Annotated in this window: 218 protein-coding genes and 3 tRNA genes (2 of these 221 only partly in view); 104 read left to right on the top strand and 117 right to left on the bottom strand. The window is 64.3% G+C overall.

Annotation, left to right across the window (positions count from 1 at the left end; translation table 11 throughout):
• The 4 genes from D618_RS0101165 to D618_RS0101150 all read right to left on the bottom strand — a co-directional run.
• A protein-coding gene (locus tag D618_RS0101165; protein WP_017669650.1) for a S9 family peptidase crosses the window boundary here: on the bottom strand, positions 1-1,119 show its 5' portion. It extends 954 nt beyond the left edge of the window; only the first 1,119 of its 2,073 coding nucleotides appear in the window; the start codon lies at positions 1,117-1,119; its stop codon lies beyond the left edge, outside the window.
• A 55-nt stretch (positions 1,120-1,174) separates the two neighbouring features.
• Complete coding sequence (locus tag D618_RS0101160; protein ID WP_017669649.1) at positions 1,175-1,612, bottom strand: DUF2497 domain-containing protein; 438 nt, start codon at positions 1,610-1,612, stop codon at positions 1,175-1,177.
• A 39-nt stretch (positions 1,613-1,651) separates the two neighbouring features.
• Positions 1,652-3,088: a TolC family outer membrane protein gene (locus D618_RS0101155; protein ID WP_017669648.1), complete on the bottom strand. Its 1,437-nt coding sequence runs from the start codon at positions 3,086-3,088 to the stop codon at positions 1,652-1,654.
• A gap of 82 nt (positions 3,089-3,170) precedes the next feature.
• Entirely contained in the window at positions 3,171-3,842 is a 672-nt protein-coding gene (locus tag D618_RS0101150; protein WP_026091145.1) for a protein-L-isoaspartate O-methyltransferase, read from the bottom strand.
• 252 nt (positions 3,843-4,094) lie between these two features.
• Between D618_RS0101150 and D618_RS0101145 the strand changes: the two genes are divergently transcribed.
• Positions 4,095-4,168 (top strand) — tRNA-Cys (locus tag D618_RS0101145).
• 89 nt (positions 4,169-4,257) lie between these two features.
• Positions 4,258-4,707, top strand: coding sequence for a YaiI/YqxD family protein (locus D618_RS0101140; RefSeq protein WP_026091144.1), 450 nt, complete (start codon positions 4,258-4,260; stop codon positions 4,705-4,707).
• Positions 4,708-4,729: 22 nt separating this feature from the next.
• On the opposite strand, the gene D618_RS0101135 is transcribed toward D618_RS0101140, so the two are convergent.
• The 6 genes from D618_RS0101135 to D618_RS17330 all read right to left on the bottom strand — a co-directional run bounded on the left by D618_RS0101135 (position 4,730) and on the right by D618_RS17330 (position 12,796).
• Positions 4,730-7,183 carry a zinc-dependent metalloprotease gene (locus tag D618_RS0101135; RefSeq protein ID WP_017669646.1) on the bottom strand — a complete coding sequence of 818 codons (2,454 nt, stop codon included), beginning with the start codon at positions 7,181-7,183 and terminating at the stop codon, positions 4,730-4,732.
• Positions 7,184-7,314: 131 nt separating this feature from the next.
• Positions 7,315-8,016: a hypothetical protein gene (locus D618_RS17340; RefSeq protein WP_017669645.1), complete on the bottom strand. Its 702-nt coding sequence runs from the start codon at positions 8,014-8,016 to the stop codon at positions 7,315-7,317.
• Between the two features lie 138 nt (positions 8,017-8,154).
• The gene (locus D618_RS17335) at positions 8,155-9,702 is read right to left on the bottom strand and encodes a PepSY domain-containing protein (protein WP_081590373.1); all 1,548 of its coding nucleotides are present in this window, start codon (positions 9,700-9,702) and stop codon (positions 8,155-8,157) included.
• A 26-nt stretch (positions 9,703-9,728) separates the two neighbouring features.
• On the bottom strand, positions 9,729-11,864 hold the full coding sequence (locus D618_RS0101120; RefSeq protein WP_017669643.1) for a TonB-dependent receptor: 2,136 nt from the start codon (positions 11,862-11,864) through the stop codon (positions 9,729-9,731).
• Positions 11,865-11,967: 103 nt separating this feature from the next.
• Positions 11,968-12,375 (bottom strand): hypothetical protein, encoded by a 408-nt coding sequence (locus D618_RS0101115; protein WP_152414463.1) that lies wholly within the window; start codon positions 12,373-12,375, stop codon positions 11,968-11,970.
• Between the two features lie 85 nt (positions 12,376-12,460).
• Entirely contained in the window at positions 12,461-12,796 is a 336-nt protein-coding gene (locus D618_RS17330) for a hypothetical protein (protein ID WP_017669641.1), read from the bottom strand.
• A gap of 189 nt (positions 12,797-12,985) precedes the next feature.
• Here D618_RS17330 and D618_RS0101105 point away from each other — a divergent pair, with 189 nt between their 5' ends.
• Positions 12,986-13,486, top strand: coding sequence for a DNA starvation/stationary phase protection protein (locus tag D618_RS0101105; RefSeq protein WP_026091143.1), 501 nt, complete (start codon positions 12,986-12,988; stop codon positions 13,484-13,486).
• 144 nt (positions 13,487-13,630) lie between these two features.
• Here D618_RS0101105 and D618_RS19785 read toward each other — a convergent pair whose 3' ends face one another.
• Both D618_RS19785 and D618_RS0101095 read right to left on the bottom strand, forming a co-directional pair.
• Complete coding sequence (locus D618_RS19785; protein ID WP_202949928.1) at positions 13,631-13,792, bottom strand: NepR family anti-sigma factor; 162 nt, start codon at positions 13,790-13,792, stop codon at positions 13,631-13,633.
• 177 nt (positions 13,793-13,969) lie between these two features.
• A complete protein-coding gene (locus D618_RS0101095) occupies positions 13,970-14,632 on the bottom strand; it encodes a sigma-70 family RNA polymerase sigma factor (RefSeq protein WP_017669638.1) in 663 nt (220 codons plus the stop codon).
• A gap of 229 nt (positions 14,633-14,861) precedes the next feature.
• On the opposite strand from D618_RS0101095, the gene D618_RS0101090 reads away from it, so the two are divergent.
• Positions 14,862-14,999 carry an entericidin A/B family lipoprotein gene (locus D618_RS0101090; RefSeq protein ID WP_017669637.1) on the top strand — a complete coding sequence of 46 codons (138 nt, stop codon included), beginning with the start codon at positions 14,862-14,864 and terminating at the stop codon, positions 14,997-14,999.
• Between the two features lie 89 nt (positions 15,000-15,088).
• Here D618_RS0101090 and D618_RS19205 read toward each other — a convergent pair whose 3' ends face one another.
• From D618_RS19205 to D618_RS0101050, 8 genes are all read right to left on the bottom strand, one after another.
• Positions 15,089-15,256 carry a DUF1328 domain-containing protein gene (locus D618_RS19205; protein WP_017669636.1) on the bottom strand — a complete coding sequence of 56 codons (168 nt, stop codon included), beginning with the start codon at positions 15,254-15,256 and terminating at the stop codon, positions 15,089-15,091.
• Positions 15,257-15,333: 77 nt separating this feature from the next.
• Positions 15,334-16,161 (bottom strand): NUDIX domain-containing protein, encoded by an 828-nt coding sequence (locus tag D618_RS0101080; RefSeq protein WP_017669635.1) that lies wholly within the window; start codon positions 16,159-16,161, stop codon positions 15,334-15,336.
• 77 nt (positions 16,162-16,238) lie between these two features.
• Complete coding sequence (locus D618_RS0101075; protein WP_017669634.1) at positions 16,239-16,484, bottom strand: hypothetical protein; 246 nt, start codon at positions 16,482-16,484, stop codon at positions 16,239-16,241.
• 264 nt (positions 16,485-16,748) lie between these two features.
• Positions 16,749-17,558 carry a helix-turn-helix transcriptional regulator gene (locus tag D618_RS0101070; RefSeq protein WP_017669633.1) on the bottom strand — a complete coding sequence of 270 codons (810 nt, stop codon included), beginning with the start codon at positions 17,556-17,558 and terminating at the stop codon, positions 16,749-16,751.
• 56 nt (positions 17,559-17,614) lie between these two features.
• Complete coding sequence (gene ubiA, locus D618_RS0101065) at positions 17,615-18,523, bottom strand: 4-hydroxybenzoate octaprenyltransferase (protein WP_017669632.1); 909 nt, start codon at positions 18,521-18,523, stop codon at positions 17,615-17,617.
• A 10-nt stretch (positions 18,524-18,533) separates the two neighbouring features.
• A complete protein-coding gene (locus tag D618_RS0101060; protein ID WP_026091141.1) occupies positions 18,534-19,346 on the bottom strand; it encodes a tryptophan 2,3-dioxygenase in 813 nt (270 codons plus the stop codon).
• A 68-nt stretch (positions 19,347-19,414) separates the two neighbouring features.
• Positions 19,415-19,549 carry a hypothetical protein gene (locus D618_RS20100; protein ID WP_255342543.1) on the bottom strand — a complete coding sequence of 45 codons (135 nt, stop codon included), beginning with the start codon at positions 19,547-19,549 and terminating at the stop codon, positions 19,415-19,417.
• A gap of 104 nt (positions 19,550-19,653) precedes the next feature.
• Positions 19,654-19,974 carry a hypothetical protein gene (locus D618_RS0101050; RefSeq protein ID WP_017669629.1) on the bottom strand — a complete coding sequence of 107 codons (321 nt, stop codon included), beginning with the start codon at positions 19,972-19,974 and terminating at the stop codon, positions 19,654-19,656.
• Positions 19,975-20,235: 261 nt separating this feature from the next.
• Between D618_RS0101050 and D618_RS0101045 the strand changes: the two genes are divergently transcribed.
• The 6 genes from D618_RS0101045 to D618_RS0101020 all read left to right on the top strand — a co-directional run bounded on the left by D618_RS0101045 (position 20,236) and on the right by D618_RS0101020 (position 28,373).
• Complete coding sequence (locus tag D618_RS0101045) at positions 20,236-21,243, top strand: metalloregulator ArsR/SmtB family transcription factor (protein WP_017669628.1); 1,008 nt, start codon at positions 20,236-20,238, stop codon at positions 21,241-21,243.
• Entirely contained in the window at positions 21,240-22,214 is a 975-nt protein-coding gene (metF, locus tag D618_RS0101040; protein ID WP_017669627.1) for a methylenetetrahydrofolate reductase, read from the top strand. The genes D618_RS0101045 and metF overlap by 4 nt, the downstream gene beginning before the upstream one ends.
• The gene (locus tag D618_RS0101035; protein WP_026091140.1) at positions 22,211-23,257 is read left to right on the top strand and encodes a homocysteine S-methyltransferase family protein; all 1,047 of its coding nucleotides are present in this window, start codon (positions 22,211-22,213) and stop codon (positions 23,255-23,257) included. The genes metF and D618_RS0101035 overlap by 4 nt, the downstream gene beginning before the upstream one ends.
• Before the next feature lie 144 nt (positions 23,258-23,401).
• On the top strand, positions 23,402-26,011 hold the full coding sequence (gene metH, locus D618_RS0101030) for a methionine synthase (RefSeq protein WP_017669625.1): 2,610 nt from the start codon (positions 23,402-23,404) through the stop codon (positions 26,009-26,011).
• An 80-nt stretch (positions 26,012-26,091) separates the two neighbouring features.
• Positions 26,092-27,363, top strand: a complete 1,272-nt coding sequence (locus D618_RS0101025) for a cation:proton antiporter (protein ID WP_017669624.1) — start codon at positions 26,092-26,094, stop codon at positions 27,361-27,363.
• 68 nt (positions 27,364-27,431) lie between these two features.
• Entirely contained in the window at positions 27,432-28,373 is a 942-nt protein-coding gene (locus D618_RS0101020) for a right-handed parallel beta-helix repeat-containing protein (protein ID WP_017669623.1), read from the top strand.
• A gap of 4 nt (positions 28,374-28,377) precedes the next feature.
• Here D618_RS0101020 and D618_RS17320 read toward each other — a convergent pair whose 3' ends face one another.
• Entirely contained in the window at positions 28,378-29,439 is a 1,062-nt protein-coding gene (locus tag D618_RS17320) for a CNNM domain-containing protein (protein WP_017669622.1), read from the bottom strand.
• Positions 29,440-29,586: 147 nt separating this feature from the next.
• Here D618_RS17320 and D618_RS0101010 point away from each other — a divergent pair, with 147 nt between their 5' ends.
• On the top strand, positions 29,587-31,668 hold the full coding sequence (locus D618_RS0101010) for a protein-disulfide reductase DsbD domain-containing protein (protein ID WP_026091139.1): 2,082 nt from the start codon (positions 29,587-29,589) through the stop codon (positions 31,666-31,668).
• 6 nt (positions 31,669-31,674) lie between these two features.
• Here the strand turns inward: D618_RS0101010 and D618_RS0101005 are convergent, their stop codons facing one another.
• The 4 genes from D618_RS0101005 to uvrB form a co-directional block, all read right to left on the bottom strand.
• Positions 31,675-32,079, bottom strand: a complete 405-nt coding sequence (locus D618_RS0101005) for a hypothetical protein (RefSeq protein WP_152414462.1) — start codon at positions 32,077-32,079, stop codon at positions 31,675-31,677.
• Positions 32,080-32,178: 99 nt separating this feature from the next.
• Complete coding sequence (locus tag D618_RS0101000; RefSeq protein ID WP_040369983.1) at positions 32,179-32,502, bottom strand: HigA family addiction module antitoxin; 324 nt, start codon at positions 32,500-32,502, stop codon at positions 32,179-32,181.
• Positions 32,468-32,755 carry a type II toxin-antitoxin system RelE/ParE family toxin gene (locus D618_RS0100995; RefSeq protein WP_017669618.1) on the bottom strand — a complete coding sequence of 96 codons (288 nt, stop codon included), beginning with the start codon at positions 32,753-32,755 and terminating at the stop codon, positions 32,468-32,470. The genes D618_RS0101000 and D618_RS0100995 overlap by 35 nt, the downstream gene beginning before the upstream one ends.
• 190 nt (positions 32,756-32,945) lie before the next feature.
• Positions 32,946-35,126, bottom strand: coding sequence for an excinuclease ABC subunit UvrB (uvrB, locus tag D618_RS0100990; protein ID WP_017669617.1), 2,181 nt, complete (start codon positions 35,124-35,126; stop codon positions 32,946-32,948).
• A 134-nt stretch (positions 35,127-35,260) separates the two neighbouring features.
• On the opposite strand from uvrB, the gene D618_RS0100985 reads away from it, so the two are divergent.
• From D618_RS0100985 to D618_RS0100960, 6 genes are all read left to right on the top strand, one after another.
• A complete protein-coding gene (locus D618_RS0100985) occupies positions 35,261-35,824 on the top strand; it encodes a DUF3617 domain-containing protein (protein ID WP_017669616.1) in 564 nt (187 codons plus the stop codon).
• A 151-nt stretch (positions 35,825-35,975) separates the two neighbouring features.
• Positions 35,976-37,058: a serine hydrolase domain-containing protein gene (locus tag D618_RS17315; protein WP_193746657.1), complete on the top strand. Its 1,083-nt coding sequence runs from the start codon at positions 35,976-35,978 to the stop codon at positions 37,056-37,058.
• Positions 37,059-37,110: 52 nt separating this feature from the next.
• Positions 37,111-37,506, top strand: a complete 396-nt coding sequence (locus tag D618_RS0100975; RefSeq protein ID WP_017669614.1) for a VOC family protein — start codon at positions 37,111-37,113, stop codon at positions 37,504-37,506.
• Positions 37,507-37,537: 31 nt separating this feature from the next.
• On the top strand, positions 37,538-38,905 hold the full coding sequence (locus D618_RS0100970; RefSeq protein WP_040369982.1) for an amidohydrolase: 1,368 nt from the start codon (positions 37,538-37,540) through the stop codon (positions 38,903-38,905).
• Between the two features lie 10 nt (positions 38,906-38,915).
• Complete coding sequence (locus D618_RS17310) at positions 38,916-39,239, top strand: HNH endonuclease (RefSeq protein WP_017669612.1); 324 nt, start codon at positions 38,916-38,918, stop codon at positions 39,237-39,239.
• A gap of 28 nt (positions 39,240-39,267) precedes the next feature.
• Positions 39,268-39,888 carry a LysE family translocator gene (locus D618_RS0100960; protein ID WP_017669611.1) on the top strand — a complete coding sequence of 207 codons (621 nt, stop codon included), beginning with the start codon at positions 39,268-39,270 and terminating at the stop codon, positions 39,886-39,888.
• A 166-nt stretch (positions 39,889-40,054) separates the two neighbouring features.
• Here D618_RS0100960 and D618_RS0100950 read toward each other — a convergent pair whose 3' ends face one another.
• The 16 genes from D618_RS0100950 to creD all read right to left on the bottom strand — a co-directional run bounded on the left by D618_RS0100950 (position 40,055) and on the right by creD (position 57,514).
• Positions 40,055-40,783, bottom strand: a complete 729-nt coding sequence (locus D618_RS0100950; protein WP_017669609.1) for a hypothetical protein — start codon at positions 40,781-40,783, stop codon at positions 40,055-40,057.
• A gap of 188 nt (positions 40,784-40,971) precedes the next feature.
• A complete protein-coding gene (gene pufC / locus D618_RS0100945; protein WP_017669608.1) occupies positions 40,972-42,084 on the bottom strand; it encodes a photosynthetic reaction center cytochrome PufC in 1,113 nt (370 codons plus the stop codon).
• A 5-nt stretch (positions 42,085-42,089) separates the two neighbouring features.
• A complete protein-coding gene (gene pufM, locus D618_RS0100940) occupies positions 42,090-43,142 on the bottom strand; it encodes a photosynthetic reaction center subunit M (RefSeq protein ID WP_017669607.1) in 1,053 nt (350 codons plus the stop codon).
• 15 nt (positions 43,143-43,157) lie between these two features.
• Positions 43,158-43,982, bottom strand: a complete 825-nt coding sequence (pufL, locus tag D618_RS0100935; protein ID WP_026091138.1) for a photosynthetic reaction center subunit L — start codon at positions 43,980-43,982, stop codon at positions 43,158-43,160.
• 177 nt (positions 43,983-44,159) lie between these two features.
• A complete protein-coding gene (gene pufA / locus D618_RS0100930; RefSeq protein ID WP_017669605.1) occupies positions 44,160-44,336 on the bottom strand; it encodes a light-harvesting antenna LH1, alpha subunit in 177 nt (58 codons plus the stop codon).
• A 23-nt stretch (positions 44,337-44,359) separates the two neighbouring features.
• Positions 44,360-44,572 carry a light-harvesting antenna LH1, beta subunit gene (gene pufB / locus D618_RS0100925; RefSeq protein WP_017669604.1) on the bottom strand — a complete coding sequence of 71 codons (213 nt, stop codon included), beginning with the start codon at positions 44,570-44,572 and terminating at the stop codon, positions 44,360-44,362.
• A 129-nt stretch (positions 44,573-44,701) separates the two neighbouring features.
• Complete coding sequence (bchZ, locus tag D618_RS0100920) at positions 44,702-46,156, bottom strand: chlorophyllide a reductase subunit Z (protein WP_017669603.1); 1,455 nt, start codon at positions 46,154-46,156, stop codon at positions 44,702-44,704.
• Positions 46,153-47,685, bottom strand: a complete 1,533-nt coding sequence (gene bchY, locus D618_RS0100915) for a chlorophyllide a reductase subunit Y (RefSeq protein WP_017669602.1) — start codon at positions 47,683-47,685, stop codon at positions 46,153-46,155. Before bchY ends, bchZ begins: the two co-directional genes overlap by 4 nt.
• Positions 47,682-48,674 carry a chlorophyllide a reductase iron protein subunit X gene (locus D618_RS0100910; RefSeq protein ID WP_152414488.1) on the bottom strand — a complete coding sequence of 331 codons (993 nt, stop codon included), beginning with the start codon at positions 48,672-48,674 and terminating at the stop codon, positions 47,682-47,684. The genes bchY and D618_RS0100910 overlap by 4 nt, the downstream gene beginning before the upstream one ends.
• A gap of 2 nt (positions 48,675-48,676) precedes the next feature.
• Positions 48,677-49,612, bottom strand: coding sequence for a chlorophyll synthesis pathway protein BchC (gene bchC, locus D618_RS0100905; RefSeq protein ID WP_026091135.1), 936 nt, complete (start codon positions 49,610-49,612; stop codon positions 48,677-48,679).
• Positions 49,613-49,778: 166 nt separating this feature from the next.
• On the bottom strand, positions 49,779-50,765 hold the full coding sequence (locus D618_RS0100900; protein ID WP_017669599.1) for a methyltransferase: 987 nt from the start codon (positions 50,763-50,765) through the stop codon (positions 49,779-49,781).
• 128 nt (positions 50,766-50,893) lie between these two features.
• Positions 50,894-51,793 carry an alpha/beta fold hydrolase BchO gene (gene bchO, locus D618_RS0100895; protein WP_017669598.1) on the bottom strand — a complete coding sequence of 300 codons (900 nt, stop codon included), beginning with the start codon at positions 51,791-51,793 and terminating at the stop codon, positions 50,894-50,896.
• A complete protein-coding gene (locus D618_RS0100890) occupies positions 51,790-53,574 on the bottom strand; it encodes a magnesium chelatase subunit D (protein WP_017669597.1) in 1,785 nt (594 codons plus the stop codon). The genes bchO and D618_RS0100890 overlap by 4 nt, the downstream gene beginning before the upstream one ends.
• Positions 53,571-54,578, bottom strand: a complete 1,008-nt coding sequence (gene bchI, locus D618_RS0100885) for a magnesium chelatase ATPase subunit I (protein WP_017669596.1) — start codon at positions 54,576-54,578, stop codon at positions 53,571-53,573. The genes D618_RS0100890 and bchI overlap by 4 nt, the downstream gene beginning before the upstream one ends.
• 238 nt (positions 54,579-54,816) lie before the next feature.
• Entirely contained in the window at positions 54,817-56,103 is a 1,287-nt protein-coding gene (locus D618_RS0100880; RefSeq protein WP_017669595.1) for an acyl-CoA dehydrogenase family protein, read from the bottom strand.
• A 61-nt stretch (positions 56,104-56,164) separates the two neighbouring features.
• Entirely contained in the window at positions 56,165-57,514 is a 1,350-nt protein-coding gene (gene creD / locus D618_RS0100875) for a cell envelope integrity protein CreD (protein ID WP_017669594.1), read from the bottom strand.
• 747 nt (positions 57,515-58,261) lie between these two features.
• Between creD and D618_RS19570 the strand changes: the two genes are divergently transcribed.
• Positions 58,262-58,612: a hypothetical protein gene (locus tag D618_RS19570; RefSeq protein WP_152414461.1), complete on the top strand. Its 351-nt coding sequence runs from the start codon at positions 58,262-58,264 to the stop codon at positions 58,610-58,612.
• 51 nt (positions 58,613-58,663) lie between these two features.
• Here the strand turns inward: D618_RS19570 and D618_RS0100870 are convergent, their stop codons facing one another.
• Both D618_RS0100870 and D618_RS0100865 read right to left on the bottom strand, forming a co-directional pair.
• Positions 58,664-59,977: a M20/M25/M40 family metallo-hydrolase gene (locus tag D618_RS0100870; protein ID WP_040369980.1), complete on the bottom strand. Its 1,314-nt coding sequence runs from the start codon at positions 59,975-59,977 to the stop codon at positions 58,664-58,666.
• Positions 59,978-59,989: 12 nt separating this feature from the next.
• Positions 59,990-60,565: a PH domain-containing protein gene (locus tag D618_RS0100865; RefSeq protein WP_017669592.1), complete on the bottom strand. Its 576-nt coding sequence runs from the start codon at positions 60,563-60,565 to the stop codon at positions 59,990-59,992.
• 267 nt (positions 60,566-60,832) lie between these two features.
• Between D618_RS0100865 and D618_RS0100860 the strand changes: the two genes are divergently transcribed.
• Both D618_RS0100860 and D618_RS0100855 read left to right on the top strand, forming a co-directional pair.
• On the top strand, positions 60,833-62,854 hold the full coding sequence (locus D618_RS0100860; protein ID WP_152414459.1) for a TonB-dependent receptor: 2,022 nt from the start codon (positions 60,833-60,835) through the stop codon (positions 62,852-62,854).
• 125 nt (positions 62,855-62,979) lie between these two features.
• Positions 62,980-63,759, top strand: coding sequence for an outer membrane protein assembly factor BamD (locus tag D618_RS0100855; RefSeq protein ID WP_017669590.1), 780 nt, complete (start codon positions 62,980-62,982; stop codon positions 63,757-63,759).
• 77 nt (positions 63,760-63,836) lie between these two features.
• On the opposite strand, the gene argF is transcribed toward D618_RS0100855, so the two are convergent.
• Positions 63,837-64,763, bottom strand: coding sequence for an ornithine carbamoyltransferase (gene argF, locus D618_RS0100850; protein WP_017669589.1), 927 nt, complete (start codon positions 64,761-64,763; stop codon positions 63,837-63,839).
• A gap of 159 nt (positions 64,764-64,922) precedes the next feature.
• Complete coding sequence (locus D618_RS0100845) at positions 64,923-66,122, bottom strand: aspartate aminotransferase family protein (RefSeq protein WP_017669588.1); 1,200 nt, start codon at positions 66,120-66,122, stop codon at positions 64,923-64,925.
• Between the two features lie 244 nt (positions 66,123-66,366).
• Here D618_RS0100845 and D618_RS0100840 point away from each other — a divergent pair.
• Positions 66,367-66,443 (top strand) — tRNA-Arg (locus D618_RS0100840).
• Positions 66,444-66,480: 37 nt separating this feature from the next.
• Here D618_RS0100840 and D618_RS0100835 read toward each other — a convergent pair.
• Together D618_RS0100835 and D618_RS0100830 are read right to left on the bottom strand one after the other, a co-directional pair.
• Positions 66,481-66,675 (bottom strand): hypothetical protein, encoded by a 195-nt coding sequence (locus tag D618_RS0100835; RefSeq protein ID WP_017669587.1) that lies wholly within the window; start codon positions 66,673-66,675, stop codon positions 66,481-66,483.
• A gap of 27 nt (positions 66,676-66,702) precedes the next feature.
• Positions 66,703-68,025 carry an MFS transporter gene (locus D618_RS0100830; protein WP_017669586.1) on the bottom strand — a complete coding sequence of 441 codons (1,323 nt, stop codon included), beginning with the start codon at positions 68,023-68,025 and terminating at the stop codon, positions 66,703-66,705.
• A gap of 127 nt (positions 68,026-68,152) precedes the next feature.
• On the opposite strand from D618_RS0100830, the gene cyoA reads away from it, so the two are divergent.
• The 7 genes from cyoA to D618_RS0100795 are packed head-to-tail and all read left to right on the top strand — an operon-like array spanning position 68,153 to position 74,928.
• Positions 68,153-69,358, top strand: a complete 1,206-nt coding sequence (gene cyoA / locus D618_RS17305; protein WP_017669585.1) for a ubiquinol oxidase subunit II — start codon at positions 68,153-68,155, stop codon at positions 69,356-69,358.
• A complete protein-coding gene (gene cyoB, locus D618_RS0100820) occupies positions 69,355-71,376 on the top strand; it encodes a cytochrome o ubiquinol oxidase subunit I (RefSeq protein WP_017669584.1) in 2,022 nt (673 codons plus the stop codon). The genes cyoA and cyoB overlap by 4 nt, the downstream gene beginning before the upstream one ends.
• Before the next feature lie 4 nt (positions 71,377-71,380).
• Positions 71,381-72,013: a cytochrome o ubiquinol oxidase subunit III gene (cyoC, locus tag D618_RS0100815; protein WP_017669583.1), complete on the top strand. Its 633-nt coding sequence runs from the start codon at positions 71,381-71,383 to the stop codon at positions 72,011-72,013.
• Positions 72,013-72,396: a cytochrome o ubiquinol oxidase subunit IV gene (gene cyoD, locus D618_RS0100810; RefSeq protein ID WP_017669582.1), complete on the top strand. Its 384-nt coding sequence runs from the start codon at positions 72,013-72,015 to the stop codon at positions 72,394-72,396. Before cyoC ends, cyoD begins: the two co-directional genes overlap by 1 nt.
• 26 nt (positions 72,397-72,422) lie before the next feature.
• The gene (locus D618_RS0100805) at positions 72,423-73,100 is read left to right on the top strand and encodes an SURF1 family protein (protein ID WP_026091132.1); all 678 of its coding nucleotides are present in this window, start codon (positions 72,423-72,425) and stop codon (positions 73,098-73,100) included.
• A complete protein-coding gene (locus D618_RS0100800; protein WP_238550556.1) occupies positions 73,097-74,392 on the top strand; it encodes an ATP-binding protein in 1,296 nt (431 codons plus the stop codon). The genes D618_RS0100805 and D618_RS0100800 overlap by 4 nt, the downstream gene beginning before the upstream one ends.
• Positions 74,389-74,928, top strand: a complete 540-nt coding sequence (locus tag D618_RS0100795) for a response regulator transcription factor (protein WP_017669579.1) — start codon at positions 74,389-74,391, stop codon at positions 74,926-74,928. The genes D618_RS0100800 and D618_RS0100795 overlap by 4 nt, the downstream gene beginning before the upstream one ends.
• Before the next feature lie 220 nt (positions 74,929-75,148).
• Here the strand turns inward: D618_RS0100795 and mtgA are convergent, their stop codons facing one another.
• From mtgA to D618_RS0100780, 3 genes are read right to left on the bottom strand one after another with little or no spacing between them, the layout of a single operon-like run.
• A complete protein-coding gene (mtgA, locus tag D618_RS0100790) occupies positions 75,149-75,817 on the bottom strand; it encodes a monofunctional biosynthetic peptidoglycan transglycosylase (protein WP_152414485.1) in 669 nt (222 codons plus the stop codon).
• Positions 75,818-75,827: 10 nt separating this feature from the next.
• On the bottom strand, positions 75,828-76,331 hold the full coding sequence (locus D618_RS17300) for a DUF192 domain-containing protein (RefSeq protein WP_238550555.1): 504 nt from the start codon (positions 76,329-76,331) through the stop codon (positions 75,828-75,830).
• 11 nt (positions 76,332-76,342) lie between these two features.
• Positions 76,343-76,897 carry a RecX family transcriptional regulator gene (locus D618_RS0100780; protein ID WP_017669576.1) on the bottom strand — a complete coding sequence of 185 codons (555 nt, stop codon included), beginning with the start codon at positions 76,895-76,897 and terminating at the stop codon, positions 76,343-76,345.
• A gap of 207 nt (positions 76,898-77,104) precedes the next feature.
• On the opposite strand from D618_RS0100780, the gene D618_RS0100775 reads away from it, so the two are divergent.
• The 5 genes from D618_RS0100775 (at position 77,105) to D618_RS0100755 (ending at position 83,885) form a co-directional block, all read left to right on the top strand.
• Positions 77,105-78,832 carry a fatty acyl-AMP ligase gene (locus tag D618_RS0100775; protein ID WP_026091131.1) on the top strand — a complete coding sequence of 576 codons (1,728 nt, stop codon included), beginning with the start codon at positions 77,105-77,107 and terminating at the stop codon, positions 78,830-78,832.
• Positions 78,833-79,005: 173 nt separating this feature from the next.
• Complete coding sequence (locus tag D618_RS0100770; protein ID WP_017669574.1) at positions 79,006-81,180, top strand: ATP-binding protein; 2,175 nt, start codon at positions 79,006-79,008, stop codon at positions 81,178-81,180.
• A 134-nt stretch (positions 81,181-81,314) separates the two neighbouring features.
• Positions 81,315-82,526: a toxic anion resistance protein gene (locus D618_RS0100765; RefSeq protein ID WP_017669573.1), complete on the top strand. Its 1,212-nt coding sequence runs from the start codon at positions 81,315-81,317 to the stop codon at positions 82,524-82,526.
• A gap of 13 nt (positions 82,527-82,539) precedes the next feature.
• Positions 82,540-83,262 carry a hypothetical protein gene (locus D618_RS0100760; RefSeq protein ID WP_017669572.1) on the top strand — a complete coding sequence of 241 codons (723 nt, stop codon included), beginning with the start codon at positions 82,540-82,542 and terminating at the stop codon, positions 83,260-83,262.
• 14 nt (positions 83,263-83,276) lie between these two features.
• Positions 83,277-83,885 (top strand): OB-fold-containig protein, encoded by a 609-nt coding sequence (locus tag D618_RS0100755; protein ID WP_017669571.1) that lies wholly within the window; start codon positions 83,277-83,279, stop codon positions 83,883-83,885.
• Between the two features lie 30 nt (positions 83,886-83,915).
• On the opposite strand, the gene D618_RS0100750 is transcribed toward D618_RS0100755, so the two are convergent.
• Positions 83,916-84,758: a hypothetical protein gene (locus D618_RS0100750; protein WP_152414458.1), complete on the bottom strand. Its 843-nt coding sequence runs from the start codon at positions 84,756-84,758 to the stop codon at positions 83,916-83,918.
• Positions 84,759-84,984: 226 nt separating this feature from the next.
• Between D618_RS0100750 and D618_RS0100745 the strand changes: the two genes are divergently transcribed.
• Positions 84,985-86,634, top strand: coding sequence for a flotillin domain-containing protein (locus D618_RS0100745; protein WP_051041205.1), 1,650 nt, complete (start codon positions 84,985-84,987; stop codon positions 86,632-86,634).
• Here the strand turns inward: D618_RS0100745 and D618_RS0100740 are convergent.
• Positions 86,631-87,032 (bottom strand): gamma-glutamylcyclotransferase family protein, encoded by a 402-nt coding sequence (locus D618_RS0100740; protein WP_017669568.1) that lies wholly within the window; start codon positions 87,030-87,032, stop codon positions 86,631-86,633. The two genes, D618_RS0100745 and D618_RS0100740, sit on opposite strands and share 4 nt — an antisense overlap.
• A 35-nt stretch (positions 87,033-87,067) precedes the next feature.
• Between D618_RS0100740 and D618_RS0100735 the strand changes: the two genes are divergently transcribed.
• Complete coding sequence (locus D618_RS0100735; protein ID WP_040370013.1) at positions 87,068-87,394, top strand: DUF962 domain-containing protein; 327 nt, start codon at positions 87,068-87,070, stop codon at positions 87,392-87,394.
• Positions 87,395-87,500: 106 nt separating this feature from the next.
• Positions 87,501-87,737 (top strand): hypothetical protein, encoded by a 237-nt coding sequence (locus tag D618_RS0100730; protein WP_017669566.1) that lies wholly within the window; start codon positions 87,501-87,503, stop codon positions 87,735-87,737.
• 16 nt (positions 87,738-87,753) lie between these two features.
• On the opposite strand, the gene D618_RS0100725 is transcribed toward D618_RS0100730, so the two are convergent.
• The 6 genes from D618_RS0100725 to D618_RS0100695 all read right to left on the bottom strand — a co-directional run bounded on the left by D618_RS0100725 (position 87,754) and on the right by D618_RS0100695 (position 94,380).
• A complete protein-coding gene (locus D618_RS0100725) occupies positions 87,754-88,989 on the bottom strand; it encodes a NupC/NupG family nucleoside CNT transporter (protein WP_017669565.1) in 1,236 nt (411 codons plus the stop codon).
• Positions 88,990-89,099: 110 nt separating this feature from the next.
• Positions 89,100-90,032: a DMT family transporter gene (locus D618_RS0100720; protein ID WP_017669564.1), complete on the bottom strand. Its 933-nt coding sequence runs from the start codon at positions 90,030-90,032 to the stop codon at positions 89,100-89,102.
• A gap of 73 nt (positions 90,033-90,105) precedes the next feature.
• The gene (locus D618_RS0100715; RefSeq protein ID WP_152414457.1) at positions 90,106-91,029 is read right to left on the bottom strand and encodes a hypothetical protein; all 924 of its coding nucleotides are present in this window, start codon (positions 91,027-91,029) and stop codon (positions 90,106-90,108) included.
• A gap of 55 nt (positions 91,030-91,084) precedes the next feature.
• Positions 91,085-91,717: a glutathione S-transferase gene (locus D618_RS0100710; RefSeq protein ID WP_026091128.1), complete on the bottom strand. Its 633-nt coding sequence runs from the start codon at positions 91,715-91,717 to the stop codon at positions 91,085-91,087.
• 8 nt (positions 91,718-91,725) lie between these two features.
• The gene (locus D618_RS17295) at positions 91,726-92,562 is read right to left on the bottom strand and encodes an ATP-binding protein (protein ID WP_017669561.1); all 837 of its coding nucleotides are present in this window, start codon (positions 92,560-92,562) and stop codon (positions 91,726-91,728) included.
• A gap of 81 nt (positions 92,563-92,643) precedes the next feature.
• Positions 92,644-94,380: an acyl-CoA dehydrogenase gene (locus D618_RS0100695; RefSeq protein WP_017669560.1), complete on the bottom strand. Its 1,737-nt coding sequence runs from the start codon at positions 94,378-94,380 to the stop codon at positions 92,644-92,646.
• A gap of 48 nt (positions 94,381-94,428) precedes the next feature.
• Here D618_RS0100695 and D618_RS0100690 point away from each other — a divergent pair, with 48 nt between their 5' ends.
• Positions 94,429-95,394: an L-threonylcarbamoyladenylate synthase gene (locus D618_RS0100690; protein WP_017669559.1), complete on the top strand. Its 966-nt coding sequence runs from the start codon at positions 94,429-94,431 to the stop codon at positions 95,392-95,394.
• A 173-nt stretch (positions 95,395-95,567) separates the two neighbouring features.
• Here the strand turns inward: D618_RS0100690 and D618_RS0100685 are convergent, their stop codons facing one another.
• Together D618_RS0100685 and lgt are read right to left on the bottom strand one after the other, a co-directional pair.
• Positions 95,568-96,638 carry an SAM-dependent methyltransferase gene (locus D618_RS0100685; protein WP_026091126.1) on the bottom strand — a complete coding sequence of 357 codons (1,071 nt, stop codon included), beginning with the start codon at positions 96,636-96,638 and terminating at the stop codon, positions 95,568-95,570.
• Positions 96,639-96,657: 19 nt separating this feature from the next.
• Positions 96,658-97,536: a prolipoprotein diacylglyceryl transferase gene (gene lgt / locus D618_RS0100680; RefSeq protein WP_017669557.1), complete on the bottom strand. Its 879-nt coding sequence runs from the start codon at positions 97,534-97,536 to the stop codon at positions 96,658-96,660.
• Positions 97,537-97,603: 67 nt separating this feature from the next.
• On the opposite strand from lgt, the gene D618_RS0100675 reads away from it, so the two are divergent.
• Both D618_RS0100675 and D618_RS0100670 read left to right on the top strand, forming a co-directional pair.
• Positions 97,604-99,322, top strand: a complete 1,719-nt coding sequence (locus D618_RS0100675) for a class I adenylate-forming enzyme family protein (RefSeq protein WP_017669556.1) — start codon at positions 97,604-97,606, stop codon at positions 99,320-99,322.
• A gap of 25 nt (positions 99,323-99,347) precedes the next feature.
• On the top strand, positions 99,348-102,095 hold the full coding sequence (locus D618_RS0100670) for a [protein-PII] uridylyltransferase (protein ID WP_026091124.1): 2,748 nt from the start codon (positions 99,348-99,350) through the stop codon (positions 102,093-102,095).
• A gap of 11 nt (positions 102,096-102,106) precedes the next feature.
• Here the strand turns inward: D618_RS0100670 and D618_RS0100665 are convergent, their stop codons facing one another.
• Together D618_RS0100665 and D618_RS18855 are read right to left on the bottom strand one after the other, a co-directional pair.
• Positions 102,107-102,376: a hypothetical protein gene (locus D618_RS0100665; RefSeq protein ID WP_017669554.1), complete on the bottom strand. Its 270-nt coding sequence runs from the start codon at positions 102,374-102,376 to the stop codon at positions 102,107-102,109.
• A gap of 84 nt (positions 102,377-102,460) precedes the next feature.
• Complete coding sequence (locus tag D618_RS18855) at positions 102,461-103,765, bottom strand: adenylate/guanylate cyclase domain-containing protein (protein ID WP_017669553.1); 1,305 nt, start codon at positions 103,763-103,765, stop codon at positions 102,461-102,463.
• Positions 103,766-103,887: 122 nt separating this feature from the next.
• On the opposite strand from D618_RS18855, the gene D618_RS0100655 reads away from it, so the two are divergent.
• The 6 genes from D618_RS0100655 (at position 103,888) to D618_RS0100630 (ending at position 108,843) form a co-directional block, all read left to right on the top strand.
• Positions 103,888-105,066, top strand: coding sequence for an acyl-CoA dehydrogenase family protein (locus tag D618_RS0100655; RefSeq protein WP_017669552.1), 1,179 nt, complete (start codon positions 103,888-103,890; stop codon positions 105,064-105,066).
• 109 nt (positions 105,067-105,175) lie between these two features.
• Entirely contained in the window at positions 105,176-106,213 is a 1,038-nt protein-coding gene (locus D618_RS0100650) for a hypothetical protein (RefSeq protein ID WP_017669551.1), read from the top strand.
• Positions 106,183-106,371 carry a hypothetical protein gene (locus tag D618_RS0100645; RefSeq protein WP_017669550.1) on the top strand — a complete coding sequence of 63 codons (189 nt, stop codon included), beginning with the start codon at positions 106,183-106,185 and terminating at the stop codon, positions 106,369-106,371. Before D618_RS0100650 ends, D618_RS0100645 begins: the two co-directional genes overlap by 31 nt.
• 94 nt (positions 106,372-106,465) lie before the next feature.
• The gene (locus D618_RS0100640; protein WP_152414455.1) at positions 106,466-107,716 is read left to right on the top strand and encodes a hypothetical protein; all 1,251 of its coding nucleotides are present in this window, start codon (positions 106,466-106,468) and stop codon (positions 107,714-107,716) included.
• Positions 107,717-107,785: 69 nt separating this feature from the next.
• Positions 107,786-108,427, top strand: coding sequence for a glutathione S-transferase family protein (locus tag D618_RS0100635; protein WP_017669548.1), 642 nt, complete (start codon positions 107,786-107,788; stop codon positions 108,425-108,427).
• A complete protein-coding gene (locus D618_RS0100630) occupies positions 108,424-108,843 on the top strand; it encodes a GFA family protein (protein WP_017669547.1) in 420 nt (139 codons plus the stop codon). The genes D618_RS0100635 and D618_RS0100630 overlap by 4 nt, the downstream gene beginning before the upstream one ends.
• Positions 108,844-108,890: 47 nt before the next feature.
• Here the strand turns inward: D618_RS0100630 and D618_RS17285 are convergent, their stop codons facing one another.
• Positions 108,891-109,532, bottom strand: coding sequence for an ankyrin repeat domain-containing protein (locus D618_RS17285; RefSeq protein ID WP_017669546.1), 642 nt, complete (start codon positions 109,530-109,532; stop codon positions 108,891-108,893).
• Between the two features lie 99 nt (positions 109,533-109,631).
• Between D618_RS17285 and D618_RS0100620 the strand changes: the two genes are divergently transcribed.
• The 3 genes from D618_RS0100620 to D618_RS17280 are packed head-to-tail and all read left to right on the top strand — an operon-like array spanning position 109,632 to position 111,426.
• The gene (locus D618_RS0100620) at positions 109,632-110,231 is read left to right on the top strand and encodes an SCO family protein (RefSeq protein ID WP_017669545.1); all 600 of its coding nucleotides are present in this window, start codon (positions 109,632-109,634) and stop codon (positions 110,229-110,231) included.
• Positions 110,219-110,656, top strand: coding sequence for a YcgN family cysteine cluster protein (locus D618_RS0100615; RefSeq protein WP_017669544.1), 438 nt, complete (start codon positions 110,219-110,221; stop codon positions 110,654-110,656). Before D618_RS0100620 ends, D618_RS0100615 begins: the two co-directional genes overlap by 13 nt.
• Positions 110,656-111,426 (top strand): SprT family zinc-dependent metalloprotease, encoded by a 771-nt coding sequence (locus D618_RS17280; RefSeq protein ID WP_017669543.1) that lies wholly within the window; start codon positions 110,656-110,658, stop codon positions 111,424-111,426. The genes D618_RS0100615 and D618_RS17280 overlap by 1 nt, the downstream gene beginning before the upstream one ends.
• A gap of 63 nt (positions 111,427-111,489) precedes the next feature.
• Here D618_RS17280 and D618_RS0100605 read toward each other — a convergent pair whose 3' ends face one another.
• From D618_RS0100605 to D618_RS0100585, 5 genes are all read right to left on the bottom strand, one after another.
• Entirely contained in the window at positions 111,490-115,179 is a 3,690-nt protein-coding gene (locus tag D618_RS0100605) for an SDR family oxidoreductase (protein WP_017669542.1), read from the bottom strand.
• Positions 115,180-115,221: 42 nt separating this feature from the next.
• A complete protein-coding gene (locus D618_RS0100600; RefSeq protein ID WP_017669541.1) occupies positions 115,222-120,714 on the bottom strand; it encodes an AMP-binding protein in 5,493 nt (1,830 codons plus the stop codon).
• Between the two features lie 201 nt (positions 120,715-120,915).
• Positions 120,916-121,998: a class A beta-lactamase gene (locus D618_RS0100595; RefSeq protein WP_017669540.1), complete on the bottom strand. Its 1,083-nt coding sequence runs from the start codon at positions 121,996-121,998 to the stop codon at positions 120,916-120,918.
• Positions 121,999-122,176: 178 nt separating this feature from the next.
• Positions 122,177-123,781: an L-aspartate oxidase gene (nadB, locus tag D618_RS0100590; RefSeq protein ID WP_017669539.1), complete on the bottom strand. Its 1,605-nt coding sequence runs from the start codon at positions 123,779-123,781 to the stop codon at positions 122,177-122,179.
• A gap of 3 nt (positions 123,782-123,784) precedes the next feature.
• Positions 123,785-124,720, bottom strand: a complete 936-nt coding sequence (locus tag D618_RS0100585) for an ABC transporter ATP-binding protein (protein ID WP_017669538.1) — start codon at positions 124,718-124,720, stop codon at positions 123,785-123,787.
• 300 nt (positions 124,721-125,020) lie between these two features.
• Between D618_RS0100585 and D618_RS0100580 the strand changes: the two genes are divergently transcribed.
• The 4 genes from D618_RS0100580 (at position 125,021) to msrB (ending at position 128,893) form a co-directional block, all read left to right on the top strand.
• Positions 125,021-125,359 carry a P-II family nitrogen regulator gene (locus tag D618_RS0100580; RefSeq protein WP_017669537.1) on the top strand — a complete coding sequence of 113 codons (339 nt, stop codon included), beginning with the start codon at positions 125,021-125,023 and terminating at the stop codon, positions 125,357-125,359.
• 12 nt (positions 125,360-125,371) lie between these two features.
• Positions 125,372-126,769, top strand: a complete 1,398-nt coding sequence (locus tag D618_RS0100575) for an ammonium transporter (protein ID WP_026091123.1) — start codon at positions 125,372-125,374, stop codon at positions 126,767-126,769.
• Positions 126,770-127,067: 298 nt separating this feature from the next.
• Complete coding sequence (locus D618_RS0100570; protein WP_017669535.1) at positions 127,068-128,312, top strand: cytochrome P450; 1,245 nt, start codon at positions 127,068-127,070, stop codon at positions 128,310-128,312.
• Between the two features lie 77 nt (positions 128,313-128,389).
• Positions 128,390-128,893, top strand: a complete 504-nt coding sequence (gene msrB, locus D618_RS0100565; protein WP_152414483.1) for a peptide-methionine (R)-S-oxide reductase MsrB — start codon at positions 128,390-128,392, stop codon at positions 128,891-128,893.
• A gap of 37 nt (positions 128,894-128,930) precedes the next feature.
• Here the strand turns inward: msrB and D618_RS0100560 are convergent, their stop codons facing one another.
• The 4 genes from D618_RS0100560 to D618_RS0100545 form a co-directional block, all read right to left on the bottom strand.
• Complete coding sequence (locus D618_RS0100560) at positions 128,931-130,346, bottom strand: DEAD/DEAH box helicase (protein ID WP_017669533.1); 1,416 nt, start codon at positions 130,344-130,346, stop codon at positions 128,931-128,933.
• A gap of 333 nt (positions 130,347-130,679) precedes the next feature.
• Entirely contained in the window at positions 130,680-130,880 is a 201-nt protein-coding gene (locus D618_RS0100555) for a zinc-finger domain-containing protein (protein ID WP_017669532.1), read from the bottom strand.
• A gap of 58 nt (positions 130,881-130,938) precedes the next feature.
• Entirely contained in the window at positions 130,939-131,148 is a 210-nt protein-coding gene (locus D618_RS17275) for a DUF2007 domain-containing protein (RefSeq protein ID WP_017669531.1), read from the bottom strand.
• Positions 131,149-131,154: 6 nt separating this feature from the next.
• Positions 131,155-131,718 carry a pyridoxamine 5'-phosphate oxidase family protein gene (locus tag D618_RS0100545; protein ID WP_017669530.1) on the bottom strand — a complete coding sequence of 188 codons (564 nt, stop codon included), beginning with the start codon at positions 131,716-131,718 and terminating at the stop codon, positions 131,155-131,157.
• Between the two features lie 83 nt (positions 131,719-131,801).
• On the opposite strand from D618_RS0100545, the gene D618_RS0100540 reads away from it, so the two are divergent.
• The 7 genes from D618_RS0100540 to D618_RS17265 all read left to right on the top strand — a co-directional run bounded on the left by D618_RS0100540 (position 131,802) and on the right by D618_RS17265 (position 137,338).
• On the top strand, positions 131,802-132,446 hold the full coding sequence (locus D618_RS0100540) for a queuosine precursor transporter (protein ID WP_017669529.1): 645 nt from the start codon (positions 131,802-131,804) through the stop codon (positions 132,444-132,446).
• Positions 132,443-133,339, top strand: coding sequence for an acetylglutamate kinase (gene argB / locus D618_RS0100535; RefSeq protein ID WP_017669528.1), 897 nt, complete (start codon positions 132,443-132,445; stop codon positions 133,337-133,339). Before D618_RS0100540 ends, argB begins: the two co-directional genes overlap by 4 nt.
• A gap of 89 nt (positions 133,340-133,428) precedes the next feature.
• On the top strand, positions 133,429-133,719 hold the full coding sequence (locus D618_RS0100530; protein WP_017669527.1) for a YggT family protein: 291 nt from the start codon (positions 133,429-133,431) through the stop codon (positions 133,717-133,719).
• A 60-nt stretch (positions 133,720-133,779) separates the two neighbouring features.
• Positions 133,780-134,670, top strand: coding sequence for a bifunctional methylenetetrahydrofolate dehydrogenase/methenyltetrahydrofolate cyclohydrolase FolD (gene folD, locus D618_RS0100525; protein ID WP_017669526.1), 891 nt, complete (start codon positions 133,780-133,782; stop codon positions 134,668-134,670).
• On the top strand, positions 134,670-135,413 hold the full coding sequence (locus tag D618_RS17270) for a hypothetical protein (RefSeq protein ID WP_017669525.1): 744 nt from the start codon (positions 134,670-134,672) through the stop codon (positions 135,411-135,413). Before folD ends, D618_RS17270 begins: the two co-directional genes overlap by 1 nt.
• Positions 135,410-136,030: a MarC family protein gene (locus D618_RS0100515; protein ID WP_017669524.1), complete on the top strand. Its 621-nt coding sequence runs from the start codon at positions 135,410-135,412 to the stop codon at positions 136,028-136,030. Before D618_RS17270 ends, D618_RS0100515 begins: the two co-directional genes overlap by 4 nt.
• A gap of 345 nt (positions 136,031-136,375) precedes the next feature.
• Positions 136,376-137,338, top strand: a complete 963-nt coding sequence (locus tag D618_RS17265) for a glycerophosphodiester phosphodiesterase family protein (RefSeq protein ID WP_017669523.1) — start codon at positions 136,376-136,378, stop codon at positions 137,336-137,338.
• A gap of 248 nt (positions 137,339-137,586) precedes the next feature.
• Here the strand turns inward: D618_RS17265 and D618_RS17260 are convergent, their stop codons facing one another.
• The 4 genes from D618_RS17260 to D618_RS17255 all read right to left on the bottom strand — a co-directional run bounded on the left by D618_RS17260 (position 137,587) and on the right by D618_RS17255 (position 142,828).
• Complete coding sequence (locus D618_RS17260) at positions 137,587-141,111, bottom strand: autotransporter domain-containing protein (protein WP_193746656.1); 3,525 nt, start codon at positions 141,109-141,111, stop codon at positions 137,587-137,589.
• Between the two features lie 220 nt (positions 141,112-141,331).
• The gene (locus D618_RS0100500; protein ID WP_017669521.1) at positions 141,332-141,799 is read right to left on the bottom strand and encodes a DNA starvation/stationary phase protection protein; all 468 of its coding nucleotides are present in this window, start codon (positions 141,797-141,799) and stop codon (positions 141,332-141,334) included.
• Between the two features lie 102 nt (positions 141,800-141,901).
• Positions 141,902-142,465, bottom strand: coding sequence for a TMEM165/GDT1 family protein (locus D618_RS0100495; protein ID WP_017669520.1), 564 nt, complete (start codon positions 142,463-142,465; stop codon positions 141,902-141,904).
• 21 nt (positions 142,466-142,486) lie between these two features.
• The gene (locus D618_RS17255) at positions 142,487-142,828 is read right to left on the bottom strand and encodes a hypothetical protein (protein ID WP_152414454.1); all 342 of its coding nucleotides are present in this window, start codon (positions 142,826-142,828) and stop codon (positions 142,487-142,489) included.
• A gap of 263 nt (positions 142,829-143,091) precedes the next feature.
• On the opposite strand from D618_RS17255, the gene rpmG reads away from it, so the two are divergent.
• The 5 genes from rpmG to D618_RS0100465 all read left to right on the top strand — a co-directional run bounded on the left by rpmG (position 143,092) and on the right by D618_RS0100465 (position 146,722).
• Positions 143,092-143,259 carry a 50S ribosomal protein L33 gene (rpmG, locus tag D618_RS0100485; RefSeq protein WP_017669518.1) on the top strand — a complete coding sequence of 56 codons (168 nt, stop codon included), beginning with the start codon at positions 143,092-143,094 and terminating at the stop codon, positions 143,257-143,259.
• Positions 143,260-143,373: 114 nt separating this feature from the next.
• On the top strand, positions 143,374-144,027 hold the full coding sequence (locus D618_RS0100480; RefSeq protein WP_017669517.1) for an outer membrane lipoprotein carrier protein LolA: 654 nt from the start codon (positions 143,374-143,376) through the stop codon (positions 144,025-144,027).
• Between the two features lie 286 nt (positions 144,028-144,313).
• Complete coding sequence (locus D618_RS0100475; protein ID WP_017669516.1) at positions 144,314-145,120, top strand: exodeoxyribonuclease III; 807 nt, start codon at positions 144,314-144,316, stop codon at positions 145,118-145,120.
• A 16-nt stretch (positions 145,121-145,136) separates the two neighbouring features.
• Positions 145,137-146,186 carry a GTP cyclohydrolase II gene (gene ribA / locus D618_RS0100470; protein WP_017669515.1) on the top strand — a complete coding sequence of 350 codons (1,050 nt, stop codon included), beginning with the start codon at positions 145,137-145,139 and terminating at the stop codon, positions 146,184-146,186.
• Between the two features lie 8 nt (positions 146,187-146,194).
• Positions 146,195-146,722, top strand: coding sequence for a L,D-transpeptidase family protein (locus D618_RS0100465; RefSeq protein WP_193746655.1), 528 nt, complete (start codon positions 146,195-146,197; stop codon positions 146,720-146,722).
• Between the two features lie 5 nt (positions 146,723-146,727).
• Here D618_RS0100465 and D618_RS0100460 read toward each other — a convergent pair whose 3' ends face one another.
• The 7 genes from D618_RS0100460 to D618_RS17245 all read right to left on the bottom strand — a co-directional run bounded on the left by D618_RS0100460 (position 146,728) and on the right by D618_RS17245 (position 155,784).
• Positions 146,728-147,528: a TIGR03084 family metal-binding protein gene (locus D618_RS0100460; protein WP_017669513.1), complete on the bottom strand. Its 801-nt coding sequence runs from the start codon at positions 147,526-147,528 to the stop codon at positions 146,728-146,730.
• Entirely contained in the window at positions 147,528-148,397 is an 870-nt protein-coding gene (locus tag D618_RS0100455; RefSeq protein WP_017669512.1) for an alpha/beta hydrolase, read from the bottom strand. Before D618_RS0100455 ends, D618_RS0100460 begins: the two co-directional genes overlap by 1 nt.
• A gap of 186 nt (positions 148,398-148,583) precedes the next feature.
• Positions 148,584-148,859, bottom strand: a complete 276-nt coding sequence (locus D618_RS0100450) for a hypothetical protein (protein ID WP_017669511.1) — start codon at positions 148,857-148,859, stop codon at positions 148,584-148,586.
• 355 nt (positions 148,860-149,214) lie between these two features.
• A complete protein-coding gene (locus D618_RS0100445) occupies positions 149,215-150,213 on the bottom strand; it encodes an NADP-dependent oxidoreductase (protein WP_017669510.1) in 999 nt (332 codons plus the stop codon).
• Positions 150,214-150,360: 147 nt separating this feature from the next.
• Positions 150,361-151,920: a long-chain-fatty-acid--CoA ligase gene (locus D618_RS0100440; RefSeq protein ID WP_017669509.1), complete on the bottom strand. Its 1,560-nt coding sequence runs from the start codon at positions 151,918-151,920 to the stop codon at positions 150,361-150,363.
• 6 nt (positions 151,921-151,926) lie between these two features.
• Positions 151,927-153,387, bottom strand: a complete 1,461-nt coding sequence (locus tag D618_RS17250; protein ID WP_017669508.1) for a carotenoid oxygenase family protein — start codon at positions 153,385-153,387, stop codon at positions 151,927-151,929.
• 84 nt (positions 153,388-153,471) lie between these two features.
• Positions 153,472-155,784: a TonB-dependent receptor gene (locus D618_RS17245; protein ID WP_017669507.1), complete on the bottom strand. Its 2,313-nt coding sequence runs from the start codon at positions 155,782-155,784 to the stop codon at positions 153,472-153,474.
• Between the two features lie 216 nt (positions 155,785-156,000).
• Between D618_RS17245 and D618_RS0100425 the strand changes: the two genes are divergently transcribed.
• The 6 genes from D618_RS0100425 (at position 156,001) to D618_RS0100400 (ending at position 161,976) form a co-directional block, all read left to right on the top strand.
• Positions 156,001-158,121: a molybdopterin-dependent oxidoreductase gene (locus D618_RS0100425; RefSeq protein ID WP_017669506.1), complete on the top strand. Its 2,121-nt coding sequence runs from the start codon at positions 156,001-156,003 to the stop codon at positions 158,119-158,121.
• Positions 158,122-158,191: 70 nt separating this feature from the next.
• On the top strand, positions 158,192-158,503 hold the full coding sequence (locus D618_RS0100420; RefSeq protein ID WP_026091120.1) for a Rieske (2Fe-2S) protein: 312 nt from the start codon (positions 158,192-158,194) through the stop codon (positions 158,501-158,503).
• A complete protein-coding gene (locus tag D618_RS0100415) occupies positions 158,500-159,264 on the top strand; it encodes an SDR family oxidoreductase (protein WP_017669504.1) in 765 nt (254 codons plus the stop codon). Before D618_RS0100420 ends, D618_RS0100415 begins: the two co-directional genes overlap by 4 nt.
• A gap of 112 nt (positions 159,265-159,376) precedes the next feature.
• A complete protein-coding gene (locus tag D618_RS0100410; protein ID WP_017669503.1) occupies positions 159,377-160,129 on the top strand; it encodes an SDR family oxidoreductase in 753 nt (250 codons plus the stop codon).
• Positions 160,130-160,160: 31 nt separating this feature from the next.
• Positions 160,161-161,174: an NADP-dependent oxidoreductase gene (locus D618_RS0100405; RefSeq protein WP_017669502.1), complete on the top strand. Its 1,014-nt coding sequence runs from the start codon at positions 160,161-160,163 to the stop codon at positions 161,172-161,174.
• Between the two features lie 79 nt (positions 161,175-161,253).
• On the top strand, positions 161,254-161,976 hold the full coding sequence (locus D618_RS0100400) for an SDR family NAD(P)-dependent oxidoreductase (RefSeq protein ID WP_017669501.1): 723 nt from the start codon (positions 161,254-161,256) through the stop codon (positions 161,974-161,976).
• A gap of 8 nt (positions 161,977-161,984) precedes the next feature.
• Here the strand turns inward: D618_RS0100400 and D618_RS0100395 are convergent, their stop codons facing one another.
• Together D618_RS0100395 and D618_RS0100390 are read right to left on the bottom strand one after the other, a co-directional pair.
• Positions 161,985-162,290, bottom strand: coding sequence for a type II toxin-antitoxin system RelE/ParE family toxin (locus tag D618_RS0100395; RefSeq protein ID WP_017669500.1), 306 nt, complete (start codon positions 162,288-162,290; stop codon positions 161,985-161,987).
• Complete coding sequence (locus D618_RS0100390) at positions 162,291-162,536, bottom strand: type II toxin-antitoxin system ParD family antitoxin (RefSeq protein ID WP_017669499.1); 246 nt, start codon at positions 162,534-162,536, stop codon at positions 162,291-162,293.
• Between the two features lie 169 nt (positions 162,537-162,705).
• On the opposite strand from D618_RS0100390, the gene D618_RS0100385 reads away from it, so the two are divergent.
• The 9 genes from D618_RS0100385 (at position 162,706) to D618_RS0100345 (ending at position 171,425) form a co-directional block, all read left to right on the top strand.
• Positions 162,706-163,944 carry a cytochrome P450 gene (locus D618_RS0100385; protein WP_017669498.1) on the top strand — a complete coding sequence of 413 codons (1,239 nt, stop codon included), beginning with the start codon at positions 162,706-162,708 and terminating at the stop codon, positions 163,942-163,944.
• Positions 163,941-165,032 carry an acyl-CoA dehydrogenase family protein gene (locus tag D618_RS0100380; RefSeq protein WP_017669497.1) on the top strand — a complete coding sequence of 364 codons (1,092 nt, stop codon included), beginning with the start codon at positions 163,941-163,943 and terminating at the stop codon, positions 165,030-165,032. Before D618_RS0100385 ends, D618_RS0100380 begins: the two co-directional genes overlap by 4 nt.
• Positions 165,029-165,424 (top strand): OB-fold domain-containing protein, encoded by a 396-nt coding sequence (locus tag D618_RS0100375; protein ID WP_017669496.1) that lies wholly within the window; start codon positions 165,029-165,031, stop codon positions 165,422-165,424. Before D618_RS0100380 ends, D618_RS0100375 begins: the two co-directional genes overlap by 4 nt.
• Before the next feature lie 124 nt (positions 165,425-165,548).
• On the top strand, positions 165,549-166,694 hold the full coding sequence (locus D618_RS0100370) for a thiolase family protein (RefSeq protein ID WP_017669495.1): 1,146 nt from the start codon (positions 165,549-165,551) through the stop codon (positions 166,692-166,694).
• A gap of 3 nt (positions 166,695-166,697) precedes the next feature.
• A complete protein-coding gene (locus D618_RS0100365; RefSeq protein WP_017669494.1) occupies positions 166,698-167,468 on the top strand; it encodes an SDR family oxidoreductase in 771 nt (256 codons plus the stop codon).
• A gap of 15 nt (positions 167,469-167,483) precedes the next feature.
• Positions 167,484-168,233, top strand: coding sequence for a ThuA domain-containing protein (locus tag D618_RS0100360; protein WP_017669493.1), 750 nt, complete (start codon positions 167,484-167,486; stop codon positions 168,231-168,233).
• Positions 168,234-168,236: 3 nt separating this feature from the next.
• Entirely contained in the window at positions 168,237-169,445 is a 1,209-nt protein-coding gene (locus tag D618_RS0100355; RefSeq protein WP_017669492.1) for an acyl-CoA dehydrogenase family protein, read from the top strand.
• Positions 169,446-169,601: 156 nt separating this feature from the next.
• The gene (locus D618_RS0100350) at positions 169,602-170,513 is read left to right on the top strand and encodes an SDR family oxidoreductase (RefSeq protein WP_017669491.1); all 912 of its coding nucleotides are present in this window, start codon (positions 169,602-169,604) and stop codon (positions 170,511-170,513) included.
• A 96-nt stretch (positions 170,514-170,609) separates the two neighbouring features.
• Complete coding sequence (locus D618_RS0100345; RefSeq protein ID WP_017669490.1) at positions 170,610-171,425, top strand: LuxR C-terminal-related transcriptional regulator; 816 nt, start codon at positions 170,610-170,612, stop codon at positions 171,423-171,425.
• 168 nt (positions 171,426-171,593) lie between these two features.
• On the opposite strand, the gene D618_RS0100340 is transcribed toward D618_RS0100345, so the two are convergent.
• Positions 171,594-172,145 (bottom strand): VOC family protein, encoded by a 552-nt coding sequence (locus D618_RS0100340; RefSeq protein WP_017669489.1) that lies wholly within the window; start codon positions 172,143-172,145, stop codon positions 171,594-171,596.
• Between the two features lie 100 nt (positions 172,146-172,245).
• Here D618_RS0100340 and D618_RS0100335 point away from each other — a divergent pair, with 100 nt between their 5' ends.
• The 6 genes from D618_RS0100335 (at position 172,246) to D618_RS0100310 (ending at position 178,299) form a co-directional block, all read left to right on the top strand.
• Complete coding sequence (locus D618_RS0100335; protein ID WP_017669488.1) at positions 172,246-173,463, top strand: SRPBCC family protein; 1,218 nt, start codon at positions 172,246-172,248, stop codon at positions 173,461-173,463.
• 126 nt (positions 173,464-173,589) lie between these two features.
• Positions 173,590-174,975: an aromatic ring-hydroxylating dioxygenase subunit alpha gene (locus D618_RS0100330; RefSeq protein WP_017669487.1), complete on the top strand. Its 1,386-nt coding sequence runs from the start codon at positions 173,590-173,592 to the stop codon at positions 174,973-174,975.
• A gap of 170 nt (positions 174,976-175,145) precedes the next feature.
• Positions 175,146-175,556: a nuclear transport factor 2 family protein gene (locus D618_RS0100325; RefSeq protein WP_017669486.1), complete on the top strand. Its 411-nt coding sequence runs from the start codon at positions 175,146-175,148 to the stop codon at positions 175,554-175,556.
• Positions 175,553-175,906 (top strand): putative quinol monooxygenase, encoded by a 354-nt coding sequence (locus D618_RS18850; protein ID WP_017669485.1) that lies wholly within the window; start codon positions 175,553-175,555, stop codon positions 175,904-175,906. Before D618_RS0100325 ends, D618_RS18850 begins: the two co-directional genes overlap by 4 nt.
• Entirely contained in the window at positions 175,903-176,700 is a 798-nt protein-coding gene (locus D618_RS0100315; protein WP_017669484.1) for an SDR family oxidoreductase, read from the top strand. The genes D618_RS18850 and D618_RS0100315 overlap by 4 nt, the downstream gene beginning before the upstream one ends.
• Positions 176,701-176,820: 120 nt before the next feature.
• Positions 176,821-178,299, top strand: a complete 1,479-nt coding sequence (locus D618_RS0100310; RefSeq protein WP_017669483.1) for a phytoene desaturase — start codon at positions 176,821-176,823, stop codon at positions 178,297-178,299.
• Between the two features lie 59 nt (positions 178,300-178,358).
• Here D618_RS0100310 and D618_RS0100305 read toward each other — a convergent pair whose 3' ends face one another.
• The 5 genes from D618_RS0100305 to D618_RS0100285 form a co-directional block, all read right to left on the bottom strand.
• Entirely contained in the window at positions 178,359-179,120 is a 762-nt protein-coding gene (locus D618_RS0100305) for a LytTR family DNA-binding domain-containing protein (protein WP_040369969.1), read from the bottom strand.
• Positions 179,110-180,216, bottom strand: coding sequence for a histidine kinase (locus D618_RS0100300; protein ID WP_026091119.1), 1,107 nt, complete (start codon positions 180,214-180,216; stop codon positions 179,110-179,112). The genes D618_RS0100305 and D618_RS0100300 overlap by 11 nt, the downstream gene beginning before the upstream one ends.
• 112 nt (positions 180,217-180,328) lie before the next feature.
• Positions 180,329-182,053, bottom strand: coding sequence for a gamma-glutamyltransferase (gene ggt / locus D618_RS0100295; protein WP_017669480.1), 1,725 nt, complete (start codon positions 182,051-182,053; stop codon positions 180,329-180,331).
• A gap of 42 nt (positions 182,054-182,095) precedes the next feature.
• A complete protein-coding gene (locus D618_RS0100290) occupies positions 182,096-182,302 on the bottom strand; it encodes a DUF2061 domain-containing protein (RefSeq protein WP_017669479.1) in 207 nt (68 codons plus the stop codon).
• Between the two features lie 292 nt (positions 182,303-182,594).
• Positions 182,595-183,626, bottom strand: a complete 1,032-nt coding sequence (locus D618_RS0100285) for a quinone-dependent dihydroorotate dehydrogenase (RefSeq protein ID WP_017669478.1) — start codon at positions 183,624-183,626, stop codon at positions 182,595-182,597.
• Between the two features lie 119 nt (positions 183,627-183,745).
• Here D618_RS0100285 and D618_RS0100280 point away from each other — a divergent pair, with 119 nt between their 5' ends.
• Together D618_RS0100280 and D618_RS0100275 are read left to right on the top strand one after the other, a co-directional pair.
• Entirely contained in the window at positions 183,746-185,563 is a 1,818-nt protein-coding gene (locus tag D618_RS0100280; protein WP_017669477.1) for a DUF885 domain-containing protein, read from the top strand.
• 299 nt (positions 185,564-185,862) lie between these two features.
• Positions 185,863-186,702 (top strand): helix-turn-helix domain-containing protein, encoded by an 840-nt coding sequence (locus tag D618_RS0100275; protein ID WP_017669476.1) that lies wholly within the window; start codon positions 185,863-185,865, stop codon positions 186,700-186,702.
• Between the two features lie 16 nt (positions 186,703-186,718).
• On the opposite strand, the gene D618_RS17235 is transcribed toward D618_RS0100275, so the two are convergent.
• Entirely contained in the window at positions 186,719-187,135 is a 417-nt protein-coding gene (locus D618_RS17235) for an ATP-binding protein (RefSeq protein ID WP_017669475.1), read from the bottom strand.
• Between the two features lie 83 nt (positions 187,136-187,218).
• On the opposite strand from D618_RS17235, the gene D618_RS0100265 reads away from it, so the two are divergent.
• From D618_RS0100265 to D618_RS0100255, 3 genes are all read left to right on the top strand, one after another.
• A complete protein-coding gene (locus D618_RS0100265; RefSeq protein ID WP_017669474.1) occupies positions 187,219-187,614 on the top strand; it encodes a FecR family protein in 396 nt (131 codons plus the stop codon).
• On the top strand, positions 187,611-188,213 hold the full coding sequence (locus tag D618_RS18845) for an OmpA family protein (RefSeq protein ID WP_017669473.1): 603 nt from the start codon (positions 187,611-187,613) through the stop codon (positions 188,211-188,213). Before D618_RS0100265 ends, D618_RS18845 begins: the two co-directional genes overlap by 4 nt.
• A gap of 69 nt (positions 188,214-188,282) precedes the next feature.
• On the top strand, positions 188,283-189,953 hold the full coding sequence (locus tag D618_RS0100255) for a formate--tetrahydrofolate ligase (RefSeq protein WP_017669472.1): 1,671 nt from the start codon (positions 188,283-188,285) through the stop codon (positions 189,951-189,953).
• Positions 189,954-189,993: 40 nt separating this feature from the next.
• Here the strand turns inward: D618_RS0100255 and D618_RS0100250 are convergent, their stop codons facing one another.
• Positions 189,994-190,674 (bottom strand): OmpA family protein, encoded by a 681-nt coding sequence (locus D618_RS0100250; RefSeq protein WP_017669471.1) that lies wholly within the window; start codon positions 190,672-190,674, stop codon positions 189,994-189,996.
• A 220-nt stretch (positions 190,675-190,894) separates the two neighbouring features.
• On the opposite strand from D618_RS0100250, the gene D618_RS0100245 reads away from it, so the two are divergent.
• Positions 190,895-192,211 (top strand): hemolysin family protein, encoded by a 1,317-nt coding sequence (locus tag D618_RS0100245; RefSeq protein WP_017669470.1) that lies wholly within the window; start codon positions 190,895-190,897, stop codon positions 192,209-192,211.
• Between the two features lie 24 nt (positions 192,212-192,235).
• On the opposite strand, the gene bamE is transcribed toward D618_RS0100245, so the two are convergent.
• Positions 192,236-192,733, bottom strand: a complete 498-nt coding sequence (bamE, locus tag D618_RS0100240) for an outer membrane protein assembly factor BamE (RefSeq protein ID WP_040369994.1) — start codon at positions 192,731-192,733, stop codon at positions 192,236-192,238.
• A 177-nt stretch (positions 192,734-192,910) separates the two neighbouring features.
• On the opposite strand from bamE, the gene D618_RS0100235 reads away from it, so the two are divergent.
• Together D618_RS0100235 and D618_RS0100230 are read left to right on the top strand one after the other, a co-directional pair.
• Complete coding sequence (locus D618_RS0100235; RefSeq protein WP_017669468.1) at positions 192,911-193,438, top strand: ubiquinol-cytochrome C chaperone family protein; 528 nt, start codon at positions 192,911-192,913, stop codon at positions 193,436-193,438.
• Entirely contained in the window at positions 193,438-193,971 is a 534-nt protein-coding gene (locus tag D618_RS0100230) for a DUF177 domain-containing protein (RefSeq protein WP_017669467.1), read from the top strand. Before D618_RS0100235 ends, D618_RS0100230 begins: the two co-directional genes overlap by 1 nt.
• Here D618_RS0100230 and D618_RS0100225 read toward each other — a convergent pair.
• From D618_RS0100225 to D618_RS0100210, 4 genes are all read right to left on the bottom strand, one after another.
• Positions 193,968-195,305: a hypothetical protein gene (locus D618_RS0100225; protein WP_152414453.1), complete on the bottom strand. Its 1,338-nt coding sequence runs from the start codon at positions 195,303-195,305 to the stop codon at positions 193,968-193,970. The genes D618_RS0100230 and D618_RS0100225 overlap by 4 nt on opposite strands.
• A gap of 98 nt (positions 195,306-195,403) precedes the next feature.
• Complete coding sequence (rplT, locus tag D618_RS0100220) at positions 195,404-195,766, bottom strand: 50S ribosomal protein L20 (RefSeq protein ID WP_017669465.1); 363 nt, start codon at positions 195,764-195,766, stop codon at positions 195,404-195,406.
• Positions 195,767-195,810: 44 nt separating this feature from the next.
• Entirely contained in the window at positions 195,811-196,014 is a 204-nt protein-coding gene (rpmI, locus tag D618_RS0100215; RefSeq protein WP_017669464.1) for a 50S ribosomal protein L35, read from the bottom strand.
• A 156-nt stretch (positions 196,015-196,170) separates the two neighbouring features.
• Positions 196,171-196,548, bottom strand: coding sequence for a VOC family protein (locus D618_RS0100210; protein ID WP_026091115.1), 378 nt, complete (start codon positions 196,546-196,548; stop codon positions 196,171-196,173).
• Between the two features lie 144 nt (positions 196,549-196,692).
• Here D618_RS0100210 and D618_RS0100205 point away from each other — a divergent pair, with 144 nt between their 5' ends.
• Positions 196,693-198,840, top strand: a complete 2,148-nt coding sequence (locus D618_RS0100205; protein ID WP_026091114.1) for a PQQ-dependent dehydrogenase, methanol/ethanol family — start codon at positions 196,693-196,695, stop codon at positions 198,838-198,840.
• Between the two features lie 48 nt (positions 198,841-198,888).
• Here the strand turns inward: D618_RS0100205 and D618_RS0100200 are convergent.
• The 4 genes from D618_RS0100200 to D618_RS0100185 form a co-directional block, all read right to left on the bottom strand.
• Positions 198,889-198,964, bottom strand: a tRNA-Ala gene (locus D618_RS0100200).
• A 171-nt stretch (positions 198,965-199,135) separates the two neighbouring features.
• On the bottom strand, positions 199,136-200,281 hold the full coding sequence (locus tag D618_RS18840; protein ID WP_017669461.1) for a hypothetical protein: 1,146 nt from the start codon (positions 200,279-200,281) through the stop codon (positions 199,136-199,138).
• A gap of 185 nt (positions 200,282-200,466) precedes the next feature.
• Complete coding sequence (locus tag D618_RS17220; protein ID WP_152414452.1) at positions 200,467-201,264, bottom strand: hypothetical protein; 798 nt, start codon at positions 201,262-201,264, stop codon at positions 200,467-200,469.
• Positions 201,265-201,519: 255 nt separating this feature from the next.
• Positions 201,520-202,266 carry a Bax inhibitor-1/YccA family protein gene (locus D618_RS0100185; protein WP_017669459.1) on the bottom strand — a complete coding sequence of 249 codons (747 nt, stop codon included), beginning with the start codon at positions 202,264-202,266 and terminating at the stop codon, positions 201,520-201,522.
• 120 nt (positions 202,267-202,386) lie between these two features.
• On the opposite strand from D618_RS0100185, the gene thpR reads away from it, so the two are divergent.
• A complete protein-coding gene (thpR, locus tag D618_RS0100180; RefSeq protein ID WP_040369963.1) occupies positions 202,387-202,932 on the top strand; it encodes an RNA 2',3'-cyclic phosphodiesterase in 546 nt (181 codons plus the stop codon).
• A 9-nt stretch (positions 202,933-202,941) separates the two neighbouring features.
• Here the strand turns inward: thpR and D618_RS0100175 are convergent, their stop codons facing one another.
• From D618_RS0100175 to D618_RS0100165, 3 genes are all read right to left on the bottom strand, one after another.
• The gene (locus D618_RS0100175) at positions 202,942-203,334 is read right to left on the bottom strand and encodes an acyl-CoA thioesterase (RefSeq protein WP_017669457.1); all 393 of its coding nucleotides are present in this window, start codon (positions 203,332-203,334) and stop codon (positions 202,942-202,944) included.
• 170 nt (positions 203,335-203,504) lie between these two features.
• Entirely contained in the window at positions 203,505-205,847 is a 2,343-nt protein-coding gene (gene clpA, locus D618_RS0100170) for an ATP-dependent Clp protease ATP-binding subunit ClpA (protein WP_017669456.1), read from the bottom strand.
• Positions 205,848-206,095: 248 nt separating this feature from the next.
• Positions 206,096-206,296, bottom strand: coding sequence for a DUF1192 domain-containing protein (locus D618_RS0100165; RefSeq protein WP_017669455.1), 201 nt, complete (start codon positions 206,294-206,296; stop codon positions 206,096-206,098).
• Positions 206,297-206,402: 106 nt separating this feature from the next.
• Here D618_RS0100165 and D618_RS0100160 point away from each other — a divergent pair, with 106 nt between their 5' ends.
• The 8 genes from D618_RS0100160 (at position 206,403) to D618_RS0100125 (ending at position 214,305) form a co-directional block, all read left to right on the top strand.
• Complete coding sequence (locus D618_RS0100160; RefSeq protein ID WP_026091112.1) at positions 206,403-207,407, top strand: NAD(P)H-quinone oxidoreductase; 1,005 nt, start codon at positions 206,403-206,405, stop codon at positions 207,405-207,407.
• Between the two features lie 124 nt (positions 207,408-207,531).
• Positions 207,532-208,461 (top strand): UDP-2,3-diacylglucosamine diphosphatase, encoded by a 930-nt coding sequence (locus D618_RS0100155; protein ID WP_017669453.1) that lies wholly within the window; start codon positions 207,532-207,534, stop codon positions 208,459-208,461.
• Between the two features lie 43 nt (positions 208,462-208,504).
• Positions 208,505-209,530 (top strand): glycosyltransferase family 1 protein, encoded by a 1,026-nt coding sequence (locus D618_RS0100150; RefSeq protein ID WP_017669452.1) that lies wholly within the window; start codon positions 208,505-208,507, stop codon positions 209,528-209,530.
• Between the two features lie 150 nt (positions 209,531-209,680).
• On the top strand, positions 209,681-210,286 hold the full coding sequence (locus D618_RS0100145) for a hypothetical protein (RefSeq protein ID WP_193746653.1): 606 nt from the start codon (positions 209,681-209,683) through the stop codon (positions 210,284-210,286).
• A 5-nt stretch (positions 210,287-210,291) separates the two neighbouring features.
• Positions 210,292-211,002, top strand: coding sequence for a DUF4331 family protein (locus D618_RS0100140; RefSeq protein ID WP_152414451.1), 711 nt, complete (start codon positions 210,292-210,294; stop codon positions 211,000-211,002).
• Positions 211,003-211,018: 16 nt separating this feature from the next.
• A complete protein-coding gene (locus D618_RS0100135) occupies positions 211,019-212,341 on the top strand; it encodes a tetratricopeptide repeat protein (RefSeq protein WP_152414450.1) in 1,323 nt (440 codons plus the stop codon).
• Positions 212,342-212,464: 123 nt separating this feature from the next.
• On the top strand, positions 212,465-213,172 hold the full coding sequence (locus tag D618_RS0100130; protein ID WP_017669448.1) for a DUF1013 domain-containing protein: 708 nt from the start codon (positions 212,465-212,467) through the stop codon (positions 213,170-213,172).
• A complete protein-coding gene (locus D618_RS0100125) occupies positions 213,172-214,305 on the top strand; it encodes an MBL fold metallo-hydrolase (protein ID WP_017669447.1) in 1,134 nt (377 codons plus the stop codon). The genes D618_RS0100130 and D618_RS0100125 overlap by 1 nt, the downstream gene beginning before the upstream one ends.
• Here the strand turns inward: D618_RS0100125 and D618_RS0100120 are convergent.
• The 3 genes from D618_RS0100120 to D618_RS0100110 are packed head-to-tail and all read right to left on the bottom strand — an operon-like array spanning position 214,297 to position 217,191.
• Entirely contained in the window at positions 214,297-215,526 is a 1,230-nt protein-coding gene (locus D618_RS0100120; RefSeq protein ID WP_017669446.1) for a class I SAM-dependent methyltransferase, read from the bottom strand. The two genes, D618_RS0100125 and D618_RS0100120, sit on opposite strands and share 9 nt — an antisense overlap.
• Before the next feature lie 28 nt (positions 215,527-215,554).
• The gene (locus tag D618_RS0100115) at positions 215,555-216,331 is read right to left on the bottom strand and encodes a molybdopterin-dependent oxidoreductase (RefSeq protein WP_017669445.1); all 777 of its coding nucleotides are present in this window, start codon (positions 216,329-216,331) and stop codon (positions 215,555-215,557) included.
• Positions 216,328-217,191 carry a cytochrome b/b6 domain-containing protein gene (locus D618_RS0100110; RefSeq protein ID WP_017669444.1) on the bottom strand — a complete coding sequence of 288 codons (864 nt, stop codon included), beginning with the start codon at positions 217,189-217,191 and terminating at the stop codon, positions 216,328-216,330. Before D618_RS0100110 ends, D618_RS0100115 begins: the two co-directional genes overlap by 4 nt.
• 80 nt (positions 217,192-217,271) lie before the next feature.
• On the opposite strand from D618_RS0100110, the gene D618_RS0100105 reads away from it, so the two are divergent.
• A complete protein-coding gene (locus tag D618_RS0100105) occupies positions 217,272-217,670 on the top strand; it encodes a RidA family protein (RefSeq protein ID WP_017669443.1) in 399 nt (132 codons plus the stop codon).
• A 19-nt stretch (positions 217,671-217,689) separates the two neighbouring features.
• Here D618_RS0100105 and D618_RS0100100 read toward each other — a convergent pair whose 3' ends face one another.
• The 9 genes from D618_RS0100100 to D618_RS0100060 all read right to left on the bottom strand — a co-directional run.
• Positions 217,690-218,769, bottom strand: a complete 1,080-nt coding sequence (locus D618_RS0100100; protein WP_193746652.1) for a LuxR C-terminal-related transcriptional regulator — start codon at positions 218,767-218,769, stop codon at positions 217,690-217,692.
• A 7-nt stretch (positions 218,770-218,776) separates the two neighbouring features.
• Positions 218,777-219,184: a hypothetical protein gene (locus tag D618_RS0100095; protein WP_017669441.1), complete on the bottom strand. Its 408-nt coding sequence runs from the start codon at positions 219,182-219,184 to the stop codon at positions 218,777-218,779.
• Positions 219,165-219,914 carry a hypothetical protein gene (locus D618_RS0100090; RefSeq protein WP_152414449.1) on the bottom strand — a complete coding sequence of 250 codons (750 nt, stop codon included), beginning with the start codon at positions 219,912-219,914 and terminating at the stop codon, positions 219,165-219,167. The genes D618_RS0100095 and D618_RS0100090 overlap by 20 nt, the downstream gene beginning before the upstream one ends.
• A gap of 31 nt (positions 219,915-219,945) precedes the next feature.
• Positions 219,946-220,632, bottom strand: a complete 687-nt coding sequence (locus tag D618_RS18835) for a hypothetical protein (RefSeq protein WP_152414448.1) — start codon at positions 220,630-220,632, stop codon at positions 219,946-219,948.
• A gap of 103 nt (positions 220,633-220,735) precedes the next feature.
• The gene (locus tag D618_RS0100080; protein ID WP_017669438.1) at positions 220,736-222,409 is read right to left on the bottom strand and encodes a hypothetical protein; all 1,674 of its coding nucleotides are present in this window, start codon (positions 222,407-222,409) and stop codon (positions 220,736-220,738) included.
• A 68-nt stretch (positions 222,410-222,477) separates the two neighbouring features.
• Complete coding sequence (locus tag D618_RS0100075) at positions 222,478-223,794, bottom strand: hypothetical protein (RefSeq protein ID WP_017669437.1); 1,317 nt, start codon at positions 223,792-223,794, stop codon at positions 222,478-222,480.
• 122 nt (positions 223,795-223,916) lie between these two features.
• Positions 223,917-225,548 (bottom strand): hypothetical protein, encoded by a 1,632-nt coding sequence (locus D618_RS0100070; protein WP_017669436.1) that lies wholly within the window; start codon positions 225,546-225,548, stop codon positions 223,917-223,919.
• Positions 225,549-225,837: 289 nt separating this feature from the next.
• Positions 225,838-226,788 carry a CsgG/HfaB family protein gene (locus tag D618_RS0100065; protein WP_017669435.1) on the bottom strand — a complete coding sequence of 317 codons (951 nt, stop codon included), beginning with the start codon at positions 226,786-226,788 and terminating at the stop codon, positions 225,838-225,840.
• Between the two features lie 41 nt (positions 226,789-226,829).
• Positions 226,830-227,052: the end of a curli assembly protein CsgF gene (locus D618_RS0100060; RefSeq protein ID WP_238550554.1), read on the bottom strand. The gene runs 227 nt beyond the window's last position; 223 of the gene's 450 nt are visible here — the last part of the coding sequence; its start codon lies beyond the right edge, outside the window; it ends in the stop codon at positions 226,830-226,832.

Below are 227,052 nucleotides of genomic sequence, written 5' to 3'. Positions count from 1 at the left end.
GCGCTCGGTCAGCCGGGTGACCTTGCCGCTGGGCACATCGATGCGGAACACCGGATGCTCGAGCGTGTCCTGCGCGGTGACCAGCAGGCTCGTCGAATCCGCAGCCCAGGCAATCGATCCTGCCGAGCGATCCCACCCCTCGGTGAGCTTGGTGACCTTGCCGGTTGTCATGTCGCGCAGATGCACGACCATGCGGTCGGCCTCGTATCCGGGCCGCGCCATCGCCGCCCAGGCGAGCCATTTGCCATCGGGCGAGGCGGCAGGCAACGAGTCGGTCGCCTCGTTGTCCTGCGTGAGGTTCACCGCTGCCGCGCCTTCGGCGAGCGGCTGCCAGACGATATCGAGATTGGTCGAGCGCGGCTCGTCGCCATCGGACTTGCGGATGGCAAAGGCGATGGCGCTGCTGTCTGCTGCCCAGGCGATCTCCTCACCGCCGCCGAACGGCTTGCTGGGCGCATCGCCCTCGATCGAGCCGCTGATGCTGCGCGCAGGGCCAGCCACTTTGCCGTCGGTGCCCAAAGCATAGGCATAGATGTGCGAATAGGTGCCCGGCTCGCGCCAGCTGTCCCAGTGCCGCACGAACAGCCGGTCATATTCGCGGCCGGTGCCCTGCGGCTTCGCCTTGGCATCGCATGCATCGACCGAGCATCCCTCGGTGACATCGGCCCAGACTGCGATGCTGTTGCCATCGGGAGACAGGCTGAACCCGCTGATGTCAGTTGCCGCCTGCGTCACCTGCACCGGCTCGCCGCTGGGCAGCGCAACGCGCCACACCTGCGTCGTGCCCGAGCGGTTGGAGAGGTAGAACAGGTGCTTGCCGTCGCGGGCGAAGACCGGCGCGCTTTCGTTATGACCCGGCGAATCGGCGATGCTCACGGGCTGCGCATCCTTGCGCGCGATATCGAGCAGGAACAGGCCGGTGCTGCGCTTGTTCGCCGCCAGATCGGTGCTGGTCAGCTGATAGGCCACCCATTTGCCATCGGGCGAGGCGGCGGGTGCGCCGAGCCGGTTGAAGGTCGCCAAATCGCTCTCGGTCATCGGCCGGGCGGCGGCGGGTGCGGTGAAGGCAAGGGACGAGAGCGCGCTGGCCAGCAGCGCGGCAATGAGAGGCTGTTTCATGGTTGCGTTCGTTACCAGCTCGCGCCGCGTGGCGCAAAGCCCTAGAACGCCGGGATCAGCCGTTGCGGCCGGTGATACGCCCAATTTCCTTGGCGACCAGCGCCTCGACCATGTCGGGCAGGTTCTTGTCGAGCCAGTCGGCGAGCATCGGCCGCAGCATTTCGCGCACCATGCCCTCGAGCGAGGTTTCACCCGACCGCACGATCTGCGGGCTGACGCCCGGTTCGGTCAGCGTCGCCAGCATGGCCAGCGATTCGCGCATCGACTGTTCGCCCGCCCGGCTGATCAACGGCGGTTGCTCCACCTCGGGCGCAGGCCCGGGCTCGAAGCTGTCGGTGAGTTCGAGGATGTCCTCAGCGGGCTTTTCCTGCCGGATCGGTGCGGAAGACCGTGCAGGCGGCGCACGGCGCGGCTTGCGGCCATCCTCGGCGATCACTTTCTTGATCGACGCCAGGATTTCCTCAAGACTGGGCTCGCCAATGTCGCGTGTCATTCCCGTTTGCCCCTGATCCGATTCGAGCCCCTGCCCAATCTATCGGTTGGGCGGTCCGACCACTGCGGCATTTTGCGCCGGGCTGTCAACGGTGCGCGTCGATTGCGCCACCGGATCCCTGTCCGAATTCCAGTCGTTGATCTTGCCGCGGACCCGCTCGTAGTTGAGTTCGGGATCGTAGAGCAGGCCACCATCCAGCCCCAGATCGCGCGCTTCGGCCCGGCCCATCGCGGCCAGCAGCGTGAAGCCGGCGACATAGGCATTGCGCCGCGCGGTCACCAGCTGCACCTGTGCGTTCAGCAGTTCGCGCTCGGCATCCAGAATGTCGAGAATGGTGCGGTTGCCCACGCTGTTTTCGGCGCGCACGCCTTCCAGCGCCAGCGTGTTCGATTCGACTGCCTTTTGCGATGATTCGATCACCTGCATCGACGCATTGAAGCTGGCATAGGCAGCCCGCACCTGCGCGATGATGCTGCGTTCGACCGCGATTTCCTGCTCCATCGCCTGGCCTGAAATGGCCTGGGCGCGGCGGATCTGCGCGCCGGGGCGGCCGCCCTGATAGACGGGCACCGTCAACTGCACGCCGGCCGCTGCACTCGACTGCTGCTGCACGAAATTGCCCTGGATCAGCGTACTGCCCAGCGTGCCCAGAAAATTCTGGTAGTTGCCCTGGGTGAACAGGCTGACCTGCGGCATCCGCGTACCGCGCGCCGACTTCACATCGAAATTGGCCGCTTCGACCCGCTCGCGGGCGGCTTCCAGGTCGGGATTGTTGTCGAGCGCAGTGAACACTGCAGCGTCCGGCGCTTCGGGCAGGTTGGGCAGCGGCGGCGGCGGCTCCAGCGTGCCCGGGGCGGTCCCGACGAGCTGAATATACGTTTCCTTGCTGCGAATCAGATTGGCCTCGGCCGTCTGCAGATCGGTGCGCGCAATCGCCAGCCGCGCCTCGGACTGCGCGACATCGGTGCGGGTGAGGTCTCCGATCTCGAACCGGTCGGATGATGCCTGCAGGTTGACGTCGAGCACTTCGACATTCTGCCGTTGCAGCCCGACGATCGCTTCGTCGCGGATCACATCCATATAAGCGGCGACGACATTGCTGAACACGCTGGCCTCGGTTCCGCGCAGATCGGCCTGCCCTGCCCCCACCCGCACCTTGGCGGCGTTGATGGCATTGCGCGCGCTGCCGCCTGAATAGATCGGCACGTTCAGGGAGATGGTGCCGTTGACCGAACGTTCAGGCGCGGTGAAGGCGTTGGCCGGATTGAGGAAGTTCTCCGAATATTGCGCCTGGACCTGCGAATTGGGCCGGCCATCGGCCAGCGCGATCGGAACGCCTTCGTCGGTCGCGCGCTGCTGGGCGCGTGCGGCGTTGAGCGTGGGGTTGGTCTGATACGCGGCGATCAGCGCGTCCCGCAGCGTTTCCGCATGCAGGGGCGCGCTGCCCAGAACCAGAGCCGCACCACAACCGGCCATCCAAAGCGAAGTCTTCATCAATCCGGTTCTCATACTGTCCAGCGCCCCTGCCCGCATCCTTGCCGACAGAGGCGAGGGTGCGTCAGAAGCTGTAGCTCTTGGGCCGGGCAAAGGCTGCGAGCGGTGCGATGTCGGTATCGGCAAAGGGAACCACGGCAAAGGCCTGACCCTGCCGTCGCCCCGCCGCCAGCCGCGACACCCCGGCATCGTTCAGACCGGTAAGCAGACGTCCGCCGTCTGCCAACTGGGCTACGATCTCGTCAGGCACCTGGTCCACGGCCCCATCGATGATGATGAGGTCATAAGGTGCGCCTGCAGCATGCCCCTGTACCAGCGCCGATTCGACGATCGTCACATTGGCGAGGCCTGCCAGATTGGCTTGCGCCTGTTCGACCAAGGCACGATCATCTTCGACGGCGACCACATGCGCGACGATTCCGGCCAGCAAGGCAGCCGCATAGCCGGTGCCTGCTCCGATCAGCAGCACCTTGTCGCCGCTCGACAGTTCGGCACGCGTCAGCATCAGCCCCGTCGACAGCGCGGGGTTCAGCACCCGCCCGTTGGCGAACGGCACCGATCGGTCGATATAGGCGATCGCGCGCTGGCTGGCGGGCACGAAATTCTCGCGCGGCGTCACGGCCATCGCCGCGATCACGACAGGATCGCTTACGTCGGTGGGGCGCAGCTGGCTTTCGATCATGTGCCTGCGGGCTGCGGCGAAATCTGGCGGAGCAAGAGTGTGTGTGTCGGTCATGGTCAAGCGCCCTAGAATATGCAGGCAGCGATGCAAGCCCAAACGAAGCTTGAAGCCCCGACTTGATAGCCATCCGGTTGCAAAATGCAATGGATATCACTGCCAGTTTTGTTATGGCACGGCTGTATTATCATGGCAATACAGCATTTTCGGCAAAAATCGCAGCGCCAGCATCTGATCCTGACCCGCCCCGCCGCTTGAGACTTGACTTTCCTCCCGAAGCCGCACAATGCCGCCTCCTTCCACACCAGCGGCCCGATGGCGGAGTGGTTACGCAGAGGACTGCAAATCCTTGCACGCCGGTTCGATTCCGGCTCGGGCCTCCAGGTTTTTCCATCGTTTTGGCGTCCCCGCGCCTCCGGTGTCGCGCACCGACCTCGGCGGGGCGAGACCGAACCATCTTGATTATGCTGCCATGATGATCCTGGTCGATGCTGATGCCTGCCCGGTGAAGGACGAAGTCTACCGCGTCGCATTGCGCCATCAGGTGGCGGTGACGATTGTCAGCAACAGCCCCATCCGGGTACCCGACCATCCGCTGATCGCCCGAACTGTGGTGAGCGATGGCTTCGATGCAGCCGACGACTGGATCGCCGAGCGCGCGACCCCGCAGTCGGTGGTGATTACCGCCGACATCCTGCTCGCCGACCGGTGCATCAAACAGGGATCCGTGGTGATTGCACCCACCGGCAAGCCGTTTACCGCCAACTCGATCGGCGGCGCGATCGCGACGCGCGCGATCATGGCGGACCTGCGCGCAGGCGGCGACATCATCGGCGGGCCTGCTCCCTTCAGCAAGGCCGATCGGTCACGCTTCCTCCAGGCGCTTGACGAAGCGCTGGTCCGGCTGAAAAGGACACTCTGACCGACCCGGTCCGCTGCCGCGCCTATTCGCCACCATCACCGATCGGCATGCCCGGCGGTATCGGAACCTGCCCCTGCTCACCTGCCAGCGCCGCGCTCATCGCCTCGCGATCCTGGATCAGTCGCGCGGTCGACAGCGCCCACGCCCGGTCGGCAGGGTCGGCAAAGCGGCGCGCGCCTTGCGCATCCGCCCAGTCGTGCAGTGCCTGATCGATCCGGGCTGCGGCCTCGATGCCACTGCCCGAATCGCGCGCGGCTTTTGCCAGCGACAGCACGATGCGCGTCCCCAGAACGCGGCGCACCGCGCCCAGCCGCGCATCACCCGTTGGCGCATCGGCCAGCGCCAGCAGCCGTTGCGCGATGATATGCGGCCCCGGGCTGGCCGGATCGGCACGGTGCTGCTGCGTCATGCGCGCCAGCCGATCGGGGGCGAGCAGCGCATTCAGCGTCACCTGTGCCGTCACCTGCGTGGCAGCCAGCGGATCGAACGCCGCCGCGCCTGCCATCGGCATGATCTCGATCTCGGTCTGACGGTCGCCATCCCCCGAATATCCCGCAGACAATTGCGGCACCAGCCGCGCGGGCACGTCAATGACGCTGGGTTGCAGCGTCGCCAGCAGCGAATCGAGCGCACGCAGCTGATCGGAGGGCGCCACCGGAGCTGCCATGCCATCGCCCTGCCCTGCGACCGCGTATTCGGAGTACAGGCCCCCCAGCAGCTTGGCCGCCGCCTCGACCTGATAGCGGTGCACCAGCCACACGGGCACGAACTTGCGGCGCAGATCGGCGACCGGTTCGCCGGGAGCCAGCGCCGCCGGACCAAAGCGCGCCACGGCAGCCGCGCGGACCTGCATCATCCGGTCGAGCTCTGCCACCGGATCGACGCCATCATCCCACAGACTGCCCCAGGGCTGGCTTGAAGAGACGCTGCGGGCATTCTCGTCCGACACGAAGCGCATGCCGGCGAGCGCTGCGGCATCCGCCTTGGCACGGGCCGCAGCATCGGGGTTGCCGCTGACTGGATCGCCATACAACCAGTCGATCGTGTGCATGTCCCAGCGCCCCAGTCCGACGCCATAGGCATCCGACAGGTCGGGCGCGCCATCCTTCAAGCCGATGCGCGGCGCGGGGTAGTCCATCACCGAGGCGCGGTCCTGCGTGCTGCCGGCAAAATTGTGCATCAGCCCCAATGCATGGCCGATCTCGTGCGCGGACAGCTGGCGGATACGCGCCAGCGCCACCTGTGCAGGATCGTTCGGCCCGCCGGTGCCGGTCTTGTCTGCGCCGACCAGCCCTTCATAAATCAGCATGTCCTGCCGCACGCGCAGCGACCCCAGCAGCACCGATCCTTTCAGGATCTCGCCGGTGCGCGGGTCCGTCACCGCATAGCCATAGGACCAGCCGCGCGTCGCCCGGTTGACCCAGTTGACGACATTGTAGCGCATGTCGAGCGGGTCGGCACCTTCGGGCAGGATCTCGGCGCGATAGGCATCGATATAGCCCGCAGCCTCGAAAGCCTGCTTCCACCACTGGGCGCCTTCGAGCAGCGCGGTGCGGATCGGCTCGGGCGCGGCGTTATCGATGTAGAAGACGATCGGCTTGCGCACCCGCGAGCGCGGCGCATTGGGGTCGATCCGCTCCAGCCGGAAGCGGTTGGCGAGGTTCTGCACGATCTGGCCGCCCAGGGGCGCGGAAAAATCGAGGATCTGCGTTGCAAAACCGCCGCCGCGCGGATCGAAGGCACGCGGCACATAGCCTGCCTCGGGCAGCGCGATGAAGCTGTGCCGCACGACGAGCGTCACCTGCCGGGAATCAGGCGCGATATTGCGCACCTCGGGCCCCGGCGTGTCGCTGGCATAGGTCTGCCGCGCCTCGAACTCGAGGTTCATCGGGAAGGCGCGGGTGGCGGCGGGATCGGCAGCGCTCAAGCCATCGACCAGCTTCCACCCCTTCTCGCCGCTGGAGTTGAGCTGAGCGGCGACGTTGCGGGTATCGCGCGCGAGGAACGGGGCGATATCGACCAGCAGCCGGCCATCGGGCGCGTCGAGCGCGTCGCCCAGCCACAACACCGATGTCGCAAAGGCATTGGCAGCAGCGGCCTGTTCGGCAGGCGTCCCGGCGCTGGCGCGGAAGCGGGGGTTTTCGAGTTCGAACGAGACCTTCTTGCCCAGGCGGCGGATCAGCAGGATCTGCGCGGGGCCAGGTTGTGCGCGGTCGAGCCCGATGGGGGCGGAACCCAGGCCGGTGCGCAGAGCGGTGGTATAGAGCATGCGCGCCACCACGCCGTCCGCGCCCGCTGCCGGCAGCGACAGCAGGATACGCCCGGCCCTGGCATCGACATGCACAGGGTAGAGCCCGTCGCGCCTTTCCGTGCCCGCATAGGGACTGGATGCCGCAGCGGCAGGCGGCGCGGCAAAAGCCTGCGGCGTGGAAAGAACAGCCGCAAGGCCCAGCGCGAGTGCAAGTGAACGGTTCATCGGACCCCCAGTCGTTTGTACAAGACTAGGGGCCAATGCGGCTGGCGAGCAAGCGGCTTTTGCCGCCGATCGCCTGCGGCTGCGGTGAAGCGTCAGGACGCTGACCGCCCTGACGCTTGATGACCGCCAACTTACGGCGTGACGGGCTGAGCCGCGACAGGCTGCACGACGGCGGGCGCATCAGTCACAGGCTCGTCAGAAGCGGGCTGGACTGTGGCAGGCTGAACTGTAGCAGGAGCTTCGGCAGTCGCTGCCACGGCGGCGGTTTGCGCGCCAACGACCATGGGCGTCGGTTCTGCGGTCTTTGCAAAGGACAGCGGCACATCCTCCTGCACGAACCCGGTGATCGAACTGCCTGCCGGGATGACAGCGCTGGTGCCGGTCAGGAAGAAACCGGCAACCGGCAAGAGCACCACGGCCCCGACAACACCAGCCGTACCGGTGACACCCTTGTCGTCAGTTGCGCCGGACAACCTGATCTGGCGACCATTGACCGTAGTATACAACATGCGCACCTCGATCGCGCCGGACTTGCCCCACATGCCCTTGTTCCGCACGCTGGTGATCTCGCCCGTTGCCGGGCTGCCCACCGGGATAACCGTCACGCCATCGACCATGACAGGCTCTGACACTTCCAGATTGAAGCGGTCGCCCACGCGCAACTTCTTGCCCTTGGTCGTCAACTCGGTCAGCGTCTTGAGCGGCACGGATGTGCCGGCACGCAGCGTCGGGCGCTGTTCGGCTCCGATCGTCAGCGCCTCCTGGGCGATCGATGGCGCCGAAACCGTACCGGCAAGCAGCGCTAATGTCAGAGCATATGCTATATTTTTCACTAATTTTCCCCTGAGTTTTCAATTCGCTAGGCCCCGATGACGACGCCATCCAAGCGTGTCAAACGGGTTCTGAACCAAATTGGGGAGAGTCTGATTATGGGGCTGTTGTGCACGCATTTTGCCCAGCGCGAAGCGTGCCTACCTGGCCCGCCCCCGCCCGCGCCTGCGCCGCCGGTCGAGCACCAGCCCGATTCCGGCCATGAAGCCCAGCAGCAGGACGATGAATGCGCCGACCACGACGTTCAGCCCAACCCGGCCGATCGGGAACAGGAAGTTCCATTTGTGGATGAAGCTGAAGATGTACCGTTCGGGCTTCTGCCAGTTCTCCGTGCGGTCGGCGAGCACGCCGGTGCTGGTGTCGACGAACAGTGTCGCGTTGACCGGCGCGCCATAATCGATCCGCCATACCGGCAGCCGCTTGTTGCGGAAGTCGTAATCCGGGCCGAAGCGGGTGACGACCTCCATCGCGGTGATCGCGCTGTCCGGTGCGCCGCTAAACCGCCGCCCGAGCGCGGTGGCGAGCGCCTTGTCGCCCTCGGCCCAGGGTGTGCCGGTGGCAGCATCGACATAAAGCGCAGGGCCGGTGGGGCTGACACCCTCGAAGCGTGCGTTGCGCATCGCGGTGTCCCCCATCGGCATCTGGTGTCCGGCATGCGCGCTGTGGTCATGCTCGCCCTTGGGCATCGCGCCCTTGGGTTGGGCCAGACTCAGGCGATAGAGCGGGCGACCACCAGGGCCTTCGACCAGCGACAGGCCGTTGATGTCGAGCCCGGCGGAGACTTCGGCCCAGTCGCGTTCGATCGGATAACGCGCACCGGTCACATCGACCGGCGGAGACATTCGCAACTGGCTGGCCGGTGCCTCGATCGCCGCCTGCACCAGATGGATGATCCCGCTGATCGAGAACATCAGCAGCGGCAGTGCCAGCACATAGCCCATCGCGCGGTGCCAGCCCTTCGATCCGGCCAGGCGCTTGCCCCGCCGGATCGCCACCAGCAGCAGAATGCCGGTGACCGCGAGCGCAGCGAGGCTGCCAACCATCGCGGTGATGACGACGACACGCAACCATTCGAGCTGCGGCGGCACCCATTCCCAGCTGTGCAGCCAGCGGAACACCGTCTGCAGCCGGGTCTTGGTCACGTTGTTGACGGCGGCCAGGCTGCTCGTCTCGGTGTGGACATAGGCGGTCAGCCGGTCGTCACCGGCAAAGCGCACGCGCCAGACGGGCAGCTGGCGGTTGACCCACGGATAGTCCGCATCGAACGCCGTCTGGTGGACGATCTCGGCGACCGGGCGGGTTTCCTTGAGGTAATGCCGCGCGATGAACTCGGCCTGGCGGGCGTCCTGCCCGGCCAGTTCCGCGCCGGTATCGAGCGCGAAATAGCGTCGCGGTGCCTTGGCACCTTGCGTGACCTGCAGCAGGTTGGCGTCCTTGCCGACCACCACCTTAACCGCGCTGGCCCTGGCGATGCCGGCCTTGGCCAGCACCGTCTCGACCGGCTGAGCGGACGCCATGTCGACGCTGCGCATCGGCGGCATGAACTCGATCTGTTGCGGGCCGAACAGCACCATAAAGATATGCGCCATGCCCGAAAGCCCCCAGATGAAGAGGCTGACGCCGCCGATCAGCGCCAGCCATTGGTGTTTGCTCATCGACCATCGGGCGAGCTTGGGACGGTTTGCCATGATGCTGTTCTCCCTTGTGCTTGCGCTCAGAACTGCGCGGTGATGCCGCCATAGATCGCGCGGCCCACACCCGGGGTGTAGATCGCGGCGCGCTCGAGCGACTGGTTGGCGTTGGTGGCGACGTTCGAGATGAACACGGTGTCGAACAGGTTCTCGACCGATCCGAACAGCTTGATTCCGGGAAGGACATCGACGCCTGCAGTCAGCCCGACCAGTTCATAGCCAGGAGCCCGCTCGGTATTGGCAAAGTCCGCCCAGGGGCCGTCGAACACCCAGCGCAGGTTGGCCGAGACATACCATTTGTCCTTCTGCTCGAACCGCGCTTCGGAGACGAACAGATGGCGCGGCACACCGGCAAGCTGGTTGTCGCCGTACGTCACGTCGTCATCAAAGCGGAAGTCGTTGAACGTGTACGCGCCGCGCAGCGTGAACGCCTGCCCGCGCGCCGCCAGCACATCGCGCGCAACATAGACGTCGAGGCCCAGCTCCAGCCCCTGGTGGATCGTCCTGTCGGCGTTGTCGGTGAACGAGACAAAGCCGTTGGTGCCCGGCACGCCGAAGTCGAGGAACTCGTTTTCAACCTCGCTGCGATACAGCGAGACGTCCCAGGCGATGAAATCCGCCTGGCCCCGGCTGCCGATCTCATAGGTCGTCGCACGCTGTTCCTTGAGCGGTGCGAACGGTCGCGATCCGCCCGAGGTCAGGTCGGCGAGGCTGGGCGGCTCGAAGCTGCGGTTGATGTTGGCATAGAGCTGCGCGGTGTCGCCGAGCGCATAGAGCACGCCCACGCGCGGGCTGAATTGCGCGTATTCGCCGCGCCCCGATACCTCGGCAAGGATGGCGACCACGTCACGGGTCACCTTCACGTACTGGCCGCCCAGCACGGCGGTCAGGCGACCGGTGAGCCCCAGATCGAGCTGGCCGAAAGCGGTGAGGTTGGTCGAATCCTGATCGGACTCGTTGGTCAGCCCTGCGCGCTCGCCATTGAGGTTGCGATGGCGGCGGGCGCTGTTGTCCGCGCTCGCATAGCTGCCGCCCAGCGTCCAGCGGCTGACCGCGTCGCCCAGCAGCGTGAACTCGCCCAGCGCGCGCAGCGAGACACCGAACTCATCCTCTTTCTGGTCGATGATCCCGGCAAAGCGGGTGATGGCATGATCGAGCTTGCGCCGCGTGTACCAGCCGCCGATCTCCAGCGTGCTGCTGCCCAAAGTGATCGCGGTGAGGTTCGAAAGGCGGTACACATCAAGGTTGCGGTCCCAGTCGTCTGCGACCGGGCCGGGATCGAGCACGGTGACCGGGCCGCCGGGGCGGAACGGGCCGACGGTGACCGGACGGCCCGCCGCGCGCGGATTGGCAAGCGCATCGGCGAGGCGCAGCGATCCGTTGAGCTCGAAATTGTCGCTGAGCGCGGTGACATAGAAGCGCGTCTCGATGCTATCGCTCAGCTTGAAGCCGATATTGCCATGGCCATAGAGGCTGCGCACATCGGAGTGCTCGCGAAAGCCGTCATCGCGAAGGCCCGTTACACCGATATAATAATCGGTGCCGCCCGACACGCCCGATGCGCTCAGGTTGCCGCGCAGCGTGTTGAAGCTGCCACCCTCGATACGGCCCGAAAAGTTCGACCGCGCGGTGCGCCCGGTGGGCGAGACGATGTTGACCGCCCCTCCCAAGGACGCCGCGCCGTACTGCAGGCCGTTGGCACCCTTGAATACTTCCAGATAGCGGATGGTGAGCGGATCGATCTCCTGGAATTCGGTCGCCCCGCTCGCGCGGCTGATCGGCACGCCATCGCGCAGCACGGTGAGGCCGCGCCGCTCAAAGCCCGAATTCAGACCCGAACCGCGGATCGAGATGCGCGATTCGCGCTGCGCACTGGTATCGGCGAACACGCCGGGGGTGAGGATCAGCACATCGCCGATGCTCTGCGCAAAGTCTTCGGCAAAGACGCTGTCCTCGACCAGCCCGACACCGCCGGGCACGCGCTCGAGCCTTTGCCGCGCTTCCTCGACGCTGGGGGAAGTCGGCGTGCTAGTGCTGCTGGCGGTGACGATGATGACGGGATCGGTGCGCTGGCCGACGCCCTGGGCAGATGCGGGGGACACGACGGCGAGCGAGGCACCGCCCAGCAGGGCGGCGCGCAGAAATGCGGTATTCTTCATGGTGGTATTCGTCCCTGAACGGGGAAAGAGGGATGCAGCAGCGGACCAGATCGCTCCGGATCATCCGGTGCGTCAGGCGTGTGGCTGCATCAGCTTGATGGGTTCAGGTAAGCGAGGGAGGCCCGGTGGCAGGCGGCGTTGCGGCATGGTGTCTGGCGCGCAGCAGGCTGTGGTGCAGCGCAGGCGGAACATCCTGCGCCATGATGATGTGCGGCACGGTCACGCCGTTGCTGGGCATCGCCAGCGTGGCCAACCCGGCAAAGGCGCAGGGCGGCATCGGGTTGTCGGCGTCGTCGCTGCCATCCTGATCCGGCACATCGCCGCGCGCCACCGCCAGCTTCAGATAGTCCTGATAGCGCGCATCGTCGCGCGCAACGGTGGCGGCCTTGTTGCCCAGTCCGGAGCAGAGCTCGATCGTGAGGCCTTGCGGCCCCAGGTGCGGCATGAAACCCTGCGGCGCGAGCGCACCGAACAGCATCGCCAGCAGCAATGCCGGCGTCATGCGTGTCATCCAGGTGCGAAGTCGCTTCATCGCGCCCGCCGGTAAGACCGATGACCGCGCTTATCAAGCATGAAACGCCAGCCGATGCCTCAGCTCAGGACGCAAGCTTCCTCGAGGTCCGCCGCGCAGGCGCACCTGAGCCACCCAGCGCCGACTTGACCTTGGACCACAGCCCCGGCTTTGCCTCGCCCGGCAACGTCTGCCCTGTGACCTTGAGCAAATAGCGCGCTAGAAGCAGCGCCTGGTTTCGCGTCATCACGATATCACGATGCTCGATCAGGTCATTGTCCAGCGCGATACGAGACCGCGTGCATTCGATCCTGAGGTCGATCCCGTTCGGTAGATCCAAGTGCGTCCAGCCTATCAGCGCAATCGGCGGTAGTTCGCCTGATTTCTGTTTGGCACCAGATGGTTGCAGTTCATCGTTCATGGCCCACTCCTGCACGGATTAACTAATATTTATAAGGGCCTGTCAAGCGTTCCGGCAATTTGAGGCTTTTGCTCCACCGAAAAGCCGGAGGTTGCGGAACCGCCATCGGATGCGGGCGTAGAGTTCAACGTAAGCCTTTCGTTTCTCGGACGGCTCCCTTTTCCCGTACCCAAACAGGAGGACATGAACATGGCAACTGCAGCCAAATCCAAGACCAAGAGCGATACCGTCAACACCGGCATTGAAGCGGGTGACCGCAAGGAAGTCGCCAAGGCGCTTCAGCACGGCCTGGCCGATACATACTCGCTCTATCTCAAGACGCTGGGCGTCCACTGGAACATCGTCGGCCCGTCGTTCTACAGCGTCCACAAGCTGACCGAAGAGCAGTATGAAGACCTGCACGCCGCTGCCGATGTCATCGCAGAGCGCATCCGCGCGCTGGGCGAGATCGCTCCGGCATCGTTCGGAGACTATACCAAGCTTTCGGTGGTCGATTCGAGCGAAACCCCGCGTCAGGCTGATGCCATGATCAAGGGCCTGATCAGCGACAACGAAGCCATCGCCAAGCGCATGCGCGACTTTGTCGAGGTCGCCGAGGAAGCCGACGACGTCTTCACCGCCGATCTGCTGACCGCGCGCATCGGCAAGCACGAAGAAAACGCCTGGATGCTGCGTGCGCTGATCAGCTGATCAGTACCGAAACACCGACCCAAAGGGCCGCGATCTTCATGGATCGCGGCCCTTTTTTGTTTGCTGTCTGGCCGCAGCGCACAACAAAAACCCGCCGGAACCATGAGGTCCCGACGGGCAATGCAATGTCGTGGAGTGACAGGCTCAGTTCTGGCAGCCGGGCTCGCCGATCTTGTCCAACTGGCTGAGCAGATCCTCGAACTGATCGGGCAGCGGGCTTTCGGTCACGCCGTCATAGACCTGGCGCAGGCTGTGGCCGATGCGGGCCTGCCGCACCAGCATGGGATCAAAACACGAAGTACGCATCGCACTCGCCTCCAGACGATCCAGGGAACTGGCATTACGCACTTTTTTCATGTTCCCTTCGGCTGCCTGAGCATGCCGCTGTCATCTGCTGAGCGCCTCCACGCGCCCCGGGTTGAACATCTCCGCCTGAGCCTGGAAGGGCCGGCGTTGTCCGGCCTTGTGCCGGAAGCGTTGATCTTATGCGGCCAGAGCGGTGACGCCCTGGCTCAATTTGTCGAGCGTGCCCAGGATGTCGCTCATCGCCTCGTCCGCCGAATTGCGCTGACGACGCGTGCCGATGGGCGAATCGCCATCCAGCATTGCGGCCAGCGCCGTACGGGCGCGCGAGACTCGGCTCTTCATCGTGCCGACGGCACAATCACAGATTTCTGCAGCTTCCTCGTAGGAAAAGCCGCCTGCACCGACGAGGATGATCGCTTCACGCTGGTCTGCGCCCAGCTGCATCAGCGCCATGCGTACATCTTCGAGATGCAAGGGGGCTTGCTGATCGCTGTTGGCGGTCAAGGTCCGCTCGGCCACGCCTTCATCATAAGGTGCGGTAAACTTGTTGCGGCGCATCTGCGAAATGTAGCAATTACGCAGGATCACGAACGTCCAGGCTCGCATCGACGTATCGGGACGGAAGCGCGCACGCGCGGCCCAGGCCTTGAGCATCGTATCCTGAACCAGATCGTCGGCCACGTCCATCTTGCCGCAAAGGCTGTAGGCAAAGGCGCGCAGGTGCGGAATGGTGGCGGCAAGGCGCTGCTTGAAGGTCGCATCGTCCAGCGGCACGATCACCTCTTCCGTGTTGGCCTCGGTCGCTTTACCTTCGGTCGACTGGTTGTGGTTGCTCGTCATAAATTCGCCTCTCTTGAGCTGCCCCCAAAGCAGCATGGATTGGTCCGCTAGCTGGCCCGCGCGTCCATCCCTCACCGGAGGGCGCGCACAAGGACCATGCTCCAACAACCCCCTGCTGACGGGATGGTTCCCGATGATTGTTTCTGCAACTCATCCTCGCGCGTAGCGTAGATAGCCGGGCCATGCCCCGAATTAGAAGAATAACATATTGTGGAAAAAGGAAATCCTCATGAACCGCAGCGCATCACTACGCCTTGTCGTCGCCGCCAGCCTGGTCGCTTCGCTGCTTTCGGCCTGTAATACGGTCAAGGGTGCAGGCCGGGACGTCGAATCGGTTGGCAAGGCTGCCGAACGCGCCATCGACTGATTTCAGATCCAGATACTGGCGCTGTAGCACCAAAGAAAAAGGCCCGGAGCGATCCGGGCCTTTTTTGTATCACGGCAGGGACAGGGCAATTACGCTCGGCCGCGCACCAGATGCATCACCAGGCTGGCGACGAGGAACAGCAGGAAAAGGAAGAACAGGATCTTGGCGATCCCGGCAGACGCTCCGGCGATACCGCCAAAGCCCAGCACGCCAGCCACGATGGCGACGATGAAAAAGATAAGGGCATAATGCAACATGGTTCATCTCCGGTTGGGATGAACGGATTACGAAGCGGGCCCTTCGAGGTTCCGCCAGGACACAGCTTTTTGCCCGGTCACCCCCGCATGGAGGTTCCCAGCGGCTCGCTCGTCACCGGATAGCCCAGGTCATCGGGAATGCACAGATGAGGAGCGCCGTCGCGTTCCTCAATAAACGGCATGATCATCCGTGCAGAAAATCGCACAGCATGAGCCACCGCTTCGGTATGGCTGCCGAACAGCGCGAGCCGTTCCATGTTGCGCCGCGTGGGGAAGATGAGCTTGACCTTGCCGTCATCGGCCATGGTCAAGGCCTGCTGTGCCGTGGCCCAGAACAGATGGCGGTTCTCGGTCGCATCGACCTCGACGATATGGTCATGCGCCCCGCAGCGCGCGAGATAGAAGCGGGTGTCGAAGATGCGGCTTTCGTTGAACGGCGGACGCCACCGGGTAAACGGCGTCAGGGCCGACAGGTCGAACTGCCAGCCCGCATCGCGGCACAGATCGGAAAACACCGCGCCTGCATGCATCGCGGCGCGCGCTGCGGCCAGCGCCTCGCCCTCGGGCGCAACGGCAAAGCCTATTCCCAGCCCCGTCTCCTCGATCGTTTCGCGAATCGATGCGATCCTGGCCGCTGCATCATCGGGATCGAGCCCATGCTGCAGGCTGGCCGCGAGCCGGTGGTCGTCAGGATCGACCCGGCCGCCCGGAAACACCACCGCACCCCCTGCAAACACCATCTTGGACGATCGTTCGACCATCAGCAGTTCGGGCACGCCGCCATCTGCCGCATCGCGAAAGACGATGATCGTCGCTGCAGGCGTGGCTTGCGCCAGAGGTTCGCCCGTACGCGGGTCTACAGTCTGGATATGGGTGTCTTTGGGAAGCGGAGCAGGATCAGCCATGCGCTATGTCATTGCCCATCCGGCTCTGCCTGCCAAGCGCGAAAACGCCAGTTGCCCGCTGCGGGCGGACCGCTGCCTCAATGGCGCATCAACCGTTCGGCGATCCGTTCGGGCTCGATGCGGTACAGGCCCCTGGCAGCCTCGCGCGCGAGCGAGGCATAGCGATCTGGCATCAGGCCATCGTCGTCAATATCCAGCGCCTCGCGGTCGCATTCGTCCACCAGAGTATCGAGCAGGTCCAGCAACCGATCACGGCCTGGCACTGGCTGCGGCGCAGCGCGCCCGAACAGGCTCAATCCCTTCTGCGCCAAAATACCGATCATCGCTGTGTCTCCTTGGTCTATCGTGATGAGGATACAGCCAAGAACGGCACAAACCGGCGGAAATTTAGGATTTTGATAACCATGCTTGCGGTGTCGGAAATCTTGACATTTCGTTGCCGCGCAAGACTTCGTTAACCATCGAACGCTATGTAAAATCTGGTAATTCCGTGCATGGCACAGCCCATGCTAAGAGTGCGAGCATTCATCTACACTTCCGGCAGGGCGGCCCGCTTCACAGGTCTCGCGCCGCCCTGCCATTCCCCCTCATCGCAGTGCTTCACCCCCGTCGAGCGACCGCAGCACCTGCATGGTGTGCGCGTCTGCAGGGAAGAACGTCTCAAGCGCCAGTTCGGACAGGGTGATATCGCGCGGGGTTCCAAAGATCGTCACCGTGGTCATGAACGATAGCCGCCCGGCGACCGTGTCGATCGTCAGCGGCAGTGCGATCGGTGGCCGGCCCGCAGGCGCGTTGTCGTTGGCAGAGCCGGGATAGGCGGCCAGCTCATCGCGCAGCGCGGCCAGCCCGGCATCGGCGGTCATCTCGATATCGCGGTCGAGCCGGTGGAGGATATAGCTGCGCCATACTTCATAGTTCACGATCTGCGGAGCCAGCCCATCGGGATGCAGCGCCAGCCGCAGCACGTTGACGGGCGGGACCAGCAGATGCGGCGCGATCTGTTCGATCAGCAGCGCCAGCGCGCCATTGGCCGCCACCATGTTCCAGTGCCGGTCAACCGCCAGAGCCGGGAACGGTTCGTGCGCCTTGAGCAGATGCTCGACCGCCGCCAGCGCTTCGGCCATTTCAGGCGCGGTGAGGCCTGTTTCCTCGAACTCGGGTGCGAGGCCCGCAGCGAGGAGGATCTGGTTGCGCGCACGCAGCGGAATGTCGAGATGATCGGCCAGCCGGATGATCATGTCACGACTGGGCTGAGCGCGACCGGTTTCGACGAAACTGAGATGCCGGGTGGACATCTCCACCTCCAGCGCAAGCTGCAGCTGGCTGAGACGGCGGCGCTCGCGCCACTGCCGCAGTTGCTGTCCGGCGGGTTCGGAAGTTCGGCTGTCCTGCTTCATGCCGCCGATGCTAGCGCGGCGGGGTAGGCAAGGCCATTACCTCGCGGGTCATCGCGTTACGCCGCCAGCCCGACCACGGCAAAGGCAGCAAAGGCCAGGAACCCGGCGTTGCGGTTGCTGCGGAACTTGGCGAGCGGATCGTGCAGGTCATCGGGCCGCAGCGCGATCACCTGCCAGGCCAGGTGCACGGCGACCGGCAGCAAGGCTGCGAGTGCGACCCAATCGGGCCGGACCAGCCAGATCGCGCTGCCCCAGGCCGCGATGGTCAGCGCATAGCACAAAGCCACGCCGCCACGCACAGCCCCGCCCAGCGCGCGCGCGCTCGACCGGATACCCACCAGCGCGTCATCCTCCACATCCTGCAACGCATAGATGGTGTCATAGCCGATCACCCAGGTGATGCAGCCGCCATAAAGCAGCAGCCCTGCCAACGGCACGCTGCCCGCTATCGCGGCCCAGGCGACCAGCGCGCCCCAACTGAACACCAGCCCCAGCCACACCTGTGGCCACCAGGTGATGCGCTTCATGAACGGATAGGCGGCAACCAGCGCCAGCGAGGCGATGGCGATCAGCGCTGCGGGCAGGTTCAGCTGCACAAGCACCACCAGCCCGATCAGGCACAGCCCGATCAGCCATGCCCATGCAGCCTTCAGACGCACCGCGCCACTCGCCAGCGGGCGATTGCGGGTTCTGGCCACCTGGGCATCGAGGTCGCGATCGACGATGTCATTATAGACGCAGCCCGCGCCGCGCATGGCGATCGACCCCAGCAGCATCCACAACAGCAGCGGCCAATGCGACACCAGTCCGCCCGACAGCGCCAGCGCAAAGGTGCACGGCCAGTACAGCAACCACCAGCCGATCGGCCTGTCGAGCCGCGCCAGCAGCGCATAGGGCCGCGCAGCTGCCGGCAGGATCGCCAGCAGGCCGCGCGTTTCGGTATCGGGAAGCGGAGCGGTGGTCATGGGCTCCACCCTATAGCCGCGTCCTGAGCGACCACAATTCGGGAAACGCGCGTTTGGTCAGCGTCGTGTGCAGATAGGCTGCGCCCGCGGTGCCGCCGGTGCCGCGCTTCATGCCGATGATCCGCTCCACCGTCAGCACATGCTTGTGCCGCCACGCAGCCATCGCATCGTCCAGATCGACCAGCTTTTCGGCGAGCTGGTACAGATCCCAATACCGTTCGGGGTCGCGATACACCTCGACAAACGCATCCTCGACGGCGGCATCGGGGGTATGGGGCTGGCTGAAATCGCGCGTGAGCAGCGCAGACGGGATGGCAAAGCCTGCGCGCGCCAGAGCGGCGATGGCATTGTCCCACAGGCTGGGGGCGGCCAGCGCCTGCTCCATGGCGGCGCGCGCATCGGGCCGGTCGTCCTGGAACTTCAGGAACGCGCCATCCTTCAGCCCCAGCAGATATTCCACCGTGCGGAACTGATCCGACTGAAAGCCGGAGCTTGGCCCCAGCACGCTACGAAAGCGGGTATAATCGCTTGGTGTCATCGTCGAGAGAATGTCCCAGCTCAGCGTCATCACTGCCTGCACACGGCTGACCCGCGCCAGCGCCTTGTAAGCCGGGATCAGCCCACCGCTGGCAACCTGCGCGTTGGCGAGCCGCAGTTCACGGATGATCTGCTTGAGCCACAGCTCCTTGGTCTGATGGATGATGATGAACAGCATCTCGTCATCTTCGGACGAAACGGGATTCTGGCAGTCCAGCAGCGAATCGAGCGCGAGGTAGCGCGCATAGGTCATCGACGCAGGAGCGGTGTCGGCACTGTCGGTCATGCCGGGGTGATAAAGCATCGCGCGGAAAAGGGGAAAACGCTTTTCCGGTGTATGCTGTCAGGCAGGCGTCATTCCGCTTCGGGAACGTCTGCCAAGGGCTGCGCACCGGTCTGTTCGGGCGCGGTCGCCTGGGCCGGATTGGCCTGGCGCTCATCGAGCATCTCGGCGGCTTCATCGAGCGCGCGGGCCTCGCCCACGGTCACGCCGCCGGGCCCGGGATCATTTTCCGCAGGCCCACACGACAAGGCCGCCAGCGCGCAAACGCTGACGGCCCATGTCTTGCCTATGCTTCCGAAGAAGCGAGGCATTACTTCTTGGCAGCTTCGCCAGCAGCGGCAGCCGCGTCGGTTGCAGCAGCCTTGGCTTCGCCAGCAGCGGCAGCAGCTTCGTCAGCAGCGCCTTCAGCAGCGTTCACAGCGCCTTCAGCAGCAGCTTCGGTGGCTTCACCAGCAGCTTCGGTTGCTTCAGCAGCGGCGTCGCCAGCGGCTTCAGCAGCTTCCATGCCAGCTTCAGCAGCTTCTTCAGCGGTTGCTTCTGCAGTGGCAGCTTCTTCGGTCTTTTCTGCGCCGCAAGCAGCCAGGGCCAGCGAGAGAGCGGCAACCGATGCGATCGAAAAAATGGTCTTCATCTTGAACTTCCGTCCTTGTCTAAATGGCTGATGTCAGCCCAAAAGGAGTTAAACACGTCACAAATGTGCCGACAAGCTTCAGCCAAGCCCCCACTGTCGGACGGCGGCATCTAGCGCCCAATTTTTGGCTTTGCAATCACTTTGGTTGGGATAAGCCCAAATCGGTGACACGCCTTTACGTCCAGTGGGTCTCGAACCCACCTCAAACCCGCCTCACATGCGGGATTGACCGCATATAAAGAATTCTTTATATGCGGGTTCATGGATATGGCACTGCTCTTCAAGGCCCTGGCGGACGACAGCCGTTTGCGCATCATGCTGCTGCTGCAGCTGATGGAGCTGTCCGTTGGCGAGCTTGCCGCCGTGCTGGATCAAAGCCAGCCGCGGGTCTCGCGCCATGTGCGCATTCTGGCCGAGGCCGGCCTGACAGAACGTCACAAGGAAGGCAGCTGGGTTTTCTTGCGCCCGGCCCTGCCGCGGCGCGACCACAACGCGGCCCGGCTGCTAGACGCCTTGCTGCGCAGCGAAGAGGCCGTTGGCCCGGCACTGGCGGCGCAGCACGCCAACGACCGGCGCCAACTGGGCGCGATTCGCGCGATCCGCGATCAGCGCGCGGCGGATTTCTTTGCGCAGCATGCGGACCAATGGGACGCAATCCGCTCTCTCTACCTGCCCGAAGCCGAAGTCGAAGCCGCGCTGACAGCCGTGATCGGTGAACAGCCCCTGGGCCGTCTGCTCGATATCGGTACCGGCACCGGGCGGATGATCGAGCTGTTCGGCCCGGCCGCCGATCACTGCACCGCGCTCGACCGCAGCCCTGAAATGCTGCGTCTGGCGCGCACCAAGCTGCAGCACCTTGCCACCGGTCAGGTCGATCTGATCCAGGCAGATTTCTATGCGCTTCCGCTGCGCGATGCCGGGTTCGATACCATCCTGCTGCACCAGGTGCTGCACTATGCCCAGAACCCGCAGGGCGTGATCGATGAAGCCGGCCGTGTCGCTGCACCCGGGGCGCGGATCGCGATCATCGATTTTGCCGCGCATGCGCTGGAGGAACTGCGCGAGCGTGATGCCCATGCGCGCCTCGGCTTTGGCGACGATCAGATCGCTGCCATGCTGGCCCATGCCGGATTTGCGCTGGCTGACACCCGCAGCCTTTCCGGCGGAACGCTGACCGTGAAGATCTGGCTGGGCCAGTATCACGACGAGCCCGCCCGCATTCGCCCTGCCAACCGTGATTCAGAAACGCCCAGAAAGGCTGCCGCATGACCCTGTCGCTCAAACAACTGGCCGAGGCACGCGAGGCGCTGGGCACGCCCCTGTTCGCTGGACTGGCAGGCGATGTCGAGGTCAGCTTCGAGTTCTTCCCGCCCAAGACGGCGAAGATGGAAGAAACCCTGTGGGACACGCTGACCACGCTGGCGCCGCTTGGCCCCAAGTTCGTCTCCGTCACTTATGGCGCGGGCGGATCGACGCGCGAGCGGACGCATACCACGGTTGCGCGGATCACGGCGGAGACCGCGATTCCGGCTGCTGCACACCTCACCTGCGTCGATGCGACCCGCGACGAGATCGACGAAATCGCCCGGAACTACTGGAATGCAGGCGTCCGCCACATCGTCGCGCTGCGCGGCGATCCGCCGCGCGCGGGTGAGAAGTTCGCGCCCCATCCCGGCGGCTATGCCAATGCCGCCGAACTGGTCACCGGCCTCAAGCAGGTCGCGCCGTTCGAGATTTCGGTCGCCGCCTATCCTGAAACCCATCCCGATGCCGATTGCGCGCAAAGCGACATCGACAACCTCAAGCGCAAGATCGATGCGGGCGCGGACCAGGCAATCAGCCAGTTCTTCTTTTCGCCCGAAGCCTTTTTCCGCTTCCGCGATGCCTATACCAAGGCGGGGATCACCCAGCCGATCCTGCCGGGCATCCTGCCGGTGAGCAATGTCGCCACCACGCGCAAGATCGCGGGCATGTGCGGCACCGAGATCCCGCAGTGGATGAACGACCTGTTCGATGGACTGGACGACCACCCGACCACGCGCCAGCTGGTCGCCGCCACCGTGGCTGCCGAGATGTGCCGCCGGCTGTACTCGGGCGGCGTGCGCCACTTCCATTTCTACACCCTCAATCGCGCCGAGCTGAGCTTTGCGATCTGCCATCTGCTGGGCCTGCGCGCTTCGCCATCGGCAACCGCAGCGCCGGTGCTTCAGGAGCCAGTTCTTAAGGAGAATGCCGCGTGACTCCAGCCGAACACCTCAGGTCGATTGCCGCGACGCGCATCATGATGCTCGACGGCGGCTATGGCACCGCGATCCAGGCAGCCAGGCTGACCGAGGATGATTTCCGGGGCAGCCTGGAATTCACCCACGACCAGAAGGGCAACAACGACATTCTCGCGCTGACCTGCCCGTCCGTCATCGCGGGCATCCACCGCGCCTATCTGGATTCCGGCTCGGACATTATCGAGACCAACACGTTCAGCGCCAACCGCATCAGCCAGGCCGATTATGGCGCGGAGCATCTGGTGCGCGAGATCAACATCGAATCCGCCCGAGTCGCGCGCGCGGAAGCCAATGCGGCGCATGCCCGCGATGGCAAGCACCGCTTTGTCGCTGGCGCGATCGGCCCGACCAACAAGACGCTATCGCTCTCGCCCGACGTCAACGACCCGGGCTTTCGCGAGGTCGATTTCGACACGATGCGCGATGTCTATCGTGAACAGTGCGATGCCCTGGTCGAAGGCGGGGTGGACTTCATCCTGATCGAGACGATCTTCGATACGCTCAATGCCAAGGCCGCCGCGATGGCCGCACGCGATGCGGCGGACGCTGCCGGGCGCGAGGTGCCGATCATGATCTCGATGACCATCACCGACATGGCCGGACGCAACCTGTCCGGCCATACGGTCGAGGCGTTCTGGCATGCGGTGCGGCACATCAAGCCGCTGACCATCGGGCTCAACTGCTCGTTCGGCGCCGACCTGCTGCGCCCGCATCTGGCCGCGCTCGCGCGCCAGGCCGATACGCTGATCATGGCCTATCCCAATGCCGGCCTGCCCAATGATCTTGGCCAGTATGACGAGCTGCCCGAACAGACGGCGGAGCTGATCAAGGTCTGGCTCAAGGACGGGCTGATCAACATCGTCGGCGGCTGCTGCGGCACCACGCCCGCGCATATCGGCGCGATTGCCCGCGCCGTCGCCGGTGCCGCGCCGCGCGCGATCCCCAGCCCGCCGGTGCAAACCCGGCTGGCCGGGCTAGAGCCGTTCACGATGGCGGCTTGATCTGCACGTCTCCCCTCCCGCCTGCGGGAGGGGCAGGCCGCGCCGCAGGCGTGGCCGGGGTGGGCCTGAAACCACCCAACGCTTTGTAGCCGCGCCCACCCCCTGCCCCCTTCCGCAAGCGGGAGGGGAGAGAATTGAGAAAACATGACCCAGTCCTCCACTCCCTCGACGGCCCAGTTCGTCAATATCGGCGAGCGCACCAACGTTACCGGATCGGCCAAGTTCAAGAAGCTGATCATGGAAGACCGCTATGAGGAGGCGGTGGATGTCGCGCGCCAGCAAGTCGAGAACGGCGCACAGATCATCGACATCAACATGGACGAGGGGCTGCTCGACGCGCACGCCGCGATGACGCGCTACCTGAAGCTGATCGCCGCCGAGCCCGATATCGCACGGGTCCCGTTCATGATCGATTCGTCGAAATGGTCGGTGATCGAGGCGGGGCTCAAGTGCGTTTCGGGCAAGCCGATCGTCAACTCGATCAGCATGAAGGAAGGCGAGGCCGAATTCCTCAAGCATGCGCGGATCTGCATGGACTATGGCGCCGCCGTGGTGGTGATGGCGTTCGACGAGGTCGGCCAGGCCGACACCAAGGAGCGCAAGGTCGAGATCTGCGAGCGCGCCTACAAATTGCTCACCGGCATCGGTTTTCCGCCCGAAGACATCATCTTCGACCCCAATATCTTTGCGGTCGCGACCGGCATCGACGAGCATCGGCGCTATGCCATCGATTTCATCGAGGCGAGCACCGAAATCAAGATGCGCTGCCCGCACGTGCATATCTCGGGCGGCGTCTCCAACCTGTCGTTCAGCTTCCGCGGCAACGAACCGGTCCGCCGCGCGATGCACAGCGTGTTCCTCTACCACGCCATCAAGGCGGGCATGGACATGGGCATCGTCAACGCAGGGCAGCTCGATATCTATGACGACATCAATCCCGAACTGCGCGAAGCGTGCGAGGACGTCATCTGGGATCGCCGCGAGGATTCGACCGAACGGCTGATCACATTGGCGGAGTCGTTTCGCGGCAAGGACGAACGCGCCGAGAAGCAGGCAGCGGAATGGCGCGGCTGGCCGGTGGTCAAGCGGCTCGAATATGCGCTGGTCAAGGGCATCGATGCACATATCGTCGAGGATACCGAAGAAGCGCGGCTCGAAGCCACTCGCCCGATCGAGGTCATCGAAGGCCCGCTGATGGACGGCATGAACGTGGTCGGCGACCTGTTCGGCGAGGGCAAGATGTTCCTGCCGCAGGTGGTGAAGTCCGCGCGCGTGATGAAAAAGGCCGTCGCACACCTGTTCCCCTATATCGAGGCGGAAAAGGACCCCAATGCCAAAGGCAAGGGCCGGATCATCATGGCGACGGTGAAGGGCGACGTGCACGACATCGGCAAGAACATCGTCGGCGTGGTGCTGCAGTGCAATGGCTATGAGGTCGTCGACCTGGGCGTCATGGTGCCGTGGCACGACATCCTCAAGGCAGCAAACGACAACAGGGCCGATATCATCGGTCTGTCGGGTCTGATCACCCCCTCATTGGACGAGATGGTCACCGTCGCCGAGGAAATGCAGAAGGCGGGCATGACCATGCCGCTGATGATCGGCGGCGCGACCACCTCCAAGGTGCACACTGCGCTCAGGATCGCACCGGCGTACGAAGGCCCGGTGATCCACGTGCTCGATGCCAGCCGCGCCGTCGGCGTGGCCTCGAACCTCGTCAGCCAGACCAACCGCGATCCCTTCGTGCTCAAGGTCGCGGAAGAGTACGAGGCGGTGCGCCTTGCCCGCGCCAACAAGGGCCAGAACGATCTCGCCCCGCTCGACATTGCGCGCGCCAACGCCTTTGTCGCTGACATGGGCCAGAAGCCGCCCGCGCCAGTGCAGCCGGGCCTGCACGTGTTCGAGGACTGGGATCTGGCCGATCTGCGCGAATGCATCGACTGGACGCCGTTCTTCCGCGCGTGGGAGCTGGCGGGCAACTATCCTGCGATCCTCACCGACGAAGTGGTCGGTGAAAGCGCGACCTCGCTGTTCGCCGACGCCAACGCGATGCTCGACCAGATCATCGCGGAAAAATGGCTGACCGCCAGGGGCGTTGCGGGCCTGTGGCCGTGCCGGCGCGATGGCGACGACGTGCTGATCGACACCGGCGGCGAGGAAATCCGCATGCCCTTCCTGCGCCAGCAGATCGCCAAGCGCGAAGGCCGGGCGAACATGTGCCTGGCCGATTTCATCGATCCGGCAGGCGACTGGATCGGCGGCTTTGCCGTCACCGCAGGGCACGGTATCGAGGAGCATCTCGCTCGGTTCCAGGCGAACCACGACGACTATAACGACATCCTGCTCAAGGCGCTGGCCGACCGCCTTGCCGAAGCCTTTGCCGAGCGGCTGCACCAGCATGTCCGCACCACCTTGTGGGGCTATGCCGCAGGCGAGCAGCTGACCAACGAGGCGCTGATCAAGGAGCAGTATCGCGGCATCCGCCCGGCGCCGGGCTATCCCGCCTGCCCCGATCACAGCGCCAAGCCTGCGCTGTTCGAAATGCTGAAGGCCACCGATGCCACCGGCATCACGCTGACCGAAAGCTTTGCGATGTTGCCCACCGCAGCGGTCAGCGGCTTTTACTTCGGCCACCCGGATTCGGCCTATTTCGGCGTTGCCCGCATCGGCGAGGATCAGCTGGCCGATTATGCTCAGCGGCGCGGGGTCGACATCGATACCGCACGACGCTGGCTGCGCCCCAATCTGGACTGACCGCCAGCGATTGACTCTGCGCACCTAAACCGCAACATCCCGCGCGGACTGGCACAGGGTCAGTCGGGGGCCAAGAGCGCGTGACACCATCGGAACTCAGCGCGTATTTTTTCGTGCAGCTGGCGCTGATCATCGCCACCTGCCGCGTGGTCGGCTATGCGGTGCGCCGCTGGCTGGGCCAGCCGCAGGTGGTCGGCGAGATGATCGCGGGCGTCGTGCTCGGCCCCTCGCTGTTCGGCTATGTCCTGCCCGATGTGCAGGCTGCGCTGTTCCCCGCAGAGACCAAGAACGTGCTGTTCGTCTGCGCCCAGATGGGCGTTGGGCTGTACATGTTCCTGGTCGGGCTCGGCTTTCGGTCGGATCATTTCCGCTCGCAGATGGGCAGCGCTGCGGCGGTATCGTTCACCGGCATGGCCGCGCCCTTTCTCGTCGCGGTGTTCCTTGCACCCATGTTGCAGCGCGTGCCCGGCCTGTTCGCATCGGACGTCAACCAGTACCAGGCGACGCTGTTCCTGGGCGCGTGCATCGCCATCACTGCCTTTCCGATGCTGGCGCGCATCATCCACGAACGCGGGCTGACCGACACCAAATTGGGCAGCCTGACGCTGTCAGCCGGCGCGATCGACGATGCCGCCGCGTGGACGGTGCTGGCGATCGTGCTGGCGAGTTTCGGCGATGGGCCATTGGTTGCGGTCAAGGCGATCGTCGGTGGCGCAGCCTTTGCCGGCTTCATGCTCATTTTCGGGCGGCGGCTGCTCGCTCCGCTGGGGCGCATCGCCGAGCGCGAAGGCAAGGTAACGCACAGCATGCTGGCGGCGGTGCTGGTGCTGTTCATGCTGTGCGCCTTTGCGATGGACTATATCGGCATCCACGCGGTGTTCGGCGGTTTCGTGCTGGGCATCTGCATGCCGCGCGGGTTGCTGGCGAGTGATGTCCAGCGTCAGCTGGAGCCGGTGATCATGGTTCTGCTGATCCCGATGTTCTTCGCCTATTCGGGGCTCAACACCCAGCTGACCGTGGTCAACAATGCCGAGCTGCTGGCGATTGCGTTGGGCATCCTGGCCGCCTCGATCCTCGCCAAGGGGGTCGCCTGTTATGTCGCGGCGCGGCTGACGGGTCAGGATGTCTCGACCTCGCTCGCCATCGGCGCATTGATGAACGCACGCGGGCTGATGGAGCTGATCATCATCAACATCGGCCTGCAGCGCGGCATCATCGGCCCGGCGCTGTTTTCGATGCTGGTCATCATGGCGATTGCCACGACCTTCATGGCCTCGCCGCTGTTCGATCTGGTCTATGGCCGCAAGCACCGTTCCACACCATTAACTGACGACCCCGCGCCCGTCCCTTGACGGGACGACGGTGCTGTTAACCCTCTAAGCCCGCGTCCTTTTTCGTCTGCTGTGCTAGGCTGCGCGGCATGACAGTCCTTCGCATCGTCCTTTTCGCCGCGCTGCTGGCCAGCATCGCCGTTCCGCTCGCCGCGCAGCAGGAGCGCCCCCGGCCCTATCGGATTGCCGAGACCGGCAAGACCTATGGCTCGCTGTCCGATGCGGTCGGCAAGATCGGCGGCGGCACGGGCACGATCGAGGTACAGCCCGGCATCTGGCGCGACTGCGTGGTGCAGGAGGCAGGCAATATCACTTATCGCGCGGTCACGCCGGGCACCGCGATCTTCGATGGCGGCGTGTGCGAGGGCAAGGCGACACTCGTCCTGCGCGGCCGCAGCGCGCGCGTCGAGGGCCTGATCTTCCAGAACATTGCCGTGCCCGACGAGAATGGCGCAGGCATCCGGCTGGAGCGCGGTGACCTGGCTGTCGTCAACAGCCTGTTCCGCGACAGTCAACAGGGCATCCTCACCGGCATCGATACCAGCAGCCGGATCGTCATCGACAAGAGCAGCTTTTCCGGCCTCGGCCTGTGCGCATCGGATTGCGCGCACTCGATCTATATCGGCGATTATGGCTCGCTCACGGTCACTCGCTCGCGCTTCGAGCGGGGCCAGGGCGGCCATTACGTCAAGAGCCGCGCTGCGCGCGTCGCGATCACCGACTCGAGCTTTGACGACAGCAACGGCAATGGCAGCAATTACATGATCGATCTGCCCGGCGGAGCCAGCGGCGAGATCACCCGCAACATCTTCGTGCAGGGGCAGAACAAGGAAAACTGGTCCGCGTTCATTGCGGTCGCCGCCGAGGGGCGCAGCTATCCGTCCACGGGTCTGCAGATCTTCGACAACAGCGCCGCACTCGCGCCCGGTGTATCGCGCAATACCTGGTTCATCGCCAACTGGAGCCGCGATGCCATTCCGCTGGGCGAGAACCGGCTGGGGGCGGGCCTGAGCCCCTATCAGCAGCGCTGACGGATCAGTTTGCGGCGGTTTCGATGCCGATGCGCTTGGCCCGCGCCTTCCACATATCCCGGGCATAGGCCTGCATGTCGGGAATCTTGTCGACCTCGTCGATGATCTCGAGACCGAAGATGGTCTCGACGACGTCCTCGAGCGTGACGATGCCCTGCGCCGAGCCATATTCATCGACCACCAGCATGATATGGTGGTTTTCCTCGATGAACCGCTGGAACAGGCGATCGACCGGAACGGTGCCAAGGGTGCTGGTCAGTGGCCGGATGAGAGGCGCCGTGATGGCAGCGTCCTGCGGCCCGGCTTCGATGATGTCCATCAGCACCTCGCCCTTGAGCACGAAGCCGATGATATCGGCAGGATCTGCGTCGAAAATCGGAATCCGGGTGAAAGGCTTGTCGCGCACGTTGCCAACAAAATCGGCAAGAGGCGTCGTCCGGGGCAGCGCGAAGACCACAGGGCGCGGGGTCATGATATCCCAGGTCTTCACCTCGCCCAGCTGCAGCAGGTTGTGCAGCACTTCGCTTTCCTGCCGGTGCAACTGGCCTGAATCCTTGCCCATGCGGGCCACGGCCATCAACTCCTCGCGGTGGCGCGGTGCGTGGGCGCTCTGGCCGAAGGTGATCAGCTTGGTGATCTGCTGCGAGAACCACACCAGGGGCGCGAGCAGCAGGATCATCACCGGCAGCACCCGCCCCACGAACGGTGCGAGCTGCAGCGCGTAGCGCGCGCCGATGGTCTTGGGGATGATTTCGGTCAGGATCAGCACCGCCACGGTCAGGCCGGCGGCGAAAATGGCCTGGGTGGCGTTGCCGAACAGCCGGGCATATTCGGCGCCTGCGCCTGCTGCGCCCATCGTATGGGCAACGGTATTGAGCGTCAGAATCGCCGCCAGCGGGCGGTCTACGTCGCGCTTGAGCACCTCCATGCCCTCTGCCCAGCGCGCGCCGTTGGTCTTGCCGGTCTGGATCGCCGATGGCGTGATCGTCAGCAAAGACGCTTCGAGCAGCGAGCACAGGAACGATATGCCGAGTGCGCAGCCGACATAGATGAACAAAAGGGTCATGGATCTGCCAATGGATGGGGCCAACGAAATGGGGTAGCGGTCGATTTAGAGCGCATACCCTTCAACCACAAGGACGGTTCCCGATCGGACAGAGCGCTGCCCCATTGGCGAAAGCGGTGAAAGCGACTACATCGGCGGCCGATGACGATGCGCCTCTTGAGAACCCTGCTGGCGGCGACGCTGACCCTGCTGTCGCTTTTCGCGTCGGCATCGCTGACGGCTCAACCGCTGCAGCGCGGGCCCAATAACATCGCAGCGTCGCTGGTGGCCGAACGCGCCGAACCCGCGCCGGGCAGCACGATCGATCTGGCCTTTGCGATGACCCCCAAATCGGGCTGGCACGGCTATTGGGAAAATCCCGGCGATGCGGGGCTTGGCATGACGCTGACCTGGGACCTGCCCAAAGGCGTGGGCGTGGGCGAGCTTCGCTATCCGGTGCCGCAGACGCTGATCATCGCCGGGCTGATGAACCATGTCTATGAGGGGCCCTATGCGCCTCTGGTGGCGCTGAAGCTCGACTCCGGCCTTGCCCCGGGCACGCGCCTGCCGATATCGGTCAAGGCCGACTGGCTGGCGTGCACCGACGAGATCTGCGTGCCTGAAAGCGCGACGCTGACCACCAGCCTGACCGTGGGCAATGGCACAGCCGATGCTGCGACCGCCGCACGGTTCGACAGCTGGCGGCAGCGTTTGCCCGCGCCTCTGGGATCGCAGGCGACCTTTGCGGTGGATGGCCAGACGCTGCGCATCGCCATCCCCTTTCCAGCGGCAGGCGCGATCGATGCGCCGCATTTCTTCGCGCGCACCGACCAGGCCCTGCGTTACGCCACGCCGCAGGCATTCTACCGTGATGGCGACCGGCTGATCGTCGAGACTGAGGCCAGCGGCGCGGCCCTGCAAGAGATTGGCGGCGTGCTGCGCATCGGCGAGCATCTTGGGCTCGATCTGGTGGCAAATCCCGGCAAAGTGGCTCCGGGCGGCACGCGCATCGAGACCGCAGCGGCGGCAACGCCCGTGGCCGGCAACATGCTAGCGCTGCTGGCCACCGCGCTGGGCGGTGCCCTGCTCGGTGGGTTGCTGCTCAACGTGATGCCGTGCGTCTTCCCGATCCTCAGCCTGAAAGCGATCAGCCTCGCCAAGGCGGGCGGTGACGAACGCGCAGCACGGCGCGACGCGCTCGCCTATACCGCAGGCATCGTCCTGGTGTGCGTTGCACTGGGCGGGCTTCTGCTGGCTTTGCGCGCCGGGGGCGAGCAGGTCGGCTGGGCGTTCCAGCTGCAGGATCCGCGCATCATCCTCGCGCTGCTGCTGCTGGTCACGGCGATATCGTTCAACCTCGCAGGCCTGTTCGAGTTCGGCAGCATCTCCGCAGGCTCCAGCCTCACCGCAAAAGGCGGCGCAGCGGGATCTTTCTGGACGGGCGCGCTTGCAGCGTTCGTCGCAACGCCCTGCACCGCACCGTTCATGGCCGCCGCGATGGGCAGCGCGCTGATCCTGCCGGTGCCTGCCGCCTTGCTGGTGTTTGCAGGCCTGGGCCTGGGGCTCGCGCTGCCGTTCCTGGCGATCGGCTTCGTGCCCGCCCTGCGCCGGATGCTGCCCCGCCCCGGTGCCTGGATGGCGACCTTCCGCCGGATCATGGCGGTGCCGATGTTCCTCACCGCGCTCGCCTTGATATGGCTGCTGGGACAGCAGACCGGTAACAATGGCGTGCTGTGGGGACTGGCTGCAGCCATGGCGCTCGCGATGCTGCTGTGGTGGCTCGGCGCACGACAGGCGGGCGGCAAGAGCGGCTGGCTTCCGATCGTGCCTGCGCTTGCCAGCGCGGCTGCGGCGATCGTTCTGCTGCCGATGGATGCAGGCGGCGGGTCATCGGCGCAGGCAACGGCCGAGGCCACGCTGCCGACACAGGCCTTTAGCGAGGCAAGGCTGGCCGAACTGCGCGCGGCCAACACCTCGGTGTTTGCCTATTTCACCGCCGACTGGTGCATCACCTGCAAGGCCAACGAGGCCGCCGCGATCCAGCGCGAAGCCACCGCCGCCGCGTTCAAGAGGGCGGGCGTGGTCGTGCTGGAGGGCGACTGGACGCGGCGCGATGCCGAAATCAGCCGCTATCTCGAAGCGCAGGGCCGGTCGGGCGTGCCGCTGTATGTCTGGTACAAGCCGGGCAGCGCGCCGGTGATCCTGCCACAGGTGCTCACCGTCGACACGCTGACCGCGCTGGTCGGCTAAGGCTGCTTATTCGCCAGCGCGTTCCAGAACGCCGGGCAGATAGCCTTCGCCCAATGTTCCGCAATTGTCGGCCAGCTCTTCGAGATCCTTGGCCATCGCGCTGCTGTCATCGATCATGGCGACGGCAAACAGCTGCGCCTGCTCTTCCAGCTCGGCCTCGGCCTTCGCCGTGTTGCCGCCGGGAGCCAGCAACACCGCGCCGGTCATGAACGCGGTGGCAAGCTCGGTGGCCTCACCGCTGGTCTTCTTGTCATCCTCGGTCACCGCTGCTGCTGCCGAAAAGAACGCCGCGCAGCTCAGCAGCGATGCATAGCCATCCTTGTCGGACAAACCCTGCGCCTGAGCGGGAGAACCAATCACCGCAACGCCAAGCGCGCCGATGGCAAGACGGGAGAAAAACGGCAGGGCCATGCAACGAGTTCCGATCGAGAGGCCCTGATGCGGGCACGAGAAAAACGGCGCGACCCGCTGGATCATACCGTGGCGCTATCGGATAAACTTGGCAAGCGATCAGGCGGCGCGCTGAACGATCCGGTCGAGTTCGGCGCCTTCGTTGCGGAGCACCTCTGCCAGATCCCAATGGTTCTGAAGCTTGAGGAAAAATCCGTCCGACATCCCGAAATACCGGGCAAGCCGCAGATCGATACGGGCATCCACGTCCTTGCGGCGGTCCATGATCGCGATGATCTCATCAGCGGCAATGCCGGCACCCGCCGCGACATCTTCAACCGGGATCTCGCTGCCGATCAGAAAATCTTCACGCAGGATGTCACCAACATGGACATTATCCAGCCGCTCCTCATCCTCGGTGATAGTCCTCGATCCGGACATCATGCGCGCCTCCGTCAGACCAGTTGAATGTCAACCGCCACTGGTCGTTGATCCGCACACTATATCGCAAGGGTTGATAACCTTTCAACTGCTCAAACCTGTTGCCGCGCGGGAGCCGCAATTCCTGCAGTTGCTCAATGGAGTCGAGCTGTAGCAGTTTGCGCAGGGCGGTTGCCTGAATATCCGGCGGCAGCTTCCGGCTAGGGCGGCGGTTCCAGATCTTCTCCGTTTCACTATCGGCAAACGAGCGGATCATGCTGGCCTCCTTGTAAAGCCAACATCATCTCCAAACGTTGGAAGTGGCTGGTACAGTTTGGCTGGCTTGACCATGAAGACCTCGTTGGATTGAACCCAACACTTCTAATAGGCCGAAAGCAGTCGCGGTCCAGAACCTAATCCCGACGGTGACCTAAGCTAGTCCAAAACAGATAGACCAGCATGAAGATTCAAAACTTCCGCTGCGTCTTCCCGTACCGCATCTTCCTAGTCCCCGGCTTGCCCTCGGTCGCCCGACCCTTGGGCGACGCGACGCGTTGCTCGTGCGGCAGACCCAGCTCTTCCGCCTCCAGCTTGCGGATTTCATCGCGCAGCCTGCCGGCTTCCTCGAACTCGAGATCGGCCGCCGCAGCGCGCATCTTCTTTTCAAGCTCCTCGATATAGCCGCGCAGATTGTGGCCGACCATGTGTGGGCGGTTCTCGTCGCCGGTGTCGACCAGCACGCTGTCCTTGCTGGCCACATGCGCGATGATGTCGCCGATGTTGCGCTTGATTGTCGTCGGCGTGATGCCGTGTTCGGTATTATATGCGACCTGCTTTTCGCGCCTGCGATCGGTCTCGTTGAGCGCGCGCTCCATGCTGCCGGTGATCCGGTCGGCATAGAGGATGACGCGGCCCTCGACGTTGCGCGCGGCGCGGCCGATGGTCTGGATCAGCGAGGTTTCGCTGCGCAGGAACCCTTCCTTGTCGGCATCGAGGATCGCGACCAGCCCGCATTCGGGAATATCGAGCCCTTCGCGCAGCAGGTTGATGCCGATCAGCACGTCGTACACGCCGAGCCTCAGGTCGCGGATCAGTTCGATACGCTCGAGAGTCTCGACGTCCGAGTGCATGTAGCGGACCTTGATCCCCGCCTCGTGCATGTACTCGGTCAGATCCTCGGCCATGCGCTTGGTCAGCGTGGTGACCAGCGTGCGATAGCCCTGGGCAGCGACCTTCTTGCACTCGTTGATCAGGTCATCGACCTGCTCCTCGACGGGCTTGATCTCGACCGGCGGATCGATGAGCCCGGTGGGGCGGATGACCTGTTCGGTGAACACGCCGCCGGTCTGCTCCATCTCCCAGTTGCCGGGCGTCGCCGAAACGCTGACCGTCTGCGGGCGCATCGCGTCCCATTCGTTGAAGCGCAATGGGCGGTTGTCGATGCAGCTGGGCAGGCGAAAGCCATATTCAGCGAGCGTCAGCTTGCGCCGGTGGTCCCCGCGCGCCATCGCGCCGATCTGCGGCACCGTCTGGTGGCTCTCGTCGAGGAACAGCAGCGAATTTTCGGGCAGATATTCGAACAATGTCGGCGGCGGCTCGCCCGGCAGGCGCCCAGTGAGGAAGCGCGAATAGTTCTCGATCCCTGCGCAGCTGCCGGTGGCGGCGATCATCTCGAGGTCGAAATTGGTGCGCTGCTCGAGCCGTTGGGCTTCGAGCAACCGGCCCTCGATCTCCAGCTCCTTCAGCCGCTCGGTCAGCTCGAAGCGGATCGCGGCGGCCGCCTGCTGCATCGTCGGGCCGGGGGTAACATAGTGCGAATTGGCATAGACGCGCACCCGCTCCAGCCTGTCGCCCGGCCTGCCGGTCAGCGGGTCGAACTCGACGATCGATTCCACCTCGTCACCGAAGAACGAGACCCGCCAGGCGACGTCCTCATAGTGCGAGGGGAACAGTTCGAGCGTATCGCCGCGCACGCGAAAGTTGCCGCGGGTGAAGCTCGCGTCGTTGCGCTTGTACTGCAGCGCGACGAGCTTGCGGATCAGCTCGCGCTGGTCGACGCTTTCGCCCGCCTTGATGTCGAAGATCATCGCCGAATAGGTTTCGACCGAGCCGATGCCGTAGATGCACGACACCGACGCGACGATGATCACGTCGTCGCGTTCGAGCAACGAGCGGGTGGCCGAATGGCGCATCCGGTCGATCGCCTCGTTTACGCTCGATTCCTTCTCGATATACGTGTCCGAGCGCGGCACATAGGCTTCGGGCTGGTAGTAATCGTAATAGCTGACGAAATACTCGACCGCGTTTTCCGGGAAGAAGCTCTTGAACTCGCCGTAAAGCTGGGCTGCGAGGATCTTGTTGGGCGCCAGGATCAGCGCGGGGCGCTGCGTCTGCTCGATCACCTGCGCCATCGTGAAGGTCTTGCCCGATCCGGTGACGCCGAGCAGCACCTGGTCGCGATCGTGCTGGTTGATGCCTTCGACCAGCTCCTTGATCGCGGTCGGCTGGTCGCCCGAGGGAGTATATTCGCTGACCAGCTTGAACGCGCGCCCGCCTTCGGCCTTTTCGGGCCGCTGCGGCTTGTGCGGCACGAACGTGCCATCGGTTTGCGGCTCTTCAAGCCCGCGTCGGATTACCAGTTCTGCCATGCCGCAGGATATGCGGAGGCATGGGGCGCGGTGCAAGGGCGGTGACATGATTGCATTCACGCAGACGCGTCTTTACGGTCCCGGCCCACAAGGACAATGCGGTCGCGCATCCCTGAAATGATCGGAGAACCACAATGAAGATGTTGCAGACTGTATCGATCCTCGCCCTTCCGCTGATCGCCCTGGCCGCGTGCAGCGGCGGCGGCGCGGACAAGGATGGCGACGGCAAGATCAGCAAGGAAGAGGTCGCCGCCGAGGCCGAAGCGATCAAGTTCAGCCCTGGTGAATGGGAGAACAAGGTCGAAATCGTTGACGTGAAGTTCGACGACAGCAAGCTGCCCCCCGAAGCCAAGGGCATGACCGGCGCGATCGTCAAGCAGATGGTCGGCCAGGTGCAGACCACCAAGAACTGCCTGACCGAAGAACAGGCGAAGAAGCCGGGCGCAGACTTCCTCGCCGGCGCCGAGAGTGACGAATGCACCTACAAGAAGTTCGACCTGTCGGGCGGCAAGATCAATGCCGACATCGCCTGCAAGGGCAAGGAAGCCGGGCAGGAAGGCGATATCACGCTCAGCGGCAGCTACACTGCCACCAGCTATGACATGGAAATGGGCATGGTGATGAAATCGCCGCAGACCGGATCGATGACGATCAAGGCCAAGAACAGCGCCAAGCGCATCGGCGAATGCAAGGGCTGATCAGCGGCACATGAGATTGCGGTTCTTTGGGCGCTTGAGCTTATCCCCGTTCTCCGGCGAAAGCCGGAGTCCAGGGCGAGGCCATGCTGCAAACGCTCTGGATTCGGGTTTGCGCCGGAAAGCGGCGAGTTTGGCTTTGGCGTTCATCGCCATGGTCGCCCTTTCCTCCCCCGCCTCCGCGCAGCCCGACGACAATGTCCGCATCGAATTGAAGTTTGCCGCCGACCAGCTGGACCGCGCCAAGGTCTCGGGCCTTGCCCACCGGTCCTCGATGCGCGAGGCGACGCTCGACGATCCGGTGCGCATCGCCTCGATCTCGAAGCTCGCGGTCGGCGTCGCGGTGATGCGGCTGGTCGACAAGGCGGTGCTCGATCTTGACCGCGATGTCTCGCTGTATCTCGGATGGCGGCTGGTCCATCCGCAGTTTCCGACGCAGAAGATAACCCTCAGGCTGCTGCTCTCGCACCAGTCGGGGTTGAAGGACGATGCGGGCTATTTCATCCCGCTCGATGCCAGGCTCGCAGATCTGCTCGCCAAGCCCGAGGCATGGGATGCAGGTCACGCCCCCGGCGCGTATTTCCGCTATGCCAATGTCAACTACCCGGTGATCGCCGCGGTGATGGAGGCGGCATCGGGACGCCGGTTCGACCGGATCATGACCGAAGAGCTGTTCGATCCGCTGGCGATCCCCGCCTGCTACAACTGGTCGGGCTGCAAGCCGGGCGCGGCGAAAGACGCAATCACGCTCTACAATCCCGATGGCAGCGTGGCGCGCGACGACTGGATCGGCGCGCCCGACCAGTGCGCCTATGTCGCCGCCAGCAACGGGGCGTGCGATCTGGAGGCGTATCTGCCCGGCCAGAACGGATCGGCCTTTTCGCCGCAGGGGGGCCTTCGCATTTCGGCAGGCGGGCTCGCGCGGCTGGGGCAGATGCTGCTGAATGGCGGCGACGGGTTGCTCACCCCTGAATCCTTTGCCGAACTGATCCGCGCGCAATGGCGCTTCGACGGCAGCAACGGCGATGACGATCACGGCTATTTCACCGCCTTTGGCTTGGGCGTCCAGCGGATCGAAAAGGCAGATGGGCAGGTGTGGATAGGGCATCCTGGCGAGGCCTACGGGTTGCGCGCAGGCCTGTGGGTCAATCGCGCCAGCGGCGAGGGCGTGGTACGGATCAGCACCGGAAATGCCGAGGATGACCCCATAGGTCATTGTCTTGACGCATGCCCTTGATAGGTTGCAATCAGCAACCCGAATCAACGGGGCTGCGGACAGGAGACAGACGATGATCGGCTATGTGACGGTTGGTACGAATGACCTCGACAAGGCGCGCGATTTTTACGCAGGCCTGATCGGTGCGCTGGGCGGCAGCGAACTGATGCGGATGGAAGAAAACGGCTTCACATTGTTCGGCACGCAATGGGGCGCTCCCGGCATCGCGGTCACCCGGCCCCATGACGGCCAAGCAGCCAGCGTGGGCAACGGCATGATGATTGCGCTCGCCATGGACGCGCGCGCCAAGGTCGACATGCTGCATGCCAAGGCGCTCGAACTGGGCGGCACCTGCGAAGGCGAACCGGGGCTGCGCGGACCCGAAGGCGAGCAGGCATTTTACGGTGCCTATTTCCGCGACCTTGACGGCAACAAGCTTTGCGCGTTCAAGGTGGGACCAGCGGACTGAACCGAAGTCCATGCAGGCAAAGGGGAAATCGATGAACAGGGCAACGGCTTGGAGCTTGATCGGCAGCGCGCTGGCTTTGGTGCTGGCAGCACCCGCGACTGCGCAGACGGCAGCGTCTGATGCCTTGGGCAGCGCGGTGGCGAAGGATTACGACGCCAAGCTGGAAAAGCTGTTCCTCGATTTCCACGCCAACCCGGAACTCTCGTTCAAGGAAAGCCGCACCGCCAAAATCATGGCGGCGGAACTGCGCGCTGCCGGAGCGATCGTGACCGAGGGCGTCGGCATGACCGGCGTTGTCGGCATTATGAAGAACGGCGATGGCCCGGTGATCATGGTGCGCGCTGACATGGACGGCCTGCCCCTCGCCGAGGACAGCGGGCTTTCGTATATGTCCAAGGCCCGCCAGGTCGATATCGACGGCACCGAAAAGCCGGTGATGCACGCCTGCGGGCATGACACGCACATCACCTCGATGGTCGGCACCGCACGGCGGCTGGCGGCGATGAAGGACCAGTGGAAGGGCACCGTATTGTTCGTCGTCCAGCCCGCCGAGGAACGCATCGGCGGCGCGGCCAAGATGATCGAGGACGGACTCTACACCCGCTTCCCCAAGCCCGATTATGCGCTCGCCTTTCACGTGTCGTCGGGCACGCCCACCGGCAAGATCGAGATCCAGCCGGGCCTGGCCGCCTCGTCATCGGACTCGGTCGATATCACCGTGTTCGGGGTCGGCACGCACGGCGCCTATCCGCATATGGGCAAGGACCCGATCCTGATCGGCGCGGAAATCGTGGTGGCGCTGCAGACTTTGATCTCGCGCGAAATCTCGCCGCTCGACGCCGGGGTGGTCACCGTGGGATCGTTCCATTCGGGCTTCAAGCACAACATCATCTCGGACAAGGCCGAGCTGCAGCTCACCGTCCGGTCGAACGACAATGCGGTGCGCACAAAGCTGCTCGATGGCATCAAGCGGATCGCCGAGAACGTCGGCCGCATGAACGGCCTGCCCGAAGACAAGCTCCCCAAGGTGCGCGTTGGCTTTGAATCGACCCCGGTGACGGTCAACGACAAGCCGCTGACCGAGCGGATCACCAAGACCTTCGCCCGCCGTTTCGGCGCGGACGCTCTGCTGACCAATGAAGCGCAGACCGGCATGGGTGCAGAGGACTTCGCCTATTTCGTCGCGCCCAACACCGATGTGCCGGGACTGTACTTCAACGTTGGCGGTACCCCGCAGGCAGAGATCGACGCGGCCAAGGCAGGCGGCCCGCCGGTGCCTGCGCACCATTCGCCCTTCTTCAAGGTTTCCCCGCGCGAATCGATCACGCTGGCAACCGAGGCGATGGTGAGCGCGGTGGTCGATCTGCTCGGCCCCGGCAACGGCCCGACGGCGGATTGAGGATCGATTGATGGCCAAGCGCCGCGCCTGGGAAGACGAAGAGGACGACGCGGAAGCTCCGCCGCCGGTACCCTGCTGGCTGTGCGAGCGCGACCTTGGCGAGCTAGTGGAATATCACCACCCTGTGCCCAAGGCCAAGGGCGGCAAGGCCCGCGTGGCCGTCCACCCGATCTGCCACCGCACCATCCACGCGCATTTCACCAATGCCGAGCTTGGCCGGATCGGCGAGAATGTCGAGGCTTTGCGAAGCAATCCGGACATCGCCAAGTTCCTGACCTGGGTGGCAGGCAAGCCAGCGGATTTCAACGCGCCGACGAAGAAGAAGGAGCGGTAGCCGTGGGCCCGCGCAACGGGTTCACGCCATGGACCTGAACCTGTGGCTGATGTTTTCCGGCGCTTCGCTGCTGATGGCCATCATCCCTGGACCGGGTGTCGCCAGCATCGTCGGCTTTGCCTTCAGCTCCGGCAGGCGCACCGCGCTGGCATCGGTCGCGGGCATGGCCGTCGGCAATGCCCTGGCCATCACCCTGTCGCTGGCCGGGGCAGGCGCGATACTCGCCACCTCTGCGATCGCGTTCACCATCCTCAAATGGGCAGGCGCGCTCTACCTGATCACCATCGGCCTGATCGCGATCGTCAGGAGCACCGATCAGACCAACAGCGGCACGCCCGGCAGGGCAATCAGCGCCCGGACCGCGTTTCTGACCAACATCGCCGTGGGTACGCTCCACCCCAAGACCATCCTGTTCTTCATCGCCTTTGCCTCGCAGTTCATCCGCGCAGACGAACCGTATCTGCTGCAGGCGGGGATCATCGTCGCGACATTCACCCTGATCGCCGCAGCCACGGACACGGTCTATGCGCTGACCGCGTCACGCGCATCGGGCCTCATCGAACGCCCGTATTTCCGGAAATGGGCACAAAGGGCAGGTGGCGGAGCGGTCTTGTCCGCCGGGCTGGCCATGGCGGCCCTGCGCCGCTGACGGCGGAAGGCGCTCAGGGCCCCTACGGGTCAGTCCCCGTCGCTCGGCCTGCTCACGCTCCAATATTGCCATGCGCAAAAGCCCAGCACGACCACGCCCGACATCAGCATCTCGATGATGCCCAGATTGTTGATGATCCAGTCTTTCATACGGGCCAACCCCTCTTTCAGGCTTCGCGGCGCTGGCCCGCGCCCGTGCTGCGCTTGAGTGGGCGATTGGCCAGCGTGTAGCGGATGATCAGGCTGACACCGATGACGCTGGGGATCGCCCAGATCAGGGGGTTGAAGACATGGTCGGGCACCAGCCGGATCAATCCCACGGAGAGGAACGCGGTATAGGCCGATATGCCCATGCCCAGCAGGGCACGGAAATGTTCCGGGACGTGCGCGCGCGGGGGCGCCTTGGGCCGCCAGACATAATATTGCTGCGTGGCGACGGCGGTCAGGCCGACCACCGCCAGCGCCGCCATCAACGGCTGGCCGATGCTCAGGCCGAAATAGCCGCAATAGCCGGCGGACGCGATCACGGCAGCGAACATCGCCTGATAGAGCGGGCTTCGCAGCGCGGCACGGTTCGCACGGTGGCGCACCACGGCGAGGCCATAGACGGCAAAGCCGATGGTGAGCGTGCCCAGGTACAGCATCATCCAGCCGAACAGCCCGGCAAACAGCACGCGGTCGGTGATCATCGGCAGCCGCTTTTCCGGCCCGTAGAGCGACAGCAGCGCCATCGCGATCGCCAGCGTTCCGGCGATGATGAAGGCGATGGTGCCGATCCGCCCCCATTTGCGGTGGGCAGCGCCACCCTTGCGCGCCGCGATCGGGACCCAGAACGCGATCAGCCCGGTTGCTCCGGCGATGACGTGGAGAACAACCAGGGCTTCAAACAGGTGCATGGGCTGGGCCTGAAAAAATCCTCCCCGAGCTTGTCTCGGGGAGGGGGACCGCCGACCGCAGGTCGGGGGTGGAGGGGAAGGCGTATAGGGCGACGTTCAAAGTCCGCACGATCCCGCTACCCCTCCACCCCGACGCTTCGCGTCGCGGTCCCCCTCCCCCAGCAAGCTGGGGGAGGATCTGTGTCAGCTTAATTCCCCGCTGCCGCCGCTGCGGCGGGAGCCGCTGCTGCTGCTGCAGCACCCGTGGCAGAGGCTGCGCCCGGAACCGCAGGAGCAGCCGCCGATACCGTCCGCAGCGCCGGATAGTCCTTGGCCATCTGGGCACCGCCCAGAGGCTTGCGCTGCATCTGGTGGCAGGTCGCGCAGTTGGTCTTGTACGGATCGCCTTGCGGGCCAAGCCGCTTGGCAGGGAACACGCTGGCGAGGGGATGGATATACTCCTCGTTGGTGTTCTTCACCATCTGCAGACCATACCAGGCCAGCGCACGCTGCGGGCTGCTCTGTTCCCAGCGCGCGAACGAGCGGCTGTTGTGGCAATAGGTGCAGTTGACGCCCAGCGACTGCGACAGGTGCATCATGATGGCATAATTGCCTTCTGCATCCTTGACGCTCTGCCGGTTGGCGGTGGTCGGGTGGATCGTCTTCGAGATCACTCGTGCCGGGCCTGAATTGCCGCGCATGTACTTGGCATAGGTGCCGACCGGCAGCGAGGCATAGCCCACCGACTGGTCGGGGGTGTTCTGCCCGCGCTTGTTGCCCATCAGACGTCCGTCAGACGGCTTGGGATCGGTCCAGACATATTTCGGAACCGCAGCGCCACGGTGGCAAGTGTAGCAAGTCACCCCGGTCTGCTTGACGTGGTCCGAATAGTTCTGGTTGATGTTCTGCGTCATCTGGATCATCCGGCGCGCGACAACCTTGGTATATTTGCTGTCGTCAGCCAGATTTTCGGCATTGTGGCAGTAATTGCACCCGGCTTCCTCGGCAGGCGCATCGGCCGGCACGATCCACTGGGTGATCGCAGCCATGGTATAATCGAACTCTTCCTGGCTGACATTCGCCAGCACCTTGACGTTCTGATACACCTCGCCCGCCTTGGGCCCGCTGGGCGCAGGCAGTTCGTACGGCGGTGGCGGCACCTGTCCGGGCGACACGACGTTCTGGGGATCGGTGATCTGGACGATGCCCGTGCCACGATACCCGGTCTGTTGTGTTTCCTTGGGGCCGAATTCGCATCCCGCCAGGGTAACGCTGGCAATGGCCAGCGCCCCCAGGGCGGTCAGTTTGGAAAGACTCAGCATGGCCGTCAGCTCCCTTGCGTCTGGCTGGGGGCCGCAGGCGGTGCGCCCGGATCCTCAACCATCTGGTTTGGATCGATCACAGCTTCGCTCGGGGCAATGAGCGTGGTGCTGGGATCGACGACACCGGTATCGGGATAGGCAGGAGCGAAATTGTGCTCCTGAGCCCACAGATACCAGTTATCGACAACCGTGCCGGTCAGCAGGATGCCGATACCGCCGGTAAGTGTGGTCAGCACGGCAAACCACCAGGCCCAACGATGGATCGATTCCATGGTGGCATTGAAGCCCATGGTCCAGCGCCAGAACAGACCAGCGCGTTCGCTGGCTGTGCCGCGGTCGTAGATCTGTTCGATCTCACGCTCGCCACCATAGCGACCCACGGCCAGAATTGTGGCCCCGTGCATCGCGAAAAGCAAGGTGGAGCCGTACAAAAAGGCGATCGAGAGCGCATGGAAGGGGTTGTAGAACAGGTTGCCGTAGCGGATCGAGAAGGCTGCGGTCCAATCCAGGTGCGGGAAGATGCCGAAGGGCACGGCTTCCGACCAGCTGCCCAGCAGTGCGGGGCGGATGAAGCCGAGCACCAGGTAGAGCCAGATGGCACTCGCAAAGGCCCAGGCAATGTGCGTGCCCATGCCCAGCGCCTTGGCGCGGCGGTACGTGCGCAACCACCAGAGCAGGACCGAGGCGGTCAGCAGGAAGCCGGTGATGATCCACCAGCCGCCTTCGGCCAGCGGCACCATCGGCGAGAAGCCCCATTCGGGACCAGGGGGTTCCAGCGCGAGCCAGAACAGCTCTTTCAGGAACACATTGGGGTTCCAGTTGACCGAGGCCATCATGTTGAGGCCGATGATCACGAACGCCAGCGAACCCATCAGAAGCGATGCGAGCCCCAGCTTGCCGAGATACAGCGGGCCGAGCTGGGCCTGGCCGAACTTGCCCATCCAGTAGCTATAGGCGGTGACCGGAATGCGGGGATCGCTGCCGTCCTTGTGCGGCATCCCCATTTCGGGATGCCCGCGCAGTTGGACCTGGGTGAAGATGTTTTGGTAACTTGCCATGGTGAATTATCCCTCTCACATCCAGATCGGCAGGTTGAGCCACCAGCTCCACCATTCCGGCCAGCCGCGGGTCCAGAACGGGCCGGATATGATGATGCACACGGCGCTCCAGAAACCTGCGTTCAGCGCCAGCAGCAGGCCCACGCGGTGGATACCGAGCGTGCCGACCGAATAGCCGATCAGGTCGCGGAAGAAGGTGTCTTCATATTCGGGCGATTTGACGTCTTCACCCTTGGCCGGATTGGTGGCCGAAAGGACCAGCGCGCCGTGCATCGACAGGGCAAGGGTCGTGGTGAAGAAGAACGACACGGCGAGCATGTGCGCCGGGTTGTAGTGGAAGTGCAGATACTGGTAGCCGACGTTCGACACCCAGTCGAGATGGCTGAAAATGCCATAAGGGAAACCATGTCCCCAGGCGCCCAGCAGCATCGGGCGGAAGACCACCAGAGTGACATAGGCGAATATGGCCACCGCAAAGGCGAAGGGCACATGATAGCCCATGCCCAGCTTGCGGCAGATTTCAACCTCTCGCAGCGCCCAGCTGACAAAGGCGCCGATCGCGCAGACCGTGATGATCTGCCACAGACCGCCCTCCTTCATCGGCGCGAGGCCCAGACCATATTTCAGGTCGGGTGGCGCGATGCTGATCAGCCACGGGTTCCAGGTTCCGCCCTGCGATGCACCGTAAAAGATGAGCGCAGTGCCAAGCGAGGCAAAGAACAGAGTCGTGATCCCGAAGAAGCCGACATAAAATGGCCCGACCCAGAAATCGAACAGATCCCCGCCGACCAATGTTCCGCCTCTGACGCGATATTTTCTCTCGAAGCTCAAGAGCGCCATTGCCAGACTCCTTCGTTAGCCGCCGCGCGCATGCGCGACGAGCCTGATAGCTATCCCCGATGGTGCGGGGTCTCGATTGACTCAAATAACCCAGTGAAAGGGGCGGACCGGTAAGAACCAGTCGCACAGGTCCGCCCTCATCGCCTGGTCAGGCGACACACTGGCTTTACCCCGGCGTCAGGGTGTGATCGCCGATGCCGCAGCCACTGCAGCAGGTGCAGCGGTCGGGTTGGGAGCCTCCAGCCAGTTGTAGCGATTGGTGCTCAACAGGATGAAGTGGATGAGAAGTGCGAGGACGAACAGGAAGACCGCCAGGGCAGTCAGGATCTTGTTGCCATCGAATGTTTGCCACATTCTATGCATGGTAAGTTTCCTTTTTAGCTGAGCTGCACGTCGGTCACGGGGTCGAGACTCGAAGTCGCCTCATAGCCGGGCGTGCCCGGGAACCAGGGGCGCCATTGCCAGACCAGAACGTGTGCGATGATCGCGATGATCGTAAAGAAGGCAAAGCTTGCAACGAAGAGTTTGTGAAACTCCTTTGCTTCGCTTTCCGTCAGGTAGGTCGCTGGACCCATCCCTTCATCTGCCATGAGATATTCTCCTTAGCTTCCAGATTTGGAAGAACGCCAAATGAGCGCCTTCCAGGCGATTATCCGTTCGGGAAAATCCCGTGCGGATCGTGGAGGCCCCGTCCCAAGGCCGATGACTGGACCAGCCGCTCACGCGGGCTGACCCATATTCTGTGCGACGGCTTCCTCCACCAGCCGCACCTCGGTTACTGAATTCTCGTTCGCGCGCCGTGCGGCCCTTTCGGCCGCGTCGCGCAGGTTCTTGGCCGCAGAGATGCGAACAAGAACCGGCTGCGCGTCGACCAATTGGTCGAGCCGCGCCTTGGCTTCCGGCGTCCAATCGAGTTCCCGCTCGATCCTGGCCGGAGTGGCCGCAACTGCATCCATCTGGGTCGACAGCGGCAGGATGTGGAACAGCGCATCGAACAGCGCGTTGCACACCTCCTGCACCAGCCAGGTCGCCCCCGAATAGCCCATCACCGGCGTTCCCGTGTGGCGGCGGATCACCGCGCCGGGGAAGCTTGCCGGAATATACATGCCGCGCGCACCGCATTCGGCCATGTACATCCGCTCGTTATAGCTGCCGAACATCACCAAAGGCGGGTTGGTGCGGATCGCCTCGCGCACCGCCTCGTTGTCGGGCTTGACCCCGGCGGTGCGGCTGAAGGCGAAATTGCACGGCAGGCCCATGTCGTGCTCAAGGAAATTGCGGATGCCGCGCGCATAGGTTTCGTTGGCGTGGATGCCGAAGCTTGCCGTGCCGAAGAAATCCTGCGTCACCGAACGCCACAGATCCCAGAGCGGCTTGATCGTCGTGTGCTTCTCGCGGTCGATGAACGGCTCGGGGTTGAGCCCCGTCAGCTCGCCCAGCTTGCGCAGGAACAGGGTGGTCGATTCCAGCCCGATCGGCGCCTGCAGGTACGGGCGTTCGAGCGTCTCGCACAGGTTGCGGCCGAACTCGCGGTACATGCAGATGTTGACCTCTGCATCCGCAAGCTTCTTCACGTCGGCCAGATGGCTGCCCAGCGGGAAGACCATGTTGAGCTCGCAGCCGATGCCTTCGACCAGCCGCTGGATTTCGGCCAGGTCGCTGGGCATGTTGAACGTGCCGTAGATGGGCCCGAGGATATTGACCTTGGGCTTGGTACCCTCCTTGTGGGGGGCGAGCGGCTTGACCTTCTTGGGTCCGAACTCGGTCCACAGCCAGGTCAGCGCGCGGTCGGCGGCCTGCCACTGATCTTCATCGATGGTGCGCGGCAGGAACCGGCGGATGTTGGTACCATTGGGTGTCACGCCACCGCCGATCATCTCGGCGATCGAACCGGTAACCACCACGGCGGGCAGATCGGGATCGAGCGTCTGCCAGGCGCGGCGCATCGCGCCTTCGGTGCCGGTCTTGCCCAGCTCTTCCTCGCCCAGGCCGGTGACGACAATGGGCAGTTCGTGCGGCGGCAGAGCATCGGTATAATGCAGAACCGAGGTGACCGGCAGGTTTTCGCAACCCACCGGACCGTCGATGATGACCTGCAGGCCCTTGATGGCGGTGAAGGCGTAGACCGCCCCCCAATAGCCACCGGCCCGATCGTGATCGATGATGAGGGTCATGTGCCCACCGCCTCTTCGGACTTGTTGAGGCCGACCATGCGCGCGGCGTACTTCTTCTTGAACTCGGGCCGGTCGACCGGGGTGTCGCGCCAGATGCCGGCATTCGCATCGGCACCGACGCCGTCGAAGAAGGTCTGCATCCGGTTGAACCGGTCCTGGTTGGCGAGCGCGGCGTTAATCACCAGCGCCAGCGAACCTGCGCCCGCCGGGCCCATCAGCGGGCGTGCCGAGATGAGATTGGTGAAATACAGCGCCGGGATCGCCTCGCTCTTGGCGTGCTGGACCACCGGAGTCGTTCCGATCGCCAGATCAGGGCGGTACTCTTCCACCGCCGCGATATCCTGCTCCAGGCTGGCACGGTACTGGATACGCACGCCGCGCGCTTCGAGCCACGCACGATCGGGTTCGGACCAGCGCGTCTTGGGGCAGGCAGTCCCGACATAGGGTACATCCGCGCCGCTTTCGATCAGCAGCCGCGCGACCAGCAGTTCGGAGCCTTCATAGCCCGAAACGGTGATCCGGCCCTTGATCGGGTTGGCGTCGAGCGCCGCGCGGATCGCAGGCAGGAATCTGTCCTTGGCGGCATCGACCAGCGACTGCGCGATACCGCAGGCCGCTCCAATGGCGTCGAGCCAGGCGGCGGTGCCATCGACGCCGACCGGAGCTGATCCGACCACCGGACGTCCGGCAGCCTCGAACTCGCGCACGCTGGCGGTGTAGAATGGGTGGATCGCGGCAACCACGGCGCAATCGAGCGCGCTGTACAGCTCGCGCCATTCGCGGGTGGGAACGACCGGGCCAGCGGCCAGGCCCAGAGGCTCGAGCAGCTGGCCGATGCCGACCGGATCGGCGGGGAACATTTCACCCAGCAGCGTCACCGTCGGACGGTCGGGGCGCTGGCTGGGGGCCGCAACCGGCCCTTGCGAGGCTTCCTTGCGGGCATAAGCCAGCATCGCGCCTGCGAGCACATCCTTAGCCTCGGCATGCGTCGGGATGCCGAAACCGGGGACATCGATGCCGATGATCCGCACGCCGTTGATCTGCTTGGGCAGATTCTGGATCGGCACGCCCGATGCAGTGGGCACGCACAGGTTGGTGACGACGATGGTGTCGTACAAAGCCGGATCGGCCATCAGATGCACCGCGTCGCGAATGTCTTCGTACAGCTTGCCGGTGACGAGCGTCTCCGAACTGAACGGCACATAACCGACCGAACGCCGTGCGCCGTAGAAATGCGAGGTGAAGGTGAGGCCATAGACGCAGCAGGCCGATCCCGACAGGATCGTCGCGGTGCGCCGCATGCGCAGGCCTACGCGGAGCGATCCGAAGGCGGGGCACATGCTTTGCGGCTGATCGTGCGGGCCCTTGGGGTAATCTGCCGCATAGCGCGCCAGAATCTCGCCCTTGCCAGCCTCTTCGGCTGCCGCGCGCATGGTGTCCTTTGACGAGCACCCCCCTTCGACGGGAGCGGCCGCAAGCTCGATCCGGTCAGGCGTGCGCGAGGCTGAAGAGGCGGGGCTGTCGGTCATACGCTGTCGTAAACCACTTCGAGCGAGGGCTTCTGTTCGTAGGTGCCACCGCGCATGTCGGCCTGGGTCGCGGGAACCAGCTCGACGTTGCCGCCGGTGTCTTCGGGCTTGAACAATGCCAGCAGGCCATCCTGCGTCAGCGGACGCGGCGAGGCAGGCTGCGCTTCGGCGACGTTGGTCGCCAGCTCCTCGAACAGCGACGCCCATTCGGTGTCCGGCCGTCCGATGATCTGGTAGTTGGCCGACTTGCGACGGATATCCTCATTCGCCGGGATCGAGGCGAGGATCGGAATGCCGACTTCGGCAGCAAAGGCCTGCGCCTCGCCGGTGCCGTCATCCTTGTTGATCAGGATGCCGGCAACGCCGACATTGCCGCCCATCTTGCCGAAATAGTCGACCGCCTTGCAGACGTTGTTGGCGACATAGAGCGATTGCAGGTCGTTCGAGGCAACGACGATGACCTTCTGGCACATGTCGCGCGCGATGGGCAGGCCGAAGCCGCCGCAGACCACGTCGCCGAGGAAGTCGAGCAGCACGAAATCGAAGCCCCAGTCATGGAAGCCCAGTTTCTCGAGCAGTTCGAAACCATGGATGATGCCGCGTCCACCGCAGCCGCGTCCGACTTCGGGACCGCCCAGTTCCATCGCGAACACACCGTCGCGCTGGAAGCAGACGTCCTCGATCCTGACCTCTTCACCGGCGAGCTTCTTGGCGCTGCTGGTCTCGATGATCGTCGGACATGCCTTGCCACCGAACAGCAGGCTTGTGGTGTCGGACTTGGGATCGCAGCCGATCAGCAGAACGCGCTTGCCCTGTTGCGCCATCATGTAGCTGAGGTTCGAAAGCGCGAAGCTCTTGCCCGAACCGCCCTTGCCATAGATTGCAATGACCTGCGTTTCCTTGGTCACCGGCCCGGTGTGCACCGGATCGGGTTCGTGCGACGCTTCGTCGCGAAGGGCGGCCGTATCAGGTCCGGAATGTTCCAGCATCGTCATGCGCAAGCGCTCCAATCGAGTATCATCTTGAGACAGGCCGGGTCGGTAAACGCGGTCGGGTAGGCGCTGGTCGCATCGGCGACCGGCTGAACATGGCTGACCAGCCCGGTGAGGCTCAGGGCGCCGCTGGAGACCATCGCGCGAATCGCGACGAGATCGTCCGGGCCCCATTCCGCAGCGACGCGGATGCGCGCCTCGCGCATGAACGCGGGCGGAAAGGTGAAGCTCAATGGCTGCTGATAGAAGCCGGCCAGCGTCACCTGTCCGCCCTTGCCCAGTCGTGCTATCAACGTATCAAGCAAGGCGCTGTCGCCGCTGACATCGCAGATGCTGCGGTAATCGCGGCGTTCGTCTGAATCGGGATGGACCACCGCATAGCCGTGATCGCCTGCGCTGCGCGCGGCATCGATTTCCCACACGGTGGGCGCTGGCGCGCCGCTGGCAATGGTGAGGCGAGCGAGCAAGCGGCCCAGAATGCCGTGGCCGACGATCAGGTCGGGAGGCTCGCCTCCCGCCATGGCGTGCAGCGCGGTTGCGGCCAGAGCGAACAGCACGCCGTCCGATCCCCAGCTTTCATCGATGGGGAGCGCACGCGCCGAGGGAACCACGAGTCGCCGCGCAGAGCCGCCGAACAGGCCGCGCGCATCGGCAAAGCAGTTGGCGCCGGGGACGAACACCCATTCGCCGATCCGGGCCCGGCATTCCGTACCTGAATCAACAATCCGGCCCACCGATTCATAGCCGGGGACCAGAGGATAACCCATTCCGGGGAAATTCGGCATCTTGCCGGTGAACAGCAGCTTTTCGGTGCCGGTGCTGATTCCGCTCCAGACGATCTCGACGACAACGTCGCCCGATTCCGGCGCATTCAGTGCAAGCGAGCGCAAAGCAAGGCGGTGCGGCGCTTCGAAAATGACGGCCATGGCCTGCACTGTGCGCTCCCCTCGTTTTGAGCCTTGAGGAGTCGCCTAAGAGACCCCTGAACAAGGTGTCATCTTAACTTAACTCCCCCTAGTGTCAATGTAGGTTTACACATGGAGGTGCATTTGTTTTTGGACAGTTGGACACTTTCCGAAAAAATCGGGGGCCCGGGCCGGGTCAGGCGGTGGCGGCGATGACCCGGGTGACAATGGGCAGCCCGGTGTGCCGCTCGCGCCAGGATGCAAAGCCAGCCCTGGTCAGCATCGCACCGATTTCGCGCGTGGTGCGCGCCCGGCCAGAGCCCATGGCGAGCAGATAGAAGCCGAAATAGGCGTCCGCCATCGCCTCTGCGCCGCTGGTTCCCGCCATCGGTTCGGCAATCAGCAGCGTATCGCCGGGGCGGAGCGCCGCGCGCACCTTGGCCAGCAGCGCCTGCGCCAGATCATCGTCGTGATCGTGCAGGATGCGCACCAGCGTGATCAGGTCATAGCCTGCGGGAATCGCATCATTGCGAAAATCGCCCGGATGCGGAGTGACCCGCACGCCCTGTTCCGTGAGCTGCCGGGCACCGATCGCGGTGACGGCGGGCAGATCGAACAGCCCGAACTCGAGCCCCGGCGCAGCCCTGGCCACCGCCGCAATGAATGCGCCCGCGCCGCCGCCGACATCGAGCATCCGCCGGTGCCGATCGAACCGCCAGGCGTGCACCACCTGATCGGCGACCATCGGCTGCGATGCCGCCATCAGCTGCGAATATGGCGAGACCGCCGCCTGATCCTCGCCCTCGCTGCCATCACCCAAGGCGTAAGGCCAGTATCCTGCCAGTGCGCCCGGCTCGGTCCGCTCGCCGCGCAGCAGCGACAGAGGATCAGCCAGATCGGCATAGAGCAGATGATGGTGGCGGATCATCGCAATGGCGCCGGGGTTTCCGGTCAGCGCCACGCCCTGATCGCCCAGCATCCACAGATCATCGCCGACGCTCTCGATCACGCCTAGGGCCGCTGCCGCGCGAAGCAGCCGGCAGGTCGCGTCCTCGCCCAGCCGCGCCTGCGCGCCCAGCTCCGCCGAAGTCGCCGCGCCCTGCTCCAGCCGCGCGATGATGCCGCCTTCGACACAGGCGAACAGCGTCTGCGAATAGGTGAACCCGGCGATGATATCGAACAATCTCCGTGCCCGTACCCGCGAGACCGCGCGCGTCAGCAAGGATCGCGACGCCCAGGACTGAAATCCCGGGCTGGAGATGATCCGGTTACGCCAACCGACCCAGCGCTGCTTCCACCCCGCCATCGCGTTCAGGCCGCAACCGCAGGCGTTTGCGCGGCAAATTCCAGAATCATCGCAGCCAGCAGGTCGGGCGATTCTTCGTGCGCCAGATGCCCCAGATCGGGCAGGACCTTGAGCACCGAGCCGGGCACCAGCGCCGCCGCGCGCTCCACCGATTCGTGCGGGATCATGCTGTCGCGCTCGCCATGCACCAGCAGCGCCGGCCCGGCGAAACTCGGCAGATCGGCAGAGAATGTCTCCAGGTCCCAGTTCGCCATCATCCCGATCGCTCCTGCGCAATGGTCCGATGTGCGGAACAATCGGTGGTACAGGGCCGTGCCCCGCGCATCGATCCGCGATCCGGTCGATTTCTTCAAGAACCGCGCCACCTCGCCCTCGCTGCTGGCAAGCTGGGCAAAGAGCATCGCTGCGAACGGGTTGACGAACAGCGCCCGCGCCATGGCCGGAAACAGCCGTGCGGCGAGCCCCGGAAACGGCATCAGCGCCGGTGTCAGCCCGATCATCACCGTGTCGAGCCCGGTATCCATCGCCATGCGCATGCCGATGGCGGCCCCGGCGGAATGGCCGACAATCACCTCAGGGCCCGCATAGCCTAGCTTGCCAAGCAGTTCGGCCAGCGCCCTGGCCATGCCTGGCAGGCTCTGCCCGCCAGCAATCCGCCCGCGGGTAAAGCCGTGACCGGGCATGTCGGGGGCAATCACGGTGTAATGCCGGGCCAGCAGCGGCAGCAGGTCGCGCCAGCTGTGCGTGGCCGCGCCCGTGCCGTGCACCAGCAGTAGCACCGGGGCGTTGCCGCCCTCGGGGCCTGCCACCTGGACGTGCCAGTCGAGCATGGCCGTGCGCACGAAGCGGCTGTGCTCGCGGTTGGGCCAATCCTGGCCTTCGACATCCCAGCGTACCGAACTCATGTGTTGTTCCCGAACTGTAACGCGGAGACCGCGCGCTCCACCCCGCGCGCATCGGCACGCGGCAGCGCCAGATAGCGCGCGCGCATCGCTGCGGCAATCGCGGCGGCCTCGGGTTGCGACCGGGCGGAGATGTCGATGACCACGGCCTGCGTGCCCGATTGGGCAAAGCGCCGCGCCGCTGCCAGCGCATCTTCGCCCGCCTGCGCGCGCCCCGGCTGGCCGTTCCTGTCGATATTGCCCTTGCCGTCGGTGAGCACCGCCACAAAAGGCGTGCGACCCCGCGCGGCCTGCGTTTCGGCCAGCTCGGCGGCTGCCGACAACCCCAATGCCAGCGGCGTGCCGCCGCCGCCGGGCAGTTCGCCCAGCACCTTCTTGGCACGGGTCAGCGATCGTGTGGGGGGCAGCAGCAGATCGGCGCTGGTGCCGCGAAACGCGATCAGCGCCACTTGCGCGCGTTTGACATAGCTTTGCGCCAGCATCAGTTCGACCGCGCCCTTGGCCTCGGCCAGCCGTGCCAGCGCCGACGAGCCCGAGGCATCGACCGCGAAGATCGTCAGCGCCTCGGCGCGCTCCTCGAACCGGCGGATGCGCAGGTCTCCCTTGCGGATCCGCAAGCGTTTGGGCGCGTCCACGCCCTCCTGCTGCCGGCGGATCTCCTGCCACGGCACCGCCGCGCGCAGCGTATCGATCAGCGCCAGCCGTGCGCCGCCACGCGGCAGCCCGGGACGCGCACCCAGCGGCCGTCCGCGCATCTGCGAGGCGCGCTTGCGCCCTGCCCCGCCACCGCCGGTCGACCGCCGCGCCGAGCGGCCTTCGCCGATCCGCGCGAGCACATCCTTGGGGATCGAGGCGAGTACGGCGGCGAGGATCAGGTCGTCGAGCTGGTCGGGATCATGCTGTTCCTGTTCGCCGTCAGTGTCGCCCGGCGGCGGCGGCGCCTCACCCTCGGGCGGCGGCGGTGGTGGCGGCTCCTCGACCTGTTGCGGAATGCGCGTCGCGCGCGGGCCGAGCACCGTGCGGACGACGAACTGGATGTCGTCGTCGGTAACCGAGTCGCGCTCGTCGATCTGAGCGGCGAGCGAAACAGCAGCCTGCGCGAACAGCATCGCGCGGGCAGAATCGATGCCGAGCGCGAGGGTGATGTTGGCGAGGGTCTGGCGGTCTTGCGGCTGTACCGGGCTCCCCCCCTCCGCCTGTCCCGAGCGAAGTCGAGGGACGTGCGCGCTACCGGTTGCGGATGGTCCCTCGACTTCAGCCGGAGGCTGAAGTTTATCCTGAGCGACGCCGACAGGCGGCGTCGAAGGGCTCGGGAACTCGGAACGTGGAGCACTTGGGGCATTTTGTGCCACATCCGAAAAATCGCACCAGAACGCCACCCGCTCGGTCAGCGAAACCGGCGGCACTTCCTCCTCGGCGCCGTCATCGATCAGCACCAGCGCAAAGCCCGCGCCCGCGTCCATCGCCTGGGCGATGCGCCCCGCAACCATCGCGCTCAGCCGCTCGGCCATCGGCACGACCAGCAACCCACCTTCAACCTCCTGCAGCAGCCCGGCCTGTTCAATCCGGCGCCCGGCGGACAGGCTGGAAGCGACATCGATGCCGCCGCACAGCCGCTCCTCGTCGATATGCACCGGCAGACGGCGCACCGGACGATCGGCGAATTCTTCTGTCAGAAAGGCGAGCACCGCATCCCGCTCTGCCGAGGGGCCGCGCAACCACATCCCGCCCAGCCGGGCCGGCGCAGCGGACAGCAGTTCCGCCGCCAGCAGCGCATCACTCATCCGAAAAGCTCGGTCAGCGCGCGGTCGATGCGCACCGTCGATCCGGTCTCGTCGAGCACGTCGCGGCGCAACCGGTGGCGCAGCGCCATCGGGGCGACAGCGCGCAGATGCTTGCGCTCGGCGGATTTCGCGCCTTCCAGCGCAGCATAGGCACGCGCGGCGCGCATCAGCGTCAGTTCACCGCGCAGGCCATCGGCGCCCACCGCCATGCACAGGGTCGCCGCATCGGTCAGCGTCGATTCGGGCATCGTGACGTTCGGCAGCGCCTTCTTGCCCTTGGCGAGCCGCTTGACGATCTTGGCGTCGTCGCCCGCCCATGTTGCAGCGAACGCCGCGCCATCACGCTCGAGCGCATCGCAGCGGCGCATGATCTCGATCCGCTGCTCGATATCCTGCGGCGTCTTGACCTCCACCGAGAGGCCGAAGCGATCGAGCAATTGCGGGCGCAGTTCGCCCTCTTCGGGGTTGCCGCTGCCGATCAGCACGAAGCGCGCGGGATGGCGCACCGACAGCCCCTCGCGCTCGACGAGGTTCTCGCCCGAGGCGGCAACATCGAGCAGCAGATCGACGAGGTGATCCTCGAGCAGGTTGATCTCGTCGATGTACAGGTACCCGCGGTGCGCCTTGGCGAGCAGGCCAGGTTCGAACGCCTTTTCGCCGCGCCCCAGCGCGCGTTCCAGATCGAGCGCGCCCAGCACGCGGTCCTCGGTGGCACCCAGCGGCAGGTCGACAAACGGTACCGGCACCTTGGCGGTCTTTGCCCCTTTTGCTTCGGCACATTTGTCTGGGCAGCGGTGCGCCTCTTCAGGCGCGCAATTATAGCGACACCCGGCGATCGCCATCATCGGCGGCAACAGCGCAGACAGCGCGCGCGCCGCGGTGGACTTGCCGGTGCCGCGATCGCCGAACACCATCACCCCGCCGATCCGGGGATCGACTGCAGAGATCAGCAGCGCACGTTTCATTTCGTCCTGGCCGACGATGGCGGAAAAGGGAAAAGGCATGAGTGAGGTCTAACAGATTGGTTCCCGGCGACAAGCGGGAGTGTCAGGAAAAGTTGACAGTCTTTTTGAATCCTCCCCGAGCTTGTCTCGGGGAGGGGGACCGCCGACCACAGGTCGGTGGTGGAGGGGAAGCAGGTCGGCACGCCGCTTGATCGAGATCACGATCCCTCTGCCCCTCCACCACCCGCTGCGCGGGCGGTCCCCCTCCCCCAGCAAGCTGGGGGAGGATTTTTGTTGCTCAATCGAAACTCCCCTTGCGTGGTCCGAGGTACCCAAACAGATACGCCCCCACCTTGCGCATCTGGATCTCTTCCGATCCTTCGGTGATCCGGTAGCGGCGGTGGTGGCGGTAGATGTGCTCGAACGGGGTGTGCCGCGAATAGCCGATTCCGCCGTGCACCTGCATCGCGCGGTCTGCCGCCTCGCAGCACAATCGGTTCGCCCAGTAGTTGCACATGCTGACCTTGTCCGAGATTTCGCGTTCGATCGCCTTGTGCTCCATCCGGTCCATGTCCCACGCGGTCTTGTAGATCATCCAGCGCAGCATCTCGGCCTGCGTCGCAAGCTCCACCAAAGGAAACTGGATGCCCTGGTTCTCGGCGAGCGGCCTGCCGAAGGGCTTGCGCTTTCGCGCGTATTTCACGCTTTCCTCGATGCAGAACACCGCCGCGCCCAGCGACGAGGCCGCCTGGCGGATGCGGTTCTGATGGACGAAGCTCTGCGCCAGCGCGAGCCCGCGCCCCTCCTCGCCCAGCATCGCGGTTTCGGGCACCCAGACGTTGCTGAACGACAATCGCGGGTGATCGGTGGGCATGTTGAAGGTCCACAGATACTCCTCGATCTTCAACCCCGGCGTATCGGTCGGCACCAGCAGGCAGGTGATGCCCCGCGCATTGCCATCGTCGCCGCTGGTGCGCACGAACAGCGCGCAGTGCGTCGCGACATGCATGCCGGTGATCCACATCTTCTCGCCATCGATCCGCCAGCCGGGAACGCCATCGCGCGTTTCCCGAACGGCGCGCGTCTCCATATGCGTGGCGTCCGATCCGTGATCGGGTTCGGTGAGGCCGAACGCGGTGATGCGGGTGCGATCGAACCCGCCCAGGATGAACTCGTGCTTCTGTTCCTCGGTGCCGAACTCCTCGAACATCGCGACGAAGGGGAAATTGCCGACGATCGAATGCTCGTTCTGCAGGTCGTTGTGCAGCCCCAGCCCCTTGGCGGCGAAATGCTCGCGGATCACCGCCATCCACAGGTTGGAGCCGTCCTTGCCTCCGTATTTCTTCGGCGCGGAGAACCGCCAGTGCCCTGCGGCATCGGCGCGGCGTTGCGCCTCGCGCAGCAGCTCTTCCCAATCGTGAGCAGGCAGGCCGCCCGCGTCGAAATCGGTGCGTGCCCATTCGCGGCGATGGTCGAAAAAGCGGATATTGTCGTCCGCCTGTTCGAGCGGTCTGATCTCGGCTTCAATGAACGCGTCGAGCTCGGCCAGATAGGCGGTCAGCTCCGCCGGGAGCGCAAAGTCCATAGGTGCATCCTCACTTTATCGTTTGGATGCAGTATGGACAGCTTTACGCGTCCGGCAAGCGTTATGCGGCGCTGGCAGCCTCTTCGCGCTTGCCCAGCCCCGACCAGTCAACTTTGCGCGTCACGTACATCACCGCCGCCAGCGCCACGAACAGCAGCACCGATCCGATGATCAGCGAATAGGCCTCAAGGTTGAGCAGCACGTAGAGCAAGGCGTACAGGCCGAGCAGCAGCCCGGCGATGAACCCTGCGCGCTTGGCGCTGCCCAGCACGGCGGCGCTGTACGCGCTGATCAGTCCGATGATCGCGCCCGACGCCAGCAGATAGGCGAGCGTGAAGCCGATCATCTCGGCAAAGGCGAGCAGCAGCACGAAAAACAGGATCAGCCCCGCGCCGGTGAGCAGATATTCCGCCGCCGCAACCCGCGCGCCCGCGATGATGTCGAACATCAGGAAGGCGAGGAAGGTGAAGCCGATGAACAGGAAGCCGTATTTCACCGCGCGGTCGACCTGGCTGTAGAGGTTGACCGGTTCGATCAGGTCGATCTGCGCGCTTTGGGCTCCCTGGCCGACTTGCTCGCCCGGCTGCGGCAGCTGGACGATCGCGCGGCCGAGCGCGAGGTTGCTGATCGTGTAGCGCGCGGTGAAGCCCTTGTCGGTGACCGAGCGGCTGTTGGGCAGGAACTGTCCGGCAAAGCTGGGATGCGGCCATTGCGAGCTCACCGTCCAGTCGGTCGATTCCGCATCGGGGATCAGGGTGAGCTGCCCGTTGCCGCGCACCCCGAAGCGATAGGCGACATCGAGCGGCGCGGCCGCGCCACCGGACCAATCGGCAAAGGCGAAGAAACCCGACCCGTTGGTCGCGCCCAGCCCCTTGCCGGGCCGCAGGGGCAGAGCCTTGCCGCCGACACTGATGCCATTGTCGGCAAGCAGCCCGCGCGCATCGGAAATGCCGACGCGGATTTCGGCGCGGTCGAGCAGCAGCTCCTCCGGCTTCACGCCGAAGCGCGCGAGGTCGGCAGGCAGCGCAAAGCGCGCAGTGCCCTTGACCCGCGCCTCGTAGACCACGGTTTCGTAGATCGACTTGGTCCGCCGCTCGGGCTCGACATCGACCCTGGCGGTATTGGTCACCGGCGCGAGGAACAGCTCGCGATCGATCATCACCGCCCGCGTCGTAGCCTTGCCGTTTTCGGTCACCGTCTCGACCGACTGCTGGCGATAGGGGATGACCATCACCGGCCCTGCCAGCATCTGCGGCCCGCCCCAGCCCTCGGCGACGCTGGCGCGCGCGGTCTCCGACTGGCTCTGCCGGTCCCAGACGAGCGCATAGACCATGAACAGGGGGATCGCGAGCAACGCGCCGATCAGCACGGTCATGCCCAGCTTGAAACCGGGGCTGCGTTCCTTGGCCATGCGTGTCGGTCCTTCACGGTGTGTCGATGAGACTACACAGGCGAGCTACGCAGCGCGAACTGAATCGGGTGTGAACTGCGTCACAGCGAATCGGTGAAGGCGGGGTTAACCCTATAGCGGAAGCCGGATGTCCCGCCCGTTCGTTGCCCGCTAGCAATTGGGGCGTCCGGTTTCCACCATCTCCCGACAATTCGGATAGCTGGGCGCGTACGTCCCTCGACTTCGCTCGGGAACGCGGAGAGGTTGAGGCGGCCACCATCCGTTTGTCCCGAGCGAAGTCGAGGGACGTACGCGCTACCCTTTCGGCTAGCCCCTCGCCTGTTGTCCATCAACAGGCGCGCTCATCCGCAATACCCTTCGCGCCTTCGCGTCTTCGCGTGAGAAAAATGGGTTCACGCGAAGCCCGCGAAGCCGCGAAGAGCTTTCGCCCAACGGCGCCCCTCCCCGCACCTCACCGTTCCCCTGCGAAGGCAGGGGCCCATCACCTGACCGCCGTGCCGGGCATAAGGGCAGGAGATGGATGCCTGCCTTCGCAGGCAAACGGCAATACCGCTTGCCCAACCACCTCCGCTCATCCTGAGCAGCGGGCAATGCCCGCGAAGTCGAAGGACCCGCACCCACGCGGGCCGTATAGCGGGGCCTTCGACAGGCTCAGGCTGAGCGGAGGTGGGTTGAGCATTTAGAATAAACCTGCCGCTCTGCATATGCCCTCATTGCAGATGCTCTTTTGTCTGGTAGAAAAGCAGGATGGCCCGTGTTCACTTAGCCGCACTTGCGATAACGTTGGTTGGCTGTGTTTCAACTTCCGGCCCGAGCCGTATCTCGAATTATCAGATGCTAGAAGGGCATTTGAATGAGACTGTCGTACTCTCCGGCTACTGGTCCAAGCAGCACGAAGCAACCGGCATTTACTTCGGCTCAAGGGATTATTTTGATGCGCCGGGAAGCTGTGTTGCTGTCGATTCAACTGTCAACGCACCACATGCGAGCCGAATAAAACTGACAGGAACCGTAGAGAAATCGGCCTGTGGTACCGAGCTAATCTGCACCACGGTCTGCCAGCCTTATATCCTGAGGCACACGCAGCAAATCAAATGATCTTAGGCAGCCCCCCACCCACAATCAGCCATTCAACATCCCGCCAACCCCTCACCTTTTCTCCATCGACAACCGCGTCATCAAAATCGCGGCCCTTTTCGCCTGGCGCTTGATGCTCGGCAGATCGACCGTCTCTCCTGGAGCATGCGCGCCGTCGCCCGCAGGGCCCATGCCGACCAGCCCGTCGACATAGCGCGCGACGAACGAGATATCGCCCGCGCCGCGCTTCAGCGGATCGAGTTCGGCCATCTGTTCGAGGCCGAGGTCGGCGTTGATGAGGTTGAGGCGGCGGAGCAGGCCGCGATTGCCTTCGGTCGGGGCCATCGGCGGATAGCCCTGTTCGAAGACGATCTCGGCGCTAGTGCCGGGCAGGTGCTGGGCGACGATCGCCTGCATCTTGGCCTTGATCCGCTCGGACTGTTCGTCGCTCAATGTGCGGAAATCGCCGCGCGCTACTGCCAGGGCCGGGATGATGTTGGTCTTGCCCGCCACCTGCGCGCGGACCAGATCGGCATCGAGCTGCGCCACCGATCCACCCGCGATCAGGCCGACGTTGAAGGTCAATTTGTCCTCGGGCAGTTCCTTATGAAAGCGGTCGATGATCCGCACCAGCTCGTAGATCGCGCCATGCCCCGCGCTTGTCGAAAAGATGCCCTGGCTGTGCCCTTCCTTGCCGGTGGCGTTGATCTGCCAGCTATTGGAGGAGCGGCGCGCGATTGCGCCCATGTCCTTGCCGTCGATCTGGCTCAAGCCCTCGAAATCGAGCGCGACATCGGCCCATTGGCCCCACTTGACGAGGTCCGCGCGCGCGACATCGATAGGATCGCCCGCATCCTCCTCGTCACCGGTGAGCACGACGGTGATGGTCGCAGCGGACAGCGTGCCTGCTGCCTGCATCGCCTCGAGCGCCGCGAACATGGTGACGACCCCGCCCTTGTTGTCCTCGATCCCCGGGCCTTCGAGCGTCGTCTCGTTGAGCCGCTTGACCCCCTGGAAGGGCGAATCGGGTTCGAACACGGTGTCGAGATGGCCGATCAACAGCATCTTGGTGCTGCCGGGGCGACCGGTGCGCGTGGCGATGAGGTGGCCCGAACGCTTGGCCGCGCTCTGGTCGACCCATTCGACCTTGAAGCCCAGTTTCTCGAGCTCGGGCGTCACCATGTCGCCGACCTTTTTGACACCCGCGAGGTTGCGGCTGCCGCTGTTCTGCCGCGTAATCGCCTCGAGCACGCCGATCCAGCGGTCGTGGCCCTTGTCCACCGCCTCGACCATCTTCGCTTCCTGCGAAGACAGCTTGGCATGCGCGGGCGTGGCAAAAGCGAGCAATGCGGTGGCGGCAGCAAGGCCGAAGGTCTTCAATGTCATGGTGTTTCCCTGTCAGCCGATATCGAGTTCGCGCACGCCGCGCCTTTGCCGGATCGCCTCCACCCGGTCGCGCAGTTCGGCGCGGATCGCGCGGGCGTCGCGCACATTGGTCACCTCGATCGAGGTGCGCGGATGCGGCGCGGCCGAGGCCAGCCGCCCGCTCGAATCGGAGGATGAAATCTGGATGGTGCCGTTGTCGAACATCTGCTGGATGATCGAGAACGACACCTTGACGTCTTTGATGCGGTACAGCTCGATTTCTTCCTCGCTGCGCATCAGGATGCCGCGGCGCATGAACAAGCGCTGGTCGTCGATCCAGAACAGGCTGGTGCGGTTTTCGATGTGCGTCCAGGCGATATAGACGCCCAGCACCACCGCGAGCACGGCAGAGGTCTGCCACCAGTATCCCGCATAGGATCCGCCCGCGATCACAGCGATCGCCAGCGCGAGGATGATCCACCCGCTGCCCGACTGGAACAGCCAGGCGAAGGTGGACGAGCGGAACTCGATGCGCGGCAGCCCTTCCATCCGACGCACGGTGGACCGGTTCTCGATCGGGCGATGTTCGATAATGTCGTGCGGGTCCATGGCGCGTCCTCCCCCTGAAGCCGCCTGTCTTAACCGGCATGCTCGCGGCGGTAAACGGGATTGCATCGTGCTGCGAACCAATTGCATTTGGTCGAAGCTGGATGACCGCCGGTCGAACCTGGAGCGCACGACGGGACGGCAAGGGACCAAGGGACGTCTACGGATGTAGTTGACCACTGCGACAGTCGGGCAGCATCCGTGTCATGCGGGGGAATCTTCTTGAAAAGCCGGTATCTTGGATCTGCAGCGGCGCTGGCCATCGCTTTCATGCCAGCAGCGGTCATGGCGCAGGATGCGCCGCCGGCAGACACTGCCGCTGCCGCTCCGGCGGGCCAGACGGCTGCGCTGCGCAGCTTCACGCCCGATTATTTCGACCGCTTCGCCCCGCGCACCGCGCTCGACATGGTGCAGCAGATCCCCGGCTTCTCGATCGCCGAGGGCGAGGACCGGCGCGGACTTGGCCAGGGCGGCAGCAACGTGCTGATCAACGGCGAGCGTTTTTCGGGCAAGAGCAACGATGTCGTGTCCGAACTGGGCCGCATCGGTGCTGGCAACGTCATCCGTATCGAACTGATCGACGGCGCGACCTTGAACCTGCCGGGCCTGACCGGCCAGGTGGTCAATATCGTCAGCAAGATCGATTCTCTCACCGGCCAGTTCCGCTGGAGCCCGCGCGTCCGCTTTCGCCGCACCGATCCGCAATATCTCGACGGCGAAGTGTCGATCAGCGGCAAGGCAGGCCAGATCGCCTATACGCTCAGCCTTTCAAACGTCAGCTTCCGCAACGGTAACGCAGGGACCGAACGCGTGCTCGACGGGAACGGCAATGTCACCGACCGGCGCTATGAGGAGCTGTACGTCAATGGCGACCAGCCGCGCATTGCAGCAGGCGTCAAATACACCGGCAACAGCGGCCAGATCGGCAACCTCAACCTGTCGTTCGAGCGGCCCTGGGTACGCATCACCGAGGATTCGGATGGCGAGGTGGTGCGCGACCGCGACTATCTGGAGACCGAGAAGGAGTATAATTACGAGATCGGCGGCGATTACCTGTTCCCGCTGGGGGGCGGCAATCTCAAGCTCATCGGCCTGCGCCGGTTCGAGCACAGCCCGTTCTTCACGCGCGTGGTCCTCGACTTCGAGGACCGCCGTCCGAGCGAGGGCAACAGCCTGGCCACGGTGATCGACGAGACAGAGACCATCGCGCGCGCCGAATATGGCTGGAAGGCGGGCGCTGCCGACTGGCAGTTCAGCCTGGAGGGCGCGATCAACACGCTGGACACCAGCGCCGACCTGCAGCTGCTGGATGCCGCAGGCGCTTTTCAGCCGGTGCCGCTGCCCGGATCGGATGCGGTGGTGGAGGAAAAGCGCGCCGAAATCGGCCTGAGCTATGGCCACCCGCTGTCACCCCGGCTGACACTGCAGACCTCGCTGGGCGCGGAATACTCGCAGATCATGCAAAGCGGTGCGGGCGGCCTGACGCGCAGCTTCATCCGCCCCAAGGGCTTCGTCTCGCTGGCATGGAAGCCGACGAAAAAGCTCGACCTCTCCTTGCGCCTGCAACGCGATGTCGGCCAACTCAACTTCTTCGATTTCGTGGCGTCCGCTGATCTGGGCGCGGAAAACCAGAACAGCGGCAACCCGGAACTCGTACCCCAGCAAAGCTGGAACGTCGATTTCCAGGCAACGCAGAACCTGGGCGCCTTGGGATCAATCAACGCCAAGGCGTTCGTCAATTTTGTCGAGGATATCGTCGATCAGGTGCCGATCGGCGCCACCGGCGAGGCGCCCGGCAATATCGAGAGCGCCACCATCTGGGGCTTTTCGATCGACAGCACCTTCAAGATGGATGTCATCGGCTGGACCGGGGTGCGCTTCGACATTGATTATACCTATCGCAAGTCCAGCCTTCCCGACCCGCTCACCGGCATTCGTCGCCGCATCTCGGGCGACCTGATCCACGAGTTCAGCGCCGAGCTGCGCTATGACATTCCCGGCGGCGACTGGGCGGTGGGCGGCAATTATTTCGATTTCAGCCAGGCCGACGAGGTGCGGCTGAGCCAGCTGGCCGAATTCCCGATCGCAGGCGGGGACCTTGGCTTTTATGTCGAGAACAAGAACGTGCGCGGATTGACGGTGCGGCTGGGCCTGTCCAACATCATCGGCACCAACGAGGCCTTTCGCCGCACCTTCTATGTGGACCGGCGCACAGGACCGGTCGCGTTCATCGAGGATCGCAGCCGCTTTTTCGGACCGGTGGTCAGGCTGAACATCAACGGCAGCTTCTGATATTCGGCTTGGTTCATCGGCGATACAGGCGCGGAAAACTAGCGAAACGGCAACACGGCGAATCCTCGCCACCCCGCTTGATTTGCGCTTGGCGCACGGGTGCTTAGCCGATAAGGGTTGCGGCCATGAACAAGGCGATCAAACTGGCTATGGCAAGCGCTGCGGCGCTGGCGATGCTGTCCGGCTGCGCAGGCGGCAAGAACAAGGTCAACACCAACTACATCGCGCGCGATGTCAGCACGCTGTACATGGCAGCGAAGGACCGGCTCGACCGTGGCCAGAACAGGATCGCGGCAGAGCTGTTCGACGAGGTCGAGCGTCAGCACCCCTATTCGCCCTGGGCGCGTCGCGCGCAGCTGATGAGCTCGTTCAGCTATTATCTGGCCAAGGATCACAATAAGTCGATCCAGTCGGCGCAGCGCTTCCTGGCGATCCATCCGGGCAACAAGGATGCGGCCTACGCCTATTATCTGATCTCGCTGAACTATTACGAGCAGATCAGCGATATCACCCGCGACCAGAAGATCACCCAGCAGGCGCTGGCCTCGCTGGGCGAGGTCATGCGCCGCTACCCCAATACGCGCTATGCCGCCGATGCCCGGCTGAAGGTCGATCTGGTCAACGATCACCTCGCGGGCAAGGAAATGGAAATCGGCCGCTATTACCAGCGCAGCTCCAACTGGCTGGCCGCGACCCTGCGCTTCCGCGAAGTGATCGACAAGTACGAGACCACCAGCCACGCCGCCGAGGCGCTGTACCGGCTGACCGAATGCTATCTGGCTTTGGGCATCCCGGCAGAAGCGAAGAAGTCCGCTGCCGTGCTGGGCGCGAACTATCCCGGTTCCGACTGGTATGAAAAGGCCTACAAGCTGACCGAGAAGCACAGCGACCTGATCACCAGCTGATCCGTCCGGCAAACCTCACTCAAAAAGCCCCGAAGCGCGATGCTCCGGGGCTTTTTTGTGTTCGACTTGGCTGAACGTCAGATCTGGCCGAACACCCAGCGCAGCACCGATTTCTGCGCGTGCAGCCGGTTTTCCGCCTCATCCCACACCACCGATTGCGGACCATCGATGACGCTGGCGGTGACCTCCTCCTCGCGGTGCGCGGGCAGGCAGTGCAGGAACAGCGCATCGGGCCTCGCCAGCGCCATCAGCGCGTCGTCGACCTGAAACGGCATCATGGCCTTGAGCTTGGCTTCGGCATGGTCCTGCCCCATCGAGATCCAGGTATCGGTGACGAGGACATCGGCGCCCGTCGCCGCTTCGGCAGCATCGCGGTGGAAGCTGATCGTGCCGCCTGCCGCTTGTGCCGCCGCAACGAAGGCCGGATCGGGATCATAGCCTTGCGGGCAACCGATGCGCACCTGGAACTTCATCAGCCCGGCAGCCTCGACGATCGAGTTGAGCACATTGTTGCCATCGCCCAGCCAGGCCACGATCAGTCCGGGCAAGGCCTTGCGGTGCTCGATGATGGTCAGCAGGTCCGCGACGATCTGGCATGGGTGCGACAGATCGGTCAGGCCATTGACCACGGGAACAGTCGCGAAATGCGCCATTTCCTCGATCTTGGCATGGTCATCGGTGCGGATCATGATCGCATCGCACATCCGCGACAGGACGCGCGCCGTATCGGCGACCGTCTCGCCGCGCCCCAGTTGCGTGCTGCCGGAATCGAGAACCAGGCTGGTGCCGCCAAGCTGGCGGATCGCCATGTCGAACGACACGCGGGTGCGGGTGGAGTTCTTCTCGAACACCATGGCGAGCGTGTGACCGTCGAGCGGCGCATCAGGATCAGCCTTGCCTCGCGGCCAGCCGTGGCGCGCCGCCTTGCGGTCGAGCGCATCGTTGAGCATGGCGGCGAGGGCATCGTGTCCGGCATCGGACAGGTTCAGGAAATGACGGGTCATGCTATGTCTCCCCCCTCTCCCTTCAGGGGAGAGGATACGCAGACTTGGAGCGCAGCTCCTAGTCGAAGTTGGAGAGGGCTTTGCGGTATCGCAATATCCCCTCTCCCTGCTTCGCTGACGCGAAGCTGTCCCTCTCCCCTGAGGGAGAGGAAAGGTACGTCAAGCCGCTACCGGCATCGCAAAGTCTCGCGCACCTGCAGACAGGCGCTCGATGAACTCGTCGACATGAGACTGCTCGATCACCAGCGGCGGCAGGATGCGTACGACATTCTCGCCGGCTGCCACGGTCAGCAAACCGTGATGATCGCGCAGATGCGCCACGAACGCGCGGTTTTCCGCCTGATCCTTGAGCTTCAGCCCCAGCATCAGCCCCATGCCGCGCACCGAATCGAAGATCGCATCATGGTTGGGGATCAACTGCTCCAGCGCACCGCGCAGGCGCTCGCTCATCGTGCGGACGTGGGCGAGAAACTCGGGATTGTCGACGACGTCGAGCACCGCCTCGCCCGCCGCCATCGCCAGCGGGTTGCCGCCGTAGGTCGATCCGTGCGTTCCTGCGACCATGCCGCGCGCCGCCTTTTCGGTGGCGAGGCACGCCCCCATCGGGAAGCCGCCGCCGATGCCCTTGGCGGTCGCCATGATGTCGGGCTCGATGCCGTATTGCTCATAGGCATAGAGCGTGCCGGTGCGCGCAACGCCGCACTGGACCTCGTCGAGCACCAGCATCAGGTCGTGCTCGTCGCACAGATCACGCAGGCCCTTCATGAACTCGGGGGACGCCGGGCGGACGCCGCCTTCGCCCTGCACCGGCTCGACCAGGAAGCCTGCGACATCAGGCCCGATCGCCGCCTTGGCGCCTTCGAGATCATCGAAATCGACATAGCGGAAGCCGGGCAGCAGCGGGGCAAAGCCCTTGTGCATCTTCTCCTGGTTCGACGCGCTGATCGTCGCCATCGTGCGCCCGTGAAAGGCGTTCCGGAAGGTGATCAGCACAGTGCGGTTGGGATCGCCGCCTTCGGACTGGTGATAGGCGCGCGCGGTCTTGATCGCGCATTCGCACGCCTCTGCGCCGGAATTGGTGAAGAACACGGTGTCGGCAAAGGTCGAATCGACCAGCCGTTGCGCCAGATGCTCACCCTGCGGGCTCCCATAGAGGTTGGACACGTGCACCAAAGTCTCGGCCTGTTTCTGGATCGCCTTTGTCAGGTGCGGGTGGCCATGGCCGAGCAGGTTGACCGCGATGCCGCTGGCAAAGTCCAGATATCGCTCGCCACGTTCTCCGATCAGGTAACAGCCTTCGCCGCGCACCGGGCGTACATCGCACCGGGGGTAAACGGGCATCAGCGGCGTGATCGTCATGACGGCCTTGTCCTTCCTGTCTCGGGATCCCGGATCATGTATCGGCAAGCCGGCTAGGCGCAGGGGACCGCTGCACCAAACGTAAAAAGGCGACCCCTTGATCAGGGCCGCCAGCTTGCAAGTCCAATCTATAGCGCCCCAAACCCCATCGGGTCAATCTTCGGAGCAACGCACAGCTGGATCGCCGCACAAAGGGGCTGGCGGCGCACGAACGAGCTTGCTAATGGCGTCTTCCCGGCGCGATGCACCCGTAGCTCAGCTGGATAGAGCGCTGCCCTCCGAAGGCAGAGGCCACTGGTTCGAATCCAGTCGGGTGCACCATTTCCGCGCGATAGTGCGTTTTCCCGCCTCAACACGATCAGCGCCACCAGCCGAGAAGTGCGCCGATGACGGTTGCGCCGCCGATCGGGGCGACGATCATCAGCACCAGGTTGAACCCGATCGCCTGGAGCAGCCGCCTTTCCTGGTCGGGCTGCAGCCGGCGCGGGGGTGGATCGGGCGCGCGGCGGGGTGGATCGAGGGGCGGCCAGTCCGGATCGAAGCGAACAAACATGCCCCCTGCCCCTTTTCGTGCCTGCGCTTACTGCTGCTGGCCAAGTTCGCGGTTGAACCACAAGGCTGCCAACGTCGCCAGCGCGCCGGAGAGCAGATAGGCCCCCGCCGCGAGCAGGCCGTAATTGGCAGACAGCCACAGGGCCACCATCGGGGCAAAGCCTGCGCCGAACAGCCAGGCAAGGTCTGCGGTCAGCGCTGAGCCAGTATAGCGGTGCTTCAGGGGGAAGAATGACGACAGCGCACCCGACGACTGACCGAAGGCGAGCCCGAGCAGCACAAATCCGCCGAACATGAACACCGCCTCGCCCGCGCTGCCGGCATCGAGCAGCTGCGGCGCGAAGCCGCTGAACGCCGCGATCGCAACTGCGGTCGCTGCCAACACGGTGCGACGACCATAGGCGTCCGCGAGCCGGCCCGACATCAAGATTGCGAGCACGCCCAGTGCCGCAGCGCCCGCTTCGATCAGCAGGAAGCGCACCGGCGATTCATCGGTGAACAGGAACACCCAGCTCAACGGATAGACCGTCACCATGTGGAACATGGCAAAGCTGGCCAGCGGGGCGAACGCGCCCAGCACGATAATCCGCCATTCGCTGCGGATCGTGCCCAACACCGGTTCGGGCTGGAGCGTCTGGTTCTTGAACAGCTCGGTATATTCGGGCGTCACCACGATGCGCAGGCGGGCGAACAGCGCCACCACGTTGATGGCGAAAGCGACGAAGAACGGATAGCGCCAGCCCCAGGCGAGGAAATCCTCTGCGGGCAGCGCGGAAATCAGGAAGGCGAACAGCAGGCTGGCCACGATCAGACCGAACGGTGCGCCCAGTTGCGGGATCATCGCATACCAGCCGCGCTTTTCCTTCGGCGCATTGAGCGCGAGCAGCGAGGCAAGGCCATCCCACGACCCGCCCAAAGCCACGCCCTGCCCCATGCGGAACAAGGCGAGCAGCAGCGCCGAACCGATGCCGATCGTGGCATGGCCGGGCAGGAACGCGATCGCCGCGGTCGACCCACCCAGCAGGAACAGCGCGATGGTGAGCTTGGCACCGCGACCATAAGCGCGGTCGACCGCGGTAAAGATCGCGGTTCCCGCCGGACGCGCGACGAACGCCAGCGCGAAGATCGCGAACGACCACAAGGTGCCGGTCAGCGGATCGAGATAGGGGAAGACCAGCTTGGGGAAGACCAGCACCGAGGCGATGGCGTAGACGAAGAAGTCGAAGAACTCGGACGTGCGCCCGATCACGACACCGATGGCGATTTCACCCGGCGCGACCGGATGGCCATCGGCGTTGACCGCACGCGCGTCGCGTTCAGCCTCGGTCGTCGGGACGGTAGTCGTCGCCATGGTCAGATTCCTCAGGGTCAAGAGCGCACAAATATCTGCAGCTATCTTATGCCTCTTTGATCCAGATCATTGCATTGGACAAAATGTCCAATGTCCCGGTGGTCGTCCGAGGGGTAATCGGACAGCCATGGAAAGACCCCTGTCACGCGCGCGGCTAGGCCGCTGGATCGCCACCGCCTGCCTTTTGCCGCTGCTGGGCGGATGCAACATGGTCGTGCTCGATCCGGCGGGCGATGTAGCGCAGCAGCAGGGCAATCTGGTGGTCGTCTCGACATTGCTGATGCTGATCATCATCGTGCCGGTGATGGCGCTGACGGGATGGTTCGCCTGGAAGTATCGCGCAGCCAACACGCAAGCCACCTACAAGCCCGATTGGGACCATTCGACCCAGCTGGAACTGCTGATCTGGGCGGTGCCGCTGCTGATCATCATCTGCCTGGGCGCTGTCACCTGGGTCGGCACGCACCTGCTCGACCCCTATCGCCCGCTCGCACGCACCGCGCCCGGCCAGCCGGTGGGCGCCGAGGTCGAGCCGCTCGAGGTGCAGGTCGTGGCGCTCGACTGGAAATGGCTGTTCATCTATCCCGAACAGGGCGTGGCGACGGTCAACGAGCTGGCCGTGCCCGAAGGCCGCCCGCTGCGGTTCCGCATCTCATCGTCCTCGGTGATGAACAGCTTCTACGTGCCCGCCATGGCCGGCCAGATCTATGCGATGCCGGGCATGGAAACCAAGCTCCACGCGGTATTCAACGAGACCGGCAATTACGAGGGCTTTTCCGCCAACTATTCGGGCGCAGGCTTTTCGAACATGCGCTTTGCGGTGCGCAGCATGACGGCAGAGGGCTTCGAGCGCTGGGCCGCCAAGACGCGCACCGCGCAAGCGACGCTCGACCGCGCCGCCTATCTCAAGCTCGAACGGCCCAGCGAAAAGGTGCCGGTGCGTCGCTTCGCCAGCGTCGAGACCGGGCTGTTCGACCGCATCGTCAACCTGTGCGCCGAACCCGGCAAGATGTGCATGCACGACATGATGGCGATCGATGCGCGCGGCGGCATGGGCCGCGCCGGGCTCTACAATGTGCGCCAGCTGTCGTATGACAAGTTCGCCGCGCGCGGCACCGGCGACACCGCCAGCGACCGCTATATCGCCGAGAATTGCACCAATCCCGAACTGCTCGGCGCCAGCTTGGCACGGATCGAAGATCGCGTGATCGACCTCGCCACGCTCACCGGAGCCGGCCTGGCCCGCCCCGGCGGACCCGCCTTCCGCACCCGATCGAACACCCCCAAGCCGGCTGAACTGTCTCAGGCCGGCAACATGGACCCCGCATCATGACCGCGAACGCCGTCGTCTCCACCTCCGCTGCCGAGCCCAGCCTGCTGCTGGGCAAGCTCTCCTGGAACTCGCTGCCGCATGACCCGATCGTGCTCTCCACGATGGTTGTCGTGATCATCGGCGGGATTGGCCTGTTCGCGTTGGTGACCCGCTACAAATTGTGGGGCTATTTGTGGAAGGAGTGGTTCACCACCGTCGACCACAAGAAGATCGGCATCATGTACATGATCCTGGGCCTGGTCATGTTCCTGCGCGGTTTTGCCGATGCGATCATGATGCGCTTGCAGCAGGTGATGGCGTTCGGCGGATCCGAGGGCTATCTCAACTCGCACCATTACGACCAGATCTTCACCGCGCATGGCGTGATCATGATCTTCTTCGTCGCGATGCCGTTCATCACGGGCCTCATGAACTATGTCGTGCCGCTGCAGATCGGCGCGCGCGACGTGTCGTTCCCGTTCCTCAACAATTTCAGCTTCTGGATGACCACTTCGGGCGCGGTGCTGACGATGGCATCGCTGTTCGTCGGCGAGTTTGCCGCAACCGGATGGCTGGCCTATCCGCCCCTGTCGGGCATATCGTACAGTCCCAGCGTCGGGGTCGATTACTATATCTGGGCGCTGCAGATCGCGGGCGTCGGCACGACATTGTCGGGCATCAACCTGATCGTCACCATCCTCAAGATGCGCGCCCCGGGCATGGGCCTGATGAAGATGCCGATCTTCACCTGGACCTCGCTGTGCGCCAACATCCTGATCGTCGCATCCTTCCCCGTGCTCACCGCGGTGCTCGCGCTTCTTACGCTCGACCGTTATGTCGGCACCAACTTCTTCACCAACGACTTTGGCGGGTCGTCGATGATGTACGTCAACCTCATCTGGATCTGGGGCCACCCCGAGGTGTACATCCTCATCCTGCCCCTGTTCGGCGTGTTCAGCGAAGTGACCTCGACCTTCTCGGGCAAGAAGCTCTTCGGCTACACCTCGATGGTCTATGCGACGGTCGTGATCACGATCCTGAGCTATGTCGTGTGGCTGCACCACTTCTTCACCATGGGCTCGGGCGCGTCCGTCAACAGCTTCTTCGGCATCACCACGATGGTGATCTCGATCCCGACCGGGGCCAAGCTCTTCAACTGGCTGTTCACGATGTACCGTGGCCGCATCCGCTATGAACTGCCGATGATGTGGACGGTGGCGTTCATGCTCACCTTCACCATCGGCGGGATGACCGGCGTGCTGCTCGCGGTGCCACCTGCCGACTTCGTGCTGCACAACTCGCTGTTCCTGATCGCGCACTTCCACAACGTGATCATCGGCGGCGTGCTGTTCGGCATCTTCGCGGCGATCAACTACTGGTGGCCCAAGGCGTTCGGCTTCAAGCTCAACCAGTTCTGGGGCAAGGTCAGCTTCTGGTGCTGGGTCCCGGGCTTCTGGGTCGCGTTCGCGCCGCTCTATGTGCTGGGCCTGATGGGTGTGACGCGCCGCATGCGGGTGTTCGACGATCCGTCCTTGCAGATCTGGTTCGCCATCGCCGCTGTCGGTGCGTTCATGATCGCCGCCGGGATCGCCGCGATGCTCATCCAGTTTGCCGTCAGCATCTGGAAGCGCGAGGAACTGGCCGAGACGACGGGCGACCCGTGGAACGGCCGCACGCTCGAATGGGCGACCAGCTCGCCGCCTGCGGACTATAACTTCGCCTTCACCCCGCGCATTCATGCGCTCGACGCCTGGTACGACATGAAGGCGGCGGGCGTCGAGCATCCGGCAGACGGCTACAAGGACATCCACATGCCATCGAACACCGGCGCCGGGATCATCCTGGCGGGCATCAGCACCGTGTGCGGCTTTGCTTTGGTGTGGCATATCTGGTGGCTGGCCGGGGCAAGCTTTGCCACGCTGATCGCCACCGCGATCATCCACACCTTCAACTACAAGCGCGATTTCCACATCCCGGCAGCCGAGGTCGCCGCGACCGAGGCCAAGCGGGCGCGCCTGCTCGCCAGCGCAGGAGCCTGAGGCCATGAGCAGCGCAACCACCACGATAGCTGCAGGCAGCGAAGCGCCGGTCTATTACGAGATCGACGAGCATCCGCACCCCGAGGGGCACAGCACGTTGCTGGGCTTCTGGATCTATCTGATGAGCGACTGCCTCATCTTCGCGATCCTGTTTGCCTGTTACGCGGTTCTCGGCGGCAACCTCGCCGCAGGGCCGGGGCCCAAGGACCTGTTCGACCTCAACCTCATCGCGCTCAATACCGCGATGCTGTTGTTCTCGTCGATCACTTATGGCTTTGCGATGATCGCGATGCAGAACAAGAACCTGCGCCACACGCAGATGTGGCTGGCGGTCACCGGCCTGTTCGGCGCGGCGTTCCTCGCCATCGAGCTGTACGAGTTTTCGCACCTGATCCATATCGGCGCGACCCCGCAGCGCAGCGCATTTCTCTCGGCGTTCTTTACGCTGGTGGGCACGCACGGGCTTCATGTCACCTTCGGCCTTGTCTGGCTGGTGACATTGATCGTGCAGCTGGGCCGCCACGGCCTCAACCCCGCCAACCAGCGGCGTGTTGCTTGCCTCAGCCTGTTCTGGCACTTTCTCGACGTGATCTGGATCGGCGTGTTCACCTTTGTCTATCTGATGGGAATGCTGTGATGAGCGCCAACACCCACGCCGAGCAGGTCGAGCACGACAGCCACGGCATCGAGATTCCGCACGCCAGCTATCGCGATTATGCGACTGGTTTCATCCTCTCGGTCATTTTGACGGCAATCCCCTTTGCGCTGGTGATGACCGGCGCGCTGTCGCCCGCGATGACGGCGGTGACGATCATGCTCTTCGCGGTGGTGCAGATCGTCGTGCACATGGTCTATTTCCTCCACATGACCCCCAAGGCCGAAGGCGGCTGGTCGATCACCTCGCTGATCTTCACGATCATCGTCGTCGGCATCATGCTGTCGGGATCGCTCTGGGTGATGAGCCACCTCAACGCCAACATGATGCCGATGGCGCATGAAGAGATGAGCCAGCTGCCGTGACAGCGCGCAGGCCAGCCACGCGCGTCGTGCTGGCCATCAGCCTGCTCGCCCTGGCGCTGGCCGGCGTGGGCCTGGGCGTCTGGCAGGTGCAGCGGCGCGCGTGGAAAGCTGCGCTGATCGAGGCGGTGGAGACCCGCAGCACGGCAGAACCTGTCGCTGCGCCCGGCCCCGACGAGTGGCCGCGCCTGACCGCCGAACGCGACGCCTATCGCCGCGTGACGTTCACCGGCCGTTTCGCGCACGACCGCGAAGCTCTGGTGCAGGCGGTCACGACACGCGGCAGCGGCTTTTGGGTGATGACCCCCTTGGTAGGCGATCGCTTCACCGTGCTGGTCAATCGCGGCTTCGTGCCGCCCGACCGGCGCAAGGTTACCACCCGCGTGCAGGGCAATCCGCCGGGCCCCGTCACCGTCACCGGCCTGTTGCGGATCAGCGAACCGGGTGGCGGCTTTCTGCGCTCCAACGATCCCAAAGACGACCGCTGGTATTCGCGCGATGTCGCCGCGATCGCATCGGCACGCGCCCTCCCCGATACGGCCCCCTATTTCATCGATGTCGATGCAGCGCCCAACCCCGGCGGCTATCCCGTCGGCGGGCTGACTGTGGTGCGTTTTTCCGACAATCACCTGGTCTACGCACTCACTTGGCTAGCGCTCGCCATCGGCTGTGCCTGGGGCGCAATGATGGTATGGCGCAAACGATGATCGCTGCCCCCGCCCCCCAGGTGACCGATGCCGTCCGCCGCAACATGGCGCTGCTTATCCAGCTGCGCTGGCTGGCGGTGGGCGGGCAGCTTTTCACGATCCTGCTGGTGGACGGGCCGATGGGAATCCCGCTGCCGCTGGCCCCGTTGCTGCTGGCGATCGCGCTTCTGGTGTTCATCAACCTCGTCACATTGTACATCCTGCGGCGGCACGAGGCTGGGCTCGAATATGCGCTGTTCACCGCGCTGATGTTCGATATTGCGGCGCTGACCTGGCAGCTGCATTTCACCGGGGGCCTTGCAAATCCCTTTGCGGCCTTGTTCCTGCTGCAGGTGGTGATCGGTGCGATGGTGCTGCGCGCGGCGGCATCCTGGGCGATGGTCGCAGCCTCGCTGGGCGCGCTCGCAGTGCTGGCGATCGATCCCGTGCCGCTGACATTGCCGCCGCATCTGCAGGACGAGGAATTCAGCCTCTACCTGCAGGGCAGCTTCGTCTGCTTTGGCCTGATCGCGGTGCTGCTGGTCGCGTTCGTCACCCGGATCGCGCGCAACCTGCGGGATCGCGATTCCGCCCTCGCCGCCATTCGCCAGCGCGCGGCGGAAGAGGACCATATCGTGCGCATGGGGCTGCTCGCCTCGGGCGCAGCGCACGAACTGGGCACGCCGCTTGCCACCCTGTCGGTGCTGGTCAACGATTTCCGCGCGATGCCCGAGCTGAAGGCGGTTGCCGACCTCTCCGCCGATCTCGACGACATGCAGGCCGCCGTGCAGCGTTGCAAGACCATCGTCAGCGGCATATTGATGTCTGCCGGCGAAGCGCGCGGCGAAGCGCCCGAACGCACCACGATGCGGGCGTTCCTGGGCGATATCGTCGATGAATGGCGCGAGGCGCGCGGCCTGACCACGCTCGATTACATCGACCGGTTCGGTGCGGATATCGCCATCGTCTCCGACCCCGCGCTGCGCCAGGTGATCGGCAACGTCATCGACAATGCGGTCGATGTCTCGCCCGAATGGGTCGGAGTGCGCGCTGTACGCCAGGGCGAGACGCTGGAACTGACGGTCACCGACCGGGGGCCGGGTTTTCCGCAGGAAATCCTCGACGGGCTGGGGCGCCCCTATCGCTCGACCAAGGGGCGGCCCGGTGGCGGCCTGGGGCTGTTCCTGCTGGTCAACGTGATGCGCAAGCTTGGCGGAGAGGTGCGCGCGGGCAACCATGCTGCGGGCGGCGCGCAGGTGACCATATCGCTGCCGCTGGACGCCATCGCCTATCCCGCCGGAGACCGGACATGACCACATTGCCCCATCTGCTCATCGTCGAGGATGACGAAACCTTCGCTCGCACATTGCGGCGATCGTTCGAACGACGCGGCTACACCGTCTCTTCCGCGTCCAGCCTTGAAGGGCTGACGGCGCTGCTGGAGGCAGGGCTGGTGCCGACGCATGCGGTGATCGACCTCAAGCTGGTCGGCAGCGCTTCGGGCCTGACCTGCGTGCCGGCGGTACGCGCAGCAGCGCCAGACGCGCGGATCGTGGTGCTAACCGGCTTTGCCAGCATCGCAACGGCGGTCGAGGCGATCAAGCTGGGCGCGGACCATTATCTCGCCAAGCCGTCGAACACCGACGATATCGAAGCCGCCTTCGCCCGCACCGAGGGCAACGCTGCCACCGCCGTCGATACTCGCCAGTCGTCGATCAAGACCGTGGAGTGGGAGCATATCCACCAGACCCTGGTCGACACCGACTTCAACGTTTCAGAAACCGCCCGCAGGCTCGGCATGCACCGACGTACGCTGGCCCGAAAGCTGGAAAAGCGGCAGGTGCGATAGCGGCGGCAACCTAGGCTGCGCCTGTCGAAGGTGCCGCGCCACCCGCACCACCTCCGCTCAGCCTGAGCTTGTCGAAGGCCCCGCAATACCGATTGCGTCAACGCGGGTCCTTCGACGATGCGGGCTACGCCCGCTGCGCAGAGCCTGGCCTGAACTCGTTTCAGGCATGAGCGGATGTTGGTGAAGGTGGCGGTCCTGTCCGCTGCAGCCGTAAATCCCCTCAAGGCCGCGCGCAGGCATCCAGGCCATCGCGCTGGACGATGCGGATGCGCCGCGCGATGTTGTTGCCATAGCGGCGGACGAAGCCGCTGGGGTTCTTGACCGAACGCTTCTTGGGCAGCGGCAGCGCGGCGGCCATGCGCGCCGCCTCGTCTCGGCTCAGCGAGGCTGCGCCCTTGCCGAAATAGCGCTGCGCGCCGGCTTCGACGCCATAGGTCCCGATCCCGGTTTCCGCGACATTGAGGTAGACCTCCATGATCCGGCGCTTGCCCCAGATGCCCTCGATCAGCACGGTGAACCACGCCTCCAGGCCCTTGCGGAAAAAGCCGCCGTTCTGCCAGAGGAACACGTTCTTGGCGGTCTGCTGGCTGATTGTCGATCCGCCGCGAATCCGCCCGCCTTGCGCGTTGCGCCGCACCGCATCCTCGATCGCCTCGCGGTCGAAGCCGCTGTGCGTGCAGAACTTGCCATCCTCCGCCGCAATCGCCGCCGAGACCATGTTGCGGTCGATCGAGTCGAGCGAGGTCCAGTCACGGGTCGCGCCATTGGCATCCGTCAGCATGGTGATCGTCGTGGGCGGCGGCACGAAGCGATACAGCGCCACGATCACCACCGACAGCAGAACGAAGCCGAAGACCAGCTTGAAGACGAAAGCGATCAGGCGACCCAGCACGCCAGCCTCAACGTCCGTCGCGCCAGGTGACGATGTCGCCCGGCTTCAGACCAAGCTCCGCTGCACGGCCAGCGGCCAGTTCCAGCACCGCCGCCACCGGCTCGCCAGAGCTGATCGGGTCGAGCGAATAGGGTACGGCATTGGCCGCGATGCTCTCGATGCTGCCATCGGCGCGCACGAACAGCAGATCGAGCGAGATCACGGTGTTCTTCATCCAGAAGCCGGCGGGCTTGGGGCTCGGAAAGGGAAAGAGCATGCCCATGTCGGGCGCCAGTTCGGTGCGGAACATCAGCCCCTTTGCCTGTTCCTGTGGGGTGCGGGCCATTTCCACGGTGAACGCGTGCGTCTTCGCGCCGCTCTTGATGGTCAGCGGCACCAGGTCCAGCCCGGCGGGCGACAGGGCGGATTTTTCCGCCGCCGGACGCTGCGCCACCGCATCGCTGGGGGCAGAGGCATTGCACGCCACCAGTGCGAGTGTCGCCAGCATCGCCCCGCAATATTTGCTCACCATCATTCTCTCCGTCAGTCCTCGTCCAGCCCCGCAATCTCTTCCATGCTATCGGCGAAAACAAGTGTGCGGGCGAGCGCAAAATCATGCCCTGCGCGGATAAACGCCTGCAATTGCTTGCGCCTGCGGTCGGGATCGGCAGATTCGCTGGCGAACGGGCCTATCCGCTTGCGCCGTGCAAAGGCGATCGCCGCGCTTGCCGCCTGATCGCGCCCGGCATCGCGCAATGGCATGCGATCGGCCTCGCTAACCCCCGCCGCCTGCAGAGCCTGCTCCACCCGGCGTGGCCCGAAGCCCCGGCGCAGCAGCGCACCGCCCTTCATCTCGGCAAACGCAGCATCGTTGACATAGCCCAGCTCGGCGCAGCGATCGGCGATCTGGTCGAAATCGGGCGAGACATCCCCTGCCCATCCGCGTTCGCGCACCTTGCGCTGCATGTACTGCACCAGCCGCGCCCTGGTGGTGGCAAACCGGCCCAGATAATGCAGCGCAAGATCGCGCAGCGCCTGCTCATCGAGCGGCTTGGGCGGACGCTTTTCGCGCTTGCGCTGTCGGGAAGGAGCGGTCATGCGCCTTTTTTGTGCCACAGTCGGGTCGAAATTAGAACGTCTGTCTTCGGCTAGAGCCCTTCCTGGGCTATTCCGGGATAGCACGGCCTTCACAAAAGCCGTTCATCCCTGAGCCATTCGAGCATGGGCAGACCGCAAGACACTGGCCATGCAGCGTTAAAGACCGGATAACCGGCAGCGCGCACAGGAAAGCAACGGGTAACACGCATGACGCAATTGCAGCCAACTCCAACCGCAGACAGCCTTGTACGTCGCTTCGCCGATTTCGCGACGCTGGGCGATGCGCTCGATTACGCAGCGCAGGGCCTGCGAGGATTCAATTTTCACGATCCGCGCGGCACGTTGGTACGGCCCTATCCCTATAGCGAACTGCGCACCGATGCGCTGGCGCATGCCCGGCGATTGATCGCACGCGGCGTGGAGAAGGAAGACCGGATCGCCATCGTCGCCGAAACCGGCGCCGAATTTGCCGCGCTGTTCTTCGGCGCAGTCTATGCCGGCGCCTGGCCGGTCCCGCTGCCGCTTCCCACCAGCTTCGGCGGCAAGGAAAGCTATGTCGAACAACTGAGCGTGCAGCTGCGTTCCAGCGACCCCAAATTCCTGTTCTATCCCGCCGAGCTGGCCGACATGGGCGGCGAGGCTGCGCGACGCTGCGGTGTCGAGGGGCTGGAATGGGAGAGCTTTGCCAGCGAGCCAGCCCCCGAGGTCGAACTGCCCGCCGCGAGCACCGACGATATCTGCTATCTGCAGTATTCCAGCGGATCGACCCGCTTCCCGCATGGCGTGGCGGTGACGCATTCGGCGCTGCTCAGCAATCTGGCGGCGCATTCGCACGGCATGCATGTGGTCGAAAGCGACCGCTGCATCTCGTGGCTGCCCTGGTATCACGACATGGGGCTGGTCGGCTGCATGCTCTCGATGGTCGCCAACCAGGTGTCGACCGATTACCTCAAGACCGAGGATTTCGCGCGGCGCCCGCTGGCGTGGCTCGACCTGATCAGCCGCAACCCCGGCACCTCGTGCAGCTATTCGCCGACCTTCGGCTATGACATCTGCGCCCGCCGCATCGGCAGCCTGTCGCGCGTCGAGGAACGCTTCGACCTGTCGCGCTGGCGGCTGGCGGGCAATGGCGCGGACATGATCCGCCCCGATGTGATGCAGTCCTTCGTCAATGCGTTTGCGCCGGCGGGCTTCAAGGCCAGCGCCTTCCTGCCCAGCTATGGCCTCGCCGAAGCGACGCTGGCAGTCACCCTGATGCCACCGGGCGAGGGCATCGTCGTCGATCTGGTCGAGGAACAGCGTCTTTCGGGCGCGCCTGTCGATGTGTCCAAGCCGCGCCGCTACCGCTCGATCGTCAACTGCGGCAAGCCCTGCCGTGGAATGTCGATCGAAATCCGCGACACCGATGGCCGGGTACTGACCGATCGCGAGATCGGCAAGGTCTGGACCGCTGGTCCATCGATCATGCACAGCTATTTCCGCGACGCGGAAGCGACCGAAGCGTGCCTGATCGACGGTTGGCTCGATACCGGCGACATGGGCTATATGGTCGATGGCTATCTGTATATCGTCGGCCGCGCCAAGGACATGATCATCATCAACGGCAAGAACCACTGGCCGCAGGACATCGAATGGGCGGTCGAACAGCTGCCCGGCTTCAAGTCCGGCGACATTGCCGCGTTTTCGATCACCACGCCTGCCGGAGAAGAGGCTCCTGCCGTGCTGGTGCAGTGCCGCACCACCGACGAGGGCGAGCGCCGCCGCCTGCGCGACGAAATCCGCGAGAAGGTACGCTCGATCACCGGCATGAACTGCGTGATCGAACTGGTTCCGCCACGCACCCTGCCGCGCACCTCATCGGGCAAGCTCAGCCGTGCCAAGGCGCGCAACCTGTATCTCTCAGGCGAAATCCAGCCGTACGAACTGGCGGCCTGACGGCGTTATCACCGGAAAGCCGAATGTGGCAGTGCTCCGGGTAGCTTTGACCGGGGCAATCAGACCCATATCTTGATCGCGCAGGAACGCATCGGGTGGCCGAAAGTAAGCAACCTGGATAATTGCGGTGATGAAAGCAGTCGGATTATGGTAGCTGATGCCCTGTGAACACGATGCCAGCCCCTGACTGCCGTCCTGAACCGGCCACGGCGGACGCCGATCGGCTGGCGGCGCTGCTGCGCTATGACATCCTCGACACCCCCAAGGAGCCGGAATTCGAAGATATCGTCCGGTTGGCAAGCGACATTTTCGACGCGCCGATATCCGTCGTCAACCTGATCGCGTCCGACCGCCAGTGGTTCAAGGCCGAGATCGGCATCGGCGCACGCGAACTGCCGCTTGATGTGTCGATCTGCGCGCACGCGATATTGCAGGACGATCTGTTCATCGTGCCCGATACGCTGCTGGACGAGCGTTTCCGCAACAATCCCCTGGTTGCGGTCGATGGTGGCCTTCGTTTTTATGCCGGCGCCCTGCTCAGGACCGAAGAGGGACTGGCACTGGGTACGGTCTGCGTGCTCGATCACAAGCCACGCCCCGAAGGCATCACCGATCGTCAGCGACTGACGCTGGAAGTGCTCGCCCGGCAGGTGATGACCCAGCTGGAGCTGCGCCGCGCCGTCGCCCAGCGCGATGAGCGGACCCAGGTGCTGGAGGCTGAAATCGCCGGCCGGGAGCAGGCGGAAGCCGCGCGGACATCGAGCGAGCAGCGATACAGCCATCTGTTCAATGCGATCGACGCAGGCCTGTGCGTGTTCGAAATGCGCTATGACGAGACCGGGCGCGCGGTCGATTATCGTTTTCTGGAAGTCAACGACGCGTTCGCCGCCCATACCGGGCTGGACGATGCGCAGGGGCGCTGGATCCGCGACATGGCCCCCACGCACGATCAATACTGGTTCGACCTGTATGGAGACGTCGCGCGCACAGGGACACCGGTGCGGGTGGAAAATCTGGCAACCGCGCTCGATAATCGCTGGTTTGATGTCTACGCCTTCCGCATCGGCGATCCTGAGGACCGGCAGGTCGCGGCGTTGTTCACTGACATCACCGCCAAGCGCAAATCGGAACGGGCGCTGAAGGAGCTGAACGAGACGCTCGAGCAGCGGATCGCAGAGGCCATGACCGAGCACGAGGCGACCGCCGAGGCGCTGCGCCAGTCACAGAAGATGGAGGCCATCGGCCAGCTCACCGGCGGGCTGGCGCACGATTTCAACAACATGCTCACCGGCGTCATCGGCAGCCTTGATCTGATCCGCCGCTTTCTGGAATCGGGCAAGACCCAGCAGGTGCTGCGCTACCTCGATGCGGCGGAAACCTCTGCCCAGCGCGCAGCGGCGCTCACCGCGCGGCTGCTGGCCTTCGGAAGACGGCAGTCGCTGGACATAAAGCCGACGGATATCAACCAGCTGGTCCACGGCATGGAAGACCTGCTGCGCCGCACTTTGGGCGAACAGGTGGATATGGCGGTTGCATTGGCAGATGGCCTGCCACCGGCGAGCACCGATGCCAACCAGCTGGAAAACGCGCTGCTCAACCTGTGCATCAACGCGCGCGATGCGATGCCCCGGGGCGGCCATCTGACCGTCGAGACCACGACGATGCAGCTCGGCACTGGCTTTGCCCAGACCGGCGAAGACCTGCAACCGGGTGATTATGTGGTGCTCAGCGTTTCCGACAACGGCCAGGGGATGGCTGCCGAAACCATGACCAAGGTGTTCGAGCCGTTCTTCACCACCAAGCCGATCGGCCAGGGCACGGGCCTTGGCCTGTCGATGATCTACGGCTTCCTCAAGCAATCGGGCGGCCATGTCCGGATTTACAGCGAGCTTGGCGCCGGCACGAGCGTGAAGCTGTTCCTGCCGTGCAGCGATGCCCCGGTCGCGGTAAATGAACCGCACACGGCAGAACGCCCCGGCGGCACGGGTGAGGCCGTGCTGGTGGTGGAAGACGACCCCGCCGTCCGCATGGTCATCGTCAACGTGCTGGAAGAGCTGGGCTACGCGCCGCAACAGGCCGAACATGCGCAAGAGGCACTGGCCCTGCTGCGATCGGGTCTGCATATCGATCTGCTGATCTCCGATGTCGGCCTGCCGGGCCTGAACGGTCGGCAGCTGGCAGAGATCGCGCGGCAGGACAGGCCGGACCTTCGGGTGCTGTTCGTCACCGGCTATGCGCAGGGTGCAGCGGTGCGCAGCGGCTTTCTGGATCATGGCATGGATATGCTGACCAAGCCGTTCCAGATTGACACGCTGGCGATCAAGGTCCGGCAGATGCTGGCCCGCTGATCGGGACCAAGCCCTGCATTTCCCTTGCACTTTCCCACTGTATTGATATCTTAACACAGTAACACTTATCGCTTGCCTGAAAAGGCGTCTCGCCTCATTTTGGGCGGAAAGCGACTAACGGGAGCGCGAACGGCATGGCGACGCAAACTGCGATTGCGGACAAGAAACTGACGCTGGAGGCGCCCGATCCGGTGCCCGTCGTCACCGCTGCGGACGCGACCGGACTGGTGCCGGTATCCGAAGATGTCCGGTCCAAGCTCGACGAGAAGGTCGAAGGCTTCATCGCCGATCTGGTGGCGCAGGATGTGAATTCGCCCGAATTCGGCAAGCGCGTCGACCAGATCACCAACATGGGCCGCAAGGAAATCACCGACGCGGCGGGCCAGTCGAACCGTTTCCTCGACCGCCCGGTCAAGGCGATGGACTCCGACAATTCGGTCGGCGCGAACCTCGCCCAGCTGCGCCGCACGGTCGAGGATCTCGACCCCGGCAAGAAGGGCGACCTGTTCACCCGCAAGAAAATTTTCGGCATCATCCCGTTCGGCAACAAGATGCGCGATTATTTCGACAGCTACAAAAGCTCGCAGGGGCACATCCAGTCGATCCTCGGCTCGCTGCAAAGCGGCAAGGACGAGCTGCTGATGGACAACGCCGCGATCGACGTCGAACGGCAGAACCTGTGGGCGGCGATGGGCAAGCTCGAGCAGATGATCCACGTCTCCAAGACGCTCGACGCGCGGCTCGAGGAAAAAGCCGCCGAACTCGACATGACCGACCCGGCCAAGGCCAAGGCGATCCGCGAAAGCGCGCTGTTCTATGTCCGCCAGCGCACGCAGGATCTGCTGACGCAGATGGCGGTGACGGTGCAGGGCTATCTCGCGCTCGACCTCGTGAAGAAGAACAATGTCGAGCTGGTCAAGGGCGTCGACCGCGCCAGCACCACCACGGTCGCGGCGCTCCGCACTGCCGTGACCGTGGCGCAGGCTTTGGTCGGTCAGAAGCTGGTGCTCGACCAGATAACCGCATTGAACACCACCACCGCCAACATCATCGATTCGACCGGAACGATGCTCAAGGACCAGACCGCCAAGATCCACGAACAGGCGGCATCGGCGACGATCCCGGTCGAGACGCTGCAGCGCGCGTTCCAGAACATCTACGACACGATGGACAATATCGACACGTTCAAGGTCAAGGCCTTGGACAGCATGAAGACCACCGTCGACACCTTGAGCAAGGAAGTCGAGAAATCGAAGGGCTATATCGCGCGCGCCGAGGGGGCCAGCCAGGGCCAGGTCAGCGGCGGCAGCGCAGGCCCGTCGTTGCTCAGCTCGCTGGAGGCGTAAGGCAGCGGACCGCATGAGCAAATCCCTGACCAGCCAGTCCGACCAGATCCTCGCCGATGCGGCCGCCGTGAAGCGCCGCGTGCAGATGGGCCCATCGATCGGCAGCAAGTCGCGCGCGTTGAAGCGCGAGCATCTGTGGAAGAAGATCGCGGCGATCGCGATCAGCATCGGCGTCATCTTCGTCGCGGCGGGCGTCGTCGGCGCAATCATCGACGGCATCGGCTTTTATGGCGTGCTGCTGACGGTGCTTGCCGCCGTGGTGGCCACCGTGGTGCTAGGCAGCTCGATGAAACTGCGCATTCCCACGCCTGAGAAGCTCGCGAAAGAGCCCTTGAAGGTGCTCGCGGGCAAGACCGAGATCTGGCTCGAAAGCCAGCGCCCTGCCCTGCCCGCACCCGCGGTGACGCTGATCGACAATATCGGCGTGCAGCTCGACATGCTCGCGCCGCAATTGCAGACGCTCGAGGAAAACAGCGAACCCGCGCGCGAGATCCGCAAGCTGGTGGGCGAGCACCTGCCCGAGCTGATTACCGGCTATCGCAAGATCCCGGCAGGCATGCGCAAGGAAAAGCGCGGCGAGCGCACCCCCGACGAACAGCTGCTCCACGGCCTCGGCGTCATCGAACGCGAGATCGCCAGCGCCACCCGCACGATCGCCGAGGGCGACGCCGACAAGCTCGCCATTCGCGGGCGGTTTCTGGAGCTCAAATATGATGGTGTTGCCGACGCGCAGTAGCTAGCTTGCTACGCATGTTCGAATTCTTCCTCGCCATCCAGAACACCCCCTTCTCCGCCGCCATCGTGCTGATGCTGCTGATCGGAGCCTTGCAGGCCGCTGGGCTGGGCGATCTCGATTCAGATAGCGACCTGGGCGATGCGGCGAGCGATGGTGTGCTCGCGCTGCTCGGCCTCGGCCGATTGCCGCTGCTGCTGTGGCTGGCGCTGTTCCTGATGATCTTCGGTGTGCTGGGCTATGCCGGGCAGCAGTTCTGGCTAGCGCTGACGGGAAGCCTGGCGAGCGCGTGGCTGGCAGGGCCGGTCGCACTGGTCGCCTCGCTGCCGATCACCGGCGGCGCGGCCCGATGGCTCGCGCGCGTGATGCCGCAGGACGAGACCACCGCCGTCGCCGTCGACTCGCTTGTCGGCCGCTTCGCCACCGTGCAGACCGGCACCGCCCGCCCCGGCTCCCCGGCGAGAGCCCGCGTCACCGATGTCCACGGCCACCCGCATTTCGTGATGGTCGAACCGGACAATGCCGATCAGGTGCTGCACGAGGGCGAGGAGATCCTGCTGGTGCGCCGCGAAGGCGAGACGTTCAAGGCGATCAGCAAGGGTGGGCATTTTTTGCCGGGGTTATGAGGAGCAAAACTGCGAGAGATGGATAGATGCTCAGAGATACATTCTTTGCCAACGCAAAAAATCCGGAGTTGGTGCATCTGTCGCGAAGGCCAAAAGAGTTTGATAGACCTCATCGAAAGTGAAGATGTTGTGGGGTATGCTTTCTGATGCCGTGCCATCATCTGCCCGGAGAGCCTCGAAGTGCATTGAGCCTCCCTTGCGCTCCTCAATCACATAGCCGCCATTCTTGAACGCGGTTTGAATGTAGACGTCGGGGGCCGCCGACAGGATCAGAAATCCATGTGGTCCGACATCAAGCAAGCTATCATGCAGTCGATTGGCAGTCATCCTGCCCTTGAGCACATCACCGCTTAGATCAATCTTCAACTTTTTGCTGATCGAGACGCTCTGCCGAGCTTTTCGACTGGCTTTGCGCTCCGGGGTCAAAACATCCCGCATAAACTTGACCAGCGGTTCGGCCTCACGCTTGTCCTTGCTAGCCATCCAGAGTGTGAGTGGAACCCCAAGGCCGAAAACGAGCCCAACAAGAACAAGCTGTTGGATATTCTGGGGCCATTTATCAGCTTGCGATATTAGGATCGGCAAGATCATGATGGTCAGGAATGTCACCCAAATCGTGCCGTTCAAGTCAGACCCGGCGCGCGCCTTTAACTGTGAGGAGCGAGAATCTCCTGTCAAAATGCCCAGCATCATAGGGCCTTGCGAATTGATCCCTGACCACCAAAAACAGATAAACGGCCCCAAAATCCAACCCCGCGCACCGTTCTTGGGATCAAACCATCCCTTCTTACGACGCTTGATAGCCAGTTTGGCATCGACCAGTGGCATCCGTGATTGGATCAGAACATGATAGCCGAAAGGTTGAAACGCCACATATCGCTCCATTCTGAAGGACTTTCTCAATCCTGCTAAACCACGCCAGTCAGTCCAACAAATAAAAGCGTGCAGGTAGTCTTAACAATCGAACGACAAAAAATCTGACCGATGATCTCGCCTAACCATAGCCGGCGGGCTAGCTTGATACCCAATCACTTTGATTCTTGTTCGCCAAGGAGCCCCCATGACCGACGCCATCCCCAGCGGGATCATCACCATCGCCATGATCGTCGGCGTGGTTTTCGCTTTCCTGATCATCTTCGGGCTGATCATCACCCGGCTGTATCGTCGTGCCACCAAGGAGATCGCGTTCGTCCGCACCGGCTTTGGCGGCGAGAAGGTGGTGATGAATGGCGGAGCGCTGGTGCTGCCGGTGCTGCACGAGACGATGCCGGTGAACATGAACACCGTGCGGCTGGCGGTCGAGCGCAAGAATACCGATGCGCTGATCACGCTCGACCGGCTGCGGATCGATGTGAAGGCGGAATTCTATGTGCGCGTGCGGCCCGATGCCGGCGCGCTCGCCATGGCGGCGCAGACTTTGGGCCTGCGCACGATGCAGCCCGAGGCGCTCAAGGATCTGGTCGAGGGCAAGTTCGTCGATGCGTTGCGTTCGGTCGCCGCCGGCATGACGATGAACCAGCTGCACGAGCAGCGCAGCGATTTCGTGCAGAAGGTGCAGCAGGTCTCGTCGGCTGATCTCGCGATGAACGGGCTGGAGCTCGAATCGGTGTCACTCACCGGGCTCGACCAGACCAGCATCGAGCATTTCAACGCCAACAACGCGTTCGACGCCGAGGGCCTGACCAAGCTGACCGAGCAGATCGAATTGCGCAAGAAGGCGCGCAACGACATCGAGCAGGATACCCGCGTCCAGATCGAGACTAAGAATCTCGAAGCCGACAAACGCTCGTTCGAGATCGCGCGCGACAACGAGTTTGCGCGGCTCGAGCAGGAGCGCGAGATCGAGATGCGCCGCGCCGAACAGGCCGCCGAGGTCGCGCGCGAACAGGCCTTGCGGAGCCAGGAATCCGAAGGTGCCAGGATCGAGGCGAAGAAGCTGATCGACAGCCAGCAGATCGAGGCCGACCGCGCGGTGCAACAGGCGCGGATCGCTCAGCAGCAGGCGATCGAGATCGCCCGGCAGGAACAGCAGATCGCCATCCAGAACAAGAGCCGCGAAGAAAGCCAGGCCAAGGGCGAGGCCGATACCGCGCGCGCCACCGCCGTCGCTGCCGAGGAACAGGTAACCACCGCGCGCGAGACCGAGATTGCCGAACGTTCCAAGCGCATCGAGCTGATCGAAGCATCCAAGCAGGCCGAGCGCGACGCGATTCGCGTCAAGGTCGAGGCCGAAGCCGAGAAGTCCGCCGCCGCCAACCGCGCCGAAGCGGTGCGGCTCGAAGCCGAGGGCGAATCCGAGGCCGAAAAGCTGCGCGCCGAGGCGGCCCGCGTCCGCTTCGAGGTGGAAGCAGCGGGCCAGCGTGCGGTCAACGAGGCAGCGAACCTCTTGTCCTCCGATCAGATTTCGCTCCAGACCAAGCTTGCCTTGCTCAAGGTGCTGCCCGAGGTGATCCGCGAGGCGTCCAAGCCGCTGGAAGCGATCGATTCGATCAAGATCGTCAAGGTCGATGGTCTGGGTCAGTCGGGCGGATCGAATGGCGGGAACGGCATGGGCAGCAGCGGCAACCTCGCCAGCGACGCGGTGTCGGCAGCGCTCAGCTACCGCGCGCAGGCCCCGATCATCGATGGGTTGATGAAGGAACTGGGTCTCAACGGAGCCTCGCTTGACGGCCTGGTCGCAGGTGCCACGCAGATCGAGGCGGTTCCGGCGGCCAATGACACACCGCCGCCTGCAGAGGGTGCTGCCTAGGCCCTCAGCCAGTCTCCGCTGGCGATCCGCTCGAGTCCCTCGAGCGGCAGGTTCCAGACATAGACCATCGCGCTCACCAAACCCTGCGCCGTCATGACCTGCACGCTCTCGCGGCGATAGTCGTGCGGCGGCGGGTCATCTGGGCCGCAGCTTTCGAAGGCGTCGAGCCAGGACAGGCTGGCCGCGGGATCGTGCAGCCGCAGCAGGTCGCCGGTGACGGTGTCCGTCCCCTCCAGCACCAGCGCTGGGTGCCAGCTGACCCGGTACAGGGTACCGGTGAGCGTGGCCGTGCTCAGCCATTCGCTGTCTTGCGCCAGCCGCGCGGCGTTGGGATGGTCGCTGCCCCGGCGCAGCGTGCCATAGACGAAGAGCAGGTCGGGGAATTGGCGTGCAGGCATGCTTTGGCGTACCATGCCGCAAGAGGATGATCGATATGCAGCGTTACACCAGCTTTGCCGAATTCTGGCCCTATTACCTGTCCGAACACAGCCGTCCGCTCACCCGCGCCTGGCATTATGCCGGAACGTCTTTGGTGGTGCTGCTGGGGCTGGCCGCGCTGCTCACCGGCAACCTGCTGCTGGCAGCGGCGATGCCGGTGGCGGGATACTTCTTCGCCTGGATCAGCCACTGGCGGATCGAGCGCAACCGGCCTGCGACCTTCACCTATCCGCTCTGGTCGCTCGCGGCGGATTTCAGGATGTGGGCGCTGTGGCTGACCGGGCGGCTCGGGCCGGAACTCAAGCGCGCAGGGTTGACCTGACATCGGCTAACGAACTGGGGGGCTAACGAACTGGGGGGCTAACGGACTGGGGGGCTAAGGAACTGGCGGCACAGGTCAGCGTAGGCTCATCACGAAGGAGAGCCTTATGACCGACATCCAAGACCACAAAGCTGCCGACAATGACGACGCTGCCAACGAACCCGTCGATTGCACCGACGAAACCGCCCAGCGCGCGGGTGCCAAGCATACCAGCCTGAAGCAGGATGACGAACCTGCGACCGAACCGGACCCGGACAAGGACGATGTAAGCGAAGACGATCTGGACGAGGCCATCGAGGAATCGATGGACGCTTCCGACCCGCCGTCCTTCACCCAGCCCTGATGGCCGAGTGAAACGATCAGACCGTGATGAGCAACCCCGCAAGAGCGGCGCTCATCAGGTTGGCAAGGCTTCCCGCTGCTAGTGCCTTCAACCCCAGCCGTGCGATCATCGGTCGCTGGCTGGGGGCCAGCCCTCCGGTCACCGCCATCTGGATGGCGATCGAAGAGAAATTGGCAAAGCCGCACAGCGCGAAGGTGACAAGCGCGATCGTGCGCTGTGATAGGCCCGCATCGGGTCCGCCCAGTTCGATGAACGCCACGAATTCGTTGAGCACGATCTTGGTGCCGAACAGCCCACCGGCGCGCAGCGCCTCGTCCCAGGGCACGCCGATCAGGTACATGATCGGCGCGAACACATAACCGACGATCTGCTGGAACGACAGGTTGTCGATGTTGAACCACGCACCGATGCCGCCCAGGATGCCGTTGGCCAGCGCGACCAGCGCGACAAATGCCAGCACCATGGCCCCGACGGCCACCGCCAGCTTGACGCCGGTCTGCGCGCCCATCGCTGCGGCCATGATGACATTGGCGGGACGCTCGTCTTCATATTCCACATCGAGCGGCATCACCGCCTCGTGTGTCGCATCCGCAGGATCGTCGGGCATGATGATCTTGGCCATCAGGATGCCGCCCGGAGCCGACATGAAGGCGGCGGCGAGCAGATAATCGATGCGGATTCCCATCGCGGCATAGGCGGCCAGGATCGTGCCCGCGACACCAGCCATGCCCACGCTCATCACCGTGAACAGCTGCGCGGGCTTCAACGAGGCCAGATAGGGACGGATGACCAGGGGCGATTCGCTCTGGCCGACGAAAATGTTCGCCGCCGCGCACAGGCTTTCCACCTTGGTGATGCCGATGAGCTTCTGGATCGCGCCGCCTACCCACTGGATCACGCGCTGCATGATGCCGAGATAATAGAGAATCGACACCAGCGCCGAGAAGAAGATGATCACCGGCAGGGCGGCGATGGCAAAGCTGTTACCGCCGACCTCGGGGCTGGCCAGCGGGCCGAAGATGAAGTTAGTTCCCGCCTGGGCATAGCCCAGTAGATTGGAAACGCCGCGCGCCATGCCCTGGATCGCCGCGCGACCTGCAGGAACGTACAGCACCAGCACCGCGATGCTCGCCTGCAGCGCAAAGGCCGCACCGACCACGCGCAGCCGTATGGCGCGGCGGTTGTTCGACAGCAGCAATGCGATCGACAGGATCAGCGCAATGCCTGCCAGCCCCAGCAATATCCGTGTCATGCTTTGCGCCCGTACCCCATTTGCGTGAATTTCTGGATGATCCCCGCCGTCTGCCTAGCCAGATTGCGGCATCGGGGGAAGCGCGAACTGTCCGCGGGTGCGGCGAGCCGTCAGCCAGCCTGCCTGCGGGTCACCTGCCAGCAGCCAGCGATGATCAGGCTGGCCCCCGCCAGCGTGGTCCAGCCGATCGTCTCATCGAACACCAGCCAGCCGAACAGCGCGCCCCAGATGAACATTGAATATTCCAGCGGCACCAGCGCCTGCGCCTCTGCCCGCGCATAGGCCCAGGACAGCAGCGACAGCGAAACGATGGCCAGCACCGCCGCGAGCGTCAGCAGCCCCCAGCCCATTCCCGCTGCCATGCCGCCATCGCCCGGCATCACGCCGACGAATGGCATGGCCAGGCCGATCCAGAACGCCATGACCAGGTTCTGCACCAGCACGATTTCCTGCGGACTGGCGATCTGCGCCTGCTGGCGCTGCAGGATGAGGTTCCAGGCATAGAGCACCGCCGACACCGTGATCGCCGCGATTCCCTGCCATTGCGCCTCGCCCTGATCATCGCCCGCGCCGCCCAGCAGACCCAGCCGTCCGCCTGCTATCACCAGAACGCCGCCAAAGCCCAGGATCGATGCCAGCACCGCGCCTCGACCGATCCGTTCCTTCAGCAGCACCGCCGCCAGATACAGCGCGATGATCGGGGCGATGAAGGTGATCGCCACCGTCTCTGCCATCGGCGTGCGTGCCAGCCCCCAGAAGAACAGCACCGCCATGCCGGAGACCACCGTGCCGCGCAGCAGATGCAGGCGCAGCGCCGATCCGCGCGGCAGGCGGCGACGCCCCCTTGCGAGGAACAGCGCGCCGGCGATCACCGAACCGATGGCACAGCGCCAGAACAGCGCCGCGACCACGCCGATGTCGATCGTCACCGCCTTCATCGCGGTGTCCATCGCGCCGAAGAACATCATGCCGCCCAGACAGGCGAGAACCGCGAGCCATGGCGCGGACTTGATGACGGGAATGGGGATGGGTCCGGTGGCCATGGCCCTGCCCTATCGGCGCAGGCGGGGGCGGTGTCCAGAGCTGTTGCTGCGACAGCGGCGCAGTCGCCCCCGTTCAGCGATCCATCAGTGCGAGCGCGGCGCGGGTGGTATCGCGATAGGCATGGCCGTCATGGCGATGCGCGCCGACGAAGTGCATGAAGCGACAGTCGTCGTCCCACGGTTCGCCCCAGTAATTGCCGAACTGGCGATAGGGCAGCAGCAGCGGGTCGGGGTCATTGGCGATGACGAAGCTGGAGGTGACCTGCTCGGTACCCCATTCGTGCATCGCATCGCGGCCCAGCAGCCGCTCCATCTCGGCGGAGAAATGCGCCGCGAGCGAACGTCCGCTGCCACCGCGGGCAAATCCGGTGAACCCGGAGCAGCCCCGGATATAGCGCAGCCTGTCGCCCTCGGCGATGCGCGCCAGCACCCGCTCCATCCGTGTCTGGATGTGCCCTTCGGCAGAGGCAGGCACGCGCGCAGGCGGGGCGAAGCTGGCGCAGGCCTGTGCGCCGATATCCCATTCCGGCCCGCCCAGCAGCGTGAAGCTGCGGTTGGCGGCAATCGCATCGATCACCGCCTGCGGCGGACCCAAGGTCACCGTGTCGCTGTCGAGCTGGATAACATAGGCGTCGCTGCGCCGGTCCAGGATGGTCAGCAGGCGTTCCCAGGTGCCGCCCACCGGAAAGCCGGTGGTATCGACATCAGCGATCTCGATAATTTCGGGAGCGCCGCAATGCCAGGCCAGCGTCGCGCGGTCGTCCGGCGTCAGCGTGCCGTCGGACAGGATCACCACCCGGCCCCGGCGCAGATGCGTCCACAAAGATTTGACCGCGACCAGATAGGGCAGCAGCACCGCAGTACCCATCATCGAGAAGATCACCAGCCCATCATCGGCAGGCACGATCGGCGCGGTCTGCAGCACCGGGCGACACGCGGCGTCATGCCGCCGGCCATCCAGCCGGGTGCGCAGGCGAAAGGGAAGCAGATTCATCATCATAAGCGGTGCGCTGGCTCGGTCCGGGTCAGCATGAAGCAATACCAGCTTTCGGTTAACCGGAGGCAAACACCGTCAGGGCATCGCCCGGCTGCCAAGGCGGCAGCCGCAGCATCGCGCGGTCGAACAAGTCGGATGCGATCAGCCCCGCCAGCCACGCCTGCACATGCACCAGTGGCTGTGCATCGAACCACGGCTGATCGGTTGCGGCGAATTGGCGGATGAAGGGGAACAGCGCGATGTCCGCCAGCGTCCGGCGGTCGCCGCACAAGAAGGCGCTGGCACCCAGCCGTTCGTTCAGCAGTTCCAGCAACGCCACCCCGGCCGCGCGATGTGCCAGCGGCTCCTCGTCGTACCGCGAGGGGTATTTGTAGCGATCGAGATGGTGCTTGAACGCGCCGTCGAAGGTGGCGAGCAGCGCGCTATCATCGCCCTGCAACCAGCCTTCGGGATCGTTGCGACCCAACGCCCAGCGCATGATGTCGAAGCTCTGGTCGATCACCGTGCCATCGTTCAGCACCAGCACCGGCACCGTCCCCTTGGGCGAGGCTTGCAGCATCGCATCAGGCTTGGCGCGCAGCAGGATCTCGCGTAGCTCGACCGCCTGGCCGCTGACCAGCAGCGCCATGCGCGCGCGCATCGCGAACGGGCAGCGGCGAAAGCTGTAGAGGATGGGCAGCGCGGTCACCGCCGCGCTCAATCAAGCGACCGGCCTGCGCGGCCTGCCAGTTCGGTGACGTAATGCCACGCAATCCGCCCCGACCGACTGCCGCGCTGGCGCGCCCAGAGCAAGGCATCCTCGGGGTCGAAGGCGAGCCCGTAAGCCTCGGCATAGCCGGTGATGATGTCGAGATAGGCGGACTGATCGCAGGCCGGAAAGCCCAGGCTGAGCCCGAACCGGTCGGCCAGCGCCATCCGGTCGTCGATGGCGTCGCGCGGATTGATCGGATCGTCCTGCTCGCTCATGTGGCGCTCGACAATCGCGCGGCGGTTCGACGTGACCGCGAGCCGGACATTGGCCGGACGCGCCATTGCGCCGCCCTCGAGCAGCGAGCGCAGCGACCGCGCCGCGCTGCTCGCTTCGGGACCGTCAAAGCCGATATCGTCGATGAACACCAGGAAACGCCGGTCGGTATCGCCCAGCTGCATGAACAGCCTGGGCAGCCCGGCCAGCGCGTCGGCCTCACCGCCAACCTGCACCAGCGCCAGACCCCCGCTTTTGGCCTGGATATCGGCCACGGCCGCCTTGACCAAAGCCGATTTGCCCATGCCGCGCGATCCCCACAGCAGCACGTCGTGGGCGGGCAGGCCCGCTGCATGGCGGCGGGCGTTCTCGACGAACGTCGCCTTCTGCGCGTCGATCCCACGCAGTCGGTCGAGCGGCACGGCCTCGAGTTCCTGCACCGCCAGCACGCTGTCGCCGCTCCACACATAAGCGGGGGCAGCCAACCAGTCGGTCGGCGGCAACGCGGGCGGAGCGATCCGCTCAAGCGCCTGGGCGATGCGGGTCAGGGGGTCCTGAGGGTCAGTCATCAGCCTTTAACGCCAACCTTTGCCGAGTTCCCGAGCGAAGTCGAGGGACAGACGGAATGGGGGAGACTTTTGAAATCCCCTTCAAGCCGCGAGCGCCTCGGCGTCCAGTGCATACAGCAGGTCCGCGCCCGCCATTGCCGCCGCCTTGAGGCCGCCGGCCTCGGGCACCATGCGCTCCAGATAGAAGCGCGTAGTGACCAGCTTGGCCTGGAGGAACGCGGGATTGCCCTCGCCCGCATCGAGCATGGCCTGCGCGGCACGCTGCTGCTTGAGCATCAGCCAGCCGCTCGCCATCACCGCCATCATCGTGGTGTAGGGATAGCTGCCGGCCAGCCGGTCATCGACGCTTGCGCCGATCATCCATTCGGTAACCTCGGCGCAATCGCCCGCCAGCGCCGACAGCGCGGCGTGGTTGCCGCAATCCGCCTGTACCTTGGCGATCAGGCCGCGGACGACATCGCCGCCGCCCATGCCCAGCTTGCGCCCGACCAGATCCGCCGCCTGGATGCCATTGGTGCCTTCATAGATCTGCGCGATGCGGATATCGCGGTAGTACTGCGCTGCGCCGGTCTCCTCGACATAGCCCATCCCGCCGTGCACCTGCACGCCCAGCGACGCGATCTCGCTGCCAAGGTCGGTCCCATAGGTCTTGGCGAGCGGGGTCAGCAGATCGACCATCTCGCGCGCGCCATCCAGCCCCAGGTTGGCGCGATCGACATAGCCCGATGCGAAATACAGCAAGGCGCGGATCGCCTCGGTCCCGGCCTTCATGCGCAGCAGCATGCGGCGCACATCGGGATGCTCGATGATCGCAACGGGATCGCGGCCGCCCCCGGCGCGCGCCGACTGCACGCGTTCGCGCGCAAACCACATCGCCTTCTGCGTTGCACCCTCGGCGATCTGCACGCCCTGCAGCCCGACATTCAGGCGGGCATTGTTCATCATCGTGAACATCGCGCGGATGCCGCCGAATTCGGGGCCGATCAGCTCGCCGACGCTCTCGCCTTCCTCGCCGAACTGCAGCACGCAGGTGGGCGATGCGTTGATGCCCATCTTGTGCTCGATCGACACGGTCTTCACGCCATTGGCCTCGCCCGGATTGCCATCGGCATCGAGCCGGTACTTAGGGACCAGGAACAGCGAAATGCCCTTGGTACCTGCAGGCGCATCGGGGGTGCGGGCCAGTACCAGATGGATGATGTTGTCGGCCATGTCGTGGTCGCCGAACGAGATGTAGATCTTCTGGCCGCGGATCGCATAGGTGCCATCACCACGCGGGGTTGCCGTCGCGCGCAGCGCGCCAACATCGCTGCCCGCCTGCGGTTCGGTGAGGTTCATCGTGCCGGTCCATTCGCCGGTGGCGAGCTTGGGCAGGTACAGCGCCTGCTGCTGCGGGCTGCCATGATGATGCAGCGCCTCGATCGCGCCGACGGTGAGAATCGGGCACAGGGCGAACGCCATGTTGGCCGCACCAAGCGAATCGAGGGCGACGGTGGCGAGGCTGAAGGGCAGGCCCTGGCCGCCATGGTCGGCAGGCGCGCTCAGCGCGCTCCATCCGGCCTCGACATAATTCTGATAGGCCTGGCGGTAGCCCTCGGGCATCGTCACCGCACCATCGACCAGCCTTGCACCCACGGTATCACCGATCCGGTAGAGCGGCGCGAATTCGCCTGCCGCAAACTCGCCGACGCCCTCGACGATCGCCTCGACCAGGTCGGGCGTGGCTTCGGCAAAGCGGTCATAGCCTGCCAGCTCGTCAATTCCGGTGATCGTCTTGAGCACGAACAACTGTTCGGCGGTCGGCGCGGTGAATGTCATGTCTTTTCCCTGCTGTGCCTAGCTTGCTGGCGCTGTATAGGCACCAACATGCCCGCTTCCAAGCCTTCAGACACGCAGATCCTGCCCGCCGACGCTGACGCGATTGCCCGCGCGGTGGCGATCCTGCGCGAAGGCCGCCCCGTCGCGCTGCCCACCGAAACCGTCTATGGGCTCGCCGCCGATGCAGCACGCGCCGATGCCGTAGCGGCGATCTACCGCACCAAGGGCCGGCCGGATTTCAACCCGCTGATCGTGCACGTGCCCGACATGGCCGCCGCACGGCAGCTGGCAGAATTCGACGAGCGTGCAGAAAAAATTGCCGCTGCCTTCTGGCCAGGACCGCTGACGCTCGTCCTGCCGCTCGCACAAGGGGCGAGAGTCGCCCCTGCCGTGACCGCCGGCCTGCCCACGATCGCGCTGCGCTGCCCGGCGCACCCGGTGATGCGCGCGGTGCTGCAGGAAGGCGGAATGGTGCTGGCGGCGCCGTCGGCCAACCGCTCGGGCGCGATCAGCCCGACCGAGGCGCGCCATGTGGCCGCGAGCCTGGGCACAGGGCTGGAGCTGATCCTCGATGGGGGGCCATGCCAGGCCGGGCTCGAATCGACGATAGTTGCGCTGCGCAACTTGGGCGGTGCGCCAGCGGGCTGGCAGCTGCTGCGCCCCGGCCCTGTCGATCCCGCGGCGATCGAGGCGTTGCTGGGCGAACCACCATTGCCGCTCACCGACCAGCGGATCGAGGCACCGGGCCAGCTTGCCAGCCATTACGCGCCGGGCAAGCCGCTGCGAGTGAATGCTGTGTCTGCCGAGCCGGGCGAATGGCTGATCGGCTTTGGCGATGTGGTGGGTGACGACACGCTCTCGGCGTCAGGCGATCTGGCGGAAGCGGCGGCAAACCTTTACGCTGCGCTGCACCGGGCGGACGCGTCACCCGCTCAGCGTATTGCCGTCGCCGCCATTCCGGCGGGCGGTATGGGCGATGCAATCAATGACCGGCTGAAAAGGGCGGCGGCTTAAGTCGCGGGCATAGCACGACGTCCCTCGACTTCGCTCGGGAACACGGACCCATTGTTCATGGGCGCTTTTCTTTTCCCGTCTGTCCCGAGCCCTTCGACTGGCTGGCAAGCCAGCCGCTCAGGACAGGCTTCCCGGCTTGCTGGGAAGTCGAGGGACGCGCGTGCAATCCGTTGCTAGCCCCCAAACCCCGCACCCTCGGGCCAACCGGGGCCGCGATAGGCGATGACCTTGAACAGCGCGCCCATCTGATCGGGCGACACCAGCCGGTCGAGCGCGGTCATGATGTCCTGCGCCTTGGTCGGTTGCGACTGCGCGAGAGCGGCAGCGCGCTGCGCGATGCCCAGCGCCATCAGCCAGTCGCCCTGCCCCACCGGGCCCAGACATTCGACATCGCCCGCCAGCGCGATCTGCTTCAATTGCGCAAAGTCGACGAGCGCGGTCAGATCGCACAGGCCGGGATCGGCGAACGGATCGACCTTTTCATGCGCGCGCACTGCCTGCAGCGTACTGCCGGTCTGGGGCGCGCCATAGCCATAGTCGATGAACAGCGCAGCGCCGCCCTGGGCCTTCAGCCGCATTGCGATTTCATAGGCCATGCCGCTGGCCGCCGGACAGCTTTCCAGAATGGTACCGGGCGGACTGTCCATAAGTTCTGCCGGTACCGCGCTGTCCATCGGCCGTGCGCCGGCCACGGGCAGAAAGCGTTCGCCATTGTGGACCACGACCCGCTCGCGCCAGCCCTGCTCGGTCCGAACGATCTGGCGAACGGGCAGCGCATCGAGGAACTCGTTGGCGACGATCAGCAACGGCCCTTCGCGCGGCACGCTGTCCAGCCCGTCGTGCCATGTCGCCCCGGGCAGAAGCAGCTGCTGTGCCTGGCGCAACCGGCTGCTGCCCTCGATCATGTGCACCTGCGGATGGAAGCCGAACTTGTCGCCCGCGCGCAACGCATCGCTGGCCAGCGTTCCGCGACCCGGGCCGAACTCTACAAAATGACACAGCTGCGGCTTGCCCGCGCGCTGCCATTGATCGGCCAGCCACAGCCCGATCATCTCGCCGAACATCTGGCTGATCTCGGGCGCGGTGATGAAATCGCCGGCGGATCCAAACGGATCGGCGCGGTCGTAATAATGCGCATTGGCCTCGGCCATGTAATGCGCCACGCTGATGGGGCCAGTCGCGCCGATCAGCCGCTTGAAAACGGCCTCCAGCCCGGCATCGCCGCCGTCTTCGCCTTCCGCCAACGCCCAGTGCTCCATCGCGTCAGGCCGTTGCGGGCAACGGCTTTGCCACGCGATGGCGCGAGCTGACCATCAGGTACAGGCCGATCAGGATCATCGGCACGGTGAGCCACTGGCCCATGCTCATGCCGGTGCGCTCGGCAAATTCGATGAGGTGGGAATCGGGATTGCGGAAATATTCGACGAAGAAACGGCTGGCGCCATAGCCCGCCAGGAACACCCCGCCCAGAAAGCCCGGACGGTGGCGCATCTGCGTCTTCCAGAACAGCAAGCCCAGAATCACCGCGAGCAGCGCGCCTTCCAGCCCCGCCTCGTACAGCTGGCTGGGATGGCGCGGCAGACCGGATGGATCGGTGGGGAAGATCACCGCCCAGGCGACATCGGTCGGGCGGCCCCACAGCTCTGCATTGACGAAATTGGCCAGCCGCCCGAACAGCAGGCCGAATGGCACCACGCAGGCGACATAATCGCCGACGCGCATGTAACTCAACTTGTTGCGCCAGACCAGGTAACCGATCGCCAGCAGCACTCCGATCAACCCGCCATGGAACGACATGCCGCCCTCCCACACCTTGAACACCTCGAGCGGTGTTTCGAACAGATCGGGCCGGTAGAAGGCGACGTAGCCCAGCCGCCCGCCCAGGATGATGCCCAGGGTGCTGTACAACATCAGGTCGTCGGCATGGCGCTGCGCCATCGGTGCGCCGGGCTGCTTGAGCATCTTGCCCATGTACCAATAGCCCAGCAGGATGCCGAACAGATAGGCCAGGCTGTACCATTTGAGCTGGAACGCGCCGATGCTGAGCGCGACAGGAGACAGCCCCAGCTCTTCAAAGCGGATCGCAGTGGAGGCAACAGCATTGGCAGTGTTGGCGGCAAGCGCCGAAATGGGCAGGATCAAGGCTTTTCCCCACGGGTTTTCCCCTCCATAAGGGTTGGCAAGCACAAGCGAAAGAGGAGAGATTTTGATGGCAACCGAACTGGACCAGATGATGGATGAAGCCATCCAGGCGCTGACCGGTGAAGGAGGCATGCTGCCTTTGACGCATTTCGAGAAGTACGGCCAGAAACTGCCCATGATTGCGTCGGCTCCGCCTGCGCTGTCGCATTTCTTTGCCTATTTCTGCATGCAGCACGCCGATGCCGAATTTCTGGTCGATGGCGATACAAGGCTGACATTCGGCCAGAGCTATGCCGCCGCGCGCCATGTCGCCGCCGCGCTGATCGCAGGCCATGACATTGCAAAGGGCGACCGGGTCGGGATTGCCGCGCGCAATTCGGCCAACTGGATCATCGCCTATATGGGCGTGCTGATGGCAGGCGGCGTCGCCACCCTGCTCAACGGCTGGTGGCAGGGCCCGGAACTGTGCGCCGGGATCACCGATGTGGGCTGCAAGCTCGTGCTCGCCGACGACCGCTGCGCCCGGCGGATTGCCGAATGCGGCGAGATCGGCGATGCCCGCGTCATCACCTTCAGCCACGATGGTCCGCCCGAAAACGGCCTGTCCGCCCTGCTGGCAGCGGGCGGAGATGCATCGACCGAGCTTCCCGAACTGACTGGCGACGATCTGGCCACCATCCTGTTCACTTCGGGCTCCACCGGCCAGTCGAAGGGCGCGTTCTCGGATCATCGCGGCGTGGTGCAGGGCATTTTCAGCTATGTCGCGCAGACGCTGATGGCCTTGAACATCGTCACGCGCCAGGGCAAGGCGCCCGAAGGCCAGCCCGCAACCTTGCTCAACGTGCCATTGTTCCATGTCACCGCCGAAGTGCCGGTGCTGCTGCAGAGCTTCGTCATCGGGCGCAAATTGGTGCTGATGCCCAAATGGGATGCCGAAGAGGCAATGCGGCTGATCGAGCGTGAAAAGATCAGCTATTTCGTCGGCGTGCCGCTGATGAGCTACGAAATCGCCCAGCATCCCAATCGCGGCAATTACGATCTCACCAGCTGCGTGACCTTTGCCGCAGGCGGCGCGCCGCGTCCGGTCGAACACGTCAAGCGCATCAAGGAAACGATGGACTGGGCGTTCCCGATCCTGGGCTATGGCCTGACCGAGACCAACGGCGTGGGCTGCGGCAATTTCAACGAGAACTATATCGCCAAGCCCGACAGCACCGGCCAGGCCTCGCGCCCATTGGTGGACCTTGCGATCCTCGACGACAACGGCCATCCGCTGCCCTCCGGCCAGGTCGGCGAAGTCGCGATCCGCTCGGTCGCGAATTTCCTGGGCTATTGGAACAACGAGGCCGCAACCCATGCTGCGATCATGCCCGATGGCTATTTCCGCACCGGGGACCTGGGCTATGTCGATGCCGAAGGCTATCTGTTCATCGTCGACCGCAAGAAGGACATCATCATCCGTGGCGGCGAGAATATCAGCTGCGTCGAGGTGGAATCGGCGATTTATGCCCACCCCGATGTTGCCGAGGCGAGCGTCTTCGGCATTCCCGATGAACGCTTCGGCGAGATCGTCGGCGCGGTCTATGTCGTGCGCGACGGAGCCAGCCTGACCGACGACCAGCTGATCGAATTCCTGTCGGGCCAGCTGGCCGCGTTCAAGGTCCCGGCCCGGCTGTGGCACAGCGCCGCGCCGTTGCCGCGCCTGGGCACCGCCAAGATCGACAAGGTGTCCTTGCGCAAATCCTATCAGGCCGCAGTGCTCGCGCAAACGGGAGCGGGCACCTGACCTTAACCAGAGCCTTGTATTGCCCATGCCCATGAACACCGTCGCCAACCAGCGCGCGATCATCGATCGCCGCGCCATCGATGATCGCATCGCGCAACTTGCCACCGAGCAGGGCGACAAGGCGCGCGCGCAGGTCGTGACCCTGTTGCGCGATGCGCTGGCGGCGGGACGGGCGGAAATCGCCGAGCGGCTGGTCGCCAATCCGGCAGCAGGCCACGAGTGCGCGGGCGCGCAGTCGTTCCTGATCGACCAGATCGTCCGGCTGATCCACGATTATGTCGTGCGCTTCCAGTACCCGGTCGCCAACCATTCGATGGGCGAGCATTTCTGCATCGCAGCCGTTGGTGGCTATGGTCGGGGCGAGATGGCCCCGCACAGCGATGTCGACATTGCCTTCCTCACCCCGATGAAGAAGAACAGCTGGACCGAGCAGGCGATCGAGGCGATGCTCTATATCCTCTGGGATCTGGGGCTGAAGATCGGCCATTCGAGCCGCTCGATCGACGAGATGGTCCGCCAGGCCAAGAGCGATCTCACCATCCGCACCGCGCTGCTCGAAGGCCGCTATGTCTGGGGCGACCAGGAGATCTACCGCGAGGCATCGGCACGCTTCTGGAAGGATGTCGTCACCGGCACCGCAAAGGATTTCGTCTCGCAGAAGCTGGAAGAACGCGACGCCCGCCACAAGAAGATGGGCGACAGCCGCTATGTCGTCGAACCCAATGTGAAGGATGGCAAGGGCGGCCTGCGCGATCTGCACACGCTCTATTGGATCGGCAAGTACATCCACCAGGTCCGCTCGGCGGCCGAACTGGTCGATGCCGGGCTGCTGACGATGACCGAGTTTCGCGGGTTTCGCCGCTCGGCCAACTTCCTGTGGGCGGTGCGCTGCCACCTGCACGACATCACGGGCCGTGCCGAGGACAGGCTGACCTTCGACCTGCAGCGCGAGGTCGCCACGCGCATGCGCTTTGCCGACCGGCCCGGCAAATCGGCGGTCGAGCGGTTCATGCAGTATTTCTTCCTCAACGCCAAACGCGTCGGCGACTTGACCGGCGTGTTCCTGGCGCAGCTCGACGACCAGTTCGCCGCGCGCGACCGGCGCTTCATTCCTGCGATCCTGCGGCGGCGTCCGCGCAAGCTTTCGGGCTTCATCCTCGATCGCGGACGGCTCGCGCTGCCCCGGCCGGATTTCTTCCGCGAAGACCCGGTGCGGATGATCGAGATCTTCCAGCTGGCCGACAAGCACACGGTCGAGATCCACCCCAGCGCAATGCGTCAGGCGAGCCTCGATGCCGTATTGATCGACAAGCATGTCCGCGCCGATCCGCGCGCCAATGCGCTGTTCATGGATGTCCTGTGCAGCCCGCGCGATCCCGAGATGGTGTTGCGCTGGATGAACGAGGCGACGGTGTTCGGCCGTTTCGTGCCCGATTTCGGCCGTGTCGTCGCGCAGATGCAGTTCGACATGTACCACCATTATACCGTGGACGAACATTCGATCCGCGCGATCGGCCTGCTCGCCCGGATCGAATCGGGCGAACTCAAGGACGATCACCCGCTCGCCTATGACGTGATGCAAAAGCTGATCAGCCGGCGCGTGCTGTTTGTCGCGGCCCTGCTGCACGACATCGCCAAGGGACGGCGCGGCGATCACAGCGTGCTGGGTGCAGACGTGGCGATGAAGCTGTGCCCGCGCCTCGGCCTCACCGAAGCCGAGACCGAGCAGGTCGCCTGGCTGGTGCGCCACCACCTGCTGATGTCGGCCACCGCGTTCAAGCGCGACCTCACCGACTACAAGACGATCGCCGATTTCGCCGCCATGGTGCAGAGCCCCGAGCGGCTGAAGCTGCTGCTGGTGCTGACGGTCGTCGATATCCGCGCAGTCGGCCCGGGCATCTGGAACAGCTGGAAGCGCCAGCTGCTGGGCAACCTGTTCGAATCAACCGAGGAGCTGCTCCGGCTGGGCCACAAGCAGCATGGGCGGCGCGAACGCGTGCTGGCCAAGCAGGATGCGGTGCGCGCCATGGTGGGCATCGACGAGGGCCGTTTCGTCCAGATCGCGCGCAAGCTCGACGACGCCTATTGGATCGCCGAGCCCGAGGACATCATCGCCCAGAACCTGCGGCTGATCGATGCGCACGACACCGAACCGCTGACCGTCGCAGCGGAATTCTATCCCGCGCGCGGCGCAACATTGGTCACGGTCAGCGCCGCCGACCATCCCGGACTGTTCTATCGCATCGCCGGCGGCATCCATCTGGCGGGCGGCAACATCATCGATGCGCGCATCCACACCCGGCGCGACGGCATGGCGCTCGACAACTTCCTGGTGCAGGACCCGCTGAGCAGGCCCTTCATGGAGGAAAGCCAGATCGCCCGGCTGAAGACCGCGATCGCCGACGCGCTGGCCAACCGCATGGCGCTGACCCCGCGGCTGATCGCGCGCCCGACTGCACGACCCCGGACCGAGGCATTCAGCATCGCGCCGGTGGTGCTGGTCGACAACAAGGCGTCGAACCGCTTCACGGTGATCGAGGTCAATGCGCTCGATCGGCCTGCCCTGCTCAACCGGCTGGCCTTTGCGCTGTTCGACCTCAAGTGCATCGTTCACTCAGCGCATGTCGCAACCTATGGCGAACGCGCAGTCGATACCTTTTATGTCACCGATCTGCTGGGCGACAAGATCGACAGCAAGGCCCGGCTGAAGACGCTGGAAAAACGGCTGCTCGCGGCGGCATCACCGCCAACCGATCAGGCGGTGGCGGCCTAGACCTTGCCCGCCTAGAACCTGCCCGTGAGGATCGCCCAGCCGGCAACGCCATTCATGCCGGTATAGACGATATAGGCAGGAAGCGCGATCGTGTAGCCGAGCGCAGCAAAGCTGAGCGCGGACAGCAGGATCAGATATTCCAGAAAATAGGTCCCCCAGCCGCGCATGAAATGACGGAAAATCCCGCGCATCTGGACCGACATGGGATGGTCGGATTCCATGGTTGCCTTGTGCAGTGCGAAATTGATGATGCCGCACAGGAAGATGAGTATGATTGCCATGGCGTTAATCTAACGCGATTTGGCGTGCGACGGGAAGCCCCCGAATGGTGCTGGACGATTTCGGGACGGAATGCCGTGCCTGAGTTAACTCACCAGCCGGATGATCTCGGCGCTCGGGCTCTCGGCCAGTCGGTAAACCGGCATGTCGCCCACGCCCTTCAAGGTCAGCACCTGTGGCAGCTCGAAATGGCGATCGCCCCGGCCGCGCATCCAGGTGGATTCGGACACGGCGATACAATCGGGCCTGGCCGCGCCCTCGATGCGGCTGGCGATGTTCATCGTCTCGCCCCAATAGTCATAGGCCATCCGCGTCTCGCCGATCACCCCGCCGACGACCGGGCCGGTGTGGATGCCGACGCGGATGTGCAGGTCGATGCCGGTGGAAGCGCGAAGGTCAGGCAGCCCTGCGATCACCGCCTCGCCAAAGCGGATCGCGGCATCGGCGCTGTTGTGCGACGGGTTGTTGCCGCCGCTGATCGCGAGATACGCGTCCCCGATGGTCTTGACCTTTTCGACGCCGGTCTGGGCCGCGCACTTGTCGGCCAGCAGGAAGAAGCCATTGAGCAGATCGACCAGATGCCCGGGCGAAATCCGCCGTGACAGATCCGAAAAGCCGCAGATGTCGATGAACACCACCGAGACATCGGGATAGCTGTCTGCCACCACCTGGCCTGCCTTCAGCCGCTCTGCGACCGCTGGCGGCAGCACGTTGAACAGCAGCTCCTCGGTCTTGGCGCGCTCGGCCTCCAGCGCATCGGACAGCAGGAAGCTCTGCCGGTGCGCCTGGCCGACCGACCAGTTGAGCAGCACCATCACCGCCGCGCTCGTCAGGTACGCCAGCGTTGCGTAGATGAAGGGCACGAGATCGGCCTCGGTCGCCACCATCACGCCAAAATAGACGGCAGCATGGCATGTCAGCCAGGCGGCGAACCAGCGCACCTGCCCGGCAAAGGCGATCGCGGCAAAGGCCATGACGATGAGGCCGTTGATCGCGATCGAGGCGTGCAGCTGCACCTGCGCGCGGTGCATCTCTTCGAACAGCAGCGCATTTTCCGCCATGATCAGGAAGGCGATGCCCAGCAGGCTGGCAAAATCGATCATCGGCTTGCCAGCATAGCCGCGCCAGAAGGTCGCGCCTGCAAATGCGGCGAGGATTGCAAGCGTCGGCACCAGCAGCAGCGAGAACCGCAGCTCATCCTCGCGCGAAAAATAGAGCGGATTGACCAGAGCATAGCCGATCAGCATGGCCGCGAGGAAAGCGGCAAACAGCCGCATGTGCACCACGCGCGCCTGGCGCTCGCCGGTGACGAAACGCTCTTCCAGTGCAGAGTCGACAAAGCGTCCGCTGGTCGTCTGCGCGCTCTGTTTCGGCGTGTCGTCCTGCTGCATCGTCTGCCCCCTGCCTGATGGCGGCCCGGCCATTCGGTCAGGGCATAGCAGCGATGGATTGACAAAGCGGTAACGCCGCCGGAAGCCTGTATCCAGGGCACAAAGCCGCATGACAGGAGAGAATGACCTTGACCGATTTCGACGATTGGCGCGCGCGTTCGCCGTTCTATGACGACAGCCACGAGGCGCTGGCACAATCGGTGCGCCGCTTTGTCGAACGCGAGATCGCACCGTTCATCGACCGATGGGAGGCAGACGGCGAACTGCCGCGCGAATTGCACCGCAAGGCGGCGGAAGCCGGAATCCTGGGTCTGCGTTATCCCGAGCAATATGGCGGCCATTCGGATGGGTTCGACATCTTCCACGGCATGACCCAGACCGAAGAGCTGGCTGCGGTGGGCGCGGGCGGCTTGACGGCATCGCTGATGACGCACGGCATCGGCCTGCCGCCGGTGCTGGCCTTGGGCAGCGACGAGATGAAGCAGCGGGTCGCGCCACCGGTGCTGGCGGGCGAGAAGATCATCGCTTTGGGCATCACCGAGCCATCGGGCGGGTCGGATGTCGCCAACCTCAAGACGCGCGCCGAGCGCATGGGCGACCATTACATAGTCAACGGGTCGAAGATGTTCATCACATCGGGCATGCGCGCAGACTGGCTGACCTGCGCGGTGCGCACCGGGGGCGCAGGCGCTGCCGGAATATCACTGCTGCTGATCGACATGACCGCGCCCGGCGTCACCCGCACCCGGCTCGACAAGATGGGCTGGCGCTGTTCGGATACTGCGGCGATCTATCTGCAGGACGTGAAGGTGCCCGCCGAGAACCTGATCGGCCCGGAGAATGGAGGCTTCATCGGCATCATGCGCAATTTCAATTCCGAGCGGCTGGGCATGGCAATGGGCTGCTGCGCCTATGCGCGGGTGTGCCTGAAAGAGGCGGTGGAGTGGGCTCAGTCCCGCGAGACCTTCGGCAAGGCGCTGGTCAAGCACCAGTCGATCCGCATCAAGCTGGCCGACATGGCGCGGCGCATCGCCGCAACGCAAGCCTGGGTCGATCAATGCGCCTGGGCGGTCGAGCACGGCCGCGACCAGCCGGCGGATTTCGCGATGCTCAAGGTGCAGGCGACGCAGATGCTCGAGATCGTCGCGCGCGAAGCCGCACAGATCCTGGGCGGGGCGAGCTATATCACCGGATCGAAGGTGGAACGCATCTACCGCGAGGTCCGCGTCAATGCGATCGGCGGCGGTTCGGAAGAGATCATGCTCGATCTGGCGGGACGGCAATTGTTCGGGGGGAAATGATCGGAAATGGAGGTGGTTCAGCCGCTTCGTCTCGATTTTGGCGCCAGTCCCTGTGGCAAGCGCAGAACGATTGGAGGCCTAATGCCCTGAACGGTCAGGGAGCGATGCCATGCATCTGTTCAAGGAAGAAGCTTATATATCGCGTATCTATTTTGAATCGATGCGCGACAATTTTGAAGGCTATGCCTGGGATCTGCACCCTGACAGCAAGGCTGAACAGGCCAGCAACGAACAGAAGACGGCGCAGCTCAATGCGCTCCGGAAGGAATTCGAAGACCTCGATCCGCTGAGCGGGAACAGCCCCACTCTGGGCCAGCTGTTCAAGATAGAGCTCGCCCTGGTCTGGTTGATCCCGGAGGCTGCGCTGCGAGCCCGCTTCTGGACCATCGAAGACCGCTTCCACCGCGTGGTCCCGACCAGCGTGGCGCGGTCCTATCAGAGCAGTTTTTCGGCGCAGTCGGTCGACGAGGTGACCGAAGAGGTTTTGCGCCAGCGCGCACGCAATCTGCTTGATGTGATCCATGCCAACTATCTGATCAATCTGGCGCGCGAAAACTCGATCAAGCGCATGATGACCATATTGGCATTTACCGCGTTCGTGATCGTCTCCGGCAGCCTGGGGTTCATATCCATGTCGAGCGTCATAGCGGCCCATGGGCTGGTGGCGATCATGGTCGCTGGCATGTTTGGCGCAATGATCTCACTGATCCAGCGCCTGCAGAAAGCCACCTCGCGCGACGCGATGGTCGAGGACGGTATCTACGAGTTGATCGGCCTGCGCGTCGGTTGGGTAAGTGTGCTCATGTCGATTGGCATCGGCGGGGTTTTTGCCTTGTTCATCTATGTTCTGGTGTCCGGCAACCTGCTGGACCAGCTGGTGCCGCACGTTCCCTCGCCCGAAGATCCGGCAGGCGGCGCTGGAGGGGGCGGCATCGACGGTCTGGCACTGGCAGACGATCAGGAAGATCGTCCGCCTGACGCACGCCTGACGGATCTGACCAAAGTCACCGACACGGAGGTTGCCGGGCCAGTCCAAGCGCCCCCACAGCCCCTCCTGTCGAGCCGCGGAGCACCGGCGACATGCCCCAGAAGCGTCCCGAAGCGCCGAGCCTGTGGGTGGACGAGGTCAAGGATGCCCTGGGCCTGACCGCACGGATCGATTTCTACAAAATGATCGCGACGGCATTCATCGCCGGATTTGCCGAGCGCTTTGTCCCGGATATCATCAACAAGCTGGGCAAACAGACCCCGGAAGGGGCTTCGCTGACAGCTTCTGGCAGCGGAGGCGGCAACCCGACCATATGACCTGACGCACTGCGGCCATCGCTCCCGCGGAATAGACATATGTGCTATCAGGCGACTCGCCTGCATGCCGCTCGTAGTCTTCGGGAGTCTGTCCATGCCATTGCTCATCCCACGCAAAACTGCCTTGTGCATTTCCGCCGTCTCGATGGCAGTCCTTCTCGCCAGCCCCGTCAGCAGCCAGCAGGCCGCCAGTCCCATTGCGCGCTACGACATGGATGTCGGCACCGTGACCGGCCTTGCTGCGCTAGGCGGTGGTGCGAGCAGCGGCATGGGGGCTGGCCTGTCGATGATGTTCGGTGGCGGCAGCAACAAGCAGGCGCATGAGCTGGTGCTGCGGCTGGGATCGTCGCGTGCCCCTGCGGCAGGTGCGCCCAAGGCCGATCATTTCATGCCACCGGTCACAAAGCTCGGCGCATCGGTGCCGCTGCTCAGCCCCAAGCCCGGCACCCGGACCGATGCCGTGCCCGAAGACCTGCCCAAGGATTTTCAGCGTCCCAAGGGCCGGCTGCTGATCTATTGGGGCTGCGGCGCCAAGGCGGCGCCGGGCCAGCCGGTGGTGATCGATTTCGCCAAGCTGACCGCAGGCCAGGTGCCGCCCGACCTGTTCGCAGGATCGATGCCTGTCGATCGGTCGGTCAGCACCGGCAACTCCAGGACCTATGGCGAATGGCCCAATGCCGAAACGCGCAAGCTGCTGAGCGCAGACAGCTCGCTGCTGGGCGAGCACCGCGTTGCGGGCAATTATGCGCCCGAGATCAAGTTCGCGCTGGCGCAGGACTTCATGCCCGCAATCACCGGCAAGTCCGCGCCTGCGCCGGGCGGCGCGACGCAGATCAGCTGGAACACCGTTGCCAACGCCACCGGCTATTATGCCTGGGTGATGACCGCAAAGGCCAATGCCAAGGGCGAGTTCCAGGACATGGTCTGGTGGTCGTCCTCTGCCTCGCGCCAGTTCGGCGGGGCGCTGTGGGACTGGATCGCGCCGGCGCAGGTCGCCAGGCTGATCCAGCAGCAGGTCGTCATGCCGCCATCGCAGACGAGCTGCACCGTGCCTGCCGAAGTGACGGCAGCGGGCGGCGAGTTCGCGCTGGGCAACCTCTATGCGTACGGACCCGAGGCGAACTTTGCCTATCCGCCGCGTCCCGCCAACGCCAGGACACCATGGAAGCCCGAATGGACGGCGCGCGTGCGCTATCGTTCCAACTCCACCTGGCTGCTGGGCGGGCCCGACATGGGCGCCATGATGAACGGCGGGGGCGAGGCCGAACCGCGCAAGAAAAAGAAAAAGTGCAAGGGCGGACTGGGCGGTCTGCTGGGCGCTGTCGTGACGGGTGAGGGCTGCTGAACGATTGGCGCGGGTAATTGTTCGTGTTATGTTCCGGCCAGCGCCTGAGTCGGATCGAGGGGAAGATGCATGAGCAGCCTGATTTTCTATACCAATCCCATGTCGCGCGGGCAGATCGCGCGATGGGCACTTGAAGAGGCGGGCGCGACCTACGAGCAGCGCATCGTCGAATACGGCCCCGAAATGAAGGGCGAGGCGTATCGCGCGATCAACCCGATGGGCAAGGTGCCGGCGATCGTCCACGATGGCCGGGTCGTCACCGAATGCGCTGCAATCTGCGCCTATCTGGCGGATGCTTTTCCCGATGCCGGGCTGGCGCCGCGTCCCGATGAGCGCGCCGATTATTATCGCTGGCTGGCCTTTGGTGCCGGCCCGCTCGAACAGGCGATCACCAACCGGTCGATGGGCTGGGAAAGTCCCAAGGATAAGCAGGCGATGCTGGGTTATGGCAGCTATGATCTGGTCGTCGATACGCTGGCCGGTTGGCTGAAGGACCGCGAATTCATCTGCGGAGACAGGTTCACGGCGGCAGATGTCTATGTCGGCGCGCAGGTCGATTGGGGCCAGGCCTTCGACACGCTGCCTGTGCGGCCCGAATTCACCGCTTATGCCGAACGACTGCGTGCGCGCCCCGCTTATGTCCGCGCCAAGGCAATCGACAATGAACTGATCGCAGCCACAAGGGCCCAAGCCGAAGGAGCAAACGCATGAGCAGCCACGAAGGCGGATGCCATTGCGGCGCAGTGCGCTTTGCAGTCGAAACCACCGACAAGCCCGAAGAGGCTCCACGTACCGCCTTGTGCCACTGCGCCGACTGCCGTCGTTGCGCGGGCGCTCCGGTCATGGGCTGGACCGCAGTGGCCAGCTCGACCTTCCGCGTGCTTCAGGGCAGCCCTGCGGTCTATCAATCGTCCGAACTGGCAGAGCGCAGTTTCTGCGGGCGCTGCGGTACCGGACTGTTCTACATCAACGAAACCGTGCTGCCGGGCCTGGTCGATATCCAGACCGCCACGTTCGATGATCCTGATGCCTTCCCGGCGATGGCGCATATCCAGGCCGCCGAGGAAATCGGCTGGATGAAAACCGCGCACGAGCTGCCGAAGTTCGAGCGGTTTCCGGAATTCTGAAACTCAGATCCTCCCACAGCTTGCTGGGGGAGGACTTTATGATCGCATCACTGCGTCGGGCCGAAGACCTTGGCATTGCCCGTTCCGCCCTTGCGTTCCTTGTCGTTCGCGGTGATCGCATCCAGGATCTGCGGATTGCGGAAATCGCCGCTGGCATAGTCGCGCGCCGACTGGCCGGCGATGGTGTCCTGCTTGTCCGGATTCGCTCCGTTCTTCAGCAGCAGGCGGACCATCGCCAGGTCGCGCAGCTGGACAGCACGGATCAGCGCGGTTTCGCCCGAGTTGTTGGTCGCGTCCACCTGCGCCTTTTGCTTCAGCAACGTTTCGGCGCCATCAACAAAGCGCAGATTGATCGCCATCATCAGCGGAGTAACGCCGTTCTTGTCGCGTGCATTGGGGTTGGACCCCTTCTGCAGCAGAAAGCCCATCCATGTAAGGTCGCGGCGCGCGGTAACAATGTGCAGCGCGGTCTCGCCCGACGTGATGTCCTTGGTGTTGACGATGGTGCTGCCCGGTTCGTTGAGCATCTGCGTCGCCTTGTCGCCATCGCGCTCGCGCACCGCCTTGAGGAAGGTGTAGCTATCAGAAAACTGGGCGCTGGCGGCAGCAGGGATCAGCAACGCCAGGGCTGCCATTGCGGCGATCCACAGGCGAGCAAAACTGTTGAAACGGGTGGTCACGGGCTGCATCGTCCTTGAAAACTTGCACCGGGGATGCGGTGGGCCGGGCGTGCCGACCACCAATCCCCCTTGAAAGCGGTGCCATAGCAGAGCAGAGACAAACCTGTCATGAACAAAACCCCCCTTGCCCTCATCGCCCTTGCCCTGTCGCTGGCCTTCACCGCCTGCTCAGGCGCCGCGACCAAGCCCGAAGCCCCGCTGGAAGGCGCGCGCATTGGCGGCGCCTTCGCGCTGACCGATCAGAACGGCAAGACGGTGAAGGATACGGATTTTGCCGGCCAGCATCGCATCGTCTATTTCGGCTACAGCTATTGCCCCGATGTCTGCCCGGTCGATCTGCAGAAGATCGCAGCGGGCTTTGCGCTGTTCGAAAAGCAGCAGCCCGAGCGCGCGGCCAGGATCCAGCCGATCTTCATCACCATCGATCCGACACGCGATACGCCGGCCGTCCTCAAGCAATATGTCGGTGCATTCCATCCGCGCCTGATCGGCCTCACCGGCACGCCTGCGCAGATCAAGGCGGTCGCCGATGCCTATCTCGTGATGTACAAGGCGCAAAAGCCAGTGGGTGCAGACGCGAAAGGCTATCTGGTCGATCACAGCCGCCAGGCCTATCTGATGGGCTCCAAGGGCGAACCGATCGCGCTGCTGCCGTATGACGGGACGCCTGAACAGATTGCCGCCGAAATCGACAAATGGACAGCGTGACGCCCTTTTGGGAAAAGCCGCTGGCCAGCCTCGACCGTGCACAATGGGAGGCGTTGTGCGATGGCTGCGGCAAATGCTGCCTGCACAAGGTCGAAGACGAGGACACCGGGCACATCTACCCCACCAACGTGTCCTGCCGCCTGCTCGACACCCGTACTGCGCAGTGCTCGGACTATCGCCACCGCCGCGCCATCGTGCCCGATTGTCTGCGGCTGACGCGCGGCAATGTCGAGGAGATCAGCTGGCTGCCCTCGACCTGCGCCTATAATCTGCGCGCGCAAGGCCTGCCGCTGCCCGAGTGGCACCATCTGCGCACCGGCAGCAGCGATGCGATGCATGCAGGCGGCCATTCGGTGGTGGGCCGGGTGATATCGGAAGTCCACGCCGGCCCCATCGAGAACCATATCGTTGACGCAGAGCTGTAATGGCCTCGCCGATCGCCCGCCTGTTTGCCCGCAAGTTCGCCCCGCACCCTGCGGCTGCACCCGCTGAAACGCCGCAGAGGATCACGATCGGCGAGCGCGATTATGCGCTGGTCATCCGCCGCCATGCGCGCGCGCGCAACATCCGGCTGCGCACCGATCCGGCCAAGGGCGCGCTGCTGCTCACCCTGCCCGGCCATGCAAGGTTGGGTGAGGCGATCGCCTTTGCCCGCGCGCAGGCGGACTGGATCGAGGCGAGCTTTGCCAAGGCGGGGGCGCATGTCGCGCTGGAGCCGGGCGCGACGATCCCCTTGCGCGGCATACCGCATCGCATCGATTGGAATGAAGGCCATGGACGCAGGGTGATCGCCGCCGACGGCGTGATCGCGCTGGGGGGTGCGCGCACTTCGCTCGACACCCGCCTCACCCGCTGGCTCAAGGCCGAGGCCAAGCGGCTGTGCGCCGCAGACCTTGCCGATTATTGTGCCCGCGCCGGAACGCCCGTGCCTGCCCTGGCGATCAGCAACGCCGCGCGCCGCTGGGGCAGTTGCTCGGCCAACGGCACCATCCGCATCAACTGGCGGCTGGTGATGGCCCCCGACACGGTGCGCCGATCAGTCGTCGCGCACGAGGTCGCACACCTCAAACACATGAACCACAGCGCAGACTTCTATGCCTGGCTCGACGCGTTGTTCGAAGGCGACCGCCAGAGCGCCGACCGCTGGCTGAAGGCCCATGGGCGCGGCCTGTATCTGGTCGGCGGGGCCGTGTAGGACGTTGCCCTACTTCCTCCGCCTATGCCGCGCATGAAAGCCTCCAGCGCCCCCCCGTCACAATCACACCGTCATCGACGTACCCCTGTAGATCCGCGCCCTGTACCGCGAATCCTGCGCGTCGGGCAGCGGAGCGCCGACCAGCAGCACCGCGCGGGCGAAGCGTTTCAGCTCCTCCTGGTGCTCGATGGCATTGCGCGGTTCTTCGGAGCGTACACGGCGCGTCAGGTTGATCTGGTTGGTGGGCACATCGTGCACCAGCCGCTCGTTTTCCACCGCCAGCGTCGCCGTGAACGCATGCAGCGTCGTCTTGACGAAATTGGCGAGCGCAAACGCGGGTCCGCTCTGGCCGAAGGGCACGTCGGGCGAGACCAGCACCAGCTGGCAGCCGTCATACAGCGATGCCTTGCGCGCCACGCGGAAATGGTGGGTGAGGTTCTCCTCGCACAGCTCGCGGAATTCTTCCGGAGCCAGCATCGCGCCCTCGTCGAACAGACGGTCGGGCAGCGCCGCCATCGGGGTGGACACCACTGTCGTCGGGCGCCCGAAGTCGGTGAGCGCCTGGTCCATCGCGGCTTCGACATCCGCGCCGCACACGCGCACGGTCACCTTGGCCGCAATGGCCGGGTCGAGCAGCGCCATCACGCTCGCGCCGCCATCGGAGCTGCGGGTGAGCAGCACGACATGCGCGACATCGAGATCACCGATGAGATGGCCTGCGGTTTCGGCAATGTAATCGGCCAGATGCTCGCCGAACACCCACACGGTCTTGTCCGCCATCTGGTCGAGCCGTTCCTGCTTGGGGCTGCCGAACATCTCGCGCTCGGTGTACGATCGTTCGACGCTCAAGCCCCCCGATGGCTTGAACGTCTCGCCGCTCACCGCACGGTCGGCGAGGTAGAACACCGTGGCTTGGGCGACTTCGCTTTCCTTGGGCATCGCGCCCAGATGCAGCTGCGATAATACGCCACTCCCGACCTTGTCGGCCTCCTTGCCGATCCGGTCCTGCGGCAGATACGGCATGTCATCGGGCGGGGTAACCATCAGCCAGCCGGTGAGGCCGTCGTTGGTGCCGCTGCGCTCCTGCCAATCGGCATGCTGCAGCAGATAGCCCGCAGAGCGCAGCCGCGCGAGCAGCCGCCCGGCGATCTCGGGGGTGAGCAGATAGCGGTCCCAGGTGCAGATGCCGTCGCCTTCGCGCGCCAGCTCGAGGCACAGCAGCCGCAGCGGATCGGGCGTCGAACGGTCGTGGCTGAGATAGCCGGTGTCGTTACGCGCAAGACGGCCCAGCACATGCGTGACCTCCGCGCCCTCGCGGATCGATTCGATGACGGCGGCATAGATCGCATTCAGCCGCTTGTTCTCGAGGATCAGGCGGGCGCGGCGCAGGAAGAGGCCAGGCTTGCCGCCGGTGCCCGACAAGCGGTCGCCGTCGACCGGGCCGGGCGCGATGGCGTTGACCTGGATTTCGGGGCCCAGGAAGCGCGAGAAGCTCTCCACCATCGCGCGCTGCCCCGCCTTGGACACCGCATAATCGGCGCGGTTGGGATAGGCGACCGCGAGGAACTTTTCACCGCCGAAATAGCTGGAAACATTGAGGATATAGCCCGACCCCTGGCGTTTCATGATCGGCACGACATAATGCATCAGCAGATAGTTGCTGATGAGGTTGGCATCGAGCGTCCAGCGCCAGGTGTCGAGCGGCATGTCGATGACCATGTCTTCGGCGCCTGCGACACCGGCGTTGTTGATCAGGTAATCGATCCGCCCGAACTCTTCCATCGTCGCGTCTGCCGCCTTGCGCAGCGAATCGAAATCGCTGACATCGACATTGGCGATGAACTTGATCCGGCGTTCGACGCCCGAAAAGCCGACATCCTGCAGTTCGCCGACGATGCGTTCGCGCGCGGCCTCGAGCTCGCTCTCGCGGCGCGCGACCATCATCACCTTGGCGCCGGCGAGCGCGAGCAACCGCGCCACCTGTCCGCCGATCCCGGCCGAGCCCCCGGTGATCAAAGCGACCTTGCCCAGGTGCAGGCCGGTGATGTTCTCGGCAAAGCCCAGCATTGCCCGCCGCGCGCCGGTTTCCTCGCCGATGTTGGCGGGAAGGTACAGCGAGGTTTCGGCGATCTTCTGCTCCTTGAACACGATCCGCGTCGCGTGCCCTGCAGCAAAGCGCGTGTTCTCGTCCTCGGCATTGGTGTAGCGCACGATCTGGTTGCCCCAGGCGGCGCGCTTCTGGCGGCCTTGCGCGAAATCGACCCGCGATTCGTCGCGCCAGATGGTGATCAGCTGCGCGATCGCGGCCGTCAGGATTTTCGCCGCCTTGTTGCCCTTGCCGTCGCTGGGGCTCGACATGAACACGAAGCGCGGATCCTGCATCAGGTCGGTGCGCGTTTTCCAATAGCGCCGCAGCGTGCGCGCGACCGCAATCGCCCCGGTCAGTTCGACATCGATCAGCGCATCGACCTCGGCATCGGATGCCGCCACAAGACTGTCGCCGAAATGGTCGGCGGGCTTGACCGGCAGCACGATTGCGCTGTGGATCGCGCCATGCGCGTCCGAATAGGCGCGGATCGCCGCTTCCATGCCTTCGGGCTCGGCGCGGTTGAAGCGCATGATGGTGAGGCCTTCCTCCGCCGATTGCGCCTTCACCCGCGCTTCGGCTTGGGCCACATCGACCTGGCGGGTCATGCCCAGCAGCACGCGCGCACCGCACGCCGCCTGGATCTTGGCCATTTCGAGCGCGTCTTCCCACGCCTCGCCCGCGGCGATCAGCACAGTCAGCCCCGCGCCATCCAATGACCGCATCGATGGCCGCGTCATATAGGTCGAGCGCGAATCCTTGCGCACCTGCATGCCATGGGTGACGTCGATCTCGTTACCATTGAGCGCGGCGGATTCATCGCTGGCGAGGAACAGGCAGGCATCGGCAATGTCGCCAGGAACGGGCAAAGTCTTCTGCTTGGGTGCGCTGCCGACGGCGCGCTCCAATGTCATGCGACCCATGAAGTGGTTGGCGGTGGTGTTCTCCGCCTCGCCCTGCAGCGCGTCCATCGCCGCGAACACGGTGCGGATGCGCTCGCTTTCGATCGGGCCGGGGAACACGGTGTTCACGCGGATTCCGTTGGCGCCCAGCTCCTTGGCGAGCTCCTGGCTCAGCGCATTCAGCGCCGCCTTGGGGACGACATAGGCGGTGCGGCCATAATAGCGGGTGTGCGAAAAGATCGTCGAGATGTTCACCACTGATCCGCCCACCGGCATGATCGGGGCGGCGGCGCGCGTCAGGTTCCAGCTGACGCCCAGCAGGTTGCGCATCGCATCGGCGACCGTCTCGCTATCGCCGTTCGCTTCCATCTCGGCGCGGGTGAGCGGCACATTCTCGAGCGTCTGGCGGGGTCCTGCCGAGCCTGCGTTGTTGACCAATATGTCGATCCGGCCGAGCGCGGCCTTTACGGTCTCGATGCCTGCGCGCACCGACTCAGGGTCTGCCCCATCGAGGATCACGGTGAAGACGCGCGCCTCGTCCACCCCGGTCTCGGCGAGCAGCGCCACCTTGGCTGCATCGAGCCGCTCCGCAGTGCGTCCGGTCATCACCAGGGTCGCGCCTTCGCCGATGAAGCGGCGAATGATCGCGCCGCCCAGATTGCCCGCAGCGCCGGTGACCAGAGCCACCTTGCCCGAAAGCCGTCCCCCGGTCCCGGTATCGGCGGTTGCGCCCGTCTTGGTCGCCTTGGTCTTGCTGCTCGTCATGTCGGTAATCCCCTGCCGCGCCGTTCCCGGCGGCTGATGTTTTCAAGTGTTGCCCATGATGCCCTGAGATGCGGCCCAGTATTCGAGCAGCTCGTCGCGGCTGCGCAGGCCCATCGCGGGCAGCGCGTGGTTGACGACATAGGTCGCGCCGGTGTGGCGGTTGTCCCACATCGCCTGATGCGCCTCCGGCAGCCCGTCCCAGTCGACCACCTGTGGTTCGGTGACGCTGAGCAGCCCGCCTGCGATCATGTTGTTCATCATCGTCACCTCATGCGCATTGCACAGGTGCGTGCCGAAGATGTTGGCGGTGGGCATGATGATCCGGCGCTGCCGGGTCCAGACCTGCGGCGCGTAGAAGGTGTAACGACGGCCCGCCATCTCCTCGGCATAGACCACGCGCCCGCCGAAGGGCTTCACCAGCGATGTCGAGACGCCGAGCGAGTCCTGCCCGGCGCGCTCGATCACCAGATCGGGCACCCCGCGCGGATTGCCGGGCGAACCCAGGATGCGGCCCACCGCGGTACCGAAAGGTTTCATCGTCCGCTGCTGATAGCTGCGCACGCCCTCCTTGAACCGTTCGATATCGGTGCGGGCATCGGGCAGGCGCGGCAGGCTGTCGGGCCAGAGGAATTCGCTGTCGCGGCGCTTCAGGCCTTCCAGGCTGATGATCCCCTCGACCGATTCCTCCAGCCCCAAAGACTGCAGGAACTCGCGCTGGCCATCGGTGGTGGTGACGATCACGGTGCGCGCCTTGTACAGCCGCGCCGCCTCGATCATCTCGAGCCCCAATGGATCGGCCAGATCGCGGCTGCCGGGGCCGTAGTACAACAGCACCGATTCGCCGCCGCGCAACTGCGCACGCGCCAGCATGTCAGAGGGCGAGGCGCTGCCGGTCTTGCCCATGAAGGCGAAGTGATAGCCCGATGATGCGCCGTAGAAGGCCAGCGTCCCGTTCTCCTCGAGCAGCTGGAAACTGCGCGGGAAGGCGGTTTCGCCGGCATGGCTGACGACGAAATCTGCCAGCGATCCATTGTTGATCCGCCGGTATTCGTCGAGCAGTGGCGTGCCATCGGCCTCCCATGCCCGGGCTTCGTCAGGATCATCGGGAACGGCGGTGAACAGCGCCGAAAGCTGCGGGTCCTTGCGGTTCAGCGCGCCAACCGCGCCCTGTTCCTTGACGAAGGCCGCGCGGTCCGCGCTGGAGACGAGTCCGGTCGCCTTGAGGCCCGACTTGATGCTGCTTTTCAGCGCATCGAGCCCGGTGCCGGTGGCCGAGCCTTCGACGAAGATCGTCCTGCCCGGCACGATCTGCAGCGTGGTGAACAAGGCGCGGGTGATGGTGCCCAGGTTGAGCACATAGCTGCCTGCCTGTTCGAGCGTCAGATCGGGGGGCACGCGGTGCAGCTGCGGCCCCTGGACGTTGAGGAACTGCGCGTGGCTGCCGGTCTTGGTCTCATAGCCCTGGATCGCGAAGCCTGCGAACATCGGGTCGTCGCCAGCCTGCGGAGAGAGCAGATCGCTGGTCCCTGAATACACCACCACCATGTCACCCACACGCAACCGGCCTTCGCCCTTGACCTCGCTGCCCAGCGCCGCGACCAAGGCCAGGCCGCCCGAACCGGTGATCTGGACGTCCTCGTCATGGGCATCGAACGGTGACACCGGAATGCCGGTGAGCGCCCAGATATCGTTGAAGTTGACCTCGCTGGTCAGCATGTAGACCAGGGCCTCGTTGGGCTCTGGTGCCACGACGGGCACGATATGCTCGCGCTCGTGGGACGCCGGAGGCCCGAAACGCGGTGCGCCGGTGTCGGGATCGCGACTGATGCCGAAGGCGAGCTGCTTGGCGGGAATCGCGGTCACGCCGGGATAGAAAGGCGCGCCGACGGGCAGCAACTGGCCCGATGCGATCATCTCGGCCTTGTTGTCCTCATGCTCGGCATCGATCCACACACCGTTGCGGCGCACCGGTAGCGGCGGCGACTGCTTGTCCATGAACTGGCGGATGCCGGTCTTGCCGCCTTCGGGATCGATGATCGCCTCGGCGAAATGCTCGCCCTCGCGCTTGAGCCCCGCGGCCATGCCCTCGGTCCAGCCGGTGCGGACGGCATCGAGCGCCCGCCTACCCGCCGGCCCACGCCCAGCCCAGTCGAGTTGGCGCAGGATGCGCTGGAGGAACGGGTCCTCTAGCACCGCATCGAGATCGATATGCGCCGGATTGGCCCAGCGCTTGGTCATCGCCTTGCGGTCGGCAAACGCCTTGCCCAGCGGGCTTTCCGCGCCATGCCGCGCGAACTCGCGCACCATGCCATGCGCGAGGCTGAGCACATCGTTCGAGGCATCTGCGACCTGTTCGATCGCGCCGATCTCCAGCGCCTCGTCGGCGCTGATCGCGCGGCCACCCAGGATCAGGTCGAGCGCATCGCGCAGCCCCTCGCCCGCGCGCCGTTCGGCGAGCAGCCGCGGCAGCCGCTGCGTGCCACCATAGCCGGGGAGCAACCGCAGGTTGATCTCGGGCTGGCCGAAGCGCGCGACGGGTTCGGCGATGCGGTAATGGCAGGCGAGCGCGAACTCCATGCCACCGCCCAAAGCCACGCCCTGGATCGCCGCGATGCACGGCTTTCCCATGTTCTCGATCTTGGAGAATGCGAGCTGCGCATTGCTGGGCAGGACGCCTGCTTCCTCGACGCTGTTCACCTCTTCGAGCATCTGGCGGATATCCGCGCCCGCGACGAACGAGGCGGTGCCCTGGCCTGTGAACACCACCGCAATCACGTCGTCCTTGCGCGCGAGATGCTCGACCACGATCACCAGCTCGTCGATCGCCCGTTCGTTGAGCGCGTTGACCGGCGCGTTGGTGACGGTGACTGTCGCGACGCGCTTGCCGTCACCCAGGTGATTGTACTGGATCAGGAAATAGCGGTAGCGCTCGAACAGCGCCTGTTCCTCGGCCAGCGTCTGCTTGCGCCGCCAGGCGGCCACCGCTGTCTGCAGCGCCTCGATGCTGCCGGGATTGCGCAGCGTCGAGGTGTCGCCGATCTCGCCGCCCTCTACAATCGCGCGGACCATGCGGCGCATGTACTTGCCCGAGCGGGTTTCCGGAAATTCGGACACCTCGAGGAAATCGGACGGCACCGCAACCGCGCCCTTTTCGGTGCGGACCAGATCGGTCAGGCGGCGGCGGTCGTCCTGCGTCAGCCTGCGTCCGGCAACAGCGGTGACGAACGCGATCGGCGTTGCGCCCTTCTCGCGGTGCGGCGCGCCGACGACGAGCACGTTGCCCACCGGAGAATTGGGATCGAGCGTCTTGTCGCGCAGGATCGCGCCTTCGATTTCTTCGGTGCCGATGCGATGACCCGAGACATTGATCACGTCGTCCGAGCGGCCGTGCAGCGAGAACGATCCGTCCTCGTGCCGGATGGCGAAATCACCCTGGGTATAGGCCCAGGTGCCGCGCCAGCGTTCCCAATAGGTCGAAGAATACCGGTCCGAGTCGCCGCGCCATTCCGGATTGATCCGCAACCCGCCCGCGTGCTGCTCCAGCGTGAAATGGTCGGTATCGCCCCAGATGGTGCGGGTGAGATACGGATAGGGCAGAGCGATGACGATCTCGCCCTTCTCGCCATTTTTCGCGCGTCGCCATGGTACGCCCCCGGACCCATCGCGCTCCAGCCCGAATTCGAGCGGCGGCGCGTCCGGGTCCTCGACCCAGACATCGCCGACGATCCACGGCAGCGGATAGGTGTGCGCGTCAGCCCTCAGCGGGAAATCGGTGTTGCCGTAGAAGTGCGTCCAGGCGATGCCGCCATGCTCGGTCGCCCAATAGCTGTTGATATACCAGGGCGTGACATGCTCCATGCCAAACGCCTGCACCGAAGGCGAGGTCGGCTCGGCGCAGAAGGTTGCGACCTTGAGCGACGACATGTCGTAATTCTGGATGTCCTTGAGGTTCTCCGGATCCTGCATCACGCTTTTCAAGAAGGTGACGCCCGCCTTGAAGATCTGCACCTTGTGCCGCTCGATGATCGAGGCAAAGCGGCCTGCATGCGGGAAGACCGGCGATCCTTCGGTGATGATCGTCGTCACCCGGCACAGCAGCGAGCCTGCGATCAGATAGCTCTGGCCGGTGATCCAGCCCGGATCGGCGACGACGAACATGACATCGCCGGGCGCAGCATCGAATGCCACCGGCATCGTCGCGGCAACGCCCGCGCAATAGCCACCGTGGACGTGCACCACGCCCTTGGGCTTTCCGGTCGAGCCCGAGGTATAGATGATGAAATTGGGATATTCCGAATCCACCGGCAGCGGCTTCGACGCCGCCCAGATCGCGCGGACAAAGTCCGCGTCGGGCAGCGCCAGCAGCGCCGCTTCATCCGCCACAGCGATCCCGAGTCCGCGCGCCGCCTCCAGGATCTGCGCGCTCGCGTGGCCCGTGAGGTCATGGCTCCAGTGATCGCGATTCGAATTCCAGACGAGGTCGGGCTGCGCGGTGTGGCGGACCACCACCACCGCGTCGACGCGCGGTGGCGAATCGACCAAGGCAGACGCGATCGCCATCCGCAGGTTCGCGGCCTGCGCTGCAGTCATCGCTGAGCCTTGCGCCAGATCGTCGAGCGCCCGGCCGACGCCGCGCATGACGTCGGAGCGTTCGACGGTGACCTCGCCGTCGAGCAATTCGGTGACCGCCTCGGTGATCCGCGCGCGCGCAGCATCGCTGACCTCGAGCGCGGGGTCGTCGAGCGCGACCGCGAGCAGACCCATCGCGGTGCCGACGCCGATGAAATTGTCGAGCGCCGGATCGGTGTAGCTGGTCTTGAACGGCACCATCTGCGCGTTGCGATAGCTGCCATCGGCGGTAATCACGATCTTGGCGCCGGCGTCGGCGATGCGATCGGACAGCGTCTTGTCGCTGAACCCGCCGAACACCGGTGTATAGATGATGCCCGCGCGCTTGGCGCCTTCGGTCCAGTAGATCTGCGCCGGGATCGAGGGCATGTTGAGCGCGATGCGGTCACCCGCCTTGAGGCCGAGAGCCGTCAGTGCCAGCGAGCATTTCGCCGCCTCGAGCATCAGCTGTTTGCGCGATACCGGATAGCAATCGACCGGGCCGCCGCGACCGTTGTCGCTCGACATATTCCAGCGGTCGCCCTCGAAGATCAGCGCAGTTTCAGCGCCATGGCCCGCGACGACATGCCGATCGACCTCGTTGAAGCCGCTGTTGGTGAACGCGCCTTCGAACCAACGCCAATTGGGTGCATCATCGGCGTTGAGGCCGCGCGCCCAGGGCATGTAATCGTGCGCCAGATCGAGCTGTCGCGCCGCACCTGTATCCGCATCCCAGCCGGTCCAGCATCCTGCGTCCTGGTCGAAATGAGCCCAGGCGTTGTGATCAGGCAGGTACCAGCAGATCGCGGAGCGCGCCTGCAGTCCGTGGAAAGCGCCCGGATCGGCGACACAGGCATTGCGCATCGCGGTCCAGCTGGCCGAGTCGGTCAGCGGGTTGCTGCGGGGTGAAATGGCGGGGGCTGCCACCGGAACCAGCGCCGTCAGCGGACGGGCCTGAAAGGGCGGAATAGGGGAAATGAAGGCATGAGTTCGCAGCTCTCCTGCCGTCCCGATCCATCACGATTCCCAAATCGCAAAGCCCGGTTCCGGCAAACGAAACAAATGTCTCCCGCCGTTTGAATATCATAATGCTTCCGCCAGCGGTAGGGGCCGCGTGGGCAGCAGCGCTTACCGCTGGTGCCAGCGCCCGACGGCGCGCGACACTGCCTGCATCAGCTGCATGCGTGCCGGGATGCTTGCCGTCGTCTCGCCGAGCATGACCGCTACGGCATAGCGGGTTCCATCGGGCGCGGTCATGATGCCGACATCATTATAACCGGTCGAAACCGGCGGCAGATCCTGGCCTGTTCCGGTCTTGTGAAGGAACTGCCAGCCCGCCGGAACGCCCGCCTTCAGCCGCTGCGGACCGCTCCGGGTGCGCCCAAGCGTGTCCAGCATCAGCTGGGTTGAGGATTGCGACAGCAATTCGCCGCGCGCCAGCCGTGCCAGCGCATCGACAATGCCTTCCGGACTCGCCCCGTCGATGGGGTCGGCGACATAGGCCGAGAGCAGGTTGCGCCGCCGATCGAGCGGCACCCGCTCGCGCGCCGCCTGAAAGGCACGACCCGCCGACAGTTCCTGACGCCATTCGACGCCCGCGATGCCGCTTTGCAGCAGCCGTTCGCCGGGGCCGAAGCGGATGTTCGACAGGCCCTTGCGCCGCAGGAAATCGTTGACCACCGCCGGGCCGCCTGCGGTGCGCAGCAGTGCGTCGTTGGCGCTGTTGTCGCTTGCGGTCAGCGCCTCGTTGATCAGTGTCCGCACCGTCGCGCGTACCGTGCCCTCGCGCGCGACGCGGGCAGCGAGCGGCTGGTGGAACAAGGTCAGGTCATCGCGCGTGATCGTCACCTCGGTATCGAGCGCCAGCTCGCCCCGATCGACCTTTTCCAGCACCGCCATGGTCACCCACAGCTTGGAGACGCTCTGCTGCGGGAACAACTCTCCACCGCGCTGGCCGACCACCCAGTCGCCATCGATCCGCCGCACGGCGATGCCGGTCTTGCCGGGAAAGGTGCGCCACAGCTGCGCCAGCTCGTCGCGCAGCCCCTGCGGCACGACATTGGTCGCGCGTGGAGCCAGCGGTGGCGGCACCGGCTGGACACGGGCGGGCGGCGGCGGAGCCGGACGCGGCTGCGCGACCTCTCGCGGAGCCGAGACACAGGCGGCAAGCGAGGCCGTGGCCAGGAAAAGAATCAGCTTGCGGGCGAACATGCGGCGGCTTTCTGGTCGGGTTTTAGGATGGCTTCGTGCTGACACAGGGCATGTGTACGCACTGTTAAGCGATCTAGCCGCCAGTTCCATCGCGGGCGCAGATTTTGCGGCGAATGAGTCGCTGCGCGCGGTGAATGGCTGCATATTTCTTCCCTCCCGCCTGCGGGAAGGGGGAAGATTACGGAACCAGCACCGTATCATCGGCCACCATCAGGGTATCGGGATAGTCGCTGTTATAATGCAGCCCACGGCTTTCCTTGCGCTCCAGTGCCGAGCGAACGATCAGGTCGGCGACCTCGATCAGGTTGCGCAGCTCGACCAGATCGGGGGTCACGCGGAAATTGCCGTAATATTCCTCGACCTCGCTGCGCAGCAGTTCGATGCGGTGACGCGCGCGTTCCAACCGCTTCGTGGTGCGCACGATGCCGACATAGTCCCACATGAACCGGCGGATCTCGCGCCAGTTGTGCTGGACGACGACCTCTTCGTCCGAATCGGTGACGCGGCTTTCATCCCAGGGCAGGATCGCAGGCGGAGGGCCCAGTTCGTCCCAATGCTCGATAATGTCGGTGGCAGCCGCATCGCCGAAAACGAAGCATTCGAGCAGGCTGTTGGACGCCAGCCGGTTCGCGCCATGCAGGCCTGACTGTGTCACTTCTCCCGCTGCATACAGGCCTGGCAGATCGGTGCGACCGTTCAGATCGACCAGCACGCCGCCGCAGGTATAATGCTGCGCCGGAACCACGGGAATCGGATCGCGGGTGATGTCGATCCCCAGTCCCAGCAGCTTTTCGTAGATCGTGGGGAAGTGGCCCTTCACGAACTCTGCCGGCTGGTGGCTGATGTCGAGATGCACGTAATCCAGGCCCAGCCGCTTGATCTCGTGGTCGATCGCGCGCGCGACGACATCGCGCGGGGCCAGTTCCATCCGCTCGTCGAAATCGCCCATGAAGCGATAACCGGTCTCGGGGATCAGCAGATGACCGCCCTCGCCGCGTACCGCTTCGGTGATCAGGAAGTTCTTGACCTCAAGGTTATACAGACAGGTCGGGTGGAACTGCATGAATTCCATGTTGGAGACACGCGCGCCGGCGCGCCACGCCATCGCGATGCCGTCTCCGGTCGCGCCTCTGGGCGCAGTCGAGAACAGGTACGTTCGCCCCGCGCCGCCGCTCGCCAGCAGTGTCGCGCGTGCGGTCAGCGCTTCGACATGCCCGGTCGCGCGGTTGAGCGCATAACAGCCCCAGATCCGCTTGTCGCCCGCAGGCGCGGCGCGATGCCGGTCGGCGATCAGGTCGATCGCCACCATATCGGGCAGCAAAGTGATGTTGGGGTTGGCCAGCGCCGCGCGCTCGAGCGCCTGCTGCACCGCCCAACCCGTGGCATCATCGACGTGCACGATCCGCCGGTGACTGTGCCCGCCCTCGCGAGTCAGGTGCAGGTCATCGGCATGGTCGCCGCCGCCGCCGTTGCGGTTGAACGGTACGCCCAGATCGACCAGATGCTGGATCGCCGCCGGCGCGTTCTCGACGACGAACTCCACCGTCTCGCGGCTGTTGAGCCCCGCGCCTGCAACCATCGTATCGTCGATGTGGTTGTCGAACGAATCGCCCTCTTCGAGCACCGCTGCGATGCCGCCCTGTGCCCAGGCAGTCGATCCGCCCGAAATATCGCCCTTGGCGAGCACCAGCACCCGGCAATGCCGCGCAAGGCTGAGCGCTGCGGTCAGCCCTGCCGCCCCTGAACCGATGATCAGAACGTCGTGGTCCTTGCGCGCCGCCATGCTTCACGCCACCGCCTTGGTGAGGTTGAGGAACACATCCTCCAGATCGGGCTCGCGCGTCGAGACGTCGACGATGTCGTATCCGGCGGCGCGCACGCGACTCATCACCTGGCCCGCGTTCAGCTTGTCCTTGCTGTAGCCGATCTCGACCACCCGGTCGGTGACCTTGCGGACCTTGTCGAACGCCGGATCGGACGGCAGAGCGGCGATATCCTGATCCAGCGTCAGCACGATCAGCTTGTCGCGCGCCATGCCGACCATCTCTGCGGTCGGCTTGTTGGCGATCAGCCTGCCGTGGTTGATGATCGCGATACGATCGCACAGCTCCTCGGCTTCCTCGAGATAATGCGTGGTCAGCACGATGGTGACCCCGGCGCGGTTCAGTTCGCGCACATAATCCCACAGTTGCTGGCGCAGATCGATGTCGACGCCGGCGGTCGGCTCGTCGAGCACCAGGATCGGTGGCGAATGCACCATCGCCTTGGCGACCAGCAGCCGCCGCTTCATGCCGCCCGACAAGGTGCGCGCATAGGCGTTGGCCTTGTCTTCCAGCCGCACCGCGCGCAGCAGCTCTGCTGTGCGCCGGTGCGCCTTGGGCACGCCGAAGAGACCTGCCTGAAGCTCGAGCGCCTCGGCAGGGGTGAAGAACGGATCGAACACGATCTCCTGCGGCACGATACCGATCGACGCCTTGGCATTGCGCGGATTGGCGTCGATGTCGAAGCCCCAGATGCTCGCCGTGCCCGACGTCTTGCGGACCATCCCCGACAGGATATTGATCAGCGTCGACTTGCCCGCGCCGTTCGGCCCGAGCAGCCCGAAGATCTGCCCGCGCGGAACGTCGAAGCTCACGCCGTCCAGCGCCAGCTTGTCGGGAGCCTTGCCTGCGCCTTTGTACAGCTTGCGCAGATTGTCGATGGATATGGCAGCCTCAGTCACGGCATGCCGATTAGCGGGATGATCAGGGGAGCGCAAAGGGAAAGGTGGCGCGCTCGTGCCACCACGCGCCGCCTTTGCGGCCTTGCCTGCATCGATGGCCTGATTGTGTGCACCTGCAGCATGGATGCTGCCTAAATTTTACGCACTCCTTCGCATCTGCACAAATTTTGAACTTCTGTCCGCCCTGCGAATTCATAATTCGTTAGGAATCGCGGGAATGCCGGACTTGGCACGTGGTTTGCGTAGCTTTCCAGCGGTGACGAGGCACAGCCTTGCAATAAAATTACCAAAGGGGGCGTAATGAAATTCATCATTGCCATAATCAAACCGTTCCGGCTGGACGAGGTGCGCGAAGCCCTGACCAGCCTGGGCGTCGCGGGCATGACCGTGACCGAGGTGAAAGGCTTTGGCCGCCAGAAGGGCCAGACCGAAATCTATCGCGGCGCTGAATACACCACCAACATGGTCCCCAAGCTCAAGCTTGAGATCGCGGTCAGCGACGACATGGCGCCGCAGGTGGTGGAAACCATCCAGGCAGCTGCAAACACGGATTCCATCGGTGACGGCAAGATCTTCGTTTTCGACCTGGCGGCTGCCACGCGCATCCGCACCGGCGAAACCGGCGACACGGCACTGTAAGGGGAAAGGGGAATGATGAAACCTTTGCACAAGATTGGCGCCGCTGTCGGGACGGCCGCGCTTTCGTTTTTCGTATCGGCCCAGGCCTGGGCGCAGGAAGTGGCCGAAGAGGTTGCCGAGGCCGCCCCGGCGGTTGCCGAAGCCGCCGCTGAAGTCGTTCCGGTTGTCGACAAGGGCGATACCGCCTGGATGATCATGGCCACCGTGCTGGTCATGGCGATGATCGTACCCGGCCTCGCCCTTTTCTATGGCGGCCTTGTCCGCACCAAGAACATGCTCTCGGTGCTGACCCAGGTCATCGCCGTGGCCAGCCTCGCGATGATCATCTGGGTCGTCTACGGCTATGGCCTGGCCTTTGGTGGCGATGCCAACCAGTTCATCTCCACCGGCAAGTTCTTCCTCGCCGGTGTAACCGCGGATTCGACCGCTGCGACCTTCTCGGAAGGCTTCCAGATCCCCGAATTCGTGTTCATCGCCTTCCAGATGACCTTTGCCGCCATCACCGTGGCGCTGGTCATCGGCGGTCTGGTGGAACGGATGAAGTTCTCCGCGCTGATGGTTTTCGCCACGGTGTGGCTGACCATCGTCTATTTCCCGATCGCGCACATGGTCTGGTATGCGGGCGCAACGCCTGAAACCACCGGCCTGCTCTTCGACTGGGGCGCTCTGGACTTCGCTGGCGGCACCGTGGTGCACATCAACGCGGGCATCTCGGCACTGGTCGGCGCGATCATCCTGGGCAAGCGTCTGGGCTATCAGAAGGACGTGATGGCACCGCACTCGCTGACCATGACCCTGATCGGTACCGGTCTGCTGTGGGTGGGCTGGTTCGGCTTCAACGCCGGCTCCGCGCTGGAAGCAAACGGTTCGGCAGGCCTTGCCCTGATCAACACCTTCGTCGCCACGGCTGCAGGCGTGCTGTTCTGGATGCTGACCGAAAAGGCGATCGGCCACCAGGGCTCGCTGCTGGGCGCATGCTCGGGTGCCATCGCAGGCCTCGTCGCCGTGACCCCCGCTGCAGGCAACTCCGGCCCGTTCGGTGCCATTCTGCTCGGCGCGGTCACTGCGGTCATCTGCTGCATCTTCGTCATGAAGATCAAGCCCAAGCTCGGCTTTGACGACTCGCTGGACGCCTTCGGCATCCACGGTCTGGGCGGCATCGTCGGCTCAATCGGAACGGCTGTCACCATGCTGCCCGCTCTGGGTGGTCCCGGCGCCGAAGATTACGACCTCGGCGGACAGCTGGTCATCCAGATCATGGCTGTCGGTGTTGCCATTGTCTGGGCTGCCGTCGGCTCTGCCATCGCCTTCTACATCGCCAAGCTGGTGACCGGACTGCGTGTCTCCCCTGAAGTGGAGCGCGAAGGCCTCGACCTCGGCGAGCATGGCGAACGGGCTTACAATTACTGAGTTTTAAAGTTTGGTCTGTGGCGGGAACCGCTAGCCCCGCCACAGACCTCCAGAGGTTCCTCCTGCGAACTGACAACTCAAGGCCGGGGTGGCAACATCCCGGCCATTTTTTGTGTCCGTTCCGCGCGTACCCGATCCTCCCCGGAGCCATGCTCGGCGCGCGACATCGGTTTCACATCGAAACTGTATTGACAAAGCTGTCAGTAAGATGAGACGATCCGCCCAACGACCGCTGCACAGGCGGCACCCGCCGGGCCATCGCACCCGGGAATAGCGGACACGCATCAAGGAGAGAGCCATGGCCACCGTTTTGAAAGAACCCGGTACCGACCTGAACTACGACATGAGCCATTCGGACTGGTATGTCGAAGATCGCTGGCAGGCTCCGTTCGCCCATATGCGTGCGCAGGACCCGATCCACTGGACGCAGGGCGGCATGTTTGGCGATTTCTGGAACGTCACCAGCCACAAGGCGATCCAGCATGTCGAAGCGCTGCCCGAGATCTTCTCCTCGTCCTACGAACATGGCGGCATCACTTTGGCCGACCGCATGGACGAAAACGACGCCACCGAGCTGGTGATGCCGATGTTCATCGCGATGGACCGGCCCAAGCACACCGGCCAGCGCCGCACCGTCGCACCCGCCTTCACGCCCTCCGAAATGAAGCGCATGTCCGACGACATCCGCATGCGCACCGCAGAGCTGCTCGACACCCTGCCCTGGGACCAGCCGTTCGACTGGGTCGATACCGTCTCGATCGAGCTGACCACGCAGATGCTGGCGATCCTGTTCGATTTTCCCTGGGCCGACCGTCGCAAGCTCACCGAATGGTCAGACTGGGCGGGCGATATCGAACTGGTGCACAGCGAGGAGATGCGCGCCGAACGGCTCAAGCACCTCTACGAGATGGGCGCCTATTTCAAGAAGCTGTGGGATGCCAAGATCGACGCCGAGCCGACGCCCGACCTCATTTCGATGATGATCCATTCCGACGCAATGGCCGAGATGGACGAGCTGGAATTCATGGGCAACCTGATCCTGCTGATCGTCGGCGGCAATGATACGACGCGCAACTCGATGTCGGGCCTCGCGTACGGGCTGCACCAGTTCCCCGAGCAGCGCGAGAAGCTGGAGCAGAACCCCGCGCTGATCCCCAATGCGGTGCAGGAAATCATCCGCTGGCAGACGCCGCTGGCGCACATGCGCCGCACCGCGCTGGAAGATTACGACCTGTTCGGCAAGACCATCAAGAAGGGCGACAAGCTCGCCTTGTGGTACATTTCGGGCAATCGCGACGAAACCGTCTTCGAAGATGCCGACAAGATCATCGTCGATCGCGAGAATGCGCGGCGGCACCTCGCCTTCGGCTACGGCATCCACCGCTGCGTCGGCGCGCGCCTCGCCGAACTGCAGATCGCGATCCTGCTGGAAGAAATGGCCAAGCGCCGGATGCGGGTCAACGTGCTCGCCGAGCCCGAGCGCGTTCGCGCCTGCTTCGTCCACGGCTATCGCGCAATGCAGGTGTCGTTGAGCAAATATTGAAGCCGACATGGCGGCGCATGCGTAACTGTGGCATCGTTCCGGTCGAACAGGCCGGGGCGATGACACGGGAGCTGATCATGAATCGACGCAATTTTCTGCATACGGGCATTCTGGGCGTCGCCGGGCTGGGCGCAATCAGCCTGGCCGGCTTTTCCTTCGGCGGCGCGAGCGCCAAGGCCAAGGGCAGCTTCGAAATCACCAAGACCGATGCGGCCTGGAAGAAGCAGCTTTCGCCCGATCAATATTATGTGCTGCGCCAGGAGGGCACAGAGCGGCCCTATTCCAGCCCGCTCGACAAGGAAAAGCGCGCCGGCACCTTCATCTGCGCTGGCTGCCAGCTCCCGCTGTTCTCATCGAAGACGAAGTTCAACAGCGGCACCGGCTGGCCCAGCTTCTACGCGCCTCTGCCCAAGGCGGTGGGCACCAGCACCGACCGGCTGCTCGGCTATGCGCGCACCGAAGTGCACTGCCGGCGCTGCGGCGGCCATCTGGGCCATGTCTTCGATGACGGCCCCGAACCCACCGGCAAGCGCTATTGCATGAACGGCGATGCGATGCTGTTCCGCCCCGCAAAAGCATAAAAATCCTCCCCCAACTTGCTGGGGGAGGATTTAAAAATCAGCCGACGCGCTTGACGCTGTCCTTGTGGGCACCGACGCCGCCGACGCGCGAACCGCCGCCACCGCCACCGCCGCCACCGGGACGACCGCCGCCGCCCGAGCGACCACCACCGCCGCCGGGACGACCACCACCGCCCGAGCGACGACGATCACCGTCACGCTTGGGGCCGTAGTTGCGGCCGCCGGGGCCGTTGCGATCACCACCGCTGCGTTCGCCACCGCGACCGCCGCCCGTGTTGGCAGGCGCCTTGACCGGCGGGGGAAGCTGCGCTGCGGCTTCGGTAAAGCCCTTGGGCAGCGGCATCGGGGTCGGCTTGACCTTGGTCAGCTTCTCGATGTCCTTGAGCAAAGGCCGCTCGTCATTGCTTACAAAGGCGATCGCGATGCCATCCGCGCCGTTGCGCGCGGTGCGTCCGATGCGGTGAACATATTGTTCGGGCACATGCGGCAGGTCATAGTTGAACACATGGCTGACACCGTTGATGTCGATGCCGCGCGCAGCGATATCGGTGGCGATCAGAACCTTGATGTCGCCATCCTTGAACGCTGCAAGTGCCGCAGTGCGCTGGCCCTGGCTCTTGTTGCCATGGATCGCGGCAGAGCGGATTCCGGCACCTGCCAGCGCGCGCACCACCTTGTCCGCGCCATGCTTGGTGCGGGTGAAGACGAGCGTGCGCTCAGGCTTGATTTCCTGGATCTTCAGCGTGAGCAATGCCTGCTTTTCGCCCTGGCTGACAAAGGTGACATATTGTTCGACGCGCTCAGCTGTGGTCGACTGCGGCGCCACTTCGACGCGGACCGGATTGTTCAGGAACCGCGCGCCCAGTTCGGCAATCGCCTTGGGCATGGTGGCCGAGAAGAACAGGCTCTGGCGCTGCTTGGGCAGCATCGATGCGATGCGCTTCAAGGGAACGATAAAGCCCAGGTCCATCATCTGGTCGGCTTCGTCGAGCACGAAGATCTCGACATTTTCGAGCGTCAGTGCGCGCTGTTCGATCAGGTCAAGCAGACGGCCCGGCGTTGCCACGAGCACATCGGTGCCCGCCTGCAGCTTGCGCTTCTGCTGGTTGATCGGCACGCCGCCGAAGATGCAGTTAACCGACAGGTTGAGATAGCGCGCATATTCGCGGATGTTCTCGGCGATCTGTGCGGCCAGTTCGCGCGTCGGCGACAGGATGAGCATCCGGCAGCCCTTGTGGGTGCGGCCCTTGGCTTCCTTGGCGAGGTGATGCAGCGAAGGCAGCGAAAACGCAGCGGTCTTGCCGGTGCCGGTCTGCGCGATGCCCAGAAGGTCGCGACCTTCCATCAGTGCGGGGATGGCATCCTTCTGGATCGGCGTGGGGGTGTCGTAACCCTTGGCATCGAGCGCGCGCAGAATCGGATCAGCCAGGCCAAGTTCATGAAAATAAGACATAATATACTCTTTACAGAGCAACGCGCGTCCCGGCCCGATGGGGGCGGCGCGCGCATTGCGGGGTTCAGAAGCGCCCGGAGTTCTTCCAGATGCTTCAGGAAAACGCCCCGCGTGAATTGGGATGTTCGGAAAGTCAGCAGCGGGGTTTCAGGACCCGGCCAATCGTGTCAGCCTGTGCCCGGGAGGGCGAGGCCAGAACGATGTTCACGCTGCCGGTTCATAAGGGGCATTGGGAAGGATTCCCGTGCCGAGGCGCGCTGCTTGGAGCGGCATATGGCCGCGATGCGTCTCAAATGCAAGGAGATTCGCTGACGGAGCCGATCCGTACCCGGATCAGGCGGCTTCCTGGACGTCCGCTGGGCCGCCGACCAGCACGAACCGGCGGTCGCAATAGCCGCATTCGACATAGCCCTTCTCGTCGATCTGCAGCCAGACGCGCGGATGGCCCAAAGCCGCACCGCCCCGAACTTCGCTGGCGCCATCGCAGGCGACGCGGGGAGTGGTGGTGCGAACGGTTTCAGGAGGCGTGATCATGGACAAGGCGATTATCAAAACTGCCGCGCCTGCGCAATCGGGCTTTGCGCCCTTGCGGTCAGGCCTCACCCAGTTTTTCGAGCACGCTGCGCGCTCGCGCCGCATCCTCAGGAATCACCATCAACCGCGCCGGGGTCATGAAGCCCAGGCCGAGGCCTGCCATGCCGCCATCGAAAATGTGCGCCTCGATGCCTTCAGCCCCCAGCGTCAGCCGCGCCATCTCCGCCTCGATCCGGTCTGCATATTCGGCAATCGCTTTCAGGCTCATGCGCGCTTAGCCCTGCGCATCGGTGAAATAGCGCGTGGTCGGCGTGGTCGGAAGTCCGTCGATCGAACGGGTGCGCCCGGCGGTCTTGGCCAGCCATTTGTCAGGCTCGCTTTGCCGGTGCGCTTTTTTCAGCGTCTCGCGCTCGCGCTCGAACTCCATCACCGGCACGCCCCAGCCACAGCTCGTCTGCACGCTGTCGACCGTGATATCGAAGATCTGCCGCGTGCCGGGCAGCATCTCGAAGTGCGATGCCAGGCCGTCCCATTCGGAATCCTGCGGCAGCACCGGCCGACCCCGGCCATAGATGCGCAGGATCAATGCCGGATTTTCGAACGCGCAGAACATGATCGTGATGCGCCCATCGGCCAACAGATGCGCGTGCGTCTCGTTGCCCGACCCACCCAGGTCGAGATAGGCGACGCGGTTGTCCTCCAGCACGCGGAACGCATCATAGCCCTTGGGGCTGAGATTGATGCGCGCATCGGCTGCGGCGGTGGCGACGAAGAAGACCGGCTGGCGCGCGATGAACGCGCGGTGCTTCTCGGTCAGGCTGGTGGTGAATTCCGACATGCGCCCATAGTGCTGGAAGGGGGCGGGCGGCGCAAGAGCGTCCCCCCTTCCCCCCGTCGCAAAAAGCCGTTACCGCGTCGGCCATGACGACCGCCCCTGCTGCCGGCACCCCCGGCATTCCCCGATCGCTTTATGTGCTGTCCGTGTTCTACGGCGGCATGGTGTGCCTGGCCGGTGTGCTGGGCAACAAGCAGGTCTCGATCGGCCCGCTGGCGGTGGAGGCGGGCATCTTTGCCTTCCTGCTGCTGGTGGTGGTCTCCAGCGCGATTGCAGAGCTGCACGGCCGCGACACCGCCAACAGCCTGGTGAAGTTCGGCTTTGTGCCGCTGCTGTTTGCCATGGCGCTCTCGTGGGTGGTCTTCGCGCTGCCCGCCTCGCCCGATATGGCACCCGAGAACGCAGCGGCGATCCAGCTGATCCTGGGCGCGACGGGTCGCATCTGGGCAGCAGGCGTGTGTGCCTATGGCGTCTCGCAGTTCCTCAACGTCTATATTTTCTCCAAGCTGCAGAACATGCCGGGCCGCTTGCTGGCGGTGCGCGGGGTGATCGCCTCGGCGCTCTCGCAGATCGTCGACACCTTGATCTTCGTCACCATCGCCTTTTATGGCGTGTTCCCGATCGGCCAGCTGCTCGTCGGGCAGATGGTCGCCAAGGTGGCGTTGTCGGTGGCCCTGGTGCCGTTCCTGATTGTGTTCTTCGTCCGTCTGGGCAAAAGGCTCGACGCATGAGCGACCATATCCACGACCCCGCGCTGCTGGCCAAGGCAGAGACCCTCACCGAAGCCCTGCCCTTCATGCAGCGCTATGCGGGCAAGAGCTTCGTCGTCAAATACGGCGGCCATGCGATGGGCGACCCCGAGCTGGCGCGCGACTTTGCCGAAGATGTCGTGCTGCTCAAAGCCGTGGGCATCAACCCCGTCGTCGTGCACGGCGGCGGCCCACAGATCGGCGCGATGCTGAAAAGGCTGGGCGTGCAGTCCGAATTCATCGACGGCCTGCGCGTTACCGACAGCGAGACCGCGAACGTCGCCGAAATGGTGCTGGGCGCGATCAACAAGGAGCTTGTGACCTGGATCGCGGCTGCCGGCGGCAAGGCGATCGGCATCAGCGGCAAGGACGCAGGCTTCGTCCGCGCGAGCAAGGTCGAGCGCACGATGCGCGACCCCGACAGCAATATCGAACGCGCGATCGACCTCGGCTTTGTCGGCGAGCCCGAATCGATCGATTGCACGGTGCTCAAGACCATTTCGGACGCAGGCATGATCCCCGTCGTCTCGCCGATCGGCGTGGGCGCGGATGGGCAGACCTACAACATCAACGCCGATACCATGGCCGGCGCTGTCGCAGCCGCTCTGGGCGCATCGCGGCTGTTCCTGCTGACCGATGTGGCAGGTGTGCTCGACAAGGCTAAGAAGCTGCTGTCCGATCTGACGCCAGCCGATATCGCCGCGCTGCGCGCCGATGGCACGATCAGCGGGGGCATGATACCCAAGCTGGAAACCTGCGTCCATGCCGTGGAACAGGGCGTTGATGCGGCGGTTGTCCTTGATGGACGGGTGCCGCATGCAATGCTGCTGGAAATCTTCACCTCGCGCGGTGCAGGCACGCTCATCCGCGCCTGAGGGTCTGGAGCTTGCGCGCCCAGCCGTTTTAGTCTTGTAATACACCCAATCTCGCCCTAGATATCGGGCCAGGCCATATTGAGAGACTTATGCAGATCCTGCTCGAAATCCTGGACATATTGCTGACGGTGGTGACGTGGTTCATCATCATCCAGATCGTCCTGTCCTGGCTGATCTCATTCAACGTCGTCAGCATGCAGAACGACCTGGTTCGCCAGCTGGTCGAATCGCTGCACCGGATCACCGAGCCGATCTATCGTCCCGTTCGCAAGATCATGCCGGACCTCGGCATGATCGATCTGGCGCCGATGGTAGTGCTGCTGCTGATCATGATCGTCCAGCGTTCGATCATCCCGCGTTTGTGGGTGCAGTTCGCCTGAGCAGCGTAAATCCGCGCTCTGCTGTGGCAATGACGCGCATTTGACGTTAGAGCGGCGGGCATGACAGCCCGTATCATAGATGGAAAGGCCTTCGCGGCCGGTTTGCGTGCGCGCCTCGCAGCGCTTGTCCCCGGTTTCGTGCAGGCCGCCGGCCGCGCGCCCGGTCTTGCCGTCGTTCTGGTGGGTGAAGACCCGGCCAGCCAGGTCTATGTCCGCTCCAAGCACAAGGCGACCGTCGAAGCCGGGATGCTCAGCTTCGAGCACCGGTTGCCCGCCGACACCAGCGAGCAGGCGCTGCTCGAACTGGTCGCCACGCTCAACGCCGATGATGCGGTGGACGGAATTCTGGTCCAGCTGCCGCTGCCTGCGCATATCGACGACAAGGCGGTGCTCGCCGCGATCGATCCGGCCAAGGATGTCGACGGCTTCCATGTCGTCAACGCGGGCAAATTGGCGGTCGGCGAAGAGGCTCTGGTGCCCTGCACCCCGCTGGGCTCGCTGATGCTGTTGCAGGACACGCTGGGCGACCTGTCCGGGCTGCACGCGGTGGTGATTGGCCGATCGAATATTGTCGGCAAGCCGATGGCGCAGCTGTTGCTGCAGCAAAGCTGCACCGTCACGATCGCGCACAGCCGCACGAAAGACCTTCCCGCCATCGTCGGCCTGGCCGATATTGTCGTTGCCGCCGTGGGCCGCGCAGAGATGGTACGCGGCGACTGGATCAAACCCGGCGCTTGCGTGATCGATGTCGGCATCAACCGCGTCCCCGGCGCCGAGCCCGGCAAGACCAGACTGGTCGGTGACGTCGCCTATGACGAATGCGTCGCTGTTGCTGGTGCGATCACGCCGGTACCTGGCGGTGTCGGCCCGATGACCATCGCTTGCCTCCTGCGCAACACGCTCGTTGCCGCGCACCGCCGCGCCGGTCTGCGCGCGCCGGAGGGATTGTGATGCGCCTGCATCACCGCTGGCTCGCCATGTGGGCCGCTCTGCTGCCCATCGCGGCGAGTGCTCAACCCGGCCCGCCACCGGGCGAACATCGCGGCCCGCCGGGGCAATCCTATGCCAATTCGAGCGCCGTTCTGGTTGCCGACATCGCCTTTGCGCGTCTGGCGCAGGAAAAGGGCCAGTGGACCGCTTCGCGCGAGACCGCTGCCCCGGATGCCGTGACGCTGACCGAGGGGCCGGTGCTGGCACAAAGCTGGCTGAAAGACCGCGCCGATCCGCCCCAGGCCGCCCGATGGCAGGCCAAACGCCTTTTCATGGCGTGCGACGGCCGCACTGGCGCTGCCAGCGGCGTCCTCAATTTCCCCGATGGCCAGGTCGGCAGCTACACCAGCGTGTGGCAGAACCTGGAAAAGCCGCGCGCCAAGAAGCCCAAGTGGCGTTGGGTGTTCAACCACGGCGCATTGATCGCTGCCACCGAAGGCGATGGCGACATGATCAGCTCGCGCACGGCGGTGTGCACCGGTGACCCCAAGGCGCTGCTCGAGGGCGTGCAGATGGGGCCGCTGGCCAAGGATGCCAGGATTGCTGCCCCCGCCTCGAGCGGTGCGCGCGCATCGACCGATGGCACGATGGTCTGGCGCTGGAACGTCCGCGCTGATGGCAGCCGCACGGTCAGCATCGACCTGTGGAACGGCACCGAATTCGAAACCGTCGTGCGCGACGATGTCCCGGCAGGTGCGGCATGATCGAACTGTTTATCTCCGCTTTCGTGACGCTGTTCGTGGTCATCGACCCACCCGGCTGCGCGCCGATCTATGCCAGCATGACCACCGAGGCCAATGCCCAGCAGCGGCGCAGCATGGCGATCCGCGCGGTGATCGTAGCGGGCGGCATCCTGCTGGTGTTTGCCTTGTTCGGCGAGGTGCTGCTCTCGGCGCTGCACATCGAGCTTGACAGCTTCCGCATCGCCGGCGGAATCATGCTGTTCCTGATCGCGCTCGACATGGTGTTCGAAAAGCGCACCGAACGCCGCGAACAGCGCGCGCAGAAGGTGATCGAGACGCCCGAGATCGAGGATGTCTCGATCTTCCCGATGGCCATGCCGATGATCGCGGGGCCGGGATCGATCGCATCGGTCATGCTGCTGGTCTCACAGAACAGCGGCCTCGACCGCGCACTGACGATTCTCGCGGCGCTGCTGGCGGTGCTGCTGCTGACATTGCTCGCCCTGGTCACCGCAGGCCCGCTGATGAAGCTGCTGGGCTCCAAGGCCGAAGCGGTGATCACCCGGCTGTTGGGTGTGCTGCTGGCAGCGCTCGCAGCGCAGTTCGTGATCGATGGATTGCGGGCGAGCTTTCAGTAGGGTGACAGGCCGAGCGCGTGGCAGCATACAGCCCCGCTTATTGCCAAAGACTAACCACCTCCGCTCATTCCTGAATCAGGTTCAGGACAGGCTCTGAGCAGCGGGCGTAGCCCGCGAAGTCAAATGACCCTCGCCCAGGCCAGCCGTATAGCGGGGCCTTCGACAGGCTCAGGCTGAGCGGAAGGGGGGCGGATTTTTCGCTTGTTTGGGCAAAATCTAGCCTGCTGCAAACGACGCCAATTCAGTCATTCCTTCACGGCCAATATCAGCCTAAGAACGGTCACCTCACTACAGGCTGGGCATCGGCATATGAATCGACGTCGCGCATTTTGTGTTGCTGCGCTCATGGTGGTCGGCGCAGTCTATTTGATGAATGCATCGTGGCTTGCACCTGAGCCTGACGGCAAAGCGCGGCTGATGGCCCACAGAGGGATCCATCAGCTTTACGACCGGGATGGGATCGACAAGGACACGTGCACAGCCAGTCGCATGCTGCCCCCGACAAACGCCTATATTGAGAACACCTTGCCATCGATAGCCGCGAGCTTTCGGGCTGGCGCGGACATCCTGGAAATCGATATTCACCCCACGAGCGACAACGAGTTCGTGGTCTTTCACGATTGGACGATCGATTGCCGAACCGAAGGGAGCGGTGTCACGCGTGAGCATTCACTGACATATCTCAAGTCGCTCGACATAGGCCATGGATACACGGCCGACGGCGGCAAGACATTCCCGTTTCGCGGAAAGGGCGAGGGAATGATGCCCTCTTTGGCCGAAGTCCTGAAGGCCTTTCCCCAGCAACGCTTTCTGATCAACTTCAAAAGTCGATGGATCGAGGAAGCCGATCTGTTGCACGCCTATCTCAAGGGGCAGGGCATCACGATCGATGACAGGATCATGGTCTACGGCCATGAAAGGCCTGTCGGGCGCTGGAAAGCGATCAATCCGACAGGCTTTGCCTTTTCCAAGCGCGGGATGAAAGAGTGTACCCTCGATTACCTGAAGGTCGGATGGAGCACAAAGTCGCCGCACTCCTGCGTCGACGGCGTTATCGGGGTGCCTATCAACTACAGGCATCTGGTGTGGGGATGGCCCAACCGCTTTCTCGAGCGGATGCGCCAATCCAATACGACCGTGATATTCCTCGGCAACATTGAAAACGAAAATGGCGCACCCGGCATAACCGACCCCGATGATCTCGATGCCGTTCCGCCCGGCTTCAACGGGTTGATCTGGACCGACGCGATAGAGCAGGTCGGGCCAGCGTGGACAAGGAAGGCCGGCGCGCGAGAGAGTGGAGCTTAGGCGAATAGCCGCAGAACTGCGATTGCCGCCAAAAAGCTGAAGCCTGCACAGGTGCCCACCCATTACGGCCGCCACGACTGTAGCCACAATGCACTGAAAGCGGCCGTACCGGATGCAAGACATGCGATGCGGGACAATCCAGCGGCAGTTCAGTTCCCACCGCCTGAACCTTCCCCACCCCCAAAGAAAAAGCCCGCCAGCCTCTCGGCTGACGGGCTTTTCTTTAGGCTTGCCGCCCGGGCTGGTGCTTAGAAGCGGACCAGCGCCGAGAGCGAGTATTGTTGTGCCTGGAAGTCCTGGCGACCCACCGTGGTGTCGATCGACGCGGTGAAGTCGAAGGTCGGCTGCGAGATCGTCAGGCCCACGCCCGTTTCTGCCCAGGTGCGGTCATCCGCGCGATAGGCAAACGGGAAGCGGCCCGTGGTGCTGCCTGCGAAGTTGGCACCGAAGAACCGGTCGCCTTCCAGCACGTCATAGACGAAATCGGCGTAGATATAGGGCCGGAACACGGCGGTCTTCTTGGCGCTGGCCGACAGGCCGGTGCGGATCTGCAGGCTATCGAACTTGTTGCGATCGATATCCAGAGCCGGACCGCCCCCGGTTTCACGCACATCGTCAAAGCCGATATACTGATACTGGGCGGCAACACGCGGAGTGACGACGACAGACTTGCCTTCGATCGGAGCCGAAAGGCCCAGTTCCGCGGTGATCGCCAGGCTATCGTCCTGGGTTGCCAGGTTGAACAGTCCAGTGCCGACTGCCACGCTGCGCGCGGTATCGACCTTGAAGCTGCCTGCGCTGACACGGCCGTCGACGATCATGCCGCCCGGCGTGGTCACCGCACCATAGACGCTGCCTTCCAGCAACCTGCCCGATGCCTGCTGGCCGCGGACGACGTTGGCGTCGACATCCGAGTAGCTCGCCGAGATACCCAGCACGACACCATCGCGCGGCAGATATTCAAAGCCGCCGACAACGAAATAACCGTCGAAATTATCCTGCCGGCCATTGGTCAGCGAGGTCGGCATCGGCGTGGACTTGCCGTTGAGATAGCCGCCACCCAGATAGATCGCATAATCGCTGCCCAGCGACGGCGATTCCATCACGGTTTCCTGCGCGTCCTGACCCGCTGCAGCCGCCGCCATCGCACCCGGCAGTACCGCGCCGCTGGTGGCAGTGGCAGCAAGGTTGAGCGGCTGGCCGATCATCGCGACCGTACCGCCCATATCGCCGGACAAGGCCGACTGCATGCGGGTGCGGTGGAAGCGTGATGTGCTCGACAGCATCGACTCGCTCATGCTGAGCCGGGTCGATTCTGCGAACGGTGCCAGCGATTCGAACGTCGCCTGGATCTGCGCGGCCGACATGAGGTCAGTGCGCAGGAAGACGTCCGAATAGGTGCCGGCTGCCGCGCGATTGCTGTCCAGAATGCTCGCATAGGACGACTGGACGCGCGATCCCGCCACAATAACGTTGCGATACTGGCCTGCGGTGATGCGCATGTCGACGGCATTGGCGCTGGTGGTGAGCACCGGCGTCAGGATGGCGCTGATCGGGGCGGCGGAGTTGAACCCTGCCGAGATCGTGCCGCCCGTGGTGACGATGCGATAGGTGTCGCCGTTCTTGATTGTATAGCCGGGCACCGGCGAGACGACCACGCGGCCACCCAGGCTGGCGTTGCCGGTGATGGCAAGTCGATCCGACACGCCGTTGCCAACATCGACATTGAACTGCGTCGCCGATGAAAGGATGACGTTGCCGTCGATGGTCAGCGTGCCGATGTTGCCGGCATTGCCTGTGGCACCCGGAGAGATGGTGCCTGCAACGCTGGTGAAGAACGGCGCCTTCACGGTGCCGGTGCCGCTCAGGCCGCCGGTCATCATGAAATAGTCACCCACCGACGTCAGCCGGCCATTGACCTGCATCGAACCGATGGTCTGCGTGACATCGATCAGGCTGGTCAGCGAACCGGTCGAGGTGATGTTGAGTGCGGCCGCTGCGCCGTTCAGGCGGAAGCGGTCGATGGTCACCGTGCTGTCGAGCGTGGTCGTGCCGGCAGCCGACAGGGTCACGTCGAAATAGCGCGGCAGGATGCCTGCGGTACGGTTGCCGGCGGTGTTGTTGGGAACGAAGTTGGTCGCCCCTGGCAGACCGTTGGCGATGGATGCCGGCGGCAGCGCGATGGTGGCCTGGCCGACAGGGTCGGTCGCCGCGATCTGCGCTGTTGCTGCGGCGCTTTCGACCACCGCTTCGCCAATGCCGCTGGCAATGGTTGCGGTTCCTGCATTGTCGCTTTCGCTACCCGTGCCGATCGGCTTGCGCTCGACCGTGGTGGTGCCGGTGCTGAAGTCGACGCACTCGCTGAGGCCGCCTGACTGGAAGCAGGCCTGGCCGAACTTGCCGCTGGTATCCACCGTGGTGCCGCCAGCCGAAGATGGGGTGCCGTTGATGAGCTGGCCGTCGGGACCGATGATGAAGTAATTGGGATCCTGGGTCGTGATCCAGTGCGTCGGGTCGTTCCAGTTGCGGCTGCCGGCATTGGCCGACACGTAGCGATACGGGTTGTTCTCTGCGATCCAGTCCCAATACAGGTAGAGCGGCTGATAGAACGAGGCGGTGCCGAAGCCGTTGGCGGGCTGGCCGTTGAAGAAGCGCGTATAGCCACCCGACAGCACGCCGATGATCACTTCGCGCGTGAAAGTGCGGTCGAGGATCAGCGGGCCGCCCGAATCGCCACCTGCGGTGGTCCCTTCACGGGGCAGTGCGTTATCGCGAAAGGCGTTGAAATCGAACGGGCTGGCCGCAGCTGTGCCACGACGCGGATCGTCGAAGTCGATCCAGTACAGGTTCTGCGGCAGACCTTCGGGAGGCGCGCCGAACAGAAACGCCTGGAAATCATCGAGCGAGGTCAGCGCGCCCAGCCAGTTTTCGGCGGTACGGCGGCGGAAGTCGATCGGCAGCGTGCCAGAGGTTCCGGTACCGTTGCCGCCATAGCCGGCCAGGTTCACGTGATAACCGGTGCCGCTGGCAGCGGTGATCGCGGTCGGCTGGGGCAGCTGCGACAGCAGCAGCGACCAGGTCGGAATGCCGACGGCGGGTGTGTCGAGCGAGGCGACCGCGATATCGGCATAGAGGAAGCCGTTGCCCGGCTCGACCGAACGCGGGTGATAGGCCACCGCATTCACGTTGTACAAAGCCTGTGCGGTGTTGGTCTGGAAGCGACCCTGACCATTGGTGCCAAGCAGCCAGCGAACCAGTTCGTCGACCTGGCCCGGTGCGTTGGCGCGGGTGTTGGTTTCGAACCCGAAGGCGATGGCGACGCCGCCCGAATTGGCGCCATAGGCCGTTGCGGCACGGCTGTTCACGCAGTGTGCGGCAAACAGCACGGTGCGCGGATTGATCAGCGAACCGGTGCACAGACCGACACCGCCATTGCCGTTATCGACCACCATCTGGGCGACGCCGGTGATGTTGACGGGATCACGCGCGGTGGTGGGGGTGCCGGGGTTGGCGATCAGGATCTGCGGATCCAGCTCGACATCCTGAATGTCGAGACGCATCGAATGCGGCTCCGGCTTGGCATCCATGAGGTTCAGGCTGGAATCGAAATGCGGTGACAGGCCATCGGCGGTCAGCAAATTGCGGATATCGGAGGCTGAACTGGCATTGGCCTCGATTGCAAGAGCCGGAGCGGCAGCCAGCGCCACTGCCATCGCGGAGGCGGCGACGCCGCCGCTGATAGCCCTGTGTAGACCTCTATTGTTCTTGACCATGATTATCCCCTGCTTGACGACTTTGTTGATCGGGGAAGTTACCGGACGCGACATTAAACGCAACGCGTCCGCGCATGGGCGATTACGATTAAAGGCCAGTGTTGCTGGCTGGACACATATTCTTGCGCCAGCCAGCCGCCCTCAGACGTGCAGCAGCCCGAAATCCGCATGAAAACCCCATGAAACAGGGGGATAGGCGGCTCTGGACGGCATTGCTCGGTTACTTGCCAAGCGTCTCTGTGAGGAACCACGCGCGCTCCTGCGCCTGGTCGGTCCAGTCGTCGACCATGCCATCGGTGGCGTTGTCGCCAGCCTGGCCCGCCAGTTCCTTGACCGCACGCAGCCGGCCAACGAAGGCGATGTTGTCGTCGCGCAATTCCTTCAGCATTGCTTCCGCCGAGACGCTGGACTTGTCATTGTCTGCGATCGACTGGTGACGCGTGATGTCGCCGATCGAGGTCAGCGTGCGATGGCCGTTCTTGCGGACCCGCTCGGCGATCGCGTCGGTAATCGCCAGGATCTGGGTGGCATGATCATCCAGCAGCAGATGATATTCGCGAAAGTGCGGACCTGCGACATGCCAGTGAAAATTCTTTGTCTTGAGGTACAGTGCGAAGCTGTCGGCCAGCAGGCCATTCATCGCTTCGGCCAGCGCCTTGCTGGCATTGTCGCCCTTCTTGTTTCCCATGGCATTTACTCCTGTGTGGTGGGTCGTTGACGTTAACATAGGTTGGAAAAGCCCAAATGGCATGATCCTTTATGCACCCGCGCCGATCTGAAAGAACTCCGGTCAGATCAGCCCGAAGGCTGCCAGCGCGAGCGCGGTGCCGATCAGCGTGATGATCGCGCCTGCCGCGATGCGCACCGCGCGCAACGGCAGTCGTGCCAGTTCGCCTTGCCAGATGACCGCAGGCGCCAGCCCCAGCATCGTGCCGCTCCATCCGCCCAGCAGCGGCCAGACCCAGTCATGGCTCCGTGCGGCGGTGGCGGCGATGATGAACTGGCCCTTGTCGCCAAACTGCACGATGGCGATGCCCAGCAGACCGGTGAGGAACGGTCCGGTGCGCCAGCGCTGCAGCACGCCAACCGGGCGTCGCCACGCCAGCATGCCCAGCCCGGCAAACAGCAGCGAAAGCGCATAAAACAACCGCAGCGCGTCGATGCTGATCCAGTCGCCGACAACGACCCCGCCCAGCGCGCCCACCGCCGCGAGCAGCCCGCTCGCCAGAAACGCTGCAAGCAACAGGGGCACAGGCCGGTCGAACCGCTGGCCCAGGGCTGCGGACAGCAACTGTGCGCGGTCGCCCGTCTGGACGATCGCGGTCAGCAGCAATGTGGTGACAAAGGCTTCCATCAGCCGGAACGATAGCGCAGCTCAGCGCACTCCACGAACCGCGATCGACGCGAGCATCGCGGCGCGCATGTCGCCGTCACCGCAGTCGCAGGCAATCGCTTCGTCCATCGCGTCCAGATACTGCACCGCCATCGTGCGGCTCCAGCCATGCGTCAGCAGATGTTCAAGGCCATGAGCCAGATCGCTGACGCAAGGCAAGGCGTTGCTCGCCGCCATGTGCCGCATCTTGGCGATTTCACGCTTCAGGTCATCGCGCGCGACCCGGCGAGCGAGCGAGCGGACGTGCCCTGCCTGCATGCGCAGTTGCTGCCTTGCCAGCGTCAGCCGGTCGTGGGCCGGTTCGGAAGCTGATGGGGTATGCACTGGACCCTCCTGCGTGATGCTGGTGACAAGGGTACCCTGGCACAATCAGGTTAATTATTGGGCAAGGGCATGACCGTGTCATGACACCTTCGACCCGGCGCCAGCGCCTATCGGTCGCTTGACAAGACCGGGCCATTTGGGGCAAGGGCCGCGCTCGCGTTTGAAGGGCGGCCTCGTTGCCGCTCTTTGTGTTTGTGATTCTCTACGGTGCCGGGCGGAACGCCCCGATCCGTGCCCGAATTTTTAACCCAAAGGAACAGGTCATGGCCAAGCCAGCCACTGTCAAGATTCGCCTGGTCAGCACCGAAGGCACCGGCTTCTTCTATGTCACCAAGAAGAACCCGCGCAACACGACCGAGAAGATGAGCTTCCGCAAGTACGATCCCGTCGCGCGCAAGCACGTCGAGTTCAAGGAAGCCAAGATCAAGTAATCTTGGGGCTGCGCCCAAAGATTGCACGCTGCGATGAACCGGTGATTCAGCGCCGGTTCAATCGCCTGCGGTCAGGGATTTCAGCGTATTTTACGCCAATGAAAGCCTGAACCGATGCTGAAATTCTCCCTTCCATTCGTCGCCACCGCGCTGGTTGCCAGCGCGGCGATTGTGGTGCCTGTCGCCTTGCCGTCCGCCGCGATCGGCCAACAGGCCGTGCAGGGCGGCGATCTGGCGCAGGTTTCGCGGCACCTCAAGGCGATGCAGTCGCTGCGCGCCGGATTCACCCAGACCGACCGCAACGGCCAGACGCTCACCGGTACGCTGACGCTCAAGCAGCCCGGCAAGATCCGCTTCGAATATCAGAAGGATGCGCAGCTGCTCATCGTCAGCGATGGCCGCGCGCTCACCATGATCGATTATCAGGTCCGCCAGGTACAGCGCTGGCCGATTCGCAATTCGCCGCTCGGCGCGCTGCTCGACCCGAACCGCGACCTTACCCGCTATGGCAAGATCGTGCCGACCGGCGACCCCAATGTCGTCAGTGTCGAGGTGCGTGATCCCAAGCGGCCCGAATATGGCGTCATCACCCTGATCCTGACCCGCACCCCGTCTGCGCCGGGTGGCCTCAGCCTGGTGGGATGGGTCGCGCTCGATTCGCAGAACAAGCGCACCACCATCCGCCTGTCCGGCCAGCAGTATAACACGGCCATCGCCGACAGCGCCTTTGCCTGGACCGACCCGCGCGGCAAGGGCCCGCGCCGCTGAAACGACGGTTTTGCGTCGCTGCCAGTGACGAACCGACGCCCGCCATCGACGAAATGCGAAGAGTTCTCAATTTCGTTCACATGGCAGACAGGGTTGCTGCGCTAGAACAGTTCTCGAAGACGGCGATGAGGTTTCCCCCTGTTACCTGATCGAACCACCGGCTTCATCCAAGCGTGACGAACGCAAAAAAGAACCCTCGTTCCAATGCCCCCGGGACGAGGGTTTTTTGCGCCCGAAGCTCAGTTTAGGGCTTGGGTTTGACGGGATCGCTGGCTAGAGCCTTGCCATGGCTGCCCCCCTCAAGATCGCTTCGTGGAATATCAACTCGGTCCGCTTCCGGCTGGCATCGGTCCAGCGGTTCCTTGCCGAAGAGCAGCCCGACATCCTGTGCCTTCAGGAAACCAAGGTCATCAACGGCGATTTCCCCGAAGGCCCGTTCCGGCAGCTCGGCTACAACTTCCAGAAGCTGAACGGCCAGCCGATGCACCATGGCGTGGCGATCGTCAGCAAGGTGCGGTTGAGCGACGATGCGCGGCTCGACTGGCAAGCAAATGGCGAGGCGCGGCACATCGGCGTCAACGTCACCGGCCCATTGGGCGGTACCGTGCGGCTGGAAAATGTCTACGTTCCCGCCGGCGGCGAGATTCCCGACCGCGAGGTCAGCCCCAAGTTCGGCCAGAAGCTCGATTTCCTCGACCGCATGACCCAGTGGTCGAGCGGCCTTGGCGGACGCACCATCATCATGGGTGATTTCAACGTCGCGCCGCTGGAATCCGATGTGTGGAACCACAAGCAGCTGATCAACACCGTCAGCCATACGCCGATCGAGATCGCGCGGCTGAAGGCGATGCAGGATGCGCATGGCTGGGTCGATATCGGCCGCAAATTCTATCCCGCGCCCGAACGGCTCTACACCTGGTGGAGCTATCGCGCGCGCGACTGGTCGGTGTCCGACAAGGGGCGCAGGCTCGACCATATCTGGGTCTCGCCCGACATCGTCGACACCGTGAAGAGCCACCGGGTGGTCGAACCGTGCCGCGGCTGGCCGCAGCCTTCGGACCATGCGCCGCTGATGAGCGAGTTCCTGTTCTGATGGAGCCCGCCGCATCATGAACGCGCGCGCTGCGGCCCGGGCGCTCGATGCGCTGGCCCGGGGCTGGGATATCATCGTCGAGGCCCCATCGGAACGGTTGCTGCTGCGCCCGATTGAGACGGGAAGCGCTCCGCAAGGCGAAAGCCAACGCCTGCTGATCTCTGCCGCACGCGCGATCACACTGAAACTCGCCAACCAGAAAGAGGCGGCAAGACCCGATGCGCCGGTGTGCATTGCGGTGCCCGGCACGCTCGATGCGGCGCGCGCGATCGCCATCGCCGATCCGTCGCTCGATCTGGCCTGGCCGATGAAGGGACCGTTTGCCGCGTTGCCGCTGCCTGCGCCAGAGGCTGCTGAAGCTGCAATGCAACTGGCGCGGCTGGCAGGCCTGCTGCCGGCCTATTATCTGCTGAGCGACGCCGATATCGACGCCGATGCACCGCGCATCACGCCTGGCGATGTCGCAGCTTACGCAGACCCCTCTGCCCTGCGCATCGCAGCGCGCGCGCGGCTGCCGGTGAGCGCGAGCGAGAGCGCCGAGATCGTCGCCTTCCGCTCGGACGCCGATTTCCATGAGCATGTCGCCCTCATCGTCGGCACGCCCGATGCGAGCATCCCGGTGGTGCGGCTGCACTCCGAGTGCCTGACCGGCGACGTCTTCGGCAGCCTGAAATGCGATTGCGGGCCCCAGCTGCATGGTGCGCTGCACGCGATGGCGCATGCGCAATGGGGCATATTGCTGTACCTGCGCCAGGAAGGGCGCGGCATCGGCCTGATCAACAAGCTGCGCGCCTATCAGCTGCAGGACCAGGGGCATGACACGGTCGATGCCAACAACCGGCTGGGCTTCCCCACCGACGCACGTGATTTCGCGGTGGCGGCGCAGATGCTCAAGGCCCTGCACGTTAGCAGCATCCGGCTGATGACCAACAATCCCGAAAAACAGGCGGTGCTCGCCAGCCTGGGTGTCGAGATTGCCGAACGGCTGCCGCTGCAGATCGAGGCCAACCCGCACAACGCGCGCTATCTGGTCACCAAGCGCGACCGCACCGGCCACCAGCTGTGAGCGGCACGGTGTCCGTAGACACGATTTTGGTGGATACGGGCGCGCTGACCGTGACGCTGGGCGACTGGACCGTCCCCTGCACCATCGGTCGCAGCGGTGCGTGCTCCGCCAATGCCAAGCGCGAGGGCGATGGCTGCACCCCGCTGGGTACCTGGCCGATCCGCGCCGCGCTCTTCCGCCCCGGCCGCAGCGCCCCGCCGCCGGGCTTCACGCTCCCCTGGCGCTGGACAAGCGCGCACGACGGCTGGTCCGACGCACCCACTGACCCTGCCTACAACCGCCCCGTCCGCCTGCCCCACGCCTTCAGCGCCGAGACGCTGCAGCGCGAGGACATCCTCTACGACGTGGTGCTGGTACTCGGTCAAAATGACGCGCCGCCGGTGCCGGGCGCCGGCAGCGCCATCTTCTTCCACCTGTGGAACGAGGCCAAGCCGCCCGAGCAACGCACCACCGAAGGCTGCGTCGCCATCGCTCGCGCGGACATGCAGGCGCTGCTGCCGATGCTGCGACCAGGGATGGTGCTGGAGATCGGATAGGCAAGTCAGGCAGAAAGCTTGCGCCGCACGCCCGGTGCTGGCGGATCGACCGGGGCACCGGCAAAGCATTGGGCGATGGCCATCCAGGCGGTGGCATTGGGGCCTGTGACCTTCAGCGCGGTATCGGCGATGTTGCGGGTCTGCGTGACCACCTGGCAGAATTCCGCCGCATCGCCCTCGATCAGTTCGCCATCCGCCGGCTCGCCGAACGTCCAGATCTCGCCCGATGGCGCGGTCAGCACCAGGTACGGCGCCGGCTGCGGCGCCTCCATCCGGCGGTTCTTGAAGGTCCAGCCGTACGTGTTGAGGCCCAGCACGCAGATATTCTTCAAGCCATCGCCGTTCGTGCGTTCGGTGCCCAGCACATCGAAGATCGCCTGCGCGTGCGCCCAGCTTTCCATCAGCCGCGCCGTGATCGACGAGCGTGCACTCATGCTCGGCCCGGCCCATGGCACGCGCTGCGCAGGGTCAGCGGTGGCAAAATCGGCGGTGGTGGCGCGGCAGGTCTCGGCCCAGGCCGCGACCAGAGCCTGCCCGGTCAGGCCATCCAGCCAGACGCGCTCGAAGCTGTTGAGGTCGCCGCCCTTGGCGATGATGCCGCCGACTTGCGCCATGAACGCCTTGAACGCGGCCTCATCGTTCAGCGACAGCTGCGCCGCCTGGTTCCAGACGTGCAGATGGCCGATGATGTCGGCAATGGTCCAGCCCTTGAACGCGGTGGGCGTTGCCAGCTGGGCCTCGTCAAGCGGCGCGACCAGCGCGTGGATGCGGTCGCATTCGGTGAGGAAGTCGGTGGCCTGCTGCATCACAGAAAGCCCTTCAGTTCGGCCATGAACCGGTCGAACTGGTCATGGTGCAGCCAGTGCCCGGCATCGGCGAACTTGGCGAGCCGCGCATTGCTGAACAGCTCCATCCGCCCATCCGCTTCGGGATCGGACGCCCAGCTCTTCTCACCCCAGCACAGCAACGTGGGGCTGGAGATGCGCTGCCACAGGCCGTGCATCTGATCAGGGGTGATATCGAGCATCGGCCAGATGCGCACATGCGGATCGAACTTCCAGCTGTACGTCCCGTTCTCGTTGCGGATCACGGCATGCTCGCACAGATGGCGTGCCTGATCGGCGGTGAGATAGCTGTTTTCCGCATGCATCCGCTGCAGCGCCTGCTCGAAGCTGTCGTATTCGCGGTGCTTGCGGGGGCCCCGGGTGCGCTTGTCGGCAAACCATTTGAGCCAGTGTTCGTGGAACGGGGTTGCGTTCCGCTCATCGACCATCTTGGGGCTTGGGCCCAGCCCCTCGATCGCGACGATCTTGCGCACCTTTTCCGGGTACAGCCCGGCATAGCGCAGCGCAGTGTTGCCGCCGAGCGAGTGCGCGACGATGGTCACCTGCTCATAGCCCGACTGCTCGACCAGCTGCGCCAGATCGTAGACGAAGTTCATGATCGGGTAGTTGCCGTCGGCGGTCCATTGCGAATCGCCATGGCCGCGCAGATCTGGCGCGATCACGTGCCAGTCGGCCATCAGCTCGCCCGCCACCCAGTCCCACGACCGGCAATGGTCCTCGCCGCCGTGCAGCAGGATCAGCGGCGGCGCATCCGTATTGCCCCAATCGGCATAATGCAGCCGCAGCCGCTGCGAGAAATAGGTGTGCGAAGCAGGTCCAGTCAGTTTCATGACCGAACCTTAAGCGGCTTTGAACCCAAAAGAAAAGACGCTTTGGCGGGCGGTTTCAGGCCAGTACGCCGCGACGCTACGGCAGCCGCAGATGCACGTTCATCGCTTCGGCAGCGCCGCCCACGAAAAAGGCCGGGAAAGCGCAAAGCTCTCCCGGCCTTTCAGGGCGTCGATGGATCGAGAGGATCAATCCAGACGGGCAAGTTCCTTCTTCGAAAGCGAGGTCGAGACCTTGCCTTCGCCGGCGGTCAGGGTCGAGGCGCCGATGCGGACGACCTTGCCCTTGTAGATGACCAGAGCCGAGCCATCTTCCAGAACGCGGGTCACCTTGCCGACGCGCTTGCCTTCGGCGTCGTAGATGGTCTGGTTCTTGGAGATCAGGGCGTCGTCCTGCGCGAAGGCGGGAGCGGCGGTGGCGGCGAGGAGAACGGCGCCAATCAGGGCGGAAGCACGAATGGTCATGGGATCATTCCTTTCAATCACGAGATGGGGGGCGGACCGACCCTCTTCGACAGGGTCCATATTCTTACACCCCTGCATTTAAGTGCGCGATTGATAGGTTGCAAACCGAAATGCTGCATTTGCGAATGAATTTTTTGCAGACTCAGTTGCATATTTTGCATATTTATAATTTCTCTCATTGTTTCCGTAAGTTACAGAGAGTGCAAAAATATTGCAACGCAACAGAGTTGCACATTCTGGCATCGGGCGCGCCCAGCCGTCCGCCAGACATGCGACGGAACGCCAAGGGTTTGCTGATTTTGGGGTCGCTGCCTTTGGCTTGGACCGGGAATCACGCCGGGATCGGAACGCCGCCCTACAGCTTCAGCATCTGCTTGCCGCGGTTGGCGCCCGAGAACAATCGCTGCATCGCCTGCGGTGCGTTCTCGAACCCGTGCTGGATATCCTCGCGATAGGTCAGCCGCCCCTCCTGGACGAACGCCGCCAGCCGTTTGCGGATCAGCGGAAACTCCGCCGCCCAGTCGAGCACGATGAACCCGGTCATCGTCGCGCGGCGGAAGATCAGGTTGAAATAGTTCTGCGGGCCGGCGGGCATCTGCCCGGTCTCGTAGCGGCTGATGCCGCCGCAGATGACGACGCGCGCGCCGGTGGCAATCTGGCTGAGCATATCGTCGAGGATCGCGCCGCCGACATTGTCGAAGATGACATCGACGCCATTCGGGCAATGCTGCTTGATCGCCGCCTTCAATCCGCCCGCCTTGTAGTCGATCGCGGCGTCATAGCCGGCCTCGTCGACCAGCCACGCGCATTTGTCCGGCCCGCCCGCGATGCCGATCACGCGGCACCCGGCGAGCTTGGCGAGCTGGCCGACGATCGATCCGGTCGCACCGGCGGCGCCAGAGACGAGCACCGTATCGCCCGCCACCGGCTTGCCGATCTTGAACAGCCCGCAATAGGCGGTCAGGCCCGTGGTGCCGAGCACCGACATCATCGCGGTTGGCGGCAGCGAAGGATCGCACGGTACCAGCCCCTCGCCGTCGGAGAGATGAAATTCGGTCCAGCCGGTCGATCCGATCACCATCGTTCCGACGGGGAATTTGCCGCCGTGCGATTCGATGACTTCCGAAATGCCCGATCCGCGCATCACCTCGCCGATCTCGGTTGGCGCGACATAATCGGCGATGTTCTCCATCCAGCCCTTCTGCGCAGGGTCGAAGCCCAGATAGTGCGTCTTGAGCAGCATCTGGCCGGGCCCAGGTGCGGGCAGCTCTTTGGTGACCAGTTCGAAATCGCTGTCTTCCACGGGGCGGCCGCGCGGGCGGCCTGCGATCAGCCATTGGCGGGTGGTGGTCATATGTCTGGCTCCTGTGATTGAACAATCAAAATCCGCCTGTCCCGAGCGAAGTCGAGGGACGTACGCGCAGGTCCCTCGACTTTAGTTTACCCTGAGCGGATGGCTTACCAGCCAGCCGAAGGGCTCGGGACAGGCGGCGGGGGCGCGCTACCCGATCTGCCGCTCACCCTCCTGCCAGTAGAGCTTGCGCAATTCCTTCTTGAGCACCTTGCCCGAGGGGTTGCGCGGCAGTTCGGTCACGAAATCCACGCTCTTGGGGCATTTGAACCCCGCAATATGCGTGCGGGCAAAGGCGATCAGCGCCGCCTCATCCTCGCCTTCCCCATCCTTCAGCACGACGATCGCCTTCACCGCCTCGCCCCAGCGCGCATCGGGAACGCCGATCACCGCGCAGTCGCGCACCGCAGGATGATGGTGCAGCGCGTTCTCGACCTCGGCGGGGTAGATATTCTCTCCGCCCGAGACGATCATGTCCTTCACCCGGTCGAAAAGGTACAGATAGCCATCGGCATCGACATAGGCCGCATCACCGGTACGGTACCAGCCCTCGACAAACGCGCTAGCATTGGCGTCGGGCAGGTTGTGATAGCCCGCCATGAGCAGCGGCGCGCGCACCCAGACCTCACCAACATCGCCAACGGCGCGGTCCTGCCCGTCCTCACCGACGATACGAAGCTCGACATCGGGGAAGGGCTTGCCGCAGCCTGCCATGCGCGGGGTGCCCGCAATATCGTGATCCTCGGGCGGAAGGTACACGATCGTGCCGCTGGTTTCGGTCGCGCCGTACATCTGCACGAACTGCGCGTTGGGGAACATCTGCATCGACCGGCTGAGCACATCGAGCGGGATCGGCGAGGCGCCATAGGGCAGCACCCGCATCGAGGAAAAATCCGCACCCTGCGCGTCCGGGTGGTTCAGGATCATGTTGAGCACCGCAGGCACCGCGAACATCTTGGTGATGCCATGGCGTTGCACCGCCGCGATGATCACAGCGACGTCGGGCTGCGCCAGGATCACGCCGGTGCCGCCGCCGTTCAGCGTCTGCATCACCCAGGCGGTACCGCCGATATGGAACAAGGGCATCGCCACGAGCGAGACATCGCTGGGGAGCCATGCCGCCCAGTCCTCGCCGATCTTCCTGCCCTGGCTCAAGGACGCGGCAAGGCTGCCATGGGTGAGCAATGCCCCCTTGGGGTGGCCGGTGGTGCCCGAGGTGTAGAGCTGCACCGCGACATCGCTCGGCGTCAGCACAGGGAGCGTGCGGTCGGGCGCGAAGCCCTGCACCCAGGCGCGAAACGCGGGCCGCCTCTCGAATTCCCCATCGCCGAGCAGGATCGTTTCCAGCCCCGCCTCGGCACGCACCGCCAGCGCGTTGTCGAGCACAGCTGCCTCGGTCAGCAGGAAACGCGCGCCGGCGTCCTGGATGATATAGGCGATCTCGCGCGGCACCAGCCGCCAGTTGACCGCCACCGTCACCGCACCGATGCGCAAGCTTGCCATCAGCAGGATCACATAGTCGATCGTGTTGAGCCCGAGAAACGCGACCCGGTCGCCCTTGCCGATGCCGCTGGCCTTGAGCGCGCAGACGCAGCGGCACACCAGGTCGTCAAGCTGCGCATAGCTCACCGCCTCGTCGTCCTGGATCAAAGCGGGCTTGTCGGGCGTGGCAGCGGCCCCGCGCGCCACCATGTCGGCGATCATGCTCATGGGCCCTCAGTGCGCCATCGCGCGGGCATAGAGATCGCCGTCTGCGGGATAGAAATTGCAGTGGAAACCGCTGGGCACGCGGAACGGCACCAGCACGCGCGCGATCGGCCCTGCCGCGATATCGAGCGCATTGAAGATCGCGAGCTCGCTGCCCGGCGCGTTGGCGCGGTGCACCAAGGTCATCGCATAACCATCCGCCTCGCCCTCCGGCCCGGTTTTCGCCCCCAGACGCGGTGCAAACACCAGTTCGCCGGCCGCCGCCCCCTTGCCGAAATGGTAGATGTCCTCCGCGCCGGTCACGGTGTCGAAGCGCAAGGCGGCGTCCAGTCCCTCGACCCGGGCATCGCGCGATTCGAGGTTGATATTGGCAAAGGCGTGCCGCGTTCGTCGTGTCATCAACCGGTCGTCGGGGCGCGGGAACTGCAGGTCGCGCTCGTTGAGCACCTCCTCGCGGATCACATTGGTGTTGGCATTCAGATCGATCGTCCAGCGGCGCAGGCTCTGGCGCGTGCCCGAATGCGTCGCGCGCACCCCGGTCTCGTCGGGGAATAGCGCGGTGCCATTGGCGGCGGCGACATCGGCGATGATCTTGCCGCCCTCTTCCCAGACGTTCAGCTCATCGAACATGTGGCGCGGCTCGTATTCGAACCAGCGCAGGTCATCGGCGCTGCCGTTGCGCGGCATGAGGGCAAGCTTGGAAGGCCGATCGTTGACCCAGGCGGTCATCGGCCCGCCGCGCATAAACCGGCCAAGGTCTGTGTCGATCGGCAGCACCGGGAAGACCACCCAGTTTTCGGTGACGAAAAACGTGTGCATCAGGCTCATGTGCGGCACGGGGATCACCTGGCTGCAGGTGAGCGCGCCGGAGCGGTCGATCACGTCATAGCGGATCTCCGCAGCCCCCATCGGCCCGTTGATCATCGCGCCAATGTTGATCATTTCGCCGGTGGCATAATCGATCTTGGGATGCGCCGAGAAGGTGGTGGAGATGGTTCCACCGTAATGATCCTCGCCGATGGTCGAAAGGTCGCGCGGGTCCAGCACCACCGGCGGCGCACCCTCCATCAATGCGAGCAGCTTGCCGCCATGAATGATGATGTTGGTGTTGGCGGTGTTGTAGCGCTTGCCCTGGACCGAGGGATCGGCGGTCATCGGGTTGCCGAACACCCCGAACAGGCGCTCACCTGCGGCCTTTTCCAGCTCGAACTTCTCGGTGCGCACCCATCGGTTGCGCATCGAGACGCGGCCGTTCTCGATGAAGAAACCGTAGACCATGCCGTCGCCATCGAACCAGTGATATTCGTCGCCGCGCGTCGGGTGCAAGGGCTCTGGCCCGTTGCGGTAGAACACGCCCGCCAGATCGGGCGGGATCTCGCCCTCGATTACCAGATCCGGCGCATCGGCCTCGAACCGGTTCGGCGCGTGGTGGCCGTGCAGATACGGATGCGGCGGAAAGGGCTTGGCCATGGCGGAGCGTTTGCGATCCCATGTTGTCGGTGGGGATCAAGGCCCGCCCGCCGGGTGCAACCGGAGCGCGGGCCTTGAAGTGGATCAGAATTCGAGCATCACTTCCGCGCCGAGCTGGCGGGGCGGACGGACGCCGGCAAAGGTGAACAGACCCGCCACCGGCAGCGTGCTGGAGAGGCCGCGATTGTCAAACAGGTTGCGCCCGAAGACGCTGAAGGTCGCCGCTGCGCCGCCAAAGTCGTGCTTGTATGACAAGGTGGTATCGAGGATCTCGCGCTTGGACGCTTCGCAGCGGCGGTCGTTGGTGATGATGCCCTGCGCCTGCAACGTGGGATCGGTCACGATGCAGGTGGTGTAGCTGTCGACATAGCGGAAGATGGTGCTCCAGCGGAACTCGCCATCGCCGACGGGCCGCGTATAGTCGAACCCGGCGGACCAGGCATATTTGGGCGCCCGCCGCAGGTCGAGATCAGAGACATCGATGCCGCCGCGCACGAAGTTCTGGTAATTGGCGTCCAGATACGTGGCGGAGAAATTGAACGACAGATCATCGGTCGGCAGCGCGACGATTTCCAGCTCGATGCCCTTGATCCGCGCCGATGCCGCGTTTTCCACGATGGTTTCCTGCGCCTGGATGGCGTTGAACGGCGCGACGGTAGGCCGCACCAGCTCTTCCTGCTTGTCCGAATAGTCGGTCTGGAAGATCGCGATATTGGTGCGCAGACGGCGGTCGAGCCAGTCGGCCTTCAGCCCGATTTCATACGCGTCGACGATTTCCGGCTGATAGGGTCCGATGGCCGACGGCGTGGCCGCGCGGCCATTGAAACCACCCGAGCGGAAACCGCGCGAATAGGACGCATAGACCAGCTGCCCCCCGTCGAACTGATAGTCAAGGCTGGCGCGATAGGTGAACTCGCCGAAACTGTCCGATGCGCTGCAATTTGCAGCCGTGATCCCGGCAAAGCCGACGGGGCAGGAGCCATCGGGGCTCAGCGCGAAGTTGGTCGTCAGCGCCTTTTCATCGCGCGTGTAACGCCCGCCGACCCCGAAGGTCAGCTTGTCCGATAGCTTGAAGCGCGCATCGGCGAATCCTGCATAGGATTTGGAATCACCGACCGAAAGCTGGAAGGCGCTGGCGCCTGGGCCGAGGAAGCCGAAGAACGAGGTCTGGCGCAGCGTGTAGGTGCTGTCGAAATAATAGGCACCCAGCACGATGTCCATCCAGTCGGTCACGTCGCCGGCAAAGCGGATTTCCTGGCTGAACTGTTCGTACTGCTGAATGCGCAGCGTATCGAAGAAGTTGATCGAGGCCGAGTCGAAATCCTGCCGCACGCTTTCGTTGTTCTTGCGCCAGCCGGTGACCGAGGTGAGCGTGAAATCGCCCAGTTCGATGTTGATCGTGCCGCTGATCGCATCGGTCTTGTTGCGCACCGGCGTCTGGATATTGCCGAACACATCGTAGAGCAGCTTGCTGTTGGTGGGCAGGCGATTGCACTGGTTGCCCGGGATCTGGAACGCGCGCACCAGGCCGACACCGGGCACCGGCACCTGCAGGCAGATCAGGTCGCTGTCCGACGACACGCTGGCGGTGGCGACTTCGCCATCTTCCTCCTGATGCTCATAGGTGATCACCGCCTCGATATCGTCGGTCGGCGTGATCAGGGCGGTGACGCCTGCGGTCCAGACCTCATATTCGTTGGTGCGGCGGTTGCCCTGCGTCACGTTGCGCAGATAGCCATCGGTATTGTCGTAGAAGAAGAAGCCCTTGAACGCGAGAAAGTCGCCGATCATCGGCGTGTTGACGACCAGCCGGCCGCGCACGGTATTGTATTCGGCATAGCCCAGTGAGGCGCGCACGCCCCATTCGCCGGTCGGCTTGCTGCGCCGCACGTTGATGACGCCGCCGATGGTGTTGCGGCCGAACAAGGTGCCCTGCGGCCCGCGCAGGATCTCGATCGATTCCAGATCGAAGGCATCGAGCAGCTGGCCGGTGTTGGTGCCGATGAACACATCGTCGACCACCACGCCGACCGCCGGATCGAACGACTTTTCGATATCCTCGAAGCTGATGCCGCGAATGGCGATGGCGGCGGCCGAAGGCCCGGCGTTCACCGGATCGACCACCAGGCCGGGCACGCGGCCGGCAAAATCGCGAAGGTCATCGACCGCGCCGGTGGCGAGCGCCTGTGCATCGATGGCGGAGACGGCGACGGGGACGGCCTGAAGCGATTCCTCGCGCCGCTGGGCGGTAACGACGATGGTACGAAGTCCGGTTTCCTGCGCGACCTGCGCACCATCGTTCGCGGCCTGGTCCTGCGCAAAGGCCGTCGTCGGCAGCGCAAGCAGCCCCAAGCCCAGTGCGTAAGCCGACGCCGACAGATAGGTCGAACCCTTCATCGTAACCCTCCCCTCAATGCTGCGGCCTTTTTTGCCCGCACCTTTTCTCATGCTGCGCGAAAATGACTGGCGGACCCCAATGCCTCAAGTGTCAAAAATGACAGTCGCGGACCCTACGGCATCCGCTAGGCTGAGCTGCACAAGGCCATGATCCGGCCGTGATGCTGCGCGCCCACGCGCGGCGCGGCAGATCGCGCCCAGGGGAGGGTCAAGACCATGCCGGTGCAGCGCAGCTTCTGCCGTTTCTGTCATGCCAATTGCGCGATCCTGGTGGAGACCGAGGGCGATACGGTGTTGCGCGTGTCGGGCGATCCGGATGATCCGGTGTTCGGCGGCTATACCTGTATCAAGGGCCGCCAGCTGCCAGAGGCGCACCACCACCCCGAACGGCTGCTCGCATCGCAGAAGAAGGGCGCTAACGGCTTTGTACCGATCGCTACGCAGACCGCGCTCGACGAGATCGGCGACAGGCTCAAGGCGCTGATCGAGGAGCACGGGCCAGACAGCGTCGCGGTCTATGCGGGCACCTATTCGTTCCAGAACTCCGCCGGCGTCGCCTCTGCGATGGCGTTTGCGCAAGGACTGGGCACACGCCATTTCTATACCAGCGTGACATTAGACCAGCCCGCAAAGGTCTATACCGCTTTCCAATACGGCCAGTGGTCGGGCGGCGGGCATGTCTTTGGCGAGGCGGATGTCGCGTTCTTCATCGGCAACAATCCCATCGTGTCGCATTACGGCCCGCCGGGGGGCCTGCCGCCGTTCTCGCCCTCGCGTCGGCTGCGCGATGCCATCGAGGGCGGGCTCAAGCTGATCGTTGCGGATCCGAGGGAGAGCGATGTCGCGGCGCTGGCGCATATCCATCTGCCCGTGAAGCCGGGCGAGGACCCTGCACTGCTCGCAGGCATGATCCACGTGATCCTGGAGGAACGACTGTACGACGAGGCGTTCGTGCAGGCGCATGTCGATGGGCTGGCCGAGCTGAAGCAAGCGGTCGCAGGCTTTCCTCCCGCTGTCGCGGCGGCGCGCGCTGGCGTGAGCGAGGCGGACCTTGTGGCCGCAGCGCGCATGTTTGCAGGCGGCACCAAGGGCTCTGCCAGCACCGGCACCGGCCCCGAAATGGCGGGCAACGGCACGCTGACGCAATATCTGGTGAGCAGCCTCAACATCCTGTGCGGGCGCTTCTGCCGCGAGGGCGAGAAGAGCTCGATCCCGCGGATCTTCACGCCGGTCACGCCGCGCCGCGCGCAGGTTTCACCGCCGATGAAACTGTGGGGAGAGGGTTTCCCCGCCTCGCGCTTCCGGGGCCTCACGCACCTGATGAGCGAAATGCCGTGCAACGTGCTGGCCGACGAAATTCTCACCCCGGGCGAGGGCCAGATCAAGGCGCTGATCTCGATCGGCGGCAACCCGATGCTCGCCTTCCCCGATCAGGACAAGATGGCGCGCGCGATTGATGCGCTCGAGCTGTTCGTCAGCGTCGATATCCGCAGCCAGGGCGTGTCCGCGCGCCGCTCGGACTATATCCTCGCGCCGTTGATGTGCCTTGAGCGCGACGACATCTCGTCGCTGTCCGAATGGTGGTACGAAATCCCTTATGCCCGCTACACCGAGGCGTTGATCGCGCGCCCCGGCGACCTGCTCGACGAATACGAGATGCTCTGGGGGCTGGCAAAGCGGATCGGCACCGGGCTGCCACTGGCGGGTGGACCCTGCCCGATGGACGCCTGCCCGGACAAGGAGGCCTTTCTCGACATGGCGGTGGCGGGCTGCGTCGTGCCGCCCAGTCAGGTGCGCGCCGACAGCGTGGATGGCCAGGCGGTGATCTATGATGACCTGCACCCGATCGTCGAACCGGCCGAGCCCGGACACGAGGCGCGGTTCGATCTGGCAGGCGGCGCGATGCCCGCGCAACTGATCGCCTATGGCGACAACGACCCGGCGACGCAGGGCTATCCCTTCCGGCTGATTTCGCGCCGCAGCCGCCATCGGTTCAATTCGACCGGCGGTCACCTGTCCGCGCTCGCGGCCAAGCGCACCACCAACCCGGCGCATATCCATCCCGATGATCTTGCAGGCCTGGGGGTGACCGATGGCGAGTTGATCCGCATCGCCTCACCGCATGGTGAGGTTCACGCGCTCGCCAAGGCGTCTCGCGACCTGCGCCCTGGCGTGATCTCGATGGCGCATGGCTATGGCGACCCGGACTATGGGCCGGACGCGGTGCCGACACGCGGCGGATCGACCAACCGGCTGGTATCGGAAACCACCGGCTTCGATCCGATCACCGGCCAGGCGCTGCAAAGCGCAATTCCGGTCAGGGTGCTGCGTGCTTGAACCAGCGCAAATGCGCCCCTCCCTCCTGGCAGGATTGCAGGCCGATCCAATCTCGGCCATCACATATCCCATGGCATTCACGCCCGTCACCCCGTCCGATATTTCACCGGGCACCACCCGGTTTGTGCAGCATTCAGGTGCAGCATTTCTGATCGCGCGCGATGGCGAGGGCAGGCTTTTTGCCGTGGACGGCTTGTGCAGCCATGCCATGCTTCCGCTGGCCGGCGCACGATTGCGGCGCGGGCATGTGATCTGTCCGCACCATGGCGCGCGATTCGATATCGGCACCGGCGCTGCCAAGGGCCCGCCCGCGCATTGCGGCATCAGGACCTGGCCGGTGCGGGAGAATGACGGTCTGATCGAACTGGATATGGATGCATGACATTTGATGTGAAGGACAAGGTGGTGCTGATCACCGGCGCGGCATCGGGCATTGGTGCGGCCACCGCGCGGCTGGCGGCGGAACGCGGCGCGCATGTGATTGCCACCGACCTCGATGGGGAGCGGATCCAGGGTGTTGCCGCCGATTGCCACTGCATCGGTCTGAAGCATGATGTCACCAGCGAGGATGACTGGGACAATGCCATCACCGCGGCCGTGCATCATTATGGCCGACTTGATGCGCTCGTTTCGAACGCCGGGATCGTCAACTACGAGCCGATCATCGATCTCGACATGGCGCGGTTCCGCAGTCTCAACCAGGTGCATGTCGAGGGCAGCTTCATCGGCCTGCAACGTGCGGTGGCGCAGATGCGCGCCCAGGCGGACGGAAAGCCTGCTACAGGCAGCATCGTGCTGACTGCATCGGTGATGGCCAATTGCGCCGCGCCCACGATTTCGGCCTATGCGGTCGCAAAGGCGGCGATGGCCAACATGGCCCGCGCGGTCGGGGTCGAGGTCGGTCGCAAGGGCGACATGATCCGCGTCAACGCCGTCTGCCCCGGCCCCACCCGCACCCCCCTGCTCGAAGGCGCAATGCCACCGGGCGCGATGAACGACCCCGCGCACTGGACCGACGTTCCGCTGGGCGTCCCGCAGGAGCCCGAGGACATCGCCGAGAGCATCCTGTTCCTGATCAGCGAGGAATCCTCGTTCATGACCGCCACGCAGATGGTGGTCGATGGCGGATGGAGTTTGACGTGATGACGGCCCGGTCTAAAACCCCTCCGTGTTCCCGAGCGAAGTCGAGGGACGTATGCGCAAGGGCAGTGGTTGCGTCCCTCGACTTCGCTCGGGAAAAACGGGTGGGGGCAGTATGACGCAGACAGCCATCGTCACCGGAGCGACCTCGGGCATCGGCCGTGCCACCGCGCTGCGCCTCGCACGCGCGGGCTTCCACATCATCGCGACCGGACGCAATCCGGACCGCGGCGCGGAAACCGTGCGGCAGGTGCAGGCCGCCGGGGGGACAGCCGAGTTCCACAGCTTTGACGTCACAAGCGAATCCGACTGGGCCGCTTTTGCCAACACCGTCACCTCCGCGCACACTTCGGTCGATGCGCTGATCAACTCGGCAGGCTCGTTCTTCTCGAAGCCGCTGCCCGATACCACGCTGGCAGAGTTCCGCGAGCTTTGGACCGCAGATGTCGAAAGCGTGGTGCTGGGCACCAAATACGGGCTGCGGATGATGCGCGACACGCAAAGCGCGGGCTCGATCGTCAACATCTCCTCGCTCGCCGGGCTGATCGGGCTCGACGACTGCGCGGCCTATTGCGCGGCCAAGGCGGCGGTGACGCATTTCAGCCGGGTCGCCGCATTGGAAGGTGCGCAGATGGACCCCAAGGTGCGCGTCAACTCGCTCAACCCCGGCGTGATCTATACCGAGATGATCACCGGAGCCTATGGCGACAACGACGCGGTCAAGGCCTTCGTGATGGACGGCAATGCCCTCCAGCGAGTCGGCACGGCCGAGGATATCGCCAGCGCCGCCACCTTCCTTGCCAGCCCCGCTGCGCGCATGGTCACCGGCACCGCGATGCTGGTCGATGGCGGGCGCGGCGCAGACTGATCTTTCCCTTTTTTCCCGGAGACGCATCCTCATGACCAGCAACCGCCAGTTCATCCTCAAGCGCCGCCCCGATGGCGCGCCGGTCGCCGACGATTTCGCGCTGGAAACCTCGGCGCTGCCCGCGCTGGCGGACGGCCAGTTCCTGATCCGGAACCATTACGCCTCGCTCGATCCGGCGATGCGCGGCTGGATGTCCGATGCGGAAAGCTACATGCCGCCGATCCCGCTCGGCGCCCCGGTGCGCGCCAGCACCATCGGCGTGGTCGAGGAAAGCCGCGCCGAGGGCTTTGCCAAGGGCCAATGGGTGCTGGGGCTCAATGCCATCGAGGATTATTCGATCGGCGTTCAGGGCGGCTTTACCCAGCCGATCGACCCTGCCGCGGTGCCCTCGGTCACCAACTATCTCTCGTTGTTCGGTGCGGTGGGGATGACCGCCTATTTCGGGTTTATCGACGTGTGCGAACCCATGGTCGGCGACGTCGTGCTGGTGACCGGCGCTGCAGGGGCCGTGGGCTCGCTGGTCGGCCAGATCGCCAAGATCATGGGCTGCACCACCATCGGCATCGCGGGCGGCGCGGAGAAATGCGCGCAGCTGAAGGATCGCTACGGGTTCGACCACGCGATCGACTATCGCGGCAAGGATGCCGCCGCGCTCGATGCCGCGATCAAGGCGGTCGCCCCCGACGGCGTCGATGTCATTTTCGAGAATGTCGGCGGCGATATCCTCGATGCGGGCCTGATGAACCTGCGGCATGGCGCGCGCATCGGGCTGTGCGGGCTGATCAGCGAATACAATGCACCCCAGCCGGTGGGCGCGCGCAACATCTGGCAACTGATCGTCCACCGCGCCTCGATCCGCGGGCTGCTGGTCGCCGATTATGTCGGGCGCTTTGCCGAGGGGGCTGCGAAGATGGGCGAATGGGCGGCATCGGGCCGGCTGGTGGTCGACGAGCATGTCGACGAGGGGCTGGACAATGCGTTGCCAGCGTTCCTGCGGCTGTTCGAAGGATCGAACCAGGGCAAGATGATCCTCAAGATCGCCTGAGCACCCAAGATCTGATGGGCTGGACACGCACCATGGATGGTGCGCAGATGATCCATTCCCCACCCGCAAAGGAACGAGCATGAGCAGACTCAACGGACGCAAGGCCCTCGTCACCGGGGCAGCATCGGGAATAGGCCAGGCCACGGTCCGGCGATTGCTCGCCGATGGCGCAATGGTGCTGGCCTGCGACATCAGCAGCGAGGGTTTGGCGGGCACGTTCAACCATGTCGCGAACCTCGCCGACCCGCAGGCGATCGTCACGCTGGCCGCCGCTGCTCAAGGCCAGCTGGGCGGGCTCGATATCCTGATCAACAACGCTGGCGTGTGTCCGGTGGGCACGCTCGAGGACCTGACCGACGAGCAGTGGCAGTTCGGGCTCGACGTCAACCTGCTCGCGCCTGCGCGGCTGTCCAAGGCGTGCCTGGCGCTGCTCAAGGCGTCCAAGGCGGGACGCGTGATCAACACCGGGTCGATCCTGTCGCGCTACGGCGATGCGGGGCTGGGCGCCTATGCCGCATCCAAGCACGCGATCCTGGGCTTCACCCGCTCGCTGGCGATGGAACTGGGCCCCTATGGCGTGACGGTCAACTGCGTGCAGCCCGGTTGCATCGTCACCGGCATGACACGCGGCATGCTCGAGAATGGCGAGGCGGCGGATTATTATCGCGACAAGTCCGCGCTCAAGCGGCTGGGCCAGCCCGAAGACATTGCTGATGTCATCGCGTTTCTGGCGAGCGACGATGCGCGCTTCATCACCGGCCAGGGCATTATCGCCGATGGAGGGGTGATGACGCACAGCTGAGCGGGCGGTCAATCGTTGTCGAAATGCGCCTGCACATCGCGGCTGGCGTGGAGGATATTGACGACTTCCAACCGTTCTTCCGCGTATCTGAAGAAGATGATGTAGCCATATGAGGATACGCTTCTGAGCCTGGGGACGCACTCCCCACGATCAGAGCCGAGTGTTCCGGGAAGCGAAGCAAGGTGCGCGCATCTGGCGCGCAGTTTCGAGACAAACGCTGTTCCCACCGAAAGATTGGCACTTTCAGTCGTAACATATCTCAGAATTTCGATGAGATCATCAGTTGCCGAGTCGAGATAAACGAGCTTCCTCACCTAATATCCCTGCGACATGAGTTCCTCAGCTGCTTTTTCGAGACGCTGATCAACATCATCATCATTGTTTTCGCCGCCGCGTGCAAGAGAAGCCTCAATCGTCTCACGCAGCGCCGCCAGCTTCGCCTCACGCTCCTCTACCAGCCGCAGCCCTTCGCGAATGATCTCGCTCGCCGAGCCATAGCGCCCGGTCTTGAGCAGCGCGGCGACATAGTCTTCCCAGCGTTCGCCAATCGATACGTTCACGGTCTTGGTCCTTCTCGATATTTCCGCCTGATATTAGCCCAGTAACACAAATTACGCAATTTTCGTTATCCGCTCGGTTCATCCCGCCCTAGCATTTTCGACTATCGCCGCTCGCCACGTCGCAAGGCTATGACAATGGAATGACACAAGACGATGGCAGGAGCGGGCGGTGACGGTGGCGGCAGAGCAGACAAGCTTTTTCCATCCGGACGTGCTGTCCGACCCGTTTGCCTTCTACCAGCAGCACATCCCCAGCCAGCCCGTGTATCACGATGCGGCGAGCGGCCTGTATCTGGTGCTCAGCCACAAGCTCGTCAGCGAGGCGACCGCGCGCACGGATGAATTCTCGAACAACTTCCAGGCGGTGCTTTCGGGCGCGCGGTCCGAAGACCCCGAGGTCAAGGCGATCCTGGAGGACGGCTGGCCGCAGGTCGATACGCTGCTGACCGCCGATCCGCCGGTGCACACCCGCTTTCGCAAGCTGGTGAACCTGGCGTTCTCCGCGCCGCGCGTGAACAAGCTCGAAGCGCATATCCGCGAGATTGCGCGTGACCTCATCGATCAGATGCTTGTCAAAGACGACATCGATTTCGTCCGCGATTTTGCGATGCCGCTGCCGATCCGGATGATCTCCGAGCAGCTGGGGCTCACGCACGAGGAGCCCGGCACGATCAAGCGCTGGACCGATGCGTTCGTCGACCGGCTGGGCGGCATGGTGCCACTAGAGCGCGAGCTGCAATGCGCGCGCGAGGTGGTCGAGTTCCAGCACGCGATCAAGGCGCAGATGGACCTGCGGCGTGCCAACCCCACTGACGATCTGCTGTCCGACCTGGTCCACGCCCAGATCGACGGCGAGCGGCCATTGGACGACGGCGAACTGCTCTCGATCGTGCAGCAATTGCTCGTTGCGGGCAATGAAACCACCACCGCGACGCTCGCCGAGGGCATCATCCTGCTGGCACGCAACCCGTCCGAGCTTGCCAAGGCCAAGGCCGACCCCAAGATCATCCCCAATATGGTCGAGGAAATGCTGCGGCTGGCCAGCGCCTCGTCGGGCATCTGGCGCGTGATGAAGCAGGACGCAGAACTCGGCGGAGTCACCCTGCCCGCGGGCTCCATGGTGATGATGCGCTATGCCGCCGCCAACCGCGATCCGGAACGCTATGAGGAGCCTGACCGTTTCCTGGCTGACCGCGCCAATGCGCGCACCCATCTGGCATTCGGGAGGGGCATTCACATGTGCGTCGGCAACATGCTCAGCCGCAAGGAGATGACCGTGGCGTTCGAGGAGCTGCTGCCGCGCATTACCGGTATCACGCTGACCGACGAAACCGCGATCGCCTATCACCCCAACATGATGCTGCGGGGTCCGTCCTGCGTGCCGGTGCGTTTCGAGCAGACGCCATGAACTTCGATTATGATGAGAGCCAGCTGCTGTTCCGCGCCTCGGTCGAGCGGTTTCTGGAGGGCCGCGACATTGCCGCACGCAAGGGCCAGCGCGCGCAACCCGGCGGGATCGATCGTGCGCGTTGGCAGGCGATGGCCGAGCTCGGGCTGACCGCGATGGCGCTCGCTGAGGACAAGGGCGGGCTTGGCAGCAGCCTGCTCGATCTGGTCGCGGTGGGCGAGAGCTTTGGCCAGCGCATATCGTCGGACAACTGGCTGGAAAACGCGGTGCTGCCGATACTGCTGGCGGGGGCGGGACTCGCCGCAGATCATCCGGTGATCGAGGCTTTGGCAGCGGGCGAGGCAATCGCCGCACTGGCATTGTTCGAGCCCGAGGGGCGGCACGTCACGATGCCGCACGGCACGACGGCCAAGCCAAGCTCGAATGGCATTATACTGAGCGGCGACAAGACCTTCGTGCTGGGCGGGATGGCCGCGGACTGGCTGCTGGTGAGTGCGCTCAGCGACAGCGGCCCTGCGGTGTTTGTGATTGCCGCCGATGCACCGGGCGTAATGCGCAAGGGCTATCGCGTGATCGATGGCAACGAGGCCGCCGAAATTGCCTTGCGTCAGTGTGCGGTGCCCGCCGAGGCGCGGCTGAAACTCGACTGGGACGCGGTCGAGCAGGCGATTGCGACCACACGACTGATCGCCGCGGCCGAGATGACGGGGCTCGCGCAGCGGCTGTTCGACGATACGCTCGCCTATGTGCGCCAGCGCGAGCAGTTCGGCCAACCGATCGGGCGCTTCCAGGCGATCCAGCACCGGATGGTCGAAGCCTATGCGCTTGTCGATCAGGCCAGGAGCGCGCTGATCGCGGCGGTCACCTCGGGCGCGCCGCACGACATCGCGGGCATGAAGGCGATCGTCGCGGAATGCGCGCTCGGCATCGGACGCGAGGCGGTTCAGCTGCACGGCGGCATGGGCACCACCGATGAGCTCGAGATCGGCCATGCGCACAAGCGCGTCCTGCTGCTCTCGCAATGGCTGGGCGATCCGGCGTCAGGGCTGGATGCCTATGCGGCCAATCTGGCGAAGGTGGCGGCATGAGCATCGCCATTCCGGTCGCCGAAGGGCTGTGGACTGACGAAGCCGAGCCGCGCCTGATCGGCGGCCAGCACCGGATCACCAGCGAGATCGTCTTCCCGATGCCGCAGGGCGATGCTGCGCAGCATTTCGAGGCTGTACCTCTGTCGCGGACGGGCACCTTGTGGTCATGGACCAGCCAGGATTTCCGCCCCAAGTCGCCGCCTTATGCCGGACCTGAAGCGTTCACGCCGTTCCTCATCGGCTATGTCGAGTTGCCAGGCCAGGTGATCGTCGAGACGCGGATCGAGGGGGCGGTCCTGGCCGATCTGAAGCTAGGGATGGCGATGGAGCTGGTGCTGATCGAGTTTGCGCCGGGCCGGAGCACGTTTGCGTTCAGGCCTGTTCCATCATGATCAAATCACCCCCTTCCCGTTTGTCCCGAGCGAAGTCGAGGGACGTATTTTCGAGCCTAAGCGCGCGCGTCCCTCGACTTCGCTCGGGAGCTCGGGGAAGTTTGGCTTTGAAAGGCCTAAACCCATGACCACCGTCCAGATCATAGGCGCAGGCATCCACCCGTTCGGGCGGACCGATAGCCGCACAGGCCGCGATCAGGGGGTGTTCGCGGTGCGCCAGGCGCTCTCCGACGCAGGGCTCGAATGGACCGATATCGAATGCGCCTATGGCGGGTCCGAAGGCGCGGGCAATGCCGATATCATGGTCAACGAACTGGGGCTCACCGGCCTGCCGTTCATCAACGTCTCGAACGGCTGCGCCACCGGCGGCAGCGCGCTGGCATCGGCGCGCAACGCGGTCGCGTCGGGCCAGTGCGACATCGCGCTCGCGGTCGGCTTCGACAAGCACCCGCGCGGCGCATTCAACGCCAAGCCGGGCGACTGGGGCCTGCCCGAATGGTATGGCGAAACCGGCATGATGCTGACCACGCAGTTCTTCGCGATGAAGATCCAGCGGTACATGCAATTGCACGGCATCAGCCGCCGGACCTTGGGCATGGTCGCCGAAAAGGCGTTCCGCAACGGCACCTTGTGCGAGCACGCCTGGCGGCGCTCGCCGGTCGATCTCGATACCATCCTCAACGCACCGATGGTCAACGATCCGCTGACCAAATACATGTTCTGCTCACCCGCCGAAGGCGCGGTCGCGCTGATCATCGCGTCGGAGAAGAAGGCGCGTGAACTCGGCGCGGACGGGGTGACAATCGCCAGCATCGCGGTGCGCACCCGCCCGCCCGGATCGTTCGAGGTGTTCGCGCCCGCGATCAGCGTCGAGCGCGGCGGCAAGCCGACCGAACTCGCGAGCCAAGCGGCATACGAGGCGGCGGGCATCGGCCCCGAGGACATCGATGTTGCGCAGTTGCAGGACACCGAATCGGGTGCGGAAATCATGCACATGGCCGAGAACGGCTTCTGCGCGGATGGCGAGCAGGAGCAATGGCTCGCCGAAGGCCGCACCGAGCTGAACGGAAAGCTTCCAGTCAACACCGATGGCGGCTGCCTGGCGTGCGGCGAGCCGATCGGCGCATCGGGTCTGCGGCAGGTCTATGAAAACACCGTGCAGCTGCGCGGACGCGGCGGCGAGCGGCAAGTCCCGGGCAATCCGAAGACCGCCTATAGCCATGTCTATGGCGCACCCGGCCTGTCCGCCGTCGCAATATTGGAGCGCTGAACCATGGGATTGATGCAAGGCAAGGTCGCACTGATTTCTGGCGGGGCGGAAGGCATCGGCGGGGCGACCGGGCGGCGCATCGTCGCCGAGGGCGGCAGCGTGGTGCTGGGTGATATCCAGTTCGACAAGGCCAAGGCGCTGGCGTCGGAACTCGGCGAGCGCGCGATGGCAGTGTCGCTCGATGTGCGTGATCTGGCGCAGTGGCAGGCTGCGGTCGAGGCCGCGCAGGCGACCTTCGGCAAGCTCACCCACCTCGTCAACGTGGCAGGCATTTCGGAGCCCGGCGCGGTGCCCGATGTCGATCTCGACAGCTGGAGCCGCACCATCGACATCAACCTGGGCGGTACCTTCAACGGCTGCCGCGCGGCGATTCCCGCGATCGCGGACTCGGGTGAACCCGGTGCGATCGTCAACATCGGCTCGATGCTGGCTTTGCGCGTCGGATCGGGCTTTGCCGCCTATTGCGCCTCCAAGGCGGCGGTCACTGCGCTCACCAAGACCATCGCGCTCGATTGTGCCGAAAAGGGCCTTCTCATCCGCGCCAACACCGTGCACCCCGGCGCGATCCGCACGCCGATGTTCGAACGCTATCTCGAGGCGTTGCCCGGCACCGCGCAGGAGGTCGAGGCGATGTTCGCCGCCAACCACCCGATGGGCCGCGTCGGCGAAGCGGACGAAGTGGTCAACGCCATCGTCTTCCTGCTGTCCGATCAGGCCAGCTTCACCACCGGGGTCGATTTTACCGTCGATGGCGGTGGCCATTTCCGCAGCTGAGGGGCAGAACACGGCATGGCTGAACGGATCGATGCGCATTTCGTCGCGGCGGGCAAATATCACGATATCGACTTTGCCCGGCTCGAGGTGCTCAAACTGCTCGCCGAGCATGACAACATCCGCACAACGGTGGCGCATGACTATGGCGGCGTGGCCGACCGCCTGCCCGCATGCCGGTTCCTCGTCACCTATACCTGTGACCTGATGCCGTGTGCGGCTGAGGTTCGGGCGATCGAGGCATTTCTGGAAAAGGGCGGGCGCTGGCTGGCGCTGCACGGCACCAACTCGATCCTGCGTTTTACCGAGGCTGGCGTCGACAGCCCCGAGGAGCGGCCCGATGTGATGCAGATGCTGGGCACCCAGTTCAAGGCGCACCCGCCGATCGGCGCGCCGTTCACGGTTCAAATCGTCGACGCCGACCATGACGTGACGCGCGGGCTCAAAGATTTCGATGTGATCGACGAGCTGTACCTGATGAAACAGGTGAGCGACATCCGCACACTGGCGCAGACGCGCTTTGCGGGCGAGGCGACCGGCTTTGTCGATGCCGACTGGCCCGAGACGGTGGTGCCGGTGATCTACACCCGCGCGATCGGTGACGGCGGCATTCTGTACAACACGCTGGGCCATTGCCGCGGGCATTATGACCTGCCGGGCATGGCAGATTTCTACCCGCATCCTGAAAAATGCGCGTGGAACTACCCCATCTACTACGAACTGTTGCGCCGCAGCATCCTCTGGGCGACCGGACATGGCGGGATTTGACGCATGGACATGGATTTCACCCCCGACGAACTGGCCTTCCAGACCGAGGTCCGCAGCTTCCTGAAATCGCACCTCAATGATCGGCTGATCGAGGGCGCGCGGCGCACGCCGGGCGTGTTCGTCGAGCCCGATATCGGGCTGGAATGGCAGCGCATCCTGCATGAGAAAGGCTGGCTGGCGGTGCACTGGCCGGTCGAGGATGGCGGCACCGGCTGGACCCCGGTGCAACGCTATATCTTCGAGAAGGAATGCGCGATCGCAGGCGCGCCGGGGCTGGCGGTGCTGGGGCTGAAGCTGGTCGGCCCGGTGATCTGCCGCTTCGGCACGCCTGAGCAGAAGGCGCGGTTTCTGCCGCGCATCCTGAGCGCCCAGGATTACTGGTGCCAGGGCTATTCCGAGCCGGGCTCGGGCTCTGACCTTGCCAGCCTCAAGACCCGCGCGGCGCTGGAAGGCGATAGCTACCGCATCAACGGCTCGAAAATCTGGACCACGCACGCGCATTATGCCAACTGGATGTTCTGCCTGGTACGCACCGATCCGGAGGTTTCGGCTCAGCGCGGCATCACCTTCCTGCTGGTGCCGATGGATCAGCCGGGTGTCACCGTCACCCCGATCATCACCATGGCGGGCGATCACGAGGTCAACCAGGTGTTCCTCGACGATGCCCGAAGCCATGCCAGCAACCGCATCGGCGAGGAAGGCCAGGGCTGGACCATCGCCAAGTTCCTGCTGGAAAACGAACGCGGCGGATCGTGCTTCGCGCCCAAATTGCTGGTCGATATCGACCGGCTGATGATCACCGCGAGCGGCGTGCCCAGCGGCACCAATGGCGCGATGGCGCACGATCCCGTGATCGCGCGCAAGCTCGCCTCGCTGCGCCTACGCGCGCGCGCCTTCGAGATCAGCGAACTGCGCATCCTGGCCGAAATCGCCAAGGGCCGCCCACCGGGACCGCAGACCTCGCTGGTCAAGCTGTTCTCCGCCAATCTGCGCCAGGAACTCGACACGCTGGCGATGGAAATTCACGGGCTGTCCGGCCTGCAGCTGCCGGCCGAGCGCCCGCTTTACGGCAACGAGGCCCCCGAGCCGGTCGAGAGCGTCGAAGCGCAGATGGCGGCCGGCCGCTACCTCAATTCGCGCGCCTGGACTATCTTCGGCGGGTCGGACGAGGTGCAGAAGAACATCATCGCCAAGACCGTGCTGGGGCTTTGATCCTGAAACCTGGCGTGGCACATTCGCCAGACACCCCCCGCTCAGCCTGAGCCTGTCAAAGGCCCCGCGCTCCCGCCGACCTCATAGCGAGGCCTTCGACAAGCTCAGGCTGAGCGGATGTGGGTGAAGGACAATAACAACCTAGGAGAGAGCCCGATGGATATCACCCAGATCATGTACCGCCCCGGCCTGATGGCGGGCGAGCGAATCCTGGTAACCGGGGGCGGTACCGGGCTGGGCAAGGTGATGGCCGAAGCGTTCGCGTATTTGGGGGCCGAGGTGCATATCTGCGGGCGGCGCGGCGCGGTGCTCGAGGCGACCGCAGACGAACTGATGACCCGGCAAGGCGGGACGGTGGGCGCGCACGCGTGCGATATCCGCAACCCGCAAGCGATCGATGCGATGGTGGATGCGATCTGGAGCCAGCACGGGCCGCTGACGGGCCTCGTCAACAATGCGGCGGGCAATTTCGTCAGCCGCACCGAGGACCTCAGCGTCAATGGCTTCAACGCCATTTCGGACATCGTGTTTCGCGGTACCTTCTACATCACCCACAATATCGGCAAGCGGATGATTGCCGAGCAGATTCGCGGCAACTTCCTGGCGATCCTCACCACCTGGGTGTGGAATGGCGGGCCGTTCACCGTACCGTCGGCGATGTCGAAGGCGGGGATCAACGTCATGACGCAAAGCCTTGCCACCGAATGGGGCCGCTATGGGCTGCGCTTCAACGCGATCGCGCCGGGCACCTTCCCCACCAAGGGCATGACCGAGCGGCTGTCGCCCGGCAACGCGCAGGGGCTGCAGGGGCAGAATGCCGACCGCAGCAATCCGATGGGCCGGGTGGGCGAAATGCACGAACTCGCCAACCTTGCGGTGCTGCTGATGGGGCGCGGCGCGGACTATATCAACGGCCAGACCATCGCCATCGACGGCGCGGGCTATCAGGCCAATTCGGGCAATTTCTACCAGAGCCTGTCGCGCATGGATGACCAGCAATGGGCGGACATGGCGGCGATGATTCGCGGGGCGAACGACAAGGACAAGGCGGCGCGCACGACGGAGTGAATCAACAGCGCGACGGTCTCAACATTCCGTAGCGTTATGGCCCGGTCCGGCATACGCTTGCGCAACGGAGAGCAGGATCGAATCAGAGGGAAAACCATGATCGAGGCACCACGTCATTTCACCGAGAACGCCGAGGGGCGCAACAACCCGGTCAACACGCTAGCGCAGCGCGTGACCATCCGCCGGATCGAGGACATCCACGATGCGGCGGTGGCGCTGCACGAGATGTCGCAGACGCGTGGTTTTCGCGTTGCCGCCTGCGACGACATCTCGTCCAAGGAGCCGATGGTCGATGCCGATGGTGCGATCATCAACGGTGAGATCTTCGGCTGGATGGCCGATGGCGAGCGCTGGTGGGAGGACACCCGTCTGGCGCTCAACTCGCCGCTGCCGCGCGCCTGCCGCTACGAGAGCGAGCCCTTCTGGTGCAACGAACACGGCATGTTCGGGCGCTGGCGCAACGAATATCTCGAGGAGATGGACCTCACCGATTTCCGCAAGCGCTCGCTGGTCCATGCCGCGATCGTGGTGCCGGTGCACCTGCCCTTCGGCCAGATCTCGGCGGTGAGCTTCACCCCGCTCGACAAGAGCCTCACCGACCTGTCCGAAGCCTTCGAGAAGCACGCAGACCTGATGGCCGCGATGACGCGGCGGTTCATCGCTGGCTATGTCACCGTCATGCGCACCAAGCGGCGAATTCCGGCGGACTGCATGCTGTCGAAGCGCGAGGTCGAATGCCTGCGCTGGGCGGCGATCGGCAAGACCGACAAGGAAATCAGCATGATCCTCGACCGCAGCCACGCCACCATCCGCTACCACATCCACCGCGCAGGCGAGAAGCTGGACGCGGTCAACCGCAGCCAGACGATCTTCAAGGCCGGGCAACTGGGATACTTGGGCGCGAGTGATTGAGGAAAAATCCTCCTCCAGCTCGCTGGGGGAGGGAGACCGACCGCGTAGCGGGTGGTGGAGGGGTAGCGGGTGCGCGCTTCGCCTCATCGATGTGCTATCCCGCTTCCCCTCCACCCCCGACCTACGGTCGGCGGTCCCCCTCCCCGAGACAAGCTCGGGGAGGATTTTTCACCCCACCACCCGCACCGGCTCTGACCCATCCCAACCCTTCGCCGCATCGGCAATCATCGCGAAAAACCCCTCGCTGCCGCTCGCCGGTTGCAGCACCTCGACGATTGCCCCCGCATTGGGACGCGTTTCGGCGGGGCCGCAATCGGCATAGATCACCGCGCCATCGGCCCCCACCTTGCCCTCGACCAGCACCAGCCCGCCGCCCGCCTCGACCGCCGCGCGGGCACCCGCGATATCGTCGGTCAGCAGGCAGACATGGTGCATCGCGCCATCTGCGGGCCGATAATCGCCGCGATAGATCGAGGGCGCGTTATTGTCCTGCCGGATCAGCTCGATCTGCACATCGCCCCATTGCGCCAGCGCGATGGTGAACTTGCAGTCGGATGGTGCGCCCATGAAGCGCCCGTTCTCGAGCACGATGTTCTGCATGACAAAGAACGGCCCCACGCCCATGCTCTGCGTCCAATGGGCCAGCGCCGCATCGAAATCGTCCGGCACGAACGCGATCTGCATCGGCCTGCCGATCGCGGAAATGCTCGAAGCGGTCATGGCGGCGTCCTCCTGCACTGATTAAACCAATAGTGTCATTGGCTCCCTGCTTTCTGGCATGGTGCGCGAAATTGCCATTGACCAATTTGGGAGGGCCCGCATGGCCGAGCGCGATCCATCCGATAGCCTGACCCCGGACTGGGCGGCGTCGCGCAAGCTGCGTGCGTACGAGATCCGCCGCAAGATCGTCGCCAATGTCGCCGCCAGCACCACCGACATGGCCGAGGGCCCGCTGCCCCTGCACAAATCAGTCTATATCGATGAGGCGCGCTTCCAGGCGGAGCGCGAGCGCCTGTTCCTGGGCCAGCCTCTGGTCGCGGGCCTCACCGGCGACATTCCGGAGCCCGGCGATTATCTGGTGTTCGATGCCGCCGGCCCCTCGATCCTGGTGATCCGCGGCAAGGACGGGGTGGTTCGCGCATTCCGCAACCTGTGTACGCATCGCGGTGCCAAGCTGGTCGAAGAGGCCGAACCGTTTACCGGCAAGGCGGCGCGCTTGTCCTGCCCGTTTCACGCCTGGACCTTCGACAATCTGGGCAAGCTGATCGGTCAGCCGGGCAAGGCGGGCTTTGCCGATTGCGAGATCGGCGCGCGAAACCTGCTCGAACTGCCGTGCAGCGAATATCTCGGGCTGATCTTCGTGCGCGCTTCCGAGGGCGAACCGATCGATGCGGCCGCGCATCTCGGCGAGTTTGCCGATCAGCTGGCGCTCATCGAGCTGCACCGCGCCGTGCCGGTGAAGAAGGGCATCTTGCATGCGCAATCGAACTGGAAGTTCGCGCTCGATACCTATGGCGAGGGCTATCATTTCGCAGCATTGCACGCCTCGACCATCGGCCAGACGCATTACAACGACATTTCCGTGCTCGAACGCTTCGGTCGCCACCACCGCATCAGCTTCCCCGACAAGACCATTGGCGATCTGGTCGGCAGGGACGAGGCGGACTGGCCCGACACCGAATATGGCGGGGTGCATTACCTGTTCCCCAACACGGTCGTGTTCTTCGGCGCGGTGACGCCGGGGGTGTATTTCACGCAGGTGTTCCGGCTGTTCCCCGATGGCGTCGGCAAGACCCGCTGCCAGTTCGGCGTCTATGCGCCGTTCGGGGTGATCGACGAGGAATATCGCGGCGTGTGCGAGATGGCGTACGATGCCACCGCCGAGGTGGTGCAGTCCGAGGACTATCGCGTCGCCAGCCACGGCTACGCGAACCTGATGACCGCGCCTGAAGATTTCCACGTCGTGCTCGGCGCCAACGAAAGCGCGCCGCAGGCGGTCCACCAGCACATCGCGGAGGCGATCGGCATGCCGATTTAGTTCAAGCCGGTCCCCTGCGCAGGCAGGGGTCCATCACCTGCCGGTTGCACCTGGTGCCAGGTCAGGAGATGGGCCCCCGCCTTCGCGGGGGAGCGATAGAAAAAAGACGAACGAGGAGAGTATTCCATGGAAGATGCGAGCCGGACCTATCCTGCCGACCGCTGCCCGGCGATCACGGTCGACGAGATTCTCGACCTCGACAGCCGCGAGGTGCCGCCCGAGGTACGCGGCGACAGCTGGCGCGATCTCGGCACCGAACCGGTCACCGCCGAGCGCTATACCAGCGCTGCGTTCTTCGAGGCCGAAAAGAAGCACATGTGGCCCCATGTCTGGCAGATGGCGGCGCGCGAGGACGAGCTGCTGCAGCCGGGCGATTATGTCGTCTACAACAATGTCGGCCGCTCCTATCTGATCATGCGGCAGGATGACGGATCGGTAAAAGCCTTCCACAACGTCTGCCTGCACCGCGGCCGCAAATTGCGCACTGAAAGCGGCTCTGCCGATGATCTCACCTGCCCGTTCCACGGCTTTGCCTGGAAGACCGATGGCGCGATCAAGCACATCCCGTGCGAATGGGACTTTCAGCATCTGAAAGAGCGCGACATGAGCCTGCCCGAGTTGCGCGTCGAGCGCTGGCAGGGCTTCATCTTTGTCACCGAAAGCGCCACGCAGGTGAGCTTGCGCGACTATATGGGCGCGGAAGTTTACGACCGTTTCGGCCGCTGGCGGCTCGACGAATGCTATACCGCTCTGTGGGTCGGCAAGGTGATCAACGCCAACTGGAAAGCAGTGTCCGAGGCGTTCATGGAGGCCTGGCACTCGATCGTCACCCACCCGCAGATCCTGCCCTATACTGGCGATGCCAACACGCGCTATTCGATGTGGGGTGACCATGCCAATCTGGCGCTCACCCCGTTCGGTCTGCCCAGCCCGCATCTGGCAGCGGACAACCTCAGCGAGGACGATATCATCGCCGCGTTCAGCCGCACCTCGGGCCGCTCGGCCTCGCTCGAGGGTCGCAAGCTTGCCGATGGCGAGACCGCACGCACCGCGATGGCCGAGACCAACCGCGCCAATTACCTTGATGCGCTCGGCTATGACAGCTCGGACATTTCGGACAGCGAGATGCTCGATGCGTTTACCTACAACATCTTCCCCAATCTCTCGCCCTGGGGCGGGTTCGTGCCGAACATCGTCTATCGCTGGCGCCCCTGGCCCGACCAGAATGCGACGCTGATGGAAGTGCGGCTGCTGGGCCGCAAGCCCAAGGACGGCGCGATGCCCGAAGCGGCTGAAATGCGTTTTCTCACGCCGGAAGAGCCTTGGGCCACGGTCACCGAATGGGGGGCGCTGGGCGAGGTGTTCGATCAGGACATGGAGAACCTGCCCTATGTGCAGGAAGGCCTGATCGCGTCGGCCAACAACCGGGTGGAACTCGGCCGCTACCAGGAGGGCCGCATCCGCCAGTTCCACCAGACGATGGACAAGTATCTGGCGGGGCAATTGCCATAACTCAGACAGACTTTACGCCCCCTCCCGTCTGTCCCGAGCGAAGTCGAGGGACGTACGCGCAGGGGGTGGCGCAAGGTCCCTCGACTTTCCGGCAAAGCCGGAAAGTTAACCCAGAGCGGCTGGCTTGCCAGCCAGTCGAAGGGCTCGGGAACACGGGAGAATTTCACGACATGGCATTTAGTGGCCCCGCAGAAGACCAGATCGCGATCCGCGCGCTGATCGACAGCTATACCGATGCGGTGTTTCGCCGCGACCCTCAGGACTGGGGCGCGACCTGGACCGAGGACGCGCTATGGAACCTGATGGGCACCGAGGTGCGCGGGCGCGAGGCGATCGTCGGCCTGTGGACGCAGGCCATGTCCGGCTTCCCGTTCGTGGCGTTCTTCGCGCAGATGGGGAGCCTCGCCATCGATGGCGACCGCGCCACGGGCCGGGTCTACACCCACGAATATCTCGAACTCGCCGATGGGTCGGTCAGCCGCCCGATCGGCCAGTATCTCGATGTCTACGCCCGCACCGCCGATGGCTGGCGCTTTGCCGAGCGGCATTTCAGCGTCCTGAAGGAGACCCAACCCAAATGAGCATAGTCATCGCCGGAGAGGTGGATTTTCCACCCGAAAATCGCGACGCTGCGCTGGCTGGCGCGAAAGAGCTGATCGCCATGGCGCTCGCAGAAGCCGGCTGCCGTCACTACGCCTGGAGCGCCGATCCGCACGATCCAGGCCGGGTGCATGTGTTCGAGGAATGGGACAGCGCCGACGAGTTGCAGGTCCATCTCGAAGGGCCCGCCTATCAAGGGATGCTGGGGCACCTCTCGCAGTTCACGATCCTCCATGCCGATACGCGCAAATACCGGTTCGACCTGAAGGAGCCGGTCTACGGCCCCGATGGCGTTGCCACCGCGCGCTTTGTCAGCGAGGCCGCAGCATGACCGACCTTTCGGGCAAGACCGCGATCGTCATCGGCGCGGCGGGTGACCAGAACATGGGGCAAGTGATCGCAAGGTTACTCGCGGGCGCGGGCGCGAAGGTGATCGTCGCGGGCCGCAAGCGCGAACCGCTCGAAGCGCTGGCCGCCGAGATCGGCGGCGAAGCAGTCACCTGCGACCTCACCTCGCGCGCGGATGTCGATGCGCTGTTCGATGGTGTCGCCGCGCGCCACGGCAGCGTCGATATCGCGATCAACGCCACCGGCTGGGGCCTGATGAAGCCCTGGGCCGATGTGACCGATGAAGATCTCGCCCAGATGGTCGCGCTGCAGTTCACCGGCGTCCACCACCTGCTCAATGCCTGCCTGCGCACGATGACCAACGGCGGATCAGTGATCCAGATCTCGTCGGCCACCACGCAGTGCCTGATCCACGATCACGCCGCCTATATCGGCACCAAGGCGGGGTCCGAGGCGCTGATCCGCTGCTTTGCCAACCAATATGGGCCGCAGGGCATCCGCGCCAATATCGTCTCGCCGGGGCTGACCGCGACGCCGATGGCGGCGAGCGCGGTGGCGACCCCAGGGCTGGAGGCAGCCTTCGCGAAGGAATATCCGCTGGGCCGCATCGGCACGGCGGACGATATCGCGCACACCGTGCTGTGGCTGTGCGACGATCGCACCTTCGTGACCGGGCAGAATATCCATGCCAATGGCGGGCTCACTTTGCGGCGCAATCCGCGTCCGGAGGAAATCGCGGCATCCGTAGGGGCAGCCATGGCGGCGATGGCGCAGTAAGGTTACCCGGCGGCCTGATTGCAGCAAAGCTCCGCATCTGCTGGCACATTGCAAACGTAACGCTATAGTGCTGCACAATCTGCCCGCGCATTCGGGTCGCAACCAGGGGCCAATTATCACGTGAAGAAAGCTGCTGTCATCGGGTCGGGATTCGGCGGGCTGGCGCTCGCCATCCGCCTGCAATCTGCCGGAATTGCCACCACCATTATCGAAGGCCGCGACAAGCCGGGCGGCCGCGCCTATTTCTGGGAAAAGGACGGTTTCACCTTTGACGCCGGTCCGACCGTGATCACCGATCCGCCATGCCTCGAGGAATTGTGGGCGCTGAGCGGCCACCATATCAGCGAGGATGTCGAGCTGATGCCGGTGATGCCGTTCTATCGGCTCAACTGGCCCGACGGCACCAATTTCGATTATTCGAACGACGAGGCGGGCCTGCGCGCCGAGATCGAGAAGCTCAACCCCGCCGATGTCGCGGGCTATGACAAGTTCCTCGAATACAGCGCCGGCGTACACGACGAGGGCTATCTCAAGCTCGGCCACAAGGCGTTTCTCGACTTTGCCAGCATGATCAAGGCCGCGCCCGCGCTGATGAAATATCAGGCCTGGCGCTCGGTCTATTCGATCGTTTCGTCGTTCGTGAAGAACGAGAAGCTGCGCGAGGCCCTGAGCTTCCACACCTTGCTCGTCGGCGGCAACCCGATGAAGACCAGCTCGATCTACGCGCTGATCCACAAGCTGGAAAAGGACGGCGGCGTCTGGTTCGCGCGAGGAGGCACCAACAAGCTGATCGCCGGCATGGTCACGCATTTCGAGCGGATCGGCGGCACGCTGCGCCTCAATGATCCGGTCACCGAGATCGAGACGATGGGCGACAAGGTCACCGGCGTGGTGACAAAGAGCGGCTGGCGCGAGAATTTCGATGCGGTGGCCAGCAACGCCGACATCATGCACAGCTATCGCGACCTGCTGGGCAAATCGGGCCGCGGCAAGCGCGCGGCGGCGAGCCTCAAGAAGAAGAAGTTCTCGCCCTCGCTGTTCGTCGCGCATTTCGGCATCAAGGGCGACTGGCCGGGCATTCCGCACCACATGATCCTGTTCGGCCCGCGCTACAAGGGCCTGCTCGACGACATCTACGACCATGGCGTGCTGTCGAAGGACTTCTCGCTCTACCTGCACCACCCGACCGTCACCGACCCCAGCATGGCGCCTCCGGGCCACAGCACCTTCTATGTCCTGTCTCCCGTGCCGCATCAGGGCAAGCTGCCGATCGACTGGAAGGAAATGGGCCCGATCTACGAAAAGCGCATTCTCGACGAGATCGGCCACCGGCTGATCCCGGACATCCACGAGCGGATCGTCACCAGCTTCCATTATACGCCGCAGGATTTCAGCAGCGATCTCAACGCCCATCTGGGCAGCGCGTTCAGCCTCGAGCCGTTGCTGACGCAGAGCGCGTTCTTCCGCACGCACAACCGCGATGATGCCATTCCCAACATGTATTTCGTGGGCGCAGGCACGCATCCGGGCGCGGGCATTCCCGGCGTGGTCGGCAGCGCCAAGGCCACCGCCGCGCTGATGCTCGAAGACATGCTGTGATCTGAACCCCTCCCCGGGGCTTGCCTCGGGGAGGGTCGATCCGCGCAAATGGCTGGCGCCTAACGTCCCGCCATTTCCTTGACCCGTGCCAGATAGGTGCGCCCGACGCGCAGTTCGCTACCGTCGGCCAGGCACGCGAACCACACGCCGCCGCCATTGTGGCGCAGCGAGGTGATGTAGTCGTTGCGAACGATGTGCGAGCGGTGCAGGCGGACGAAGCGCGACGGGTCGAGCCGCTCTTCCAGCGTCTTGATCGTCTCGTGCATCAGATAGCTGCGCGTGCCGACATGCAGCCGCATGTAATCGCGCTCGGCATCGATGCGCTCGATCAGGTCGGCATCGATCCGCTTCAATTCGCTGCGGTGCGGCACCCAGAACTCGCGCACCCAGCCGCCGGGAACGGGCTCTGCCGGTTCGGGATTGGCCAGCACCGCGCTGCGCCGTTCGAGCACGCGCGCGACGGCGCGCTCCAGCCGGTCGGTGGCGACGGGCTTGAGCAGATAGTCGATGGCCGCCAGATCGAACGCCTCGACCGCGAACGCCTGATAGGCGGTGACGAAGATGATCGCGGGCGATTGCTCGGTCTTGCCCAGCGCGCGCGCGACACCCATGCCGTCCAGTCGGGGCATGTTGATGTCGAGGAAGATCAGCTCGGGCCGCAACTGTTCGGCCAGCCGCAGCGCCGATTCGCCATCGCTCGCAGTGCCGACCAGCGCGATGCGCGGCAACCGCGCGCACAGCAGCTGCAACCGCTCGACCGCGAGCGGCTCGTCGTCGACGATCATTGTACGCAAGGGCGCACCATCAGCCTCAACAGTCATGGCGCACCGCCGGCAACGTCAGTTCGACCACAAAGCCTCCTTCAAAAGGTGCATGCCATTCAATCCGTGCCGCGCTGCGATAGCGCGCATCCAGCCGGTCGCGCACATTGGCAAGGCCGATGCCGCTGCCCTTGTCCGAATCGGTCGGGATGACATCGCCATCATCGCTCACCGTCAGGCGCAGCACGCCATCGGCCTCGCGCGCGGCTACGCGGATGGTGACTGGCCGCGTCGCGCGGGCGACGCCGTATTTGATCGCGTTTTCGACCAGAGGCTGCAGGATCAGCCCCGGCACGCAGCAGTTCATCAGTTCATCGGGAATGTCGATCTCGATCCGCAGCCGGTCGGGAAAGCGCACCGCCTCGATCGCCAGATACAGCTGCTGCAGTTGCACCTCGTCGGCCAGCGGCACATCGTCGAGCGGATCGCCGGTCAGGCTGGTGCGGTAGAAGGTCGACAGGTTCATGATCATCGATTCGGCCTCGTCGGGCCGGTTGCGCAGCACCAGGGTCGAGAGCGAGTTGAGCGTGTTGAACAGGAAGTGCGGATTGACCTGATAGCGCAGGGACCGCAGTTCCGCCTGCTGTGCGGCCTGGGCAAAGCGCGCGGCGCGGCGTTCGGCGGTGCGGACCTCTGCGGCATAGCTGAGCGCAAGATAGAGCATCGCCCAGGAGCTGAGGAAATAATAGCTGGAGATGGCGAACTCGATCACGTTGGCCACCGGATCCAGCGTGACGATCTTCTCGTTGAGCTCATTGTCCTGGAACACGCTCATCGGATCATAGACGTTGAACGCGTAATAGTTGAACACCGAGATCGCCAGCGCTGCCGGTACCGAGCCGACCACGGCGGCCACGATGCGCGGGGTCAGCGGCTTGTCCTCGAACCAGCGCAGCGCGAAATACATCACGATATTGACCACCACGCCGAACACCGTCACCGCGACGCGGCGGATGACCAGCTCTTCCTGCGCGGGAAAGTCGAGCACCGCCGCGCGCAGCGTGACGATGATCATGTAGAACAGCCAGAACCCCAGGATCGAGAGCAGCGCAACCTGCTGATCGACGCGGGGGCGGACATGGGGGATAACGGGCATCTTCATCGCCATCCGTCTTAACCGGCGATGAGCGGCCTGTCTGCCCTGCCCCCTCATGCTGGTCGAACGGGGGACCTGTTTGGTCGAAAGCAAACCGCCCCTGGTCAGATACTCACTCGGCCAGCGCAACACCGGGGCTGCGCGGATCGGCATAGCCGGTCCAGCTCTTGCCGTCGAACTGCGCCGCGTTGAGCTTCGATCCCAGGTCGCTCACCACCACCGGCTGGCCGAATGCGGCGAGCGCCTCGTCCATGCCGCCCAGCTCGGTCTTGCCCTCGACCATCAGCGAGCCATTGCCGAAATAGATATTGGGCAGGGCAAGCGCATCGCCTGCGGGCAGGCCGAAATCGATCACGCCGATCAGCGCCTTGGTGACGTGCATGATGATGCGCTTGCCACCGGCAGAGCCCACCGCCAGCACCGGGCGATCGGCAGCGTCATAGACGATGTGCGGCGACATCGACGACAGCGGCCGCTTGCCGGGCTGCACGCGGTTGGCGACCTTGGCGCCGTTCTTTTCGGGCGCGAAGGTGAAATCGGTCAGCTCGTTGTTGAGGAAGTAGCCGTTGGCGATCAGCTGGCTGCCGAACGGGCCTTCGACCGTCGAAGTCATGCTGACGACATTGCCTGCGCCATCGACCGCGACGAAATGCGTGGTTCCGGCGACCTCGCTCGAGACAGCGGCGGTGCGCGGCTGAGCCCCCGGCGGCGTGCCCGCCTCATAGCGGTTCAGCGCCTTGCCCGGATCGATCTGTGCTGCGCGGCTCGCGACATAGGCCGGGTCGAGCAGGCCATTGACCGGCACCGAGACGAAATCGGCATCGCCCAGATAGGTCTCGCGGTCGGCATAGGCGAGCTGCATCGCCTCGCCGATCAGGTGCCAGGTCTTCGGATCGCTCTGACCCATGCCGCCGATATCGTGCGGCTGGAGCATGCCCAGGATCTGCTGCACCGTGGTCGCGCCAGAGGACGGCGGGCCCATGCCGCAGACCTTGTAGCCGCGATAGCGCGAACACACCGCAGGGCGCTGCTTGGCCTTGTAGGCAGCCAGATCGGCCAGCGTCATTTCCACCGGGTTGACCTGTGCCTTGCTCACCGCATCGACCAGGGCCTGGCCGTGCTTGCCGGTGTAGAAGGCATCGGGGCCACCCTTGGCGACCGCGCGCAGAAGTTCTGCCAGCGCCGGGTTGGTCACGCGATCACCGGTCTTCTTGGGGCCCGTCGCGTTCCAGTAGATCGCACGGGCATCGGGAAAGCGCGCCCAGATCGGCGCGAGCCGCGCGAGCGCATTGGCGAGCGCGTCATTGACGACAAAACCCTCGTCGGCCAGCCGGATCGCGGGCGCGAACAGGTCCGCCCAGGGCAGCTTGCCCCATTTGGCGTGGGTCATCGCCATCAGCCGGATATTGCCGGGCACACCGACGCTGCGCCCGCCCTGGAACGCTTCGACAAACGGCAGCGGCTTGCCATCTGCCCCCAGCAGCAGCTGCTCGCTGGCAGACGCTGGCGCCATTTCGCGCCCGTCGATGGTAGACAGCTCGCCGGTCGAGGCATCGTGATGGAGCAGCAGCCCGCCGCCACCGATGCCTGAGCTCTGCGGTTCGACCACGGTCAGCGCGAGCATCATCGCCATCGCCGCATCGGCAGCAGAGCCACCCTTGCGCAGGATTTCCTGGCCCGCAGCGGTCGCGCGCGGATCAGCCGACGAGACCACGCCCTTGCCCGGCGCGGCGGCGGCCGAGGTCTGAGCCGGCACCGGAGCCTGCGCGTGGCAGGCCATCGAAAAGGAGGACAGGGCGAAGGCAGCTGCGAGCAGCGGGCGGGACAATGCGATCATACCCCAGTTATACCGCCATGTTGCGCTGCGGCAAGCGCCACATCAGGCGGGCAGCGCGTCAGCCAAGGGCGCAGACCGCCCGGCCCACAATTTCTCGTGAAAGAAGAAGGCGACCGCGTTCACCATCGGCTCGATGATCGCCAGCCCACTGGCAATCTCGATCGATCCGGTAAACGCATAAGCCACGGAAAACCCGATGGTGAGGTGTACCGCCAGATAGCTCAGGGTCTTGGCAAGATCGCGCGGCATCTCAAATCTCCTGTCATGCGGCAACAGGCTTATTGATAATGATTTGCATAACGGAAAGCCAATGAAGGTTTTGCCGAGCGTTGATCGAGCTGGTCGATCAAAGGCCCAGTACGAACAATGTGCTAGCATCCCGCCAGGTGGACAGGCGATGGCAGGCGGCAACAATTGCTGGTCCCCTGCGCAGGCAGGGGTCCATCTCCTGTTCTCGCCGCTTTCGCGCCGTCAATGAATGGATTCGAGAGCTCTGGAGATGGGCCCCTGCCTGCGCAGGGGACCGGATGGGTGTCGCCCCTCAATCGACCCCGACAGCCTCGGCCAGCGTCGCAAAGCCGTCGCGCTTGAGCAATGCCTTCAAGCCCCGGTTGATCTGCGCGGCCAGCCCTGGCCCCTCGTACACCAATGCCGAATACAGCTGCACCAGCGACGCGCCTGCGCGGATGCGGGCATAGGCATCCTCGGCGCTGGCAATACCACCCACGCCGATCAGCGGGATTGCGCCGCCGCTGGCCGTTCGGAAGTCGCGCAGTCGCTGCTGCGCCAGATCGCGCAACGGCGCGCCCGACAGTCCGCCGGCCTCCCCTGCGTGGCGCGAACGCAGCGCAGGACGGCTGATCGTGGTGTTCGACACGATCAGCGCATCGAGCCTCTTGTCCATCGCGATCCGGGTGATGTCGTCGATATCCGCTGGCTCCAGGTCCGGCGCGAGCTTCAGAAACACCGGACAGGTGGCCTGGCCGCGCGCCTCCAGCACCGCATCGAGCAGCGCAGACAGCGCACCGGCGTCCTGCAGCGCACGCAGGCCGGGGGTGTTGGGCGAGGAGATGTTGACCGTGAGATAGCGTGCGAGCGGTGCCATCGTGCGCGTCATCACTGCATAATCGGCAATGCGGTCGGTCGAGTCCTTGTTCGCGCCAATGTTGACGCCGATGATCCCGGCGCGCCCCTGCCCCGCATGCAGCCGCGCGACCACCGCATCGGCTCCATCATTGTTGAAGCCCATGCGGTTGATCACCGCCTTGTCCTCGACCAGCCGGAACAGCCGCGGACGCGGATTGCCCTCCTGCGGCAGCGGCGTCACCGTGCCGATCTCGACAAAGCCGAAGCCGAAGCCGAACATCGCATGCGGCGCCTGCGCATTCTTGTCGAACCCTGGTGCCAGTCCCACGGGGGTCGGGAAATCAAGTCCCGCCACGTTCATTGCCAGCACCGGATCGGCGGCAGGTGGCGCAGAGGCAGGCGCAAGGCTGAGCGCGGCGATGGTCAGCCGGTGCGCGGCCTCGCCATCGAGCAGGAAAAGGGCGGGCCGGGCGATCGAAAACAGCATGGCACAGCCTATGGCTTTGCGACGGGCCGATGGTCAAGCGCGGGGCTGAAGGTTTACCCGGTTCGCCCTGCCGTATACGGTTTGCCATAACCAACGACATGATAACGGAAAGTCACCTTATGAGCCTGCGCCCCTTCGCCTGTGCCCTGTTGCTGGCCACCAGTCCGGTGGCATGGACCGGCATGGCCTCTGCCCAGTCAGCTCCTGCGGCTCCCGCAGCAGCCGAATCGCCCAGCGCCGAACTGGCGGCATTCTTCGAGCAGGTCGATGCGGCCAACCTCGCCGCATCGCCGCAGGGCAAGGCCTATCGCGGCATTCGCGATGCCGATTACGGCAAATGGAACGATCCGTCCGATGCCGCCGAAGCTGCCGACTTCGCGCGCGGGCAACAGGCGCTTGCATCGATGAAGGCAAGGTTCGATCCCGAGACGCTCTCGCCCGAGGACCGGCTGAGCTACCGCTTGTTCGAATATCAGGCCGAGCGTGCTGCCAAGGCGCACCCCTTCCGCCGCAACGGCTATGTCTTCGACCAGATGAACGGCGCGCAAAGCCAGATGCCCGCGTTCCTGATCAACATTCACCGCGTGGCAAACAAGAGCGATGCGCAAGCCTATGTCATGCGGCTGCAGGGCATCGGGCCGCGCCTCGACGGCCTGATCGCCGAGGCGCGCGTGCGCGCCGATGCCGGCGTGATGCCGCCGAAATGGGTTTACCCTTTTGTCCTCGATGATGCGCGCAACGTCATCAAGGGCGCACCGTTCGACAATGGCGCGCCATCCACGCTGCTGGCCGACCTGAGCAAGAAGGTCGAAGCGCTCGACCTTCCCGCCGCCGACAAGGCCACGCTGATCGAGGCCGGGCGGCAGGCGCTGCTGACCAGCGTCAAGCCGGCGTATGAGCGACTGATTGTCGAAATGGAACGGCAGCAGGCGATCGCGCCTGCCGAAGACGGCATCTGGCGGTTCAAGGATGGCGCGGCATATTATGCCGAGCGGCTGGCCAATTACACCACCACCGATCTGACCCCGGATGAGGTCCACCAGATCGGGCTCGACAATGTCGCGCGCATCCATGGCGAGATGCGCGCCATCATGAAGACCGTCGGCTTTTCCGGCACATTGCAGGAATTTTTCGCCTTCGTCCGCACCGACGACCGCTTCTATTTCAAGACGCGCGAGGACTATCTCGCCACCGTCGACGACAAATTGAAGGCGATGCAGGCCAGGCTGCCCGACTATTTCAACACGCTGCCCAAGGCACCGCTGACGGTAAAGTCGGTCGAGGCGTTTCGCGAGAAATCGGCCGGAAAGGCGTTCTACCAGAGCCCCGCGCCCGACGGATCGCGCCCCGGCACCTATTATGTCAACCTCTACAACCTCAAGGACATGGCCTCGACCGAGCTGGAGGCACTGGCCTATCATGAAGGCCTGCCCGGCCATCACCTGCAGCGCGCGGTGCAGACCGAACTGGGCGATCTGCCGCCGTTCCGGCGCTTCGGCGGGGTCACCGCCTATACCGAAGGCTGGGGCCTGTATTCGGAGGAACTGGGCAAGGACATGGGCTTTTATGAAGATCCCTATTCCGACTTCGGCCGGCTGGGGATGGAATTGTGGCGCGCCTGCCGCCTGGTGGTCGACACCGGTATCCACCACAAGCGCTGGAGCCGCGAACAGGCGATCGGCTATCTGACCGACAACACCCCCAATCCCGAAGGCGATATCTCCAAGGCGATCGAGCGGTACGTGGTCTATCCGGGCCAGGCCACGGCCTATATGATCGGCAAGCTGAAGATCATGGAACTGCGCGAGCGGGCGCAAAAGGCGCTGGGTGAAAAGTTCCAATATGGACGTTTCCACGATGCGGTGCTGAAAAGCGGGCCTGTTCCGTTGACCGTCCTGGAAGAGCGGATCGACAGCTGGATCACCCAGGGAGGCTAAAAACCAGGAATGGGGCCAGTTTTCGGGAGCCCACGGATTTTACTCGATTTTTCAATATGTCGAATCCATCCAATCCTCGATTGATCGCATCTCCTATAGCCGCCTTGCGACCCGAAGGGCTCAAGGCGGCAACGCCGAGAGTTCTTTTCCTAATAGGCGATCCTGCACTTTGTGGCGGGATCGCCTTTTTTTTGGTCCGGATTGGAGGTATAGGCATCAGCGGGTCGACAGAACGATAAAACCGGCACGGCGGGGCTCAACAGGGCCTTTGACCGTTGCACGTGTGATTGGGGTCGCGAATGCCGAATCTCGAATATGCCTTGCCAGGCGAGTCGCTGCGTGAGTTCGTGTCCGTCTATTATCGTTTTGATTGCCCGGAACCTTATATCGTCGATGGCGAGCGCGCCGCGATCGCACAGCTCAGGCTGGGCACCTGTGGCAGCGTCACCATGCACTTCCCCGATGGCACCTCCACCCGGTGCACCGGCGCTGTCCTGATCGGCCCGACGACCGCGGCCGTGCGCTTCGAAATCGAAGGGCCGTTCCATATGTTCGGCCTGGGGCTGACCGCTGCGGGATGGGGGGCGCTGACCCAGCAGAGCGCCGCCGATTTTCTGGATCGCGTCGTTCCGGCATCGACCATCTTCCCCAATATCGACCAGCGGCTGGAGCTGGTGCGCGAACTCGATTCGCTGCCCCAGATGTGCGCTGCGGCCGATTCGATCCTCCAGCCGATCATCGAGGAGGCCAGCGCCGAGATGATCGCCTTCACCCGGATGGTCGATGGCTGGCTTGCCTCTGGCGTGTCACCGATGGTCAACGATCTGCACGCGCAGAGCCGCCTGTCCGAACGGCAGCTGACCCGGCGCGTCAAGCAGCTGTACGGCATGCCGCCCAAATATCTCTCGCGCAAATACCGCGCCCTGCGCGCGGCGCGCGCGCTGATCGATGCGCAGCCGGACGAGGCGGACTTCCTGCGCGATGCGTTTTACGACCAATCGCACATGATCCGCGAATTGAAGCTGTTTGCGGGAACCACGCCGACGCGATTGCGCACCGGTGAGGGTGATCTGGCCCGGCTGATCGACCAGCGCGGCCAGTTGAAGGGCAGCATCAACCCGCTGGTGGCAGAGACCTAAATCACGCGTGCGGCCCTCAGCTGCGCAGCGTGAGCTCGAGCACGTTGCCGTCCGGTTCACGGCGATAATCGGTGATATCCGCCCAGGCCTGGATCAGCGCCAGCCCAGCCCCGCCGCCGCGATCCGGATTGGGCCCATCGCTCTGCACCGCAGTGCGCAGGTCGAACGGCGGGCCGTTATCGCCCAGCCGGACCTGCGCCCCGGTCGCGGCGTCCTGCAGCTCAAGCCAGCCACAAAAACCGCCGGTGACGCCGCCATGATCGTAAAGATTGGTCACCGCCTCCTCGACCAGCACCGCCAGCTTTGCCGATTGTGCAGGCTTTAGTGTATGCTCCTGGCTGAACGCGCGGACCAGCTCGACCGCGCGATGTATCGATTCGGGACCATTCGCGTCCAGATCGCAACGATGCGGTTTCAAATTGCGCCGGTTCATGCACAAGGTTATGCCATGTTGGCGGGCAAGAGGGGATGCATATTATGAAATGCGGACTGCTTGTTACATTTTCACTTCTGGCCATGGCTGCTCAGCCGGCCTGGGCCGATATTGGCCGCATCAAGAAGAGCGGCGGAGAAGCCTCGATCGAGCGTAAGGGCACACGGGTCAGCCCGGCGGTCGGTACCGCGCTGCTGCCCGGCGATGTTCTGGTCACCGGCAAGGGCGGACAGATCGCTGTATCCTTTGCCGACAACACCCGCTTTTCCGTCGGCCCCAACAGCCGGGTCGCCGTCGACAAGTTCGACTTTGATCGTACCACGCGCAGCGGCACCTTTGAAACACGGGTCGAGCGCGGATCGCTAGGCGTCGTCTCGGGCCAGATCGCCAAGTCACGGCGCGACGCGATGAAGGTGCGCACGCCGACATCCTTGCTGGGCGTACGCGGCACCCGTTTCATCGTGAATGTGCCCGGATGATGCGCGCCGGGGGGCTGGGGGCAGCGCTGCTGCCGATACTGTTGGCGGGATGCGCAGGGCCATCTTTGCTGCTGCTCGATAACGAGGACGGATCGTCCGAAGGCGCGCTTGCCGTCATCGACGAGCGATGCGCCAATCCGGAAGGATCGACCATCGCGGGTTCGTTCACGCGCACCAAGCTCGCCGGTTGCGCACCGCGGCCCAAGGGCGTGGGCCAGGACGGGTTGAAGCCCGACGAGCGGATGCTGATCAACGATCTGCCACCACCGCCTGCCCGGTTCATCATGTATTTCGTGCCCGATACCACCGATCTGGCACCGGGATCCGAGGGCATGATCGAGGCGCTGGATCGCCACTTCAAGGCACGGCCAGGCGCGGAGATCGAGATCATCGGGTACACCGACACGGTCGGCAAGCCCGACTATAACCTCGTCCTCTCGCAAAAGCGCGCAGACGAGATCAAGGGCAGGCTGGTGCAACTGGGCTTTCCCACCGATGCGATCACCACCACCGGCCGGGGCGAGAGCGAATTGCGCTTCGAGACACCCGACGAAACCGAAAATGGCGGCAACCGCCGGGTGGAGATCATCGTCCGCTGATGGTCCGGTCTTGCCAGCGCGCGCACGGTCATTACGACCGTTGCGATACGCTCGTCATGCAGAGGCCCCATGCTCACCGACATCCAGATTTCGCGCGCCGCCACGCTTCAGCCGATCGCCACCATCGCCGACCGGCTGGGGCTGACGTCCGCTGCCGTAGAACCTTACGGCCATTACAAGGCCAAGATCGATCTGACCGCCGCCGGGCTTGATGGCGCTGCGGCCAAGGGGCGGCTGATCCTGGTCACGGCGATCAACCCCACGCCTGCGGGCGAAGGCAAGACCACGACATCGGTCGGGCTTGCCGACGCGCTGAACCGGATCGGCCACAAGACCGTGCTGGCCTTGCGCGAACCTTCGCTCGGGCCCTGTTTCGGTACCAAGGGCGGCGCGACCGGCGGCGGCTATGCGCAGGTCGGGCCGATGGAAGACATCAACCTGCATTTCACCGGCGATTTCCACGCGATCACATCGGCGCACAACCTGCTGTCGGCGATGATCGACAACCATATCCACTGGGGCAACGCACTCGACATCGATGTCCGCCGGATCGTCTGGCGGCGGGTGCTCGACCTCAACGACCGCGCGCTGCGTTCGATCGTCCAGTCGGTGGGCGGCGTCGGCAACGGCTTCCCGCGCGAAAGCGGCTTCGACATCACCGTGGCGTCCGAAGTGATGGCGATCCTGTGCCTGGCGCGCGATCTGGCTGATCTCGAGGAACGGCTGGGGCGGATCGTCATCGGCTATACCCGCGCCAAAACGCCGGTGACCGCGCAGGATCTCAAGGCCGCAGGCGCCATGGCGGTGCTGCTGGCGCAAGCGATCAAGCCCAATCTGGTGCAGACGCTGGAGGGCAACCCCGCGCTGCTGCACGGTGGGCCGTTCGCCAACATCGCGCATGGCTGCAATTCGGTGATCGCCACCCGCGCCGCGCTGGCGCTGGGTGACTTCGTGGTCACCGAGGCTGGCTTCGGCGCGGATCTGGGGGCGGAGAAATTCTTCGACATCAAATGCCGCCAGGCAGGACTGACCCCGGCCGCGGCGGTGATTGTCGCCACGGTGCGCGCGCTCAAGATGAACGGTGGCATCGCCAAATCAGACCTGGGAAGCGAAGACGTCGAGGCGGTTCGGCGCGGCAGCGTCAATCTGGTGCGGCATATCGAGAACCTGCGCCAGTTCGGCGTGCCGGTGGTCGTGGCAATCAACCATTTCCACAGCGACAGCGATGCCGAGATCGCGGTGCTGCTGGAGGTCGCGCGGGGCCAGGGCTGCGAGGCGCATGTGTGCCGCCATTGGGCAGAGGGCGGCGCGGGCGCAGAAGGCCTGGCGCATTCCGTCGCGGCGCTCGCCACCAGCGGCGAGGCGAGCTTCCAGCCGCTCTATGCCGATGATCAGCCGCTGATCGCCAAGATCGAGACAGTGGCCAAGCGCATCTACCGCGCCGAATCGGTCTCTGCGACGCCTGCGGTGCTGGCGCAGCTCGATCGCTGGGAGCAGGCGGGGTACGGACATCTGCCGGTGTGCATGGCCAAGACGCAGTACAGCTTTTCCGCCGATCCCAGCTTGCTGGGCGCACCCACGGGCCATGTGCTGCCTGTACGCGAGGTGCGGCTGAGCGCGGGCGCGGGATTTGTCGTGGCAATCTGCGGCGAGATCATGACGATGCCCGGCCTGCCCCGCGTGCCTGCGGCCGAAACGATCCGCCTCGATGCGGATGGCCAGATCGAAGGGCTGTTCTAGAAGCCTTCCCCCTCCCGCTAACAGGAGGGGGAAGCTGATATCAGCCGTTCACATCGGCCTGGGTCACCGGAACAATGCGGATTTCGACGCGGCGGTTCTGCGCGCGGCCGTCTTCGGTGGTGTTCGATGCCACCGGCTGCGATTCACCGAATCCGCGCGTTGCCAGACGAGCCTGCTGGACCCCGCGGGTCGAGAGATAGCTGGAGACCGACTGCGCGCGCCGCTCGGACAATGTCTGGTTGTACGCGTCGCTGCCGGTCGAATCGGTGTGGCCGTACACGTCGATATAGGTGCTCTCATACTGCACCAGGGTCGAGGCAACGTCGTTGAGCGTGTTGCGGAATTCCGGCTTCACCGCCGAGCTGTCGACATCGAAGGTCACCTGGCTGGGCATGTTGAGCAGCAGGCTGTCGCCATCGCGGACCACATCGATGCCGGTCCCTGCAGTCTTCTGGCGCAGTTCGCGCTCCTGCTGGTCGAGATAATAGCCAATGCCGGCGCCTGCGACCGCGCCGATGCCTGCACCGACGATCTTCTCGGTCCGATCACGGCGTCCGCCGACGATGTCACCCAGCAGATAACCACCCAGAGCGCCGCCGATTCCGCCAATCGCGGACTTGCTGATGCGCTGCTGTCCGGTTTCGGGGTCTGTGACGCACGCCGCCAGCGCCAGGCTGGAAAGTCCTGCAAACGCAGCGATACGGAGGGTTCTGGAATTCATGGATTGGCTCCCGCAAGTTTCGGTTGTTGGTCGCAAGTCAGCCTCGCAACGTCTCATCCCTTATTCGATTGGGCGGCTGAATGGTTCCCGAACGGAATTGTAACTTCAATCAACTTTACATTTGCGGCGGCGGGGGTCTGGCCCCGGTTCGGTTGCAAAAGCGCGTGACACCGCGCGCTTCGCGGATATAGGGTGCAATTTGCAAACTGCATAAGGCCCGATGGACCCTCTCCCCCCCTTTCCCTGGCTCGACGTTGTCATCATCATGGCACTGATCGTGCTCAATGGCGTGTTCGCGATGTCCGAACTCGCGATCGTCTCGGCGCGCACCGCGCGGCTGGAGGCGATGGCACGCGAGGGCAGCAAGGGCGCGCGCACCGCGATCAGGCTGGGCGGGAACCCCGGCAAGTTCCTCTCCACCGTGCAGATCGGCATCACCCTGATCGGCATTCTGGCAGGCGCCTATTCGGGTGCGAGCCTGGGCGCGCCTGTCGGCGACCGGCTGGCCTTGGTCGGCGTCCCTGCGGATATTTCCGACACCATCGGCTTTGCGCTGGTGATCGGCGTGACCACCTATCTGTCACTGGTGGTGGGCGAGCTGGTGCCCAAGCAGTTCGCACTGCGCAAGGCCGAAGAGCTGGCCGTCATCATGGCGATCCCGATGGACCTGATGGCGCGCGGAGCGGCCCCGCTGGTGTGGCTGCTCGACCAGTCGAGCGCGCTGATCTTCCGGCTGCTCGGGCTCAATCGCGAATCCGAAAACATCGTCACCGCCGAAGAGCTGCACATGATCTTTGCCGAGGCGACCAAATCCGGGGTCATCGCGGAATCGGAGCGCGCAATCATCTCGGGCGTGGTGCGCCTGGCGGACCGCCCGGTGCGCGAGGTGATGACACCCCGCACAGAGGTCGACTGGCTGCCCGCCGAGGCCGGGCTGGACGACCTGCGCCGGTTGATGACCGAATCGCCGCACAGCCGCCTGCCGGTGGCCAATGGATCGGTCGATGCCATCATCGGCATCGTCACCGTGCGCGATCTGCTGACTGCGATCATCGAGGGTGCGCCGCTCGATCTGGTGGCGCTGGCGCGCACTGCGCCGATCGTTCCTGATCAGCTCGACGCGATGGATGCGCTCAAGGCCCTGCAGAAGGGCGAGGTGCCGATGGCGCTGGTGCATGACGAGTACGGCCATTTTGAAGGGCTGGTGACCCCGGCAGACCTGCTGCAGGCGCTGGTCGGAGATTTCGCCTCCGATCAGGGTGAGGGCGATTCGCCGATGGTGGTCGAGCGCGCCGATGGCAGTCTGCTGATCTCGGGCGCGCTGCCTGCCGACGCGATGGCCGAGCGGCTGGGCATATCCTTGTCAGAGGACCGCGATTACGCCACCGCTGCGGGCCATGTGCTGCACTGCCTGCGCCACCTGCCCAAGGAGGGCGAGGTGTTCAACGATCAGGGATGGCGCTTCGAGATCGTCGACATGGACAACCGCAAGGTCGACAAGCTGCTGGTCAGCCTGATCTCGGACGCGACAGACTGACAGGCCTGCCCCCCGAACCGGCGCTTATTGCGGAGCGCCGCCGCCTGCACCGGGCGCACCCACCGCGCCGATATTGCCGAACAGATCCTGGAAGAAGCTGCGATTGCGGCCCAGCGTGGGCGTCTTCTTGCCCTCAGGACTGATATTTGCGACCTGATCAAGACCGGTCATATCCACCGCAGACACGTTGCCTGCCGCGTCAAAGCGCACGCGCATCACCTGCTGTGCGGTCGGGCGCGGATTGGCAAAGGCCAGCTGGCGCGTGTCACGCGCGAAATAATACCATTCGTTGTCGGAAAACTGCGCGGTGAAGGTCGGGCGGCCCAGGGTCCGCTCCACCGACTGGCGGTTATCGACCCCGGGCAGGATCTGCGTCGCCAGCGTCTGATCGTAGATGAAGCCCTGATGTCCGCGCAGCTGGCCGCAGCCGGCCAGCAGCGGAAGCGCGGTCAGCGCCACCAGCAGGGCAGCGCGGGTCTGGAAGCGACGGGGCGCGCGGTGGGTCTGGGCTTTGCTGGTCATCATCTTTCCTTGGCGGTATATCCGCTCGTCTGGCGGCAGGCGACAGGCGGGGCGTGGCCAGGCCCCATCCCTTGCAACTTGCCGTAGCCGCCTCAATATGCACTAAGGCGCTGCATCACAAGTGGCCAATGAATTGTGGCTTAACGCCGCCCAATCGCTCTGGATATAGCCTGAATCATGTCATTTCTCTCCCGCATTTTCGGCCGCAGCGACCCGCGCGAGGCCGCCCGCCCCTGCTACGAACGGATCGTGCAACACGGCCGCGACCCGTTCTGGTACCTCGACGGGCAGGTGGCAGACAGCGTCGATGGCCGGTTCGAAGCGGTGTGCACCGTCTTGTGCGCCGTGCTGCTGCGGCTGGAAGACGATGATACGGACAAGGCCGTCCGGCAATTCTCGGTGCATGTCGCCGAGCTGTTCGTCGACGACATGGACGGCCAGCTGCGCCAGAATGGCGTCGGCGATCTGATCGTCGGCAAGCATATCGGCAAGATGATGAGCGCGCTGGGCGGGCGGCTGGGTGCCTATCGCGCCGCGCTGGCGGCAGGCGATGGCCCGCAGCTCGAACAGGCGCTGCGCCGCAACCTTTATCGCGATGCCCCGGTGGCCGACGATGCGGTGGCCGCCAGCGCCGGACATCTGGCTTCGCTCTATGCCCGGCTCAGGACGCTTCTGGTGCAGAAGGTCATGCAGGGAGAGTTCTGATGCAGGAACCCACCGAATTTTCGCGCCCGATCGATCTGCGCGCACTGCCGCGCCATCCGGTCGAACTGAGCGCCGATGCAGACGAACGCGCCGCGCTGGCCCGCCGCTTCCAGATCGTGTCGATCGGTACGCTGACCGCGACCGCGAACCTGACGCAGGACGCCGCCGGCGTGGACGTGACCGGCCGGATCGAAGCAAAGCTGGTGCAGGCCTGCGCGATCTCGGGCGAGGATTTTCCGGTGCGCGTCGCCTGCGACTATCGCCTGCGCTTCCTGCCCGAGGCCGATTATGAAGCAGCTCTGGCCGATGCAGGCGACGAGATCGAGCTGGCCGGCGACGATCTGGACACCATCGCGTTTACCGGCAGCACGCTCGATCTGGGCGAAGCGATCGCGCAGACGCTGGCGCTCGAGATCGACCCCTATGCCGAAGGCCCCCGCGCCGATGCGGCGCGCGCCGAATATGGCATCTCGACGCCCGAGGCCAGCGGTCCGTTTGCAGCACTACAGGCTCTCAAGACATCCAAGCCCTAAGGCTTGGGCACCCCGACATCGTCGAGCAATGCGTCGATGGCGGCTACCGCGCTCTTGTATTCCGGCGAATCGACGGTGTCGTAGACCCGTTCAAACATTGCCGCGTCCAGGCCTTCGGGTCGGGCCAGTGCGTTGCTGGCGAGCAACTGGGGGTCCGTGACGGCTGCAAGCCGGGTCTGGACGAACCGCGCGAGCTGGGGGTCGGTCGCCGCATTGGCAAAGCGTTCGCCGGACCGATCGGCGGCGATGTCGACAAACGAAAAGCCGCTTCCGCCGGACAGGCTGTCCGACAGTTCCTTCCACGCCCCCAGCGACTGCGCAATATTGCTCCCCAGCGTGACTGACAGCGCCGCGGACATCGCCCAGTGCTTGGCAAGGTCGTTACGGCCCGCCAGCGTGACCGACGGCTCTGGCGGGGCCACGCAGCGGCGAACCAGCGGTTGCGCGCGCCCTGCCAGCCGGTCGCGATATTCGGGGATGGTGCGCATCGCCACTGCGATCAGCAACCCCCGGTTCTGCTCAACCGGCGTCAGCCGCACGGGTCGCGGCATCCGCCATGCACGGCGAACGATCGTCGCAAGGTCCGGGTCGGCATGCACGGCGAGCGCGCAATAGGCGCGCGCCACCCATCGCGGGTCCGGATCGACCCCGCCAAAGCGCGACAGACCGGCAAAGGCCGCACTGCGCCCCGGATGGATCAGAACAGCCTCTGCCCGCTGCGCCCCGATCCGCACCAGCGGGATCGTCTCGTCCAGTGTGCGCGGAGCCGGTACATCGCCCTGCAGCGCCAGCCAGCTGCGGCGCAGGACGAACCGGGTCAATGCTGCAGGCACCGGCACGCGGCCGATCTTTGCTCGAACGATGGGAAGCCCCTTGCCATCGGGCTGGCTGGTGACGCGCGCCTCCAGATTCAGCCAGGCACCCAGCGGCAGGGGCCGGCTGATCCGCGCCACCATTTCAGGCAGCGGAGCGCGCTGCGCGGATCTGGCCGATGGGCCCTTCGCGGGCGGTGATGGCGGCACCAGCCGGGCGTCGACCCGCACCGGGGCCAGCACCTGGTTTCCCAATGCGGCCAAGCCATCAAGTTCAGCCTGCGACAGGGTGAGCGCCAGCCGTGTCCCGGCGGTGTTGCCCTCGCCGGTCACCTGCTCGACCACCGCGCGCGCCAGATCGATATTCCTCGCGTTGGGGGGCGCGGGCGAGGTGACGGCAGGGGAGGTACTGATCGCCAGACCGGCAAGCACCAGCAGCAGCACCGCGAACATTCGCAGCACCAGAGCCCAGCGCAGACGAAATCCGCGGCGGGCGGGCCGATCTTCAGGGCTGTGCGTCATGCGCAGCCCTTGGGCGGCAACGCCTTCGACGCGCAAGCAAAAAGCGCCGAAATCCCCAAGGATTCCGGCGCTTGTCGCGTGTGTCAGCCAGGAAAGGCTCAGGCGGCGGGAAGCGCGTCCTGTGCCTGCTTGACCAGGCCCTTGAACACTTCGGCTTCATGCATCGCCAGATCGGCCAGGACCTTGCGGTCGAGCTCGATTCCGGCAAGCTTCAGCCCGTGCATGAACTGGCCATAGGTGAGGCCTTCCATGCGGGTTGCGGCGTTGATGCGCACGATCCACAGAGCGCGGAAGTTGCGCTTCTTGGCCTTGCGGTCGCGATACGCATACTGGCCTGCCTTTTCGACGGCCTGACGTGCGATGCGGATGGTGTTCTTGCGACGGCCGTAATAGCCCTTCGCCTGTACGAGAATGCGCTTGTGCTTGGCGCGGGTGGTAACACCCCGTTTGACGCGTGCCATAAACTATATCCTTTGAATTTCTAAGAGATGGGAGAGGACCGGGATCAACCCAGGCCGTAAGGTGCCCATTTCTTGATGGTGCGGGCATCGGCATCGGAAATGACGCTGGTGCCGCGATTCTGGCGGATATACTTGGCGTTGTGGCTCATCAAACGGTGACGCTTGCCAACGACTCCGTGCTTGATCTTGCCGGTGGCGGTGAGCTTGAAGCGCTTCTTTACACCGCTCTTGGTCTTCAGCTTGGGCATTTTGGTCTCCTTACATGGAAGTCCGTATCAAGCGAACGTGGCAGCCCATAACCAGCCAGCCCGCTTTGTCGGAAGCGTGCGCGCCTACCGGGATTCGCGACCAAATGCAAGGTGCCATGTGCGGGGGCGGAACGACTCCACCCCCGCACCTTGGGATTACAACCGGTGCATCGCGCAAACCTTGTTGCCGGCAGGATCGCGCAGATAGGCAAGATACAGCTTCATGCCGGCGCCTTCGCGGACGCCCGGCGGATCTTCGATCGCGGTGCCACCATGCGCCAGGCCCGCAGCATGCCAGGCGTCGGCCTCTTCCTGCGTCTTGGCCGCAAAGCCGATGGTGCTGCCGTTGCCACAGCTGGCAGGCTGGCCGTCAATCGGCTTCGTCAGCAGGAACAGGCCGCCATTGTTCATGTAGATGACGCGGCCCTTGGGATCGACCATGCCCGGCTTGCCGCCCAGCGCGACCATCGTTGCATCGTAGAAGGCCTTGGACGCGTCGATATCGTCCGCGCCCAGCATGACGTGTGAAAACATGTATCTCTCCTGTTGTGATCCGGACCACTCTTAACCGGATGGTTAAATCACCATGGACAAGCCGCCAGCGGCCCGTCAATATCCGGCTACGCAAAGACAGCCATTGGCCGCCAAAGGTCAAGGCGAAAAGGAGAGGGACGGGCGATGAGGCTGAAGGCTCTGATGGGGGCGGCGCTTGCGCTGCTCGTGGCGGCATGTTCGGGCGGCAACGCCGAAACCGCAGGCAATGGCTCAACCGGCATCGATGGTGCGCGCATCATTCAGGCCGATGGGGGCGAATGGCTCAGCTATGGGCGCACCTATGACGAGCAGCGCTACAGCCCGCTCGACCAGATCAACCCCGGCAACATCGGCGAACTGGGCCTGGCCTGGTCCGCCGACATGGACACCGCGCGCGGCCAGGAAGCCACGCCTTTGGTGATCGACGGCAAGATCTACGTCACCACCGCCTGGTCCAAGGTCAAGGCCTATGACGCGGCCAACGGCAAGCCCCTGTGGGAATATGATCCCAAGGTGCCGGGCGAGACCGGCGTCAAGGCGTGCTGCGACGTGGTCAACCGCGGACTGGCCGCCTGGGGCAACATGCTGTTCCTCGGCACGCTCGATGGCAGGCTGGTCGCGCTCGATCGCGGCACGGGCCGCGAGATCTGGAGCAAGGTCACTGTCGATCAGGCCAAGTCGTACACCATTACCGGTGCACCGCGCGTCATCGACGGCATGGTCGTCATCGGCAATGGCGGCGCAGAGTTCGGCGTGCGCGGCTATGTCGCAGCCTATGACGCGGCGACCGGCAAGCAGCTTTGGAAATTCTACACCGTCCCCGATCGCCCCGGCGCCAACGAGGCGGAATATCTCAAGACCGCCGAGAGCAGCTGGAAGGGCGAATACTGGAACATCGGCGGCGGCGGCACCGTCTGGGACGCGATGGCCTATGATCCCGAGCTTGGCCTGCTCTATGTCGGCGTCGGCAACGGAAGCCCCTGGAACCAGGCCTATCGCTCGCCCGGCGGCGGCGACAACCTGTACCTGTCCTCGATCGTCGCAATCCGGGTGAAGACCGGCGAATACGCCTGGCATTACCAGACCACGCCCGGCGAGACCTGGGATTATACCGCGACCCAGCACATCATGCTGGCCGACCTCGAGATCGACGGCAAGGCGCGCAAGGTGCTGATGCAGGCGCCCAAGAACGGCTTTTTCTACGTGATCGATCGCGCCACGGGCGAGTTCATCTCGGCCAACAACTTCGTGCCGGTCAACTGGGCCACCGGAGTCGACCCTGCGACCGGGCGACCGATCGAGAACCCCGACGCGCGCGTCGACAAGACGGGCAAGCCCTTCATCGTCACGCCCGGCCCGCTCGGGGCGCACAACTGGCACCCGATGGCCTATGACGCCAAGCAGAAGCTGGTGTTCATCCCCGCACAGATCACCGCCTATCCGTATATCCCGGCGACAGGCTGGAAGCCTTCGAAGCTGGGCTTCAACGTCGGTATGGATACCGCCAACAACGCGATGCCCGCCGACAATGCGGTGCGCGAGGCGGCGAAGAAGGCGACCAAGGGCGTGCTGATCGCCTGGGATCCGGTGGCGCAGAAGGAACGCTGGCGCGTCACCCTGGGTGGCCCGTGGAACGGCGGCGTGCTGGCAACAGCGGGCGGTCTGGTGTTCCAGGGCAACGCGATGGGCAATTTCGTCGCCTATGATTCGGCCAATGGCAAGCCGCTGTGGACCTTCCCCGCACAGACCGGCGTGGTAGCGGCCCCCATGACCTACAGCATCGATGGCGAGCAATATGTCGCGGTGCTTGCCGGCTGGGGCGGCGCGTGGGCGATCACCGCAGGCGTGCTCAGCGACATGTCGGGCCCGGTGCGCAACATCTCGCGCCTGCTGGTGTTCAAGCTGGGCGGCAAGGCCAAGCTGCCTGCCATGCCGGCTGCCGACGATCTGCCGCTGGACCCACCGGCGCTCACCGCCGCTGCCGATGTGGTGCAGGCAGGCGCCGTTCAATATGGCCGCTATTGCACGGTGTGCCATGGGGATGCTGCGATCCAGGCCTCGGGCCGGGGCGGTATCATCCCCGACCTTCGCTATTCGGGCACTTTGGCCAGCGCGGAAAACTGGCAGATGATCGTCCATGACGGCGCGCTCAAGGACAACGGCATGGTCAGCTTTTCATCGGTGATGACCAAGCCGGAGATCGAAAGTATCCGCCACTATGTCATCTCGCGTGCCAACGAGGACGCGAAGCTGGCCGGAGCGAGCAAGCCGAAAAAGGTCGCGATGAAATAGCGCTTTCTATCAGTGCCCGCTCGCAGCCTTGGACGGCGCGGGCGGGACTGGTGGAGCCGAGGGGAATCGAACCCCTGACCTCGTCATTGCGAACGACGCGCTCTCCCAACTGAGCTACGGCCCCCGAAATCCCGGCGTTTTCCGCCGGCGGCACGGATATAATTGCTCGCGCGGCGCCATTCCAGCGGAAAAATCGGGCAGTCGGTGCTCTGGGATCAGTCGCGGCTGCTGGGCAGCACGGTCCGGCGCTGGATATCACCCTGGCGAACGTGTCGTGCCAACGGGGCCGGAGACTTCAGGGCGCGGCTTGCAGCGTGATCTCTCCTGCATCGTGCAGCAGCTTCAGCATAACCGCTGCGCCGCACTGCTGGGACCTGGCCGTAGCGCTGAACCGACCATCAGCGACGAACTTGCCCCGGTCGTAATGGTTGGAGAAACTCCACAAATAGGGCGTCGGCACGCCGCGCCTGCGATAGCCCATGCCGTTATAGGCCTCCAGCCTGTAAAGCGTCCGTTCCAGGCTCCAGTCGGTCTGTCCGACATAGCCAAGCAGCCCGAGCGCATCCTTTGCACTGGAATTCCAGTCAGAAGGCGGCAGCCACACCGAGGGGCGGCCCGAAGGCACCTGCCGTGTGCGGGCCGACAGAGGAAAGTCGCCATTGTGCAGATGCGCGCGGAAATTGAAACTGGCCTCCAGCGCATGGGTGGCGGCGATGAAGTGCCAGGGCACACCCGTCGCGGCTTCGACCCGCTGATACTGGCTGCGCGACCGGCGCATCATGGCGAGATGCCAGTCGGCGCTTTCGCGGTATTGCGGGCGAATTTCCACTTTGCGGAACATGCGACCATATTCAGGCTTGAGAGATGCATAATCCCGGGCCGTGCTGAGCGGCTGATCCGGCTCTTCCGACGAAACGGGCGCCTCCATTGGAGATGCGATGTCCGGTCCGGTCGATGCGTCGGGCTTGGGCGACGCTTCTACAGATGGAGGTGCGTCCGGGGGAAAAATCAGTTCGTTCGGTTCGCCCGCCGATGCCGGGTCTGGCTGCGTCAGATAGCGCAGGCCGGGCCCCGGCGACGGATCGAGCCGCATTTGCTTTGGCAGCAACTGGAGCAATTCGGGCAGTTCGTGCTGACTTTGATGCAGTTCGGCTAGCAACGCCCCTGCCTTGTCGGCAAAGCCGCTGTCGATCGCATCAGCGCGGTCCACCAGAGCGACAAGACGCGGCATCGCCAGTTGGTACAGCGAGTCGGTCAGCTTGCGGAGCGACATATCGCTGCCAAATTCCAGGGGGGAGTGCGGCAGTCCCTTGCGGTCCGCCTCGCGCTCGAGCGCGATCACGGCGTCGGCGATGCGCAGAAAACTCAACGGCTTGCGCGGGATCATGTTCACAAGATCCTGCGGCACATCCAGGCCGAGGATCCTGGTGTCCTGTGCCAACGCGCGCTGCCCTATCGTAAAGCCAAACGCAGCGGTCCCCAGGGCCCGCAAAAACCCTCTCTTGTCGAACTCACCAGCCGCCATCGACTCGCGCCTCCCCGATAAAGGGTAACAGCGATGGTCAGCGGAGTCTTGTCGGGCGCCCGAGATTTTACCTTAGGCGTTCGGTTCCGATTTGCCGCGCCTCAGCCGCCGCTGCTGGGCAGCACGGTAGGCAGGCTCGGCGGACTTCCAGGGGCCGGCGCCGTCGTGGTGGTCGCAGCTGGCTGGATCGTGCCAGCGGGTCCCATCTGCGCTGCCTGCGCGGCGCGCATTTCCGGGCTGCCGTACAGCGCGATCCAGCGCTGCAGGTCGGTCTGATAGCTCTCATAGCTGGCATAGAAGCGATCGAACACGCCTTCGAGCGATGGCAGCGCACGCGCACCAAAGGCCACCAGGTCCTTCGACGGCAGCGCAGCAGCCTCCTGCCCCAGCACCAGCGCGGCATTGCAGAAGTCCGACTTCACCGGGGGGAAGGCAAAGAAATTGTAGACCTGGGTGTTCTCGGTATCGCGAATGCGGGCATAGCCGGAGCCATAGCGCTTGCGATACTTGTCCTCGACGATCTTGTTGACCCGGTCGAGCTCGCGCTTGTGCGTTTTCAGAAACAGGTTGTAATCGTCTGCAATGCGGAAGTGCTGCGGGTTCTGGCAGTTGAGTGCGGCCACGTTCAATGCGGAGCGGAAGTACCACAATTTCTCGTTGTCATCGATGTCGCGCATCGGCGTATCGCGCAGGCCGTCCGCGCGCAGCGCAGGCACGGTCATGGCAGTCATCGAATTGGAGGGCGGCGTCGGCATGCGCGGCGGGGCCACCACCACAGGCGGCGGTGGCGGAGCTACGGCGACCGGCGCGGGCTTGGCGCCGCCACAGGCTGATATCAGTGTCGTGAGGCCGACCGTTGCGGCCAGCATCGATGCACGGCTGAAGGCCATACGTGCCATGTTCTTGCGTCTCCCGGTGCCGCGCGCGATGCCCGTGTTCAGGAGCGCGCGGTCTCATGGGCATGTTTCTATGCCCGCCAAGGCGCGATCTCAACACGAAAACGACGAGTGGTGAAAGCGTGCACCTGCGTGGGGCGGCCACGGCAGCGACGAGCCGCGTCCACAGGGCGACCAGCCGAGTGCGCGCGTGGGGCAAAAGAAAAGCCCGGCGGATTGCTCCGCCGGGCTGTCAGGGTTCCAGGGCTTTCCGGGCAATCAGTCGCGATTGCCCATGATGCTCAGCAGCGCCTGGAACATATTGATGAAGTTGAGATACAGGCTCAGCGCGCCCATGATCACGACCTTGCCGATCATGTCGCTGCCTGCGACATGCGCATACATGCTCTTGAGCCGCTGCGTGTCATAGGCAGTCAGGCCGGCAAAGATCAGCACGGCGGCATAGCTGATCACCAGGCCCATCACCGACGACTTGAGGAAGATGTTGAGGATGCTGGCCACGATCAGGCCGACGACACCCATGATCAGGAAGCTGCCCCAACCGGTCAGATCCTTCTTGGTGGTGTAGCCGAACAGGCTCAGGCCTGCGAATGCAGCTGCGGTCGAGAAGAACGCCAGCGCGATGCTTTCACCGGTGTACACCAGAAAGATCGTCGACATGCTCAGGCCCATCAGGAGCGCGAAGCCCCAGAACATCGCCTGCAGCGCGCCGGTCGAGAACTTGTTCATCCCCATGCTCATCGCGAAGACGATCGCGAGCGGCGAGAAGATGATCACATACTTCATCAGGCCCGGACCGAACATGATCTGCGCCGCCATGCCCGACTGGGCGAACAGCAGGGCAACGATGCCGGTCAGCAGAATGCCGCTGGTCATGTAGTTGTAGATGGAAAGCATGTACGAGCGCAGCCCCGCGTCGAACGCCGCGCTGGGGACGCCGGTCTGCGCATTGATCGAGCCGGCGCGCAGTCTGTCTGTCGCGCGAGGATCAAAACGGTCAGCCATCGAAAAAACTCCTTTGCCCGGCATTGTTGCCGGATAGACACAATATCACCCTTTGGTCCGTCTTTTTCAAGCGAAACCGGTTTTCAGTTCATCGCGTATGGATAGGATACAGATATTACCATGAGATTGTTCCTTGCCCTGGTGCCGCCTCCCGCGATCCGCGCGTGCCTGATCGAGCGGATGCATGGGCTTGCGGGCGCCCGCTGGCAGAGCGAGGCGCCGCTGCACGTGACGCTGCGCTTCATCGGCGATGCTGACCGGCATCAGGCCGAATCCCTGCTGCTGGCGCTGAGGGCCGAGCGGTTTGCGCGCTTCGAGACGCGGCTGGACGGCTTTGGCTGGTTCGACCGGCGCGGGCGGGTCGATCAGCTCTGGACAGGGCTCGCTCCGCGCGATCCGCTGGCGGCGCTGCACGCCCGGCTCGATCGGCTGTGCGTAAGCTGCGGGTTCGAGCCCGAGGGGCGCAGATACATGCCGCACATCACTCTTGCCCGCTTCGCACGCAGCCTCGCGCCCGATCCGGCGCAGGCAGCGGCGTGGATCGCCGCGCAACCGCCATTGCCGGGCACAGCCTTCACCTTTGATGAACTCGCGCTGGTGGAAAGCCATATGGGCCGCGACGGCAGCGTCTACGAAACAGTCGCAGGGTTTGCGATGCACGGCTGACCTGCAGGTTCAGTCCTGAAAGGCGGCGACGATATTTGCGGTGACCCGCGCCAACCTGCCGGTCGCCTTGTCGAGCATCGCCCAGGTCGAGATCGCGGTGACGATATCGCGGCCGTTTTCGTCGGCAAAGGCGGCATGGCGGGCAAAGCGCGCGCCTTTGGGCGTGCCCGGCACCCAGGTGCGCCCGGTCGCCTGCTGGCCCAGGCCAATATTGCCGCGATAATCGATCTCGTGGCGGACGATCACCCAGAAATAGGCGTCGACATGCGCAGGGTCCGCCGCCGCCTGCCAGTGCGCGACCGACAGCTCCTGCAGCCACTGCACCCAGACGGCATTGTTCACATGGCCCAGCTCGTCGATGTGCTCGGGCGCGGCGATGAAGGTACGGGTGAAGGTGTTCATATGGCTTTGCATCAAAGAAGCCCCACCCGTTTTTCCCGAGCGTGTCGAGGGACCTTACGCAACCGTTCGGGATCACGTCCCTCGACTTCGCTCGGGACAAACAGATTGGGAGGAATTTAGGCGAGGCGAAAGAAAGGCCCGGCTGACGCTATGCCAGCCGGGCCGAATTCTCAATCCGCGTTGGTATCGCTGGCCTTCTTGGCCGCGCCGCGTGCCCGTTTGGGCTTGGCCGCCTTGGGCGGTGCGGGCACGATTTCAAACGCCATCGCGCCATCCTTCAGATGGACGCTGACTTCGCCGCCCTGCACCAGCTTGCCGAACAGCAGTTCCTCGGCCAGCGGCTGCTTGATCTTCTCCTGGATGAGCCGCGCCATCGGGCGGGCCCCATAGAGCCGATCATAGCCACGCTCGCACAACCAGTCGCGCGCCGTCTGGTCGAGACGGATGTGGACGTTCTGTTCGGCCAGCTGCAGCTCGAGCTGGAGGATGAACTTGTCCACCACCCGCGCCACCACTTCGGTACCCAGATACGCAAACGGCACCACCGCATCGAGACGGTTGCGGAACTCGGGCGTGAACATCTTCTTCACCGCCTCGTCCGACGCATCCTCGCGGCTGACATCGCCAAAGCCGATGCCTTCGCGCGCCATGTCGGCAGCGCCCGCATTGGTGGTCATGATCAGCACGACGTTGCGGAAATCGACCGTCTTGCCGTGGTGGTCGGTCAGCTTGCCGTTGTCCATCACCTGCAGCAGGATGTTGAACAGATCCGGGTGCGCCTTTTCGATCTCGTCGAGCAGCAGAACGCAATGCGGCTGCTGGTCGATCGCATCGGTGAGCAGACCGCCCTGATCATAGCCGACATAGCCCGGAGGCGCACCGATGAGGCGCGAGACCGAGTGCCGCTCCATATACTCCGACATGTCGAACCGCTGCAGCGGGATGCCCATGATGCTGGCAAGCTGGCGGGCTACCTCGGTCTTGCCGACGCCGGTGGGGCCGGAGAACAGATAGTTGCCAATCGGCTTGTCCGGATCGCGCAGGCCCGCACGGCTCAGCTTGATTGCGCTGGACAACACCTCGATCGCGGCATTCTGGCCGAACACGACGCGCTTCAGGTCACGATCGAGATGCTCGAGCACCTTCTTGTCGTCCTTCGAGACCGACTTGGCCGGGATGCGCGCCATCGTCGCGATCACGCTTTCGATCTCGCGCGCGGTGATGATCTTGCGCCGCTTGTTCGGCGGCACCAGCATCTGCATCGCACCCACCTCGTCGATCACGTCGATCGCCTTGTCGGGCAGCTTGCGGTCGTTGATGTAGCGCGCGGACAGTTCCACCGCGGTCTTGATCGCCTCGGGCGTGTACTTGACCTTGTGGTGATCCTCGAACGCGGTGCGCAGACCCTTGAGGATCTTGATCGTATCCTCGATCGTCGGCTCGTTGACGTCGATCTTCTGGAACCGGCGCAGAAGCGCGCGGTCCTTCTCGAAATGGTTGCGGAACTCCTTGTAGGTGGTCGATCCGATGCAGCGGATCGTGCCACCCGACAGAGCAGGCTTGAGCAGGTTCGATGCATCCATCGCACCGCCGCTGGTGGCACCGGCGCCGATCACGGTGTGGATTTCATCGATGAACAACACCGCATGCGGCATCTTTTCAAGTTCCGAAACGACCTGCTTCAGCCGCTCCTCGAAATCGCCCCGATAACGGGTGCCGGCGAGCAGCGCGCCCATGTCGAGCGAATAGATCACGGCCTTTTCGAGCACCTCGGGCACATCGCCCTCGACGATCTTTCGCGCAAGGCCCTCGGCGATCGCGGTCTTGCCGACGCCGGGGTCACCCACATACAGCGGGTTGTTCTTCGAACGGCGGCACAGGATCTGGATCGTGCGATCAACCTCGGGACCACGCCCGATCAGCGGATCGATCTTGCCGGCCTCGGCGCGCGCATTGAGGTTGACGGTGAACTGGTCGAGCGCACTGTCCTTCTTCTGCTTGCCGGATGCGGCATCCTGCTTTTCTTCCTGCGGCTCTTCGCTGCCACGCGGGCTGCGCTGCTCGACCGACTGGCCACCCTTGCCGATGCCGTGGCTGATATAGCTCACGGCATCCAGACGGCTCATGTCCTGCTGCTGCAGGAAATAGACGGCATAGCTCTCGCGCTCGGAGAACAGGGCGACCAGCACGTTGGCGCCGGTCACGACATCCTTGCCCGAAGACTGGACGTGCAGGATGGCGCGCTGAACCACGCGCTGGAAACCGGACGTCGGCGCAGGATCGGTCTTTTCAGCGACCTTGAGCGAGTCCAGTTCGTTATCGAGATAATGCGTCACCGCATCTCCCAGCTCGCCCAGGTCAACGCCGCAGGCCTGCATCACCTGCGCCGCATCGGCATCATCGATCAGCGCGAGCAGCAGATGCTCCAGCGTGGCATATTCGTGACGGCGGTCGGCGGCATTGTGAAGTGCCTGGTGCAGCGTCTTTTCAAGGGATTCGGCAAAGGACGGCATAATGGCGATACTCCGTTACGGGCGAGACGCCCGCAATGTCAGTCAGTGTACCCGGGAAAAAGAGCCGGGCCTCTATGGTCAAGCGCCTCATTGCCATAGCCCCATTGTTCACACAGGGGCGCTTTACAGCAACCAATATAGGCGAGTGTCTCTCCAAATCCAGCAGGCTGCAAGCCCTGGTTCGAGAATAATGTCAGCAAAGACCATGCCAGATGGCAGGCGCGAACCGGCAGGATGTCGCTCGCAGCTCAATTCTTGCGGAACAGCGCGTCGGCGCTGGCACGGTGACGGGCGGCAAATTCCTTGCGCGCCTCGCACCGGGCGATTTCCGCGCGACACAGCGCGATGCGCGTATCCAGCTCATCCAGCGAATAGGGATCGATGTCTTCTGTGCCCAGTTTCTGGGCGGCGTCGGCGCGCAGGCGCGCGAGGCTTTCGTCAGGCTCCATGGGACTTATAGTTGACCCGCGAGCGGTAGCTGTCAATATACGCGTTGCAGACGTTGGGGGAGTGTCCGCAACGAAGGGGGATACCCAGGGCATGTCTACCATGACCATGGCTACAGTCATACCGGCCACTATGCAGGCCATTGATTATGCAGAACCGGGCGGCCCCGAAGTACTGGTTTCCGGCGAAACGGCCGTTCCCGTGCCGGGCGAAGGCGAGGTTCTTGTCCGCGTTGCCGCTGCCGGCGTAAACCGTCCCGATGTCATTCAGCGGCAAGGATTTTATCCTCCACCGCCGGGCGCGCCGCACATTCCGGGGCTGGAAATCGCCGGAACGATCGTCGCCGTGGGACCAGACACCAATGATGCCCTCATCGGCCAGCCGGTGTGCGCGCTCGTCGCCGGCGGCGGCTATGCCGAATATTGCGTGGCCCGCGCCGACCATTGCCTGACCATTCCGTCGGGCATTTCCATGGCAGAGGCAGCAGCCCTGCCTGAAACGCTGTTCACCGTGTGGCACAACCTGTTCCAGCGCGGCTATGCCCGCGATGGCGAGACAGTGCTTGTCCACGGCGGCACCAGCGGCATTGGGACGATGGCGATCAAGCTGGGCAAGCTGTTCGACCTGACGGTGATCGTCACCTGCGGCAGCGACGACAAGTGCGACGCGGCGCTCGGGATCGGCGCTGCGCACGCGATCAACTACAAGACGCATGATTTCGTCGAGGAGGTCACAAGGCTGACCGGCGGCAAGGGCGTCGAGATCGTGCTCGACATGGTGGGCGGCAGCTATTTGCCGCGCAACATGGCCTGCCTGGCCGACGATGGCCGCAATGTCACCATCGCAGTTCAGGGCGGCATGAAGGCCGAGATTTCGGTGCTGGAGATCATGCGCCGCCGCCTGACGCTGACCGGATCGACGCTGCGCCCGCGCTCGAACGCCTTCAAGGCGCTGCTGGCCGACGAGATTTCGCGCGAGGTCTGGCCTTTGGTGGCCACCGGCGAACTGTCGCCGCTGATCCACAGCCGCTATCCGCTGGCAGAGGCCGCGCAAGCCCATGCCCAGATGGAATCGGGGGATCTGGTCGGCAAGATCGTGCTGGAGATCGGCTGAGCGCCGCCGGATTGCCTGCCTGTTGTCATCAAGCCGTCATCGTTAGGCGATTCCAGATGTCACATTAAACCGCCATTGGCGTGGTCCCGAGGATGCCGACATCCGCAAGGGAGCATGCGCCGCCATGGCACTGGACGATTTCAGCGAAACCATCGACGCGATGCTGGCCAGCGGGCCCGGGGACGGCGGCTTTGCCAATGTCACCGGCTTTCCCGGTGGTCAGCCCTATATTCCCGAAACCCAGGTCGAGGCGCGCAGGCGCTATCGCACCATCTGGATTTCGGATGTGCATCTGGGTACGCGCGGCTGCAACGCAGGCATGCTCATCGATTTTCTCGACCATGTCGACAGCGAGACGATGTACCTGGTCGGCGACATCATCGACGGCTGGCGGCTGAAGAAGAAATTCTACTGGCCGCCGGCGCACAATGATATCGTCTGGCGCATCCTCAAGCGCGCCAAGCGGGGCACGCGGATCGTCTATATCCCCGGCAATCATGACGAGATGTTCCGTCAGTTCAGCGGGCTGAACCTGGGCGGGGTCGAAATCCGTCGCGCCGCCTTCCACGAAACCGCCGACGGCAAACGGTTGATGGTGCTGCACGGCGACGAGTTCGACACGATCATGCTCGCCCACCGCTGGCTCGCGTTCGTCGGCGACACGCTCTACCACGCGCTGATGAGCCTCAACATCGGCGTCAACTGGGTCCGCCAGCGGCTGGGCCTGTCGTACTGGTCGCTCTCCAAGATGGCCAAGCACAAGGTCAAGAACGCGGTCGAGTTCATCTCGCGCTTCGAGGAGCTGGTGGCGCGTGCGGCATCCGAACGCGGCGTCGATGGTGTCGTCTGCGGCCATATCCACACGGCGGAAATCCGGCACATCGGCGGCGTCGAATATTACAACGATGGCGACTGGGTGGAAGGCTGCACCGCGCTGGTCGAGCATTTCGACGGGCGGATGGAAGTGCTGCACTGGGCCGATATCATGAAGGAACGCGAAGCAGCGCAGGCCGACGCGTCGATAACCGCAGGCCGGGCGGTCGAGGCTGCCTGAGAATGAAGCCCCTGCGGCAGGAGAACACGCCATGCCAGCCAGTATGAAGATCGCCATCATCACCGACGCCTGGGAGCCCCAGGTCAACGGCGTGGTGCGCACGCTGCGCGCCGTGACGGATCGCTTGCGCGCGCTGGGCCATGATGTGCTGGTGATCTCGCCCGATCAATATGCCTCGATCCCCTGCCCGTCCTATCCCGAAATCCGGCTGGCGCTGGCGACGCGCCATGGCGTGGGCGTGCGGCTGGACGACTTTGCGCCCGATGCGGTGCACATTGCGACAGAAGGCCCGCTGGGCATTGCCGCGCGCCGCTTCTGCCTCGATCACGGCTATCCGTTCACCACCGCCTATCACACCCAGTTTCCCGACTATCTGGCGCGCCGCACGGGCCTTCCTGCAGCGATGTTCTGGCCGTTCATCCGCTGGTTCCACGCGCCTGCCTCGGCGATCCTGGTCTCGACCGAAACCGTGCGGCGGCAGTTGCGCGGCCAGGGGCTGGCGCAGGTGGTGCACTGGGGCCGGGGCGTCGACCTGCGCTGTTTCAGCCCCACCGCACCCGCTCCGGCGCTCTATGCCGACCTGCCCCGCCCGATCCAGCTCTACGTCGGGCGCGTCGCCGTGGAGAAGAACATCGAGGCGTTCCTGTCGAACGGCCATCCGGGCAGCAAAATCGTGGTCGGCGACGGCCCCGCGCGCGAGGCGCTGGAACGCTCCTATCCGGACGCGCATTTCGTCGGCGCGCAATCGGGTGGGACACTCGCGGGCTATTACGCGGGAGCCGATGTGTTCGTGTTCCCCAGCCGCACCGATACCTTTGGCCTGGTGATGATCGAGGCGCTGGCCTGCGGCACCCCGGTCGCCGCCTATCCGGTCAGTGGCCCGCTCGACGTGCTGACACCCGGCACCGGCGCGATGCACGAGGCGCTGGAAAACGCGATCGCCGCCGCGCTGCTGCAAAGCCGGACCGAGTGCCTGACGGCAGGGCGCAGCTTCACCTGGGAGGCAAGTACACGCCAGTTTCTGGCCGCACTGGTGCCGATCACCGGCAGGCTGCAACTGGCGGCGTAGCGCTCACCGCGCTGATGCTGGAGATAGTATTTGGTATCCCGGCATGGTTGGATTATTGTGCTTGAGGGTCGCCCATAGGTCTTTTCAGCAAAGCGGGGGCGAATGATGTTCATCCAGCACGTGTTTCGAGTCGCACTTCCCTGTTCCCTGATGGCAGGAGCAGTCGGTTTTGCCGCGCATCAGGCGCTCGAAGCCGCCGACCATTTCGATCCCCCTGCGCGCACCGGATCGGACACCAACACGGTCGGCTTCGATGTTGCCGCCGATATCGCGGACCTTTACGCCTTCCACGACGCGGACAATGTGTATCTGTCGATCGGCTTTGGCGGGCCATCCGCGACCAACCTGCCCGGTTTCTACGACCCCGATGTTCTGTACACGATCAACGTCTCGAACTCCGGGACCCGAACCGATGTCGAATTTCCGATCGAGATCCGTTTCGGGCGCGATGGCGTCAATCCGGGCATAGAGGTGCGCAACCTGCCCGGGGCCACGTTGCTGCGCGGCCCGGTGGAGCGCAATCTCACGACTGCCAACGGCATCATGGTGCGCGCCGGAGTGTTCGACGATCCGTTCTTCTTCGATCCGCAGGGGCTGCGCGATTCGCGGGCGACCGGCAACCTGTCGTTCAACAACACGCGCAACCGGTTTGCCAATCTCAACTCGACCTTTGTCGTGATCGCGATTCCGCGCCGTCTGCTCGATCAGGGCCAGCCGCTCGACATCTGGTCAACCTCCGCACGGATCAGGAGCTGATGGCCATGGTCAAGACACGCCCTTCGCTCGCGCTGGCCGCCGCCCTCGCCTCGATAGCCGGGCTTGCAGGATGCGGCAGCAACGAGCCCGCCACCAACACCATTGTCGTGCCGCCCGTCGCGGTTGCGCCGGCACCAGCCCCCACACCGCCGCCACCGACCAGCTTCGATGTCGGACCGTGCCTCAACCAGACGGTCGTCCCCGGCCGCACCGTTGCCAATCTGGTGGTGCCCGATCTGTTGCAGCTGGACCTCAACCAGCCAGCGGGCTTCCCCAACGGCCGCAGATTCCTCGATCCGGTGGTCGATGTGACGCTGGCAGTGATCTTCCTCGACCTGACCAAGCATCCGGCGACCATCTTTGCCGCGCTGCCGGTCAACCCCAATGGTATCGATCAGCCGCTGCAGGCGAACTTCCCGTTCCTGGCGCCGCCGCTGGGCAATCCGCCGACCTCGGGCGGAGCAGGCAGCAACTTCACGTTCCGCAGCGACCTGCCATCGGCCTACACACGTGTCGACCGCGCGGGGATGCCTGCGGTCGCCACCGCGCTGGTTTCGGGCAATCCTGGGAAAAACGCCTATAACGACGACAACCCCGCCGTCGATGCGACCGGCAAATGGGTGCCCGAACTGTCGAGCACTCTCACCATCCTCACCAATGCGCTGGCCGACGACCTGACCCGACTGGGACTGAGTGTTTGTGCACGGCCCAACTGAGCCGCAGCGACGCGGCATGACCGCACTCGCGGTTCGATCACGGCTCGCGCCATGGAAGTGGTGGATCATGGCGCTGCTGGTGATGGGCGCGCTGTGGGCGACCGGCCAGTGGAGCCAGCGCAATCAAACGCCCCAAGCGCTGGATTGGGGCGAGACGCCGTATTCGGGCAACGGCCCGCCACGCACCTATGCCGAAGCGATGAAGCGCAGCCAGGTTGCCGTCACCAATGCCCGAAAAGCGGCCGAGGCCGGCGCGGACCAATGGCTGATGCACGAAATCCACGCGAGCGAATGGATGGCGCGCGCGCAGCTTTCAGGCCGTTACGAGGATTATGCAGCAGCAGGCACCGCGCTGGACGCGGCCTTCGCCGTTGCCGTGCGGGGCAGCGGGCCGCACATGATGGCCGCCGCGTTCAATTTCAGCATGCACCGCCTGGTGGCAGCCGAGGCGCAGCTTGCGGCGACCGATGCCTATGCCGTCCCGCCCGATCCGGGCGACCGCGCCGAGATTGCCGCGATGCGCGGCGACATCGCCTTTTATCGCGGCGACTATGCCAAGGCCTGGTCACTGTATGATCAGGCCGATGCCCTGGTGCCGGGGTCGACCAGCTTCCGCCGTGCGATCTTTGCCGCGCGCACCGGCGATACCGACGCCGCAGACGCGTATTTTGCTGAGGCCGAGCGGGCCTATCGCTCGCCCACGCCGCAAACCCGAAGCTATATGGCGCTGCAACGCGGCATCCTCGATCTTGACCGCGGACGGCTGGATGATGCGCTGGCACATTTCCGCGAGGCCGAACGCCTGTTTCCCGGCCGCTGGCTGATCGAGGAACATATCGCCGAGGTTCTGGCGCTGCAGGGCAAGAGCGCCGAGGCCGAAAAGCTGTACCGCAGCATCGTCAAGCGCACCGGGCACCCCGAGTTCATCGACGCGCTCGCCGCCATCGCCGAGGCGCGCGGCGACAAGGCGGAAGCCGTGCAGCTGTACGCCCGATCCTCGGCGATCTGGGAAAAGCGCCTCAAGCTGTTCCCTGAAGCGACCTATGGCCATGCGATCGACCATTGCATGGCGCGCAAGGACTGGCCGTGCGCGCTGCGACTGGCCGAGGCCAACCACACGGCGCGGCCCTATGGCGAGGCCAAGATCAAGCTCGCCGCTGCGCTGCTGGGCAATGGCCGTATCGGCGAGGCCCGCGCGATGATCGAGCAGGTGCTGGCCTCGCGCTGGCGTACACCCAATCTGCACGGCACCGCCGCCGATATCTATCAGGCCAGCGGCCTCACGCAGAAAGCCGAAGCGCAGCGCAAACTGGCGCGTGCGATGAACCCGCTGGCGTGACCAAAACCGTCATAGGCGTTCGATGCGCGTACAGCTTGCTCAGCGCGGCACTTTGTCTTATATGCAACCCGTTATTCGGCCACCCCGCGAGGGGTGGCCATATTTTTTTGCAAAGGAACGCCCATGTCTGCCAACCCCCAGCCGCTGATGCCGCACGCGACCGCATCCTGGATGGTCGACAACACCGGTCTCAGCTTTGAACAGATTGCCGATTTCTGCGGCCTGCACATTCTTGAAGTCCAGGCGATGGCGGATGATCTGGCGAGCAGCAAGTATACCGGCCGCGATCCGGTGCGCGCGGGCGAACTGACCATGTCGGAAATCGAGAAGGGCCAGGCTGACCCCGAGTATCGCCTGAAGATCCAGGTCGGCCCGGCGCAGGTCCGCCGCACCAAGGGACCGCGCTACACGCCGGTTTCCAAGCGCCAGGACAAGCCCGACGGCATCGCCTGGATCCTGCGCAACCACCCGGAAATCTCGGACGCGCAGGTCGGCAAGCTGATCGGCACGACGCGCAACACCATCGCCGCGATCCGCGATCGCAGCCACTGGAACATCTCGAACATCCAGCCCAAGGATCCGGTGACTTTGGGCCTGTGCTCGCAGCGCGAGCTCGACGCGATCGTCGGCAAGGCGGCGAAGAAGGCCGGGATCATCGAGGAAACCCCCACCGACACCCGTCTGGGCGGTGACCGCGAGGCACTGATCGAGGAACTGCGCGCCGAACGCCAGGCTGCGAACCGCGCCGCCGAGGAAGCCGCGCGTGAGGCCGAGATCGAATCGGCATTGCTGGGCACCAGCGAGACGGAAGAACCGGGCGAACAGGCCTGATGGACGAGGCGGCCCCGGGCGAACCGGCCACCCGCGCCGGGCCGCCGGCGTATGATGCCTCGCTGGCCGATCACGGCCTCGAGGCGAAGGAATTTCGCGGGCTGACCTATCCGCTGGGCGACCATGCACCGGGCTATGGCGAATATTTCGCCATTCAGCCCGGCCTGGGCTGGACCCGGCTGCCGGTTCCCGGATCGCTCGACCATATCAACATCTGGCTGCTCGACGACCGCGATGACGAGGGCGAAGGCGTCGCGATTGTCGATACCGGCCTGTACATGCCCGCCTCGACCGATGCCTGGAAGGTACTGTTCGCAGACGGGCTGCAGGGCCGCCGCATCACCCGCGTGCTGGTCACGCATTTCCACCCCGATCATGTCGGCGCGGCAGGCTGGCTGTGCCGCCGCTTTGGCGTGCGGCTGTGGATGAACCGCACCGAGTGGTTGATGGCGCGGATGCTGACCGCCGATGTGCGCGCCGAACCGCCGCAGGAGGCCCTCGATCAGATGCGCCTGGCCGGTTGGGACGAGGCGCGGCTGGAGCAGATGCGCGCCAAGGGCTGGGGCAATTTTGCCCGCATGGTCTCGGAGGTGCCGGTCAGCCATGTTCGGATGGACGATAGCGCACAGGTCGAGATCGGCGAGCGCAGCTGGACGGTGATGACCGGCGGTGGCCACACGCCCGAACACGCGTGCCTGGTTGACCGTGCCGGGCAGATCGTGATTGCAGGCGACCAGATCCTGCCGCGCATCACCTCCAATGTCTCGATGATGACGGGCGAACCCACGGCGGATCCGCTGCGCGAATGGCTCGACAGCATCGCCAAGTTCCGCGCCGCCCTGACCGGCGACGAGCTGATCCTGCCCGCGCACGGATTCCCGTTCACCGGGGTTCATGCCCGGCTCGATGCGCTGGCCAGCGGCCATATCGAGCGGCTCGAGGTGCTCGAGGCCGCACTCAAGCAGCAGCCGATGCGCGCGGTCGATACCTTCGGCATCCTGTTCGCACGGCATGTCGATGACAGCGTCTATGGCATCGCCACCGGCGAGGCGCTGGCGCATCTGCGCTATCTGGAGTGCGCCGGCCGCGCGACCTGCACGGTGCGCGATGGCGTGGGCTGGTATTCAGCCTGACCGGTAGCGGCTTTCCGCCTCGGCCATATAGTCGCGGGTGATCGGCAGCGCATGGCGGCTGGGGGCGTATTGCACCTGGAAGTTGCACATGCCGCCATGTTCGAAGGCAGCCGTCGCGCCGGCCAGGTAGAAGGTCCACATGCGATAGAAGCGCGCATCGTACAGCGCCTCGATCTCGGCCTGTTTTGCGACCGTGCGCTGATACCACAGCCGCAAGGTGTGCGCATAATGCAGCCGCAGAGTCTCGACATCGGTAGCGATCAGCCGTGACGGTTCGCTGGCACGGATGATCTCGCTGAGCGCGGGGATATAGCCGCCCGGGAAGATGTACTTGCTGGTGAAGGCATCGGTCGCCCCCGGCCCGCCCATCCGACCGATGGTATGGAGCAGCATCACGCCATCGTGCGCCAGCAGCTTGCGGCACTGGCGGAAGAAGGTGGGATATTGCGGCACCCCGACATGTTCGAACATGCCGACCGAGACGATCCGGTCGAAGGTACCGGTGAGCGCGCGATAATCGATCAGCTCGAAGCGCACCCGGTCAGCAACGCCCGCCTCTTCCGCGCGGCGGCGGGCGACCTTGAGCTGTTCGTGCGACAACGTGATGCCCAGCACGTCGACATCGGCGACACGATTGAGATACAGCGCCATGCCGCCCCAGCCGCAGCCGATATCGAGCACCTTGAGGCCGGGTTTGAGCGCCAGCTTGGCGGCGATATGCGCTTTCTTGTCGTCCTGCGCCTGTTCCAGGCTGTTGGCGGGCTCGGTGAAGTAGGCGCAGCTGTACTGCTTGTCGGCATCGAGGAAGAGGTCGTAGAGCCGGTCGTCGAGATCGTAATGATGCGCGACGTTGCGCTGCGAGCGGGCCGCAGGATTGATCTGGTCGATCCGCCCGCCAATCGCCTTGACCAGTTTGCGCAACGGCCCATGCACCTGAAGATCGCCACCCTTGTCCCAGGGCGCATTGGCGCGCACCAGCGCGATCAGCTGCATGATATCGCCGCGCTCGATGACCAGGCGGCCATCCATATAGGCCTCGCCCGCCCCCAGCCGCGGGCGCAACGCGATGAAGCGCGCTACGTCAGCATCGGCAAGCCGCACCGCAACATCGGGAAAGCCCGGCGAGGGCGCGCCGAAACTGCGCGTCTGCCCGCGATGATCGGTCAGTTGCAACGTGCCCTGCCGGATGAGCCGGCCCAGAAAACGGTCCATCAATGCCATGACATGCGCCTATGTGGGGTCGATCAGGTCAGATGCCAGCATACCATTCATAGCCGGCTGCATCTTCCCAGTATCCACCACCGCCGCCATAGCTCAACCGGTAATCAGCGACCGCCTCTATCCGCCGCACATATTTGGCGTGCTTGTAGCCCAGCTGGCGTTCGACCCGCAGCCGCAGCGGCGCGCCATTGCCGATGGGCAGAAGTTCATCATTGAGCGCCCACGCGATCATCGTCTGCGGATGACGCGCATCGGCCATGTCGATGCTTTCGTAATAGGGCCCGGCCCGCAGGCTATCGGCGCAGTGGAACACCAGATAGCGCGCGCTATCCCGAACCTTCACCCTGTCGAGCAGCAAACCCAGGTTGACGCCCGTCCATTTGCCGATCGCGCTCCACCCCTCGACACAATCGTGCCGGGTGATCTGCGTCTGGCGCGGCAGGCTGCGGATCTGGCCGAGGGCAAAACGGGTGGGCCGCTCGACCAGCCCATCGATGGCCAGCGTCCAGTCCGAAAAACTGCTCGCGGCCTGGCGCAGATAGTCTGCATCCGCAGGCGCGCGCGTGCCGTTGGCAGGGACCGAACGGCCGATATCGCGCGGACTGTATTCGCGCGCCAGTGCGCCCGAGCCCAGCAGCGCGCGTTGCACCGCCATGTTGCCGTCCTCCGCCAGCCGCAGCGTATCGCGCCAGCCCTGGTTGGCGTTGAGTGCATCGCAGCCGCTGAGCAGCCCGCCCGACGCCACCGCGAGCGAGCCGACCAGGGCGCGGCGGGTGAGGATCGTGGGTGGAGTCCTTGCCGTCATCGCCGGTGTCCGATCGTCATGCCGCGCAGCAGCGTCAGCGGCCTGTGGAGGAGGACGAGAGCCACGTGCAGCACCATGAAGCCCAGCAGCGAGAATGCGAGGATGAAATGCAGCGACCGCGCCGATTGCCGCCCGCCAAAAACCATGCTGGGCCAATGCAGCGCCGCATCGGTGCCCGGCGACATCGCAAGGCCCGTGACGATCATCAGCGGCAGCGCAACAAAGATCACCGCGATATAGCTCAGCTTCTGCAGCGGATTATAGGCCTCGCCCGCTGCGGTATGAAAATCGAACCGGGCATGGTCGACGATCGTCTTCCACAGGGTACGCGGGTGCCATTCGGCGGCACGCATCGCGATCGTGCGCCGGATGTGCCCGTTCAACAGGCTGATCACCATGAACCCGAGCAGCCCGAACGCGAATATCCAGGCGAAGAAGAAATGCCAGTGGCGCGCATCGGCCAGGTTGTAGTCGGTGGGGATCGTGGCCCAGCCGGGAAAGGCGCGGCTGCGCATCACGCCATTGCCGTCGGCAAAGCGGGCCAGCACGCCGGTGGTATCGAGCCGGGCGCCACCGATCTCCAGATAACCCCGCGCGCCCTGCTGGCCGATGACCAGCCAAGCAGGCTCATCACGATTGCCATATTCGCCCCAATACAGCCTGGGATGCGCATTGAAGATCATCAGGCCGCTCATGAACAGCGTGATCAGCGCCACCAGATTGACCCAATGCCACAGCCGCGTGGTCAGACCATGGCGATGATCGGGCTCGCGCATCGGCGATGCGGGCTGCGGTTCGGCGACGGGCGCGGGAGAAGGGGCTGTCCCGGCTGGGTCCAGAGCGGCAATCATATCGGTCATTCGCAATCGGTTCCCGTTCGGTTACAGTCTGCCCGCACCTTTGCCCCTTTCTGTTTTTACGCGATGAAGGATTGTCTGTCATGCCCGCTGATGCCTCGGTGATCACCCTCTCGCCCGATCCGCTGGATGCCTATGCGATTTCGCCGGGCTGGAAGGCGGGCGGGCTGCTGTTCCTGTCGGGCCAGGCCGCCATCGACGCGCAGGGCGCGATCGTCGGTGCAGGTGATTTCGCGGCGCAGCTGGAACAGACCTTCGCCAATATCGACCGCGTGCTGGCAGCAGGCGGCAGCGACCGCAGCCGCATCATCAAGGTGACGATCTACCTCACCGACATGGCCAATTTTCCCGCAATCGTCGAGGCGCGGCGGCGCTATTTCTCGCCGCCCTGGCCTGCCGACACCATCGTCGAGGTCCGCGCGCTGGCCCTGCCCGAGCTGATGGTGGAGATCGATGTGATCGCCCTGGCCGCGCCCGACTGAACCAACCCAGCGCGCGCTGTCAGGCGAAGCGATTGGCCAGTTGCAACAGCTCTGTCTTGCTGTGCACGCCGGTGCGTTCGAACATCTGCGCCAGAAACACCCTTGCCGTATTGCGGCTGATCGCCATCATCTGCGCGGCCTCGTCCAGCTTTTCGACCTTGCGCAGCAGTTCGAGCAGCTCGGCCTGTCGCCGGGTGAGGCCAAACGCGCGCATGAAGACCTTCTCGATCTCGGCCGTGTGCTTGACAAAGGTGACCATGACATCGGCCCGGCGGCCCTGTTCGGTGTCGACTGCAGGCGAAACGCGCACCATGGCATCGGTGAGCGCCCCCTTGAATGTCAGTTCCGTCTCGCGCGATGGCAGCGCGCTTTGCAACACGCTGCCAAGTGCTGCCTGAAGATCGGGTTGAACATCCGCAAGCTGGCCTTCCTCGTCCAGTCGGCCAAGGCCGATGAGCGGCAGGCGATACCGGGTTACCAGATCGGATGAACGCACTTGCAGCGCATCGTCCACGCCAAAGGTGAAGCAGTCGATATTGCTGAGCGGATAGGCCTGGGGGGCGATGCAGGTTTCCGGCAAGACCCCGCGCCGCAGCATGGTGTTGATGGCGTTCAACTTGTCGTAGAACCGCTGGAAGAACGCGGTGATATCGGGAGTGTCGTTCCGGCCCGTCACGCGGTGAACCGCCAGCACCAACCGTGCATCGCCGACGAGCGGCATGACCAGTGCGGATGCATCGCCGGGGGCATCGGACTGGTCGAGCCACTCCCAGAATTCGGTGCATCCCTCTGGTCCATCGGGACGGCGCAGTTCTTCGGTGAAGATCACGCCGTGGTCGGCAAATTTCTGGATAATCGAAATTCGCGGATCGACGCGGTGATAGTAATCCGAATAGGCATCGACCATCGCCTGGTCGAACCCGACCGACCCCAGCGACCGCACCATCCGGTTGTCGCCAAACATCAGATCCATCGATATGCCATCGGCCCCGGCCAATGGCGCTATTTCCTCGAGCGCCTCCGACCAGCTGATGATGCCTTGCGCTGCATCAGCGATATGGCTGTCGAGGCTATCGTACCGATTGGACAGAATGATCATGAAGCGGTCATAGCTCCGCATCCGATGATCGCACGATTACGTAATCCTCGCGCCCGTCGATCGAAACGGTGAGGCGGACACGCCATTCGTCCGAACCACCAAAACGGACATGGCTGAGCACCCTGCCCACCTCTTGCAAGGGGCCAAAGCTGCTGGTGTTGACCGAGCGGTTGGAGCTGCCCGTCTGCGATTCTATCCGGAAGCTGCCGCCGCAGTCGCACTGGGTTGCTGCGATGACGCGGGCATCGATCAATCTGCCATCCTGTCGGACGACAAGCGTGACCGGCTGGTCTGCCGCTTGGGCTGCTGGTGCGGTCATGGCCTCTTCCACCGCGATGGCAGGCACAGCGGCGAACCCCGCAGAGGCGCCGAGCGCTGCTGCCCACAAACGCGGGTCATTCGGGCGGCGGCGCATTGATCACTCCCAATATGGCATTGATGGCGTTGGTCGCATCGGCGGGAATGTCGCTTTCGTCGTCCGGCGTCTGATCCTGGCGCGCGGTCTGGGTAGCGGTCACGACAGAGGCAATGGCCAGATCATCATTGCTCAGTTCCGCGGTGCGCCCCGCGCCCAGCCTGCGCGCCGTGCCCTCGGTCGCATCGCCGGTGACAGGGCCTGAAAACTGCTGCGCAAGCAGCCGTTGTTCGGCGGACAGCTGCGGTGGGGCTTGGCGAACAAATTCGCCCGCGCGCGTTTCCAGCGGGCGGGCGCACACGGCGGGGCCAGAGCCGGGCAGGCCCTCGTCACAGATGTCGGATCCTGCGAGCCGCTGCGTGCCCAGCTGCCCGCGATCCTGCCCCGGGGGCGTCAGCTGGCTGGGCACGGCAGGCCTGCCGGCCCTGCCGGACACCTGTTGCGACCCGGTGCTGGCGGCGGCATCGGCCGGGGACCCGGATATTCCGGGCACTAGGAGCGATCGGTCGGGACGCATCGCCTGGTCCGTCGTCACGACGAGACTGCGATCTTCGGCAGTGCTGCCTGTATCATCCTGCGCGTTTGTTCCCATGTCGGCGTCGTCCGATCTGGCAACACCATCCTGCGCCGAGGCACCTGGCATCAGCTGGGTCAGCCCGACTGCAGTCAGAACGATCAATGCCAGAATGGCGGTGCGGATCAGCTCGCCCAACGTCGGAAGGCGGCGCAAGCGCATCCGGGCTGGCAACAAGCGTGGCATGTCATGTGCCCCCGTTGGTCTGGGTGATCGACATTGCCTGATTGCCGCTCTGCACGATCTGCAGGTCGGACAGGCCGCTGCCATTCTGAACCCAGCGCAGCTGGTTGGCCGATCCGTTCTGCGTTGCTGTCATCGTGTTGCTGTCTCCCAGCTGGAGCAGTTCGGCGCGATTGTCGGATCCCGCCTGATCGAGCTGCATCCGGTTTCCTATTCCCTGTTGAGCGAGCATCGCGGTGTTGAGACTACCCGCCGTTGCAGATTGATCAAGCAGGATCGCGTTGGCCTGGCCCTCCTGGGCAGCCACCGCGATATTGCCGCCACCCACATCGGCGCTCTGGCGCACGACGATGGTGTTGAGCAGGCCGGCCTGGTCGATCTCGAGATAGGCGGTGCCATCGCCCGACTGGATGGCGCTCGCAGCCTGCCTGGTGCCATCCTGCAGGATGCTCGCGGCCTGGCGGGTCGAATCCTGGGTGATGGTGGCGGAGTTCGCCTCTCCGATCTGGCTGATATAGGCGCTGGAGCGCACCGGCTCTGGTTTTGAAAGTTCGATGGGCTGCGACAGCGCGGCCGTGGTGCAGCCACCCCCGGCGCCCTCGGCACAGGGGTTGTTCTGCGCGTGCACCGCCGGTGAGCCGAAAGCAAGCGCTGTCGCTGCGATAGCCGTCCTGGCAAGATGTGTGCGCATAGATCCGCTCCTTGTTCCCCTCAGAGGGGCTTGAACCCTTGGGGCGGCCTTCGCATGCCGGTATTGCACCAGATGCGAATGCCGCCCGTCAGGTCATCGGGTATCAGCTACCCTGTGTGACGACGGCAACATGTCCAGTGCCGCCCTGGGTGATGGTGGAGATATTGAAATCCGTGTTCTGCGTCACAGTGGCCGAGTGACCGGTGCCCGTCTGCGTGATTTCAGACAGGTTGGTCTCGCCCAGCTGCGTGACATTGGCCGTCTGGCCAAGGCCGCCCTGGGTGATTTCGGACACGTTGTTTGCGCCGTTCTGGACCACGTTGGCATTGAGCAGCACCGCACCACCGTTGCCGGTCTGCGTGATCAGGCTTTCGTTGTTGCCATTGCCGCCTTGCGAGACGTTGGCATCGAGGCCGGTGCCCTGCTGGTTGGTCAGCGCACGGTTGGCATCAGAGATCTGGATGATCGACGCGGCGTTATTGGTGCCATTGTCGCCGCCCTGGATGATCTGCGCACCGTAGGTGAAGCCAAGGCCACCCACGTTGTTCGATCCGATCTGCTGAATCGTCGCATTCTGGCTTTCACCGCGCTGCGTGGTGTTGGCGGTGTTGTCATTGCCTTCCTGCGTGATGCTCGCCACCTGGTCTTGTCCGAAGCCGGTATCGAACAGGCCGCCGAGGAACCCTGCGCGATCACGACCCTGGTCGACTTCGGCTTCGTTGCCGTCGCCGGGCTGGGTGATGGTTGCGGTCTGGTTTTCGCCGCGCTGCGCGATGTCTGCCAGGTTGTCGTTACCATCCTGGTTCACGAACGCATTGTGGTTACGACCGACGCCGCCACCCTGATCGACAAGCGCAGTGTTCTCGTCACCGGTCTGCAGAATGTCGGCATTCTCGTTGAACCCGCGCTGCACGATCTCAGCGGTGTTCTGGAAGCCATCCTGGCGGATGTCGGCGGTGTGATCGGAGCTGGCATTGGCGCCCTGATCGATAGAGGCGATGTTGTCGTTGCCGCCCTTCTGCTCGATGAACGCTTCGTGCAGTCCGCCAGCCTGACGAATGGTCGCGAGGTTGACATCGCTGTCCTGGATCACACCGGCAGCCGCCGTGCTGCCGACACCATTGCCTGCGCCACCCTGGATAACGTCCGACGTGTTCCGGTCGCCATTCTGCAACACATTGGCAACATTGGCACCCAGGCCGGTCTGGACCAGCGTAGAGGTATTGTCTTCGCCAGGCTGCGTAACAATCGCCTGGTTCAGGCCGCTGTTCTGGGTGAGGGTCGATGTGTTGCGGTCGCCGGTCTGGAAGACGGTCGCCGCATTGAGGTTACCCGACTGGGTTACCACCGAATCATTGTCGGTCCCCTCCTGCTCGACATCAGCAAGGTCCAGGTCGCCGCTCTGCGTGACCCGCGAATCGTTACCGGTTCCGCCCTGCTCGACATTGGCAGTCGAGAAATCGTTGGTCTGCACCACGCGCGAGAAGCCTGCATCACCGGTCTGTGTGACGTTGGCGGTGTTGCTGTCATCGCTGCTGCCAGTGCCGTTGTCCTGGACGACCTGCGATACGTTGAAATCGCCGCCCTGGTTCACGGTGGCCGCATTGGTGTTGCCGCCCTGGGTGATCGTCGAGGTTGCATTGCTGCCCGTCTGATCGACGATGGCATCGCCATCGATGCCGGTCTGCGTGACGGTCGAGCTGTTGTCCTGCGCCATCGCCGGAGCGGCGGCAAGCAGGGCCAGCGACGATGCGCCAGCGAGAAGAAGCTTTTTCATTGTTTTTTTCCGCTAAAGAGCTCCGGCTGGCACCTCCCGTCACAGGTGCCAGCCGGAAAGATCAAAGATCAGATCGGGCCGCCCACGACGACTGCACCCTGCGTTACCGTTGCGGTGTTGCCGTTGCCGGTCTGGTTGACCGTCGACATGTCGAGCGAGCTCGACTGCGTCACCGTGGCGGTGTTTTCATTGCCCAGCTGGGTGATGAAGCTGTCGGCACCCGTACCGCTCTGGTCGACAGTGGCGGTGTTTTCATGGCCGTCCTGGCTCAGCTCGGAATAGTTTCCGGTGCCCGACTGGGTAACATCGGCGAGGTTGCCCGAGATATCGGGTGCACCCAGCGTGTTGGTCTGGCTGATGTCGCTTTCGTTGCCCGAACCCGACTGATCGACCAGCGCCGTCATCTGACGGGCCGGACCAACCGGCGATGCCGAAGCGGTCTGCAGGATGGTGCTGAGATTGTTCGAACCGGCCTGGTCGACATCGGCCACGGCGTCGTTTGCACGGCCGCTCTGCGTGACGAAGCTGGTCAGGTTGTTACCGATCTGGTCGATCGTCGCCGAGCCGAAATTGGCGCTCTGGTTCACGGTCGACTCATTCTCGTCACCAATCTGGTTCACGCCAACGAGGATCAGGCCGCCGACATCATTGTCGAAGCCGGGCTGGTTGACGATCGAGCTGTTGTCGTTGCCGTCCTGCGAGACATTGGCGAAGTTGCTCGAACCGCGCTGATCGATTGATGAGCTGTTGCCCTCGCCGTTCTGGCTGACGATCAGTTCCTGATCGACGGTCGTGGCAGTGCTGCTGTTGCGGCCCTGCGACGAGGTCGACGTGTTGGAGGTGCCGGTTTGGCTGACGTCGGCGGTCGCGCTGTCGTTGAGCTGGGTCAGATCGATTACGTTCAGTCGGCCATCCTGGCTGGTGGTGGCGCTGTTGGTGTTGCCGGTGTTGAGGCTGGCAACGCCCTGATCGATCGTGGTGCTGTTGCCGTCACCGGCCTGGGTGGCGTCGGCAACATTGGCTTCTGCCAGGCTGGCGCCATCGCCGTTCTGCGTGATGGTGACCGTGTTGGTCGCACCGGCAGCATTGTTGTTGTCCTGATCAACAGTGGCAGTGTTGAAGCTGCCGGTCTGGGTGATATCGGAATTGTTGGCGGCCACACCGAAGGTGGGCGAGCCGGCAGGGTTGGTTTCCTGGTCGACCGTGGCGGAGTTGTTGTTTCCGTCCTGGTCGATATCCGAAATGTTTTCATTGCCAGCCTGGCCGACGGTCGCGGCATTGGCGTTACCGTTCTGGTCGATGGTCGAGGTTTGCGACTGAGCGAAGGCAGGGCCGGCGAGCGCCAGAGCTGCTGCAGACACGCTGATCATGAGAATATTCTTCATGGGAAGGTTTCCTTCAAATGGACTGAGTGCGGCTGAGAGGCTTCAGCAGCCCTCCGGGGTCATGTGCCCCGATGAAAATATCCGGGCGGACCGGTGAAAGGTCCGCCCGGCTGGCTGGAGGCTTAGAGGCCGCCCTGCGTGACGATGGCGCTGTTCCCGGTGCCGTTCTGGATGACGTTCGAGACGTTGCCATCCGACGACTGCAGCACAGTTGCCGAGTTGAGCGAACCCGTCTGCAGAACGTCGGATTCGTTGCCGTTGCCCGACTGCGTCACGTTGGCGGAGTTGCCGAAATCGACAACCGTACCGGTCTGCGTGATGCTGCTTTCATTGCCGTCACCCGACTGCAGCAGCGTTGCGGTGCTGTTGAAGCCGTCCTGCGTCACAAACGACACGTTGGTGAGGCCCGACTGGGTCACATTTGCAGAGTTTTCCGAGCGAGCACCAGCGGCACCGGTCTGCAGGATGGTGGAGGCCGATCCATCCGAACCGACCAACTGGTCGACGAACGCCAGATCGTTGCGTCCGGTCTGCGTCACGGTCGACGTCGCACCGTTACCGGCCTGCTGGATATCGGCCGCATTGTTGAGGCCAGTCTGGGTAGAGTTGGAGATGTTGTCATCGCCCGACTGCAGCACGATCAAGTCCTGGCCTGCCGTGCCTTGGAAGGCATCGACGGTGTTACCATCGCCGGTCTGATCGATATCGGCATCGGCCGACTTGTTTTCCTGAATCAGATCGGTGGTGTTGTCATCTCCGACCTGGTTCACATTGGCAAAAAGGCCGCCGTCGGCATTGCCGATGGCGCCGAAGCCTTGGTCACGCTGCGTGACGTTCGACAGGTTGCCGTCACCGGTCTGGTTGACGATAGCAGAGAAGGTGTTCGAACCGTCGTTGTCGAACGTCTGCGTGATGTTCGATGTGCTCATGCCGTTCTGCGTCACGACGGCGTCCTGATTTACCGATGCTTCACCCGCTGCGCTCTGGGTGATGTTGGATGTCGCACCGTTCTGCTGGTTGACCGAGGCCAACAGATCGCCCGAATCGTCCCCCGATGCCGTCTGCTCGATGTCCGAGGTCGATCCGCTGAGCTGGGTGACATTGGCCGTCAGGCTTGTTGCGTTGTTGCCCAGAGCATTCTGCAGGATGTCCGAGGTCGAAGCGTTCTGTGTCACGGTGGCAAAGATGTTCTTCGCCTGAGTGTTGCCAGCCAGCTGTGTGATCTCAGAATCGGCATCACCGGTCTGCGTCACGATGGTACGAATGCTGCCCGAAAAGCCGGGACCCATTGCATCTTGATCGATGTCAGAGATGTTGTTGTCACCGTTCTGGGTGACGTTGGCAACCAGATTGAATCCGGGAGCAACAGCGTTCTGGTCAACAACCGACGTGTTGTCATCGCCAGTCTGCTTGACGGTCGATTCTGGATCTTCGGGCAAATTGATCGAGTTGTTAATCGAAGCATCGACCTGAGTGATTTTCGAACTGTTGCCCTCACCATTCTGGGTGACAAATGCACCAGCGCCCAGCGAGTCCTGGTCGATGGTGGATTCATTTCCAGAACCGGTCTGGGTCGCGCTGGCCACGTTACCGTCACCGTTCTGATCGATGTCCGACGTATTGCTACCAACCTGGCTGACGGTCGCGCCGTTTGCGTTGCCGATCTGGTCAACGTCGGAAATGCTCTGCGCCATCGCAGGGGCCGCGATCATCAGCGCGAGCGCCGAGACGGAGGTATAGATGGAGGTCTTCATGGTTGATCATCCTCTGTTTAAGGGTCATAACCATGCTGCTCCGGAAGCAGCATTGCCGCCGGGGTCAGCATGATTGTTTACACGCACTCATTGTTGTCTTGCTCACGCATCGGAGTTGCAGCTCCGGTGCGTGAGTTTTGTCAGGTCTTTATTACATCACCGAATGCCGCCTGACCGGCTCCGGTTCTCGTCCGCGATCCTCGGGCAGCGCAGTCCCCCACTGGGGACATTGACCGCCCGTGTGTGCCCATGCCTCACCGCCGCTAGCTGTGGGCCAGGGCAAAGCTCTTTACCCTGTTTGTGAATTCCCTTCGATTTTCTTCCCGTTCTTTGCCTTGTCCTTCACCTTCATGGGGCTCAGGCTGCGTGCCTTTTCCTCGGCACGCTGCACTTGGCCCGGGGTGAACTTGCCATCACGCTCAAGCTGGTACTGTGCCAATTTGGCCATCCCGGCCTCGCGATCGGCAAAGTCCCAAAGCTTCAGCTCAACGCCCTCCATCACCAGCGCATAGACAGCCTTTTCAATGGCTTGCTGCAGTGCGAGCTGGTCGGGTTCGTTGGTGGTGAAACCGGCTTCCGCTTCCAGCAATTCGCGGAAAGCGACAAACTTGAATGCACTCGCACCGAACGATTGCGAGGCAATCGTCTTCGAGGCGGTGACGGTGGTCAGCACTTCGCCGGTCCGCACAGATACGGCGCGAAGGTAGACCGTGACGGTGTCCTGGCGATATTCAGTGCGACCGCCAATGCCCAGGAAAGCAGCGCCAGCGCCACCGGTCAGCGTGTTGGTATCGTAACCGATCACGCCGCCCTCCAGCAGCACGCCGGCAAACAGCAGCGCAGGCAACGCGTCGGGGTTGACCGCGCGTTCGCCCAGATAGCGTTCGCGCATTTCGCGGATGATCTGGCGCTCGTTGAGCAGGTTCTTCAGATTCTCGCGCTCGACGATCGTGAACCACGACCGGTCACCCACGTCCTGCAATGCCTTGACCAGGACCGATGCGCCGCCCTGGCTGACCGCGCGCGACAGCGTCTGTCCGGTGGCGCTGGGCTTGAACTGCCCGGTCTGATCGGTGAAGCTGTACACCGCGACCGCTACCTGGCGCGAGGGTGCCGGGATCGAGTTGAGCAGTTGCTGGGTCTGGGTGGCGTTGGGGATATAGGCATAGCTGGTCGTTTCGGGAACGAAAGCCTTGCCGCTGCCACCGACAGTGGTGCATCCGCCCAGAGCCAGGGCCATGGCTGTTGCTGTCAGCCCAAGGAAGGGGAGCCTGGTCATGATCAGTCGACCTCTAGAAAGGTCGGCACGACAATGACGGTCTCTTCACCGGTATCATCGTTGATGATGGTGATCGTCACCTCGGTCAGCGAGCGGATGAAATTGACAGTCTGACCGCCAAAACTGATCGTGCCGCTTTCCTGGGGGTTGTCCCCGAAAATTGCAGTGACAATCTGCGACGACAGAGCCGACAGAAGGCGCGATTGCAACTGGCGGGCGAAGATG

It is taken from the genome of Blastomonas sp. AAP53, assembly GCF_000331245.1.
Taxonomy (GTDB): domain Bacteria; phylum Pseudomonadota; class Alphaproteobacteria; order Sphingomonadales; family Sphingomonadaceae; genus Blastomonas.
The sequence above is the reverse complement of the archived record's forward strand: the minus strand, read 5'-3'. Positions and strand labels throughout refer to the sequence as shown.

What these genes read in the sequence shown, in the direction of transcription:
- D618_RS0100420 (WP_026091120.1), top strand. Translation starts at nt 158,192, where the DNA reads ATGGCATTCACGCCCGTCACCCCGTCCGATATTTCACCGGGCACCACC.
- cyoD (WP_017669582.1), top strand. Translation starts at nt 72,013, where the DNA reads ATGAGCGCCAACACCCACGCCGAGCAGGTCGAGCACGACAGCCACGGC.
- D618_RS0100890 (WP_017669597.1), bottom strand. Translation starts at nt 53,574, where the DNA reads ATGAGTGATGCGCTGCTGGCGGCGGAACTGCTGTCCGCTGCGCCGGCC.
- D618_RS0100345 (WP_017669490.1), top strand. Translation starts at nt 170,610, where the DNA reads ATGATCGAGGCACCACGTCATTTCACCGAGAACGCCGAGGGGCGCAAC.
- D618_RS0100500 (WP_017669521.1), bottom strand. Translation starts at nt 141,799, where the DNA reads ATGGGAAACAAGAAGGGCGACAATGCCAGCAAGGCGCTGGCCGAAGCG.
- D618_RS0100145 (WP_193746653.1), top strand. Translation starts at nt 209,681, where the DNA reads ATGGCAGGAGCAGTCGGTTTTGCCGCGCATCAGGCGCTCGAAGCCGCC.
- D618_RS0100150 (WP_017669452.1), top strand. Translation starts at nt 208,505, where the DNA reads ATGAAGATCGCCATCATCACCGACGCCTGGGAGCCCCAGGTCAACGGC.
- pufB (WP_017669604.1), bottom strand. Translation starts at nt 44,572, where the DNA reads ATGGCAGATGAAGGGATGGGTCCAGCGACCTACCTGACGGAAAGCGAA.
- D618_RS0100975 (WP_017669614.1), top strand. Translation starts at nt 37,111, where the DNA reads ATGATCGGCTATGTGACGGTTGGTACGAATGACCTCGACAAGGCGCGC.
- D618_RS0100830 (WP_017669586.1), bottom strand. Translation starts at nt 68,025, where the DNA reads ATGGCGACGACTACCGTCCCGACGACCGAGGCTGAACGCGACGCGCGT.
- D618_RS0100175 (WP_017669457.1), bottom strand. Translation starts at nt 203,334, where the DNA reads ATGAACACCTTCACCCGTACCTTCATCGCCGCGCCCGAGCACATCGAC.
- D618_RS0100760 (WP_017669572.1), top strand. Translation starts at nt 82,540, where the DNA reads ATGAGCAAATCCCTGACCAGCCAGTCCGACCAGATCCTCGCCGATGCG.
- D618_RS0100620 (WP_017669545.1), top strand. Translation starts at nt 109,632, where the DNA reads ATGAACAAAACCCCCCTTGCCCTCATCGCCCTTGCCCTGTCGCTGGCC.
- D618_RS17235 (WP_017669475.1), bottom strand. Translation starts at nt 187,135, where the DNA reads ATGAACCGGCGCAATTTGAAACCGCATCGTTGCGATCTGGACGCGAAT.
- D618_RS0100140 (WP_152414451.1), top strand. Translation starts at nt 210,292, where the DNA reads ATGGTCAAGACACGCCCTTCGCTCGCGCTGGCCGCCGCCCTCGCCTCG.
- D618_RS0101150 (WP_026091145.1), bottom strand. Translation starts at nt 3,842, where the DNA reads ATGACCGACACACACACTCTTGCTCCGCCAGATTTCGCCGCAGCCCGC.
- D618_RS0100690 (WP_017669559.1), top strand. Translation starts at nt 94,429, where the DNA reads ATGCCCGCTTCCAAGCCTTCAGACACGCAGATCCTGCCCGCCGACGCT.
- cyoB (WP_017669584.1), top strand. Translation starts at nt 69,355, where the DNA reads ATGACCGCGAACGCCGTCGTCTCCACCTCCGCTGCCGAGCCCAGCCTG.
- D618_RS19205 (WP_017669636.1), bottom strand. Translation starts at nt 15,256, where the DNA reads ATGTTGCATTATGCCCTTATCTTTTTCATCGTCGCCATCGTGGCTGGC.
- D618_RS0100795 (WP_017669579.1), top strand. Translation starts at nt 74,389, where the DNA reads ATGACCACATTGCCCCATCTGCTCATCGTCGAGGATGACGAAACCTTC.
- uvrB (WP_017669617.1), bottom strand. Translation starts at nt 35,126, where the DNA reads ATGGCAGAACTGGTAATCCGACGCGGGCTTGAAGAGCCGCAAACCGAT.
- D618_RS0100405 (WP_017669502.1), top strand. Translation starts at nt 160,161, where the DNA reads ATGACCAGCAACCGCCAGTTCATCCTCAAGCGCCGCCCCGATGGCGCG.
- D618_RS0101020 (WP_017669623.1), top strand. Translation starts at nt 27,432, where the DNA reads ATGACAGTCCTTCGCATCGTCCTTTTCGCCGCGCTGCTGGCCAGCATC.
- D618_RS0100580 (WP_017669537.1), top strand. Translation starts at nt 125,021, where the DNA reads ATGAAATTCATCATTGCCATAATCAAACCGTTCCGGCTGGACGAGGTG.
- D618_RS0100370 (WP_017669495.1), top strand. Translation starts at nt 165,549, where the DNA reads ATGACCACCGTCCAGATCATAGGCGCAGGCATCCACCCGTTCGGGCGG.
- D618_RS0100325 (WP_017669486.1), top strand. Translation starts at nt 175,146, where the DNA reads ATGGCATTTAGTGGCCCCGCAGAAGACCAGATCGCGATCCGCGCGCTG.
- D618_RS0100425 (WP_017669506.1), top strand. Translation starts at nt 156,001, where the DNA reads ATGCCGGTGCAGCGCAGCTTCTGCCGTTTCTGTCATGCCAATTGCGCG.
- D618_RS0100285 (WP_017669478.1), bottom strand. Translation starts at nt 183,626, where the DNA reads ATGCTGTTTTCGATCGCCCGGCCCGCCCTTTTCCTGCTCGATGGCGAG.
- D618_RS0100970 (WP_040369982.1), top strand. Translation starts at nt 37,538, where the DNA reads ATGAACAGGGCAACGGCTTGGAGCTTGATCGGCAGCGCGCTGGCTTTG.
- nadB (WP_017669539.1), bottom strand. Translation starts at nt 123,781, where the DNA reads ATGGCGGCGCGCAAGGACCACGACGTTCTGATCATCGGTTCAGGGGCG.
- D618_RS0101050 (WP_017669629.1), bottom strand. Translation starts at nt 19,974, where the DNA reads ATGAAGACCATTTTTTCGATCGCATCGGTTGCCGCTCTCTCGCTGGCC.
- D618_RS0100255 (WP_017669472.1), top strand. Translation starts at nt 188,283, where the DNA reads ATGCTCACCGACATCCAGATTTCGCGCGCCGCCACGCTTCAGCCGATC.
- D618_RS0100290 (WP_017669479.1), bottom strand. Translation starts at nt 182,302, where the DNA reads ATGCCGCGCGATCTTGCCAAGACCCTGAGCTATCTGGCGGTACACCTC.
- metF (WP_017669627.1), top strand. Translation starts at nt 21,240, where the DNA reads ATGACCCTGTCGCTCAAACAACTGGCCGAGGCACGCGAGGCGCTGGGC.
- D618_RS17220 (WP_152414452.1), bottom strand. Translation starts at nt 201,264, where the DNA reads ATGGCACGTATGGCCTTCAGCCGTGCATCGATGCTGGCCGCAACGGTC.
- D618_RS0100495 (WP_017669520.1), bottom strand. Translation starts at nt 142,465, where the DNA reads ATGGAAGCCTTTGTCACCACATTGCTGCTGACCGCGATCGTCCAGACG.
- D618_RS19570 (WP_152414461.1), top strand. Translation starts at nt 58,262, where the DNA reads ATGGCCCGTGTTCACTTAGCCGCACTTGCGATAACGTTGGTTGGCTGT.
- D618_RS0100575 (WP_026091123.1), top strand. Translation starts at nt 125,372, where the DNA reads ATGATGAAACCTTTGCACAAGATTGGCGCCGCTGTCGGGACGGCCGCG.
- D618_RS0100570 (WP_017669535.1), top strand. Translation starts at nt 127,068, where the DNA reads ATGGCCACCGTTTTGAAAGAACCCGGTACCGACCTGAACTACGACATG.
- D618_RS19785 (WP_202949928.1), bottom strand. Translation starts at nt 13,792, where the DNA reads ATGCGTACTTCGTGTTTTGATCCCATGCTGGTGCGGCAGGCCCGCATC.
- D618_RS0100780 (WP_017669576.1), bottom strand. Translation starts at nt 76,897, where the DNA reads ATGACCGCTCCTTCCCGACAGCGCAAGCGCGAAAAGCGTCCGCCCAAG.
- D618_RS0100315 (WP_017669484.1), top strand. Translation starts at nt 175,903, where the DNA reads ATGACCGACCTTTCGGGCAAGACCGCGATCGTCATCGGCGCGGCGGGT.
- bchZ (WP_017669603.1), bottom strand. Translation starts at nt 46,156, where the DNA reads ATGACCCTCATCATCGATCACGATCGGGCCGGTGGCTATTGGGGGGCG.
- D618_RS0100765 (WP_017669573.1), top strand. Translation starts at nt 81,315, where the DNA reads ATGGCGACGCAAACTGCGATTGCGGACAAGAAACTGACGCTGGAGGCG.
- D618_RS0100650 (WP_017669551.1), top strand. Translation starts at nt 105,176, where the DNA reads ATGCATCTGTTCAAGGAAGAAGCTTATATATCGCGTATCTATTTTGAA.
- D618_RS0100275 (WP_017669476.1), top strand. Translation starts at nt 185,863, where the DNA reads ATGCCGAATCTCGAATATGCCTTGCCAGGCGAGTCGCTGCGTGAGTTC.
- D618_RS0100120 (WP_017669446.1), bottom strand. Translation starts at nt 215,526, where the DNA reads ATGGCATTGATGGACCGTTTTCTGGGCCGGCTCATCCGGCAGGGCACG.
- D618_RS0101010 (WP_026091139.1), top strand. Translation starts at nt 29,587, where the DNA reads ATGCGCCTCTTGAGAACCCTGCTGGCGGCGACGCTGACCCTGCTGTCG.
- folD (WP_017669526.1), top strand. Translation starts at nt 133,780, where the DNA reads ATGACAGCCCGTATCATAGATGGAAAGGCCTTCGCGGCCGGTTTGCGT.
- D618_RS0100655 (WP_017669552.1), top strand. Translation starts at nt 103,888, where the DNA reads ATGACCTTGACCGATTTCGACGATTGGCGCGCGCGTTCGCCGTTCTAT.
- D618_RS17330 (WP_017669641.1), bottom strand. Translation starts at nt 12,796, where the DNA reads ATGAACGATGAACTGCAACCATCTGGTGCCAAACAGAAATCAGGCGAA.
- D618_RS0100800 (WP_238550556.1), top strand. Translation starts at nt 73,097, where the DNA reads ATGATCGCTGCCCCCGCCCCCCAGGTGACCGATGCCGTCCGCCGCAAC.
- D618_RS0100125 (WP_017669447.1), top strand. Translation starts at nt 213,172, where the DNA reads ATGGACGAGGCGGCCCCGGGCGAACCGGCCACCCGCGCCGGGCCGCCG.
- D618_RS0100475 (WP_017669516.1), top strand. Translation starts at nt 144,314, where the DNA reads ATGGCTGCCCCCCTCAAGATCGCTTCGTGGAATATCAACTCGGTCCGC.
- D618_RS17250 (WP_017669508.1), bottom strand. Translation starts at nt 153,387, where the DNA reads ATGGCCAAGCCCTTTCCGCCGCATCCGTATCTGCACGGCCACCACGCG.
- D618_RS0100740 (WP_017669568.1), bottom strand. Translation starts at nt 87,032, where the DNA reads ATGCCTGCACGCCAATTCCCCGACCTGCTCTTCGTCTATGGCACGCTG.
- D618_RS0100725 (WP_017669565.1), bottom strand. Translation starts at nt 88,989, where the DNA reads ATGACACGGATATTGCTGGGGCTGGCAGGCATTGCGCTGATCCTGTCG.
- rpmI (WP_017669464.1), bottom strand. Translation starts at nt 196,014, where the DNA reads ATGCCCAAGCTGAAGACCAAGAGCGGTGTAAAGAAGCGCTTCAAGCTC.
- pufA (WP_017669605.1), bottom strand. Translation starts at nt 44,336, where the DNA reads ATGTGGCAAACATTCGATGGCAACAAGATCCTGACTGCCCTGGCGGTC.
- D618_RS0101095 (WP_017669638.1), bottom strand. Translation starts at nt 14,632, where the DNA reads ATGACGAGCAACCACAACCAGTCGACCGAAGGTAAAGCGACCGAGGCC.
- D618_RS0100265 (WP_017669474.1), top strand. Translation starts at nt 187,219, where the DNA reads ATGGCTGCTCAGCCGGCCTGGGCCGATATTGGCCGCATCAAGAAGAGC.
- D618_RS0100665 (WP_017669554.1), bottom strand. Translation starts at nt 102,376, where the DNA reads ATGGCAATCATACTCATCTTCCTGTGCGGCATCATCAATTTCGCACTG.
- D618_RS0100330 (WP_017669487.1), top strand. Translation starts at nt 173,590, where the DNA reads ATGGAAGATGCGAGCCGGACCTATCCTGCCGACCGCTGCCCGGCGATC.
- D618_RS0100070 (WP_017669436.1), bottom strand. Translation starts at nt 225,548, where the DNA reads ATGAAGACCTCCATCTATACCTCCGTCTCGGCGCTCGCGCTGATGATC.
- D618_RS0100540 (WP_017669529.1), top strand. Translation starts at nt 131,802, where the DNA reads ATGACGACCGCCCCTGCTGCCGGCACCCCCGGCATTCCCCGATCGCTT.
- D618_RS0100360 (WP_017669493.1), top strand. Translation starts at nt 167,484, where the DNA reads ATGGCTGAACGGATCGATGCGCATTTCGTCGCGGCGGGCAAATATCAC.
- bchI (WP_017669596.1), bottom strand. Translation starts at nt 54,578, where the DNA reads ATGCCTTTTCCCTTTTCCGCCATCGTCGGCCAGGACGAAATGAAACGT.
- D618_RS0100335 (WP_017669488.1), top strand. Translation starts at nt 172,246, where the DNA reads ATGGCCGAGCGCGATCCATCCGATAGCCTGACCCCGGACTGGGCGGCG.
- D618_RS0100065 (WP_017669435.1), bottom strand. Translation starts at nt 226,788, where the DNA reads ATGGCCCTGGCTCTGGGCGGATGCACCACTGTCGGTGGCAGCGGCAAG.
- D618_RS0100110 (WP_017669444.1), bottom strand. Translation starts at nt 217,191, where the DNA reads ATGACCGATATGATTGCCGCTCTGGACCCAGCCGGGACAGCCCCTTCT.
- argB (WP_017669528.1), top strand. Translation starts at nt 132,443, where the DNA reads ATGAGCGACCATATCCACGACCCCGCGCTGCTGGCCAAGGCAGAGACC.
- D618_RS0101105 (WP_026091143.1), top strand. Translation starts at nt 12,986, where the DNA reads ATGGCAACTGCAGCCAAATCCAAGACCAAGAGCGATACCGTCAACACC.
- thpR (WP_040369963.1), top strand. Translation starts at nt 202,387, where the DNA reads ATGAGATTGTTCCTTGCCCTGGTGCCGCCTCCCGCGATCCGCGCGTGC.
- D618_RS0100400 (WP_017669501.1), top strand. Translation starts at nt 161,254, where the DNA reads ATGAGCAGACTCAACGGACGCAAGGCCCTCGTCACCGGGGCAGCATCG.
- D618_RS0100870 (WP_040369980.1), bottom strand. Translation starts at nt 59,977, where the DNA reads ATGACATTGAAGACCTTCGGCCTTGCTGCCGCCACCGCATTGCTCGCT.
- D618_RS0100995 (WP_017669618.1), bottom strand. Translation starts at nt 32,755, where the DNA reads ATGATCCGCTCGTTTGCCGATAGTGAAACGGAGAAGATCTGGAACCGC.
- D618_RS17245 (WP_017669507.1), bottom strand. Translation starts at nt 155,784, where the DNA reads ATGAAGGGTTCGACCTATCTGTCGGCGTCGGCTTACGCACTGGGCTTG.
- D618_RS0101160 (WP_017669649.1), bottom strand. Translation starts at nt 1,612, where the DNA reads ATGACACGCGACATTGGCGAGCCCAGTCTTGAGGAAATCCTGGCGTCG.
- D618_RS0100515 (WP_017669524.1), top strand. Translation starts at nt 135,410, where the DNA reads ATGATCGAACTGTTTATCTCCGCTTTCGTGACGCTGTTCGTGGTCATC.
- D618_RS0100755 (WP_017669571.1), top strand. Translation starts at nt 83,277, where the DNA reads ATGTTCGAATTCTTCCTCGCCATCCAGAACACCCCCTTCTCCGCCGCC.
- D618_RS0100880 (WP_017669595.1), bottom strand. Translation starts at nt 56,103, where the DNA reads ATGGACTTTGCGCTCCCGGCGGAGCTGACCGCCTATCTGGCCGAGCTC.
- D618_RS0100910 (WP_152414488.1), bottom strand. Translation starts at nt 48,674, where the DNA reads ATGCTGGAACATTCCGGACCTGATACGGCCGCCCTTCGCGACGAAGCG.
- D618_RS17335 (WP_081590373.1), bottom strand. Translation starts at nt 9,702, where the DNA reads ATGGCAAACCGTCCCAAGCTCGCCCGATGGTCGATGAGCAAACACCAA.
- D618_RS0100960 (WP_017669611.1), top strand. Translation starts at nt 39,268, where the DNA reads ATGGACCTGAACCTGTGGCTGATGTTTTCCGGCGCTTCGCTGCTGATG.
- D618_RS18835 (WP_152414448.1), bottom strand. Translation starts at nt 220,632, where the DNA reads ATGCGCACACATCTTGCCAGGACGGCTATCGCAGCGACAGCGCTTGCT.
- D618_RS0101120 (WP_017669643.1), bottom strand. Translation starts at nt 11,864, where the DNA reads ATGAAGAATACCGCATTTCTGCGCGCCGCCCTGCTGGGCGGTGCCTCG.
- D618_RS0100095 (WP_017669441.1), bottom strand. Translation starts at nt 219,184, where the DNA reads ATGCGCCGCCGCCCGAATGACCCGCGTTTGTGGGCAGCAGCGCTCGGC.
- D618_RS0100675 (WP_017669556.1), top strand. Translation starts at nt 97,604, where the DNA reads ATGGCAACCGAACTGGACCAGATGATGGATGAAGCCATCCAGGCGCTG.
- D618_RS0101075 (WP_017669634.1), bottom strand. Translation starts at nt 16,484, where the DNA reads ATGATCGGTATTTTGGCGCAGAAGGGATTGAGCCTGTTCGGGCGCGCT.
- D618_RS0100075 (WP_017669437.1), bottom strand. Translation starts at nt 223,794, where the DNA reads ATGAAGAATATTCTCATGATCAGCGTGTCTGCAGCAGCTCTGGCGCTC.
- D618_RS0100950 (WP_017669609.1), bottom strand. Translation starts at nt 40,783, where the DNA reads ATGCACCTGTTTGAAGCCCTGGTTGTTCTCCACGTCATCGCCGGAGCA.
- D618_RS0100135 (WP_152414450.1), top strand. Translation starts at nt 211,019, where the DNA reads ATGACCGCACTCGCGGTTCGATCACGGCTCGCGCCATGGAAGTGGTGG.
- D618_RS0100410 (WP_017669503.1), top strand. Translation starts at nt 159,377, where the DNA reads ATGACGCAGACAGCCATCGTCACCGGAGCGACCTCGGGCATCGGCCGT.
- creD (WP_017669594.1), bottom strand. Translation starts at nt 57,514, where the DNA reads ATGGCCAAGGAACGCAGCCCCGGTTTCAAGCTGGGCATGACCGTGCTG.
- D618_RS0100615 (WP_017669544.1), top strand. Translation starts at nt 110,219, where the DNA reads ATGGACAGCGTGACGCCCTTTTGGGAAAAGCCGCTGGCCAGCCTCGAC.
- D618_RS17280 (WP_017669543.1), top strand. Translation starts at nt 110,656, where the DNA reads ATGGCCTCGCCGATCGCCCGCCTGTTTGCCCGCAAGTTCGCCCCGCAC.
- D618_RS0101115 (WP_152414463.1), bottom strand. Translation starts at nt 12,375, where the DNA reads ATGACACGCATGACGCCGGCATTGCTGCTGGCGATGCTGTTCGGTGCG.
- D618_RS0100630 (WP_017669547.1), top strand. Translation starts at nt 108,424, where the DNA reads ATGAGCAGCCACGAAGGCGGATGCCATTGCGGCGCAGTGCGCTTTGCA.
- bamE (WP_040369994.1), bottom strand. Translation starts at nt 192,733, where the DNA reads ATGACCAGCAAAGCCCAGACCCACCGCGCGCCCCGTCGCTTCCAGACC.
- D618_RS0100985 (WP_017669616.1), top strand. Translation starts at nt 35,261, where the DNA reads ATGAAGATGTTGCAGACTGTATCGATCCTCGCCCTTCCGCTGATCGCC.
- D618_RS0100245 (WP_017669470.1), top strand. Translation starts at nt 190,895, where the DNA reads ATGGACCCTCTCCCCCCCTTTCCCTGGCTCGACGTTGTCATCATCATG.
- D618_RS0100080 (WP_017669438.1), bottom strand. Translation starts at nt 222,409, where the DNA reads ATGAAAAAGCTTCTTCTCGCTGGCGCATCGTCGCTGGCCCTGCTTGCC.
- D618_RS0100210 (WP_026091115.1), bottom strand. Translation starts at nt 196,548, where the DNA reads ATGTTTTCACACGTCATGCTGGGCGCGGACGATATCGACGCGTCCAAG.
- D618_RS0100355 (WP_017669492.1), top strand. Translation starts at nt 168,237, where the DNA reads ATGGACATGGATTTCACCCCCGACGAACTGGCCTTCCAGACCGAGGTC.
- D618_RS17275 (WP_017669531.1), bottom strand. Translation starts at nt 131,148, where the DNA reads ATGAGCCTGAAAGCGATTGCCGAATATGCAGACCGGATCGAGGCGGAG.
- D618_RS0100605 (WP_017669542.1), bottom strand. Translation starts at nt 115,179, where the DNA reads ATGACGAGCAGCAAGACCAAGGCGACCAAGACGGGCGCAACCGCCGAT.
- D618_RS0100770 (WP_017669574.1), top strand. Translation starts at nt 79,006, where the DNA reads ATGCCAGCCCCTGACTGCCGTCCTGAACCGGCCACGGCGGACGCCGAT.
- D618_RS0100455 (WP_017669512.1), bottom strand. Translation starts at nt 148,397, where the DNA reads ATGAAACTGACTGGACCTGCTTCGCACACCTATTTCTCGCAGCGGCTG.
- D618_RS17315 (WP_193746657.1), top strand. Translation starts at nt 35,976, where the DNA reads ATGGTCGCCCTTTCCTCCCCCGCCTCCGCGCAGCCCGACGACAATGTC.
- D618_RS18850 (WP_017669485.1), top strand. Translation starts at nt 175,553, where the DNA reads ATGAGCATAGTCATCGCCGGAGAGGTGGATTTTCCACCCGAAAATCGC.
- msrB (WP_152414483.1), top strand. Translation starts at nt 128,390, where the DNA reads ATGAATCGACGCAATTTTCTGCATACGGGCATTCTGGGCGTCGCCGGG.
- D618_RS0101000 (WP_040369983.1), bottom strand. Translation starts at nt 32,502, where the DNA reads ATGATGTCCGGATCGAGGACTATCACCGAGGATGAGGAGCGGCTGGAT.
- D618_RS0100155 (WP_017669453.1), top strand. Translation starts at nt 207,532, where the DNA reads ATGGCACTGGACGATTTCAGCGAAACCATCGACGCGATGCTGGCCAGC.
- cyoA (WP_017669585.1), top strand. Translation starts at nt 68,153, where the DNA reads ATGGAAAGACCCCTGTCACGCGCGCGGCTAGGCCGCTGGATCGCCACC.
- D618_RS0100835 (WP_017669587.1), bottom strand. Translation starts at nt 66,675, where the DNA reads ATGTTTGTTCGCTTCGATCCGGACTGGCCGCCCCTCGATCCACCCCGC.
- D618_RS0100860 (WP_152414459.1), top strand. Translation starts at nt 60,833, where the DNA reads ATGCCAGCAGCGGTCATGGCGCAGGATGCGCCGCCGGCAGACACTGCC.
- D618_RS0100845 (WP_017669588.1), bottom strand. Translation starts at nt 66,122, where the DNA reads ATGACGATCACGCCGCTGATGCCCGTTTACCCCCGGTGCGATGTACGC.
- D618_RS18845 (WP_017669473.1), top strand. Translation starts at nt 187,611, where the DNA reads ATGATGCGCGCCGGGGGGCTGGGGGCAGCGCTGCTGCCGATACTGTTG.
- D618_RS0100595 (WP_017669540.1), bottom strand. Translation starts at nt 121,998, where the DNA reads ATGTTCGCCCGCAAGCTGATTCTTTTCCTGGCCACGGCCTCGCTTGCC.
- D618_RS17285 (WP_017669546.1), bottom strand. Translation starts at nt 109,532, where the DNA reads ATGCAGCCCGTGACCACCCGTTTCAACAGTTTTGCTCGCCTGTGGATC.
- D618_RS17320 (WP_017669622.1), bottom strand. Translation starts at nt 29,439, where the DNA reads ATGACCCTTTTGTTCATCTATGTCGGCTGCGCACTCGGCATATCGTTC.
- D618_RS0100715 (WP_152414457.1), bottom strand. Translation starts at nt 91,029, where the DNA reads ATGATGAATCTGCTTCCCTTTCGCCTGCGCACCCGGCTGGATGGCCGG.
- D618_RS0100440 (WP_017669509.1), bottom strand. Translation starts at nt 151,920, where the DNA reads ATGAGCATGATCGCCGACATGGTGGCGCGCGGGGCCGCTGCCACGCCC.
- D618_RS0100105 (WP_017669443.1), top strand. Translation starts at nt 217,272, where the DNA reads ATGCCCGCTGATGCCTCGGTGATCACCCTCTCGCCCGATCCGCTGGAT.
- D618_RS0101045 (WP_017669628.1), top strand. Translation starts at nt 20,236, where the DNA reads ATGGATATGGCACTGCTCTTCAAGGCCCTGGCGGACGACAGCCGTTTG.
- D618_RS0100350 (WP_017669491.1), top strand. Translation starts at nt 169,602, where the DNA reads ATGGATATCACCCAGATCATGTACCGCCCCGGCCTGATGGCGGGCGAG.
- D618_RS0100695 (WP_017669560.1), bottom strand. Translation starts at nt 94,380, where the DNA reads ATGACATTCACCGCGCCGACCGCCGAACAGTTGTTCGTGCTCAAGACG.
- D618_RS0100340 (WP_017669489.1), bottom strand. Translation starts at nt 172,145, where the DNA reads ATGACCGCTTCGAGCATTTCCGCGATCGGCAGGCCGATGCAGATCGCG.
- D618_RS0100480 (WP_017669517.1), top strand. Translation starts at nt 143,374, where the DNA reads ATGCTGAAATTCTCCCTTCCATTCGTCGCCACCGCGCTGGTTGCCAGC.
- D618_RS0100235 (WP_017669468.1), top strand. Translation starts at nt 192,911, where the DNA reads ATGTCATTTCTCTCCCGCATTTTCGGCCGCAGCGACCCGCGCGAGGCC.
- pufM (WP_017669607.1), bottom strand. Translation starts at nt 43,142, where the DNA reads ATGGCAAGTTACCAAAACATCTTCACCCAGGTCCAACTGCGCGGGCAT.
- D618_RS0101060 (WP_026091141.1), bottom strand. Translation starts at nt 19,346, where the DNA reads ATGACCGACAGTGCCGACACCGCTCCTGCGTCGATGACCTATGCGCGC.
- D618_RS0100735 (WP_040370013.1), top strand. Translation starts at nt 87,068, where the DNA reads ATGCAGCGTTACACCAGCTTTGCCGAATTCTGGCCCTATTACCTGTCC.
- D618_RS0101080 (WP_017669635.1), bottom strand. Translation starts at nt 16,161, where the DNA reads ATGGCTGATCCTGCTCCGCTTCCCAAAGACACCCATATCCAGACTGTA.
- D618_RS0101090 (WP_017669637.1), top strand. Translation starts at nt 14,862, where the DNA reads ATGAACCGCAGCGCATCACTACGCCTTGTCGTCGCCGCCAGCCTGGTC.
- clpA (WP_017669456.1), bottom strand. Translation starts at nt 205,847, where the DNA reads ATGCCGTCCTTTGCCGAATCCCTTGAAAAGACGCTGCACCAGGCACTT.
- D618_RS0100280 (WP_017669477.1), top strand. Translation starts at nt 183,746, where the DNA reads ATGAGCCTGCGCCCCTTCGCCTGTGCCCTGTTGCTGGCCACCAGTCCG.
- D618_RS0100450 (WP_017669511.1), bottom strand. Translation starts at nt 148,859, where the DNA reads ATGACCATTCGTGCTTCCGCCCTGATTGGCGCCGTTCTCCTCGCCGCC.
- D618_RS17295 (WP_017669561.1), bottom strand. Translation starts at nt 92,562, where the DNA reads ATGACTGACCCTCAGGACCCCCTGACCCGCATCGCCCAGGCGCTTGAG.
- D618_RS0100160 (WP_026091112.1), top strand. Translation starts at nt 206,403, where the DNA reads ATGGCTACAGTCATACCGGCCACTATGCAGGCCATTGATTATGCAGAA.
- D618_RS0100165 (WP_017669455.1), bottom strand. Translation starts at nt 206,296, where the DNA reads ATGGAGCCTGACGAAAGCCTCGCGCGCCTGCGCGCCGACGCCGCCCAG.
- rplT (WP_017669465.1), bottom strand. Translation starts at nt 195,766, where the DNA reads ATGGCACGCGTCAAACGGGGTGTTACCACCCGCGCCAAGCACAAGCGC.
- metH (WP_017669625.1), top strand. Translation starts at nt 23,402, where the DNA reads ATGACCCAGTCCTCCACTCCCTCGACGGCCCAGTTCGTCAATATCGGC.
- D618_RS0100730 (WP_017669566.1), top strand. Translation starts at nt 87,501, where the DNA reads ATGACCGACATCCAAGACCACAAAGCTGCCGACAATGACGACGCTGCC.
- D618_RS0100555 (WP_017669532.1), bottom strand. Translation starts at nt 130,880, where the DNA reads ATGATCACGCCTCCTGAAACCGTTCGCACCACCACTCCCCGCGTCGCC.
- D618_RS17310 (WP_017669612.1), top strand. Translation starts at nt 38,916, where the DNA reads ATGGCCAAGCGCCGCGCCTGGGAAGACGAAGAGGACGACGCGGAAGCT.
- pufC (WP_017669608.1), bottom strand. Translation starts at nt 42,084, where the DNA reads ATGCTGAGTCTTTCCAAACTGACCGCCCTGGGGGCGCTGGCCATTGCC.
- D618_RS0100130 (WP_017669448.1), top strand. Translation starts at nt 212,465, where the DNA reads ATGTCTGCCAACCCCCAGCCGCTGATGCCGCACGCGACCGCATCCTGG.
- D618_RS0100300 (WP_026091119.1), bottom strand. Translation starts at nt 180,216, where the DNA reads ATGCCCGTTATCCCCCATGTCCGCCCCCGCGTCGATCAGCAGGTTGCG.
- rpmG (WP_017669518.1), top strand. Translation starts at nt 143,092, where the DNA reads ATGGCCAAGCCAGCCACTGTCAAGATTCGCCTGGTCAGCACCGAAGGC.
- D618_RS0101070 (WP_017669633.1), bottom strand. Translation starts at nt 17,558, where the DNA reads ATGAAGCAGGACAGCCGAACTTCCGAACCCGCCGGACAGCAACTGCGG.
- D618_RS0100415 (WP_017669504.1), top strand. Translation starts at nt 158,500, where the DNA reads ATGACATTTGATGTGAAGGACAAGGTGGTGCTGATCACCGGCGCGGCA.
- D618_RS18855 (WP_017669553.1), bottom strand. Translation starts at nt 103,765, where the DNA reads ATGCAGCAGGACGACACGCCGAAACAGAGCGCGCAGACGACCAGCGGA.
- D618_RS17265 (WP_017669523.1), top strand. Translation starts at nt 136,376, where the DNA reads ATGGTGGTCGGCGCAGTCTATTTGATGAATGCATCGTGGCTTGCACCT.
- ribA (WP_017669515.1), top strand. Translation starts at nt 145,137, where the DNA reads ATGAACGCGCGCGCTGCGGCCCGGGCGCTCGATGCGCTGGCCCGGGGC.
- bchO (WP_017669598.1), bottom strand. Translation starts at nt 51,793, where the DNA reads ATGAGTTCGGTACGCTGGGATGTCGAAGGCCAGGATTGGCCCAACCGC.
- D618_RS0100635 (WP_017669548.1), top strand. Translation starts at nt 107,786, where the DNA reads ATGAGCAGCCTGATTTTCTATACCAATCCCATGTCGCGCGGGCAGATC.
- D618_RS17300 (WP_238550555.1), bottom strand. Translation starts at nt 76,331, where the DNA reads ATGGTGAGCAAATATTGCGGGGCGATGCTGGCGACACTCGCACTGGTG.
- cyoC (WP_017669583.1), top strand. Translation starts at nt 71,381, where the DNA reads ATGAGCAGCGCAACCACCACGATAGCTGCAGGCAGCGAAGCGCCGGTC.
- D618_RS0100560 (WP_017669533.1), bottom strand. Translation starts at nt 130,346, where the DNA reads ATGTCTTATTTTCATGAACTTGGCCTGGCTGATCCGATTCTGCGCGCG.
- D618_RS0101135 (WP_017669646.1), bottom strand. Translation starts at nt 7,183, where the DNA reads ATGAACCGTTCACTTGCACTCGCGCTGGGCCTTGCGGCTGTTCTTTCC.
- D618_RS0100640 (WP_152414455.1), top strand. Translation starts at nt 106,466, where the DNA reads ATGCCATTGCTCATCCCACGCAAAACTGCCTTGTGCATTTCCGCCGTC.
- D618_RS17260 (WP_193746656.1), bottom strand. Translation starts at nt 141,111, where the DNA reads ATGGTCAAGAACAATAGAGGTCTACACAGGGCTATCAGCGGCGGCGTC.
- D618_RS0101155 (WP_017669648.1), bottom strand. Translation starts at nt 3,088, where the DNA reads ATGGCCGGTTGTGGTGCGGCTCTGGTTCTGGGCAGCGCGCCCCTGCAT.
- D618_RS0100305 (WP_040369969.1), bottom strand. Translation starts at nt 179,120, where the DNA reads ATGACTGTTGAGGCTGATGGTGCGCCCTTGCGTACAATGATCGTCGAC.
- argF (WP_017669589.1), bottom strand. Translation starts at nt 64,763, where the DNA reads ATGACCCGTCATTTCCTGAACCTGTCCGATGCCGGACACGATGCCCTC.
- D618_RS0100855 (WP_017669590.1), top strand. Translation starts at nt 62,980, where the DNA reads ATGAACAAGGCGATCAAACTGGCTATGGCAAGCGCTGCGGCGCTGGCG.
- D618_RS0100720 (WP_017669564.1), bottom strand. Translation starts at nt 90,032, where the DNA reads ATGGCCACCGGACCCATCCCCATTCCCGTCATCAAGTCCGCGCCATGG.
- D618_RS17270 (WP_017669525.1), top strand. Translation starts at nt 134,670, where the DNA reads ATGCGCCTGCATCACCGCTGGCTCGCCATGTGGGCCGCTCTGCTGCCC.
- D618_RS0100365 (WP_017669494.1), top strand. Translation starts at nt 166,698, where the DNA reads ATGGGATTGATGCAAGGCAAGGTCGCACTGATTTCTGGCGGGGCGGAA.
- pufL (WP_026091138.1), bottom strand. Translation starts at nt 43,982, where the DNA reads ATGGCGCTCTTGAGCTTCGAGAGAAAATATCGCGTCAGAGGCGGAACA.
- D618_RS0100745 (WP_051041205.1), top strand. Translation starts at nt 84,985, where the DNA reads ATGATCGTCGGCGTGGTTTTCGCTTTCCTGATCATCTTCGGGCTGATC.
- D618_RS0100445 (WP_017669510.1), bottom strand. Translation starts at nt 150,213, where the DNA reads ATGACCACCACCCGCCAATGGCTGATCGCAGGCCGCCCGCGCGGCCGC.
- D618_RS0100380 (WP_017669497.1), top strand. Translation starts at nt 163,941, where the DNA reads ATGAACTTCGATTATGATGAGAGCCAGCTGCTGTTCCGCGCCTCGGTC.
- D618_RS0100670 (WP_026091124.1), top strand. Translation starts at nt 99,348, where the DNA reads ATGCCCATGAACACCGTCGCCAACCAGCGCGCGATCATCGATCGCCGC.
- D618_RS0100375 (WP_017669496.1), top strand. Translation starts at nt 165,029, where the DNA reads ATGAGCATCGCCATTCCGGTCGCCGAAGGGCTGTGGACTGACGAAGCC.
- D618_RS0100250 (WP_017669471.1), bottom strand. Translation starts at nt 190,674, where the DNA reads ATGAATTCCAGAACCCTCCGTATCGCTGCGTTTGCAGGACTTTCCAGC.
- D618_RS0100100 (WP_193746652.1), bottom strand. Translation starts at nt 218,769, where the DNA reads ATGATCATTCTGTCCAATCGGTACGATAGCCTCGACAGCCATATCGCT.
- bchY (WP_017669602.1), bottom strand. Translation starts at nt 47,685, where the DNA reads ATGACCGACAGCCCCGCCTCTTCAGCCTCGCGCACGCCTGACCGGATC.
- D618_RS0100545 (WP_017669530.1), bottom strand. Translation starts at nt 131,718, where the DNA reads ATGTCGGAATTCACCACCAGCCTGACCGAGAAGCACCGCGCGTTCATC.
- D618_RS0100460 (WP_017669513.1), bottom strand. Translation starts at nt 147,528, where the DNA reads ATGCAGCAGGCCACCGACTTCCTCACCGAATGCGACCGCATCCACGCG.
- D618_RS0100865 (WP_017669592.1), bottom strand. Translation starts at nt 60,565, where the DNA reads ATGGACCCGCACGACATTATCGAACATCGCCCGATCGAGAACCGGTCC.
- ubiA (WP_017669632.1), bottom strand. Translation starts at nt 18,523, where the DNA reads ATGACCACCGCTCCGCTTCCCGATACCGAAACGCGCGGCCTGCTGGCG.
- D618_RS0100225 (WP_152414453.1), bottom strand. Translation starts at nt 195,305, where the DNA reads ATGACGCACAGCCCTGAAGATCGGCCCGCCCGCCGCGGATTTCGTCTG.
- D618_RS0100530 (WP_017669527.1), top strand. Translation starts at nt 133,429, where the DNA reads ATGCAGATCCTGCTCGAAATCCTGGACATATTGCTGACGGTGGTGACG.
- D618_RS0100230 (WP_017669467.1), top strand. Translation starts at nt 193,438, where the DNA reads ATGCAGGAACCCACCGAATTTTCGCGCCCGATCGATCTGCGCGCACTG.
- D618_RS0100205 (WP_026091114.1), top strand. Translation starts at nt 196,693, where the DNA reads ATGAGGCTGAAGGCTCTGATGGGGGCGGCGCTTGCGCTGCTCGTGGCG.
- D618_RS0101140 (WP_026091144.1), top strand. Translation starts at nt 4,258, where the DNA reads ATGATGATCCTGGTCGATGCTGATGCCTGCCCGGTGAAGGACGAAGTC.
- D618_RS0100185 (WP_017669459.1), bottom strand. Translation starts at nt 202,266, where the DNA reads ATGGCTGACCGTTTTGATCCTCGCGCGACAGACAGACTGCGCGCCGGC.
- D618_RS0101005 (WP_152414462.1), bottom strand. Translation starts at nt 32,079, where the DNA reads ATGGCCCTGCCGTTTTTCTCCCGTCTTGCCATCGGCGCGCTTGGCGTT.
- D618_RS0100775 (WP_026091131.1), top strand. Translation starts at nt 77,105, where the DNA reads ATGACGCAATTGCAGCCAACTCCAACCGCAGACAGCCTTGTACGTCGC.
- ggt (WP_017669480.1), bottom strand. Translation starts at nt 182,053, where the DNA reads ATGATCGCATTGTCCCGCCCGCTGCTCGCAGCTGCCTTCGCCCTGTCC.
- D618_RS0100115 (WP_017669445.1), bottom strand. Translation starts at nt 216,331, where the DNA reads ATGACGGCAAGGACTCCACCCACGATCCTCACCCGCCGCGCCCTGGTC.